The organism is Pseudomonas sp. Z4-20, from assembly GCF_051131955.1.
Lineage (GTDB): Bacteria > Pseudomonadota > Gammaproteobacteria > Pseudomonadales > Pseudomonadaceae > Aquipseudomonas > Aquipseudomonas marvdashtae.
Genome location: NZ_CP071641.1, coordinates 4236216 through 4464378 on the forward strand (window position 1 = coordinate 4236216; position 228163 = coordinate 4464378).

224 protein-coding genes, 3 tRNA genes and 2 pseudogenes (1 of these 229 running past the window's edge) are annotated in these 228163 nt (G+C 60.7%); 100 read left to right on the top strand and 129 right to left on the bottom strand.

Going from position 1 to position 228163, the window contains the following annotated elements:
* The 3 genes from J3P82_RS19325 to J3P82_RS19335 all read right to left on the bottom strand — a co-directional run.
* On the bottom strand, window positions 1–1022 hold the 5' portion of the coding sequence (locus J3P82_RS19325; protein WP_434558242.1) for an ATP-binding protein. Its footprint begins 325 nt before the window's first position; the window shows 1022 of its 1347 coding nt (coding positions 1–1022); the start codon lies at window positions 1020–1022; its stop codon lies beyond the left edge, outside the window.
* Window positions 1019–1696, bottom strand: coding sequence for a response regulator (locus tag J3P82_RS19330; protein WP_434558243.1), 678 nt, complete (start codon window positions 1694–1696; stop codon window positions 1019–1021). Before J3P82_RS19330 ends, J3P82_RS19325 begins: the two co-directional genes overlap by 4 nt.
* 95 nt (window positions 1697–1791) lie before the next feature.
* Window positions 1792–2391 carry a hypothetical protein gene (locus tag J3P82_RS19335; protein WP_434558244.1) on the bottom strand — a complete coding sequence of 200 codons (600 nt, stop codon included), beginning with the start codon at window positions 2389–2391 and terminating at the stop codon, window positions 1792–1794.
* A gap of 143 nt (window positions 2392–2534) precedes the next feature.
* On the opposite strand from J3P82_RS19335, the gene J3P82_RS19340 reads away from it, so the two are divergent.
* Both J3P82_RS19340 and J3P82_RS19345 read left to right on the top strand, forming a co-directional pair.
* Entirely contained in the window at window positions 2535–3326 is a 792-nt protein-coding gene (locus tag J3P82_RS19340) for a dienelactone hydrolase family protein (protein WP_434558245.1), read from the top strand.
* 191 nt (window positions 3327–3517) lie between these two features.
* Entirely contained in the window at window positions 3518–4243 is a 726-nt protein-coding gene (locus J3P82_RS19345) for a 4'-phosphopantetheinyl transferase family protein (RefSeq protein ID WP_434558246.1), read from the top strand.
* Between the two features lie 17 nt (window positions 4244–4260).
* On the opposite strand, the gene J3P82_RS19350 is transcribed toward J3P82_RS19345, so the two are convergent.
* Window positions 4261–5871, bottom strand: coding sequence for an ATP-binding protein (locus J3P82_RS19350; RefSeq protein ID WP_434558247.1), 1611 nt, complete (start codon window positions 5869–5871; stop codon window positions 4261–4263).
* Window positions 5868–6590: a response regulator gene (locus J3P82_RS19355; protein ID WP_434558248.1), complete on the bottom strand. Its 723-nt coding sequence runs from the start codon at window positions 6588–6590 to the stop codon at window positions 5868–5870. The genes J3P82_RS19350 and J3P82_RS19355 overlap by 4 nt, the downstream gene beginning before the upstream one ends.
* A gap of 762 nt (window positions 6591–7352) precedes the next feature.
* Between J3P82_RS19355 and J3P82_RS19360 the strand changes: the two genes are divergently transcribed.
* Window positions 7353–10244, top strand: a complete 2892-nt coding sequence (locus J3P82_RS19360) for a ribonucleoside-diphosphate reductase subunit alpha (protein ID WP_434558249.1) — start codon at window positions 7353–7355, stop codon at window positions 10242–10244.
* Between the two features lie 192 nt (window positions 10245–10436).
* Here the strand turns inward: J3P82_RS19360 and flgE are convergent, their stop codons facing one another.
* The 6 genes from flgE to J3P82_RS19390 are packed head-to-tail and all read right to left on the bottom strand — an operon-like array spanning window position 10437 to window position 14044.
* Window positions 10437–11735, bottom strand: coding sequence for a flagellar hook protein FlgE (gene flgE / locus J3P82_RS19365; protein ID WP_186640552.1), 1299 nt, complete (start codon window positions 11733–11735; stop codon window positions 10437–10439).
* 28 nt (window positions 11736–11763) lie between these two features.
* The gene (gene flgD, locus J3P82_RS19370) at window positions 11764–12486 is read right to left on the bottom strand and encodes a flagellar hook assembly protein FlgD (protein WP_434558250.1); all 723 of its coding nucleotides are present in this window, start codon (window positions 12484–12486) and stop codon (window positions 11764–11766) included.
* A gap of 15 nt (window positions 12487–12501) precedes the next feature.
* On the bottom strand, window positions 12502–12945 hold the full coding sequence (gene flgC, locus J3P82_RS19375; RefSeq protein WP_186644688.1) for a flagellar basal body rod protein FlgC: 444 nt from the start codon (window positions 12943–12945) through the stop codon (window positions 12502–12504).
* A gap of 3 nt (window positions 12946–12948) precedes the next feature.
* Complete coding sequence (flgB, locus tag J3P82_RS19380; protein WP_186615027.1) at window positions 12949–13356, bottom strand: flagellar basal body rod protein FlgB; 408 nt, start codon at window positions 13354–13356, stop codon at window positions 12949–12951.
* Window positions 13357–13398: 42 nt separating this feature from the next.
* Window positions 13399–13755 (bottom strand): hypothetical protein, encoded by a 357-nt coding sequence (locus J3P82_RS19385; protein ID WP_434563979.1) that lies wholly within the window; start codon window positions 13753–13755, stop codon window positions 13399–13401.
* Window positions 13643–14044, bottom strand: a complete 402-nt coding sequence (locus tag J3P82_RS19390; protein WP_434558251.1) for a hypothetical protein — start codon at window positions 14042–14044, stop codon at window positions 13643–13645. Before J3P82_RS19390 ends, J3P82_RS19385 begins: the two co-directional genes overlap by 113 nt.
* A gap of 386 nt (window positions 14045–14430) precedes the next feature.
* Between J3P82_RS19390 and J3P82_RS19395 the strand changes: the two are divergent.
* From J3P82_RS19395 to J3P82_RS19415, 5 genes and pseudogenes are all read left to right on the top strand, one after another.
* A pseudogene (locus tag J3P82_RS19395) lies at window positions 14431–15048 on the top strand (GGDEF domain-containing protein); the annotation flags it as partial.
* Window positions 15041–15259: a cysteine-rich CWC family protein gene (locus tag J3P82_RS19400; protein ID WP_434558252.1), complete on the top strand. Its 219-nt coding sequence runs from the start codon at window positions 15041–15043 to the stop codon at window positions 15257–15259. The pseudogene J3P82_RS19395 and the gene J3P82_RS19400, both read left to right, overlap by 8 nt.
* Before the next feature lie 35 nt (window positions 15260–15294).
* Window positions 15295–15987 carry a pseudouridine synthase gene (locus tag J3P82_RS19405; RefSeq protein ID WP_434558253.1) on the top strand — a complete coding sequence of 231 codons (693 nt, stop codon included), beginning with the start codon at window positions 15295–15297 and terminating at the stop codon, window positions 15985–15987.
* A gap of 309 nt (window positions 15988–16296) precedes the next feature.
* On the top strand, window positions 16297–17181 hold the full coding sequence (locus J3P82_RS19410) for an alpha/beta fold hydrolase (protein ID WP_434558254.1): 885 nt from the start codon (window positions 16297–16299) through the stop codon (window positions 17179–17181).
* A 149-nt stretch (window positions 17182–17330) separates the two neighbouring features.
* A tRNA-Gly gene (locus tag J3P82_RS19415) sits at window positions 17331–17404 on the top strand.
* 123 nt (window positions 17405–17527) lie between these two features.
* Here the strand turns inward: J3P82_RS19415 and J3P82_RS19420 are convergent.
* Together J3P82_RS19420 and J3P82_RS19425 are read right to left on the bottom strand one after the other, a co-directional pair.
* Window positions 17528–17713, bottom strand: a complete 186-nt coding sequence (locus J3P82_RS19420) for a hypothetical protein (RefSeq protein ID WP_434558255.1) — start codon at window positions 17711–17713, stop codon at window positions 17528–17530.
* Window positions 17714–18026: 313 nt separating this feature from the next.
* A complete protein-coding gene (locus J3P82_RS19425; RefSeq protein ID WP_434558256.1) occupies window positions 18027–18503 on the bottom strand; it encodes an Lrp/AsnC family transcriptional regulator in 477 nt (158 codons plus the stop codon).
* A 144-nt stretch (window positions 18504–18647) separates the two neighbouring features.
* Between J3P82_RS19425 and J3P82_RS19430 the strand changes: the two genes are divergently transcribed.
* The 3 genes from J3P82_RS19430 (at window position 18648) to J3P82_RS19440 (ending at window position 20177) form a co-directional block, all read left to right on the top strand.
* Window positions 18648–19274, top strand: coding sequence for a LysE family translocator (locus J3P82_RS19430; RefSeq protein WP_434558257.1), 627 nt, complete (start codon window positions 18648–18650; stop codon window positions 19272–19274).
* 276 nt (window positions 19275–19550) lie between these two features.
* The gene (locus J3P82_RS19435; protein ID WP_434558258.1) at window positions 19551–19766 is read left to right on the top strand and encodes a type II toxin-antitoxin system HicA family toxin; all 216 of its coding nucleotides are present in this window, start codon (window positions 19551–19553) and stop codon (window positions 19764–19766) included.
* Window positions 19767–20177: a type II toxin-antitoxin system HicB family antitoxin gene (locus J3P82_RS19440; protein ID WP_434558259.1), complete on the top strand. Its 411-nt coding sequence runs from the start codon at window positions 19767–19769 to the stop codon at window positions 20175–20177.
* A gap of 69 nt (window positions 20178–20246) precedes the next feature.
* On the opposite strand, the gene J3P82_RS19445 is transcribed toward J3P82_RS19440, so the two are convergent.
* Window positions 20247–20393, bottom strand: coding sequence for a hypothetical protein (locus J3P82_RS19445; protein WP_434558260.1), 147 nt, complete (start codon window positions 20391–20393; stop codon window positions 20247–20249).
* Window positions 20394–20568: 175 nt separating this feature from the next.
* Here J3P82_RS19445 and J3P82_RS19450 point away from each other — a divergent pair, with 175 nt between their 5' ends.
* Window positions 20569–20973: a low affinity iron permease family protein gene (locus J3P82_RS19450; RefSeq protein ID WP_434558261.1), complete on the top strand. Its 405-nt coding sequence runs from the start codon at window positions 20569–20571 to the stop codon at window positions 20971–20973.
* 48 nt (window positions 20974–21021) lie between these two features.
* Here the strand turns inward: J3P82_RS19450 and J3P82_RS19455 are convergent, their stop codons facing one another.
* Together J3P82_RS19455 and J3P82_RS19460 are read right to left on the bottom strand one after the other, a co-directional pair.
* Window positions 21022–21930 carry an SDR family oxidoreductase gene (locus tag J3P82_RS19455; RefSeq protein WP_434558262.1) on the bottom strand — a complete coding sequence of 303 codons (909 nt, stop codon included), beginning with the start codon at window positions 21928–21930 and terminating at the stop codon, window positions 21022–21024.
* Between the two features lie 78 nt (window positions 21931–22008).
* Entirely contained in the window at window positions 22009–22512 is a 504-nt protein-coding gene (locus J3P82_RS19460) for a DUF4142 domain-containing protein (RefSeq protein WP_186615065.1), read from the bottom strand.
* Window positions 22513–23173: 661 nt separating this feature from the next.
* On the opposite strand from J3P82_RS19460, the gene J3P82_RS19465 reads away from it, so the two are divergent.
* Window positions 23174–24409 carry an aminotransferase class I/II-fold pyridoxal phosphate-dependent enzyme gene (locus J3P82_RS19465; RefSeq protein ID WP_434558263.1) on the top strand — a complete coding sequence of 412 codons (1236 nt, stop codon included), beginning with the start codon at window positions 23174–23176 and terminating at the stop codon, window positions 24407–24409.
* A gap of 12 nt (window positions 24410–24421) precedes the next feature.
* The gene (locus tag J3P82_RS19470; RefSeq protein ID WP_434558264.1) at window positions 24422–25585 is read left to right on the top strand and encodes an MFS transporter; all 1164 of its coding nucleotides are present in this window, start codon (window positions 24422–24424) and stop codon (window positions 25583–25585) included.
* Here the strand turns inward: J3P82_RS19470 and yiaY are convergent.
* Window positions 25582–26730 (bottom strand): L-threonine dehydrogenase, encoded by a 1149-nt coding sequence (gene yiaY, locus J3P82_RS19475; RefSeq protein WP_434558265.1) that lies wholly within the window; start codon window positions 26728–26730, stop codon window positions 25582–25584. The genes J3P82_RS19470 and yiaY overlap by 4 nt on opposite strands.
* A 142-nt stretch (window positions 26731–26872) precedes the next feature.
* Here yiaY and J3P82_RS19480 point away from each other — a divergent pair, with 142 nt between their 5' ends.
* Window positions 26873–27892, top strand: a complete 1020-nt coding sequence (locus J3P82_RS19480) for a DUF4917 family protein (protein ID WP_434558266.1) — start codon at window positions 26873–26875, stop codon at window positions 27890–27892.
* 114 nt (window positions 27893–28006) lie between these two features.
* Here J3P82_RS19480 and J3P82_RS19485 read toward each other — a convergent pair whose 3' ends face one another.
* From J3P82_RS19485 to J3P82_RS19500, 4 genes are all read right to left on the bottom strand, one after another.
* Window positions 28007–29224 (bottom strand): class I SAM-dependent methyltransferase, encoded by a 1218-nt coding sequence (locus J3P82_RS19485; protein WP_434558267.1) that lies wholly within the window; start codon window positions 29222–29224, stop codon window positions 28007–28009.
* Between the two features lie 128 nt (window positions 29225–29352).
* The gene (locus J3P82_RS19490) at window positions 29353–29970 is read right to left on the bottom strand and encodes a TPM domain-containing protein (RefSeq protein WP_434558268.1); all 618 of its coding nucleotides are present in this window, start codon (window positions 29968–29970) and stop codon (window positions 29353–29355) included.
* Between the two features lie 28 nt (window positions 29971–29998).
* Window positions 29999–30718 (bottom strand): TPM domain-containing protein, encoded by a 720-nt coding sequence (locus J3P82_RS19495; RefSeq protein ID WP_434558269.1) that lies wholly within the window; start codon window positions 30716–30718, stop codon window positions 29999–30001.
* An 83-nt stretch (window positions 30719–30801) separates the two neighbouring features.
* Entirely contained in the window at window positions 30802–31410 is a 609-nt protein-coding gene (locus tag J3P82_RS19500; protein ID WP_434558270.1) for a LemA family protein, read from the bottom strand.
* A gap of 261 nt (window positions 31411–31671) precedes the next feature.
* On the opposite strand from J3P82_RS19500, the gene bglX reads away from it, so the two are divergent.
* Window positions 31672–33963 (top strand): beta-glucosidase BglX, encoded by a 2292-nt coding sequence (bglX, locus tag J3P82_RS19505; protein WP_434558271.1) that lies wholly within the window; start codon window positions 31672–31674, stop codon window positions 33961–33963.
* 63 nt (window positions 33964–34026) lie between these two features.
* Here bglX and J3P82_RS19510 read toward each other — a convergent pair whose 3' ends face one another.
* From J3P82_RS19510 to J3P82_RS19530, 5 genes are all read right to left on the bottom strand, one after another.
* Window positions 34027–35184: a phospholipase D-like domain-containing protein gene (locus J3P82_RS19510; RefSeq protein WP_434558272.1), complete on the bottom strand. Its 1158-nt coding sequence runs from the start codon at window positions 35182–35184 to the stop codon at window positions 34027–34029.
* A 1-nt stretch (window position 35185) separates the two neighbouring features.
* Window positions 35186–35776, bottom strand: a complete 591-nt coding sequence (locus tag J3P82_RS19515) for a YceI family protein (RefSeq protein WP_434558273.1) — start codon at window positions 35774–35776, stop codon at window positions 35186–35188.
* A 97-nt stretch (window positions 35777–35873) separates the two neighbouring features.
* Entirely contained in the window at window positions 35874–36182 is a 309-nt protein-coding gene (locus tag J3P82_RS19520; protein WP_434558274.1) for an amidase, read from the bottom strand.
* Window positions 36179–37273 (bottom strand): serine hydrolase domain-containing protein, encoded by a 1095-nt coding sequence (locus tag J3P82_RS19525; RefSeq protein ID WP_434558275.1) that lies wholly within the window; start codon window positions 37271–37273, stop codon window positions 36179–36181. The genes J3P82_RS19520 and J3P82_RS19525 overlap by 4 nt, the downstream gene beginning before the upstream one ends.
* Before the next feature lie 92 nt (window positions 37274–37365).
* Window positions 37366–38238 carry an acyl-CoA dehydrogenase gene (locus J3P82_RS19530; RefSeq protein ID WP_434558276.1) on the bottom strand — a complete coding sequence of 291 codons (873 nt, stop codon included), beginning with the start codon at window positions 38236–38238 and terminating at the stop codon, window positions 37366–37368.
* Between the two features lie 155 nt (window positions 38239–38393).
* Between J3P82_RS19530 and olsB the strand changes: the two genes are divergently transcribed.
* Window positions 38394–39149, top strand: coding sequence for an L-ornithine N(alpha)-acyltransferase (gene olsB / locus J3P82_RS19535; protein ID WP_434558277.1), 756 nt, complete (start codon window positions 38394–38396; stop codon window positions 39147–39149).
* Entirely contained in the window at window positions 39149–39940 is a 792-nt protein-coding gene (locus J3P82_RS19540) for a lysophospholipid acyltransferase family protein (RefSeq protein ID WP_434558278.1), read from the top strand. Before olsB ends, J3P82_RS19540 begins: the two co-directional genes overlap by 1 nt.
* Before the next feature lie 5 nt (window positions 39941–39945).
* Here the strand turns inward: J3P82_RS19540 and J3P82_RS19545 are convergent, their stop codons facing one another.
* Complete coding sequence (locus J3P82_RS19545; RefSeq protein WP_434558279.1) at window positions 39946–40530, bottom strand: ACP phosphodiesterase; 585 nt, start codon at window positions 40528–40530, stop codon at window positions 39946–39948.
* 150 nt (window positions 40531–40680) lie between these two features.
* Here J3P82_RS19545 and J3P82_RS19550 point away from each other — a divergent pair, with 150 nt between their 5' ends.
* From J3P82_RS19550 to J3P82_RS19565, 4 genes are all read left to right on the top strand, one after another.
* The gene (locus J3P82_RS19550) at window positions 40681–40983 is read left to right on the top strand and encodes an ArsR/SmtB family transcription factor (protein WP_003198672.1); all 303 of its coding nucleotides are present in this window, start codon (window positions 40681–40683) and stop codon (window positions 40981–40983) included.
* Window positions 40984–41000: 17 nt separating this feature from the next.
* Window positions 41001–42167, top strand: a complete 1167-nt coding sequence (locus J3P82_RS19555) for an MFS transporter (RefSeq protein ID WP_434558280.1) — start codon at window positions 41001–41003, stop codon at window positions 42165–42167.
* A 34-nt stretch (window positions 42168–42201) separates the two neighbouring features.
* Window positions 42202–43251 carry an alkene reductase gene (locus tag J3P82_RS19560; protein ID WP_434558281.1) on the top strand — a complete coding sequence of 350 codons (1050 nt, stop codon included), beginning with the start codon at window positions 42202–42204 and terminating at the stop codon, window positions 43249–43251.
* A gap of 290 nt (window positions 43252–43541) precedes the next feature.
* Window positions 43542–44048, top strand: a complete 507-nt coding sequence (locus J3P82_RS19565; RefSeq protein ID WP_434558282.1) for a hypothetical protein — start codon at window positions 43542–43544, stop codon at window positions 44046–44048.
* Window positions 44049–44253: 205 nt separating this feature from the next.
* Here the strand turns inward: J3P82_RS19565 and J3P82_RS19570 are convergent, their stop codons facing one another.
* Window positions 44254–44886, bottom strand: coding sequence for a TetR family transcriptional regulator (locus tag J3P82_RS19570; protein ID WP_434558283.1), 633 nt, complete (start codon window positions 44884–44886; stop codon window positions 44254–44256).
* Between the two features lie 266 nt (window positions 44887–45152).
* Here J3P82_RS19570 and J3P82_RS19575 point away from each other — a divergent pair, with 266 nt between their 5' ends.
* Genes J3P82_RS19575 through adeC form a run of 3 tightly spaced genes read left to right on the top strand, consistent with a single transcriptional unit; the run spans window position 45153 to window position 50932 of the window.
* Window positions 45153–46310: an efflux RND transporter periplasmic adaptor subunit gene (locus J3P82_RS19575; protein WP_434558284.1), complete on the top strand. Its 1158-nt coding sequence runs from the start codon at window positions 45153–45155 to the stop codon at window positions 46308–46310.
* Between the two features lie 3 nt (window positions 46311–46313).
* The gene (gene emhB, locus J3P82_RS19580) at window positions 46314–49478 is read left to right on the top strand and encodes an efflux RND transporter permease subunit EmhB (protein ID WP_434558285.1); all 3165 of its coding nucleotides are present in this window, start codon (window positions 46314–46316) and stop codon (window positions 49476–49478) included.
* Window positions 49475–50932, top strand: a complete 1458-nt coding sequence (gene adeC / locus J3P82_RS19585; RefSeq protein ID WP_434558286.1) for an AdeC/AdeK/OprM family multidrug efflux complex outer membrane factor — start codon at window positions 49475–49477, stop codon at window positions 50930–50932. Before emhB ends, adeC begins: the two co-directional genes overlap by 4 nt.
* Before the next feature lie 239 nt (window positions 50933–51171).
* On the opposite strand, the gene J3P82_RS19590 is transcribed toward adeC, so the two are convergent.
* Together J3P82_RS19590 and J3P82_RS19595 are read right to left on the bottom strand one after the other, a co-directional pair.
* Complete coding sequence (locus J3P82_RS19590; RefSeq protein ID WP_434558287.1) at window positions 51172–51525, bottom strand: DUF6124 family protein; 354 nt, start codon at window positions 51523–51525, stop codon at window positions 51172–51174.
* A gap of 777 nt (window positions 51526–52302) precedes the next feature.
* On the bottom strand, window positions 52303–52479 hold the full coding sequence (locus tag J3P82_RS19595) for a nucleoid-structuring protein H-NS (RefSeq protein ID WP_434563981.1): 177 nt from the start codon (window positions 52477–52479) through the stop codon (window positions 52303–52305).
* A 378-nt stretch (window positions 52480–52857) separates the two neighbouring features.
* On the opposite strand from J3P82_RS19595, the gene J3P82_RS19600 reads away from it, so the two are divergent.
* A complete protein-coding gene (locus J3P82_RS19600; RefSeq protein ID WP_434558288.1) occupies window positions 52858–54111 on the top strand; it encodes an OprD family porin in 1254 nt (417 codons plus the stop codon).
* Between the two features lie 89 nt (window positions 54112–54200).
* Here J3P82_RS19600 and pcaC read toward each other — a convergent pair whose 3' ends face one another.
* From pcaC to pcaR, 11 genes are all read right to left on the bottom strand, one after another.
* Complete coding sequence (pcaC, locus tag J3P82_RS19605) at window positions 54201–54593, bottom strand: 4-carboxymuconolactone decarboxylase (protein WP_434558289.1); 393 nt, start codon at window positions 54591–54593, stop codon at window positions 54201–54203.
* Window positions 54594–54603: 10 nt separating this feature from the next.
* Complete coding sequence (gene pcaD / locus J3P82_RS19610; RefSeq protein ID WP_434558290.1) at window positions 54604–55419, bottom strand: 3-oxoadipate enol-lactonase; 816 nt, start codon at window positions 55417–55419, stop codon at window positions 54604–54606.
* A 12-nt stretch (window positions 55420–55431) separates the two neighbouring features.
* A complete protein-coding gene (locus J3P82_RS19615) occupies window positions 55432–56796 on the bottom strand; it encodes a 3-carboxy-cis,cis-muconate cycloisomerase (protein ID WP_434558291.1) in 1365 nt (454 codons plus the stop codon).
* A 26-nt stretch (window positions 56797–56822) separates the two neighbouring features.
* A complete protein-coding gene (locus J3P82_RS19620) occupies window positions 56823–58118 on the bottom strand; it encodes an MFS family transporter (RefSeq protein WP_434558292.1) in 1296 nt (431 codons plus the stop codon).
* A 216-nt stretch (window positions 58119–58334) separates the two neighbouring features.
* On the bottom strand, window positions 58335–58901 hold the full coding sequence (gene pcaG / locus J3P82_RS19625; RefSeq protein WP_434558293.1) for a protocatechuate 3,4-dioxygenase subunit alpha: 567 nt from the start codon (window positions 58899–58901) through the stop codon (window positions 58335–58337).
* Window position 58902: 1 nt separating this feature from the next.
* A complete protein-coding gene (pcaH, locus tag J3P82_RS19630; protein WP_434558294.1) occupies window positions 58903–59607 on the bottom strand; it encodes a protocatechuate 3,4-dioxygenase subunit beta in 705 nt (234 codons plus the stop codon).
* Window positions 59608–59643: 36 nt separating this feature from the next.
* On the bottom strand, window positions 59644–60849 hold the full coding sequence (pcaF, locus tag J3P82_RS19635; protein WP_434558295.1) for a 3-oxoadipyl-CoA thiolase: 1206 nt from the start codon (window positions 60847–60849) through the stop codon (window positions 59644–59646).
* Window positions 60846–61625: a CoA-transferase subunit beta gene (locus tag J3P82_RS19640; protein ID WP_434558296.1), complete on the bottom strand. Its 780-nt coding sequence runs from the start codon at window positions 61623–61625 to the stop codon at window positions 60846–60848. Before J3P82_RS19640 ends, pcaF begins: the two co-directional genes overlap by 4 nt.
* The gene (locus J3P82_RS19645) at window positions 61622–62482 is read right to left on the bottom strand and encodes a CoA transferase subunit A (protein WP_072409760.1); all 861 of its coding nucleotides are present in this window, start codon (window positions 62480–62482) and stop codon (window positions 61622–61624) included. Before J3P82_RS19645 ends, J3P82_RS19640 begins: the two co-directional genes overlap by 4 nt.
* A 253-nt stretch (window positions 62483–62735) precedes the next feature.
* Window positions 62736–64082, bottom strand: a complete 1347-nt coding sequence (locus J3P82_RS19650; protein WP_434558297.1) for an MFS transporter — start codon at window positions 64080–64082, stop codon at window positions 62736–62738.
* Between the two features lie 108 nt (window positions 64083–64190).
* Window positions 64191–65033, bottom strand: a complete 843-nt coding sequence (gene pcaR, locus J3P82_RS19655) for a pca regulon transcriptional regulator PcaR (protein ID WP_053119186.1) — start codon at window positions 65031–65033, stop codon at window positions 64191–64193.
* A gap of 552 nt (window positions 65034–65585) precedes the next feature.
* On the opposite strand from pcaR, the gene J3P82_RS19660 reads away from it, so the two are divergent.
* On the top strand, window positions 65586–65786 hold the full coding sequence (locus J3P82_RS19660) for a hypothetical protein (RefSeq protein WP_434558298.1): 201 nt from the start codon (window positions 65586–65588) through the stop codon (window positions 65784–65786).
* Between the two features lie 365 nt (window positions 65787–66151).
* Entirely contained in the window at window positions 66152–67627 is a 1476-nt protein-coding gene (locus J3P82_RS19665; protein ID WP_434558299.1) for an inorganic phosphate transporter, read from the top strand.
* 150 nt (window positions 67628–67777) lie between these two features.
* On the opposite strand, the gene ccoM is transcribed toward J3P82_RS19665, so the two are convergent.
* The 3 genes from ccoM to J3P82_RS19680 all read right to left on the bottom strand — a co-directional run bounded on the left by ccoM (window position 67778) and on the right by J3P82_RS19680 (window position 68632).
* Window positions 67778–67894, bottom strand: coding sequence for a cytochrome c oxidase subunit CcoM (gene ccoM, locus J3P82_RS19670; RefSeq protein ID WP_276568887.1), 117 nt, complete (start codon window positions 67892–67894; stop codon window positions 67778–67780).
* A 143-nt stretch (window positions 67895–68037) separates the two neighbouring features.
* The gene (locus tag J3P82_RS19675; protein ID WP_186613497.1) at window positions 68038–68199 is read right to left on the bottom strand and encodes a hypothetical protein; all 162 of its coding nucleotides are present in this window, start codon (window positions 68197–68199) and stop codon (window positions 68038–68040) included.
* A 91-nt stretch (window positions 68200–68290) separates the two neighbouring features.
* Window positions 68291–68632 carry an aspartate-semialdehyde dehydrogenase gene (locus J3P82_RS19680; protein WP_434558300.1) on the bottom strand — a complete coding sequence of 114 codons (342 nt, stop codon included), beginning with the start codon at window positions 68630–68632 and terminating at the stop codon, window positions 68291–68293.
* 247 nt (window positions 68633–68879) lie between these two features.
* Between J3P82_RS19680 and rapA the strand changes: the two genes are divergently transcribed.
* Entirely contained in the window at window positions 68880–71726 is a 2847-nt protein-coding gene (rapA, locus tag J3P82_RS19685) for an RNA polymerase-associated protein RapA (protein ID WP_434558301.1), read from the top strand.
* 74 nt (window positions 71727–71800) lie between these two features.
* On the opposite strand, the gene J3P82_RS19690 is transcribed toward rapA, so the two are convergent.
* The 4 genes from J3P82_RS19690 to J3P82_RS19705 form a co-directional block, all read right to left on the bottom strand.
* Window positions 71801–72640 carry a cache domain-containing protein gene (locus J3P82_RS19690; RefSeq protein ID WP_434558302.1) on the bottom strand — a complete coding sequence of 280 codons (840 nt, stop codon included), beginning with the start codon at window positions 72638–72640 and terminating at the stop codon, window positions 71801–71803.
* Between the two features lie 131 nt (window positions 72641–72771).
* On the bottom strand, window positions 72772–73653 hold the full coding sequence (locus tag J3P82_RS19695) for an ATPase (protein ID WP_434558303.1): 882 nt from the start codon (window positions 73651–73653) through the stop codon (window positions 72772–72774).
* 107 nt (window positions 73654–73760) lie between these two features.
* Window positions 73761–74753, bottom strand: a complete 993-nt coding sequence (locus J3P82_RS19700; protein WP_434558304.1) for an NAD-dependent epimerase/dehydratase family protein — start codon at window positions 74751–74753, stop codon at window positions 73761–73763.
* A gap of 58 nt (window positions 74754–74811) precedes the next feature.
* Window positions 74812–75711, bottom strand: a complete 900-nt coding sequence (locus tag J3P82_RS19705) for a LysR family transcriptional regulator ArgP (RefSeq protein WP_434563905.1) — start codon at window positions 75709–75711, stop codon at window positions 74812–74814.
* A gap of 90 nt (window positions 75712–75801) precedes the next feature.
* Here J3P82_RS19705 and J3P82_RS19710 point away from each other — a divergent pair, with 90 nt between their 5' ends.
* From J3P82_RS19710 to J3P82_RS19725, 4 genes are all read left to right on the top strand, one after another.
* Window positions 75802–76404: a LysE/ArgO family amino acid transporter gene (locus tag J3P82_RS19710; RefSeq protein ID WP_434558305.1), complete on the top strand. Its 603-nt coding sequence runs from the start codon at window positions 75802–75804 to the stop codon at window positions 76402–76404.
* 174 nt (window positions 76405–76578) lie between these two features.
* A complete protein-coding gene (locus J3P82_RS19715) occupies window positions 76579–77175 on the top strand; it encodes a superoxide dismutase (RefSeq protein WP_186635411.1) in 597 nt (198 codons plus the stop codon).
* A 310-nt stretch (window positions 77176–77485) separates the two neighbouring features.
* On the top strand, window positions 77486–79537 hold the full coding sequence (locus J3P82_RS19720) for a putative bifunctional diguanylate cyclase/phosphodiesterase (protein WP_434558306.1): 2052 nt from the start codon (window positions 77486–77488) through the stop codon (window positions 79535–79537).
* Between the two features lie 206 nt (window positions 79538–79743).
* A complete protein-coding gene (locus J3P82_RS19725; RefSeq protein ID WP_434558307.1) occupies window positions 79744–81087 on the top strand; it encodes an imelysin family protein in 1344 nt (447 codons plus the stop codon).
* Between the two features lie 219 nt (window positions 81088–81306).
* On the opposite strand, the gene J3P82_RS19730 is transcribed toward J3P82_RS19725, so the two are convergent.
* The 3 genes from J3P82_RS19730 to J3P82_RS19740 all read right to left on the bottom strand — a co-directional run bounded on the left by J3P82_RS19730 (window position 81307) and on the right by J3P82_RS19740 (window position 83469).
* Window positions 81307–82542 carry an RNA polymerase sigma factor gene (locus tag J3P82_RS19730; RefSeq protein ID WP_434558308.1) on the bottom strand — a complete coding sequence of 412 codons (1236 nt, stop codon included), beginning with the start codon at window positions 82540–82542 and terminating at the stop codon, window positions 81307–81309.
* Between the two features lie 91 nt (window positions 82543–82633).
* Window positions 82634–82978 (bottom strand): YciI family protein, encoded by a 345-nt coding sequence (locus J3P82_RS19735; RefSeq protein ID WP_434558309.1) that lies wholly within the window; start codon window positions 82976–82978, stop codon window positions 82634–82636.
* A 56-nt stretch (window positions 82979–83034) separates the two neighbouring features.
* On the bottom strand, window positions 83035–83469 hold the full coding sequence (locus J3P82_RS19740) for a YybH family protein (RefSeq protein WP_434558310.1): 435 nt from the start codon (window positions 83467–83469) through the stop codon (window positions 83035–83037).
* Between the two features lie 141 nt (window positions 83470–83610).
* Here J3P82_RS19740 and J3P82_RS19745 point away from each other — a divergent pair, with 141 nt between their 5' ends.
* Window positions 83611–84126 (top strand): GNAT family N-acetyltransferase, encoded by a 516-nt coding sequence (locus J3P82_RS19745; RefSeq protein ID WP_434558311.1) that lies wholly within the window; start codon window positions 83611–83613, stop codon window positions 84124–84126.
* On the opposite strand, the gene J3P82_RS19750 is transcribed toward J3P82_RS19745, so the two are convergent.
* Both J3P82_RS19750 and J3P82_RS19755 read right to left on the bottom strand, forming a co-directional pair.
* Complete coding sequence (locus J3P82_RS19750) at window positions 84113–84601, bottom strand: GyrI-like domain-containing protein (protein WP_434558312.1); 489 nt, start codon at window positions 84599–84601, stop codon at window positions 84113–84115. The genes J3P82_RS19745 and J3P82_RS19750 overlap by 14 nt on opposite strands.
* 79 nt (window positions 84602–84680) lie before the next feature.
* Window positions 84681–85343 carry a LysE family translocator gene (locus J3P82_RS19755; RefSeq protein ID WP_434558313.1) on the bottom strand — a complete coding sequence of 221 codons (663 nt, stop codon included), beginning with the start codon at window positions 85341–85343 and terminating at the stop codon, window positions 84681–84683.
* 208 nt (window positions 85344–85551) lie between these two features.
* Between J3P82_RS19755 and alaC the strand changes: the two genes are divergently transcribed.
* The gene (gene alaC, locus J3P82_RS19760; protein WP_434558314.1) at window positions 85552–86766 is read left to right on the top strand and encodes an alanine transaminase; all 1215 of its coding nucleotides are present in this window, start codon (window positions 85552–85554) and stop codon (window positions 86764–86766) included.
* A 57-nt stretch (window positions 86767–86823) separates the two neighbouring features.
* Here alaC and J3P82_RS19765 read toward each other — a convergent pair whose 3' ends face one another.
* Both J3P82_RS19765 and J3P82_RS19770 read right to left on the bottom strand, forming a co-directional pair.
* The gene (locus J3P82_RS19765) at window positions 86824–88176 is read right to left on the bottom strand and encodes a GntP family permease (RefSeq protein WP_434558315.1); all 1353 of its coding nucleotides are present in this window, start codon (window positions 88174–88176) and stop codon (window positions 86824–86826) included.
* A 92-nt stretch (window positions 88177–88268) separates the two neighbouring features.
* Window positions 88269–88802: a gluconokinase gene (locus J3P82_RS19770; protein WP_434558316.1), complete on the bottom strand. Its 534-nt coding sequence runs from the start codon at window positions 88800–88802 to the stop codon at window positions 88269–88271.
* A 215-nt stretch (window positions 88803–89017) separates the two neighbouring features.
* On the opposite strand from J3P82_RS19770, the gene J3P82_RS19775 reads away from it, so the two are divergent.
* Window positions 89018–90049: a LacI family DNA-binding transcriptional regulator gene (locus tag J3P82_RS19775; protein WP_434558317.1), complete on the top strand. Its 1032-nt coding sequence runs from the start codon at window positions 89018–89020 to the stop codon at window positions 90047–90049.
* 316 nt (window positions 90050–90365) lie between these two features.
* A complete protein-coding gene (locus J3P82_RS19780) occupies window positions 90366–90785 on the top strand; it encodes a GNAT family N-acetyltransferase (RefSeq protein ID WP_434558318.1) in 420 nt (139 codons plus the stop codon).
* A 3-nt stretch (window positions 90786–90788) separates the two neighbouring features.
* Here J3P82_RS19780 and def read toward each other — a convergent pair whose 3' ends face one another.
* From def to J3P82_RS19795, 3 genes are all read right to left on the bottom strand, one after another.
* A complete protein-coding gene (gene def, locus J3P82_RS19785) occupies window positions 90789–91328 on the bottom strand; it encodes a peptide deformylase (protein WP_434558319.1) in 540 nt (179 codons plus the stop codon).
* On the bottom strand, window positions 91325–92275 hold the full coding sequence (locus J3P82_RS19790; protein WP_434558320.1) for a YihY/virulence factor BrkB family protein: 951 nt from the start codon (window positions 92273–92275) through the stop codon (window positions 91325–91327). The genes def and J3P82_RS19790 overlap by 4 nt, the downstream gene beginning before the upstream one ends.
* A 173-nt stretch (window positions 92276–92448) precedes the next feature.
* Window positions 92449–92640 (bottom strand): CsbD family protein, encoded by a 192-nt coding sequence (locus tag J3P82_RS19795; RefSeq protein WP_434558321.1) that lies wholly within the window; start codon window positions 92638–92640, stop codon window positions 92449–92451.
* A 194-nt stretch (window positions 92641–92834) separates the two neighbouring features.
* Between J3P82_RS19795 and J3P82_RS19800 the strand changes: the two genes are divergently transcribed.
* Complete coding sequence (locus J3P82_RS19800) at window positions 92835–93212, top strand: hypothetical protein (protein ID WP_186613553.1); 378 nt, start codon at window positions 92835–92837, stop codon at window positions 93210–93212.
* A 210-nt stretch (window positions 93213–93422) separates the two neighbouring features.
* Here the strand turns inward: J3P82_RS19800 and fadD1 are convergent, their stop codons facing one another.
* Both fadD1 and fadD2 read right to left on the bottom strand, forming a co-directional pair.
* A complete protein-coding gene (gene fadD1, locus J3P82_RS19805; protein ID WP_434558322.1) occupies window positions 93423–95114 on the bottom strand; it encodes a long-chain-fatty-acid--CoA ligase FadD1 in 1692 nt (563 codons plus the stop codon).
* A gap of 301 nt (window positions 95115–95415) precedes the next feature.
* Window positions 95416–97104 carry a long-chain-fatty-acid--CoA ligase FadD2 gene (fadD2, locus tag J3P82_RS19810; protein WP_434558323.1) on the bottom strand — a complete coding sequence of 563 codons (1689 nt, stop codon included), beginning with the start codon at window positions 97102–97104 and terminating at the stop codon, window positions 95416–95418.
* Between the two features lie 225 nt (window positions 97105–97329).
* Here fadD2 and J3P82_RS19815 point away from each other — a divergent pair, with 225 nt between their 5' ends.
* On the top strand, window positions 97330–98274 hold the full coding sequence (locus tag J3P82_RS19815; protein ID WP_434558324.1) for a lysophospholipase: 945 nt from the start codon (window positions 97330–97332) through the stop codon (window positions 98272–98274).
* A gap of 38 nt (window positions 98275–98312) precedes the next feature.
* On the top strand, window positions 98313–98783 hold the full coding sequence (locus tag J3P82_RS19820; protein WP_434558325.1) for a MaoC family dehydratase: 471 nt from the start codon (window positions 98313–98315) through the stop codon (window positions 98781–98783).
* Window positions 98784–98949: 166 nt separating this feature from the next.
* Here J3P82_RS19820 and J3P82_RS19825 read toward each other — a convergent pair whose 3' ends face one another.
* From J3P82_RS19825 to J3P82_RS19840, 4 genes are all read right to left on the bottom strand, one after another.
* Entirely contained in the window at window positions 98950–99813 is an 864-nt protein-coding gene (locus J3P82_RS19825; protein WP_434558326.1) for an efflux RND transporter periplasmic adaptor subunit, read from the bottom strand.
* Window positions 99814–99823: 10 nt separating this feature from the next.
* On the bottom strand, window positions 99824–100030 hold the full coding sequence (locus tag J3P82_RS19830) for a DUF1656 domain-containing protein (protein ID WP_434558327.1): 207 nt from the start codon (window positions 100028–100030) through the stop codon (window positions 99824–99826).
* Window positions 100017–102017 carry an FUSC family protein gene (locus tag J3P82_RS19835; RefSeq protein WP_434558328.1) on the bottom strand — a complete coding sequence of 667 codons (2001 nt, stop codon included), beginning with the start codon at window positions 102015–102017 and terminating at the stop codon, window positions 100017–100019. The genes J3P82_RS19830 and J3P82_RS19835 overlap by 14 nt, the downstream gene beginning before the upstream one ends.
* Window positions 102018–102210: 193 nt before the next feature.
* Complete coding sequence (locus J3P82_RS19840) at window positions 102211–102675, bottom strand: PA2169 family four-helix-bundle protein (RefSeq protein ID WP_434558329.1); 465 nt, start codon at window positions 102673–102675, stop codon at window positions 102211–102213.
* Between the two features lie 204 nt (window positions 102676–102879).
* On the opposite strand from J3P82_RS19840, the gene J3P82_RS19845 reads away from it, so the two are divergent.
* Both J3P82_RS19845 and J3P82_RS19850 read left to right on the top strand, forming a co-directional pair.
* Window positions 102880–103116 (top strand): DUF3820 family protein, encoded by a 237-nt coding sequence (locus J3P82_RS19845; protein WP_053119117.1) that lies wholly within the window; start codon window positions 102880–102882, stop codon window positions 103114–103116.
* Between the two features lie 28 nt (window positions 103117–103144).
* The gene (locus J3P82_RS19850; protein ID WP_434558330.1) at window positions 103145–104332 is read left to right on the top strand and encodes an aminotransferase class V-fold PLP-dependent enzyme; all 1188 of its coding nucleotides are present in this window, start codon (window positions 103145–103147) and stop codon (window positions 104330–104332) included.
* Between the two features lie 90 nt (window positions 104333–104422).
* On the opposite strand, the gene J3P82_RS19855 is transcribed toward J3P82_RS19850, so the two are convergent.
* Genes J3P82_RS19855 through zwf form a run of 3 tightly spaced genes read right to left on the bottom strand, consistent with a single transcriptional unit; the run spans window position 104423 to window position 107278 of the window.
* On the bottom strand, window positions 104423–105088 hold the full coding sequence (locus J3P82_RS19855; protein ID WP_434558331.1) for a bifunctional 4-hydroxy-2-oxoglutarate aldolase/2-dehydro-3-deoxy-phosphogluconate aldolase: 666 nt from the start codon (window positions 105086–105088) through the stop codon (window positions 104423–104425).
* 17 nt (window positions 105089–105105) lie between these two features.
* On the bottom strand, window positions 105106–105819 hold the full coding sequence (gene pgl / locus J3P82_RS19860; RefSeq protein WP_434558332.1) for a 6-phosphogluconolactonase: 714 nt from the start codon (window positions 105817–105819) through the stop codon (window positions 105106–105108).
* The gene (gene zwf / locus J3P82_RS19865) at window positions 105806–107278 is read right to left on the bottom strand and encodes a glucose-6-phosphate dehydrogenase (RefSeq protein ID WP_434558333.1); all 1473 of its coding nucleotides are present in this window, start codon (window positions 107276–107278) and stop codon (window positions 105806–105808) included. Before zwf ends, pgl begins: the two co-directional genes overlap by 14 nt.
* 196 nt (window positions 107279–107474) lie before the next feature.
* Here zwf and J3P82_RS19870 point away from each other — a divergent pair, with 196 nt between their 5' ends.
* Complete coding sequence (locus tag J3P82_RS19870; RefSeq protein WP_171061416.1) at window positions 107475–108335, top strand: MurR/RpiR family transcriptional regulator; 861 nt, start codon at window positions 107475–107477, stop codon at window positions 108333–108335.
* A gap of 86 nt (window positions 108336–108421) precedes the next feature.
* Here J3P82_RS19870 and J3P82_RS19875 read toward each other — a convergent pair whose 3' ends face one another.
* From J3P82_RS19875 to edd, 11 genes are all read right to left on the bottom strand, one after another.
* A complete protein-coding gene (locus J3P82_RS19875) occupies window positions 108422–109276 on the bottom strand; it encodes a D-hexose-6-phosphate mutarotase (RefSeq protein WP_434558334.1) in 855 nt (284 codons plus the stop codon).
* Between the two features lie 282 nt (window positions 109277–109558).
* A complete protein-coding gene (locus J3P82_RS19880; RefSeq protein WP_434558335.1) occupies window positions 109559–110905 on the bottom strand; it encodes a carbohydrate porin in 1347 nt (448 codons plus the stop codon).
* A gap of 130 nt (window positions 110906–111035) precedes the next feature.
* On the bottom strand, window positions 111036–112196 hold the full coding sequence (locus J3P82_RS19885) for an ABC transporter ATP-binding protein (protein WP_434558336.1): 1161 nt from the start codon (window positions 112194–112196) through the stop codon (window positions 111036–111038).
* Between the two features lie 2 nt (window positions 112197–112198).
* A complete protein-coding gene (locus J3P82_RS19890) occupies window positions 112199–113044 on the bottom strand; it encodes a carbohydrate ABC transporter permease (RefSeq protein ID WP_434558337.1) in 846 nt (281 codons plus the stop codon).
* Window positions 113037–113945 (bottom strand): carbohydrate ABC transporter permease, encoded by a 909-nt coding sequence (locus J3P82_RS19895; protein ID WP_030139360.1) that lies wholly within the window; start codon window positions 113943–113945, stop codon window positions 113037–113039. The genes J3P82_RS19890 and J3P82_RS19895 overlap by 8 nt, the downstream gene beginning before the upstream one ends.
* Window positions 113946–114094: 149 nt before the next feature.
* A complete protein-coding gene (locus J3P82_RS19900; protein ID WP_434558338.1) occupies window positions 114095–115396 on the bottom strand; it encodes an ABC transporter substrate-binding protein in 1302 nt (433 codons plus the stop codon).
* A gap of 116 nt (window positions 115397–115512) precedes the next feature.
* Window positions 115513–116772, bottom strand: a complete 1260-nt coding sequence (locus tag J3P82_RS19905) for an AGE family epimerase/isomerase (RefSeq protein WP_434558339.1) — start codon at window positions 116770–116772, stop codon at window positions 115513–115515.
* Window positions 116773–116925: 153 nt separating this feature from the next.
* Window positions 116926–118395, bottom strand: coding sequence for an ATP-binding protein (locus J3P82_RS19910; RefSeq protein ID WP_434558340.1), 1470 nt, complete (start codon window positions 118393–118395; stop codon window positions 116926–116928).
* Window positions 118385–119116 carry a response regulator gene (locus J3P82_RS19915; protein WP_186613587.1) on the bottom strand — a complete coding sequence of 244 codons (732 nt, stop codon included), beginning with the start codon at window positions 119114–119116 and terminating at the stop codon, window positions 118385–118387. The genes J3P82_RS19910 and J3P82_RS19915 overlap by 11 nt, the downstream gene beginning before the upstream one ends.
* A gap of 109 nt (window positions 119117–119225) precedes the next feature.
* The gene (locus J3P82_RS19920) at window positions 119226–120191 is read right to left on the bottom strand and encodes a glucokinase (protein ID WP_434558341.1); all 966 of its coding nucleotides are present in this window, start codon (window positions 120189–120191) and stop codon (window positions 119226–119228) included.
* On the bottom strand, window positions 120188–122014 hold the full coding sequence (edd, locus tag J3P82_RS19925; protein WP_434558342.1) for a phosphogluconate dehydratase: 1827 nt from the start codon (window positions 122012–122014) through the stop codon (window positions 120188–120190). The genes J3P82_RS19920 and edd overlap by 4 nt, the downstream gene beginning before the upstream one ends.
* Before the next feature lie 230 nt (window positions 122015–122244).
* Here edd and gap point away from each other — a divergent pair, with 230 nt between their 5' ends.
* From gap to J3P82_RS19965, 8 genes are all read left to right on the top strand, one after another.
* Complete coding sequence (gap, locus tag J3P82_RS19930; RefSeq protein WP_434558343.1) at window positions 122245–123246, top strand: type I glyceraldehyde-3-phosphate dehydrogenase; 1002 nt, start codon at window positions 122245–122247, stop codon at window positions 123244–123246.
* 132 nt (window positions 123247–123378) lie between these two features.
* Window positions 123379–123885: an RNA polymerase sigma factor gene (locus tag J3P82_RS19935; protein ID WP_434558344.1), complete on the top strand. Its 507-nt coding sequence runs from the start codon at window positions 123379–123381 to the stop codon at window positions 123883–123885.
* Window positions 123886–123975: 90 nt separating this feature from the next.
* On the top strand, window positions 123976–124938 hold the full coding sequence (locus tag J3P82_RS19940) for a FecR family protein (protein ID WP_434558345.1): 963 nt from the start codon (window positions 123976–123978) through the stop codon (window positions 124936–124938).
* Between the two features lie 119 nt (window positions 124939–125057).
* The gene (locus J3P82_RS19945; protein ID WP_434558346.1) at window positions 125058–127649 is read left to right on the top strand and encodes a TonB-dependent receptor; all 2592 of its coding nucleotides are present in this window, start codon (window positions 125058–125060) and stop codon (window positions 127647–127649) included.
* 144 nt (window positions 127650–127793) lie between these two features.
* Entirely contained in the window at window positions 127794–128384 is a 591-nt protein-coding gene (locus tag J3P82_RS19950) for a biliverdin-producing heme oxygenase (protein WP_434558347.1), read from the top strand.
* An 86-nt stretch (window positions 128385–128470) separates the two neighbouring features.
* Window positions 128471–129817: a CoA transferase gene (locus tag J3P82_RS19955; protein WP_434558348.1), complete on the top strand. Its 1347-nt coding sequence runs from the start codon at window positions 128471–128473 to the stop codon at window positions 129815–129817.
* A gap of 128 nt (window positions 129818–129945) precedes the next feature.
* Entirely contained in the window at window positions 129946–130305 is a 360-nt protein-coding gene (locus J3P82_RS19960) for a DUF5064 family protein (RefSeq protein WP_434558349.1), read from the top strand.
* Between the two features lie 198 nt (window positions 130306–130503).
* Window positions 130504–130680, top strand: coding sequence for a hypothetical protein (locus J3P82_RS19965; protein ID WP_186613605.1), 177 nt, complete (start codon window positions 130504–130506; stop codon window positions 130678–130680).
* 7 nt (window positions 130681–130687) lie between these two features.
* Here the strand turns inward: J3P82_RS19965 and J3P82_RS19970 are convergent, their stop codons facing one another.
* The gene (locus J3P82_RS19970; RefSeq protein ID WP_434558350.1) at window positions 130688–131581 is read right to left on the bottom strand and encodes a helix-turn-helix domain-containing protein; all 894 of its coding nucleotides are present in this window, start codon (window positions 131579–131581) and stop codon (window positions 130688–130690) included.
* A gap of 172 nt (window positions 131582–131753) precedes the next feature.
* On the opposite strand from J3P82_RS19970, the gene pobA reads away from it, so the two are divergent.
* Window positions 131754–132944, top strand: coding sequence for a 4-hydroxybenzoate 3-monooxygenase (gene pobA / locus J3P82_RS19975; RefSeq protein WP_434558351.1), 1191 nt, complete (start codon window positions 131754–131756; stop codon window positions 132942–132944).
* A 132-nt stretch (window positions 132945–133076) separates the two neighbouring features.
* Entirely contained in the window at window positions 133077–134531 is a 1455-nt protein-coding gene (locus J3P82_RS19980) for an MDR family MFS transporter (protein ID WP_434563907.1), read from the top strand.
* A gap of 152 nt (window positions 134532–134683) precedes the next feature.
* On the opposite strand, the gene J3P82_RS19985 is transcribed toward J3P82_RS19980, so the two are convergent.
* Window positions 134684–136033, bottom strand: coding sequence for a spinster family MFS transporter (locus tag J3P82_RS19985; protein ID WP_434558352.1), 1350 nt, complete (start codon window positions 136031–136033; stop codon window positions 134684–134686).
* A 358-nt stretch (window positions 136034–136391) separates the two neighbouring features.
* Here J3P82_RS19985 and J3P82_RS19990 point away from each other — a divergent pair, with 358 nt between their 5' ends.
* Window positions 136392–138566 carry a hypothetical protein gene (locus J3P82_RS19990; protein WP_434558353.1) on the top strand — a complete coding sequence of 725 codons (2175 nt, stop codon included), beginning with the start codon at window positions 136392–136394 and terminating at the stop codon, window positions 138564–138566.
* Window positions 138567–138729: 163 nt separating this feature from the next.
* Here J3P82_RS19990 and J3P82_RS19995 read toward each other — a convergent pair whose 3' ends face one another.
* Window positions 138730–139035, bottom strand: a complete 306-nt coding sequence (locus J3P82_RS19995; protein WP_434563909.1) for a DUF2288 domain-containing protein — start codon at window positions 139033–139035, stop codon at window positions 138730–138732.
* A gap of 340 nt (window positions 139036–139375) precedes the next feature.
* On the opposite strand from J3P82_RS19995, the gene J3P82_RS20000 reads away from it, so the two are divergent.
* From J3P82_RS20000 to J3P82_RS20020, 5 genes are all read left to right on the top strand, one after another.
* On the top strand, window positions 139376–140503 hold the full coding sequence (locus tag J3P82_RS20000) for a branched-chain amino acid ABC transporter substrate-binding protein (protein ID WP_434558354.1): 1128 nt from the start codon (window positions 139376–139378) through the stop codon (window positions 140501–140503).
* 230 nt (window positions 140504–140733) lie between these two features.
* A complete protein-coding gene (gene livH, locus J3P82_RS20005; RefSeq protein ID WP_014336891.1) occupies window positions 140734–141657 on the top strand; it encodes a high-affinity branched-chain amino acid ABC transporter permease LivH in 924 nt (307 codons plus the stop codon).
* The gene (locus tag J3P82_RS20010; RefSeq protein WP_434558355.1) at window positions 141654–142910 is read left to right on the top strand and encodes a high-affinity branched-chain amino acid ABC transporter permease LivM; all 1257 of its coding nucleotides are present in this window, start codon (window positions 141654–141656) and stop codon (window positions 142908–142910) included. Before livH ends, J3P82_RS20010 begins: the two co-directional genes overlap by 4 nt.
* Window positions 142907–143674: a high-affinity branched-chain amino acid ABC transporter ATP-binding protein LivG gene (gene livG / locus J3P82_RS20015; RefSeq protein WP_434558356.1), complete on the top strand. Its 768-nt coding sequence runs from the start codon at window positions 142907–142909 to the stop codon at window positions 143672–143674. Before J3P82_RS20010 ends, livG begins: the two co-directional genes overlap by 4 nt.
* A complete protein-coding gene (locus J3P82_RS20020) occupies window positions 143675–144376 on the top strand; it encodes an ABC transporter ATP-binding protein (protein WP_434558357.1) in 702 nt (233 codons plus the stop codon). It begins immediately after the preceding gene.
* Window positions 144377–144457: 81 nt separating this feature from the next.
* Here J3P82_RS20020 and J3P82_RS20025 read toward each other — a convergent pair whose 3' ends face one another.
* Window positions 144458–145366, bottom strand: a complete 909-nt coding sequence (locus tag J3P82_RS20025; protein ID WP_434558358.1) for a LysR family transcriptional regulator — start codon at window positions 145364–145366, stop codon at window positions 144458–144460.
* Window positions 145367–145471: 105 nt separating this feature from the next.
* On the opposite strand from J3P82_RS20025, the gene J3P82_RS20030 reads away from it, so the two are divergent.
* Complete coding sequence (locus J3P82_RS20030; RefSeq protein WP_434558359.1) at window positions 145472–146071, top strand: short chain dehydrogenase; 600 nt, start codon at window positions 145472–145474, stop codon at window positions 146069–146071.
* A gap of 33 nt (window positions 146072–146104) precedes the next feature.
* On the opposite strand, the gene J3P82_RS20035 is transcribed toward J3P82_RS20030, so the two are convergent.
* Complete coding sequence (locus tag J3P82_RS20035; RefSeq protein WP_434558360.1) at window positions 146105–146473, bottom strand: hypothetical protein; 369 nt, start codon at window positions 146471–146473, stop codon at window positions 146105–146107.
* Between the two features lie 174 nt (window positions 146474–146647).
* On the opposite strand from J3P82_RS20035, the gene J3P82_RS20040 reads away from it, so the two are divergent.
* Window positions 146648–147322, top strand: a complete 675-nt coding sequence (locus J3P82_RS20040; RefSeq protein ID WP_434563911.1) for a COG3650 family protein — start codon at window positions 146648–146650, stop codon at window positions 147320–147322.
* 73 nt (window positions 147323–147395) lie between these two features.
* Window positions 147396–149009, top strand: coding sequence for an NAD(P)/FAD-dependent oxidoreductase (locus J3P82_RS20045; RefSeq protein WP_434558361.1), 1614 nt, complete (start codon window positions 147396–147398; stop codon window positions 149007–149009).
* 58 nt (window positions 149010–149067) lie between these two features.
* On the opposite strand, the gene J3P82_RS20050 is transcribed toward J3P82_RS20045, so the two are convergent.
* Complete coding sequence (locus tag J3P82_RS20050; protein WP_434558362.1) at window positions 149068–150162, bottom strand: PLP-dependent cysteine synthase family protein; 1095 nt, start codon at window positions 150160–150162, stop codon at window positions 149068–149070.
* A 267-nt stretch (window positions 150163–150429) separates the two neighbouring features.
* Between J3P82_RS20050 and nhaA the strand changes: the two genes are divergently transcribed.
* Entirely contained in the window at window positions 150430–151617 is a 1188-nt protein-coding gene (nhaA, locus tag J3P82_RS20055) for a Na+/H+ antiporter NhaA (protein ID WP_434558363.1), read from the top strand.
* Window positions 151618–152054: 437 nt separating this feature from the next.
* Here nhaA and J3P82_RS20060 read toward each other — a convergent pair whose 3' ends face one another.
* Entirely contained in the window at window positions 152055–152519 is a 465-nt protein-coding gene (locus J3P82_RS20060; protein ID WP_186615330.1) for a glycine zipper 2TM domain-containing protein, read from the bottom strand.
* 170 nt (window positions 152520–152689) lie between these two features.
* Between J3P82_RS20060 and J3P82_RS20065 the strand changes: the two genes are divergently transcribed.
* Entirely contained in the window at window positions 152690–152974 is a 285-nt protein-coding gene (locus tag J3P82_RS20065; protein WP_434558364.1) for a hypothetical protein, read from the top strand.
* On the opposite strand, the gene pdxH is transcribed toward J3P82_RS20065, so the two are convergent.
* The 4 genes from pdxH to dinG form a co-directional block, all read right to left on the bottom strand.
* The gene (pdxH, locus tag J3P82_RS20070; RefSeq protein WP_434558365.1) at window positions 152922–153569 is read right to left on the bottom strand and encodes a pyridoxamine 5'-phosphate oxidase; all 648 of its coding nucleotides are present in this window, start codon (window positions 153567–153569) and stop codon (window positions 152922–152924) included. The genes J3P82_RS20065 and pdxH overlap by 53 nt on opposite strands.
* A gap of 24 nt (window positions 153570–153593) precedes the next feature.
* Entirely contained in the window at window positions 153594–154715 is a 1122-nt protein-coding gene (locus J3P82_RS20075) for an OmpA family protein (RefSeq protein WP_434558366.1), read from the bottom strand.
* 118 nt (window positions 154716–154833) lie between these two features.
* Window positions 154834–155979 carry a serine hydrolase domain-containing protein gene (locus tag J3P82_RS20080; protein ID WP_434558367.1) on the bottom strand — a complete coding sequence of 382 codons (1146 nt, stop codon included), beginning with the start codon at window positions 155977–155979 and terminating at the stop codon, window positions 154834–154836.
* Window positions 155980–156073: 94 nt separating this feature from the next.
* Complete coding sequence (gene dinG, locus J3P82_RS20085; RefSeq protein ID WP_434558368.1) at window positions 156074–158218, bottom strand: ATP-dependent DNA helicase DinG; 2145 nt, start codon at window positions 158216–158218, stop codon at window positions 156074–156076.
* A 99-nt stretch (window positions 158219–158317) separates the two neighbouring features.
* Between dinG and J3P82_RS20090 the strand changes: the two genes are divergently transcribed.
* Window positions 158318–158782, top strand: a complete 465-nt coding sequence (locus J3P82_RS20090) for a CopD family protein (RefSeq protein ID WP_434558369.1) — start codon at window positions 158318–158320, stop codon at window positions 158780–158782.
* 53 nt (window positions 158783–158835) lie between these two features.
* Here the strand turns inward: J3P82_RS20090 and J3P82_RS20095 are convergent, their stop codons facing one another.
* The 4 genes from J3P82_RS20095 to J3P82_RS20110 all read right to left on the bottom strand — a co-directional run bounded on the left by J3P82_RS20095 (window position 158836) and on the right by J3P82_RS20110 (window position 161515).
* Entirely contained in the window at window positions 158836–159594 is a 759-nt protein-coding gene (locus tag J3P82_RS20095) for a collagen-like protein (protein ID WP_434558370.1), read from the bottom strand.
* On the bottom strand, window positions 159587–159859 hold the full coding sequence (locus J3P82_RS20100; RefSeq protein ID WP_186615315.1) for a DUF1145 domain-containing protein: 273 nt from the start codon (window positions 159857–159859) through the stop codon (window positions 159587–159589). The genes J3P82_RS20095 and J3P82_RS20100 overlap by 8 nt, the downstream gene beginning before the upstream one ends.
* 144 nt (window positions 159860–160003) lie before the next feature.
* Window positions 160004–160729, bottom strand: a complete 726-nt coding sequence (locus J3P82_RS20105; protein ID WP_434558371.1) for an OmpA family protein — start codon at window positions 160727–160729, stop codon at window positions 160004–160006.
* 90 nt (window positions 160730–160819) lie between these two features.
* Window positions 160820–161515, bottom strand: coding sequence for an OmpA family protein (locus tag J3P82_RS20110; protein WP_434558372.1), 696 nt, complete (start codon window positions 161513–161515; stop codon window positions 160820–160822).
* 191 nt (window positions 161516–161706) lie between these two features.
* On the opposite strand from J3P82_RS20110, the gene J3P82_RS20115 reads away from it, so the two are divergent.
* From J3P82_RS20115 to J3P82_RS20130, 4 genes are all read left to right on the top strand, one after another.
* A complete protein-coding gene (locus J3P82_RS20115; RefSeq protein WP_434558373.1) occupies window positions 161707–162204 on the top strand; it encodes a DUF6231 family protein in 498 nt (165 codons plus the stop codon).
* 14 nt (window positions 162205–162218) lie between these two features.
* Complete coding sequence (locus tag J3P82_RS20120; protein WP_434558374.1) at window positions 162219–162695, top strand: YchJ family protein; 477 nt, start codon at window positions 162219–162221, stop codon at window positions 162693–162695.
* A 68-nt stretch (window positions 162696–162763) separates the two neighbouring features.
* Entirely contained in the window at window positions 162764–163249 is a 486-nt protein-coding gene (locus J3P82_RS20125; protein ID WP_434558375.1) for an LEA type 2 family protein, read from the top strand.
* 6 nt (window positions 163250–163255) lie between these two features.
* Window positions 163256–163459: an SEC-C metal-binding domain-containing protein gene (locus J3P82_RS20130; protein ID WP_186615305.1), complete on the top strand. Its 204-nt coding sequence runs from the start codon at window positions 163256–163258 to the stop codon at window positions 163457–163459.
* Between the two features lie 86 nt (window positions 163460–163545).
* Here the strand turns inward: J3P82_RS20130 and J3P82_RS20135 are convergent, their stop codons facing one another.
* Window positions 163546–164103, bottom strand: coding sequence for a cysteine hydrolase family protein (locus J3P82_RS20135; protein WP_434563913.1), 558 nt, complete (start codon window positions 164101–164103; stop codon window positions 163546–163548).
* Window positions 164104–164314: 211 nt separating this feature from the next.
* Between J3P82_RS20135 and J3P82_RS20140 the strand changes: the two genes are divergently transcribed.
* The 10 genes from J3P82_RS20140 to pdeM all read left to right on the top strand — a co-directional run bounded on the left by J3P82_RS20140 (window position 164315) and on the right by pdeM (window position 177336).
* Complete coding sequence (locus J3P82_RS20140; protein WP_434558376.1) at window positions 164315–166765, top strand: penicillin acylase family protein; 2451 nt, start codon at window positions 164315–164317, stop codon at window positions 166763–166765.
* A 138-nt stretch (window positions 166766–166903) separates the two neighbouring features.
* Entirely contained in the window at window positions 166904–167935 is a 1032-nt protein-coding gene (locus tag J3P82_RS20145; protein ID WP_434558377.1) for a ligase-associated DNA damage response exonuclease, read from the top strand.
* Window positions 167932–169620 (top strand): ATP-dependent DNA ligase, encoded by a 1689-nt coding sequence (locus J3P82_RS20150; protein ID WP_434558378.1) that lies wholly within the window; start codon window positions 167932–167934, stop codon window positions 169618–169620. The genes J3P82_RS20145 and J3P82_RS20150 overlap by 4 nt, the downstream gene beginning before the upstream one ends.
* Window positions 169621–169854: 234 nt before the next feature.
* Window positions 169855–170637, top strand: coding sequence for a transporter substrate-binding domain-containing protein (locus J3P82_RS20155; RefSeq protein WP_434558379.1), 783 nt, complete (start codon window positions 169855–169857; stop codon window positions 170635–170637).
* Window positions 170638–170694: 57 nt separating this feature from the next.
* Window positions 170695–171423 carry an ABC transporter permease gene (locus J3P82_RS20160; RefSeq protein WP_434558380.1) on the top strand — a complete coding sequence of 243 codons (729 nt, stop codon included), beginning with the start codon at window positions 170695–170697 and terminating at the stop codon, window positions 171421–171423.
* The gene (locus J3P82_RS20165) at window positions 171420–172130 is read left to right on the top strand and encodes an ABC transporter permease (protein ID WP_434558381.1); all 711 of its coding nucleotides are present in this window, start codon (window positions 171420–171422) and stop codon (window positions 172128–172130) included. The genes J3P82_RS20160 and J3P82_RS20165 overlap by 4 nt, the downstream gene beginning before the upstream one ends.
* A 28-nt stretch (window positions 172131–172158) precedes the next feature.
* Complete coding sequence (locus J3P82_RS20170; RefSeq protein ID WP_434558382.1) at window positions 172159–173277, top strand: succinylglutamate desuccinylase/aspartoacylase family protein; 1119 nt, start codon at window positions 172159–172161, stop codon at window positions 173275–173277.
* A gap of 13 nt (window positions 173278–173290) precedes the next feature.
* The gene (locus J3P82_RS20175) at window positions 173291–174055 is read left to right on the top strand and encodes an ABC transporter ATP-binding protein (protein ID WP_434558383.1); all 765 of its coding nucleotides are present in this window, start codon (window positions 173291–173293) and stop codon (window positions 174053–174055) included.
* Window positions 174056–174193: 138 nt separating this feature from the next.
* Complete coding sequence (locus J3P82_RS20180) at window positions 174194–176680, top strand: ligase-associated DNA damage response DEXH box helicase (RefSeq protein WP_434558384.1); 2487 nt, start codon at window positions 174194–174196, stop codon at window positions 176678–176680.
* Window positions 176680–177336, top strand: a complete 657-nt coding sequence (pdeM, locus tag J3P82_RS20185) for a ligase-associated DNA damage response endonuclease PdeM (protein WP_434558385.1) — start codon at window positions 176680–176682, stop codon at window positions 177334–177336. The genes J3P82_RS20180 and pdeM overlap by 1 nt, the downstream gene beginning before the upstream one ends.
* Window positions 177337–177455: 119 nt before the next feature.
* Here pdeM and J3P82_RS20190 read toward each other — a convergent pair whose 3' ends face one another.
* Window positions 177456–177662 carry a hypothetical protein gene (locus J3P82_RS20190; RefSeq protein WP_186615279.1) on the bottom strand — a complete coding sequence of 69 codons (207 nt, stop codon included), beginning with the start codon at window positions 177660–177662 and terminating at the stop codon, window positions 177456–177458.
* A 105-nt stretch (window positions 177663–177767) separates the two neighbouring features.
* The gene (dcd, locus tag J3P82_RS20195) at window positions 177768–178334 is read right to left on the bottom strand and encodes a dCTP deaminase (protein ID WP_186615277.1); all 567 of its coding nucleotides are present in this window, start codon (window positions 178332–178334) and stop codon (window positions 177768–177770) included.
* Window positions 178335–178685: 351 nt separating this feature from the next.
* Between dcd and J3P82_RS20200 the strand changes: the two genes are divergently transcribed.
* The gene (locus tag J3P82_RS20200) at window positions 178686–178895 is read left to right on the top strand and encodes a cold-shock protein (RefSeq protein ID WP_002554837.1); all 210 of its coding nucleotides are present in this window, start codon (window positions 178686–178688) and stop codon (window positions 178893–178895) included.
* A gap of 125 nt (window positions 178896–179020) precedes the next feature.
* On the opposite strand, the gene J3P82_RS20205 is transcribed toward J3P82_RS20200, so the two are convergent.
* Window positions 179021–180028, bottom strand: coding sequence for a DUF481 domain-containing protein (locus J3P82_RS20205; RefSeq protein ID WP_434558386.1), 1008 nt, complete (start codon window positions 180026–180028; stop codon window positions 179021–179023).
* Between the two features lie 155 nt (window positions 180029–180183).
* Between J3P82_RS20205 and J3P82_RS20210 the strand changes: the two genes are divergently transcribed.
* The 4 genes from J3P82_RS20210 to J3P82_RS20225 all read left to right on the top strand — a co-directional run bounded on the left by J3P82_RS20210 (window position 180184) and on the right by J3P82_RS20225 (window position 184957).
* On the top strand, window positions 180184–180537 hold the full coding sequence (locus J3P82_RS20210; protein WP_186615273.1) for an MGMT family protein: 354 nt from the start codon (window positions 180184–180186) through the stop codon (window positions 180535–180537).
* A gap of 44 nt (window positions 180538–180581) precedes the next feature.
* The gene (locus J3P82_RS20215; RefSeq protein WP_434558387.1) at window positions 180582–182141 is read left to right on the top strand and encodes an AmpG family muropeptide MFS transporter; all 1560 of its coding nucleotides are present in this window, start codon (window positions 180582–180584) and stop codon (window positions 182139–182141) included.
* 129 nt (window positions 182142–182270) lie between these two features.
* Window positions 182271–183986, top strand: a complete 1716-nt coding sequence (locus J3P82_RS20220) for a proline--tRNA ligase (RefSeq protein ID WP_434558388.1) — start codon at window positions 182271–182273, stop codon at window positions 183984–183986.
* Between the two features lie 17 nt (window positions 183987–184003).
* Window positions 184004–184957 carry a hypothetical protein gene (locus J3P82_RS20225; protein ID WP_434558389.1) on the top strand — a complete coding sequence of 318 codons (954 nt, stop codon included), beginning with the start codon at window positions 184004–184006 and terminating at the stop codon, window positions 184955–184957.
* A gap of 49 nt (window positions 184958–185006) precedes the next feature.
* Here the strand turns inward: J3P82_RS20225 and dinB are convergent, their stop codons facing one another.
* Window positions 185007–186068 carry a DNA polymerase IV gene (gene dinB, locus J3P82_RS20230; protein ID WP_186635158.1) on the bottom strand — a complete coding sequence of 354 codons (1062 nt, stop codon included), beginning with the start codon at window positions 186066–186068 and terminating at the stop codon, window positions 185007–185009.
* Between the two features lie 284 nt (window positions 186069–186352).
* On the opposite strand from dinB, the gene J3P82_RS20235 reads away from it, so the two are divergent.
* The 4 genes from J3P82_RS20235 (at window position 186353) to J3P82_RS20250 (ending at window position 190806) form a co-directional block, all read left to right on the top strand.
* Window positions 186353–186429, top strand: a tRNA-Met gene (locus J3P82_RS20235).
* A 217-nt stretch (window positions 186430–186646) separates the two neighbouring features.
* Window positions 186647–186723: transfer RNA gene (locus tag J3P82_RS20240), tRNA-Met, on the top strand.
* A 151-nt stretch (window positions 186724–186874) separates the two neighbouring features.
* Window positions 186875–189517: a bifunctional lysylphosphatidylglycerol flippase/synthetase MprF gene (mprF, locus tag J3P82_RS20245; protein WP_434558390.1), complete on the top strand. Its 2643-nt coding sequence runs from the start codon at window positions 186875–186877 to the stop codon at window positions 189515–189517.
* Entirely contained in the window at window positions 189517–190806 is a 1290-nt protein-coding gene (locus J3P82_RS20250; RefSeq protein WP_434558391.1) for a virulence factor family protein, read from the top strand. The genes mprF and J3P82_RS20250 overlap by 1 nt, the downstream gene beginning before the upstream one ends.
* Window positions 190807–190867: 61 nt before the next feature.
* On the opposite strand, the gene J3P82_RS20255 is transcribed toward J3P82_RS20250, so the two are convergent.
* The 3 genes from J3P82_RS20255 to J3P82_RS20265 form a co-directional block, all read right to left on the bottom strand.
* The gene (locus J3P82_RS20255) at window positions 190868–191155 is read right to left on the bottom strand and encodes a type II toxin-antitoxin system RelE family toxin (RefSeq protein WP_434558392.1); all 288 of its coding nucleotides are present in this window, start codon (window positions 191153–191155) and stop codon (window positions 190868–190870) included.
* A gap of 11 nt (window positions 191156–191166) precedes the next feature.
* Window positions 191167–191457, bottom strand: a complete 291-nt coding sequence (locus J3P82_RS20260) for a type II toxin-antitoxin system Phd/YefM family antitoxin (RefSeq protein WP_434558393.1) — start codon at window positions 191455–191457, stop codon at window positions 191167–191169.
* Between the two features lie 184 nt (window positions 191458–191641).
* On the bottom strand, window positions 191642–193483 hold the full coding sequence (locus J3P82_RS20265) for a potassium transporter Kup (RefSeq protein ID WP_434563915.1): 1842 nt from the start codon (window positions 193481–193483) through the stop codon (window positions 191642–191644).
* A gap of 344 nt (window positions 193484–193827) precedes the next feature.
* On the opposite strand from J3P82_RS20265, the gene rimO reads away from it, so the two are divergent.
* The 5 genes from rimO (at window position 193828) to tsaA (ending at window position 197844) form a co-directional block, all read left to right on the top strand.
* On the top strand, window positions 193828–195168 hold the full coding sequence (gene rimO / locus J3P82_RS20270) for a 30S ribosomal protein S12 methylthiotransferase RimO (RefSeq protein ID WP_434558394.1): 1341 nt from the start codon (window positions 193828–193830) through the stop codon (window positions 195166–195168).
* Between the two features lie 141 nt (window positions 195169–195309).
* Entirely contained in the window at window positions 195310–195783 is a 474-nt protein-coding gene (locus J3P82_RS20275) for a GNAT family N-acetyltransferase (RefSeq protein WP_434558395.1), read from the top strand.
* Window positions 195784–195866: 83 nt separating this feature from the next.
* Window positions 195867–196577 (top strand): rRNA pseudouridine synthase, encoded by a 711-nt coding sequence (locus tag J3P82_RS20280; RefSeq protein WP_186635142.1) that lies wholly within the window; start codon window positions 195867–195869, stop codon window positions 196575–196577.
* 56 nt (window positions 196578–196633) lie between these two features.
* A complete protein-coding gene (locus tag J3P82_RS20285; protein WP_186611248.1) occupies window positions 196634–197095 on the top strand; it encodes a DUF1456 family protein in 462 nt (153 codons plus the stop codon).
* Between the two features lie 50 nt (window positions 197096–197145).
* A complete protein-coding gene (gene tsaA, locus J3P82_RS20290; protein ID WP_434558396.1) occupies window positions 197146–197844 on the top strand; it encodes a tRNA (N6-threonylcarbamoyladenosine(37)-N6)-methyltransferase TrmO in 699 nt (232 codons plus the stop codon).
* Between the two features lie 64 nt (window positions 197845–197908).
* On the opposite strand, the gene fpr is transcribed toward tsaA, so the two are convergent.
* Window positions 197909–198688, bottom strand: a complete 780-nt coding sequence (gene fpr / locus J3P82_RS20295; RefSeq protein WP_003184787.1) for a ferredoxin-NADP reductase — start codon at window positions 198686–198688, stop codon at window positions 197909–197911.
* A gap of 122 nt (window positions 198689–198810) precedes the next feature.
* On the opposite strand from fpr, the gene J3P82_RS20300 reads away from it, so the two are divergent.
* Window positions 198811–199737: a LysR family transcriptional regulator gene (locus J3P82_RS20300; RefSeq protein WP_053214485.1), complete on the top strand. Its 927-nt coding sequence runs from the start codon at window positions 198811–198813 to the stop codon at window positions 199735–199737.
* A gap of 3 nt (window positions 199738–199740) precedes the next feature.
* On the opposite strand, the gene J3P82_RS20305 is transcribed toward J3P82_RS20300, so the two are convergent.
* The 3 genes from J3P82_RS20305 to J3P82_RS20315 form a co-directional block, all read right to left on the bottom strand.
* Entirely contained in the window at window positions 199741–200103 is a 363-nt protein-coding gene (locus J3P82_RS20305) for a diacylglycerol kinase (RefSeq protein ID WP_186611246.1), read from the bottom strand.
* Between the two features lie 70 nt (window positions 200104–200173).
* Window positions 200174–200827: a response regulator transcription factor ErdR gene (erdR, locus tag J3P82_RS20310; RefSeq protein WP_434558397.1), complete on the bottom strand. Its 654-nt coding sequence runs from the start codon at window positions 200825–200827 to the stop codon at window positions 200174–200176.
* A gap of 216 nt (window positions 200828–201043) precedes the next feature.
* Window positions 201044–201787, bottom strand: a complete 744-nt coding sequence (locus J3P82_RS20315; protein ID WP_434558398.1) for a tRNA-uridine aminocarboxypropyltransferase — start codon at window positions 201785–201787, stop codon at window positions 201044–201046.
* 183 nt (window positions 201788–201970) lie between these two features.
* On the opposite strand from J3P82_RS20315, the gene J3P82_RS20320 reads away from it, so the two are divergent.
* Both J3P82_RS20320 and J3P82_RS20325 read left to right on the top strand, forming a co-directional pair.
* Window positions 201971–202393, top strand: coding sequence for a quorum-sensing-regulated virulence factor family protein (locus J3P82_RS20320; protein ID WP_186611243.1), 423 nt, complete (start codon window positions 201971–201973; stop codon window positions 202391–202393).
* Window positions 202394–202723: 330 nt separating this feature from the next.
* The gene (locus J3P82_RS20325; RefSeq protein WP_434558399.1) at window positions 202724–203842 is read left to right on the top strand and encodes a TIGR00730 family Rossman fold protein; all 1119 of its coding nucleotides are present in this window, start codon (window positions 202724–202726) and stop codon (window positions 203840–203842) included.
* 45 nt (window positions 203843–203887) lie between these two features.
* Here J3P82_RS20325 and recX read toward each other — a convergent pair whose 3' ends face one another.
* From recX to J3P82_RS20350, 5 genes are all read right to left on the bottom strand, one after another.
* A complete protein-coding gene (recX, locus tag J3P82_RS20330; protein ID WP_186611241.1) occupies window positions 203888–204355 on the bottom strand; it encodes a recombination regulator RecX in 468 nt (155 codons plus the stop codon).
* Between the two features lie 8 nt (window positions 204356–204363).
* A complete protein-coding gene (gene recA, locus J3P82_RS20335) occupies window positions 204364–205416 on the bottom strand; it encodes a recombinase RecA (protein WP_186635122.1) in 1053 nt (350 codons plus the stop codon).
* A gap of 83 nt (window positions 205417–205499) precedes the next feature.
* Window positions 205500–206000 carry a CinA family protein gene (locus tag J3P82_RS20340; RefSeq protein ID WP_434558400.1) on the bottom strand — a complete coding sequence of 167 codons (501 nt, stop codon included), beginning with the start codon at window positions 205998–206000 and terminating at the stop codon, window positions 205500–205502.
* Window positions 206001–206071: 71 nt separating this feature from the next.
* Window positions 206072–206539 (bottom strand): lysis protein, encoded by a 468-nt coding sequence (locus J3P82_RS20345; RefSeq protein WP_434558401.1) that lies wholly within the window; start codon window positions 206537–206539, stop codon window positions 206072–206074.
* A gap of 45 nt (window positions 206540–206584) precedes the next feature.
* On the bottom strand, window positions 206585–207130 hold the full coding sequence (locus J3P82_RS20350) for a glycoside hydrolase family 19 protein (RefSeq protein WP_434558402.1): 546 nt from the start codon (window positions 207128–207130) through the stop codon (window positions 206585–206587).
* A gap of 63 nt (window positions 207131–207193) precedes the next feature.
* Here J3P82_RS20350 and J3P82_RS20355 point away from each other — a divergent pair, with 63 nt between their 5' ends.
* Entirely contained in the window at window positions 207194–208003 is an 810-nt protein-coding gene (locus J3P82_RS20355; protein ID WP_434558403.1) for a lipopolysaccharide biosynthesis protein, read from the top strand.
* 82 nt (window positions 208004–208085) lie between these two features.
* Here the strand turns inward: J3P82_RS20355 and J3P82_RS20360 are convergent, their stop codons facing one another.
* From J3P82_RS20360 to J3P82_RS20440, 17 genes are all read right to left on the bottom strand, one after another.
* Complete coding sequence (locus tag J3P82_RS20360; protein ID WP_434558404.1) at window positions 208086–209102, bottom strand: phage late control D family protein; 1017 nt, start codon at window positions 209100–209102, stop codon at window positions 208086–208088.
* Window positions 209103–209111: 9 nt separating this feature from the next.
* Entirely contained in the window at window positions 209112–209324 is a 213-nt protein-coding gene (locus J3P82_RS20365; protein ID WP_434558405.1) for a tail protein X, read from the bottom strand.
* On the bottom strand, window positions 209317–209700 hold the full coding sequence (locus tag J3P82_RS20370; protein WP_434558406.1) for a phage tail protein: 384 nt from the start codon (window positions 209698–209700) through the stop codon (window positions 209317–209319). The genes J3P82_RS20365 and J3P82_RS20370 overlap by 8 nt, the downstream gene beginning before the upstream one ends.
* Window positions 209700–211664, bottom strand: a complete 1965-nt coding sequence (locus J3P82_RS20375; RefSeq protein ID WP_434558407.1) for a phage tail tape measure protein — start codon at window positions 211662–211664, stop codon at window positions 209700–209702. The genes J3P82_RS20370 and J3P82_RS20375 overlap by 1 nt, the downstream gene beginning before the upstream one ends.
* Before the next feature lie 212 nt (window positions 211665–211876).
* Window positions 211877–212452 (bottom strand): phage tail assembly protein, encoded by a 576-nt coding sequence (locus J3P82_RS20380; protein ID WP_434558408.1) that lies wholly within the window; start codon window positions 212450–212452, stop codon window positions 211877–211879.
* A gap of 80 nt (window positions 212453–212532) precedes the next feature.
* Complete coding sequence (locus J3P82_RS20385) at window positions 212533–213039, bottom strand: phage major tail tube protein (RefSeq protein WP_434558409.1); 507 nt, start codon at window positions 213037–213039, stop codon at window positions 212533–212535.
* Complete coding sequence (locus J3P82_RS20390) at window positions 213039–214205, bottom strand: phage tail protein (protein WP_434558410.1); 1167 nt, start codon at window positions 214203–214205, stop codon at window positions 213039–213041. Before J3P82_RS20390 ends, J3P82_RS20385 begins: the two co-directional genes overlap by 1 nt.
* A 2-nt stretch (window positions 214206–214207) precedes the next feature.
* On the bottom strand, window positions 214208–214417 hold the full coding sequence (locus tag J3P82_RS20395; protein ID WP_434558411.1) for a hypothetical protein: 210 nt from the start codon (window positions 214415–214417) through the stop codon (window positions 214208–214210).
* Between the two features lie 89 nt (window positions 214418–214506).
* Window positions 214507–214944 (bottom strand): phage tail protein, encoded by a 438-nt coding sequence (locus J3P82_RS20400; RefSeq protein ID WP_434558412.1) that lies wholly within the window; start codon window positions 214942–214944, stop codon window positions 214507–214509.
* An 81-nt stretch (window positions 214945–215025) separates the two neighbouring features.
* The gene (locus J3P82_RS20405) at window positions 215026–216564 is read right to left on the bottom strand and encodes a phage tail protein (protein WP_434558413.1); all 1539 of its coding nucleotides are present in this window, start codon (window positions 216562–216564) and stop codon (window positions 215026–215028) included.
* The gene (locus J3P82_RS20410) at window positions 216565–217200 is read right to left on the bottom strand and encodes a phage tail protein I (protein WP_434558414.1); all 636 of its coding nucleotides are present in this window, start codon (window positions 217198–217200) and stop codon (window positions 216565–216567) included. It abuts the gene before it with no gap.
* Window positions 217197–218192: a baseplate J/gp47 family protein gene (locus J3P82_RS20415; RefSeq protein ID WP_434558415.1), complete on the bottom strand. Its 996-nt coding sequence runs from the start codon at window positions 218190–218192 to the stop codon at window positions 217197–217199. The genes J3P82_RS20410 and J3P82_RS20415 overlap by 4 nt, the downstream gene beginning before the upstream one ends.
* Window positions 218189–218521: a phage baseplate protein gene (locus J3P82_RS20420; protein WP_434558416.1), complete on the bottom strand. Its 333-nt coding sequence runs from the start codon at window positions 218519–218521 to the stop codon at window positions 218189–218191. The genes J3P82_RS20415 and J3P82_RS20420 overlap by 4 nt, the downstream gene beginning before the upstream one ends.
* 10 nt (window positions 218522–218531) lie before the next feature.
* Window positions 218532–219143: a phage baseplate assembly protein V gene (locus tag J3P82_RS20425; protein ID WP_434558417.1), complete on the bottom strand. Its 612-nt coding sequence runs from the start codon at window positions 219141–219143 to the stop codon at window positions 218532–218534.
* 3 nt (window positions 219144–219146) lie between these two features.
* Entirely contained in the window at window positions 219147–219659 is a 513-nt protein-coding gene (locus J3P82_RS20430) for a hypothetical protein (RefSeq protein WP_434558418.1), read from the bottom strand.
* A gap of 46 nt (window positions 219660–219705) precedes the next feature.
* The gene (locus J3P82_RS20435) at window positions 219706–220056 is read right to left on the bottom strand and encodes a phage holin family protein (protein ID WP_434558419.1); all 351 of its coding nucleotides are present in this window, start codon (window positions 220054–220056) and stop codon (window positions 219706–219708) included.
* A gap of 553 nt (window positions 220057–220609) precedes the next feature.
* Window positions 220610–221344 (bottom strand): LexA family transcriptional regulator, encoded by a 735-nt coding sequence (locus J3P82_RS20440; RefSeq protein WP_434563917.1) that lies wholly within the window; start codon window positions 221342–221344, stop codon window positions 220610–220612.
* Between the two features lie 555 nt (window positions 221345–221899).
* On the opposite strand from J3P82_RS20440, the pseudogene J3P82_RS20445 reads away from it, so the two are divergent.
* From J3P82_RS20445 to fdxA, 3 genes and pseudogenes are all read left to right on the top strand, one after another.
* Window positions 221900–222252: pseudogene (locus tag J3P82_RS20445) on the top strand (DUF6124 family protein).
* 405 nt (window positions 222253–222657) lie between these two features.
* Complete coding sequence (gene mutS, locus J3P82_RS20450) at window positions 222658–225225, top strand: DNA mismatch repair protein MutS (RefSeq protein ID WP_434563919.1); 2568 nt, start codon at window positions 222658–222660, stop codon at window positions 225223–225225.
* A gap of 142 nt (window positions 225226–225367) precedes the next feature.
* Complete coding sequence (gene fdxA, locus J3P82_RS20455) at window positions 225368–225691, top strand: ferredoxin FdxA (RefSeq protein ID WP_030139464.1); 324 nt, start codon at window positions 225368–225370, stop codon at window positions 225689–225691.
* Between the two features lie 488 nt (window positions 225692–226179).
* Here the strand turns inward: fdxA and rpoS are convergent, their stop codons facing one another.
* The gene (gene rpoS / locus J3P82_RS20460) at window positions 226180–227187 is read right to left on the bottom strand and encodes an RNA polymerase sigma factor RpoS (RefSeq protein WP_186611216.1); all 1008 of its coding nucleotides are present in this window, start codon (window positions 227185–227187) and stop codon (window positions 226180–226182) included.
* Between the two features lie 107 nt (window positions 227188–227294).
* The gene (locus tag J3P82_RS20465; protein ID WP_434558420.1) at window positions 227295–228140 is read right to left on the bottom strand and encodes a peptidoglycan DD-metalloendopeptidase family protein; all 846 of its coding nucleotides are present in this window, start codon (window positions 228138–228140) and stop codon (window positions 227295–227297) included.
* Window positions 228141–228163: the final 23 nt, after the last annotated feature.

The window sequence follows — 228163 nt, forward strand, 5'->3', positions numbered from 1 at the left end:
ACCTGGCAGTGCTCCGGCAGGTCGAATACGACCTGCACGCGCTTGTCGCGGTACACCTTGTCGAGTGTGTCGCACAGGCTTTGCAGGACGGGGCGCAAGCGCACCTGATGGCGCACCAGGCCGCTTTTGCGCAGGCTGGCACGCTGCAACTGATAGCCGATCTGTTGGCTCATGCGTTCGATCTGGGTTTGCAGCACCCAGGCCTGGCCACGGTCCTCGGGGCGCCGGGCCATGTCCTCACTGACGCCTTGCAATACCGCCAGCGGAGTTTTCAGGCTGTGGGCCAGATCATCGAGGGAATCGCGATAACGGCTGCGCTGCTCGCGCTCGCTGTACAGCAGGCGATTGAGGGAGCCGGTCAACCGCAACAGCTCCCGAGGGTGCGCGGTGCTGAGGCTTTCGCGGGTGCCGGCTTCGATTTCATCCAATTCCTGGCTCAGGCGCCGCAGGGCTCGCAACCCCCAGGTCAGGCCGATCCACAAAAGCGCCAGCAACACCGCCAGCGCGGCGCCGAACCCCAGGTAGAGGTTTTCCCGCAGGCCTTGCAAGGTCAGCTCATAATCATGCACCGGCTGCAGGGTGACGATACTGAACGCGGCGCTCTGGCCGCCCAGCAACTTGACCTCGACGTCGTAAACAAAGAACGCCTGGCCGTTGTCCTCGCGGATACGCGCGAACTGGTTGCCCTGCCCGTCATAGCGCGGGGTGTAATTGATGTGTTCTTCCCGGGTGGCCTTCGAACGCCAGACCAACCGCCCTTCGCGATCATAGATGTAGCCCAGCAGGCGAGCATCGGCGAGGTTGAATCGCTCGTCGGGCAACTGCGCGGGCATCTTCAAACGATTGTTTTCCACCCGGGCGGCGGAAATCAGCGTGGTCACATCCGAGGCCAGGCGTTGTTCGATCGACTCCTGCAAGGCCAGGCTGAACGCGCCTTGCATCGCCGGCAGCAGCGCCAGCATGAACAGCACCGCCAGGGTCATGGCGGCCAGCATCAGCCGCAGCCGCAGCGAACGAATCACTGGCAGCGCTCGTTGAACAAATAACCCAGGCCACGCACGGTATCGATCGGTTTAAAGCCGGCCGGCGCTTCGAGTTTGCGACGCAGGCGTCCTACCAATACTTCGATGACATTCGGGTCGCGCTCATCGTCGTCCGGGTAGAGTTGCTCCATCAGGCGGTCCTTGGCGACGACTTGCTGGTGATGGCGCATCAGGTATTCAAGGATGCGGTACTCATAGGCCGTCAAGGCCAACGGCTCGTCGCCCAGGGACGCCTGCTTGCGGTTGAGGTCCAGCAACAGCGGACCGGCGATGATGGTCGACTGGGTGAAGCCGCTGGAGCGACGCAGCAGGGCATTGAGCCGCGCTTCCAACTCTTCGAATTGAAACGGCTTGACCACGTAATCATCGGCCCCGGCGGCCAGGCCTTCGACTTTGTCCTGCCAATTGCCGCGGGCGGTCAGGATCAGGATCGGGAAAGTCTTGTCCTGTGAGCGTAATCGGCGGATCAGTTCCAGGCCACTGATGCCCGGCAGGCCCAGGTCGATCACCGCCAGGTCATGATTGAACTCGCGCACCTGGTACAAGGCTTCTTCGGCATTGGCCACGGCCTGCACCACATGGCCGCTGTCGGTGAGACGGGTTTGCAAGTGATGACGCAACAACGCTTCGTCTTCGACAACCAATAGTTTCATGAACCGCTCCCAGGCCAATCAAAAAGCCGATTTCAAACAAAAGGCGCCGGATCGCCTCGGGCCGATCCGGCTGGACATGCTCATCCCCAGGTTGCCTAGAACGTGTAGTTGGCGGACAGGTAGGTCTGGGCGCTGCTGGTCAAGTCCAGCGAACCGACTTTGTCACCGCCGTGCGGGCTCATCTCGGTGCTCGCATTGCTGCGCAAGTAACGGTACCCGAGTTCCACCGAGGTGTTTTGCGAAATCTGTTGCAACAAGCCCCCTTGCAGGCCAACGGCGTAGCCGATGTCGGTGTCGCGGCTAAAGCCTGGGGAATCCTGGGTCAGCTTGGTCAGGCCCGCCGTGCCACCACCGAACAGTTTAGTGCTGCTGGTGACCGGATAGAACAGGTCGTAACTGCCCAGCAGGTTTTCCTGGCGCAACTTGATGCCGTTGTGGCTGCCCGAGACGTTATCGTAGGTGGCGTAGTAGCGACCCTGGTCGTTTTGCCGGCCCAGGCGCAGGCCATAGGTGCTGTCCTTGGCGATGATGCCGTCGGCGTTCGGGTTGTTCAGCGCGCTGTTCAAGGCGTTGGACTTCTTGACCTTGTCGCTGGTCTGGCCGAGCGTCAGGCTGGCAAAGTTATCGTCGGCGTGAGCCAGGGCGCTGGCGCCCAGCACGGTGAAGGCCAACAGCAGTTTTTTCATATGAGTCATGATCAGGTTCCTTTTGAAGCCGTGGTTGTGTGAACTCGCAGCCACGTTATCCAACGGTCCCTGAACCCCTCTTGAACGTTCTCTGAACCTGGGCTGAATGAATCGGCTAGTCTGTCCGAACAACTTTTCAAGGAGATCCAATCATGCGCAGGTTGTTTGCTGTTGTACTTCTGGCCTTGAGCGGCGCAAGCCACGCCGCCATCCAGACCCAGGAGATCCCCTACACCAGTGCCGACGGCACGAAGCTGATCGGTTATTACGCCTATGACGACGCGGTCAAAGGCCCGCGCCCCGGCGTGGTGGTGGTGCATGAATGGTGGGGGCTGAACGATTACGCCAAGCGCCGCGCCCGCGACCTCGCCGGGCTTGGCTACAGCGCCCTGGCCATCGACATGTACGGCGACGGCAAGAACACCGAGCATCCCAAGGACGCCATGGCTTTCATGCAGGCGGCGCTCAAGGACGGCAAGGCGGCCAGTGCGCGCTTCCAGGCCGGGCTCGATCTGTTGAAGAAGCAACCCCAGACCGACCCGGACAAAATCGCCGCCATCGGTTACTGCTTCGGCGGCAAGGTCGTGCTGGACGCAGCGCGCCAGGGCCTGCCGCTGGCTGGCGTCGTGAGTTTCCACGGTGCCCTGGTCACCAATACCCCGGCGACTCCAGGCAGCGTCAAGGCAAAGATCCTGGTGGAACACGGCGCGCTGGACAGCATGGTCACCGGCGACAACGTGACCGCGTTCAAGAGCGAAATGGACAAGGCTGGCGCCGACTATAAATTCGTCAGCCTCGACGGCGCCAAGCACGGCTTCAGCAACCCGGACGCCGACCGCCTGAGCCATGGCGAACATGGCGGGCCGGACATCGGCTACAACAAGGCGGCCGATGAGAAATCGTGGGCGGATATGCAGAAGTTCTTCAAGAAGATCTTTGGCTGATACCGATTCCTTCAAGCTGAAACAAATACCTGTGGCGAGGGAGCTTGCTCCCGCTGGGCCGCAAAGCGGTCCCAAGATTACCGGCGACTGCTGCGCAGTCGAGCGGGAGCAAGCTCCCTCGCCACAGAAGCATCTTCGCGTACTGCTCTTTCCACTACCCAGCCTCAAGCCAACCCGGCAAAATGCCCGGCATGAACCGACTCCCCGCCCTGCCCGCCTGCTGTTCGCCTCTGGATGAACACTGGCTGCTGCCCGACGCCTTGCCCGATACGGTGCTGGTCAGCACTCGCTTCGATCCACTGTTGCTCGTCGCTGACGATTTCCCCAACAGCGCCATCAAGCCGCCGGCGAGCATCCAGCGCTCGGTGGCCAAGCGGCAGGCGGAGTTCCTCGCCGGGAGAATCTGCGCCCGGGCGGCCTTGCTGCGCCTTGACGGCCAAGCCTGCGTGCCGCCCATCGGCGAAGATCGCGCGCCCGTGTGGCCGGCACATGTCAGCGGCTCGATCACCCACAGCACAGGCCGGGCGGCGGCGATTGTCGCGCAAAAACAGCACTGGCAAGGGCTGGGCATGGATCTGGAAAACCTGCTCGACCCTGAGCGCGCCGAGCGCCTGGCCGGTGAAATCCTCACGCCACCCGAGCTGCTGCGCCTGGCCACTGTCTCGCGAGATGATCGGGCGCTGCTGGTGACCCTGACCTTTTCCATGAAGGAAAGCCTGTTCAAAGCGCTGTACCCGATCGTCGGGCAGCGTTTTTACTTCGAACACGCTGAGGTGCTGGAGTGGGCGCACGATGGGCACGTGCGATTGCGCTTGTTGATTGACCTGTCGCCCGAGTGGCGTCATGGCAGTGAACTGCACGGACAATTTGCTGTGAAGAACGGGCAATTGCTGAGTCTGATGGGGATCAAGGCCTGAGATTTGGGCCCCATCCCTCAAGACCGGTCCTGGTGCCTCGGCCAACTCAAGCTGAAACAGGCTCCTCCGAGGCTTTTGCTCCTGCTGATCAACGCCCGGCCGTCATGCCAGTGGATGATCCGCCGCACGATCGACAGCCCCAACCCGTGGCCGCCCGACGCCCGCGCGCGACTGTCATCCAGGCGCAGGAACGGTTTGAACACCCGCTCCCATGCGGCCTCGGGCACACCGGGTCCGTCATCCTCGACATCGACCCGGCAACGCAACTGCCCAACTTGGTAACTCACCGTGACCCGGGATCTGGCGTGGCGCATGGCATTGCCCACCAGGTTCTGCAGGGCACGGTGCAAAAACCGCGGCTCGGCCTCGACCCAGGCGTCGTCACAATCGGCGGCGGACAGGCAGAGGCCACGCTCTACGGTAACCCCGGCGCGCAAAGGCCCGAGTTCCTCGATGACCTGATTGACCAGCGCATCCAGGTCCACCCGCTGAAAATTCAACGCCGGCGACCCTTGTTCCAGTCGGGCGTAGGTCAGCATTTCATCCACCAGCCGGTCCAGGTCTTCAATATCGTGGTCCATGCCCGCCAGGTATTTGTCCCGGGCATCGGGCGTGCTGGCGCTGCCGAGCATTTCCAGGCCGAAACGCAAACGCGCCACCGGCGTGCGCAACTCGTGGGAGACCGCGCGCACCAATTCTCGTTGGATCGCCAGCAACTGCTGCAAATGCTCCGCCATGCCGTTGAACGCAGCGGCCAGGCGCCCCACCGAGTCGGCGCCTCGGGCGGGGACGCGGGTCTCCAGGCTGCCTTGGGCGATTTGAGTGGCGGCCGACTCGAGGCCGCGCAGGCGTCGCTCCAACTGGCGCACCAATAGATAGACGATCAAACCGATCAGGCTCAACCCCAACGCGGCGATCAGCACCAGCCATTCGGGTGGGTACGGATTCATTTGGTACAACGGACCGATCTCCAGGACCCACGGCGTGCCGACCATCCCGGCAAAGACCCGGATCGAGTCACCGCCCTTGCCCAGCGCCATCACCGTATCGCCCTCCGATACTCGCCGACGCTGATCGTCGTCCATGTCCGCCTGCTCGACCTTCATCAGCCGCAGGTCGAAGCCGAAACCTTTTTCCTGTTTCAGTTGCGCGAGCCGTCCGGGCTGCTCGGCCACCGGGTAACGCACCAGCTCATCGGCCAGCAGATAGATAGTCGCCCGGGCCAGTTGCTCGCTGATCTGGCGAACCTCGCCCACCAGCGTCAACTGTTCACCATCGCTGACCAGCCGATAGACCTTCGCCGCATGGGGGCCGGTCTGCTCCACCAGGACTTGACCGCGCAGCACGCGGGTGCGCTGCCCCAGGTCGAGGTCGGTCTGATTGAAAGTCCTCAGCTGCAGCGGAATCCCCAGCAGGCGTTCCCACACCGCCAGCGCCCGTCGACGCTCGGTGTCGTTCATCGGCCGCAGGTTATCGGCCATCAGGGAAAACGTGCCATGGGCCAAGCGCTCGCGGTATTGCTCGCCACGCGTCTGGTTGAGCAGATGCAGGGCCAGCACGCCAAGCACCGCCACCAGCACCAGTGCCGCGCACATGCCGCCGTAGATGCGCAGGAAGATCGAGTTCACGAAGCCGCGTCTACGCAGGCTTCGGGGACGAACAGGTAGCCTTTGCTGCGAATGGTCTTGATCAATCGCGGATGGTCGGGGTCGTCGCCGATCTTGGGGCGGATGCGCGAGATACGCACATCGATCGAGCGGTCCTGGCCGTCGTAGCCGATGCCGCGCAGGGCGGTGAAGATTTCCTCACGGGACAGGATGCGCCCGGCGTTGGACACCAGCAGCCACAGCAAGTCGAATTCGGCGCTGGTCAGCTCGATACCGTTGCCCTGCAGCCAGGCTTCGCGCAAGGCGTTGTCCACCACCAGCGGACCGAACTCCAGGCGCCGCTGTTTCTGCGGCACGGACGGCTCCGGTTCGCTGCGGCGCAACAGCGCCTGGATGCGCGCCAATAGCAGACGCGGGCGCACCGGCTTGCAGACGTAGTCGTCGGCGCCCAGGTCCAGGCCCTGGATCTGATCGGTGTCATCGGAACGGGCGGTGAGCATCAGGATCGGTCCGTCAAATTGCTCGCGCACTTTGCGGCAGATACTCAAGCCATCTTCGCCGGGCAACATGAGGTCGAGGATCACCAAGTCCGGCTGCTCGCTGATAATCCGCTGCGCCGCCACCGCGCCGTTGCCTTCGATGGCGACGCGCAGGCCGTTGCTTTCCAGGTATTCGCGGGTCAGTTCGGCCAGCCGCTGGTCATCCTCGACGATCAATATCTGCCAGGCTTCTTGTTCCACGTGGGGGCCTCGTCTTGTTGTAGGTATAAAAAGAAAGGATGAACACTCACCCTGTGGCCGCTTGAAACCCGGATCCTCCCGTCTGTTTGTCATATCAAAGGAGGATAAACACGCCCATGCGTCGGCCGATTGTATAAACGCCGGCTGTACAGAAAACAAGCGGACAAATGCGTTCGGTCGGGCTGGATTTGTGTGGTAACGTCCGCGCCCGAAAAAACCCCGGGCTGTTTTCAAGTCGTCAAAATCGATGAAAAAAGCCGCGCTCCAGCAAGGTCGCGGCCTACAGAGCAGTTCCACGTTTCGCACACAAATTACGCACAGGCTTATCCACAGGTAGCACGTTGATTCATGCCCCAAAACGCATTATCTTGTAGCCCGCCGCGTAAAAAACCCTACATGTAGGGTTTCAGGCCAAAAACCAAACACAAGTTGGATAGAGAATTCAAGCGATTTTCTTGCCTCTGCCCTCCTGCAACACGACAGTTTTTCCAAGTCCAGACCGCCCCCTGCGGATGGCGACTGTTTCAGGGTCTGGAACGACCGAAACGGTACGGGTGTTGCAGTCCTTTGCTGCCACCCCTGCAAACCCGGTTTCGAGCCCAGGCTCGCGACCCGAGAACTTCGGATGGAAGCGGCGCCACTGGCTCGCTTCCTACTGTCCCGAAGTTGTTATACCCGGCGCCAGTCGGTTGTAGTGCTTCAGGACGGAACGGTGGGCACCGTGATGGTGCCCAAATAAACATAGAGAACGTGGAGACACCCATGCACACCGACACAACTCGCGAGAACCCGCAGGGCACCGCGCCGCTGGCCGCTGATTCGAACCCGGATCTGTCCGCCACCGCGCCTGGCCAGCTGCGCGTGATCAAGCGTAACGGGACTGTCGTTCCTTACACCGATGACAAGATCACCGTCGCCATCACCAAAGCGTTTCTCGCAGTTGAAGGCGGCACCGCTGCCGCTTCGTCGCGAATCCACGACACCGTGGCCCGCCTGACCGAGCAAGTCACTGCGACCTTCAAGCGTCGCATGCCCTCGGGCGGCACCATCCACATCGAAGAAATCCAGGACCAGGTCGAACTGGCCCTGATGCGTGCTGGCGAGCAGAAAGTCGCTCGCGACTACGTGATCTACCGTGATTCGCGCGCCAAGGAGCGCGCCATCCGCACCCCGGCCGACGCACCGGTCCAGGCTCACCCTTCGATCCGCATCGCCCGCGCCGACGGCAGCCTGGCGCCGCTGGACATGGGTCGCCTGAACACTATCGTCACCGAAGCCTGCGAAGGCCTGGAAGAAGTCGACGGCGACCTGATCCAGCGCGAAACCCTGAAGAACCTCTATGACGGCGTCGCGCTCAAGGACGTCAACACCGCCCTGGTGATGACCGCACGGACCCTGGTGGAACGCGAGCCGAACTACTCGTTCGTCACCGCCCGCCTGCTGATGGACACCTTGCGCGCCGAAGGCCTGAGCTTCCTGGAAGTCGCCGAGAGCGCGACCCACCACGAAATGGTCGACCTCTACGCCAAGGCCCTGCCGGCCTACGTCGCCAAGGGTATCGAGTTCGAATTGCTGAACCCTGTCCTGGCCGAATTCGACCTGGAAAAACTCGGCAAGGCGATCAACCACGAGCGCGACCAGCAGTTCACTTACCTGGGCCTGCAAACCCTCTACGACCGTTACTTCATCCACAAGGATGGCGTGCGTTTCGAACTGCCGCAGATCTTCTTCATGCGCGTGGCCATGGGCCTGGCGATCGAAGAGAAGCAACGCGAAGACCGTGCGATCGAGTTCTACAACCTGTTGTCGTCCTTCGACTACATGGCGTCGACCCCGACCCTGTTCAACGCCGGCACCCTGCGTCCGCAACTGTCCAGCTGCTACCTGACCACCGTGCCAGACGACTTGTCGGGCATCTACGGCGCGATCCACGACAACGCCATGCTGTCGAAATTCGCTGGCGGCCTGGGCAACGATTGGACTCCGGTTCGCGCATTGGGCTCGTACATCAAGGGCACCAACGGCAAATCCCAAGGCGTCGTGCCGTTCCTCAAAGTGGTCAACGACACCGCGGTCGCGGTCAACCAGGGCGGCAAGCGCAAGGGCGCGGTCTGTGCCTACCTGGAAACCTGGCACATGGACATCGAAGAGTTCATCGAGCTGCGCAAGAACACCGGTGATGATCGTCGTCGTACCCACGACATGAACACCGCCAACTGGATCCCGGACCTGTTCATGAAGCGCGTCTTCGACGACGGCAAGTGGACCCTGTTCTCGCCATCCGAAGTACCGGACCTGCACGACCTGACCGGCAAGGCCTTCGAAGAGCGCTACGAGTACTACGAAGCCCTGACCGAGTACAACAAGATCAAGCTGTTCAAAGTCGTCCAGGCCAAAGACCTGTGGCGCAAGATGCTCTCGATGCTGTTCGAAACCGGCCACCCATGGCTGACCTTCAAGGACCCGTGCAACCTGCGCAGCCCGCAGCAGCACGTGGGCGTGGTCCACAGCTCGAACCTGTGCACCGAGATCACCCTGAACACCAACAAGGACGAGATCGCAGTCTGCAACCTGGGCTCGATCAACCTGCCGAATCACATCAATGACGGCAAGCTGGACACCGCCAAGCTGCAACGCACCGTGAACACGGCCGTGCGCATGCTCGACAACGTGATCGACATCAACTACTACTCGGTGCCGCAAGCGAAGAACTCCAACTTCAAGCACCGTCCGGTCGGCCTGGGCATCATGGGCTTCCAGGACGCGCTGTACCTGCAGCACATCCCGTACGGTTCGGACGCCGCGGTCGAGTTCGCCGACAAGTCCATGGAAGCGGTCAGCTACTACGCGATCCAGGCTTCCTGCGACCTGGCCGACGAGCGTGGCGCCTACGAGACGTTCCAGGGCTCGCTGTGGTCCAAGGGTATCCTGCCGCTGGACTCGCAACAGATCCTGATCGAACAGCGCGGCCAGAAGTACATCGATGTCGACCTGAACGAATCCCTGGACTGGGCACCGGTTCGCGCCCGTGTACAGAAAGGCATCCGTAACTCCAACATCATGGCCATCGCGCCGACCGCGACCATCGCCAACATCACCGGCGTCTCGCAGTCGATCGAACCGACCTATCAGAACCTGTATGTGAAATCGAACCTGTCGGGCGAATTCACCGTGATCAACCCGTACCTGGTTCGCGACCTCAAGGCTCGCGGCCTGTGGGACTCGGTCATGATCAACGACCTGAAGTACTACGACGGTTCCGTGCAGCAGATCGAACGCATCCCGCAAGAGCTCAAAGAGCTTTACGCAACCGCGTTCGAAGTGGACACCAAGTGGATCGTCGACGCTGCCAGCCGTCGCCAGAAGTGGATCGACCAGGCTCAGTCGCTGAACCTGTACATTGCCGGCGCCTCGGGCAAGAAGCTCGACGTGACCTACCGCATGGCTTGGTACCGTGGTCTGAAAACCACTTACTACCTCCGTGCCCTGGCCGCCACCAGCACCGAGAAGTCGACCATCAACACCGGCAAGCTGAACGCGGTTTCCAGCGGCGGCAACCACGGTGACGACTCGGTCCTGGCTGCTCCAGCAGGACCTGCGCCAGTGCCAAAGGCCTGCGCGATCGACGAGCCGGATTGCGAAGCTTGCCAATAAGCTGAGCGGGTAGGCGCTGCAAGGCGCCTGCTGAAGAAACCCCCAATAGACCGCTGGTTTATCGGGGGTTTTCTTTTGCCTGGAGAAAGCCGGGGCCTGGAGTGGTCCGGGACAAGCGCCACAAAAAGAGCCGCCACAAAAAAGCCCCTCTTGCGAGGGGCTCTTCGTGCAGCCTTCAAGCAACCAACGTTATCAAGCCATCTGAATGATGGTCTGCATGATGGTGCTCTGGGTGGAGATGGTCTTGGCGTTCGCCTGGTAGTTGCTCTGCGCCTTGATCAGCTCGACCAGTTCGTTGGTCAGGTTGACGTTGGACTCTTCCAGCGAGTTGGAGACGATCGAACCCAGGGTGCCGGTTTGCGGAGCATCGTAGCCCGGGATACCCGAAGCGAAGGTTTCTTTCCAGCTGGTGCCGCCTACCGGCTGCAGGCCTTGCTCATTGGTGAAGCTGGCGAGCGCGAGCTGGCCGATCGGCTTGGTCTGGTTGTTGCTGAAGTTGGCCAGCAATACACCGCTGCCGTCGATGGTCAGGTTGGTGATCTGGCCAGTGGCGTAGCCGTTCTGGGCCGGGATCGAACGAGCGGTGTCGGCGTTGAACTGGGTGGTGGTGCCCATGGAGATCGTGATTGTCGGTGCACTCGCGGCGCCGTTGGCGGTCCATGTTCCGTTGGTCACGGTGCCAGGAACCCAGCCAGTCAATACCAGATCGCTATTGACCGTCGCGGGCGGAGTGGTGACCGTCGTCAATTTGCCGTTCGCATCGAAGTTCATGGTCGACGGAACAGGCGCGGTCGCACCGGTCGTGGTTGGCAAGCTACCGTTGAGGTTGCGACCGTCGATCAAGGTATAGACGTTCCAGGTGTTGGAGCCCGTCTTGACCATGTACTGGTCCATGGAGTGCTGGTTACCCTGGCTATCATAGACCGGGGTGGTGAACTGCTTGGTGAACGTGGCCGTGTCGGTCGGATTGAACGCGGCGGTGATCGGCGTCGCCGTGGAGTTCAGGTTGATCGTCGACGAAACCAGGCTGGTGGCGCTCGGCGGCAGGTTCGAGGTGTCGATGCGCAGGTCGGTCAGGATACCGTTCTGGATCTTGCCGTTGGCATCCACGCCATAACCCTGCAGGCGTGCAGTGCCATCGCTGTTGGTGACGTAGCCTTCCTTGTCGGTCTTGAAAGTACCGGCACGGGTGTAGCTCAGGGAACCGTCGTTGCTCAGGACAAAGAAGCCCTGGCCCTGGATACCCATGTCCAATACGTTACCGGTGTTGTTCACGTCACCCTGGCCAAACTGCTGGGAAACGTTGGCCAGGCGCACGCCGTTGCCGACGGTCTTTGAACCCGAACCCAGCTTGGTGGCCGAGTAGACGTCTTCGAATTCCGCGCGGGACGATTTGAAACCGGTGGTCGCCACGTTGGCGATGTTGTTGCCGGTCACGTCCAGCTGTTTGTTGGCAGCATAGAGACCGCTAAGGCCGATGTTGAAAGACATGTTGACTCCTTTTGCCGGTTAGTCGGCTCTACATACCAATAGTTTGTACTTTGGACAGGGCAATGCTGCCCAGCCCGGCCAGGTTGAGCATCAGCTCACCGCCCGTCTGGCTGATCGTCACGCTGCTGACCGTGGCCGGCAGGTGGGTGATCAGCGACGTGGCCTTGCCATCGATGGTGGTCGAGGCCGCGAAGGTGTACGTGCCCGACTCGACCGTCGCGCCCGCATCGTTCTTGCCGTCCCAGATGAATGCCGATTTGCCGGCGTTCTGGCTGCCCAGGTCGATGGTGCGAACGGTCTTGCCGTCCTTGTCCACGATCTTGACGGCGACAGAGGACACCGATGCCGGCACCACCACCGTGCCGTTGAGGCTCTTGGAGGTATCGACCACCGCCTTGTCACCAGGCGCGATGACCGAGCGACCCACCAGCGACGAAGCCTGCAAGGCCTGGGACGAGTTGTAGTTGCCAGCGATGCCGCTCACGGTCTGGTTGAGCGTGGTGATGCCTTCCAGGCTGCTGAATTGCGCCAGCTGGGCAACGAACTCACCGTTGTCCTGAGGCTCCAGCGGGTTCTGGTTTTTCAGCTGGGTCACGAGCAGTTGCAGGAACGCATCCTTGCCCAATTCCTTCTTGCCGGTCGCCGTGCCGGTCACCGTACCCAGGGTATCGGTGGCGGTGTTGGTCTTGACCGAGGAGTTGGCCAGAATCTCGTTGAGGCTCAAACCGCTGGTGGTGTTGGTGACGCTCATGTGACTCGCCCCTTATCACTGACCGAGGGTCAGGACCTTCTGCATCATGGTTTTGGCGGTGTTCATCATTTCGACGTTGGTCTGGAACGAACGGCTGGCGGAAATCATGTCGGCCATTTCTTCGACGACGTTGACGTTCGGGTAATAGACATAACCCTTGGCGTCCGCGGCCGGATGGTTTGGTTCATAACGGGCGTCGAGGTTGCTCTGGTCTTCGACCACGCCAAGCACCTGAACGCCCTGCCCGGCGGCGTCCTGGTCCTGGAACAGCGAGTCGCTGCCGCCGGACTGGCCGCCCTGGAACATGGTGGCGAAGACCGGATGACGGGCGCGGTAGGTCTGGTCGATGCTCGACGAAACAGTCTCGGCGTTGGCGATGTTACTGGCGACGGTGTTCAGGCGAGTGGTCTGGGCACTCATGGCGCTGCCGGCGATGTGGAATACGCTCGCGATCGACATGGCTTACTCTCCACGCAGGGCTGATACCAGCCCTTTGAATTTACTGTTGAGCAGGGTGAAGCTGGCCTGGAAGTTCACGGAGTTTTCCGCGTAGTTGGACTGTTCCAGTTGGGCGTCCACGGTGTTCTGGTCGATCGACGGCTGCATCGGCGTGCGGTACATCAGCGATTCGTCGCCGCTGCCCAGGCCTTCTGCTTCGATATGACGGTTGTTGGTCATGTTCAAGGCGAAGTGGCCGTTCTTGGTCTTTTCGTTCTGCTCGGCGAGCACCTTGGAGAAGTCCAGGTCGCGCGCCTTGTAGTTCGGGGTGTCGGCGTTGGCAATGTTGTTGGCCAGGACTTCGGCACGCTGGGCGCGGAAGCTCAGGGCCTGTTCGTGGATACCGAGCGCTTTATCGAAGCTGATGCTCATGTCGGAAACCTTTGGGTGACCAGAAATGTACTTACGATGGCTTTAGCAAGCGGCGTGCCACTTGCAGAAAGCCCCGTAAACCGGCGCTTTGCGGGATATTGGCACGGCGGCAATGCCAGAAAAGCGGCAATCGGCTTCCGCTGGATGCCGCTTTTCTGCCGCTTTTGGCCAGTAGTCATCGAACAATGGGCGAGCGGCAATAGAGGAAGCGATACCTGGGATCCGTATAAAAAGTGCACGCATAAAAAAAGCGGCGCTCAATGCGCCGCTTTTTGCTGCCACTCTGTCAGCGATGGCCGCCTCGTCCATCATGACCGCCGCGTCCCCGGTGATCGTGTCCGCGATCACGACCGCCTCGACGACCGCGATCGTCGTTCCAGCCGCCCCGATCACGGCCATCCCAGCCGCCCCGGTGTGGATAAGGCCGGTACGCTGCTCGCGGGGGCGAGTAATAACGAGGCCCATGCTGGTAATAACGCGGTGCCGAGTAATAACGTGGGGCCGGCTGATAGTACCGTGGCGCGTAGTAGCCACGTGGGGCCGAATAATAACTCCCGCCACCGTAATAGACCGGCGCTGGTGAGGTGTAGACCTCGGAACGGTAATAGTTCGAACCTCCTCCCTCGTAAGGCACGCAGGCTGAAAGAGTCAAACCGAGAAACGCAATGAACAGCAGTCGTCGATACATGGCGGCCTCCTGGACCGCGGGTGGGCCACATCAGCGACGCTGACGGGCGGCAGTCATCTATTGAGGTGACTGACGATTAATCTGACAGTGAAATCGGAATCTGGTGCGACGTGGCAATAACTCGAAACATGTAGCCTTTTGCTTTATTCCGGCGAGGGGGCTGCTCCCTCTCCACCGCTTCACGAACTACAAATCCAGGCACCTTTTCCCACAAGGCCACTAAACTGATTCCATCGGATCACTCCAAGGGAATCGCCATGTCGCTTCGTTCGCCGTTGTATTCCCCGCGCTCGCCAATGCTGGTACTGACCATTTTGTTGAGTGCCGGCTTCCTGGTGACCTCGCTGCTGGGGTACTACGCTGCCGGCACCTTGCTGCGGGACACGATTCTCAAGGCGTTGTACCTCAATCTGCTGATCGGCCTGCTGGTGACGGTGGCCGTACTTGCGATGCTTTATCGGCTGGTGGTCAGCTATCAACGTCGGATCGATGCCCAAGCCATTCTTGACGGCCTCACCGAACTGCCCAACCGACGGGGCTTCGACCTGCTGGCGGTGCAGGCCCTGCACGAAGCCCAACGTGAACCCAAGCCGTTGAGTGCGCTGCTGCTGGAAGTGGACAATTTCAAGCAACTGGATTCCACCCATGGCCACATCGCCAGCGATCAATTGTTGAGCGGATTCGCGCGCGACTTGACCAATAACGTGCGCCATTCGGACATTGTCTGCCGCTGGAGTGCTGACGCTTTCGCCTTGCTTCTCAAGGACACCGATGGACAGAACGGTCTGAAGATCGCCGAGAAAATTCGCCAGCGCATTGAGCAACAGCGCTACTTTTGCAGCGGGAAACAATTGCGCGTCACCATCAACATCGGCCTGACCACCTTGCAGGACGAGGACACCTTGCACAGCCTGCTGTCCCGGGCCGATCATGCCCTGCAACGCGCCCGACAAACCGGAACCAACAGAACCTGCGTGGAGATGCCTCATTCGAGTTATGAATAAACCTGACCTCTGCCCCGCCTGCGGCGCCGCCAACGACTGCACCCTGGCCAACCCGAAAACCGCCGACCGCGCCTGCTGGTGCTATGGCGTGAGTATCGACCCGGCCGTGCTCGAGGCCCTGCCAGCGCAATTGCGCGATAAATCCTGCCTGTGCCCGCAATGCGCGCGAGTGGACGACCAGTTGCGCGCCAAGCCCCAACCGTTGGCGTAAGATGCCCGCCCTCCGCCTCCTTGCCCGAATTGCCCATGCGCGTTGACCGTTTCCTCAGTAATCTGCCGCGTTTCAATCGCCAACAGGTCCGACTGCTATTGGCGGAGCGCCGAGTGCGGATCGATGGCCAGACCGTCAACGATCCGCACGCGCAAGTGCGCGAATTCAGCCACGTCGAAGTAGATGGCGAGGTGTTGCAGGCAGGCCGAATGGCGCGGTACTTCATGCTGCACAAACCGCAAGGCTGCGTCAGTGCCACGCACGACCCGCAGCACCGCACCGTGCTCGACTTGCTCGACGAACCGGACAAGGACGACCTGCACATCGCCGGCCGCCTGGATTTCAACACCACCGGACTGATGCTGATCACCAATGATGGCAGCTGGTCGCGGCGCCTGACCCAGCCGCAGACCAAGCTGCCCAAGGTCTACTACGTCGAGACCGAACAGACCATCACCGCCGAATACGCCGCCACGTTCGCCCAAGGCCTGTACTTCGCTTTCGAAGACCTCACCACTCAACCGGCGGAGCTGACGTTGCTTGGGCCGTCTTCGGCGCGATTGAGCATCGTTGAAGGACGCTATCACCAGGTCAAGCGCATGTTCGGGCACTTCAATAACAAGGTGTTGCGCCTGCACCGCGAGCGCATGGGGCCGCTGGTGCTGGACGTCGATCTGGAACCGGGCCGATACCGCGCCCTGAGCCCCGATGAAATCCGCCTGATCTGAGCCAGATGACCGCTGGGCAGAAGTGTCGAGCAATTTTCAAAGAGCACTTGCGCAACGGTCGACCCCCTGCTTGAATCAAACCGTCGGCCGAAATGTGACCGACTGGTCACTTCATACCTCTAAGAAACTTTTTGCCGGCTGGAACCCTCAGGTTCCGCCATATCCGCCGGCAAGCTGCCCGCCATAACAATACCCGTCGACCGGCTTTCCTGGATCGACATGGGCCTTATCTTCCAGGCGTATGCCTACCTGTCACATTGCCCGTGCAATCTCATTGCGCGCATACCCGCTTGCCAGGAGTCTTATGACATGAGGCCAGAAATCGCTGTGCTGGATATACAGGGTCAGTATCGGGTTTACACGGAGTTCTATCGCGCAGACGCCGCACAAAAGACCATCATCTTGGTCAACGGCTCGATGGCCACCACCGCGTCGTTTGCACAGACCGCCAAAAACCTCTATCCGCAATTCAACGTCGTGTTGTACGACCAGCCCTACGCGGGCAAATCCAAGCCCCACAACCTCCACGAGCAAATGCTGACGAAGGAAATCGAAGGACAGATCCTGCTGGAGCTGATCGACCACTTCGCTGCCGAGCACGTATTGTCATTCTCGTGGGGCGGCGCCGCGGCACTGACGGCACTGGCCCAGCGCCCGCGTCGTATCGAAAAGGCCGTGATCAGCTCGTTCTCACCGGTGCTCAACGCGCCGATGCGCGACTATCTCGAACGCGGCGTGGACTACCTGGGCAGCCTGGACGGTCACCGTGTGGGGCACTTGGTCAACAGCACCATTGGCAAACACCTGCCGCCGCTGTTCAAGCGCTTCAATTATCGCCACGTCAGCAACCTGGCCGAGCATGAATATGGGCAGATGCACTTTCACATCCATGACATCCTCCACAGCGACCAGCAGTGCTACGTCAACGCGGCGAGAAAAATCAACGTGCCGGTACTGTTCCTGAACGGCGAATGGGACGAGTACACCTCGGCCACCGACGCCAGGCTCTTCGGCAACCATGTCCAGCACAGCACCTTCACCACGCTGCAAGCCACCGGGCATTTCCTGGACATGGAACACAAGGCCGCCTGCCGCGACAGCCGCGACGCGTTGCTGAGCTTCTTGAAACCGACCCACCACGAAAGCCGACCGCGGTACAGCTACGTGCAGGATTACCATGCGCTGGCCATTTGAAAAAAGTCGTCGCGAGCAAGCCTCCGGCAACGGGGCTCGCCCGCGAACGACCGCTCTGGTTTGAGGCTTGCGTGGACGGATGACCTCACCGTCCGGAAAGAAAAACTTCAAATCCCAAGCGACATCTGGTACAAAGTCAGCCGCTCTGAGCGGGTGTCGTATAATGGCATTACTCCAGCTTCCCAAGCTGATAACGAGGGTTCGATTCCCTTCACCCGCTCCAATCAAATTCTGGTCCTGCGTCGTGTGGTTTTGACGGGGGATAAAAAAAAACCGGCTCTTGGTGGCCGGTTTTTTTTGGTCTGGGGTTTTTGGGGTTGGCGTCCCTGACGGTCGCGCAGGAGGATCAAACATGCTTTGCGACAAAAGCCACGATGGTGAACAAGGTCAGGGCGAACGCAGCGCCGATGCTGAACGGCAGCAGCGTAACGCGAACCGTAGTTGGAGTCGGGCGTCTCATTTCTTCAGCTAACGCCTCTACCTCTTGATGCAATTGCTCGATGCTTGCTTGATAACTACGAGGTGTAGGCATGTCTCCTTTCTCCTCCGCGGCCGGAGGCCGTGCTGAGTCTGTGAACCATCTGGAACAATGTGAGCCGTGTGCTTGAAAGCTCAATTACCGTATTAGGATACATTGACCATCCCTCCAAGGTTTGCCCCACTGCCCCAAGCATCGCGCTCTGCGAAGCCGGCAGAATCTGTCGGACGTCAATTGTTCGTTGCCAGTCGCATAGTCCGTTTGCGGAACACTATTTCCTATTTGTGCAATTGTGGGTAGCGGGCGACTCCCGCTTAGTTTGTAGGCAAAATCAGAGAATGGTGTGCGACAGAGAATTGCCAGTGCTTCACCCTCCAGCCAAATGCCCCAACGGCAACGGCACCGGCGCTTTCACAGTGTTAATCGCGAAATTGCTGCGGATATCCCTGATCCCCGGCAGTTTCAGCAGATGCCCTGAGACAAAACGGTCATAGGCCCGCAGGTCCGGCACCACCACTTGCAGCAAAAAATCCGACTCGCCTGACACCAGGAACGCCGAGATCACCTCAGGCAAAGCCATTACCGCCTGACGAAACGCCTCGGCTCGTTCGTCGGTGTGCCGCTCGACCTTGACGCCGACGAAGATCGTCATCCCGAGGCCCACTTCATCACGGTCGAGGATGGCCTGGTAGCCGCGAATCACTCCGGCGTCCTCAAGCATCCGCACGCGACGCAGGCACGGCGAGGGAGACAAGCCTATTTCTTCGGCCAGTTGCACGTTGCTCAGGCGGCCGTCCCGTTGCAGTGCGGCGAGGATTTTGCGGTCGAAGGCGTCCAGCTTCATGAATTGGCATCTTCCGATTGAGTAGTTCGAGTGCTTGGCAGGTTATGCCAATTTACGAATCATTAGAAGCCGACTACGCAACCACCTGCCCTGCTGTTCGGCCATAGACTGACAGCACTGATTCGTCGAATAAGGGGTGTAGGGATGACAGGGCTCTGGTTGTTTTTCACGGCGTTGACGGTGGCGTATCTGCTGCCCGGGCCGGATATGATCCTGGTGTTGCAAACCGGCGCCCGCGAGGGTAAGGGCGCGGCGTTAGCCACGGCGGTGGGCTTGGGGATCGCCCGGGCATGTCATGTCGCGCTGGCAGCGATGGGACTCTCGGTGCTATTCAAGTCGGCGCCTTGGACCTTTGATGTGGTGCGCCTGGCCGGGGCTGCTTATTTGGCCTGGATCGGGCTTCAGTGTTTGCGGACCACGTTGTTGCCGAACCTTCAAGACCACAGCCTTGCAACCGAAGGGCAACGCTGGCAAGCGGTGCAGCGCGGCCTGCTGACCAATCTGCTTAATCCCAAGGCACTATTGTTTTGCTCGGTGTTGATGCCGCAATTCATCGCCCCCCAGAACGGACCGGTGCTGGCGCAGTTTGCAACGTTGGGGGTGATATTGGTCTGCGTCGGTTTGTTGTACGACGTGCTCTATGCCTTCGCTGGAGTAGCCCTGGGGCGCTGGCTTCAACGATCGCCCACAGCGCAGCGGGTGCAGCAGTGGTTGTTTGGTGGCCTTCTGATTGGGTTTGCGGTGCGGCTGACTTTCTTGCAGCAATCATAGGCGCTTAGGGCGAACAGCTGTTGTTCGCGGTTGAGCTCAAACGGGGGCTACTGCGCAGCACAGCGGGAGCAAGCTCCCTCGCCACCAGGGGCATCTGTACGCGGCCTCACATCCAGAAATAAACCCAACCCGCCCCCTGCCCGCCTTCCCTGGCGCGGCTTCTAGACTTGGTTACGACATACCGCTAAACCCGCTTATCCCCCTGCGGTGGTTATAGTGTTGATCATTATTTTTTAGTGGGTATAGTTCCCACCAAGCGCACCACACGGAGGTGTTGTGAATAGCCGATTCTTGATAGGTCAGATTGTTGCGGATGGTTGGTACCTGGTGCGGATTCGAGGCAGTCACCATCATTTCAAGCACCCGACCAAACCGGGACTGGTCACGGTTCCCCATCCAAAAAAAGATCTGCTCAAGAAAACGGCCATCAGTATTTTGCAACAGGCCCTGCTTCAGGAAGCCAGTTGCCAAGCTTTTCCGGAGGACCATTGAATGCTTTACCCAATTGCGATTTCCTTGGGCGATGAGAACCACGCCTGGGGTGTGGAAGTGCCGGATATTCCCGGTTGTTTTTCCGCTGGCGACGATCTCGATGAAGCCATGGCCATGGCGCGCGAGGCCATCGAAGGGCACTTCGAAATTCTCGCCGAGGATGGCTCGCCCATTCCGCCAGCCAATACGGTCACGCTGCACGCGGCCGACCCGAAATATGCCGGATGTACATGGGCGCTGGTGGATATCGACGTGACCAAATACCTGGGCAAGGCACAGAAGCTCAACATTACGTTGCCCGGCTACCTGCTCAATCGTATTGATGAATACGTGTTGCACCATCCTGAAGAGAAGAGCCGCTCCGGCTTCCTTGCCTCGGCAGCGCTGAAGGTGTTGCAGCAGGGCCGGTGAGAAACAGCCCCAACCTGGGGGCAAGCTTGTTCCCCCAGGTTTTCCATAGCCAAGCTTGGGCTATGCCATCTACTTGCTTTGCGACTTGGACTCCTGCATCTGCACCGACGACTTGGTGCCGTCGGTGTTGTCCTTGGTCTCGTTGTTGGAGTTGTCGAAACAGCCTTGCAGGGCGAACAGGCAGCAGGCGAGGCAAAAAGTGCGAGTGAGATTCATGACGTACTCCCTAGATTAAGGCTTTAAAGAGTGACCCTTGGATGGAGCAGATGGTTGCGACAGTCTTGGGCCTGGATGACGAATACCGACAGACGTCAGATTGAAATGTAAGTAGAATTTTCGCCGCCTCGTTGCTGTCACACCAGACAGGTGCATCCCATAAGGAAACACGGCAATGACGTTCGCAAAAATCGCTCAAAAACTGGCCCTGTGGGCGGGGAGTCCCAAGACCTTTCTGGGAGCCATCGTGTTGTTGGCGCTCTGGGCTGCCAGCGGACCGTTCTTCGGTTTCAACGACACTTGGCAATTGATCATCAATACCTCGACCACGATCATCACCTTCCTGATGGTGTTCCTGATCCAGAACACGCAAAACCGCGACACCGATATCCTGCATTTGAAAGTCGACGAATTGCTGCGCGCCAGCAAAAGTGCACAGAACGCCATGCTTGGGCTCGAATCGCTGGATCTCAAGCAGCTAGAGGCACTCAGAAAGCACTACCAGGCCATGGGAGAAGGTGAGGCCAAGCACCTTGAAGGGCTGGAAGAAAAAAACAAGGTTGATCTGAACCAGTGCTGACCGGCATTGCATGGGCGTCGATCGCCCATGCAACGGTTGGTCAAACGATCAGGGCAGCGGGTTGCCACCCGTAACGCCGAACACTTCCCCGGTGATATAGCTCGATTCCTGCGAGGCGAGCAGTACATAGAGCGGCGCGCACTCCGCAGGCTGTCCCGGACGTTTCATCGGTACTTGGGAGCCAAACGTAGGAATCTTCTCGCGAGGTTGTCCGCCGCTGGGTTGCAACACGGTCCAGATCGGGCCCGGTGCGACGGCGTTGACCCGAATCCCCTTGCTGATGACTTGTCCGGCCAGCGCCTTGGTGAAGGCGACGATAGCCGCTTTGGTGGTGGCGTAATCCAGCAGCGTCGCGGACGGATCGTAGGATTGGATCGACGCGGTATTGATGATGGTCGCCCCGGCCGGCATCAGCGGCACCGCAGCCTTGCAGATCCAGAACATCGCATAGATGTTGGTTTTCATGGTGTCGTCGAATTGCGCGGTGGTGATGTCGGCGATGTCTTTTTGCGCCTCCTGCTTGCCGGCGACATTCACCAGGATATCCAGCCCACCAAGTTCCTGTTGCGCCATTTTTACCAGCTGCACGCAGAACGCTTCATCCTTGAGATCGCCAGGAATCGCGATGGCCTTGCGGCCTTCAGCCTTGATAAGTTCGATGACTTGCTGCGCGTCGCGCTCTTCGCTAGGCAGATAATTGATCGCTACGTCAGCCCCTTCTCGCGCATAGGCGATAGCCGCTGCGCGACCGATACCCGAATCGCCTCCTGTGATCAGCGCCTTGCGACCTTCCAGGCGACCGAAGCCTTGATAACTTTTTTCGCCATGATCGGGTTGCGGCTCCATGTCCTGGTCAATGCCCGGCGGCGACTGTGGCTGGTCGGGAAACTCCGGACGAGGGTATTGGGTCAGTGGATTCTGCATCGCGTATTGGTTGGGTTCTCGGCGTGTAGACATTGAGGTTCTCCTTTTCTGCGGGCAAAACAAGCCGGGACGCGGGCGCCCCGGTCCTCTATGTAAAGCAGGTGCAGCGGATCAGCGGCTGGCCTGCAGCGCCCTGGCCATTTCGAGATGAGTCTGCAACTTGGGTAGGGTTTCGTCAGCGAATGCCTTGATTTCCGGCACTTCGGTGGTCTGGGCCTGCTGCTGGATCTGCTCGATGGCTTCCTCAGTGGCCTTGACCTGACTGGCGGCATAAGCCGCTTCGAACGACTCGCCCTCGGCTACCTTCGGCATGAGGGCCTTGGCTTTGTCAGCCACCTCTTCTCTTGGGGCAACAGGCAAATCGAGTTTCTTGGCGATTTTCGCCAGGTGTTGATTCGCGGTGGTGCGGTCGTTGATCACCATGATGGTGTAATCCTTGACCTCCCGGGATTCGGCTTTGGAATGCGCCTCGCGGCTGGCTTCGATGTCAGCCATGCCTTTGGCTGATGCATCGTTGATGAATTCGGCTGGCGATTGGGCCCAGGCGCTGCTGGCACCCAGGCCCATCAGCACGACAACGCTGGTGGTGCGTAAAAAGGTGGCCATCCGGCTCATGGTCGCGCCCTCCTCTGATAAGAAAATTTCGACGGGATTTGCCCGCCGCTGAATCAGAACCACCGATGGATATTCAGCGAGGCATCCGTCCCGGCTGGCGGCCAACTTCACCTTTCCCCGGGTATCTATCGACGCTCATGATGGTGGTCCTCCCACTTTTGCGACCCGATTCAGACACCTTCGTTCGATCGTGAGTGATGTTTCCCGGATAAATGTTGCTCGGCCCTCGCATGATCCGGCCCTCCGTTTTTATGAATGATGGGCATGCGCACCCCGTATCTCATTCGAAGTGATCCAAGACTCAAGGTTTGAGAAAAACACTGGCGCCACGACAAACGGTAGGGTGAAACCAAATGCCAGGCCGGTCCCCAGCCGTGCCGCATCGACAAGCAGCTCTGAGATTCGTCAAGCAGTGGGTTGCCCGAGCAGCGGAGCAAGGCAGGCCCAACAGATACAGGGTCAAGACGCAGCTCCGACGCTGCAAATGGATTCCCCGCCCAAGCCCTTAGGCAAGGTCCTACATAGAAGTCTCCGGTAACACTCAAACACACCGGAAACGGCCGATTCAAAGCCCTATCCGCCCATCTGTAAAGTCTGGAAACACACAGATATTGAAACGCCCCTACGGACAGCCTGCTTAACCAAGGAATCTAATTTACCCATGAACCAGACTTCGCAACCGACTCATCACTTCAGCAACTATCGCAAAATCGTTTCCCTGGCAGACCAGGACTGGCAAAGCGCCGAAACCGAAAAAGTCGCAAGGCTGAATGTCGAGGTCAAGACGCCCAATGTTCTCGTCGACCAATACGGCCGCACCCTGCAACACTTTTGCACGACGTCCTACCTGGGCCTGGATTACCACCCTGCGCTGCTGGATGGCGCCATGACCATGCTGTGGGAAACCGGGACCCTGCGCATCGCCAATTCGAGAAACCGTTGCCGGTTGGCGATCCTGGACCAATACGAAACCCAACTGTCGGAATTGTTTGGCGCCAGTTGCCTCAGTGCGCTGTCCTGCAGCGCGGCGAGCGCGGGGATCCTGCCGCTGCTGGCCAGCGGCGCGCTGACGGGCAACCGTCCGCCGGTAATGGTGTTCGACAAGCAGGCCCATTACTCGATGAACCACATCAAGGCCGCGTGCGCCGACGAAACCCAAGTCCTCACCTGCCCGCACAACGACATGGATTTTCTCGAAGACGTGTGCAAACGCCAGGGCAACGTAGCCTACGTGGCCGACGGCGCCTACAGCATGGGCGGCATGGCGGACCTGGACAGCTTGCTGTACCTCAAGCAACGCTATGACCTGTTTCTTTATGTGGACGATTCCCACGCGCTGTCCACTGTAGGGAAATCCGGCATCGGCCTGATGCGCTCGCGGGTGCACACGGTGGATGAGCGCACCTTGATCGTCGCCTCGCTGGCCAAGTCATTCGGCGCCGGCGGTGGGCTGGCCATGTTCGGCGATGAACGGCACAAGACGCTGGCGCAGCGTTACGGCGGTCCCAGCAACTGGTCTCAATGCCTGAATTCGGCAGCGATCGGCGCCGGCATGGCCTCGATCCGTTTGCATCGCAGCCGCGAATTCCAGACCTTGCAGGAGCGTTTGCAGGCTAATATCCGCTTCTTCGACAGCCTCATCCGAACCGAACAGTACGCCAGCCCCATGGCAATCCGCCTGGTGCACTGCGGCGAGGCGACGGCGGCCACCCGCCTGGCGGTCGAACTGGCCGACCTGGGGTATTTCACTTCAGCGGTTTTTTTCCCCGTGGTACCGCAAGACAAGGCCGCAATCCGCATCACCCTGCGTGCCGATATGGAAACGGAGGTGATTCGCACGTTCTGCGAACGGATAATTGATCTGCTACTGGCCCACGGGCGTGACATCCGCCCTTGAAACGAGCCCCTGATGAAGAACCGCACAACCCTGATCGTCACCTGCGCCAGCGTCTTCCTGGCCCAACTGGGCATGAGCATCTACTTGCCGGCCCTGCCTGATATCGCCCAAGACCTGGGAGCCGACGCGGCGCGGGTGTCGTGGGGTTTGCCGGTGTACCTGATTGGCATGGCGTTACCAATGCTGTTATGGGGCAGCCTGAGCCAGCGGCTCGGGCGCAAGCCTGTCCTGCTGGCGGCCTTGGCGCTTTACGGCCTGGGCAACCTGGCCTTGCCGTTGGGCACGTCCATAGAGGCGTTCCTGACGCTCAGGTTGATCCAGGGGATCGGCGCCAGCGGCATTTCCGTCATGGCGCGAGTGCTGATACGCGACAGTTTCAATGGCGATCTGCTGGCCAAGGCCCTGTCCTGGATATCGATCGCCTTCGTGGTGGCCCTCGGCATCGGCCAGTACCTGGGCTCGCTGATCCAGGCGGCGTTCGGATGGGAGGCGATCTTCCTGGGATTGGGCGCGGCCAGCCTCGCCATGGCAGCGGCAGTGTCCAGGGCCCGCTTCCCGGTCCTGACCGAGGCGAGCAACGGGCAATCGGCGTGGTGGGTGTACGGGCAGATACTGCGCCATCGCGGATTCCTGTTGCCAGCGCTGGCAGGAGGATTGGGCTATGGCGTGATCATCGCTTTCAACACGGCTGCGCCGCTGATCCTGCAGGGCAGCTTTCACTGGTCAGCGATCGAATACGGTCTGTTGGGTTGGCCGATCAGTGCGGCGTATTTGTTGGGCGCGCTTGCGGTGAATGCGTTTGTATTGCGCACGGGCCAGCGGCGGCTGATGGGCTGGGGCATCGCCCTGGTTTTGGGTGGCAGCGTCACCATGCTGGCGGGCAGTGTTTCACTGAGCAGCGTCGCCCTGCTGTTCTGGCTGCCTTACTGCTTCGCGGTGTTCGGCCAGTCGTTGAACTACCCCATCAGCCTGTCTTTGGCGAACGAGGGATCGCCAATCGCCGGCGCTTATGCGATGGCGTTGAGCGGTTTCCTGCACCAACTGATGGCCTCCTTGATCGGCGCCATGGCCAGCCTGTTATTGAGTCAACAGGCCTGGCCACTGGCGGTGCTATGCACGTTATTGGCGGCGGCGGCAATGCTCTGTACCAGGTTCACGCCACCGCGGACCGCCTAGAATGCGCTGCGGAAAATTTCTTCGATCTGCCGCTGGTCCGCCGCCCGTGGATTGGTAAGCCCGCATGCGTCTTTCATGGCGTTGGCCGCCAGGACTGGCACGTCGTTGAGACGCACGCCCAACTCGCGCAGGCCTGCGGGGATCTCCACGTCCAAGGCCAGGCTGCGGATCGCGGCGATGGCGACCTGCGCGCCTTCTTCCGGGCTGGAACCGTGCGCATCGGCCCCCATGGCAACAGCCACGTCGGTCAGCCCGGTGGCGCATACCATGGCGTTGAAACTCTGCACATGAGGCAACAGCACCGCGTTGCATACACCGTGAGGCAAGTCGTAGAAACCGCCCAGTTGATGCGCCATGGCATGCACGAAACCCAGTGAGGCGTTGTTGAACGCCATGCCCGCCAGGAACTGCGCGTAGGCCATGTTCTCCCGCGCCGCCAGATCGTTACCGTCGCGCACGGCCAGGCGCAGGTTGTTGCTGATGAGGGTAATGGCTTTCAGGGCGCAGGCATCGGTAATCGGCGTGGCGGCGGTCGAGACATAGGCCTCGATCGCGTGGGTCAATGCGTCCATGCCAGTGGCGGCGGTCAGGCCCTTGGGCATCGCCACCATCAGCGCCGGGTCGTTGACCGACATCAGCGGCGTGACGTTGCGGTCGACAATCGCCATTTTCACATGACGTGTTTCGTCGGTGATGATGCAGAAACGGGTCATCTCGCTGGCAGTGCCTGCCGTGGTATTGATGGCGATCAGCGGCAGTTGCGGCTTGCTCGAACGGTCGACCCCTTCATAGTCGCGAATCTGGCCGCCATTGGTTGCGCACAGCGCGATCCCCTTGGCGCAATCATGGGGAGAACCACCGCCCAGCGACACGACAAAGTCGCACTGGCTCTCTTTCAGCAAGCCCAACCCCAATTCGACATTGGCGATGCTCGGATTGGGCTTGGCACCGTCGAAAACCACCGAATCGACGTCCTGTAGGGCCAGCAGCTGGGCCACCTTGCTGGCGACCCCGGCCTTCGCCAGTCCCGCGTCGGTGACGATCAGGGCCTTGCGAAACCCGTAGTTGCGGATGGCGGTCATGGCTTCGTCGAGGCAACCGAGGCCCATGATGTTCACGGCGGGAATGAAAAAAGTGCTGCTCATGGGACACGCTCCTGATAAAGGCCGGATCGGCAGGGGCGTACAGCATTGACCGACCGGTCACAACGTATCTTGATCTGGCTCAAGACTGGGTCGTGATAAAGTCACAGCCCTGCCTTTGCCACGTTTTGAGATGACTTTCGTGATGACCGATTTCCAGGAATACGACACCCGGCTCGAAGATTGGCAGACGTTGCGCGCCAACACCGCCTTCAGCGGCCTTCTGGTGGGCAATGGCGCCAGCCGCGCCGTGTGGGACGATTTCGGCTATGACTCGTTGTACGAAAACGCCCGCACCGTCGAGGAGAAACCCTTGAGCCCGTCGGAACTCAGCGTGTTCGACGCGCTGCAGACGCGCAGTTTCGAACAGGTGCTCGGCGCATTGAAAACCACCAGCCGGGTCAACAAGGCCCTGGCCGTCAGCTCCGCCGCACCGCGTAACCGCTACTACGCGATCAAGGAAGCGCTGATCAACACCGTGCACACCGTGCACATCCCGTGGCGGCTGGTGCAGCCCTCAACCCTGGCGAGCCTCAACCAGGAACTGGGCCGCTACCGCACCGTGTTCACCACCAACTACGATCTGCTGAGCTATTGGGCGATCCAGCATTCGCCCGAAACCATCACCGACCTGTTCCTCGGTGCGGACCATAGCTTCGACCTGAGCCAGGCCGACTCTGACAAACCTCGCCTGCTGTATCTGCACGGCGGCCTGCACCTGGTGCGCAACCAGGACGGCACCGCGCGCAAGCTCACCTCCACCGAGGGCACGCTGCTGGGCAGTTTCGCCATCAACAACACGCTCAAGACGCTCGACGACGTACCGCTGTTCGTCAATGAGGGGCCGAGCCAGGACAAACTCAAGACCATCCGCAGCAGCGACTATCTGTCGTTCTGCTACGAACAGCTGCTCCACCATCGCGACAACCTGTGCCTGTTTGGCCATGCCTTGGGCGAACAGGACAGTCATATCGCCCATGCCTTGCGCCTTGCCGCGCCGAGGACCGTGGCGATCTCGATCTACCCGCGCAGCCAGGCGTTTATCCAACATCAGAAGCGCCATTACGCCAAGGTATTCGAGGGACTGGACACCGAGTTGCGCTTCTTCGACGCCAAGAGCCATCCGCTGGGCGATCCGAAGTTGACGGTGCCGGTGGAGGTCTAGATTCGCCAATCCGCGCTCCCAGTCCGGCACGTGGCGCTGGACGTCCGCCCGGTACCAGCAGCGCGTCGTAGTTGGCCGCCTGGACCTTGGCAAAATCTTGATTGAGACCGCGGATCAGACGAGGTAACCGTCAGCCCGCAGCAGCGTTTCGAGGCAATGCTCGGTGATGTGATAGAACGCCTTCAGTTCCTGGATCTTGGCCAAAAGCTCGGTAGCGTCCACCGGTTCGGCGCGCTTGACCGCCAGGATCATCTTGTTTTTGTTGGTGTGGTCCAGGGAAATGAACTCGAACACCTTGGTCTCGTAGCCACAGGCTTCCAGGAACAGCGCTCGCAGGCTATCGGTGACCATTTCGGCCTGCTGGCCCAGATGCAGGCCGTATTGCAGCATGGGCTTGAGCAGCGCCGGGCTCTGGATTTGCAGGCGGATCTGCTTGTGACAGCACGGCGAGCACATGATGATCGAGGCGCCGGAGCGGATGCCCATGTGGATCGCATAATCGGTGGCAATGTCGCAGGCATGCAGGGCGATCATCACATCCACCGCGCGCGGCGCCACGCTGCGCACGTCACCGTGTTGGAAGTCCAGGCCTGGGTGCTCAAGCCGCGCGGCAGCTTCGTTGCACAACTTGACCATGTCCTCGCGCAGCTCCACGCCGGTGACCAGCCCCTCGGCCTGCAAAGTGTTGCGCAGGTAATCGTGGATGGCGAACGTCAGGTAACCCTTGCCCGAGCCGAAATCCGAGACCCGTACCGGTTTGTCGAGCGCCAGTGGCGAAGACGTCAGCGCATGGCTGAAGACTTCGATGAACTTGTTGATCTGCTTCCACTTGCGCGACATCGCCGGGATCAGCTCGTGCTTGTGGTTGGTCACGCCCAGGTCGGCCAGGAATGGCCGGCTCAGGTCGAGGAAACGGTTCTTCTCACGGTTGTGCCCGGCGGACGGCACTTCCCGCAGTTGCTGGGGCTTGCTCTTGAACAGCGAGCTCTTGCCCTTCTTGCTGTATTCCAGCTGCGCCTCATCGGTGACCGCCAGCAGATGTGCGTTCTTGAACGACGCCGGCAGCAGTGCGGCAACGGTTTGCACACCTTCGGCCAAGGCAAAGTTCTTGGTGATATCGCGGGTCTTGTAGCGATAGACGAAGGACAGGCACGGCTGATCCTTGACCATCAGTTGCTTGATGATCAGCCGCTGCAGATCGGCTTCGTCACCGCAGTACTTGGCCAGCACCAGCTTGATGAACGCGTTCTGTTCGAGGCTGGTTTGCAGCAGCTCGATGAACTGGGCGTGATGATCCGGCGCGGGACGGACTGGCGTGGCGGTGGCAGACATGGAGAAGCGGCCTCGGGGCGGGCGAATCGGGAATGGTATTTTAAGCTGCAAGCTGCAAGCTGCAAGCTGCAAGCTGCAAGTCAAACGCAGTAGATAGGCTTTGGCTTGAAGCTTGAAGCTTCAAGCCGCTACGCCAACACCACCAACCGATTCGGCAATTCATTGCGCTCGTGAGTCACCGGTACGTGCGTCTTGAGCAACTCGCCGCAGGCCTCGATACAGGTCACAAAGCCCTGCAATGTCTGCCCCTGGCGAACCTGCTGGGTGAACGCACTGACAATGGAGTCCCAATTGCTGTTGTCGAGTCGCTTGGAAATGCCTTCGTCCACCAGGATTTCCACATACCGCTCGGCCTCGCAGACGAAGATCAGCATGCCGGTGCCGCCCGCGGTGTGGTGCAGGTTCTGCTCGAGAAATTGCCGGCGCGCCAGGTTGGAGGCTCGCCAATGGCGCACGGAGCGCGGGATCAGGCGCGTGGTGATGAAGGGAATCCGAAACAGCAGGCACAGCACGATGAAGCTGCTCCATTGCACCCACAGCAAACTGTGCATGCTCAGCCACCCCGTCAGGTAATGCAGCACTCCGGGTACCACCAGCGCCAGCAAGCTGGCCCACAGCAGCGGGATGTAGGCGTAATCGTCGGCGCGGGCAGCGAGCACCGTGACCAGTTCGGCATCGGTGTCGCGCTCGACCCGGGCGATGGCCTCGGCCACTTTGCGTTGTTCGTGTTCAGTCAGTAATGCCATGGTTAAAAATGCCTGCTCATTATGATTGTCACCAGCCGCCCGACGAACCGCCGCCTCCGAAACTGCCACCGCCACCGCTGAAGCCGCCACCCCCTGCGCCACCGAAACCGCCACCGCTGCTTCGCGAGCCGCCGCCGCCGCTCGGCAGGATACCGAGCACCTGGCAGACGAATATGGTCAGGATGAACAGCATCGCCAGAAAGATGAACAGCCCCGGATGGCGCTCGATGAAGTCACCCTCATCCTGCCCGTCCGCGCTGTATACCGGGGCCGGCTCGTCCAGTGGGCTGCCGCCCAAGACCACGAGCATCGCCGCGACGCCGTCACTGATGCCCTTATTGAAGTTGCCGGTCTTGAACGCCGGGGTGATCACCTGGTTGATGATGACCGAGCTCTGGGCATCGGTCAGCCGATCCTCCAGGCCGTAGCCCACTTCGATCCGCAGTTTACGGTCATCGCGCGCCACGATCAGCAGCGCGCCGTTGTTCTTGTCTTGCTGCCCGATGCCCCAATGGCGGCCCAATTGATAGCCGAAATCTTCAATGCTCGCGCCTTGCAGATCCGGCAGCGTGACCACCACCAGCTGTTCGCCAGAGGCCTGTTCATGGGCCTTGAGCTGCGCATCGAGTTGCGTACGAACCGACGGTTCGAGCATCTGGGCGCTGTCCACCACCCGCCCGGTCAGCGCCGGGAATTTCAAATCGGCCTGGGCCGTGACTGCAAATACCCAGAGCAACAGCGCAAACAAGCATTGAGCTGCAAGCCTCAAGCTGCAAGCAGTACGCGTTGCCTGAGCTTGAAGCTTGCAGCTTGGAACTTGAAGCTGCTCCATCAAAACTTCACCTCAGGCGCTTTTTCGGCGTTCGGGCTGGTGGCCTCGAAGGTCTCGCGAACCGGCAAGTCGCTGTACATCACGCTGTGCCACAGGCGCCCGGGAAAGGTCCGGATTTCAGTGTTGTACTTCTGCACCGCCAGGATGAAGTCGCGGCGCGCCACGGCGATACGGTTCTCGGTGCCTTCGAGTTGCGATTGCAACGCCAGGAAATTCTGGTTGGCCTTCAGGTCCGGGTAGCGCTCGACCACCACCATCAGTCGGCTCAACGCGCCGCTCAGTTGGTCCTGGGCCTGCTGGAACTGCTTGAGTTTTTCCGGATTGTCCAAGGTGCTGGCATCGACCTGGATCGACGTGGCCTTGGCACGCGCTTCAACCACAGCGGTCAGGGTTTCCTGCTCATGCCGGGCGTAGCCCTTGACGGTCTCCACCAGATTGGGGATCAGGTCCGCGCGGCGCTGGTACTGGTTCTGCACCTGGCCCCAGGCCGCCTTCGCCTGCTCATCCAGCGTCGGAATATTGTTGATGCCGCAACCGGCCAGTAGCGTGGTGAACAGCATCAGGGCCAGCATCTGCAGCGCGCTGCGGTGATTCAGTCGTGGATTCATCAGGTGAAGCTCTCCCTTGCATTGCATTAAAAAAACACCGCCACCTATCTTACCGGCGTCTGGGGCATAATCGCCCCCGCACTGGATCGAATCAGGTCTATGGGCTAAAAGATGCGCGGTGCGAAACTAAGTTCATCGGCACAGGTTCGAAAGTGTGCTGCATTTAGCTGGATAACACCCGAACAACAATAGCCGCTCCTCACATTTAGGCTGACCGGCGTGTACAGATCACCGCCCTTTAGGCTTGCGAGAAAACTATTCATGAAGAAGCTGTGTTTGCTGGGCCTGTTTGTCACCCTGGCCAGTCAATCCGTATTAGCCGACAACGTGCCAGCCCCCATAGAGAACAAGGACGCTTTCGTCAATAACCTGATGAAGCAAATGACCCTTGAGGAAAAGATTGGCCAACTGCGCCTGATCAGCATCGGCCCGGAAATGCCCCGGGAGATGATCCGCAAGGAAATCGCCGCCGGCAACATTGGCGGCACGTTCAATTCCATCACCCGTGATGAAAACCGTCCGATGCAGGACGCGGCCATGCGCAGCCGGCTGAAGATCCCGATGTTTTTCGCCTATGACGTGATCCACGGCCATCGCACCATTTTCCCGATTCCCCTGGCCCTGGCCTCAAGCTGGGACATGGACGCCATCTACCGCTCCGGTCGTGTCGCGGCCAAGGAAGCGGCGGCTGACAGCCTGGACATTACCTTCGCGCCCATGGTCGATATTTCCCGCGACCCGCGCTGGGGCCGGACATCCGAAGGTTTCGGCGAAGACACCTACCTGGTGTCGCGCATTGCCGCGGTGATGGTCAAGGCGTTCCAGGGCAACGGCGCCAACGCGGCGGACAGCATCATGGCCAGCGTCAAGCACTTCGCCCTGTATGGCGCGGTGGAAGGCGGCCGGGACTACAACACCGTGGACATGAGCCCGGTGAAAATGTACCAGGACTACCTTCCGCCTTATCGCGCCGCCATCGATGCCGGCGCGGGCGGGGTAATGGTCGCGCTGAACTCCATCAACGGCGTGCCGGCCACCGCCGATACCTGGCTGATGAATGACTTGTTGCGCAAGGAATGGGGCTTCAAGGGCCTGGCGGTCAGCGACCACGGTGCGATTTTCGAGTTGATCAAGCATGGCGTCGCCCGCGATGGTCGCGAAGCGGCGAAACTGGCGATCAAGGCCGGTATCCACATGAGCATGAACGACTCGCTGTACGGCAAGGAGCTGCCAGGGCTGCTCAAGGCCGGCGAGATCGAGCAGAGCGACGTCGACAACGCGGTGCGCGCGGTGCTTGCCGCCAAATACGACATGGGCCTGTTCAAGGACCCGTACCTGCGCATTGGCAAGGCCGAGGATGACCCGGCCGACGTCTATGCCGACAGCCGCATGCACCGCGCCGATGCCCGTGACGTGGCGCGCCGCAGCCTGGTGCTGCTGGAAAACCGCAACCAGACCCTGCCCCTGAAGAAAACCGCGAAAATCGCCCTGGTCGGGCCGCTGGCCAAGGCGCCGATCGACATGATGGGCAGTTGGGCAGCCGCTGGCCGGCCTGCGCAATCGGTCACCGTGTACGACGGCATGACCCGCGCGTTGGGCGGCGAGTCGAAGCTGATCTATGCCCGTGGCGCCAATATCACCGGCGACAAGAAGGTGCTCGACTACCTCAATTTCCTCAATTTCGACGCACCGGAAGTGGTGGACGACCCGCGCCCGGCCCAGGTGCTGATCGATGAAGCGGTGAAAGCCGCCAAGGAAGCGGACGTGGTCGTGGCCGCCGTGGGCGAGTCCCGTGGCATGTCCCATGAATCGTCGAGCCGCACCGAACTGAACATCCCGGCCAACCAGCGCGAGCTGATCAAGGCGCTGAAAGCCACCGGCAAACCGCTGGTACTGGTGCTGATGAATGGCCGTCCGCTGTCGCTGCTGGAAGAAAAGCAACAGGCCGATGCGATCCTGGAAACCTGGTTCAGCGGCACCGAAGGCGGTAACGCCATCGCCGACGTGCTGTTCGGCGACTACAACCCGTCAGGCAAGCTGCCAATCACCTTCCCACGCTCGGTCGGGCAGATTCCGACCTACTACAATCACCTGAGCATCGGCCGGCCGTTCACGCCAGGCAAGCCGGGCAACTACACCTCGCAGTACTTCGACGACACCACCGGTCCGCTCTACCCGTTCGGCTACGGTCTGAGCTACACCGAGTTCAGTCTGTCGGACATGGTGCTGTCGTCGACCACGCTGAACAAGTCCGGCAAGCTCGACGCCAGCATCACCCTGGAAAACACCGGCCAGCGTGATGGCGAAACCGTGGTCCAGCTGTACATCCAGGATGTCACCGGCTCGATGATCCGTCCGGTGAAAGAGTTGAAGAATTTCCGCAAGGTGATGCTCAAGGCCGGCGAGAAGAAGGTCATCCACTTCACCCTTACGGAAGACGACCTGAAGTTCTTCAACACCCAGCTCAAATACGCGGCTGAACCGGGCAAGTTCAATGTGCAGATCGGCCTGGACTCCCAGGAGGTCAAGCAGCAGAGTTTCGAGTTGCTCTGATTTATCCATACCGTTAAACCTGGGAGCCAGCCTGCTCGCTCCCAGCGTTTTGCCGATGGACGCTTAGCCGCGCCGATCCAGCAGATTCACCACCAGTCGATCCACCCATCCCCATAACCGCTGCTTGACGCGTTTCCACAGAGGTCGGCGCTGCCACGCGTCGAGGCTCACTTGCAGGCTTTGCTCGAAGTCCCGTTCAAAACTGGCTGCCACGGCACGGCTGAGCCCGGAATCAAGGGCTTCCAGATTGGCTTCCAGGTTGAAGCGCAGGTTCCAGTGATCGAAATTGCACGAGCCGATGCTGACCCAATCGTCCACCAGCACCATTTTCAAATGCAGAAAGCACGGCTGGTACTCGTAGATTTTTACGCCGGCCTTGAGCAGGCGCGGGTAATAACGATGTCCGGCATAGCGCACGGAGGGGTGATCGGTGCGCGGCCCGGTCAGCAGCAGGCGCACATCGATGCCTCGCGCGGCAGCCTTGCGCAACGAGCGGCGCACGTTCCAGGTCGGGAGGAAATACGGCGTGGCCATCCAGATGCGTTTCTGGCCGCTGTTCAGCGCCCGGGAAAGTGATTGCAAGATGTCACGGTGCTGGCGGGCGTCGGCATAGGCTACCCGGCCCATGCCCTCACCCATCGGCGGAACGCGGGGCAGACGCGGCAAGCCGAAATTAGAAGCGGGCTTCCAGGCTTGGCGATGACGGTTGGCGAGCCATTGACGATCGAACAGCAGCTGCCAGTCGAGCACCAGCGGACCCACGATCTCCACCATCACCTCGTGCCAGTCGCTGCGATCATCCAGGGGATTCCAGAACTCATCGGTCACCCCGGTGCCGCCGACCACCGCCAGGCGCTGATCGACCAAGAGTAATTTGCGATGATCCCGGTAAAGGTTGCGCACCCAGCGGCGCCAGCTGAGGCGATTGTAGAACCGCAGCTCGACCCCGGCCTCGACCAGGCGATTGCGCAAGCTCAGGGTAAACGCCAAGCTACCGTAGTCATCGAACAGACAACGCACGCGAACGCCACGTCGGGCGGCCTGGACAAGGGCTTGGACCATCGCCTCGGCGCAAGCACCCGCCTCCACCAGGTACAACTCCAGCTCGACTTGCTCTTGGGCACGAGCGATTTCCACCAGCATGCGTGGGAAGAACTGTGGACCGTCGATCAACAGCTCGAAACGGTTGCCTTCGCGCCAGGGAAATACCGGGCCGCTCACGTCAGCGCGCCGTAAAAATCAGCACCGCGTTTACCGGCACCGAAAGGCTGATGGCCGACAACCCGGCCAGTTCACGAAGCTTTTCCAGTCTCGGCGCGAAGTCGAAGTCGGCCGCGTTGAGCACGACCGGCTCCAGGGTCACGACCTGGAAACGGCGTTCGTCCAGGCGCGTCGCCAACAGTTCGACAGTGTATTGATGCTGCTTGCCGTGCAAGTCCACCGTCACTGGCAGGCGCAGTTCCAGTTGCGCACCGTTGGCCAGGTCCTGGATCGGCATCAGGTCCAACTGCGCGGTGATGGTGGCTTCGGCAAATTGCTTGACCTCGAAAAGATCGGCGCGCATGCGCTCGTCCCGCAGCGCAATGCCGCTGTTGATCGATTCCAACTCGATCTCTAACCGCGCCTGGCCCTTGGGCTGGACTTGGCCGTGAAGCACTAGAAACCGCTGGACCTCGGAGACGTTGCCGTTCTTGCTGCTGATAAACGATAGCCGTGACGACTCGCCGTCCAGGTACCAGTCGGCCTGGGCCGGCAGCGCGATACAGGCCAGAAGCAAGCTCGCGACAGCGTGAGGGAGAAACCGCTTGAACATACACACTCGGGGGCAGATAAACCTGTGGCGAACCTTAACCGGGCCGAGAGCACTTGCAAACTGTCTGTTTCGACAACAGCAGGAGTCGTTTCGGGATCTACTCCAACCGGCACCCCTGCCGCTCGCCTATCCACCGTGCGCTGTGGCTACGCCCCAAGCCGCTGACGGTGATGCGTTTCGCTTGCGCCGTTTCGAGGAATTCGCTGATGGGCACCGATTGCTTCACATAGCCCCGGCAATATTCGGCCGGTTGCAGCATCACATAGCGGCACGAGCAATATTCCTTGGCGGTGTAGGCGCTGATGATGTCGGGAAAGGCCCGTAACGCCACCCGCTCCAACCACATCCAGCCGAACAGGGCGATGAGCAGCACCGACAACAAGGTCAGCAATACGCTGCGCCTCATGGTTGCACCGTCCCGGCGAACGCCGCCACGGCGCGCTTGAGCATTTCGTTATGGCGGTAGCTGCCGTCGCGGTCATCGCCGTAGCGCACGATCACCAACCGCGCGCTGGGAATGACGTACAGCGCCTGGCCCCAATGGCCCAGCGCGGCGAAGGTATCCGGCGGCGCATCGGGCCAGGGGTGGATCGTCGGATCGGCGGCGCGGTTGAGCCACCAATGCCCGCCCGGCACGGCTTCGTCCTGGCCGGCCTGAAAGTGCGCGAAAGGCTCGCGGTTGAACGCGATCCAATCCTTGGGAATCAGTTGCCGCCCGCCCCAGCGGCCTTCGCGTTGTATCAACAATCCGACCCGCGCCAGGTCGCGCGCGGTGAGATAGGCATAGGACGAACCAACGAACGTACCGCTGGGGTCGGTTTCCCACGTCGCGTGACGAATGCCCAGCGGCTCGAACAAAGCCGTCCACGGATAATCGGCATATCGCGCCGGACCGACGATGTTTTTCAGCGCCGCCGCCAGCAGGTTGCTGTCGCCGCTGGAGTAACGGAACGCCTGCCCGGGCGGGCTGAAGCTGTCGTGCCCGGCGGTAAATGCCGCCATGTCGTGGCGTCCACGGGTGTAGAGCATCGCCACCACCGAGGAATTGAGCGGCGCGTATTCGTAGTCTTCTTGCCAGTCCAGGCCGGACGCCCAGTGGAACAGATCGGCCAGGGTCATGCGCGGCAGCCGGCTCAATGGCGGATAGTAGTTGGCTGCCGGATCTTCCAAGGCAAATAGCTTTTCGCCATAGGCGACGCCGTACACCGTCGCCAGCAGGCTTTTGCTGATCGACCAGGTCAGGTGCGCAGTGTCCGCCCGAGTGTTTCCCGCGTAGCGCTCGTAGACCAGCCGACCGTCTTGGATGACCAACAGCGCATCGGTGCGGATGCCTTGGCGGGTCGCATCGTCCTGAGGCGCGAAGGCGTAGCGCTCCAAGGCTTCGATGGCCGGCCCGGTGGGCATCGGAGCGGTCGGCCACTGCTCGCCGGGCCAGTCTTCGGCGTGGGCCTGCAGGTTGAGCAGCAGGAACGGAATCAGCAGCCAGCCTTTGGACATGCTCGGGAGCTCGTGGGGTTGGACCTGCAAAGCCTAATCAGGCTCGATGACAGTTTGGATATTCCCCAACAGCAGATTTCTCGTTGAGCAGGCTACCCCAGGGCCTTGGCCAACCGCTTGGCCCGTGCCCCAGCGGCAATCGCCATCACACCTTTGTCCCGCGCCCACATCTCGCGCCACGTCGCAGGCCCGGCGGCCAGGGCATCGTTGAGCTCGCCGTCGAGCCCTTCGAACTGGGCAAACAGCCCGCCCAGCAGCACGTGCCCGGCGGCGCTGGATGGGTTATGGCGGCTCACCTCGGCGCAACCGGCCAATAACGCCAACAGACGCAGTTGCAAGACCTGGGGCCAGGCACATTCCTGGCCCACGCCATACAGCCACGCGGCCATCGCACTGAGTACATAAAGGTCTTCCAGGGTCCGGAAAGGTTTGACGTAGGCGTCCCAGCCGTCTCCCGCCAGCAACTCGCATAACGCGCCATCGAGCAAGACCCGGCCGTGGCTGATGTCCGGCACCAGGGCAATGGCGGGGAGCTTTTCCAGCGTCACGCCGGGCTCGCCGGGATAAACCACCGCCAGGCTCAACCGAGGCGCTTCGCCGGGCGCCTCGCTTCGCGCCGCGATCAACAGCCATTCGGCGGCGTCGCCAGCGGTGACGAAATCCTTGCGCCCATTCAAGCGCAAGTCGACGAGACGGGTCTGCATGTCCGCTGGGCGCAGGCTACGCCGTTCGGTGGCGCACAAGGCGCCGAGGCTGTGCGGAGCGCTCGGCCAGAGCGCCCGCAGCGCCGCTTGATAGCCCATCAGGAAAGCCAGCCCCGGCGTGGCCATCAATCGCGCGCCGGCGACGGCCAACTCGAACGGCGCGACAGGCCCCAAGCGCTGCAGCAAGGTCGAATAACCGTCCGCCAGGTGGGAAAAAGCAGCCAGTCGCTCGCCGCGTTCGATCAGGGTTTGCCAGGGCATAAGGGCCTCCTTGGAGGGCTGTCATATAAGCATCACCAAAGCTTCATGGCGATGACACCGGGGCTACATAGCCTGACTTTGCACAACATGGCTGCATAAAGAAAGTCGATTGGCTGCCACCCAAGACGGGTCCACAGCCCGCACGGAGATTCGCTATGACTCAGATCGCCCGCATCAGCGACACCGGCAATGAACGCCGCCTGCAAGCCGAACGCCTGATTGGCGCCCACGCCTTGCAAGAAGCCCAGGCCCTGCGCTTCAACGTCTTCAGCGGCGAATTCAACGCCAAGCTCAAGGGCGCGGAGATGGGTCTGGACATGGATGACTATGATGTTCACTGCGCCCACATCGGCGTACGCGACCTGAACACCGGCCGCCTCGTGGCGACTACCCGCTTGCTCGATCACCAGGCCGCCAGCAGCCTGGGCCGGTTCTACAGCGAAGAAGAATTCAGCCTCCACGGCTTGGTCCATCTCAAGGGCCCGATCCTGGAAATCGGCCGTACCTGCGTCGACCCGGCCTACCGCAACGGCGGTACGATCGCGGTGCTCTGGGGCGAATTGGCCGAAGTCCTCAACGAAGGCGGCTACAGCTATCTGATGGGCTGCGCAAGCATTCCGATGCAGGACGGCGGCATCCAGGCCCAGGCGATCATGCAGCGCCTGCGCGAACGCTACCTGTGCACCGAACACCTGCAAGCGGTGCCGAAAAAACCGTTGCCGGCCCTGGACGTGCCGTCCAACGTCATCGCCGAGATGCCGCCATTGCTCAAGGCTTATATGCGCCTGGGCGCGAAAATCTGCGGCGAGCCGTGCTGGGACGAGGACTTCCAAGTGGCGGACGTGTTCATCCTGCTCAAGCGCGACGAACTCTGCCCGCGCTATGCCCGTCACTTCAAGGCGGCGGTCTGATGAGCCGGCTGCGGATCTACGCGCGAATCGCGCGAGTGTTACTGGTGGTCGCCCTGGGCCTGGCAATGGCCAGCGTGTTCGGCTTGCTGGAACGCCTGGGGCTCGCTCATTCGATGGTGCGCCGCCAGCGCTGGTCGCGATTTTTCATGGCGCGGCTGAGCAATGCCCTGCCTTTTCGCGTGACCGTTCACGGGCAACTGCCGAAACAGCCGATGCTGTGGGTCAGCAACCATGTGTCATGGACCGACATCCCACTGCTGGGCATGCTCGCTCCGCTATCGTTTTTGTCCAAGGCTGAGGTGCGCACCTGGCCGGTGGCCGGATGGCTGGCCGCCAAGGCTGGCAGCCTGTTCATACGTCGTGGTTCCGGCGACAGCCAGTTGATCCGCAAGCAGATGAGCCGACACCTGGAACAAGCCCATCCGCTGTTGATGTTCCCGGAAGGCACCACCACTGACGGCCGGACCCTGCGCACCTTTCATGGTCGCCTGTTGTCGGCGGCCATCGACGCCGACGTCGCCTTGCAACCGGTAGCGATCCGTTACCTGCGCAATGGCGAAATCGACTTGCTGGCACCGTTCGTGGGCGATGACGATCTGCTATCGCACCTGATGCGTCTGTTTGCCAACGACCGTGGCGACGTAGAAATCCATTTGCTCGAACCTATCGCCTGCCACGGCCAAGAACGCGCAGCGCTGGCATTCCAGGCGCAACAGGCGGTACACAAGGCATTGTTTGGTGCGATACCCGAGAAGCAACACGTGCCGATGCGGCCTGCGATTGCGGCCTGATCCCTTCAGTTTTGCGCTGTCGAGTGGTTCTGCACAAAATCCTGAAGCTGCGGGTAGAACAACCGGAAGTCCTCGCTTAACGGCTCATAAAGCCTGACCAACTCCTCCATCGCCCCGGCCAGTTCTTCGGGCCGGGATAGGCGTCGCGAGATGCCGCGCAACACCTGTCCCAGCACCTGGAATTGCTGATAAGACCCCAACCAGTCATCCGCTGCCATGAAAGGCGCGATCTGCGCCAAGCGTCCTGGCAATCGAGGTTCGTTGGCAAGGACCTGGTAGACCCGGGAAGTGAAGTCGACCAACGGGCCTTCGCCGTACAGCATCCAGTCCCGCGCCAGGCAATGATCGAAAAACACGTCCAGCACGATCCCGGCATAACGCCGCCGCACCGTGGAGAAGCGCGACAAGGCGATGTCCACCAACGGATGGCGATCGGTGTACATGTCGATGCGTCGATGCAGGGCTATCGCCGCTTCGATCTGCGGATCGTATTGCCCTTGCAGAGGACCTTTGACGAAATCGCCATAGAGGCTGCCGAGCAGTTGTTCCCGGCCAGGGCCGCCGAGGTGCAGGTGTGCGAGATAGTTCATGGCGGGCAGCTTAGCACCGCTGCGGCTGTATCGTTATAACCCGATATAGCGATTTGTTCGGCGTTCAGATCAAATACATATTGGTATATCGGGAAGCAACGATTTAAGGTTCGCCTCATCGCGATATAGCGTTACTCAAATGAGCAGCCCATGACCCTCGACCTCGACGAAATAATAAAAGCCCTGGCGCACCCAGTACGGCGAGACATCCTCAACTGGCTCAAGGACCCCAAGGTCCAATTCCCCGAACAGTTGCACAACCACGAGTTCGGCATTTGCGCCGGGCAGATCGACCAGCGTTGCGGCCTGTCGCAATCCACGGTGTCTGCGCACTTGGCGGTATTGCAACGGGCGGGGCTGATTACCAGCCAGAAGGTCGGTCAATGGCACTTCTTCAAACGCAACGAGGAAGTGATCCAGCAGTTCCTCAAGCAAATGAGCCAAGAGCTCTGACCTGACAAGGATTCGACATGCCCCTTTCACTCATCATCCTGGCGCTGAGCGCCTTCGCCATCGGCACGACGGAATTCGTCATCATGGGCCTGTTGCCCGATGTGGCGGCGGATTTGGGCGTCTCGATTCCCGGCGCCGGCTGGCTGGTGACCGGCTACGCCCTCGGCGTGGCCATCGGAGCACCGTTCATGGCCCTGGCCACTGCGCGACTGCCGCGCAAGGCAGCGCTGGTGGTGTTGATGGGGATATTCATCGTCGGCAACCTGCTTTGTGCCATCGCCAGTGACTACAACGTGTTGATGTTCGCCCGGGTCGTTACCGCTCTGTGCCACGGTGCGTTCTTCGGCATCGGTTCGGTGGTGGCGGCCGGGCTGGTAGCGCCTAACAAGCGCGCTTCGGCGGTTGCCCTGATGTTCACCGGCCTGACGCTGGCCAATGTGCTCGGTGTACCGTTGGGCACCGCCCTGGGCCAGGAAGCCGGTTGGCGCTCGACCTTCTGGGCGGTGACGGTCATCGGCGTGATTGCGCTGATCGGCCTGATCCGCTTCCTGCCGGCCAAGCGCGACGAGGAAAAACTCGACATGCGTTCGGAGCTGGTGGCGCTCAAAGGCGCCGGCCTGTGGCTGTCCCTGGGCATCACCGCGCTGTTCTCCGCCTCGGTGTTCACCTTGTTCACCTACGTCGCCCCGTTGCTGGGCGAAGTCACCGGCGTATCGCCCCGTGGCGTGACCTGGACCCTGGTGTTGATCGGCCTGGGTCTGACCTTGGGCAACATCATTGGCGGCAAGCTAGCGGACAAGAGCCTGGTCAACACACTGATGGGCGTTTTCATCGCCATGGCGGTGGTCTCAACGGTACTGAGCTGGACCAGCGTGGCGCTGATCCCGACTGAAATCACCCTGTTCCTCTGGGCCACGGCGTGCTTCGCCGCGGTGCCGGCGCTGCAAGTCAACGTGGTGACCTTCGGCAAAGATGCGCCGAACCTGGTTTCCACCTTGAACATCGGCGCCTTCAACATCGGCAACGCCTTGGGCGCCTGGGTCGGCGGCAGCGTCATCGCCCATGGCCTGGGCCTGACCGCCGTGCCCCTGGCTGCTGGCGCACTCGCCGTGCTGGCGCTGCTGGTGACCCTGATTACTTTCCGCCAGGGCGGCAATGCCGGCCTGGCGCCTGCCACTCACTGACCTTTAATCCTTTTACTTGCGAGGTTGTTATTTCATGGCGACAATTTTCGACCCTATCAAACTCGGCGACATCGAGCTGAAGAACCGCATCATCATGGCTCCGCTGACCCGCTGCCGCGCTGACGCGGGCCGTGTGCCCAACGCGCTGATGGCCGAGTATTACGTGCAACGCGCCTCCGCCGGGTTGATCCTCAGCGAAGCCACTTCGGTGACGCCGATGGGCGTGGGCTATCCGGATACCCCGGGGATCTGGTCCAACGACCAGGTACGCGGTTGGGCCAACGTGACCAAGGCCATCCACGGCGCCGGCGGCAAGATCTTCCTGCAACTGTGGCATGTGGGGCGAATCTCGCATCCTTCCTATCTGAACGGTGAACTTCCGGTCGCGCCGAGCGCCATCCAGCCAAAGGGCCACGTGAGCCTGGTGCGGCCGCTGGCCGACTACCCGACCCCACGCGCATTGGAAACCGCTGAGATCGCCGACATCGTCGACGCCTACCGGGTGGGTGCCGAGAACGCCAAGGCCGCCGGTTTCGACGGCGTGGAAATCCACGGCGCCAACGGCTACCTCCTTGACCAGTTCCTCCAAAGCAGCACCAACCAGCGCACCGACAACTACGGCGGTTCCCTGGAGAACCGTGCGCGCCTGCTGCTGGAAGTGACCGACGCCGCCATCGAAGTCTGGGGCGCCGGCCGTGTTGGCGTGCACTTGGCACCGCGTGCCGACTCCCATGACATGGGCGACGAGAACCGCCTGGAAACCTTCAGCTACGTGGCTCGTGAATTGGGCAAGCGTGGCATCGCCTTCATCTGCTCCCGGGAAAAAGAAGGCGAAGACAGCATCGGCCCACAACTCAAGCAAGCCTTCGGCGGCCCGTACATTGCCAACGAACGCTTCACCAAGGAGAGCGCCAATGCCTGGCTGGCCGAGGGCAAGGCCGACGCCGTGGCGTTCGGTGTGCCGTTCATTGCCAACCCGGACCTGCCGGCACGCTTGAAAACCGATGCACCGCTGAACGAAGCGCATCCGGAAACCTTTTATGCCAAGGGACCGGTGGGTTATATCGATTATCCCGTCATGTAAGTTCACGACCGCTGTATATGCAAAAGCCTCGGCATTGAAAGACGCCGGGGCTTTTTTATGCCTGGCACACTTACCCCATCAACAACCCATGCCCACCCACACAGTGACGACACATCATAAAACAACCCAAACAACCCGCTCGCTGGATTGATCACCTGGAACTCGATAATAATAAATGCGCTGAGACAGTGACAAACACCCCAGTTATATCACCGCCCAACAGCAAATAACTTATACATCAAACAGCTCATGCAAACCCAACTGCATCTGTGCTCATGGAAGAGTCCATCATGAATGACTTAAAGCGTTTCACCCTGGCTGCCGTACTGACGCCAGTATTTATCAGCAGCGCCCTGGCGGACACTGCCGTATTGGTTCAAGTCACGAACAACAGTTCGGACACGTTGAAATTGACACATCTTTCGGTTCTGCCACCCGACTATCCTACTTCGGGCTACGACGTAGCGCCGAACAAGCTGCGCAATATAAACATCCCTTTTCAAAGGACCTTCACTTACCCGACGTCCGGCTGGCAACCCACACTCAGAAAAATCTCGCCCATCCAGTTCAACCTGACTTATGAAATCAACGGCCATATTTGCCAACTTGCCACTCGACTCGAAGTTCCCATTATTCCTGGCTGGTCGGAGCCCAGCTACAACCCTCGCTGGAGTAAAACAGTTAATACTTCTGGCAATGACAACTACAGTTGCAAAGCTGTCATCACCCAAAAAATGACTGAAGCGCCGTTCAGCTACACCATTAGCCTGACAGTCGACGATAACAACCCGAGCTGATCGGCTTTACCCCTGCGCCTACCAAGGGGAGTGCCCGACCGAGACGCGACTTAACCAACACGCAACAATTTCCCTACAAAATAGCCGGCTCGCCGCCTGTCAAAGGCGCCGGAGCAGCTATATAAAGTACCCCGCCGGGATCAGGCCCAGCGGGGTACGTTAGGATCGGCTATTGACACAAAGCGACGCAATTACGCATTTTGTTTCATTTGCGCAGGCTCGGGCTCAGGTGCAGCATATCCAGCCCGATCTCCACCCAGCGCTCGGCCTCGCCCGCCAGTGCGAAGCTGTCGGGGGCCAACAGCCATTGGTAGAGGATGCCGTCGATGTAGGCATGTATCGCCACGGCGGCCCTTTCCGGGTCAAGGTCATGCGGCAATTGGCCGCGTTTCATTGCATTGCGCAACGACAGCGCAATTCGCACATTGCAATCGAGGCTGACCTCTCGTCGCTGCTGTCGCAAGTCACACATTTCATCGGTGAACTCGCACTTATGGAACAGGATCTCATTAATGCGTCGGGTTTTCGGGTCCAGGGCCACCTGTTGGAACAACCGCACCAGCAGCTTGCGCACGCAGCCCAGAGGGTCAAGCTCCTCTTCGTTTTCGCTGGCGCGGGCCAGTTCATCGAGCGGCTCATGCAAGGTGTCAAGCATGGCCTGGAGCAAGTCCGCCTTGTTGCTGAAATGCCAGTAGATCGCGCCACGCGTCACGCCGGCGAGCATGGCGATATCGGCCAGCGTCGTGCGCGCCACGCCTCGTTCGAAAAACGCTTTTTCGGCCGCTTCGAGTATCTGGCTGCGAGTCTCCAGCGCTTCCTCTTTGGTACGACGGACCATGGCAGTAAACACCTCAATCAGGATGCGTAAGCAATGCGTAAGGATCAGCAGGACAAGCTATGAGGCAGCGCCTGTCAGGTCGCGTCCCCGCCCCACATTGGCCTTTGTCAGGCTTTTGTAAATCCGGATGGTACGCAATTTGGCTGTTTACAAACAACCGTGTACGTAAGTATATTTCTTAGCATCCTACTAATTGCGTATCTCGCTCTTTTTTCATCTTTCATTTTTCGAGCGCGCCCATTACGCGCCTGGACCCGAGGATTTCCATGCAATTCAAGCCAGCTGTTACCGCTCTGGTTACTGCCATCGCCCTGGCATCGCTGCTCAGCGGATGCAAAAAGGAAGAGGCGGCACCTGCCGCACCGCCCCCTCAGGTCGGCGTTGTAACCCTCAAGACCCAACCTTTTACCTTGACCTCGGAACTGCCGGGCCGCACCAGCGCGTTTCGCGTCGCGGAAGTACGGCCACAGGTCAACGGGATCATTCTCAAGCGCCTGTTCAAGGAAGGCGCCGACGTCAAGGCCGGCCAGCAGCTGTACCAGATCGACCCGGCCGTGTATGAAGCGACCCTCAAGAGCGCCGAGGCGAACCTGCGGTCCACCAAGTCGATTTCCGACCGCTACAAGCAGTTGGTGGACGAACAGGCCGTCAGCCGCCAGGAATACGACACCGCCGTGGCCAATCGCCTGGAGTCGGAAGCCAACCTGCAGACCGCCCAGATCAACGTGCGCTACACCAAGGTCTATGCACCGATTTCCGGCCGCATCGGCCGCTCGTCGGTGACCGAAGGTGCGCTGGTGAGCAACGGCCAGACCGATGCCCTGGCGACCATCCAGCAGCTGGACCCGATCTATGTCGACGTGACGCAGAGCTCCGTCGAGTTGTTGCAACTGCGCCGTGAACTTGAAAGCGGTCGTTTGCAAAAGGCTGGCGACAACGCCGCCATGGTCAAGTTGACCCTGGAAGACGGCAGCCAGTACCCGCACGAGGGCAAACTGGAATTTTCCGAGGTGTCGGTCGACCAGACCACCGGTTCGGTGACCTTGCGCGCCGTGTTCCCAAACCCTGACCACACGCTGCTGCCAGGCATGTTCGTTCATGCGCAACTGCAGGCCGGCGTGAACAGCGCGGCAATCCTCGCGCCGCAGCAAGGCGTGACTCGCGATCTCAAGGGCATGCCGACCGCATTGGTCGTTGGCGCGGACAACAAGGTCGAACTGCGCCAGCTCAAGGCCAGCCGCACCGTTGGCAGCCAGTGGCTGATCGAAGACGGCCTCAAGGCCGGCGATCGCTTGATTACCGAAGGATTGCAGTACGTACGGCCAGGGGTGGAAGTCAAAGCCACCGAAGCCACCAACGTTGGCGCAAACAACCCGGCCCCCGCCCAGGCAGCTGACAAAGCCGCCGGCGGCAAAGGGGAGTAAACCATGTCGAAATTCTTTATCGACCGTCCGATTTTCGCCTGGGTGATCGCCCTGGTGATCATGCTGGTCGGTGCTCTATCGATCCTCAAATTGCCGATCAACCAATACCCGAGCATCGCGCCGCCAGCCATTGCGATCCAGGTGACTTACCCAGGCGCGTCCGCACAAACCGTGCAGGACACCGTGGTCCAGGTCATTGAGCAACAGCTCAACGGCATCGACAACCTGCGTTATGTATCGTCGGAAAGTAACTCCGATGGCAGCATGACCATCACCGCGACCTTCGAGCAGGGCACCAACTCCGATACCGCGCAGGTCCAGGTGCAGAACAAGCTGAACCTGGCCACCCCGCTGCTGCCGCAAGAAGTGCAGCAACAGGGCATCCGTGTGACCAAGGCGGTGAAGAACTTCCTGATGGTCATCGGCGTGGTGTCGCGCGACGGCAGCATGACCAAGGACGATCTGTCCAACTACATCGTGTCCAACATGCAGGACCCGATCTCGCGCACCGCGGGTGTCGGTGACTTCCAGGTCTTCGGCGCCCAGTACGCGATGCGGATCTGGCTCGACCCGGCCAAGTTGAACAATTTCAACCTGACCCCGGTAGACGTGAGAACCGCCATCGCCGCGCAGAACGTCCAGGTTTCATCCGGCCAACTCGGCGGCTTGCCCGCCCTGCCCGGCCAGCAACTGAACGCCACCATCATCGGCAAGACCCGTCTGCAGACCGCCGAGCAGTTCAAGGCGATCCTGCTCAAGGTCAACCCGGACGGTTCGCAAGTGCGCGTCGGCGACGTGGCCGATGTGGGCCTGGGCGGTGAAAACTACAGCATCAGCGCCCAGTTCAACGGCGCCCCGGCATCCGGCCTGGCGGTGAAACTGGCCAACGGCGCCAACGCCCTCGACACGGCAAAGGCCCTGCGCCAGACCATCGACGATCTCAAGCCGTTCTTCCCGCAAGGCATGGAAGTGGTGTTCCCGTATGACACCACGCCGGTGGTGAGCGAATCGATCAAGGGTGTGGTTGAAACCCTGGTCGAAGCGGTCGTGCTGGTATTCCTGGTGATGTTCCTTTTCCTGCAGAACTTCCGCGCCACCATCATCACTACGATGACGGTGCCGGTGGTATTGCTGGGTACCTTCGGGATCCTCGCGGCGTTTGGCTTCAGCATCAACACCCTGACCATGTTCGGCATGGTGCTGGCCATCGGCTTGCTGGTGGACGATGCCATTGTCGTGGTGGAGAACGTCGAACGGGTGATGAGCGAAGAAGGCCTGTCGCCCAAGGAGGCCACCAAGAAGTCCATGGGCCAGATCCAGGGCGCCTTGGTGGGCATTGCCCTGGTGCTCTCGGCGGTACTGCTGCCGATGGCATTTTTCAGCGGTTCCACCGGCGTGATCTACAAGCAGTTCTCCATCACCATCGTCTCGGCCATGGCCCTGTCGGTGCTGGTTGCCCTGATCTTCACCCCGGCCCTGTGCGCCACCATGCTCAAGGCCATTCCGAAGGGTGAGCACGGCACGCCGAAACGCGGCTTCTTCGGCTGGTTCAACCGTAATTTCGACCGCAGTGTCCGCAGCTACGAGCGGGGCGTGGGCAATATGCTCAAGCACAAGGCGCCGTACCTGCTGGCCTACCTGATTATCGTGGTCGGCATGATCTGGCTGTTCACCCGCATCCCGACGGCGTTCCTGCCGGAAGAAGACCAGGGCGTACTGTTCGCCCAGGTGCAGACACCGGCCGGCTCCAGCGCCGAACGCACCCAGGTGGTAGTGGACAAGATGCGTGAGTTCCTGCTGCGTCCGAGCAAGGATGGCGGTGAAGGCGACGGCGTGGCTTCGGTGTTCACCGTGACCGGCTTCAACTTCGCCGGTCGTGGCCAGAGCTCCGGCATGGCCTTCATCATGCTGCGTCCTTGGGACGAGCGGAACGCCGACAACAGCGTGTCGAAAATCGCCGCGCGCGCCCAGCAGCACTTCTTCTCCTTCCGCGACGCCATGGTGTTCGCCTTCGCCCCGCCAGCGGTATTGGAGCTGGGGAACGCGACCGGTTTCGACGTGTTCCTGCAGGACCGCGCCGGTATCGGCCACGACAAGTTGATGGAAGCCCGCAACCAGTTCCTGGGCATGGCTTCGCAAAGCAAGATCCTGTCCCAGGTGCGTCCGAACGGCCTGAACGACGAACCGCAATATCAACTGGAAATTGACGACGAGAAGGCCAGCGCGCTAGGCATTACCCTTTCGGACATCAACAACACCCTGTCGATTGCCTTGGGCAGTAGCTATGTGAACGACTTCATCGACCGTGGTCGTGTGAAGAAGGTGTACATACAAGGCCAGCCGGGCGCGCGCATGAGCCCGGAAGACCTGCAGAAGTGGTACGTGCGCAACAGCGCCGGGACCATGGTGCCGTTCACTGCGTTTGCCAAGGGAGAATGGATCTACGGCTCGCCAAAACTGGCCCGTTACAACGGCGTAGAAGCGATGGAAATCCTCGGTGCCCCGGCTCCGGGTTACTCCACGGGTGAAGCGATGGCCGAAGTAGAAGCCATCGCCAAGAAGCTGCCGGCCGGTGTCGGTATTTCCTGGACTGGCCTGTCGTACGAGGAACGCCTGTCGGGTTCCCAGGCGCCGGCGTTGTATGCATTGTCACTGCTGATGGTGTTCCTGTGCCTGGCGGCGCTGTATGAAAGCTGGTCGATTCCGATCGCGGTCATGCTCGTGGTGCCACTGGGGATCATCGGTGCCCTGCTGGCCACCAGCCTGCGCGGCCTGTCCAATGACGTGTACTTCCAGGTGGGCCTGTTGACAACCATCGGGCTGGCGGCGAAAAACGCCATCCTGATCGTCGAGTTCGCCAAGGAACTCCATGAACAGGGCAAGACCTTGACGGAAGCCGCCATCGAAGCCTGTAGGATGCGTCTGCGACCGATCATCATGACGTCCCTGGCGTTCGTCCTCGGCGTGGTTCCGCTGGCGATCTCCACCGGCGCCGGTTCGGGCAGCCAGCACGCCATCGGTACCGGCGTGATTGGCGGTATGCTCACCGCGACCATCCTGGCAATCTTCTGGGTGCCCTTGTTCTTCGTGACGGTGTCGTCGATGGGTCGCCGAAAAAATATCGACCAGGACAACACTCCTGAAACTTCTAAAGAGGCTGGCCAATGAGCAAGTCGCTACTTTCCCTGACCATCGCCGCCGTCGTGCTCAGCGGTTGCTCGCTGATTCCCGACTACCAGCGGCCCGAAGCACCGGTCGCGGCCCAGTACCCGCAAGGTCCGGCCTACGAGCCGGCCAAGGCACCCGGCCAGGCCGCTGCCGAGCAAGGCTGGAAACAGTTCTTCCATGACCCGGCGCTGCAACAGCTGATCCAGGTCGCCCTGGAAAACAACCGCGACCTGCGCGTCGCGGCCCTGAACATCGATGCCTACGCCGCGCAATACCGCATCCAGCGGGCGGACCTGTTCCCGGCGGTCTCGGCCACGGGCTCCGGCAACCGTCAGCGGGTGCCGGCACGGGCCTCGCAAACCGGTGAAGCAGCAATCACCAGTTCCTACTCGGCGACTTTGGGCATCAGCGCCTATGAGCTGGATTTGTTCGGCCGCGTCCGCAGCCTGAGCGAGCAAGCGCTGCAGAACTACTTCGCTACCGAAGAAGCCCGCCGCAGCACGCAGATCAGCCTGGTGGCCAACGTCGCCAACGCCTACCTGACCTGGCAGGCCGACAAGGAACTGCTCAAGCTGACCCAGGACACCCTGGGCACTTACGAGCAAAGCCTGAAGCTGACCTCGCGCAGCGCCGAAGTCGGCGTGGCCTCGGCCCTGGAGTTGAGCCAGGCACGTACGGCGGTGGAAAACGCCCGGGTGCAATTGGCCCGTTATACCCGTCAGGTGGCCCAGGATGAAAACAGCCTGACCCTGCTGCTGGGCACCGGCCTGCCGGCCAACCTGCGCACCCAACCGCTGAGCGATGACCTGCTGAGCGAAGTGCCGGCCGGTTTGCCGTCGGACCTGCTGCAACGGCGCCCGGACATCCTCCAGGCCGAACGCAACCTGCTGGCCGCCAACGCCAACATCGGTGCCGCGCGGGCCGCGTTCTTCCCGAGCATCAGCCTGACGGCCAACGCCGGCACCCTGAGCCCGGACCTGTCCGGCCTGTTCAAGGGCGGCTCGGGCACCTGGTCCTTCGCGCCGCAGATCAACCTGCCGATCTTCAACGCCGGCAGCCTGCGGGCAAGCCTGGATTACGCCAAGATCCAAAAAGACATCAACGTGGCCAACTACGAGAAGTCTATTCAGACGGCGTTCCAGGAAGTCTCGGACGGCCTGGCCGCGCGCCAGACCTACAACGAACAGTTGCAGGCGCAGACCGACTTCGTCGCAGCCAACCAGGACTACTACCGCCTGGCCGAGCGGCGCTACCGCATCGGTGTCGACAGCAACCTGACCTTCCTTGATGCCCAGCGCCAGCTTTTCAGCGCGCAACAATCGCTGATCACTGACCGCCTTTCGCAGCTGACCAGCGAGGTCAATTTGTACAAGGCACTGGGCGGTGGTTGGAATGCCGAGACCGGCAAGCACGAGCCGATCGCGGAGAAAGCGCCAGAGACGAAGCTGTTCTGATGGATGCTTGAATGCTGAACACGAAGCCCACCGAAAAGGTGGGCTTTTTGTTTTCAAGGATTAATAAGTCTCCGAGTTCAACACACAACTCTGTGGCGAGGGGATTTATCCCCGCTGGGTTGCGCAGCAACCCCAAAGGCTCGATGCGAAAAAAACTGATGAACCGAGGTGGCGGGCGTATGAGCTGCTACGCAGCCCAACGGGGATAAATCCCCTCGCCACAATACGGTCCGATTAGGCTAACGGGGATCGACGAGATCCAGCGCTCGATTGGCCAACAACTCACTCAAGTCGATCATCTGCACCACGCCTAACGCGACATGTCGCCGAGAGCCTTCCAGATCGAACGCCAGGTCGTTGACCATGGCACTGGCTGAGGCCAGGGTTTCGCTGAGATTTACCAGTAGGCACTCGGTGTCGAGGGTATCGATGACGGTGAAAACTTGAGTGGATGAGGTCTTGGGTTTGGGGTCGGGAGTGGTGCCCAGATGGTAATCGAGTGCTCGGTCTGCGGCCTCTTGGAGCTTTTCTGGATCGGGGTCGTTGTAGGGGAAGGTGCTCTCTGATGGCGAAGAAGGATGATGTTTTTTCATGACGGCGCTCCTGCATCGATTGGAGCCCGAGACATTGGGTCCGGGCGCTGGCGCCTAACGAATTCGACGGGCTTGCAGTCCCGGTCGCTGAGTTGGCAGCGACACTGACAAGCTAGAGATATCGCTTCCGAGCAGCAACCTTAAAACCTCGTCGGAAAAGTCGTCGCGTCTGTCAGACCGGCTACAAATCTTGCTCGGGATGGCGGCCTGACAGCTCGCGGGACGTTGTTGACTGAGTACATATCCATTGCTGCGGCCACGGCTGCTGGCGGTTTCGCTCTTACAGCGACTCACTTTTATGAAGCGTAAAAGTAAGCAAAACGCTTTTGCCCCACCACTCGGCACCTCGCTTAGGCTCGGTGTGCCCGCACTCCGGCATTGCTCCGTGGGCCCGCCGCGAAGGACCATCCATGGTCCAGCGCGGCTATCCCGGCATCCATGCCGGGATGCCCACTGCGCAATACCTGCGTTCGGCCAGCGTGGTTAATGGGGCGCCGAGATCAACGTCCGCCACGAGGCGGCCGTAGAGCCGACCTGGTTCTTGATGAGTCCGCGTTTCCCCTGTGAGTGAGTCTGCTTGCGACGAGTCCGCAGCGTTGCTGCTGCACTTAAGGAATACGATACCCTCGCCACGAGTTTTGGTGTGCTCTAGAAAGCGGCATTTCCCGTGGGAATGAAGTACCAAGGTACTTTCGTCATCCATGCCAGTTGACCCATCGTTATCCTGGGCAAGCTCTCACAGGAGAAACGCGATTCCATCAAGAAACAGGTCGGCTATCAGGCCGCCTCGCGGTGGACGTTGATCTCGGGCGCCCCGTTAACCACGCTGGCCGAACGTAGGTATTGCGCAGTGGGCATCCCGGCATGGATGCCGGGATAGCCGCGCTGGGCCATGGATGGCCCTTCGCGGCGGGCCCACGGAGCAATGCCGGAGTGAGGGCACACCGAGCTCAAGCGAGGTGCCAAGTGGTGGGGCAAAAGCGTTTTGCTTACTTTTACGCTTCATAAAAGTGAGTCGCTGTAAGAGCGAAACCGCCAGCGGCCATCACCGCAGCAATGGATATATACCCAGAACAAGCGCCCCCACCATTCGCTCATTTTTTGCTGTTCGATAATCGCCCAAAACCCGCAAACGGCAATTGAACCGATCCCGACCCGCGCTTCACCATCGCTCGCACAAAACCAATAACAACAGGTTCGACACCATGCCCAGACGCCCCGCCTCACCCGGCTGATCCCGATCGCCCTGACGACCCTGGCTACACCCGTACCGTCTGCACCTCAAAAGTGCGGCAACGACTCGCTTCGTCCACAAAAATAGAGACAACGCCCATGAAGCCCACAAAGCACTTGTTCCCAAGCCTCATTGCCGTCGCCCTGACCAGCACCGCCCTGCCCGTCCTGGCCGCGGAATCGGGCTTCGTCGAGGATGCCAAGGTCAATCTCAACCTTCGCAACTTCTACATCAACCGCAACTTCACCAACCCGGACAATGCCCAGGGCAAAGCCGAGGAATGGACCCAGAGTTTCATCCTCGATGCCAAGTCCGGTTTCACCCAAGGCACGGTCGGTTTCGGCCTGGACATCCTGGGCATGTACGCGGTCAAGCTCGACGGTGGCCGTGGCACGGCGAACACGTCCCTGTTGCCGATTCATGACGATGGCCGCCCCGCCGATGACTACGGTCGCCTGGGTGTAGCCCTCAAGGCCAAAGTGTCGAAGACCGAATTGAAAGTCGGCGAATGGATGCCGGTGCTGCCGATCCTGCGTTCCGACGACGGTCGTTCCCTGCCGCAAACCTTCCGTGGCGGCCAGGTGACTTCGACCGAAATCAACGGCCTGAGCCTTTACGGCGGCCAGTTCCGTGGCAACAGCCCGCGCAACGACGCGAGCATGGAAGACATGTCGATGAACGGCCGCGGCGCGTTCACCTCCGACCGCTTCAACTTCGGTGGCGGCGAATACGCCTTCAACGAAAAACGCACCCAGGTGGGCGTCTGGTACGCGGAACTGTCTGACATCTACCAGCAGCAATATTTCAACCTGACCCACAGCCAACCCATGGGCGACTGGACCCTGGGCGCCAACCTTGGCTACTTCATCGGCAAGGAAAATGGCAGTGCCTTGGCCGGCGACCTGGACAACAAAACCGCATTCGCCATGCTCTCGGCCAAATACGGCGGCAACACCTTCTACGTCGGCCTGCAGAAAGTCGGCGGCGATGATGCCTGGATGCGCGTCAACGGCACCAGCGGCGGCACCCTGGCGAACGACAGCTATAACTCCAGCTACGACAACGCCAAGGAAAAATCCTGGCAAGTGCGCCACGACTACAACTTCGCCGCTGTCGGCGTGCCGGGCCTGACCCTGATGAACCGCTACATCAGCGGCGATAACGTGCACACCGCCACCGTTGACGATGGCAAGGAATGGGGTCGTGAAAGTGAACTGGCCTACACCGTGCAGAGCGGCGCGCTGAAGAGCCTGAATGTAAAGTGGCGCAACTCGACGATGCGCCGGGATTTCAACGTCAATGAGTTCGATGAGAACCGCTTGATCGTCAGCTACCCGATCAGCTTGTTGTAAGCCAAAGTGATGGGTCAGCGGGTGTCGATGCCAACTGACCCATCGCTATCGCGAGCAAGCCCGATCCCATGGACGATTGGGGGCGATTCTTAACCCCGGGATTCAACGCCCAGTTCATCCCAAACCGACTCGGCCAAATGAAACGTCGCATTGGCCGCCGGGATGCCGCAATAAATAGCGCTCTGCATGATCACTTCCTTGATCTCGCTGCGGCTCACGCCGTTGTTGGCGGCGGCGCGCAGGTGCAGCTTGAGTTCCTCGTTACGGTTCATGCCGATCAACATGGCGATGGTGATCAGGCTGCGGGTATGGCGCGGTAGGCCCGGGCGGGTCCAGATGTCGCCCCAGGCGTGGCGGGTGATCATTTCCTGGAATTCGCTGTTGAATTCAGTCAGGGCATCAAGGCTGCGATCGACATGGGCATCGCCCAGCACCGCGCGGCGTACTTGCATGCCTTCGTTGTAACGTTGTTTCTCGTCCACAAAAAACTCCTCAGGCACGGCCAGAATCAATCAGGAAATCCAGGACCCGCGCGCTGAACGCCGCGCCGGCCTGGACATTGGACAGGTGCGCGGCATGGAACTCGGCGTACTCGGCGCCACTGACCCGCTCTTGGATAAAGTGCCCACCCGACGGCGGCGTCACGGCATCTTCAGTGCCGGCGATCACCAACAGCGGCACGCGAATCGCAGACAACTGCGCGCGGAAATCGGCATCGCGCACGGCGGCACAATTGGCCGCGTAGCCCTGAGGCGACGTCGCGGCGAGCATGTCGGTGATTTGCTTGGCCTTGTCCGGATGGGCCTCGGCAAAATCAGGCGTGAACCAACGGGCAATCGAGGCATCACGCAAGGCCACCATCGCGGCCTTGCCGTCACGCAGCACGGTTTCGATGCGCGGGTTCCACACCGACGGGTCGCCGATCTTGGCGGCGGTGTTGCACACCACCAATTTGTGCAGGCGCTCGCCGGCATTGATCCCCAGCCACTGGCCGATCAAGCCGCCCATGGACAAGCCACAGAAATGCGCCTTGTCGATGTTTAACTGATCGAGCATCGCCAGCACATCGCGGCCCAGCTGTTCGATGCTGTAGGGGCCTTCGGTGACCAGCGACTGGCCGTGGCCGCGGGTGTCGAAACGCAGCACGCGAAAGTGTTCGCTGAAGGCCGCGACCTGCTCATCCCACATGTGCAGATCGGTGCCCAGGGAGTTGGAGAGCACCAGCACCGGGGCGTCTTGTGGCCCGTCCAATCGCCGCTCATCCAAACAATAGTTCAGTTCGCCATCGGCGAGTTTGACCAATCCCACAACAATCTCCTTTCAGGCGTTCAAGGCAAGGTGTTCGGCCACGGCCCGGGCAACCCAGGTCTGGGCCTGGCCGAGGTAGTGCGCCGGGTCGAGCAGATGATCAAGCTCGGTTGCGGACAACTGCGCGGTGACCTGGGGTTCGTCTCCCAGCACCGCACGTAGATGCCGCTGTTCAGCCACGGCGCGCTTGCAGCATTGCTCCAGCAAATGATGCGCCGTGTCGCGGCCAACCCGCTGGGCCAGGGCGATGCTCACCGCTTCGGCCAGCACCAGCCCTTGGGTCAGTTCCAGGTTGCGGGCCATGCGCGCCGCATCCACTTCCAGCCCTTCGGCCAGCAGCCGCGCCTGTTGCAGGGCGCCGGAGACCAGGCAGCAGATTTCCGGCAGGGTTTCCCATTCGGCGTGCCACAGGCCCAGGCTACGTTCATGTTCTTGAGGCATGGCGCTGAACAACGTCGACACCAGGCCTGGCACCCGCGTCGCCGCGCCAATCAACACCGCCGCGCCCACCGGGTTGCGCTTGTGCGGCATAGTGGAAGAACCGCCCTTGCCCGGCGCGGAGGGTTCGAACGCTTCGCCGGCCTCGGTTTGCATCAACAGGCTGACGTCGCGCCCCAACTTGCCCAGGCTGCCGGCGAGCAAGCCCAGCACCGCGCCGAACTCCACCAAACGATCGCGCTGGGTGTGCCACGGCTGTTCCGGCAGGGTCAGTTGCAGTTCGGCGGCCAAGGCTTCGGCGACCGGCAGCGCCTGGTCACCCAAGGCGGCGAGCGTCCCGGAGGCGCCGCCAAACTGCAGCACCAGCAGGCGTGGTTTGAGCTCTTTCAAGCGCTGGCGACTGCGGGTGATCGCCCCCAGCCAACCGGCGATTTTCATGCCCAGGGTGACTGGCGTGGCGTGTTGCAACCAGGTGCGCCCGGCCAACGGCGTGGCGGCGTAGCGTTCGGCTTGTCGGGCCAGGGCGCCCGCCAGTTGCGCCAGCTCTGCCTCGATCAGGCCCAACGCCTGACGCAATTGCAGCACCAACCCGCTGTCCATCACATCCTGGCTGGTGGCGCCCAGGTGTACGTAGCGCTCAGCCTCGGTGCTCTGGGCGGCGATGCGCTTGCCCAGCGCCTTGACCAGCGGGATTGCCGAGTTACCGGCGCTGGCGATTGCTTCGCTCAACTGCGAAAAATCGTACAGCTGGGCGCGACAGGCGTTCTCGATCGACGCCACTGCGTCTTGGGGAATCAACCCTACCCGCGCCTCGGCCCGGGCCAGGGCCGCCTCGACATCCAGCATCGCCTGGACCCGCCCCGCATCGCAGAACACCTCGCGCATGTCGCGGGCGGTGAAATAGGCATCGAACAGCTGATTGCCCGGTCGTTCGCTCATAAACAGTCCTTCGCAAGGTGGATGCCTTAAAGATCATGCTGCAAATACTTCGGTTGCTTGGGCAGGCGCAGGCTGAACAGGAACGCCACCACCATCATCACCGTGACATACCAATAAAAGGCGTTCTCCATGCCCTGGGCCTTCAGGCTCAAGGCGACGTATTCGGCCGATCCACCAAAAATCGCATTGGCCACCGCGTAAGCCAACCCTACTCCCAGCGCCCGCACTTGCGGTGGAAACATTTCAGCTTTCACCAGGCCGCTGATGGAGGTGTAGAAACTGACGATCGCCAGCGCCAACGTAATCAGGACAAACGCCAGGAACGGGCTGCTGGTGCTTTTGAGGGTCAGCAGGATCGGCACCGTGCACAACGCCCCCAGGGCACCGAACCAGAGCATGGAGTTACGTCGGCCGATCTTGTCCGCCAGCATGCCGAACAGCGGCTGCATGCACATATAGAGGAACAGCGCGCCGGTCATGATGTAGCTGGCGGTCTTGGCGTGCAGGCCGGCGGTGTTCACCAGGTATTTCTGCATGTAGGTGGTGAAGGTGTAGAAAATCAGCGAACCGCCGGCGGTGTAGCCCAGCACGGTGATGAACGCGGCCTTGTGGTCGCGAAACAGCGCCGCAATGCTGCCGGCGTCCTTGTTTTCGCGCATTTCCTTGCTGCTGGTTTCCTTCAGGGAGCGCCGCAGGAACAGCGAAATCAATGCGGCCGCGGCGCCCACCACGAATGGGATACGCCAGCCATAGGCGCGCAACTCTTCTTCGCTGAGAAATTGTTGCAGGACCACTACCAGCGACACCGCCAACAGTTGCCCGCCGATCAGCGTCACGTACTGGAACGAGGAGAAAAAGCCGCGTTGGCCCTTGAGGGCGACTTCGCTCATGTAGGTGGCGGTGGTGCCGTATTCACCGCCCACCGACAGGCCTTGCAACAAACGCGCGAACAACAGCAGCACCGGTGCCCAGACGCCGATGTCCTTGTAGGTCGGCAGGCAGGCGATGAGCAACGAGCCGAAGCACATCATCATCACCGAGATCATCATCGAATTCTTGCGCCCGTGACGGTCCGCCACCCGGCCGAAAATCCAGCCGCCGATGGGCCGCATCAGGAAGCCGGCGGCGAACACGCCGGCCGTGTTGACCAGTTGCACCGTCGGGTTGTCCGAGGGAAAGAACGCCGGGGCGAAATAAATCGCGCAGAACGCATAGACGTAGAAGTCGAACCATTCGACCAGATTGCCGGATGAGGCACCGACGATGGCGAAGATGCGCTTGCTGCGTTCCTCACCGGTGTAGTGGCTGATTGGGGTGGTCATGGGTTATTCACTCGTTGGGGACTGACCACGTCTAGACACACTTGGTAACAGTCCCGTTCCACAGTCTGGCCATCCGTGGCGAGGGAGCTTGCTCCCGCTCGGCTGCGCAGCAGTCGCAAAACCAGGCTCCGCACTGCTTTGATACACCGCTTCGCCTGCCATGGGCTTGCTGCGCAAGCCAGCGGGAGCAAGCTCCCTCGCCACGGGGGTTTTCAATCAGTAATCGAAGAACACCGTCTCGGCATCCGTGCCCTGCAGGATCACGTTCCACTGGTACACGCCCGACGCATCAGGCTTGGCGACGATTGTGCTCCGGCGCTCTTCGGGCACGCAGGCCAGCAACGGATCGGCCCCGTTGGCCTGTTCGCCGTCGAAGTAGATGCGCGTCAGTAGATGCTTGACCAGTCCGCGCGCGAACACCAGCACCACCAGATGCGGCGCTTGGGTCGTGCCGCCGAGGCCCGGCACCGTGCCCGGCTTGATCGTGGTGAAACGAAAGCGCCCTTCGGCATCCACCGGCACCCGGCCGAAGCCTTCGAAGTGCGGGTCCAGAGGCTTGTCCTGGTCGTCCTCCGGGTGGGCGTACTTGCCGGCGGCGTTGGCCTGCCAGACTTCCAGCATCGCATCGTTGACGAACTGGCCGTCGCCGTCGATCACCTGCCCGGTGATCGCCACGCGTTGGCCCAGGGTCTGAGCGACGGTCAGGTCTTCGCGGTTCAGCCAGGTCAGGCCGATGTGGTAGTACGGGCCGACGGTGTGGGACGTAGTGGCGTTGAGCGTCATCTTATTTCTCCATCGGCGTGGCTTCGCGGCCGCGCAAGACGATGTCCCAGCGATAACCGAGGGCGTAGTGGGGGATGGTTTTTTCCAGGTCGAAACGGGCGATCAGGCGTTCCTTGGCACGGGCGTCCGGCACGCAGTTGTAGATCGGGTCGTATTCCAGCAGCGGGTCGCCAGGAAAATACATCTGCGTCACCAGCCGCGTCAGGATACTCGGCCCGAACAGTGAGAAATGGATATGCGCCGGGCGCCAGGCGTTGTGGTGATTACCCCACGGGTAGGCGCCGGGCTTGATCGTCTGAAACTGATACCAGCCATCGGCATCGGTCACGGTGCGACCGGTGCCGGTGAAGTTCGGGTCCAGCGGCGCATCGTGTTTGTCACGGTCGTGGTTATAGCGACCGGCGGCGTTGGCTTGCCAGATCTCCACCAAGATGCCCGGCACCGGCTGGCCGTGCTCATCCAGCACGCGCCCGTGAATGATGATCCGCTCACCCAATGGTTCGCCGGCATGTTGGGCGGTGAGGTCGTGATCTTTCTCCTGCAAGCGGTCAGCGCCTACAGTCGGCCCGGTAATTTCCGACAGCGAGTGAGGCAAATACACCAACGGCTTGGACGGCGAGCGCAGGTTGGTGGACTGGTACGGCGGGTGCAAATACTCCGGCTGGGTGCCCGCTTGAGGGCGACGATAACCAGGCTTGTCAGTCATGAAGCATTCCTCGATTTCTTATTGGTAGACGACCCGTCAGATGCGTTCGATGGCCAGCGCCAGGCCCTGGCCGACGCCAACGCACATGGTCGCCAGGCCTTTCTTGCCGCCGGTCTTTTCCAACTGGTGCAGCGCCGTCATGACCAAGCGCGCCCCGCTCATGCCCAGTGGATGCCCGAGGGCAATAGCGCCGCCGTTCGGATTGACCTGCGGCGCATCGTCCGCCAGCCCCAAGTCACGCAGCACCGCCAGGCCCTGGCTGGCAAACGCTTCATTGAGTTCGATCACATCGAAATCCGCGACCGCCAGGCCGAGGCGCTCGGTGAGTTTGCGCACCGCCGGTACCGGGCCAATGCCCATCACCCGAGGCGCAACCCCGGCGCTGGCCATGCCGAGCACTTTACCCCGAGGGGTCAAGCCGTGTTTCTTCACCGCTTCGGCCGACGCCAGGATCATCGCCGCCGCGCCATCGTTGACGCCTGAGGCATTGCCGGCGGTGACGGTCTTGTCCGGGCCGTTGACTGGTTTGAGTTTGCTCAAGGTTTGCAGTGTGGTGTCGGCGCGAGGATGTTCATCCTGCTCGACAACGGTTTCGCCTTTCTTATGGGCAATGCGCACCGGAACGATTTCTTCGGCGAAAAAACCCGCTCCCTGGGCGGCTGCCGCGCGTTGCTGGCTGCGCACGGCGAAGGCGTCCTGGTCGGCGCGGGACACCCTGTAGTCATCGGCCACGTTGTCCGCGGTCTGCGGCATTGCGTCCACGCCGTACTGGGCTTTCATCAACGGGTTGATGAAGCGCCAGCCGATGGTGGTGTCTTCCAGCTTCATGTTGCGCGAGAACGCCGCGTCGGCCTTGCCCATCACGAACGGCGCGCGGGACATCGACTCCACGCCGCCGGCAATCGCCAACTCCATCTCGCCGCTGGCAATGGCGCGGAATGCCGTGCCGATGGCGTCCATGCCCGAGGCGCAGAGGCGGTTGAGGGTCACGCCGGGAATGCTCTGCGGCAAACCCGCCAGCAACAGCGCCATGCGCGCCACGTTGCGGTTGTCTTCGCCGGCCTGGTTGGCGCAGCCGAGGAACACCTCGTCCACCGCGCTCCAGTCCACCGACGGATTACGTTCCATCAATGCCTTGATCGGCACGGCCGCCAGATCATCGGCGCGCACGGCGGACAAACCGCCGCCAAACCGCCCGATAGGGGTTCGAATCGCATCACAGATATACACGTCGCGCATCAAGCTTCTCCCGGCGCCTGGCCGTGGGCCGCCGCGGTACGAGCTTCCAGGTCGCGCAGTGCGCGCAGCTCCACTTCGGTCGGTTCGGCGGTGGTTTGCACTTGGTCGGCGAAACGGATCGCCCACCCGGTGGCGGCAATGACCTGCTCGCGGGTCACGCCCGGGTGCAGCGCGGTAACCACGAATTCATGACTGCCAGCTTCCGGCTCCATGATGCACAAGTCGGTGATGATGCCCACGGGGCCGGCACCCGGCAGGCCAAGACGCTTGCGCGAATCGCCGCCTTCGCCATGGCCGACCGAGGTGATGAAATCCAGCTTTTCGACAAACGAACGCGCCGACTGCTTGAGGATGATCAACACGCTCTTGGCCGAACCGGCGATTTCCGGCGCGCCACCGGCACCCGGCAGGCGCACTTTGGGCTGGCGGTAGTCGCCGACCACCGTGGTGTTGATGTTGCCAAAACGATCGACCTGGGCGGCGCCAAGGAAACCGACGTCGATACGGCCGCCCTGCAACCAGTAGCGAAAAATCTCACCGGTCGGTACGACAGTGTCCGCGGTTTCCGCCAGTTCACCGTCGCCGATGGACAGCGGAAGTACGCTGGGCTTGGCGCCGATCGGGCCGGATTCGTAGATCAGGACGACATCGGGTGACGAGGTCAGCCGCGCCAGGTTGGCCGCTTTCGACGGCAGGCCGATGCCAACGAAGCACACAGCATTGTTTTTCAAGCGACGCGCCGCAGCGACGGTCATCATTTCGTTGGTGGTATAGGTCATGGTTTCACCTGCGAAGCGGCTGCCAGCCGGGCCTGGAATTCACTGAAATCCCGGGTACCGTGGATGTATTCGTTGATCCATGCGGTAAAGGTCTCACGGTCCCGAGCGATGGGGTCCCACGCTTGGTAGAAACGGTTGTCACGTTCGGTGTAGCCGTGGGCGTAGGACGGATGGGCGCCGCCGGGTACGTGGCACACCGCGCTTAATGCCCAGGTCGGCAGTACGCAGGCATTCATCGGCGCGTTCAGGTCGTCGACGATCTCTTCGACGGTGACGATGCAACGCTTGGCGGCCAGGGCGGCTTCTTTCTGCACGCCGAGGATGCCCCACAGCAGCACGTTGCCCTTGCGGTCGGCTTTCTGGGCGTGGATCACCGTGATGTCCGGGCGCACCGAAGGCACGGCAGCGAGGACTTCACCGGTGAACGGACAGGTCACGCTCTTGATCAGCGGGTTGACCTTCGGCAGGTCGGAACCGGCGTAGGCTCGCAATACCGCAAATGGCAGGCCGGAGGCGCCGGCGACGTAGGCGTTGGCCAGGTCGGCATGGCTGTGTTCCTCGATTTCCAGCGGGTGCGGCCATTGCTTCTCGACCGCGTCGCGCAACCGATGGAGGGAGCCCACGCCGGGGTTGCCACCCCAGGAAAAAATCAGTTTGCGAGCACAACCGGCGCCGATCAACTGGTCGTAGATCAGGTCCGGGGTCATTCGCACCAAGGTCAGGTCTTTCTTGCCCTGACGAATGATTTCATGACCCGCCGCCGTCGGAATCAGATGGGTAAAGCCCTCGAGCGCGACGGTATCGCCGTCGTTGACGAATTGCTTCACCGCGTCGTGCAGCGAAAGGATTTCAGCCATGGGGCAGGCTCCCGTTTTCCAGTGGACCGGCATGAAGAAAAAGGCGCGAGGTTCAGCGCCGGAATGCCTGAAGATTAAGCTTCGGGATAACGCCAAAACAATCCGATAATCGACTAAGTGTTCGTTTATCGAACAGATTGTTGCTTGGCTATCGATATTTCCTTAATTCGAAAACACACTAAAACCGTGGCGAGGGGGCTTGCTTGCTCCCTCGCCACAGGTGCGGACCCAGCGTTTCGTGCAGGTGAATAACTCAGGTCGCATCCGCATGGCTGACCACGCCCTTGATCACCACAGCCGTGGTCGCCAGGGCTGCGGGAATCACCAGCGCGGTCAAGACCTGTTCGAAATTCCAGCCCAGGCCCAGCAATGTCGCGCCCATCCAAGCACCGAGAATCGCGCCAAACCGGCCGATGCCGAGCATCCAGGAAACCCCGGTGGCCCGGCCCTGGGTCGGGTAGAAACGCGCCGCCAGGGACGGCATCGCCGATTGCGCGCCGTTGACGCACATGCCGGCCACCAGCACCAAGGTGGCGAGCAGGGTAATGTTGCCCAGGCTCTGCCCTACCGCGTAGGCAAACAGCCCGGCCATCAAGTAGAAAATGCCGATGACCTTGTGCGGGTTGAACCGATCCATCGCCCAGCCCACGCCCACCGCGCTCAATACGCCACCGAACTGGAACAACGCGCCGATGAACGCGGCCTGTTCCATGCTCGCGCCGCTGTCGCGCATAAGGGTCGGCAGCCAGCTGGTCAGCAGATAAACAATCACCAGCCCCATGAAATAGGTCAGCCACAGCAACAGGGTGCCGGCGCTGTAGGTACCGGAGAAAATCACCGCCAGCACGTTGCGCGCCTTTACGGTTTTCTGTTCGGGGACGCTGAAGCTCGCCGCGTGGGCAACGGTCTGCGGGTCAATCGGCGCCAGGGCCTTGCGCACCTTATCGGTGCCACGATCGCGCACCACCAGGTAACGCGCCGACTCTGGCAGCCAGAACAGCAGCACAACCGCCAGGATCAATGGCAAGACGCCGCCGATGAATAACAGGCTGTGCCAGCCAAAGGCAGGGATCAACTTGGCCGAGATGAATCCGCCGGCGGCCATGCCGAGGTTGAAGCCGCAGAACATGCTCGTGACCAGCAGCGACTTCTTGCGCTCCGGGGTGTATTCCGAAAGTAACGTGGTTGCGTTCGGCATCCCGGCGCCCAGGCCCAGGCCCGTGAGGAAGCGCAGCACCAGCAGCTGGTCGACATTCGTGCTGTACGCCGACGCCAGGCTGAACCCGCCGAACAACACGACGGCCCCCACCAACACGACTTTTCGCCCGAAGCGATCCGCCAAGGGGCCGGAACCCAATGCGCCGAATACCATGCCGATCAGCGCTGCACTCATCACCGGGCCAAGGCTGGCCCGGTCGATGCCCCAATCCTGGGACAGTGCCGGCGCAATGAAACCCATCGCGGCCGTGTCGAGGCCGTCGAGGAAAACAATCAGGAAACACAGAATCACCACCCGCCATTGATAGCGCGAGATGGGTTGGGCATTGATAAAGGACTGCACATCGAGGCAAGTGCCTACGGAAGTCTGGGGCTGGTTCATTTTATTTTTATTCCACGCAAGAAACGCCAGATGACGCTGCGCGACATTAATGAGCCCAGGCAAACACCGTCAATTCAGCGCGGCCGACTGTGTGCGTTTATCGAACAGCTACGTGAACAACTGCGCGCTCAAGTCCCGGCTGGCCCCTAGCAAGCCTGGCAAGAATCGTTGTTCCAGCTCGTTGCGGCTGACCCGCCCGGCGTGGGTGCTGACGTTCAGCGCAGCCACCACCTGACCCGAAGCGTCATAGACCGGCACGGCGATCGAGCGCAGGCCTTGTTCCAGTTCCTGATCGACGATGCACCAGCCTTGTTGACGAACCTCCTGCAAGCATTCAAGCAGAGCCTCGGGTGTGTGCAATGTCCGGCTGGTCTTGGCCTGCAGGTCGGCATGGTCCAGGTAATCGCGCAGCGAAGCATCGTCCAGGGCCGCCAACAAAATCCGGCCCATCGATGTGCAATAAGCCGGCAGGCGACCACCCACGGACAGGTCCACGGAAATCAGCCGCTGGGTGGTGGCCGACCGCGCAATATAGAGAATATCGTCGCCTTCGAGCGTCGCCATGTTGCAGGCCTCGTGCAGCTGTTCACTCATGCGGTCCAGATACGGCTGGGCGGAAACGGCCAAGGGCGTCGAGGACAGATAGGCATGGCCCAGTGTCAGCACTTTGGGCAGCAAGGAATAAGTGCGCCCATCGGTGGTCGCGTAGCCAAGCTTGATCAGGGTGTGCAGGCAACGCCTGACCGCGGCGCGGGGGATTTCGGTGCGGTGGCTGATCTGAGCGATGGTCAGGTGCCGCTTGCGCTCCTGGAAGGCCTGGACCACGGCCAGCCCACGGGCCAGCGATGTCATGAAATCCGGGTCGCCAGTGAGGGCCTGGATCCGCTTGGCCGGCGAGGCAACGATCGGCGGCGCGACTGACGTGAAGGCATTGCGCAATTGGTCGTTCATGTCGGGTCCTCTGGGAATGACGGCTATTACACGCGGCTACCCGGCAGACAGACAACGGCCGAATCGCCAAGACCGTTCGATTATCGAACCGACGACCGATAATCGCAATGCCCCGCCCCCCGCTTGTTCCATTTGATTCGTCTCGTCTTACTGGCAAATGAAACTTGAGGACAGCGCCGCGATTGACTTGAACAGATCGAGCAATATTTGAACTTGTGGTGCAGCGTGTAACTCTGTCTACATAACTAGCCCATACAAACATCAATTCACACAAGGCAACGTACGGTTTAACGTTTACTGATAGTGTTCTTCAGGCAGACCGCTATAATGCGTTCGGTGACGGCGCGGCCAATAGGCTTGCCCGTCTCCGGCACCACAGTGAGTCCCTATGGTGTCAAAAGCCGGTGCCTGAAGCACCCATGACGCTTCCGCTGTATCGGCAATATCCGAAGCCCTGATGCTACGTCAGCTGTCAGCTCTGGTGCCGTGGCCGTCTGCATGCCTGCATGCAGTGCGTATCACCAGATTAATTTCAATTCATTAGGTAATACTGTGACGAAAGACGAACTGCGCGCGGAACTTGAGCGCCAGGAACAACGTTACAAGGAAGTTTACGGCGGGGAAATCACCACTTACGCCGCGCAACCAGAACCGGAACGCAAACCTTGGCGTAAACGCGCCACCGTTCAGGACCAGGCTTTCAGCCAGGAACTTCAGAAGATCGAAAAAGAACTCAAGGCCGAAGAGGGTTAGCTTCCGGGGCTGGACGTTCTTGCTTACCGTGTCCGGTCGTCACCCAGGCCGGCGCCCCGGCATCGAGCGCCCGCCAAAAGCGGGCCGTTGTGCTCCTGCGCCATCGATCGGAGAGCTTGAGTGGAGGTCCTGCTTTGGATTTTTCCTACGACTATTCCTACTCCCTTCCCATCTCGATACGAACCCTGCCCACAGGGCATTTGGCCTTCTAAACAAAGGGTTGCGATCCACATGGCTAACCAGGACCGGGCAGGTTTCCTCGCGGTTATTTCGTAGAAGAATGTTACCGATGAGCAGGCAATGCATCGATTAACGCGGTTTTCTGGCATAATCGCGCCCCCTTATGACCGGGTCAGAAAACCTTCATGATCGATTTATTCAGCGGACTGGATGCTTGGGTGCTTGTGAGCCTCTTGCTCGCCCTGGCTTTTGTCCTCGCCTTCGAGTTCATCAACGGCTTTCATGACACCGCTAACGCGGTTGCCACTGTTATCTACACCAAAGCCATGCCGCCCCACCTGGCGGTGTTCTTTTCCGGTGTGTTCAATTTTCTCGGCGTACTGCTGGGCGGCGTAGGCGTGGCGTATGCCATCGTTCACTTGCTGCCGGTAGAGTTGCTGATCAATGTGAACACCGGGCACGGACTGGCCATGGTGTTTTCGCTGCTCGCAGCGGCCATCACCTGGAATCTGGGCACCTGGTACTTCGGTATTCCGGCCTCCAGTTCCCATACGCTGATCGGCTCGATTCTCGGCGTGGGCCTGGCCAACGCCCTGATCAACGATATTCCGTTGGGCGACGGCGTGAACTGGCAGAAGGCGATCGACATCGGTGCCTCCCTGGTGTTCTCGCCGATGGCCGGTTTCCTGATCGCTGCCCTGGTGTTGATCGGCCTGAAATGGTGGCGTCCCCTGTCGAAGATGCACAAGACGCCGGAACAGCGCCGCAAGATCGATGACAAGAAGCATCCTCCATTCTGGAACCGCCTGGTGCTGGTGATTTCCGCCATGGCCGTGAGCTTCGTCCATGGTTCCAACGATGGCCAGAAAGGCATCGGCCTGATCATGCTGGTATTGATCGGTATCGTGCCTGCGCAGTTCGTACTCGACCTGAACAGCACCACCTACCAGATCGAGCGCACTCGCGACGCGACCCTGCACCTGAGCCAGTTCTACAAGCGCAACAACGAGTCCCTCGGCGAATTCCTGGCCTGGGGCAAAAGCGTCGAAGGCGACCTGCCGGAGAAATTCCGTTGCAACCCGCAGCAGACCGAGCCGACCATCAATGCGCTGCTAGACACCCTCAAAGGCGTGGCGGACTATCACTCGCTGCCGTCGGAAAGCCGTATCGAAGTGCGTCGCTACCTGCTCTGCCTCGACGACACGGCGAAAAAAGTCGGCAAGTTGCCTGGGCTGGCGGCGCGTGAAAAAGACGACCTGAACAAGCTGCGCAAGGACCTGACCGCCACCACCGAATACGCCCCATTCTGGGTGATCCTGGCGGTCGCCTTGGCACTCGGCCTGGGCACCATGGTCGGCTGGAAACGCGTGGTATTGACCATCGGCGAGAAGATCGGCAAGCAAGGCATGACCTATGCCCAAGGCATGTCCGCCCAGATCACCACTGCCTGCATGATCGGCGCGGCGAATATATTCAGCCTTCCGGTGTCCACCACCCACGTGCTGTCTTCCGGCGTGGCGGGCACCATGGTCGCGAACAAGAGCGGCCTGCAAGGCGGCACGGTCAGGACCATCCTGCTGGCCTGGGTGTTGACCCTGCCGGCCACGGTGGCCTTGTCGGCCGCACTGTTCTGGCTGGCCTCCAAGGCCATCGGCAGCTGATTTCCAGCGGAGCGTAAAAAAGGTGCGTCCCTTGCGGTTCGCACCTTTTTTTATGCCATTGCTTTTGTAGGTCCAACAATCGCGGCGCAAAAAAAAAGGGCGACCGAAGTCGCCCAAAATGCCTTGCGTGCTCGTTGTCGCTGGAAAGATCTACAGCTTCTTGCGCTTGTGTGCGTCTTTCCAGATGAATAATCCAAAACCTGCGAAAAACACGAACATGAGGCCGACCGTCAACACACCGGCAAACACCACATTATCGAAAAACATGACTGGCCTCCTGGTCTTGCCCTTGTTTCGTTGGAGCCAAGGTAACCAATCAGGCCTGGATAAAAATTGACCGGCGTCAATAACGCTCGTGACTGAGCGAAATGGAGGGGGAATAACTGATCTGCATCAATGGATCGAGGGGTTCAGCGCTTTTTAGGTTTGCTTTTGTTTTTCTTCTTCGGCTTGCCCAACGGCATCGCCTGCTCGAACGCCTGGCGGACTTCATTGAGGCGCTTTTCGTTGAGGTCGTGAACGCGCTTGGCGCGTTCAGCGCTAAGGTCAACCAGCTTGTCTTCTTGGCTCATGGCGTGTCGGCATCGTACGGTGAGTTGCGGATGCGCCCATGATGCGGGCTGTCGTCGAGCTTGACCAGCCTGTCGGTTCGGTACGCCTGGATCAGATCTGAATATCGACCCAGAGGCCCTGGCGCGACTCCCCCTCCACCAGCGGCGCGACCGGCACAGTGTTGTCGGCGTTCAGTTCCGTACCCGGTACAGCCAAGTGTTCCTCGGGATCTTCGTCGGCTTCCTGGCGGCGCCTTTGGCGTTCCTGCTGGCGGCGCTGTTCCTCACGCAGCAGCAGCGCGGTTTCTTCCGGGTCACGCTTTTGCAGGTCGATGGTGCTTTCGCTGGAGCTTTCCTGCACCGGGACCACGGGCGGTATGTCCGGTCGCTGGCGGACCGGATCCTGTTGCGCGGTAACGGGTACGGCGCTCAAAGGAAGCATGGGTGGCAACATAAAGGTCTCCTGTCTTCAGGTTGTCGGCTGTGGTGGGTGCAGCTTGAACCGCTGGTCTGAAACTTGTGACCTGGTTGGCATTATGCCCTGCCCACACACAAGCTTCTTTGATCCCTAAGCAAGGTTAAGTTCCCTTCGGAGGAAGAGTACGCACGCTGTATGAGGCCAGGATGCGTGCGTAAATCCTTTGGTCTGACGGCTCATTCCGTTAAGATAGCCGGCTTTTTCACGGCGGGAGTCAGGCAGCATGGCGCAGCAGTATCAACCGGGGCAACGCTGGATCAGTGACAGCGAAGCCGAGCTGGGTTTAGGCACCGTTCTGGCACAGGACGGCCGCTTGTTGACCGTGCTCTATCCGGCCACTGGCGACACCCGCCAGTACGCGCTCCGGAATGCGCCCCTCACCCGTGTACGGTTTTCGCCGGGCGATGTGATCACTCACTTTGAAGGCTGGAAAATGACCGTGCGCGAAGTCGATGACGTCGACGGGCTGTTGGTCTATCACGGCCTCAACGGACAGAACGAAGTCGTAACCCTGCCGGAAACCCAGTTGTCGAACTTCATCCAGTTCCGTCTGGCCAGCGACCGTCTGTTCGCCGGCCAGATCGACCCGCTGGCCTGGTTTTCCCTGCGTTATCACACGCTGGAACACACCAGCCGGCAGTTGCAGTCGTCGCTCTGGGGCCTGGGTGGCGTACGCGCCCAACCGATCGCCCATCAACTGCACATCGCCCGTGAAGTGGCCGACCGCATCGCGCCCCGGGTATTGCTGGCGGACGAAGTGGGCCTGGGCAAGACCATCGAAGCCGGCCTGATCATCCATCGGCAACTGCTGTCCGGCCGCGCCAGCCGCGTGCTGATCCTGGTGCCGGAAAACCTCCAGCACCAATGGCTGGTGGAAATGCGCCGACGTTTCAACCTGCAGGTTGCGCTGTTCGACGAAGAACGCTTCATCGAAAGCGATGCCAGCAACCCGTTCGAAGACACCCAACTGGCGCTGGTGGCGCTGGAGTGGCTGGTGGAAGATGAGAAAGCCCAGGACGCGCTGTTCGCCGCCGGCTGGGACCTGATGGTCGTCGATGAGGCGCATCACCTGGTCTGGCATGAAGACCACGTCAGCCCGCAATACGCGCTGGTCGAACAGCTTGCCGAAACGATCCCGGGTGTATTGCTGCTGACCGCAACCCCAGAGCAATTGGGCCAGGACAGCCACTTTGCCCGTCTGCGCCTGCTCGACCCGAACCGCTTTCATGACCTCAAGGCCTTCCGCGCCGAGAGTGAAAACTATCGCCCGGTGGCCGAGGCTGTCCAGGAACTGCTGGACAAAGGTCGCCTGTCGCCCGGAGCCCACAAGACCATCCACGGTTTCCTGGGGAACGAAGGCGAAGCGTTGCTGACCGCCGTCAATGACGGTGATATCGAAGCCAGCGCCCGCCTGGTCCGCGAACTGCTGGACCGCCACGGCACCGGTCGCGTGCTGTTTCGCAATACCCGCGCCGCCGTACAGGGCTTCCCCGAGCGCAAGCTGCACGCCTATCCGCTGCCGTGCCCGGACGAATACCTTGAACTGCCATTGGGCGATCACGCCGAGCTGTACCCGGAAGTCAGCTTCCAGGCCCAGCCGGACGCCAGTGAAGAAGAGCGCTGGTGGAAATTCGATCCGCGCGTCGAGTGGCTGATCGATCAGTTGAAAATGCTCAAGCGCACCAAAGTCCTGGTGATCTGCGCGCACGCCGAAACCGCCATGGACCTGGAAGACGCCTTGCGCGTGCGCTCCGGCATCCCGGCCACGGTGTTTCATGAAGGCATGAACATCCTTGAGCGAGACCGCGCGGCCGCCTATTTCGCCGACGAAGAGTTTGGTGCCCAGGTGCTGATCTGCTCGGAAATTGGCAGCGAAGGTCGCAACTTCCAGTTTGCCCATCACCTGGTCCTGTTCGACCTGCCGGCGCACCCGGACCTGCTCGAACAACGCATCGGCCGCCTGGACCGGATTGGCCAGAAACACACCATCGAGCTGCACGTGCCCTATTTGGAAACCAGCCCGCAGGCGCGGTTGTTCCAGTGGTATCACGAAGCGCTGAATGCCTTCCTCAACACCTGCCCGACCGGCAACGCCTTGCAACACCAGTTTGGCCCGCGCCTGCTGCCCTTGCTGGAAGAAGCCGATGACGGCGAGTGGCAAGCGCTGATCGACGAGGCGCGCGCCGAGCGTGAACGCCTGGAAGCCGAGCTGCACACCGGCCGCGATCGTCTGCTGGAGCTCAATTCCGGCGGTGCGGGAGAAGGTGACGCATTGGTAGAAGCCATATTCGAACAGGACGACCAGTTCGCCCTGCCGATCTACATGGAAACCCTGTTCGACGCCTTCGGCATCGACAGCGAGGACCATTCCGACAACGCGCTGATCCTCAAGCCGAGCGAAAAAATGCTCGACGCCAGTTTCCCGCTGGGCGACGACGAAGGCGTGACCATCACTTACGACCGCAACCAGGCGCTGTCCCGCGAAGACATGCAATTCATCACCTGGGAGCACCCGATGGTGCAAGGCGGCATGGACCTGGTGCTGTCCGGCTCCATGGGCAACACCGCCGTGGCGCTGATCAAGAACAAGGCACTCAAGCCCGGCACCGTGTTGCTGGAATTGCTCTACGTCAGCGAAGTGGTTGCCCCGCGCTCGCTGCAACTGGGCCGCTACCTGCCACCGGCCGCCCTGCGCTGCCTGCTGGACGCCAACGGCAACGACCTGGCTGCCCGGGTCTCGTTCGAGACCCTGAACGACCAGCTCGAAAGCGTGCCCCGCGCCAGCGCCAACAAGTTCATCCAGGCCCAGCGTGATCAGCTATCACCACGGATCAATGCCGGCGAAGAGAAGATCATCCCGCGCCATGCCGAGCGCGTGGCCGAGGCTCAACGCCGCCTTGCAGCCGATACCGAAGAGGAACTGGCACGTCTGACCGCGCTGCAAGCGGTCAACCCTACCGTGCGCGATAGCGAGCTGGAGGCTTTGCGTCAGCAGCGCGAGCAAGGGCTGGCGATGCTGGAGAAGGCTGCGTTGCGGTTGGAGGCGATTCGGGTGTTGGTGGCGGGCTGATTTCGGCGGTTTTTGGGTGTGTATATCCGTATCTTCGGTAACGGATATACACCCAAAACCCCAGCCACCCAGCCTCAAGGACTGTAATACCCCACCGCCACCAGCAAATGCCCCGCCTTCTTCAAATAGGCATGCTTGTTCTCGACCTTCCCCGTTACCGGATTCTTCCAGCGATACTCATACTCCCCCGCATCCTGCTTACCGATCATGGCCAATATCGGCTCGCCCACCGGCTTGCCCGCCGGATCCTTGACCTTGGCAAAATCAGTATTGATCAAGCGCAGGTTGGTGCCATGACCGACATAGCGTCGGGTATCAAGGTCGACGACAAAGACATACAGGTCATCCTCAAGATAGCCGCCCTTGAGAGCGTTGATCGCCGTCAGCGTCGCTTTCTCGTTTTTCAACAAATCGGCCGACGCCTTGTCCAGCAGCGCCCTGGCCTGTTCGGCAGAGGCCCGAGGCAGGTAATAGCCGACCGCGAGGATTCGCTCGCCGACCCGCTGAAAGTACACATGCTTGCGCTCGACCTTGCCGTCGGCCCAGTTCTGCCAACGGTATTCAGCCTGCTGGATACCGCTGGCTTCAGGGGTTTTCAGTGCGTCCTTGAAGGCCTTGCGCAACTCCGGCCCCAGCACCTCGGAAACGTCTCGCCCGATCAATGCTGACGAGGGACCGCCGCTGGCGAGCATCACGCCTTGGGTGTCGACCACGAACACGTAGCGGTCCTTGTCGACGAACTCGCCTTGGCGGCTGAAGGCGGCGAACGCATAGTCGCCGTAGTCGTCATAGTAGGCCAGGGCCTTTTCCAGCAGTGCCCGGGCTGCCTGACCGTCGTCCGGAGTGGCGGCCTGGACCTGTGTTACCAGAAACAGCAACGCCGTCAGCCTGGCCATCTTTCGAATCAATCCCATGCGCGCGCCCTCGTTCTTGTTGATGTTTCAAGAGCGTAGACGGCGCGGGGTGATGTGGGAGTATTCAGGGGATTGTTGCGAGGCAAGCGCAAACCTGTGGAAGCGAGCTGGCTTCCACAGGTTCCAGAGCGTCACTGGGCCCGGTTGCTCAGTTGCTGTTGCAGGTACTGGATCTGCGATTGCAGGGTATTGATGTTACGCGTGACCTGGCCACGGAAGGCATCGAACTCCGCGGCAGAGCCGCCCGAACGATTCTCCTGTTGGCTCTTGAGCACGATCATGTCCTGTTCCAGGCGCTCGATGGCCGAGTTCGAGGTGGCTCTTTTCAGAGCGGTGATGTCGGCACCGATGCTCTTGAGCTGGGCATCCAGCGCGCCGCCCTCGCCTTGGTTCTTCAAGGCTGCCATCTCCGCCGCCAACGTCTTGACCTGGGCCTGAAGCTGGGTATTGGCTGCTTGCAACTGGGTGTAGGCGTTCTGCTGTTCGGAGTCTTGGGCGATCATCTGGGCCAGCTGCTTGTCCAGGTCGGCAGATGGACCGAACGCGCCTTGCAGGAGTTTGTACTGTTCTTGCAGCTTGCCTTCGAATTGCCGTGCCTGCTCCTGCAGCTTGTTATCCAATTGTTTGATCTGCAATTTCAACGCTTCACTGTCGCTCATCACGTTGGACTGCCCGGCGACGACCTTGCCGGAAATGTCCTGCAAGCGTCCCGCCGCGTCCTCACTGATCCGGGCGAAACTTTCCTGGGTAGCGACCAGTTGCTGCTCCATCAGGGAAATCTGCTGGAAACTCCACCACGCCAGGAAGGCCAATGCGCACAGTAGGGCACCGACCAATGCCCACAGCGGCCCAGTGCTCGGTGCCTTGACCTTGGCCGCCGCAGCGGGTGCCGGACGCGCTTGCACGCGGGGCTCGCGGTTGGTCAGGAAGTCATCGTCATCGGGAATGTCGGCCCGCATCCGCAGGCTCGGTACATCATCGAAGTCGTCGTCGGCATCGTTACGCATGGGCATGGGTTCAACCTTTGGGAAACCGGTAATGGCTCGGTGCAGCGAGTATAACCCCCGCAACCGCCGCACCCATTGACCCCGAACTGGGCACTCGGTTCATGACGGACCGATCAGCGGGCATCTTGGACGCGCCACCAAGCGCAAAATTCATCGAGGGCGGCCCACAAACTGACCTGCGGATCATAATCGAGATAATGCCGCGCCCGACCGATGTCCAAGGTGAAACTCCTGTTCATGACCTGCATGCCCAGGCGCGACAGCGTCGGCTCGGGGCGGCCGGGCCATAACGCGCAGAAACCTTCATTCATGGCCGCGACACTGTAGGCCAGCCCGTAGGAGCGATAACGCCTGACCTGTGGGACCTCCATTTGTCGCATTACGTAATTGACCACGTCCCACAGCGGGACCGGCGCTCCGTTGCTGATGTTGTAGGCCTTGCCCAAGGCTGAATCGGTGGCCAGCAAGCTGCTGAGCAGCGCTTCGTTGAGGTTCTGTACGCTGGTGAAATCGACCTTGTTCAATCCGTTGCCGACTATGGCCAGTCGCCCCTTGCGCTGCATCTTGAGCAGTCGCGGGAAGACGCTCATGTCGCCGGCCCCGGTGACGAAACGCGGCCGCAAGGCCAACACTTCCAGGCCGAACTCCTGGGCGCCGAAGACCTTCTGCTCGGCCAGGTACTTGGTGGCGGCATAGGGATGCTTGAAGCGTTTGGGCACTTGCTCTTCGGTCAACGCGAGGTGATCACGACCGTCGAAATAAATGGACGGCGATGAGAGATGCACCAATCGCCGGACCTTCTGCTTCAGGCAAGCCTCGACGATGTTTTCGGTGAGTTGGACGTTGCCCTGGTGGAAATCCTGATAGCGTCCCCAGACGCCCACCGAACCAGCGCAATGCACCACGGCATCGATATCGCGACACAGATCACGGGCCAGCATCGGGTCGACCAGGTCACCCTCGATGAATTCGGCGCCGCGCCGGACCAGATGCTCGACGCTTTCGGCCCGGCGGCCATTGACCCGAACATCCAGGCCTTGCTCCAAGGCAAAACGCGCAAAGCGTCCGCCAATGAAGCCGCTTGCGCCGGTGACCAGAATTTTCATGTGGTGCTCCTAAAAATCAGTTTCGAGCTACAAGCCAAGAGCTGCAAGCCATACGACTTCAACTCACTGCTTGCAGCGTGCTGCTTGTCGCTGCGATCAATTGTTCGGTCAGCAAACCGAGCAACTGTCCGCCGTTGCGCCAATGATGCCAGTACAGCGGCACGTCGATCGGCTTATCTGCCAGCAATTCCATCAACTCGCCTCGCTCCAACTGCTCGCGCACTTGCAGCTCAGGCACCAGGCCCCATCCCAGCCCGGCTTCGATGAGGCGAATGAAGCCTTCGGACGAAGGACACAAATGGTGCTCGAAACCGCCTTCGACGCCGAGGGACGCCAAGTATCGGTGCTGCAGGAAGTCGTCCGGGCCGAACACCAGGGCTGGCGTGCGCGCCAGCTGATCGGCGCGCACCCCTTCGGGGAAATGTCGAGTGATGAACGCAGGGCAGGCAAGCGCACGATAACGCATCGCCCCCAGCAATACGCTGCGGGCCCCGGCCACCGGGCGTTCGCTTGCGCAGACACACGCCGCTACTTCGCCGGCGCGCATTCGCTTGAGTCCGACAGTCTGGTCTTCCACCACCAGGTCGAGCAACAGATGCTGTTCTGCACAAAAAGCCCCCACGGCGCCGGCCCACCACGTGGCCAGGCTGTCGGCGTTCAATGCAATCCGCAGGCGCTCCGGCAACCCTTCCTCATCCAGCGCCGGCACCAGGCTTTGCAGGTCACGTTCCAGTAGCCGGACCTGTTGCACATGGTTGAGTAACCGGCGGCCGATTTCGGTAGGCGCCGGCGGCGTGACGCGCACCAGGACGGGCTGGCCGACCCGTGCTTCCAAGAGTTTTATCCGCTGGGAGATGGCCGACTGCGACAATCCCAGCACCTGCGCGGCACGCTCGAAACCAGCCTGTTCGACGACGGCCGCCAAGGCAGAAAGCAGTTTGTAATCGAACATCAGTATTCCTAATGGGCAATCAGCAGTATTGGTTTTTCTTATACATCCCCGCACTGGAGAATGACCAGCATTGCAAACACTCAAAGGGAAGAACTCATGTGGCAAAGTTACGTCAACGGGCTGCTGGTGGCGCTTGGATTGATCATGGCGATTGGCGCCCAGAACGCCTTTGTGCTGGCCCAGGGCCTGCGGCGTGAGCACCACCTGCCGGTCGCCGCGCTGTGCATCACCTGCGATGCGCTATTGGTCGCCGCCGGAGTGTTCGGGTTGGCGACGCTGCTGGCTCAAAGCCCGCTGCTGCTTTCGATCGCACGATGGGGCGGCGCGGCGTTCCTGCTCTGGTACGGCAGTCAGGCGCTGCGTCGGGCGTGTTCGAAACAGAGCCTGCAGCGCAATGAAAAACACGTCACGCGTTCACTGCGAACCGTGCTGCTCAGCGCCTTGGCGGTCACGCTGCTCAACCCCCACGTCTATCTCGACACGGTGTTGCTGATCGGCTCCCTCGGCGCCCAGCAAAGCGTTCCCGGTGCCTATGTAGCGGGTGCGGCCAGCGCCTCGCTGCTTTGGTTTTCCACCTTGGCGCTGGGCGCCGCGTGGCTGGCCCCTTGGCTAGCCCGACCCAGCACGTGGCGAATCCTCGACCTGCTGGTGGCACTGATGATGTTCACCGTGGCGGTGCAGCTGATCGTCTCCGGCTGATATTCCAAACCGCTCTGGAACCTCTATTCCACACAGTTGTTGCGTGGTTATGCCGCACCCCCGGTGCTATGATCCGACTCCTGCGCCGCAAAGAGTACAAACTCCCCGGCGCTAGTCTGGCCGCCCGTGATCGGCCTTGCGCTCACCGCAACTGACCTGATTAGGAGAATCACCATGGCTTTCGAATTGCCGCCGCTGCCCTATCCTCACGATGCACTGCAGCCGCACATCTCCAAAGAGACTCTGGAATACCACCACGACAAGCACCACAACACCTATGTCGTGAACCTGAACAACCTGGTGCCTGGCACCGAGTTCGAAGGCAAGACCCTGGAAGAGATCGTCAAGACTTCCTCGGGCGGTATCTTCAATAACGCCGCTCAGGTCTGGAACCACACCTTCTACTGGAACTGCCTGGCGCCAAACGCCGGCGGCCAACCAACCGGCGCACTGGCTGAAGCCATCAATGCTGCCTTCGGTTCGTTCGACAAGTTCAAGGAAGAATTCAGCAAGACGTCCATCGGCACCTTCGGTTCCGGCTGGGGCTGGCTGGTGAAAAAGGCTGACGGGTCCCTGGCCCTGGCCAGCACCATCGGCGCCGGCAACCCGCTGACCAGCGGCGACACCCCGCTGCTGACCTGCGACGTCTGGGAACACGCCTACTACATCGACTACCGCAACGTTCGCCCGAAATACGTCGAAGCGTTCTGGAACCTGGTCAACTGGAAGTTCGTGGCTGAGCAGTTCGAAGGCAAAGCCTTCACTGCCTAAGCTTTGATGCCAGGAAAAAGGCGCTTTTCCCGAGAGGGCAAAGCGCCTTTTTTTTAAGCTTGCATCCACAATCCCCAGCAGCAGGCACATGACCTCGCGTCTGAAACCCAATAAAAAATCCCGCCAGGCCTCAAGTTGCAGGCCCTTCCAACCGAAACAATGGTCGTAGAGTAATAACTCTGTAGACACCGTATAACGGCCAGGCTTCAGGCGAAAACCCTTGTGTTTGATTGTCCCTTTGACTGACATCACAGGATTGCCAATACTCATGGCAACTTGACGCTATCCGCACGAAACAAGGAATCCATCTTTGAAGCTGGAACTTAAAAACAGCTTGTCTGTGAAGTTGCTCCGGGTCGTGCTCCTCTCGGCGTTGATCGTTGGCATGATCTTGAGCTGTGCCCAGATCGTATTCGACGCCTACAAAACCAACCGTGCCGTAGCTGTCGACGCCCAGCGCATCCTTGATATGTTCCGCGATCCTTCTACCCAGGCGGTCTACAGCCTGGATCGGGAGATGGGCATGCAGGTCATCGAAGGGCTGTTCCAGGACGAGGCCGTGCGCATGGCCTCCATCGGCCACCCTCGCGAAACCATGCTTGCCGAAAAAACCCGGCCCTTGCAGCACTCCGAAAGTCGCTGGCTGACCGACCTGATCCTTGGCCAGGAACGAACCTTCACCACACAACTGGTGGGCCGCGGCCCCTACAGCGAATATTACGGCGACCTGAGCATCACGCTCGATACCGCGACCTACGGCCAGGGCTTCATTATCAGCTCCGTTATCATTTTCATTTCTGGAATGCTGCGCGCCCTCGCCATGGGCCTGGTGCTGTACCTGGTCTATCACTGGCTGCTGACCAAGCCGTTGTCGCGGATTATCCAGCACCTGACCGAAATCAACCCTGACCGCCCCAGCGCACACAAGATCCCGCAACTGCGAGGCCATGAGAAGAACGAGCTGGGCCTATGGATCAATACCGCCAACCAGCTCCTGGCCTCCATCGAGCGCAACACCCATCTACGCCACGAAGCCGAGAACAGCCTGTTGCGCATGGCGCAGTACGACTTCCTGACTGGCCTGCCCAACCGCCAGCAACTGCAACAACAACTCGACAAGATCCTGGTGGATGCCGGACGCCTGCAACGTCGCGTGGCGGTGCTCTGCGTGGGGCTGGATGATTTCAAGAGCATCAACGAACAGTTCAGCTACCAGACCGGCGACCAGCTGCTGCTGGCCCTGGCTGATCGGCTGCGGGCCCACAGCGGACGCCTCGGTGCGTTGGCCCGGTTGGGCGGTGACCAGTTCGCCCTGGTCCAGGCCGATATCGAGCAACCTTACGAGGCCGCCGAACTGGCCCAGAGCATTCTGGATGACTTGGAAGCGCCGTTCGCACTGGATGACCAGGAGATCCGCCTGCGGGCAACCATCGGTATCACGCTGTTTCCCGAGGACGGCGACAGCACCGAGAAGCTGCTGCAAAAGGCCGAGCAGACCATGACGCTGGCCAAGACCCGCTCGCGCAATCGCTACCAGTTCTACATCGCCAGCGTCGACAGCGAGATGCGCCGCCGTCGCGAACTGGAAAAGGACCTGCGCGAGGCGCTGGCCCGCGGGCAATTCAGCCTGGTGTACCAGCCACAGATCAGTTATCGCGATTTGCGCGTGGTGGGCACCGAAGCCTTGATCCGCTGGCATCATCCGGAACACGGTCTCGTGCCGCCAGACCTGTTCATTCCCCTGGCCGAGCAGAACGGCACCATCATTGCCATTGGCGAATGGGTACTGGACCAGGCCTGCAAGCAATTGCGCGAATGGCATGACCAGGGCTTCGTCGACCTGCGCATGGCGGTCAACCTGTCCACCGTACAACTGCACCACGCCGAATTGCCGCGGGTGGTGAACAACTTCCTGCAGATGTATCGCTTGCCGCCTCGCAGCCTGGAGCTGGAAGTCACCGAGACCGGCCTGATGGAAGACATCACCACCGCTGCCCAGCACCTGCTGAGCCTGCGCCGTTCCGGTGCGCTGATCGCCATCGATGACTTCGGAACCGGCTATTCCTCGTTGAGTTACCTCAAGAGCTTGCCGCTGGACAAGATCAAGATCGACAAGAGCTTCGTCCAAGACCTGCTCGACGACGAAGACGACGCCACCATCGTCCGGGCCATCATCCAGCTAGGCAAAAGCCTGGGGATGCAGGTCATTGCCGAAGGCGTCGAGACGATCGAGCAAGAGGCCTACATCATTTCCGAGGGCTGCCATGAAGGCCAGGGGTATTACTACAGCAAACCCCTGCCGGCACGGGAGCTGGGCCTTTATCTGAAGCAGGCGGAGCGCACCAAGGCCTCCATCGTCTGAATCTTTTGCGCGGCCATTGCTCCGCTCAAGGAGTTGGCAACCAGACAATCCCTACAGACGCCGCCCAAACGCAGCGATCTGCATTATTAAATAAGAAATATTTACAGCCACAGCCCTTTACACATAATGCAAATCTTTCGCATTATGTCGCAGCTTTTGCGCACCCTTGCGCCTGTCCCATTCATCACCGAAGCAGGATGTTCGCCATGATTCGTATGCCTCTGGCTACCGCCAGTCTGTTGGCCATCGCTATTTCCCTCGCCGGTTGCGGCGAAGGCAAAGACAAGGCCGCCGCGCCGCAAGCGCCAACGCCGGCCGCCAGTACCGCTGCTCCGGCTGCCCCCGCTGCCGCTGGCAAGATCGACGAAGCCGCCGCCAAGGCTGTTGTCGCGCACTATGCCGACATCGTCCATGCCGTCTACAGCGATGCCGAATCCACCGCGAAAACCCTGCAAACCGCCGTCGACGCGTTCCTGGCCAAGCCGAACGCCGACACCCTCAAAGCCGCCAAGGCTGCTTGGGTCGCCGCCCGCGTGCCTTACCTGCAGAGCGAAGTGTTCCGCTTCGGCAACACCATCATCGACGACTGGGAAGGCCAAGTGAACGCATGGCCCCTGGACGAGGGCCTGATCGACTACGTCGACAAGACCTACGAGCATGCCCTGGGTAACCCGGGCGCCACCGCCAACATCATCGCCAATACCGAGGTTCAGGTCGGCGAAGACAAGGTCGATGTCAAAGACATTACCCCGGAAAAACTCGCCAGCCTGAACGAGCTGGGCGGTTCCGAGGCGAACGTTGCCACTGGCTACCACGCCATCGAATTCCTGCTGTGGGGCCAGGACCTCAACGGCACCGGCCCTGGTGCTGGCAATCGCCCAGCTTCGGATTACCTGGAAGGGGCAGGCGCCACCGGAGGCCACAACGATCGTCGTCGTGCCTATCTGAAGTCCGTGACCCAACTGCTGGTCAACGACCTGCAGGAAATGGTCGGTAACTGGAAGCCGAACGTGGCCGACAACTACCGCGCCACCCTGGAAGCCGAGCCGGCCGAAACCGGTCTGCGCAAGATGCTGTTCGGCATGGGCAGCCTGTCCTTGGGCGAACTGGCAGGCGAGCGCATGAAGGTGTCCCTGGAAGCCAACTCCCCGGAAGACGAACAGGACTGCTTCAGCGACAACACCCACAACTCGCATTTCTACGATGCCAAGGGTGTACGTAACGTTTACTTGGGCGAATACACCCGCGCAGACGGCACCAAGATGACCGGCGCCAGCCTGTCGTCGCTGATAGCCAAGGCCGATCCGGCCGCTGACACCGCGCTCAAGGCCGACCTGGCCGACACCGAAGCCAAGATTCAGGTTATGGTCGATCACGCCAACAAGGGTGAGCACTACGACCAGCTGATCGCCGCCGGCAACACCGCGGGCAACCAGATCGTGCGCGACGCCATCGCCGCCCTGGTCAAGCAGACCGGTTCGATCGAACAAGCCGCAGGCAAGCTGGGCATCAGCGACCTGAACCCGGACAGCGCTGATCACGAGTTCTGATCAACGTTGGGCGAATGAGAAAGGCGACCTTCGGGTCGCCTTTTTTGTTTGTTGTCCGCCAGTTCAGGAAACTCAGGAAAACCCCGTGGCGAGGGAGCTTGCTCCCGCTGGGCTGCGCAGCAGCCCTCCTGATTCAACTGACACACCGCGGGGGGCCGCTTCGCGCCCCAGCGGGAGCAAGCTCCCTCGCCACGAATAGGTTCGGATACCTCTGGACTATCAATCCAACCCGGCCAACCTGGCTTCGATAAACCGTCGCTCCGGCAATTGCTGCGTCAGTTCAAGCGCCCGTCCATAAGCCGCCCTCGCCTCCTCCACCCGCCCCAACTGCCGACAGAATTCCGCCCGCGCCGAATGGGCCAGGTGATAGTCGAGCAACTCACCCCTTGCGAGTATCCCCTCGACCAGACTTAACCCTGCCTGCGGCCCATCGCGCTTGGCCAGGGCAGCCGCGCGGTTGAGCTCGATGACTGGCGATGGCATCGCGCGCAACAACACATCGTAGAGGCCAACGATCTGCGGCCAGTCGGTTTCTTGCGCGGTGGCCGCTTCAGCGTGCACGGCGGCAATCGCTGCTTGCAGACAATAGGGTCCGAACCGCCGGGTATTGAGCGCGGCCTCCACCATGGCGCAGCCTTCGGCGATCATCCCTTGATCCCACAGGGATCGGTCCTGCTCGTCCAGCAGAATCAGTTCACCCGTCACCGAGCTTCGTGCCCGGCGTCGCGATTCGTGCAACAGCATCAGCGCCAACAACCCCATGACTTCAGCTTCCGGCAACAACTCCATCAGCAAACGCGCGAGGCGTATGGCTTCGCGGGTGAGATCTTCACGGGTCAATTCTGCGCCCATCGAGGCCGAATACCCCTCGTTGAACACCAAGTAGATCACCCGCAACACACTGTCCAGCCGTTCCGGCAGTTCGGTGCGCGATGGCACTAGATAGGGAATCTTCGCGTCGCGGATTTTCCCCTTGGCCCGCACGATGCGCTGGGCGATGGCCGCCGGCGAGGCGAGAAAGGCACGGGCAATTTCTTCGGTGGTCAAGTCGCACACTTCACGCAGCGTCAACGGCACCTGGGCATCAGCCGCCAGGGCCGGATGGCAACAGGTAAAAATCAGCCGAAGGCGATCGTCTTCCACGTCCTCATCACTCCAATCGGACTGTTCCAGCTCTTCGAGCTGTGCAACCAGCATCGGCTGGGACGCCGCGAAGCGCGCTCGACGGCGCAGGCTGTCAATCGCCTTGAAGCGTCCGGCGGACACGAGCCACGCCCGCGGATTGTCCGGCACACCGTCGCGCTGCCAGCGCTCGACCGCGACGAAGAACGCCTCGTGCAGGGCTTCTTCGGCAAGATCGAAGTCGCCCAGCAAGCGAATCAGCGTTGCCAGGATCCGCCGCGAGTCTTGCCGATAAACCTGCTCGACCCGCGCCTTGACCGCCTCGGCCGGCATCAGTCGGGCATGCCCTGGGCTATCAGCATTTCGAGCCGGCCGACGACCCATTCCAAAGATGCGGGTTTAAGGTTCATGGACACAGTCCTGTTCAGGGATTGAGTTGACGGACCGGCCGGACTTCAACGCAGCCGACCCGGGCCGCCGGAATGTTGCCGGCGACCTGGATCGCCTCGTTCAGGTCCCTGGCTTCGATCAGGTAGAAGCCCGCCAGTTGTTCCTTGGTTTCGGCGAACGGACCATCGGTGATCGACAGCTTGCCGCCGCGCATGCGCACTGTCGTGGCGGTCTGCACCGACTCCAGGGCTTCGGCGGCAACCATCCGGCCGCTGCCCTGGATCGACTCGGCATAAGCCATGCACTCGGCGTCCTCAGGGCTGTCGGGCGAGTTGTGCAGGGCCTGTTCGTTGCTATACACCAGGCATAAATACTTCATGGGTAAGCTCCGTGGTCGAACTGATCGACGAGGATGACAGAAGAAACCGTGGCCAATCAGGGCTGCAAGTCGAATATCGCCGTTCCCGCCATCGGATCGAACGGCGCCGACCAATGTTCATGGGCGATCTTCCATTGCCCGGCCGTACGCTTGTAACAAGCTGTCACGCGCATCCAGCAGGCCTGTTCCTCGCCTTTATCGTTGGTGCCGCCGCAATAGGCCAACCAATGGGCGAACGCAATGTTCTCGGCCGGCGTAATCTCGATCTGGTGGAAATCGAACTTGTGCGGGCCGGGGCACATTTCCATGCACGCCTCCCAATGGGCACGGTAAGCAACCTTACCCTTGAATTGCAGGGCCTGGATGGCGTCGAACGAGACGATGTCGTCGTCATAGAGGGCCATGACCTTTTCCACGTCCTTGGCCATGACCGCCTGGCGATAGGTGTCGATCAGCGTCTGGATTTCGCTTTCGGTAGCTTGGGTATTCATGGTGATTCTCCGCAGGTTTTTGTTAGAGACATCCTTAGTCGTCTGGAGAAACAGTGAATCGACAGCCAAACAAAAATAAACCAAAGAAAAATTTTCGCTAGAATTCGAGGCCCATTCTGTCGGCAAACAACGGACGTTCTCGTGACCGCTCAGCTCGTACCTTATGAAGACCTGACCCCGACCCAACAGCAACAGGTCGAAGCCATCGAAATCCACCCTGACCAGATCAAGTTTTCCGGCGATATCCACGGTGCGCTGCATACGCTGCTGTCCAGGCCCGGACCGGGTGTAAAGGGTTTCGCATTGCTGGCTGGCGATGTGCCCGTCGCGTTCTTGCTGCTCAAGCGCCCGCCCGTGCTGCCCGAGTGGGCCGATGAACACAGCGCCACCCTGCATGCCTTGCAGGTCGACTTCCGAGCCCAGGGCAAGGGATACGGCAAGGCCTGCTTGCAGGCATTGCCGACGGTGGCGCGCTCGGCGTGGCCGGAAATAAATGGACTGGAGCTGTCAGTCGACGCCGACAATGAAGCAGCGATTGGCCTGTACACGCGACTGGGCTGGGTCGACAACGGCGAGGCCTATAAAGGCCGTATCGGTTATGAACGGCGGATGCGGCTGGTGTTTGACCAGACGGATCCATCGCTCAGCTCGGTTTGAGGGGTATCCAGATTTCCAGGGTGCCTTCACCGGTCCGGGGATTGAAATCCTCGCTGTAGCGCTCGAACTCAGGCTCGTCCGCCGCTTGGTGGCCGGACTGCGGCAACCATTCTTTCCAAATGTATTGGAAGGTGTCCGGAAGACTCTTCAGCGGCCCTTTGTGTACGAACACGGCGTAGGGCCCGGGCTGGATTTCGATCCAGCGGTATTGCTCCGGCAGGTCGTCGAGCCGACTGATTTCCACGCCGGCGATGTATTCGAAGCCACCCTGGCCGTCCGGGTTGCAACACACCCCGTAGGTCACTTCGTCTTTCTGACCTGGCACCTTGCCGAGCCAAGGCAGGAATTTTTCCCAGAGCTGCGGGATGTCCTGGGCGGTGTCCTGGGTAAAACGCGCGCCGAAACCGGCGATGAGCTGAAAGCGTCCCTGTTCAAAGCGCGGCTCGATTGCGTTAACGCGTTTTTGCGTTTCCATTGTTTCAACACTCCGGAAAACTTGAAGTCGGGCTTGGCAGTATAGAAGCCAAACCGTGATTGCCAGGCCGTTTCGCTTGTCAAAGTCCAGGCAGGACGACTGCGGTAGTCTCTCCTACAAACTCGTTGTAACCAGAAACGACCACATAGACCGCGAAATAGCAGAAGATCGCTGCGGATGCCCAATAAGAGTAGCGCAGCAACTTGTCGCCCAACAATTTGCCGCCTTGGGTCGCAGCCAGGCACAAGCCCGCGCTCCACAGCAGCCCGGCGCAGAGAAATCCGCCCAGGAACAGCGCCGAACTGAGCATCGTTCCACCGCCAGAGCGGGCGATGAGCGTCCCGCCCACCGCGGCGAACCAGAGGATGGCGCTGGGGGACGACATGGCCAGGAAGATTCCGCGGAAAAACTCCTGGCGTGGCGAGTTGCCCCGGACCTCGCCGGCCTCGGCCAGCACCGCGTTGTGATAGATCGCCGAATGCACCATTTTCGCGGCGAAATACAACAGCAGCACCGAGCCGCCGATCCACAGCACCCAGCGCACCGTTTCGTATTGCAGCAACACGGTCATCCCCGCCAGCGCCAGGACCGCGTAGATCAAATCCCCCACGCAGGTGCCCAGGCCCAGGGCGAACCCCTGGAAATAGCCGCGCTGCATCGCCAAGGTGATCATCGCGATATTGGCCACGCCGATGTCCAGGCACAGTGAAAGACTCAGCAGGAAGCCGCTGGAAAATTCCATTATTCGTTCCATCAGGATTGGGTAAGACGTATTTCAACCGCCGACAGGACGCCTCGATGGCGCCACAGCAGCGCCACAGTGTCGTCGAAAATAGTTCGGCGCCGCTACTGGACAATCTACCACCGGCCCTATTATCTTGCGCCGCAGGCCACCGCAGTGGCCGACGTCGCTCGGACGGTTCCGGGCGCTCACGTATCTCGAGGCAACAATGGCCGAACAAGGTTCGCCGCGCCGCTTTGCGCGCATCGATCGACTCCCCCCGTATGTATTCAATATCACTGCCGAGCTGAAGATGGCTGCGCGTCGGCGCGGCGAAGACATCATCGACTTGAGCATGGGTAACCCCGACGGCGCCACGCCCCCGCACATCGTGGAAAAATTGGTCACCGTCGCCCAGCGTGAAGACACCCATGGCTATTCCACCTCCAAAGGCATCCCGCGCCTGCGCCGCGCCATTTCGCGCTGGTACAAGGACCGCTACGAGGTGGACATCGACCCGGAAACCGAAGCCATCGTCACCATTGGCTCCAAGGAAGGCTTGGCGCACTTGATGCTGGCGACCCTGGACCAGGGCGACACCGTGCTGGTGCCCAACCCCAGTTATCCGATCCACATCTACGGCGCGGTGATAGCTGGCGCCCAAGTGCGTTCGGTGCCGTTGGTGCCAGGCGTGGATTTCTTCGATGAGTTGGAGCGTGCCATCCGTGGCTCGATTCCAAAGCCGAAGATGATGATCCTCGGCTTTCCATCCAACCCCACCGCCCAATGCGTGGAGCTGGATTTCTTCGAGCGGGTCATCGCCCTGGCCAAGCAATACGACGTGTTGGTCATCCATGACCTGGCCTACGCCGACATCGTCTATGACGGCTGGAAAGCCCCTTCGATCATGCAGGTGCCGGGCGCGAAAGACATTGCGGTGGAGTTCTTCACCCTGTCCAAGAGCTACAACATGGCCGGCTGGCGCATCGGCTTCATGGTCGGCAACCCGGAACTGGTCAATGCCCTGGCTCGGATCAAGAGTTACCACGACTACGGCACCTTCACCCCGCTGCAGGTTGCCGCCATCGCCGCCCTTGAAGGTGATCAGCAATGCGTGCGCGACATCGCCGAGCAATACCGCCAACGTCGTAACGTGCTGGTCAAGGGCCTGCATGAGCTGGGCTGGATGGTGGAGAATCCCAAGGCGTCGATGTACGTCTGGGCCAAGATCCCCGAGGCCTATGCCCACCTCGGCTCGCTGGAATTCGCCAAGAAGCTGTTGGCCGAGGCCAAGGTTTGCGTCTCGCCGGGGGTGGGGTTCGGCGAATATGGCGATGATCACGTGCGCTTCGCGCTGATCGAAAACCAGGACCGGATTCGCCAGGCGGTGCGCGGGATCCGTGGGATGTTTAGGGCGGATGGGTTAAGCAAACCCAACAGCTGATTACGCGGCTAATGTGGCGAGGGAGCTTGCCCCTCGCCGCAGACAACCCTGGTGTTCTTAGATCACCAGCGACAGCAACAGAATGAAGCCCAGCGCCACCACGGACAGGATGGTTTCCATCGCGGTCCAGGTCTTGAAGGTCTCGGCCACGGTCATGTTGAAGTACTGCTTGACCAGCCAGAAGCCCGCATCGTTGACGTGAGACAGGATCAGCGAACCGGCACCGGTCGCCAGCACCAGCAACTCGCGGTTCACACCCGGCATCATTCCCACCACCGGCACGACGATCCCGGCACCGGTAATGGTTGCCACCGTCGCCGAACCCGTCGCAATCCGAATCACCGCCGCCACCAGCCAGGCCAGCAGGATCGGCGAGATCTGCGCGCTGACCGCCATATGGCCGATCACATCACCCACGCCGCTGGTCACCAGCATCTGCTTGAAGCCGCCACCGGCACCGATGATCAGGATGATCGCGGCCGTAGGGGCCAGGCTTGCGTCCAGCCATTTGAGCATCTGGCTGGAGCCGATGCCTTGTTTATAACCAAAGGTGTACAACGACAGCAGCAAGGCCAGCAGCAGCGCCGAAATCGGATGACCGATCATGTCCATCCAGACGCGGAACACGTTGCCGTCCGGCAACGCCACATCAGCGAAGGTCTTGAGCAACATCAGGAACACCGGCGACAACACGGTGATCAAGGTGATGCTGAAGCTTGGCAGCTCGGCGGCGTTCGTCTCGCGCGCCAGTTGATCCACCAGTTCCTGGTTCGGATGACCGGGGATGTGCTTGGCAATGAAGGTACCGAAGATCGGCCCGGCAATGATGGCGGTCGGCAGCGCGACGATCAGGCCATAGAGAATGGTCTTGCCGATGTCAGCGCCAAAGATGCCGATCGCCAGCAGAGGCCCCGGGTGCGGCGGCACCAAGCCGTGGACCGCGGAAAGACCGGCCAACAGCGGGATACCGATCTTGATGATCGACACACCGGTGCGGCGCGCGACGATGAACACCAGCGGGATCAGCAGCACGAAGCCGATTTCGAAGAACAGCGGGATGCCCACCAGGAACGCGGCGAACATCATGGCCCACTGCACCTTGTCCTTGCCGAAGGCGCGGATCAGGGTCTGGGCGATCTGATCGGCGCCGCCCGACTCGGCCATCATTTTGCCGAGCATCGTGCCCAGCGCCAGGATGATGCCGACAAAGCCCAGCACGCCACCAAAGCCGTCCTGGAACGCCTTGATGATAGTGCCGGCCGGCATGCCCGACGTCAGGCCGAGAAAAGCGGCGGCGATGGTCAGTGCGATGAAGGGATGGATCTTGAACTTGGTGATGAGGACGATGAGTCCAATCACCGTGACCACTGCATCGAGCAGTAGGTACGTCTCGTGGGACATGCCGAACATGGGAGGTGTCTCCTGATTTGTTGTTGTTATTGAAGCAGTTATTTTCAAGCCGTCGGGACAGCGCTATCTTTCTGACGCAAAATTTTCCATGCTCAGCTGGCGAGCTTCAAGCCATGGGCCAGCCACCAGACGTAAGCCTGGCGCGCCAGTTCATCAACGCTGTGGCTGGACGCATCCAGAGCCAGGGTCAGGGGCTCGCCGACAGGGGATTCAAGAGTGGCGAACTGGCTGTCAATCAGGGTCGACGGCATGAAATGGCCGGGACGATGGGAAACCCGATCAGCGGCCACTTCTGGAGTCAATTCTAGGAATACGAAGCCCAGGCCTGGCAAGGCGCTGCGCAGACGCTCGCGATAACTGTGCTTGAGCGCGGAACAGGTCAACACCGGGCGGTTGCCCTGGGCGTCGACACGACGCAGTTCGTCGCACAGGCTGTCGAGCCAGCCGGCACGGTCGTCGTCGTTCAAGGGAATACCGGCGCTCATCTTCTGGATGTTGGCCGCAGGGTGGAACGTGTCGCCTTCAATGGCGGTGGCGTCGCTCAGTTGGCACAGGGCCTGGCTGACGCAAGTTTTGCCGCAACCGGCAACGCCCATGATGACCAGGGCGGTGATTGGATTATTCATGTAACACCTCAGCGCGCAGACAGCGCTACCTTTGCCAGTTATGACACCGCAGCAAAAGCAGAAGTTGCCGACGCCTTCTTGTCATTTTTGTGGTTGCAGCATGTACGTCCACGACACTTGCACACAGGGATCAGGCAAACCCTGCTCGCGCATTTGCAGCCGCGCCGAGACAGCGCTACCTTAGTGCCTTGATTTTTGTTTGGCAAGCCACCCTGATGACCGCCCCTAAAAACGATAAGAATACTCGCACCACCGGTCGCCCCACGCTCAACGAAGTCGCACGCCTGGCCGGTGTCAGTCCGATCACCGCCTCCCGTGCCCTGCGTGGCGTCAGCACCGTGGCCGCCGAATTGGTGGACAAGGTCCGCCAGGCCGCCCTGGAACTCAACTACGTCGTCAACCCCGCCGCCCGCGCACTGGCCTCGGCCCAGAGCCATTCGGTGGTGGTGCTGGTGCCGTCGTTGTCCAACCTCCTGTTCATTGACACCCTGGAAGCCATTCATCGCGTGCTGCGGCCCAAAGGCTTCGAAGTGGTGATTGGCAACTACCACTATTCCCGGGATGAAGAAGAAGACCTGCTGCGCAATTACATGGCGTACCAGCCTCGAGGCTTGCTGCTGACCGGATTCGACCGTACCGAAAGCGCCCGGCGCATGATCGAGGCCAGCAATATTCCTTGCGTGTACATGATGGAATTGGACCCAGGCGCCGGCTTGAACTGCGTAGGCTTTTCCCAGCTCAAGGCCGGCGAGACCGCCGCCGAGCATTTGATTTCCCGAGGTCGCAAGCGCCTGGCCTATATCGGCGCCCAGCTAGACCAACGCACGCTGCTGCGCGGCGAGGGCTTCCGCCGTGCGCTGCAGAAAGCCGAACTCTACGACCCGGACCTGGAAGTACTGACGCCGCGTCCGTCGTCGGTGGGCTTGGGCGCAGAACTGTTCCTCCAATTGCTCGCCAGCCACCCGGACGTCGATGCGATTTTCTTCGGTAACGACGATCTGGCCCACGGCGCCCTGCTCGAGGCGTTGCGCTGTGGCATCAAGGTCCCCGAACAGGTATCGATCCTGGGCTTCAACGATCTGCCGGCCTCGGCCCATATGGTGCCGCGCCTGAGCAGCATCAGCACCCCACGGGAGGCCATTGGCCGCCGCGCCGCTGAACAGATGCTCACCTTGATGGCTGGCAATCGTATTACCCAGCCGGTGGTTGACCTGGGATTCGAACTCAAGGTTCGCGAAAGTACCTGAGCGGTTCCGACATGAAGCGGTCGATCCATGCCGACGAACCGCGAGTGTGAAGCTGGGGCTACAGCCCCAGCTCCTCCCGAGGCAAAGCCAGGCGTTGCCGGTTCAATGGCCGAACAGGTTGACCTTCTTGGTTTTTTTGTCGGCGCGCTTTTCATCGGCGGTCTTCGCCGGTTTTTTCTTTGCCGCTTTTTTTGAATCCATGCCTTTGGCCATGATACGTACTCCAGTCATACGGGATGTAAGCCAGGTATACACCTATCGCTGCACCGGCGTTCTTTTATAATCGCCCTCCCCTTATCGCCTAAGCCCCCCCGCCATGCTGGAAATCCATTACACACAGCTCGAAGAATCGCTGTGGCCGCTGATGAACAAGTTTTATCGCGCCCACCAATCGTCGATGAAAGCGGTACGTGAAGCGCAATTGTGGGTGGCGCGGCGGGATAAAATCGTCGGCGCCTTGTGCCTGCGCCCATTGTCGGGTGGGCATTGGCTGACCGGATTGTTCGTCGACCCGGCATACCGCACGCAAGGCATCGCCGCGCGGTTGATCGAAGAGGCGCTGAGCGGCGTGGAGGGGCCGGTTTGGCTGTTTTGCCATCCTGACCTGCGCAGCTTTTATGAGCGACGTGGTTTCAGCGTCGACCCTCAGTTGCCCTATGCGCTGGCTGAACGCCTGAGCCGGTACGCGCGCAGCAAGCCGATGATTGCAATGGGGTTGGAACCTGCAAAACCCTGACGATCAATCGTCGGCCGCTGGGTCAAGGTCCGGGAACATCACTTCAGTAAATCCGAACTTGCTGAAAGCGGTGATGCGCGATGGGTACAAGCGACCTATCAGGTGATCGCATTCATGCTGGACCACCCGGGCGTGGAAACCTGAAGCCGTGCGCACGATGGCTTCGCCCTTGGGGTCGAAACCTTCGTAGCGGATGTGCTGGTAGCGATCCACCGCACCGCGCAGGCCCGGTACCGACAGGCAGCCTTCGTAGCCTTCCTCCGTCAGCGGATCCAGCGGCGTGATCAGCGGATTGATCAAGATAGTCTGCGGCACGGCCTCGGCGTCGGGATAACGCTCGCTGTGCTCGAAGCCGAAAATCACCAATTGCAGGTCGACACCAATCTGCGGTGCCGCCAGGCCAACGCCGCCAACGCTCTCCATGGTCTGGAACATGTCATCGATCAGTTGCCACAACTCAGGAGTGTCGAACATCTCCTTTGGCACCGGCGGCGCAACGCGCAGCAGGCGTTCATCGCCCATCTTCAGGATTTCGCGGATCATGTTTGGGCTTCGTCAGTTTTCGTCTTAATGGAGTGGTCGCGACCAAGACCGGACACATGCTGTTTTTCGCTATGCTCGTCCGGATTCTTTTCGCCTTTGTCCTTGCCTTCGGCGGACATGTGCTCGATCACCGCGTTCATCTCCGCACCGAGCAGCAGCACCGCTGAAGAAATATAGAAATACAGCAGCAAGACGATGATCGCGCCGATACTGCCATACATGGCGTTGTAGTCGGCGAAGGTCTTGACGTAGAACGCGAAGCCCAGGGACGCGATGATCCACACCACCACAGCCAACACCGAGCCTGGCGTGATGAACCGAAACTCCTGCTTGACGTCGGGCATCACGTAATAGATCAGCGCCACGGCCACCATCAGCAGAAAGACGATGATCGGCCAGCGCACGAGGGTCCAGAGGGTGACGATAAACTCCTCCAGCCCGACCTGGGCGGCAATCCAGCCCATCACCTGCGGCCCCAGCACCATCAGCGCCGCAGCGGCCAGCAACATGCCGGCGATGCCGATGGTGTAGAAAATCGACAGCGGAAAGCGCTTCCAGGCCGGACGACCCTCGACCACATCGTAGGCTGCGTTCATCGCGCTCATCATCAGCCGCACACCGGCCGAGGCCGTCCACAACGCGATCACGATACCCACCGAGAGCAACCCGCCCTTGGATTGCTGGAGCTGGTCGATCACCGGGTTGACCTGTTCCAGGGCCTGGGGCGGAAGCACCAGCTCCGATTGCAGGCGCAACCAGGAGAAGAAGTCCGGCAGGTGCAGGAAACCGATCAGGGCAATCAGGAAAAGAATGAAGGGGAACAGCGAAAACAGCATCTGGTAAGCCAGAGCGGAGGCGTACGTCGACATCTCGTCGTCGAGAAACTCATTCACCGTGCGAATCATCACGCGGTGCAGGGGCAAGCCTTTCAAGGCCGGGAACATCATGTGCGTCTCCTTTCGCCGCAAAAAAGGAAGGTCGCCTGGCGACTCACCGGGTTCCTATCCAAGACAAAAGTAACCTGTTTGGCGCCTTTGGAACAATTTCCCCGGTGCAAGTTCGAGCCGACATGAAAACGGCCACCCGCGGATGGCCGTTCCAATCGCTTTCAACAGGCCGGTTATGCCTCGTCAACGCCTTTCTCGACTGCATCCTTGGCCTTGCCCACGGTTTGCTGGGCTTCACCTTTTTTCTCCTGGACCACGCCCTCGGCGCGCATGCGGTCATTGTCGGTGGCCTTGCCGACGCCTTGCTTGATGTTGCCGACGGCTTCGTTGGCAACGCCCTTCACTTTATCGCTCGTGCTACCCATGATGTCTCTCCTGTGAATAACTGTACGAAAAGTCATTACATAGGGTTGACCGAGGCCGTTTGCGGGGAGTTTCATTTTTTCAGCGGCGCATTTCATCGTCAGATGCAGGTTACGCTTTATGTTTGCCGATCCACCCCCGAGAATGCTCCACGTATTCAGGCTATGGCCCGAAGCTTCCATCCCGTAGGAACGTTATGAAACTCGATAAAAAGCAGGCCATCGCCCGCAGGAACCAAGAACTGGGCGGCGCCGTCCTAGGCGTCAATAACTGCCATTTCAGCGAACTGAACCGCAACCGCAACATTTTCTGGTTCGACATTCCAGTGGCCCGCCTGGCCATTGGGCAATACGAATGGATTCACCTGCTGCTGCACACGCCGGCCACCGACGAGTTGTTGCACCTGAAGGTACCGACCGTGTTCCTTCGCGAAAAAATGGAAAACCTGGAAGTGCGCAACCAGGGCAAACGCAAGGCAGCCTTGAGCCTGGAACTCAGTGCCGACAAGGATTCGTACCTGCAAGACATGCGCCCGGGTGGCACTAATCTAGATTTTGCGCAGTTTCGGTTGTAGTCCGATCGCCAGACGCCGGTTTCCCCTGTGGCGAGGGAGCTTGCTCCCGCTGGACGCGAAGCGGCCCCTTGCGGTGTATCAGTCGGACCGGATGGGGCTGCTGCGCAGCCCAGCGGGAGCAAGCTCCCTCGCCACAACGGCAGCCCCCCGCGAGGACATCACCTTGTAACAAAAACCCCGCATCAGCGGGGCTTTTTGTGGGTGGAGGGCTTACTTCTTCAACCCCAACTTCCTCAGTTCTTCATCACGCAGCTCACGGCGCAGGATCTTGCCCACGTTGGTGGTCGGCAACGCATCGCGGAATTCCACGGTCTTGGGCACTTTGTAACCCGTGACGTTGGCGCGCATGTGCTCCATCACCTGCTCCTTGGTCAGCGTGACGCCCGGGCGCGCGACGATGAATATCTTGATCGCCTCGCCGGATTTCTCGTCCGGTACGCCGATGGCCGCGCATTGCAGCACACCCGGCAGGGTCGCCAATACATCTTCCAATTCGTTGGGGTACACGTTGAAGCCGGAGATCAGAATCATGTCTTTTTTGCGATCGACAATGCGCATGTAGCCGTCCGGCTGGATCACCGCGATGTCGCCGGTCTTGAGCCAGCCATCGCTGTCGAGCATCTCGTCGGTGGCGTCCTGGCGCTGCCAATAGCCCTTCATGACCTGAGGACCTTTCACACACAACTCGCCGATTTCACCCAAGGGCAGCTCGACGCCAGCGTCATTGATGACCTTGCACAGCGTCGACGGCACCGGAATACCGATCGTGCCAACCTGGATGTGCTGGATCGGGTTGACGGTGGCGACCGGGCTCGTCTCGGTCATGCCGTAGCCTTCGCAGATCGGACAACCCGTGACCGCTTTCCAACGCTCCGCCGCGGCCAATTGCAAGGCCATGCCGCCAGACAAGGTCACCTTCAGCGCTGAGAAGTCCAGCTTGCGGAAAGCTTCGTTGTTGCACAGCGCCACGAACAACGTGTTGAGGCCAACGAAACCGCTGAACTTCCACTTCGACAGTTCCTTGACCATCGCCGACAGGTCGCGCGGGTTGCTGATCAGGATGTTGTGGTTGCCGATCAGCATCATCGCCATGCAATGGAAGGTGAATGCGTAGATGTGATAAAGCGGCAGCGGCGTGATCAGCACTTCGCAGCCTTCATTGAGGTTGGAGCCCATCAGCGCCTTGCACTGCAGCATGTTCGCCACCAGGTTGCGATGGGTGAGCATCGCGCCCTTCGCCACGCCAGTGGTGCCGCCGGTGTACTGCAACACGGCCACTTCATCGCTGGCAGGGTTGGCTTCGGTCACGGGTTGGCCATGGCCCTTGCTCAGCACATCGTTGAACTTGATGGCCTTGGGCAAGTGATAAGCCGGGACCATCTTCTTGACGTACTTGATGACGCTGTTGATCAGCAAACGCTTGAGCGGCGGCAGAAGATCGGCGACTTCGGTCACGATGACGTGCTTGACGCCCGTCTTGGGCACCACGTGCTCGGCCAGGTGCGCCATGTTTGCCAGGCACACCAGCGCCTTGGCACCGGAGTCATTGAATTGATGTTCCATTTCCCGCGCGGTGTAGAGCGGGTTGGTATTGACCACGATCAGCCCGGCACGAATCGCACCGAACACGGCCACTGGGTATTGGAGGACGTTGGGAAGTTGCACGGCAATTCGATCGCCCGGCTGCAAATCGGTATGCTGTTGCAAGTAAGCGGCAAAGGCACCGGACAACTCGTACAGCTCACCGTAGGTGATCGTCTTGCCAAGGTTGCTGAATGCCGGCTTGTCGGCGAAGCGTTGGCAGGATTGCTTCAACACCGCCTGAATATTCGGATACTCATCTGGATTGATGTCGGCAGCAATCCCAGCTGGGTATTTATCCTTCCAAAAGTCTTCGATCATGGAAGCCCCACTCCTCAGCAACGCGAATTCTCACCGCATTTGATGCGATTATTATTGGTGTGTGTCTGTTGGTGAATCTGGCTGGATAAAGGCCGAGAAGTCACAAAAGCGCGCCGAGAGTAGCAGCTTTGCCAAGGGTCGCCTAGAGCCAAAAACGGCCCCTACAGTCACAAAAATGACTCAAGAACATTCAATAGTCATTTTTAGAGTAAAAATTCTAAGCCCTGGATAATTACGTCAAATACATAAAGCACTGTGGGAGCATGCTTGCTCCCACAGGGTTCTACCGGACCTCTCTGGTTCAGGCGATGTCGCGCAGCTCCCGTCGCAAGATCTTGCCCACCGGCGTCATCGGCAGCGACTCTCGCAGCACGATGTGCTTAGGGATCTTGTACCCCGTGAAGTTCTCCTTGCAGTACGCCTTGAGCTCTTCAAGGCTGACGCCCGACTCACGCGCCACCACGAACAGCTTCACCGCCTCCCCCGAACGTTCGTCCGGCACGCCGATGACGGCGCAACTGGCGACTTTCGGGTGAGCCATCACCACGTCCTCGATCTCGTTGGGGTACACGTTGAAACCCGAGACGATGATCATGTCCTTCTTGCGGTCGACGATACGCACAAATCCATCGGGGTCGATCACCGCGATATCGCCGGACTTGAACCAGCCTTCGCTGTCCAGCACTTCAGCGGTAGCTTCAGGCTTGTTCCAGTAGCCCTTCATGATCTGTGGTCCCTTGATGCACAGCTCTCCGCGCTCACCAAGAGGCAGCTCGATACCGTCATCGCTGATGACTTTCATCAGCGTCCCCGGCACCGGCAAGCCCACCGTACCCAGGCGCGACTTGCCGCCGTAAGGGTTGGCACTGGCCACTGGCGAGGTTTCGGTCAGCCCGTACCCTTCGGTAATACCGCAACCGGTGAGCTGTTTCCAGCGCTCGGCGGTGGCCTTGACCAGCGCGGTACCGCCTGAGTTAGTGACTTTGAGGTTGGAGAAATCCAGCGTCTTGAAATCCGGATGATCCATCAGCGCCACGAACAACGTGTTAAGCCCCAACAACAGGGAAAACCGCCAGTTCTTCAGCTCCTTGATGAAGCCGCCGATGTCCCGTGGGTTGGTGATCAACACGTTGTGGTTGCCCGTGACCATCATGCACATGCAGTTCGCCGTGAATGCATAGATGTGGTACAGCGGCAGCGGCGCGATCATGACTTCCTGGCCTTCGCGCAACAACGGCTGGCCGTCGTCGCCGATCTGCCCCAGGCAGGCCCGGGCCTGCTGCATGTTGGCCACCAGGTTGCCGTGGGTCAGCATTGCGCCTTTCGCCAGCCCGGTGGTACCGCCGGTGTATTGCAGCACGGCAATGTCGTCGAGGCTGACGTTCAACGGCTTGATGCCCTGGCCACGGCCCAGGCGCAAGGCAGTCTTGAAAGAAACGGCTTGGGGCAGCGAATAGTCCGGGACCATTTTCTTGACCTTGCTCACCACCGTATTCACCAACCAGCCCTTGGCGGTGGGCATCAGGTCGCCCATCTTTGCCTCGATCAAATATTGCAGGTCGGTGTCAGGCAGCACTTCCTGGACTTTCTGTCCGAACATGTTCAGGTACACCAGCGCCCGGGCTCCGGAGTCCTTGAACTGGTGGCGCATTTCCCGCGGGGTATACAACGGGTTGGTGTTGACCACCACCAGTCCGGCGCGCAGCGCACCGAAGACGGCGATCGGGTATTGCAGGACGTTGGGCATCTGTACCGCGATGCGATCGCCCGGTGCCAGGTCGGTATGGGCCTGCAAGTAACCGGCAAAGGCCGCGCTGTAGCGCTCGAGCTCGGCGTAAGTGAGCGTCACCCCCATGTTGCTGAACGCCGGACGGTCGGCAAATTTCTTGCAGGAACGCTCGAACACCTCGACGACCGACTTGTAGACACCGTGTTCGATGTCCGAAGGCACGCCGGCCGGGCGTTTGTCATTCCAGAAATCAGGCTGCATTGTTTTTGTCCTCTTTACCTGAACGTATCCGGGACCGCTTGCGTATCGCTTTCACAGGCGGAGCTCATGGGACACTAGCAGCTATGGCCAATCAGGCAAATATGGCAACTTGCGTCATAGATTATGTGAATCTTCCTGCCTCGCCGAGAGCTGATCAGGCGAGACGCAGCGGATGCGCTATACAATGCAGCAACGCTGCGTCTGATTTTGTGCAAAGGAACCGCCATGATCCACCAAACGTTCTGGCTGACCGCGACCGACCACAGCCGCCTGTTCGTCAACCAGTGGTTGCCCGAAACCGCCCCATCGGCGGTCATCATGCTGGCCCACGGCATGGCCGAACACAGCGCGCGCTATGGGCGCCTGGCGCAAGCGCTGTGCGCCGAAGGTTATGGCGTCTATGCGCTGGACCTGCGTGGCCACGGCAAGACGGGTGAAGAAGCCATCCTCGGTCATTTCGCGAACGAGGACGGCTGGGCCAAGGTCGTCGGCGACCTGGCGAGCCTTAACCACCACATCGGCCAGCAGCATCCGGATATCCCCATACTGCTGCTGGGCCACAGCATGGGCAGCTACATCGCCCAAGCTTACCTGCTGCACCACAGCGCCAGCCTGCACGGGGCGATTCTCAGCGGTTCGAACTTCCAACCCGTGGCGCTTTACCGTGCGGCGCGCCTGATCGCCCGCTTCGAACGTCGACGTCAGGGAGCAACGGGGCGTAGCGCGCTGATCGAGTGGTTGTCATTCGGCAGCTTCAACAAAAAATTCAAACCCGCGCGTACGCCTTTCGACTGGCTCAGCCGCGATCCGGCCGAGGTGGACAAATACGTCCGAGACCCGCTATGCGGCTTTCGTTGCACCAATCAGCTGTGGGTCGACCTGCTGGGTGGGTTGCAGCAGATCAGCAAAGCGTCCAATCTCGCGCAGATCGATCCAGGCCTGCCGCTGCTGGTAATTGGCGGCGAATGTGATCCGGTGAGCGAGGGCAAGCGTCTGAAGGATCTGGCCGACGCCTTGCGCGACGCCGGCAACCAACATATGCAATTGACGATTTACCCGCAGGCCCGGCACGAACTGTTCAATGAAACCAACCGCGATGAAGTGACGGCCGATGTGCTGGCCTGGATTGCCCAGGCCTTGAGTCACAAGCGGCCGCCACGCAGCGAGTAGCTTTGCCGCGTTTTCCTTTACCCGTCCAGGATCCAGACATGACCCAGGTTACCAACATCCCTTACGAAGCCCTCGAAGTCGGTCAGACTGCCAGCTACAGCAAGACCGTCGAAGAGCGCGACATCCAGTTGTTCGCCGCGATGTCGGGCGATCACAACCCGGTGCATCTGGACGCCGAGTTCGCCGCAGCCAGCATGTTCAAGGAACGCATCGCCCATGGCATGTTCAGCGGTGCGTTGATCAGCGCGGCGGTCGCCTGTGAATTGCCTGGGCCGGGCACCATTTATATTGGCCAGCAGATGAGTTTCCAGAAACCGGTAAAGATCGGTGACACCTTGACCGTGCGCCTGGAGATCCTGGAGAAGCTGCCAAAATTTCGCGTGCGCATCGCCACCCGCGTGTTCAACCAGCGTGATGAAATGGTGGTGGACGGCGAGGCCGAGATTCTCGCCCCGCGTAAACAGCAGACCGTGACATTGCCGACGTTGCCGCCGATCAGCATCGGCTGATGGCACATGGTGCTCTTCGTGGCGAGGGAGCTTGCTCCCGCTGGGGTGCGAAGCGCTCCTGAGAAAAGCCCACCGCGTTTAATCTGATTAACCGTGTGTTCTTTTTGCGGCCGCTTCGCAGCCGAGCGGGAGCAAGCTCCCTCGCCACAGGGTCCGCAGGCAACGGTTATTGCCGCCCCTCCCGCACCTGCACGCTCGCCGTCATCCCCGCGCTCAGGCTCATCCCTTCCGGCACCTTGTCCAGCTTGATCCGCACCGGAATCCGCTGGGCCAGGCGCACCCAGTTGAACGTCGGCTCGACCTCGGCCAGCAGTTGCGCATCGGGGTTGGTATTGCGGTCGGTGATGCCTCGGCTGATGCTTTGCACATGGCCTTCGAGCGCATGGCCAGCGCTCATCAACCAGACTTTGACCGGATCGCCGACGCGGATCCGCGGCAGTTTGGTTTCTTCGAAATAGGCCTGCACGTAGAACGTTGAGTCATCCACCAGCGCCATGACCGGCTGCCCGGCGTTCACGTAGTTGCCTTCGGCCAGGCGCAGGTTGGTGATGTGGCCGCTACGTGGGGCCAGGACCTGGCTGCGCACCAGGTTCAGCTCGGCAACCTTGGCCTCGGCCTGGGCCTCGCGCAGTTCACCACGGGCGATCCCCGCGTTGATCTGGGCGTTTTCGCGCAACTCGGCGCTGATGGCCTGTGGACCTAATGCGGCGCGGCGACTGGCTTCGTGTTCGCGCAGGCTCAGTTGCTGCTGGCGAGTCTGGACCACCGCCCTGGCCTTCTCCACCGCGGCCTCGAAACGCTCGCGATCGATATTGAGCAATACGTCGCCCGCCTTGACCTGCTGGTTATCCACGGCCTTGAGCTCGCGCACCCACCCCGATACGTCGGGCGCGATCACCACCACGTCGGCACGGATCCGCGCATCCCGGGTCCAGGGCGTGAGCATGTAGTACTGCCACAAATGAAACCCGGCGAAGATCGCCACGGCCACCACGCTCAGCGTGACGGCAACACGTACGGAAGTACGCATGTTCAACTCCTTATAACGGTCCGAGGACCAGGGTAATGACAGTCAGGACACAGACATACAGGGCGCAGTCGAACAAGGCCTCATGCCAGATCCAGCGCCCGGCCGGCACGACGCTGAGCAACAGGCGCAGCGCCCCCGTCACCAGCAAGGCCAGCACCACATAAATCAGGAACGGGCTGAGCAAGACCCCGCCGATCGACCACTCACGCAAGCCCATGGCTATGCTCCCCTCGTTGAGGTTCGTGCTGACGGCACCAGGCGCGCCAGCTGTTCTGCAACTGCACGACCGCGCCTTGCGCCAACTTCAGCGCATCGCTGGAGGGCTGCTGCGACAGCACTTGCAGATACTCGTCGCTCGCCTGGGCCAATGCCTCGGCCTCGCCACCGGACGGACCGCGTTCCAGCGCCTGCTCCAGGGTTTCGAAATAGCGGCGCTGGGCCGGGGCCTCGGGCACTTGGGCGACGGCCAGGCTCAAGCGCAGGTGCAGCAACTCATCGCCAATGTCCAGGCCCAACAAACCGTCATCCCAACGACTGCGCGCGGGCACCGGCAGTTCGGGATAATGCCGCGCCAGTTGCAACAAACGGTCGGCCATGCGTCCGCCAAACCAGCTCTCGGCCCCGCGCAGGTTGCGATGGGTCAGGCGCACCAGATCGTCCAGCGTCGCGGCCAGCAGCCGACGGCTGTGCCAGGCCGGGTTGCGCAGGATCAACAGCTTGAACGCCAATACCGCCGCACCTACGCCAATCATTATGGCCTGGGCGTTATTGAAGAAAGTCGAGACGTCATACTTCATGGCGTTGAGCGGCGACACCAACACCACAAGGTGCAGGCAGAACGACGTGGCCGTGGCGTAGAGCGGCGGCTTGGCCATGCCCAGCGCGCCGAAGAACAACGGCACGCCCATGGCGATGCAGAGCATCGCGAAACTGCTCCATTGCGGCAGCAGGATTTCACCGATCACAAACGCTGTCGGCACTGCCAACAGAATGCCGCGCAAAAAACTCATGCCGATCTGCGCACCGTTTTCACGGCTGGCGAACAGGCTGCAGACCACGCAGGTGAGCAGCAGCGCGCCCGACGCGGCGGGCCAGGCGGTCGCCAGCCAAAAACACGACACCGTCAGGAACGCCAAGGCGCTGCGGGCGCCGAACACCATGGCCAGGGACACATCCCGGTGGGGTGCCAGGGTTCGCGGCGGGTCCGCCGCTTCCCTGCCCTCCTGCACTGCCGACAGCGCAGCGCAAGCGGCCAGGGCGGTATCAAGCAGCAAGGCGAAACGCGCCAGGCAATAACTTTGCGCCGAGCTGATCCGCGGGTCGTGAGACGCGTCCAGGACCCGAGGCCGCAGCGCCTGCAGCGTCGCGCTATCCGCGTCGAGAGCCTGCTGCACCTCTGTCATCCACGGCTGGAGCGCTTCGGCCTCCAGCGGCTCAAGCTGTTTCCATTGCCGACGCACCGAACGGGCAATACGCAGCAGCATCAGCAGCTTCTGGCTCAAACCGCTGATGGCCCGGGCGCGCTGGCGACCCAGGCTGCCTTCGAACCAGGCGTGCTCGCGCTGGGCATCCACCGCGACGATCTTGCCGAGAATCTCCAGCAAACCTTTGCGCGCCTGGGCATCGCCGGCCAATGTCGCACGGGCCGCCTGCATGCCGCTCTGCCAGGCAGCGCGAGCCTGATCCGCCAATTGTCGTTCGACCCGCAACGGCCAGAGCAACGCACTGGCCGCCGTGGCGCAGGTGATGCCCAGGCTGATCTCGGTACAACGGGCCACGGCCTGGTCGAACACGCCAAGCGGATGGGAGATGGCCGGCAGGGCGATGATCGCCACCGTGTAGCCGGCCAGCACGAAAGAGTACGACCAGGCGCTGCGCAACAGCGTCGAACAGGCTGTGCACACGCCGAGCCACAACGCCAGCGCCAGCAAAAACAACCACGGCGCCTGGGCAAACAGCCCCATGAACACGACCGACATGATCGTTCCCACCAACGTCCCGACCAATCGCGCCAAGCCCTTTTGCACCACCATGCCGGACAGCGGCTGGGCGACGATGAACGCCGTCATCAAAGCCCAAGACGGCTGCTCCAAACCCCAGCGCAACGCCAGCCACAGCGCCAGGCCACCGCCGAGGACGGTTTTGATGGCGAACTGCACAGCGAGGCGATCGGGAGCGAACAGGGCCTGGAAGGTGATGGGCACGCGGAAAACTCTTTTCTGGGGACGTTGTAACAATAGATTGCGTTAGAGGTGACGCAATTATTAGCTAGCTATCTAATTGAGTCCAGCGTTGTTTGTTGACGGATTCGACAAACACTATTACGCGTCTTTCCACTGATTGCCTCCCATAAAAAAACGCCAGACGAGCTGGCGTTTTTTGCATCACACACGAGTATTAGCTGGCGCGTGCCTGGTTACGCAGGGCCTTGACTTGGTCATGGTTGCGTTGCACGCCGTGGTACTGGCGTTCCACCAGGTCACGAATGCCCACTAGGTTGTGCTTGTTGATTTTCTCGATGGCTTCCTTGTAAGCCTTCAGTGCGTGGTCCTCGCCGCGCTCGGCTTCGTTGAGCACCGCCTCTTCATCCTTGCCGGTGAACATCGCTTTCACGTCTACCCAACGGCGATGCAGGTCACCGGCAACGCTGGTAGAAGTTTCCGGATCGCCACCCAGGGAGCGGACAGCAGCTTGAAGTTCGGCCGCGGCGGTTGCGCAATCGGCGGCGCGTTTAACGAACAAAGCCTTGAGTTCTGGGTGCTTGATGTCTTCAGCGCAGGTCTTGAATCCTTCCTGGCCATCCTTGCTGGTCTCGATCAGGTCGTTCAAGACAGAGATGGATTCTTTATTGATGTCAGTCATTTTTCAGTTCCTTTGCTTGGTGAATAAAAACCTGCAAGGAATATTGCATCGGTCGTGCCAGCCCTTAATTATAAAAAATACGTTTAAATTCAATCATTTATTTACACGGAAAGATTCTGTATCCGCGTTATTTGCATGATCTGTCATTTGGCCTGCATGCAGAATGCCTGTATTTTGCCGATGGTCCCGAACAAGACAATTGCCATGAATCCAGAAAAGCTCGAACTGTTGGTAACGCGCCAAATGCCCTTCGGTAAATACAAGGGGCGAATCCTTGCCGACCTGCCTGGCCAGTACTTGAACTGGTTCGCCCGGGAGGGTTTCCCCAAGGGCGAACTGGGCGGTTTACTGGCACTGATGCAGGAGATCGACCACAACGGTTTGTCAGACCTGCTGGACCCGCTGCGGGCTAAACATGGCTTGCCTAAACCTCGCCACTGACCGCTGCCATTGATTGATTGAGCCCGCCATGCCCGAAAATACGCTACGCGCCCACGATGAACGCTTCTGGGAAACCTTTGTCGATCGGTACGATGTCGATGCCGGCGGGCCGCTCAATCTTGAAAATGGCTACTTCGGGCGGATGTCGCGCACCGTGGTCGAGGAGTACCAACGCAACATCGAGTTCGTCAACCGCGGCAATTCGTTTTACGTGCGCCAGGATTTTGATCGGGAACATGGCGAGGCGATTCGTCTCCAGGTGGCTAAACTGATCCATGTCCCCCCGTCTACCGTGGCGCTGGCCACCAGCGCCGTGGACGCCTTGCAAAGGCTGATTCGTAATTACAACGGTCTCAAGCCGGGCGATCAGGTCTTGATAAGCGATGTCGAATACGAGTCGGTCAAGAGTGCGATGCGCTGGCTGGCCCGCCAACGCGGGGCGGAGGTCATTGAACTGGTCCACCCGCACCCCGCCAGTTTCGACAGCCTGGTTGGCACGTATCGAGAAACCTTCATTCGGTATCCCCGCCTCAAGCTGATGCCACTCACCTATGTCAACCACCTGACTGGCCTGGTGATGCCGGTCCAGGCCATTGCCGAGGCGGCACGGGAATTCGATGTCGACATCATTCTTGATGGCGCCCACGCCTTAGGTCAGATCGAATTCGACTTGAAGAAACTCGGTATTCAATTCGCCGGGTTCAACTTGCAAAAGTGGATTGGTGGCCCCTTGGCCCTGGGCTTTCTCTATATCGCGCCACAGCGGCTGGCCGACATCGACCCGGACATGGACGAAGCCACCTATCCCGCCACCGACATACGCTCACGCACGCCACACAGCACGCCCAACATCCCGGCCCTGCTGACGCTGCCACTGGTGTTTGAAGAACACCGTGCGTTGGGTGGTGCATCGGCCAAAGGTGCACGGCTGCGCTACTTGCGGGATATGTGGGTGAGCGCGGTGCGCGATGTGCCTGGCATCGAAGTCATGACACCGGACGACCGTCGTCTTTATTGCGGCATCACCTCGATGCGGTTTACCGTCCAAAGTGACCAGCAGACCATGGCTGATCGACTGCTCGACGACTATGGGATTTTTACCGTGGTGCGCAAGACCAGCGCTGGGGCGTGCATTCGCATTACGCCCGGGTTGATTACCCTGGGCCGTGATATCGAGCGTTTGACTGAGGCGCTGATTAACCTGAGCAGTACATAACCCGTGGCGAAATAACAGGCAAAAAAAAACGGCGCGCCGACCAAGCGCACCGTAAAGCCGTAGAACACCCAACGAAGTTCGGTAAGACAATCAGTCCAGTAGCGCCAGCGCCTCGGCGGTGCATTCCTGGATACGGGCCCAGTCGCCGTTCTTGATCCACTCCGGATCGAGCATCCAGCTGCCGCCCACGCACATCACGTTTTTCAACGCCATGTAGCTTTTGATGTTGGCCGGGCTCACGCCGCCGGTCGGGCAGAATTTCACTTCGCCAAACGGTCCGCCCAAGGCCTTGATAGCGGCAACGCCGCCGCTGACTTCGGCCGGGAACAACTTGAAGCGGCGATAGCCCAAGCCGTAGCCTTCCATGATGCCCGAGGCGTTACTGATCCCCGGCAACAATGGGATCGGGCTCTGGACGCTCGCTTCCAGCAAATCTCGGGTGATGCCCGGGGTCACGATGAATTGCGAACCGGCCGCCTCAGCGGCAGCAAGCATATGGCGGTCGAGCACCGTGCCAGCGCCAGTCACCAACTCCGGGCGCTGCTCGCTCAGCACTTGGATCGCCTTGAGGCCGTACTGCGAACGCAAGGTCACTTCCAGTGCCGTCAGGCCACCGGCGGCCAAGGCATCGGCCAATGGCAGGATGTCTTGTTCACGGGCGATGGTTATCACCGGCAGGATCCGCGCCTTGGCGCAGAGGCTGTCGATCAGCGTCACTTTGTCCGCCATGGAAACGGTAGGGGATGGGTTTTTCATAGCGGCTGATCCTTGGTTCATGGGCACCAGTAAATCTCTAACGTAGGTTGCAGAAACGCGCGGATCGGCATTGCGGCGACGTCGTCACCGGCCACCGCGGCGTTCAGGGTGGTCAATTTCGATTGACCGGAAATCGCCAGCACCTTGTGTTTCGCCGAAGCCAGCAAGGCGCGGCTCATGGTCAGGCGTTGGTGCGGCACGGTCGGTGCGAGCATTGGCCAGCAACGGCGAGCACCTTGTTCATCCAGGGCCTTGGCCAGGTTCGGGCTGTCGGGAAACAACGAGGCGGTGTGCCCGTCATCGCCCATCCCCAGCACCAGCACGTCGATAGGCGGCAACTCGGCCAGCAGGCGATCGGCCTGTTCGGCCGCCGCTTCCAAGTTCGCGCTGGGGTTGTACAGGCTCAGGAACTGCGCCTTGGCCGCCGCGCCCTGGAGCAGATACCGCTTGAGCAGACCGGCATTGCTGTCGGTATGTTCAACCGGCACCCAGCGCTCGTCCGCCAGGCTCACCATCACTTTCGACCAATCCAGCGCTTGCTTGGACAGGTGCTGGAAAAACGCCACCGGGCTGCGACCGCCCGAGACCACCAAGGTGGCCGCGCCATTGCCGTCGATCGCCGCGCGCAATTGCTCGGCAACGTTCAGCGCCAGGCTTTCAGCCAGCATCACCGGGTTCTTGAACGCCAGGGCAGTAACGCCCTGGGGCAGTTTCACTTCAGATATCGCCATACCATGACCTCCCATCCCGCGTGATCAGTGCAATGGAGCTCATCGGCCCCCACGACCCAGCGGCATACGGCTTGGGCGCATCGCCAGACTTCTTCCATCCGGCGATCAACTGGTCACACCACGTCCACGCGGCTTCAATTTCATCTTTACGGACAAACAGGTTCTGATTGCCGTTCATGACTTCCAGCAACAACCGCTCGTAGGCATCGGGAATCCGTGCGCTGCGATAAGTGTCTGAAAAGTTGAGTTGCAATGGACCGCTGCGCAATTGCATGCCCTTGTCCAGGCCTTGCTCCTTGGTCATCACTCGCAAGGAAATCCCTTCGTCCGGTTGCAGGCGAATGATCAGCTTGTTGCTGATCTGCAGGCGCTGCTCGGGGGCGAAGATGTAGTGCGACGGTTCCTTGAAGTGGATGACGATCTGCGACAGCTTCTGCGGCATGCGCTTGCCGGTGCGCAGGTAAAACGGCACCCCAGCCCAACGCCAGTTGCGGATGTCGGCGCGCAGGGCGACGAACGTCTCGGTGTCGCTCTGGGTATTGGAATTGGGTTCTTCCAGGTAACCCGGGACGGCCTTGCCCTCGGCGTGGCCGGCAATGTACTGGCCGCGCACTACTTGGGTGGTCAAGCCTTCCGGACTGATCGGCGCCAGGGCCTTGAGCACCTTGACCTTCTCGTCGCGGATGCTGTCGGCGGACAGGTCGGCCGGTGGGTCCATGGCAATCAGGCACAGCAACTGCAGCAGGTGATTCTGGATCATGTCGCGCAGCTGGCCGGCCTTGTCAAAATAACCCCAACGGCCTTCGATCCCGACCTTCTCGGCCACAGTGATTTCCACGTGGGAAATGTAATTCTGGTTCCACTGGGTTTCGAACAGGCTGTTGGCGAACCGCAGCGCGATCAGGTTCTGGACCGTCTCTTTGCCCAGGTAATGGTCGATACGATAGGTGCGGTTTTCCGGGAAGAATTGCGCCACGGCGTCGTTGACCTTGCGCGACGATTCCAGGTCCGAGCCGATGGGTTTTTCCAGCACGACGCGGGTGTTTTCGCTCAAGCCGACTTTCGCCAGGTTTTCGCAGATAGCACCGTAGACCGCCGCCGGGGTGGCGAAATAGGCGATGACCTGTTGTGGGGTCTGGCCGACCTGCTCAGCGAGCGCAACGTAGTCGTCGGCCTTGAGGAAATCCACATGCAGGTAAGTCAACCGCCCCAGGAAGCGTTCGATCACGGCTTCGTCGAGGTCTTTATCGCCCACATAACGGCGCAGCTCCGCGGTGATGAAAGCCAAGTGCTGCTGCTCGCTGCCGGGTTCACGGGCCAGCGCGAAGATTCGCGTGTCCTCATGCAGCAGGCCGGCGCCATCGAGCTGATAAAGGGCAGGAAACAGCTTGCGCAACGCCAGGTCGCCCAGCGCGCCGAACAAGGCAAAAGTGCACGGTTCAACCGTAATCGAATGCATGATGTTTGTTCTTTTATCAAGTTAAGCTACAAATACCTTTTTTCAAGGTATCACTCAAGGAAAAATGTAGTAATAAACACAACATTTTCCGAAAATACCGATTCCGAGTGGTGGTCCGTCGGAGCCATCAGTAGGATAGGCCACCGCAAAGGGTCGTATCAAAGACCCGTCTCTCTAGGAATCTTGTATGGACCGCGTGCGAAATCTACTGGAGCAAATCCAGAGTCGCCTGGAAGACCTGAACAAGGCCGAACGCAAGGTGGCCGAAGTGATCCTGCTCAACCCGCAGCAGGCTACCCGTTTCAGCATCGCCGCCCTCGCCCAGGCGGCTTCGGTCAGCGAGCCGACCGTCAACCGCTTCTGCCGCTCCTTCGGCGTCAGCGGCTACCCGGAACTCAAGCTGCAACTGGCCCAGAGCCTGGCCAGCGGCGCGGCCTATGTCAGTCGTGCCGTGGAGGCCGATGACAACCCGGAAGCCTACACCCGGAAAATCTTCGGCAGTGCCATTGCCTCATTGGACAGCGCCTGCCAGGCCCTTGATCCCAATTTGATCAGTCGCGCGGTGGATCTGTTGATCCAGGCTCGCCAGATTCACTTCTTCGGCCTCGGCGCTTCGGCCCCTGTGGCGCTGGATGCCCAGCACAAGTTTTTTCGCTTCAACCTGGCGGTGACCGCCCACGCCGATGTGCTGATGCAACGCATGATCGCGTCGGTGGCCCATACCGGCGAACTGTTCGTGATCATTTCCTACACCGGGCGTACCCGCGAGCTGGTGGAAGTGGCGCGCATTGCCCGGGAAAACGGTGCATCGGTGCTCGGCCTGACCGCCGAGGGCTCGCCGTTGGCCAAGGCGAGCACCTTGAGCCTGAACATCCCGCTGCCGGAAGACACCGACATCTACATGCCGATGACGTCGCGCATCATCCAACTCACCGTGCTGGACGTGCTGGCCACCGGCATGACTTTGCGCCGAGGCGTGGACTTCCAGCCGCACCTGCGCAAGATCAAGGAAAGCCTGAACGCCAGCCGGTATCCAGTGGGGGATGAGTTCAACTGACCATCCTGATCGTTCCCACGCTCTGCGTCGGACGCGGAGCGTCCGTAGAGGCATTCCCACGCAGAGCGTGGGACCGATCATCTGACCTAAACTCCCGCCCGCGCCTGCAAACTCAAATGCGCCTGCTCCCCGGGTGCCAGGCATAGGCTCTCGGTGCCGCCACTGGCCGCTTCGACGCAAACGAACTCACTGACTTCATCCCAGCTCACCCCCAGCAATGGCCTGGCACCCGGGTGCCACACCACCGTGTCGGCGCTATCACCGGTATCGATGCACAATTCGCGCTGCCAGGCGTGATCCTTGAGCTGCAATTCTCCCTCATGCTGGAACACCCGCTGACACCCACCATCGACTCGCAACTCGCCTTCCTGCTGGCAAACCGCACGGTTCAACTGGTCGTAACCGTGCGCGCCTTCGAGCCCAGACAGCGCTACCTCGCCGACGTCACCAATACGCCAATAGGCATGCAAGGCTTGGCTCAACTGGCAAGGCAAGCTGTCGTGATGCTCGGTGCTCAAGCGCAGCTCCATGTGCTCGCCCAGGTCGGCATGCAGGTCTACTTGCCAGTCACACAGTTGCAATTGCCAATGCAGGTGGACGCCCTGCTCGTCGCTGCTGCTGTCCAGCAATTTCCAATCGATCAGCCGCGCCCAACCATGGGAGGGCCAAGCGTTTTCGCTTGGATGCCGGCCATACCATGGCCAACACACCGGCACCCCGCCCCGAATCGCCCCGACCTGTGGCCACCTGGCCGCGCACCACAACCACGGTTTTTGCCCGCGCGGCTGGAAGTGCAACAGTTGCGCGCCCTGGCGACTGAACACCGCCTGGCACAAGGGGTGGTCGATCACCAGCACATCGCGCTGCTGATAACGCTCCCACGCAAACACCGGACGCTCGCGCAAGGATCTGAAAAAGCGTTGTAGCGGATGCTCATGCATGGGTCGCGGTCCTGGAAATCATTCGATATTCAACGGTGTACGACGCGTTTTTTGTGGCGAGGGAGCTTGCTCCCGCTCGGCTGCGAAGCAGTCGTAAACGAGGCAACTGTGATCTGGCTGAAGCATCGCAGTGAATGGCTTTGGGGTCGCTTCGCAACCCAGCGGGAGCAAGCTCCCTCGCCACGGGTTCTGCACACAACCAAACGCACTCCGCAAAAAAAAGCGGACAGCCTTGGCTGTCCGCAAATATGCGCACATAGAGAGGAGCTTATCGCAACAGCGTTAGAACACCGACTGAATTTTCAGACCGGCCACCAGCGCGTCATCGACTTCATTGACACCGCCTGGGTGAGTCACGTATTGCAAGTTAGGACGCACGGTCAGCCAGTTGGTGACATGGAAGCCATAGTTGATTTCATAGTTGTACTCAGTGCTGCGCAACGGCGAGAACAGCGGATTGTCGTAATCGCTTACACCATTGGCAACGTTGGTCAGCTCGGCGTTTTTCTTCACGTCTTCGTTGACATGGATGCGCGAGAAACCGATCCCGACGTCGTCTTTAGGACGCGCATCGAACGGCCCCTTGTACACAAACATCAGCGACTGATAGTTGTCGACGACGTTGGTCTCCTTGTCATGGAAGGTGGCGTTGGCCGCGATGTTCAGGCCGCGCGTAGCGTCACCGTTGTGGTCGGTGAGCTGCTGCTGCAGGACGAACCAGTAGCCGTCCTTGCTGCTGTGGCTGCGGTAGGCGTTACGGGTGGTCGCGGCGTCATTGCCATTGTCGTCTTCGCGGACGTCATCAGCCTTGGCGGTGCTTTTGTAGTAACCGACACGGTACTCGCCCGGCAAGTTGTTGATCTTCGGCGACCAGACCAATTCGACCGGAATCAAGGTGCCCTGGGTGCCGCTGCCGCTGAGCTTGTAGCGGTTGTTGTTTTCCAGCTGCGAAGGGTTCTGGTTGTAGGCGCCGATTTGCGCATACAGCTCAGGCGTAATGTTGTATTTGAACCGGATAGCTGCCTGCATGATTGGCCAGTTGTACCAGATGCCGGTGGCCCAGTTGCCTGCCTGGGAACCGCAGAAGGCCAGGTTCTGGAACTCGCAAGGGAAGGTGTTGAAGTCTTCGCCCACGCCGTAGTAACCGGCTTTGACATCCAGCTTGCTGTCGAAGTATTTCTGCTTGATCCACAGCTGGGTCAGACGGGTAGTCTGTCCGCGACCCCAGACTTCCTGGGAGGAGCTGAGGGTGCCGGCACGCGGATCACCGATACGGTCGTTGGAGATGTTGCGACCATCCCGGCGGGTGAATTGGATCTTGGCTTCCGTTTCATTCCAGCCCAGCAGTTTTTCCAGGTCCAGGGCTACGCCCAAGCCAAACTGTTGGGACCAACGCGCGGTCTTGTCATCGTTGTAGCCGCCGTCGAGGTTGGCACCCATCTCACCGACGAAGTCAGCCTTGATGTCGATACCTTGCTCGATCAGCTTGGTCCGCTCACCGCCCCAGTCGCCCGTCATCCACTTCGAGTCGGCACTGAACGCGTCGGCCGCATGGGCGCTACCGGCCAGCATCATCGCCGCAACGGCTGACAACTGGCAGATAAGCTGGGCATTGTTCTTCTTCTTCATCCCTACATCCTCGTCTTTATTGTTATTAACTGTTTTTATCTAACGCGGTTTACAACGATTGCGACGAGAGGTCCCCCACTCGCCGCAGACTCCTGTCGAGAGCGATCAAGCCCGCTCCGTCTTCTATTACTCATCGGCCTTTGAACTGCGCGACATTGTCGGTTCGGGCTTGCGCTTGTGGCTGGCCGGCCACGCCCAGGCGCTCGCCAGACTTGGCATCGAACAGCAGCACTTTCGATGGGTCGAATTGCAGCGTCAGGGTTTCGCCCGGCGCTGGCGCAACGTCCGGTGCGAGGCGGCAGCAGACCTTGGTGTCGTTGAGGTTGACGAACACCAGGGTGTCCGGACCGGTGGGCTCGGTGACCTGGACTTCTGCCCGAATGGTCGGCAAACCGTTCGGCTCATTTGCGGCCAGCACGATCTGCTCCGGGCGCAGGCCAAGGATGACTTCGCGATCTTCGAGGCCGGCGTCTTGCATGCCCATCGGCAACTCGCAACGGGCCTGACCGCTGTCGAGCAAAGCCAACAGGCGACCGTCCTTGCGTTGCAGGCGCAGGGGAATGAAGTTCATCGGTGGAGAACCAATGAAACTCGCCACGAACAGGTTGGCCGGGTTGTTGTAGATATCTTTTGGCGTGCCGAACTGCTGGATGATGCCGTCCTTCATTACCGCCACCTTATCGCCCAGGGTCATGGCTTCGATCTGGTCGTGAGTCACGTAGACCGTGGTGGTTTTCAGGCGCTGGTGCATCAGTTTCATTTCGGTACGCATCTCGACCCGCAGCTTGGCGTCGAGGTTAGACAGCGGTTCGTCGAACAGGTAAATCTTCGGCCGCCGCGCCAGGGCCCGGCCCATGGCAACGCGCTGTTGCTGGCCGCCGGAGATCTGGCCGGGCTTGCGGTTCAGCAGGTGTTCGATCTGCAACAGCTTGGCAACACGCGCGACTTCTTCGTTGATGTCCGCCTGTTTCATCTTGCGAATCTTCAGGCCGAACTCGATGTTCTCGCGCACGCTCATGGTCGGGTACAGCGCGTAGGACTGGAACACCATGGCGATGTCACGATCCTTGGGGCTCATGCCGCTGACGTCCTGGTCGCCGATCATGATCGCACCGCCGGTGATGGTCTCCAGGCCGGCGATGCAGTTCATCAGTGTGGATTTGCCGCAGCCCGAAGGGCCGACCAGGATCAGGAACTCACCCTCCTTGATCGACAATTGGATGTCTTTCAAGGTGTCGGGCAGGCCCGCGCCATAGGTCTTGTTTACGTTGCGAAGTTCAAGCGTAGCCATGATTACCCCTTGACCGCGCCAGCCGTGAGGCCGCGCACGAAATACTTGCCTGCGATCACATAGACCAGCAGGGTTGGCAACCCGGCGATCATCGCCGCCGCCATATCCACGTTATATTCCTTGGCCCCGGTGCTGGTGTTGACCAGGTTGTTCAGTGCCACCGTAATGGGCTGGGAGTCACCGCTGGAGAACACCACGCCAAACAGGAAGTCGTTCCAGATCTGGGTGAACTGCCAGATCAGGCAGACCATGATGATCGGCGTCGACATCGGCAGGATGATCCGGCGGAAGATCGTGAAGAAGCCCGCACCATCCAGCCGTGCGGCCTTCACCAGCGCGTCCGGTATGCTCACGTAGTAGTTACGGAAAAACAGCGTGGTGAATGCCAGCCCGTAGACCACGTGGACAAACACCAGGCCAGTGGTGGTGCTGGCCAGGCCCATCTTGCCGAGGGTGAACGAGGCCGGCAGCAGCACGGTCTGGAACGGCAGGAAGCAGCCGAACAGCAACAAGCCGAAAAACAGCTGCGAACCGCGGAAGCGCCACATCGACAACACGTAGCCGTTCAACGCGCCGATGGCGGTGGAAATCAGTACGGCCGGAACGGTGATCTTGATCGAGTTCCAGAAGTAGCCATTGACCGTGGCCCAGGCCTTGACCCAGCCGATACCACTGACCACGGTCGGCCAGCTCAACAGGTTGCCGGTGCTGATGTCTTCCGGCGTCTTGAAGCTGGTCAACAGCATGACCACCAGCGGCACCAGGTAAAGTAATACCGCGACGATCAGCACCGCGTAGATCGCGATGCGGCTCAGGCTGATGGAGGGTTTGACAGCGAGACTAGTCATGACGCTTGGCCCTCAGCTCGGAATACAGGTAAGGCACGATGATCGCGAGAATCGCACCGAGCATCAGGATGGCACTGGCCGAGCCCATGCCCATCTGGCCGCGACTGAATGTGAAGGAATACATGAACATGGCGGGCAGGTCCGAGGAGTAGCCCGGTCCACCGGCCGTCATGGCCGCTACCAGGTCGAAACTCTTGATCGCGATGTGCGCCAGGATCATCACGGCGCTGAAGAACACCGGACGCAGGCTCGGCAACACCACTTTCCAGTAGATGCGCGGCATGCTCGCGCCGTCGATCTGCGCGGCGCGGATGATCGACTGATCGACACCCCGCAGGCCGGCCAGGAACATCGCCATGATGAAGCCCGACGCCTGCCATACGGCAGCAATAACCAGGCAATACACCACACGATCAGGGTCGATCAGCCAGTCCAGGCGGAAGCCTTCCCAACCCCAGTCGCGCAACAATTTGTCCAGGCCCATGCCTGGGTTGAGCAGCCATTTCCAAGCGGTACCGGTAACGATCATCGAGAGCGCCATCGGGTACAGGTAAATGGTGCGGATAAAGCCTTCGCGACGGATACGCTGGTCAAGAAACACCGCCAGCAGCACGCCAATCACCAGGGTGATGCCGATGAACATGCCGCCGAAGACCGCGAGGTTCTTGCTCGCCACCCACCAGCGGTCGTTGTCCCACAGCCGCGCGTATTGCGCCAGGCCCGCCCACTTGTAGGTCGGCAGGAAGGTCGAGGTGGTGAACGACAGGACGAACGTCCACAAGATGTAGCCATAGAAGCCCACCAGCACGATGAACATGCTCGGCGCCAGCACCAGTTTTGGTAGCCAGCGCTGCAATGCATCGAACGGCGAGGCCTTGCTGAACACAGCAACAGAACTCATGGGGAAATCCAAGACAGAGAATAGGGACTAAGAGCAGCTATAAGCTGAAAGCTGCAAGCTGCAAGCTGCAAGCTAAAGCCGGTGCACGCTTGTAGCTTGTAGCTTGTAGCTTGTAGCTTGTAGCTTGTAGCTTGTAGCTTGTAGCTGCCTTACTTGGCCGACTGAACCGCTGCGCCAAGCTTCTTGGCGGCATCGGCAGGGTCGGCTTTCGGGTCGTTGATGTAGTTCGTCACCACGTCAAAGAACGCGCCCTGTACCGCCAGCGTGGTCGCCATGTTGTGCGCCATGCTTGGTTGCAGTCCGCCGGACTTGGCGTCCGCCAGGAAGTCCTTGGCAGCGGTCTGGGCGCAGGAGTCGAAACCGTACTTGGCCATGTCGCCCAGCATGTCGTTGCGCACCGGGATCGAGCCCTTGTTGATGCTGAAGACTTTCTGGAAGTTCTCACCCAGCACGACTTTGGCGATATCTTTCTGGCCGGCCGCGGTGCCTTCGTCTTTCTGCTTGAACACCGCCAAGGAGTCGATGTTGTAGGTGAAGGCCTTGTCGGTACCCGGGAAGGCTACGCATTCGTAGTCCTTGCCGGCGACTTTCTTCGCGGCAGTCCATTCGCTCTTGGCCCAATCACCCATGATTTGCATGCCGGCCTTGCCATTGATGACCTTGGCCGCTTCCAGGTTCCAGTCCTGACCCTTGCCATCAGGATCCATGTAGGTCGCGACTTTCTTCAGCTCGGTCAACGCCTTGACCATTTCCGGACCGGTCAGCGCCTTGTTGTCCAGGTCAACCAGTGCCTTCTTGTAGCCATCGGCGCCCATGACCGAAAGCACCACGGCTTCGAACACGGTGCTGTCCTGCCAAGGTTGACCACCGTGGGCCAGGGGAATGAAGCCCGCGGCCTTGAGCTTGTCGCCGGCTGCGTAGAATTCTTCAAGGGTGGTCGGGTTCTTGGTGATGCCGGCTTTCTTGAAGACTTCCGGGTTGATCCACAGCCAGTTGACGCGGTGGATGTTCACCGGCACGGCCACGTAGTCACCCTCGTACTTCACGGTATCGGAGACTTTCTTGTCGAGCAGGCTGTCCCACTTCTCTTCCTTGGCGACGTCTTTCAGGACGTCGGTGTCGAGCAGGCCTGTAGTCGCCCATTCCTGGATGTCCGGGCCCTTGATCTGGGCCACGCCTGGCGGGTTGCCGGCCACGGCGCGGCTCTTGAGCACGGTCATGGCAGTGGAGCCGCCACCGCCGGCGACAGCGCCGTCCTTCCAGGTAAAGCCGTCTTTTTCTACTTGCGCCTTGAGCACATCGACCGCGGCTTTTTCACCACCCGACGTCCACCAATGGACGACTTCCACGGAACCTTTCGATTCGGCGGCGAGTGCGCTGACAGGGAATGCTGCGGCGGGAAGCAAGGAAGCAAGAGAAATGACAGTAGCGAGGCGAGAAATCGCATTCATCTAGAAGTACCTTTCTTGTTGTTATGCATGCAAGTCTGGTGCTTGCGCTGCATGGATTCTAATCAGGGGATATCCCTTCGCAGGTAACGAAGGGACGCGTGTATGTCACGACATGGTTACACAGGCGCAGGATCAGACAACCGCGCCAGGGCTGATGCCATGCTGGGTGCCAACGGAAGACGAGGTATCAGCACCGCCTGCCAGGCGTGATAAAGGTCCGGTTTACCCGGCCAAATGTCAGCGCTGGGGCGGTTTTGCGGATCGAGTTCGTGATGCCAGCTACCGTTGCAACGGTCGATGAAATGTTTGTCACAAAACTCCCAAAAGCGCCGGTACCAGGTCTCGTACTGGACCTCGTCGGTGCGTTTGAGCAAGGCACTGGCCGCCGCTGCCGCTTCGGCATGCACCCAGTGCAGGCGATGGCGAACCACGGCGCGGTTGTCCCAATCCAGCGTGTAGACAATTCCCGGGGCCCCATCGACATCCCAGCCGTGGCGGCAATTCTGGTCGAAGAGTTTCTGCGCATCCTGGGCCAGCCAGCCCGGCGTCAGCATGCCAATCTGGACGCGCGCGGCTTCAAGGTGCAGCAGTAGCCGCGCCCACTCAAAGCCATGGCCCGGCGTGGTGCCGTAAGGGCGAAACCCATCGGCGGGATTGTCGTGGTTGTACTCGCGCAGCGGCTGCCAGTCGCGGTCGAAATGCTCCACGACCCTGTAGTCGTTGGCAGCTGCATGGCCGTGAATGACCCGTTCGACGATGCGCAGCGCACGCGCCAGCCAACGCGGATCGTCGGTGACATCGGCCAAGGCGAGGAATGCTTCGGTGGCGTGCATGTTGCTGTTGGCGCCCCGGTAGGCTTCTTCTCCACTCCAGTCGCGGTTGAAGGACTCGCGCATGGCGCCCTCTTCTTCGCACCAGAAATGCTCGTCGATGACCCGCACCGCTTCTTTGAGCAATGCCTCGGCGCCGGGCCGTTGGGCCACCACCGCAGAGCTGGCAGCCAAGGCAACGAAGGCGTGCAGGTAAGCGGCTTTGCCGGCGTCGTTTTCATCGGGATTGGCCGTGGCGAACCAGCCCCCCTGCTCGGCGTCGCGCAGCGGCCCTGCGAGGGCCTGGACGCCATGATCGACCAACTCGGCAAACCCCGGCAGGCCCTGGATGTGGGCCATGGCGAAGCTGTGGGTCATGCGCGCGGTGTTCATGGTTTCGGCCCGCGCATCGGCCGGTAGGCGACCCAGCTCATCCAGGTTGCCGAAGCCGGCCGGCAGCCGCGAGGCCTTGGCGAACGCCAGCAGGCGCAAGCCTTCGGCGGCGAGCCATTGCTGGTGGGCTGGTGCATTCAGCCAACTGCTGAACGCCGGTTGGAAGGTGTCCATCAAGGTCCCTTTTTTGTTGTTCTGACCCGGGGAGTCTAAACAAGGGAAGGCAAGCGACAGGTAACGAAAGGGACGAGTTATGTCACCAATCCGTGACATTGATAATGAACGCTCCCACGCTATGCGCAGGAACGATCAGTCGACACAACCCGGCTAATCCTGACTGCGCGGCAATTGCAACGTCACCCGCAACCCACCCTCGCGCAGGTTCTGCAGGCTCACTTCGCCGCCGTGGCTGTGGGCGATGTTGCGGGCGATGCCCAGCCCCAGGCCGTAGCCCTGCTGTTGCCCGGCAAGGCGAAAGTGCGGTTCGAAGACTTGTTCCAGACGCTGCTCCGGCACGCCAGGGCCCTCATCGTCCACATGCAGGATGAACGCCGTTTCATCGTCATCGATGTGCAGGTGGGCTCTTTGCCCGTATTTCAAGGCGTTGTCGATCAGGTTGCCAATACAACGCTTGAGGGCCAGCGGCTTGCCGGGATACGGCGCCAGCGCCCGGCCATCCTGTGTAACCCGGCCGTTACCGTTGGGGGCGAGGTAAGGTTCCACCAGGCAATCGAGCACGTGGTTGAGGTCCACCGGCTCGATGTTTTCATGAATATCGGTGTCCTTGACGCATTGCAGCGCGCCTTTGACCAGCAGCTCCAACTCGTCCAGGTCGCGGCCGAACTTGGCTTGCAGGTTTTCGTCCTCCAGCAGCTCGACCCGCAGTCGCAGTCGGGTAATGGGCGTGCGCAGGTCATGGGAGATCGCGCTGAACAACTGGCTGCGCTCGGTCAGGTAGCGGCTGATCCGCTCGCGCATGGCATTGAACGCGCGCCCCACTTCCACCACTTCGCTGCCGCCGCCCTCGGCCACGGGCTCCACTTCGGCGCCCAGGGACATGTCCCGCGCGGCCCGGGCCAGGCGTTTGAGCGGTCGGCTTTGCCAGTGCACCAGCAAGCCGATGAACAGCAGTAACAGGCTGCTGGTGAGCACGATGAAGCCGACCTGTTGCTTGGGCAGGTCCTGTTCTTCAAGGCTGGTGTAGGGTTCGGGCAGCAGCGAGGCGATGTACAGCCATTCGCCTGGGGCCATCTGGATTTGCGTGACCAGCACCGGCGGGTTCACCGGTTCAAGGGTCAAGGCGTAATGAGCCCAAGAGCGGGGCAACTCATCGAGCTTGAGTCCGCCATTGAAGATTCGCAGGTCTTCGGGGCTGACAAACTTGACGGAGATATCGGCGTTATTGCCCAGGGAACGACGCAACACTTCGTCCACGGCCTTTAGCACCGCCAGTTTGCGCGGCGTCACTGGCAACACGTCCATGCCCAGTGGCTTGTCATTGAGCGTCACGACAAACCGCGTGCCGCCCATGCTGCGCAATTGGTCCAACACCAACGGCCGATAGGCCACCGGCAGCGAACGCAGGTAGCTGACAGTGGCGGTCATCGAATGCGCAAGGCTGCGAGCGCTGGTGACCAGGCCTTCGAGCTGGGTGGCGCGCAATTGCGAGACCCAGATCAGGCTGGACAGGGTCTGGGCGAACAGCACCACCAGCAACGTCAGCAGTAGCATTCGTCCTAGCAACGAACGCGGCACGGGCACTCGCCGGACAAGCTTCTTGACCCCTTCAATGACCATTGCTGGCAACCACACTGGCCGCCAATTGATAACCGCTGCCGCGCACGGTGCGGATCAACCGCGGCGGCTTGTCGGTGTCGCGCAAACGCTGGCGCAGGCGACTCACCGCCATGTCGACGATCCGGTCCAGCGGCATCAGTTCACGTCCCCGGGTGGCGTTGCCGATGGTGTCGCGGTCGAGGATTTCCTGGGGATGGTCGAGAAACAGTTTGAGCAAGGCAAAGTCGGCGCCGGACAGGATCACTTCTTCGCCATCGGCGTGGAACAGCCGGTGGCTGACCATGTCCAGGCGCCACTCGTCAAAGGCCAGCACTTCGCCGCCGGTGCGTTCCTGGCCGAACTGCGCCCTGCGCAGCAGCGCCTTGATGCGCGCCTGTAATTCACGAGGACTGAAAGGTTTGCCCAGGTAATCATCGGCCCCCAACTCCAGGCCAATGACCCGGTCGGCCTCGTCGGAACTGGCGGTGAGCATGATGATCGGCACGTGCGCCTGGCGCGGATGCTGGCGAACCCAGCGGCAAAGGCTGAAACCGTCTTCATCCGGCAGCATCACGTCGAGGATCACCAGGTCGCTCGGCGCCTCGTTCAGGGCCTGGCGAAACCCGGCGCCGTCAGGCGTAGTGCGCACCTGGAACCCCGCACGGCTGAGGTAAGTGTCCAGCAGTTCGCGAATCTCTTGGTCGTCGTCGACCAACAAAATCGATTTGTTCACTGAACTCACGGGGCATCGTCCTTGCTGTTTAGGTTGGGGCGGATTATGCCTGATGGACGGAACCTGCAAACACCACAACCTGCGAGGCGAGCGAGCCCGCTCCCACAGGTAGCCTATTTCAGACGAAGGCCGACGCCGATTGCTCCAACGCCACGCCCGCACCCATCAGCCCAGAGTACGGCGCGGTCACCAGCCAGACCGGAATGCCCTTGAAGTAATCGCTCATGCAGCCTTTGTCGGCGAAGCAGGCGGCGAAACCGCTTTCAAGGAAGAAATCGGCGAACCGCGGGACCACCCCACCCACGATGTACACGCCGCCGCGCCCACCTACGGTCAGCACGTTGTTGCCGGCCACGCGCCCCAGCCAACGACAGAATTGCTCGAGTACCTCCAGGGCGATGGGGTCGCCGGCCAGGCCGGCGGCGGTAATCGACTCGGGTGTATCGAGCACCGGCACATGCCCGTCCACCGCGCAGATCGCCCGATAGACGCGAGGCAGACCGCTGCCGCTCAGGGCCGTTTCGGCGCTGACATGGCCGATCTCGTTGTAGATGTGTTGCCAGAGTTGAGTCTCGCGCGGACTGCTCATCGGCAGGTCGACATGACCGCCCTCTCCCGGCAACGCCGCGAAACGGCCCTCACCCAGGTCCAGCAGCGTGCCGACGCCCAGCCCGGTGCCCGGGCCAATCACCACCGCCGGGCGCATCGGCTCGGGCGTACCCTGGCAAACGACCCGATATTCATCGGGACGCAAACAGGTCATGCCCAGGGCCATCGCGGAGAAGTCGTTGACCAGCAGCAGCTTGTCCACCTGCAAGGTCTTGCAGAAGGCCAGGTTGCTCAATCGCCAGTGATTGTTGGTGAAGCGAAACTCATCGCCGCTCACCGGGCCGGCCACCGACAGGCACACCGAGCCAATCGACCCCGGTACCATGCCCATGCCGCTCAGGTACACCTTAATGGCATCTTCCGGGCAGGCGTAATCCGCCGTCGCCAGCACCTGGATGTTTTCCAGGCTGTGGTTCTTCCACAACGCGAAACGTGCGTTGGTCCCACCGATGTCACCGACCAAAGCCAGTTTCAATTAAGCGTCTCCAGGGCAGAAGTGAACGCGCTGGCGCCCTGCTCTGCCGAGCTGAAGGCCATGCGCATGAAGCCAAACAGCTCGCGACCGGTGCCGATGTTGTTGCCCAACAGGCCCTTGGCCGGTTCGCGCGCGGCGAATTCCTCGGCGTCCACCTTCAATTCCAAGGTGCCTTTGACGCCATCGACACGAATGATATCGCCCTCCCGCACCCGGGCCAACGCACCACCGACATATGCCTCGGGACTGACATGAATGGCCGCGGGGATTTTCCCCGACGCGCCGGACATGCGCCCGTCCGTCACCAGCGCAACTTTGAAGCCGCGATCCTGCAGTACGCCGAGGAACGGCGTCATTTTATGCAGTTCCGGCATGCCGTTGGAGCGTGGGCCCTGGAAGCGCATCACCGCGACAAAATCCTTCTCCAGCAAACCGGCCTTGAACGCATCGGCCAAGTCCTGTTGATCCTGGAAGACCATGGCCGGCGCTTCGACAACCTGGTTTTCCAGGGCCACGGCCGAGACCTTCATCACGCCACGGCCCAGGTTGCCTTCCATCACCCGCAATCCGCCCTCCGGCGAGAAGGCACGGGCCACCGGGCGCAGGATGTTTTCATCGAGGCTTTCGACCGGACCGTCGCGCCACACCAGCTCGCCATCCTCGAGGAACGGCTCCTGGGTGTATCGACTCAGGCCGTGACCGAGCACGGTGTTGACGTTCTCATGAAGCAGACCGGCTTCCAGCAATTCGCGGATCAGGAAGGACATGCCGCCCGCCGCCTGGAAGTGGTTGATGTCGGCCTTGCCGTTCGGGTAGACGTGGCTCAGGGTCGGCACCACCTCGGAGAGGTCGGCCATGTCCTGCCAGGTCAGCTGGATACCCGCCGCCATGGCGATGGCAGGCATGTGCAAGGTGTGGTTGGTGGAGCCGCCGGTGGCGTGCAGCGCGACGATGGAGTTGACCAGCGAACGCTCGTCGACGATTTCGCCGATGGGCATGAAATGACCGCTCTGCTTGGTCAGGCGTGTCACCTGGAACGCCGCTTCGCGGGTCAGCGCATCACGCAGCGGCGTGTTCGGGTTGACGAACGAAGCGCCCGGCAGGTGCAGGCCCATGACTTCCATCAGCAGCTGGTTGGTGTTGGCGGTGCCATAGAACGTGCAGGTGCCCGGGCTGTGGTAGGACTTCATCTCCGACTCCAGCAGCTCTTCGCGGGTGGCCTTGCCTTCGGCGTAGCGCTGGCGCACGTCGGCTTTTTCCTTGTTGGAAATGCCCGAGACCATCGGCCCGCCCGGCACGAAGATCGTCGGCAAGTGACCGAAGCGCAGCGCGCCCATCATCAGGCCCGGGACGATCTTGTCGCAGATACCGAGCATCAGCGCGCCATCGAACATGTTATGGGACAACGCCACCGCCGTGGACAGCGCGATCACTTCACGGCTCGGCAGGCTCAGTTCCATCCCTGCTTCGCCCTGGGTCACGCCGTCGCACATGGCAGGGGTGCCGCCGGCGAACTGGCCGACCGAGCCGATCTCGCGCAGGGCTTTCTTGATTTGTTCAGGGAAGGTTTCGTAGGGCTGGTGCGCCGAGAGCATGTCGTTATAGGACGACACAATGGCGATGTTGGCGGCATTCATCATCCGCAGGTGATGCTTGTCTTCGGTGCCGCAACCGGCCACGCCGTGGGCGAAGTTGGCGCACTGCAACTTGCCGCGCATCGGACCGTCGCTGGCTGCACCGCGGATCAGTTCAAGGTAAGCCGCGCGTGTAGCGCGACTGCGGGCGATAAGCCGTTCGGTGACCTCAAGTACGCGGGGATGCATGTGTAGAACTCCAGGCTAACGGGTATGGCGACCTGATTGTCTATGCTGGTTCAAAGCCCCTTGCGCACCGCAGGAAAGACCGGGCGACAAACGGTTTCTGACCAATCGGACCAGTTGATTCAGGTCACTCGTTGTAGATAAAACAAAATATTGCCATTAAAAAGGCTTGTTTTCTATTTTTATGCGAATAATCTTGTAATTCCAACAACAAATCGACGGCGGCGCAGTTAATGACTCTTCGAATTGCAATCAATGGTTTTGGCCGCATCGGCCGCAACGTCCTCCGTGCACTGTATACCCAAGGCTACCGTCGCGACTTGCAGATCGTCGCCATCAACGACCTGGGCGACAGTGCAATCAATGCTCACCTGCTCAAGTTCGACACCGTCCACGGCACCTTCGATGCTGACGTACAGCACGACCATGAGAGCCTGACGGTCAACGGCGACCGCATCTCGGTCAGCGCCATCCGCAACCCGGCCGAACTGCCTTGGGCCGCCGAGAAAATCGACGTGGTGTTCGAGTGCACCGGGCTGTTCACCGACCGTGCCAAGGCGGCCGCGCACATCAGCGCCGGCGCCCGCAAGGTGATCATCTCGGCCCCGGCCAAGGGCGCCGACGCCACCGTGGTGTATGGCGTGAACCACGATATCCTGCGCCAGTCCCACCAGATCATTTCCAACGCTTCGTGCACCACCAACTGCCTCGCACCGGTGGCCCAGGTGCTGCACCGCGAGCTGGGCATCGAAAGCGGCCTGATGACCACCATCCATGCCTACACAAACGACCAGAACCTGACCGACGTCTATCACAGCGATCCGTACCGCGCCCGCTCGGCCACCCAGAACATGATCCCGAGCAAGACCGGCGCCGCCGAAGCGGTGGGCCTGGTGCTGCCGGAACTGGCCGGCAAACTGACCGGCATGGCCGTGCGTGTACCGGTGATCAACGTGTCCCTGGTGGACCTGACCGTGCAGCTCAAGCGCGAAGCGTCGGCCGAAGAAGTCAACGAACTGCTGCGCCAGGCCAGCCAGCATTCGACGATCCTCGGCTACAACACCCTGCCTCTGGTCTCCAGCGATTTCAACCACAACCCGCTGTCGTCGATCTTCGACGCCAACCACACCAAGGCCAGCGGCAAGCTGCTCAAGGTACTGGCCTGGTATGACAACGAATGGGGTTTCTCCAACCGCATGCTGGATAACTGCCTGGCGTTGTGTAACGCCGAGTAACTCAGCGCGACGTTAACGCGAGCCAATCGTGGGAGCTCGCTCCCACAACGGCTCTGCCGTGGCAAATCAGGGCTTGACCATTCGCGCAGATGATAAGCATTATCATCTAGTCGAATCGGATCGGGCCCTACCGTGAGTCAATCGCGCTTTCACCACGTCTTTCTCGCCCAGCGCACCCCGCTGCTGCGCACCCTCGAGCGCATGGTCAACAACCCGAGTACCGCCGAAGACCTGCTGCAGGAAACCTACCTGCGCGTCACCCGCGCATTGGCCGAACGCACGATCGATCATCTTGAACCCTTTGTCTTCCAGACCGCCCGCAACCTGGCGTTGGACCATTTGCGCGCGCGGCGGATCCAGTCGCGAACCGTGCTCGACGACGTTCCGTTGGACGTCGTGAATAATGTGGTCGCGCCCCAAAGCAGCGCCGAAGACGCCGCCCATGCCGAGCAAATGCTTGAGCGACTGAATATACGCTTGCAATCGCTGAGCTCGCGCCAGCAGCAGATTTTTATCCTCAGCCGCTTGCACGGCCACAGTTACCAGGACATCGCCGAACGATTGGGCGTGTCCTCGAGTACCGTGCAAAAGGAACTGAAATTGATCATGGCGATCTGTGTGGGGCAACTGCAGCTATGAGCTTCAAGCTTCAAGCTGCGTACAGGCCACTTGCAGCTTACAGCTTGCAGCTTGTAGCTTATCGCTCACTGCTTACATCGAGAATCCACCGTGACGGATACGCCCCGCCCCCCTGAAGCCGCCGAGGCACGGCTCACCGCCCATGCCATGGACCAGGCGCTGGACTGGCTGATCCTGCTCGATAACCCCAGCGAGGAACAGCGCCGACAGTTCCAGGCCTGGCTGGCGGCCGACGCGCGCCACGGCGAAGCGTTCGCCCGGGCCCAGGCGATCTGGAACGGCCCGCAAATCATCGAAAGCGCCCGGCAGCTGCTGGACCGCCCCAAGGTCAGCGCACTGTCGCGCCTGCGCAGCCATTGGAAACCATTGGCCACGGCTGCCGTGCTGTTATTGGGATTGTTCAACTTCAGCGACCTGCCCCTGCAATTCCAGGCCGATCACCTGACCGTGGTCGGCGAACGTCAGCGCCTGCAATTGGAAGACGGCTCCAAGGTCCTGCTCAACACCGATTCGGCTTTTTCCAGTTCCTTCGACGAACACCGGCACGTCGCCCGGCTGTACAAGGGCGAGGCGTTTTTCGAGGTGCCGGCCAGCCGCAACCTGCCGCTGGAGCTGGACGCCGGCCCGGTCACCGCCAGCGTCAGCGATACCACATTCGCGGTGCGTTACCTGGACGGTGTCGCGCAGGTCCAGGTGCAACGCGGCGATATCGACCTGAGGGCAACCCGTTATGACACCCATGTCCGGCTCTCGGCCGGCGAGAGCATTCGCATCGGCCCCAACGGCTTCGACCGCCCGGCACGGCTCGACGTCGGCACCGACCTGGCCTGGGTCCAGGGTCGGCTGGTGTTCGAAAACCGGCCGCTGAGCCAGGTCCTTGCCGAATTGCGGCGCTACTACCCCGGCTGGATCATCACCCGTAACGACCGGCTGGCCAACGTCGCGGTCACCGGAAACTACCGCCTCGATCAACCCCTCGACGTGGTGCGCTCCCTGGCCCACATCACCTCCGCGCGCCTGAGGGAATTTCCGGCGCTGGTGATCTTGAACTAAATGAGAATTATTTTTACTCGATAGGCTTCGCTGGTTCGTCTCGTTATAGCCAATGCAATTGATTCGCATCTCCCGATGCCGATCTGCACCTATAACAGATGCGACACGGAGCACTATCGATGTCCTCGCGCTTTACTTGCCGACTCCTTGCCCCTAACACGCTGTCACTGCTGACCGCTGCCATCTTGATGGCCGGCACCGCGCCGGCCGTCTTGGCCGCCACCGCCGAGCAACCGCCGGCTCGCAACATGGGCGACTACACGTTTTCGATTGCCCGGCAGCCGCTGGTCTCGGCCCTGAATGCCTTTACCGCCGTCACGGGCTGGCAGGTTGGGCTGCCCGCCGAATTGGCCGAGGGGGTCGCGTCGCCGGGCGTCAATGGCTCGCTGCCACCGGAGAAAGCCCTGGAACGGCTGCTGGCAGGGACGCACCTGAACTACCGCAAACTGGGCGATAACAGCGTCGTCCTGGAAAAGCGCAGCGCCGCCAACGTGTTGGATCTGCAGCAGGTGACCATCAGCGCCACCCGCCAGGAACAGGACATCACCAGCGTGCCGAGCACCGTTTCGATTCACGGTCGCCAGGAGCTGGACCGCAACAACGTCAACACCATCAAGGACCTGGTGCGCTATGAGCCTGGCATGTCAGTGGGCGGCGCGGGCCAGCGTGGCGGCATCAGTGGCTACAACATCCGTGGCATCGACGGCAATCGGATCCTGACCCAGATCGATGGCGTGGAAGTCCCCGGCGGATTTTTCAACGGTCCCTACGCCAAGACCCAGCGCAACTACGTCGACCCGGAAATCATCAAGCGCGTGGAGATCCTGCGCGGGCCGGCCTCGGTGCTGTATGGCAGCAATGCCATCGGCGGCGTCGTCAGTTATTTCACGCTCGATCCGGACGACATCATCAAGCCCGGCAAGGACGTCGGCGCTCGACTCAAGACCGGCTACAGCTCCGTCGATGAAAGCTGGCTTAAATCCGGCACCGTCGCCGGTCGCAGCGGACCGTTTGATGGCCTGCTCCACTACAGCCAGCGCGACGGTCACGAAACCGAATCCTACGGCAGCAACAACGGCACGGGCCTGGACCGCACCGCGGCCAACCCGGAAGACGTGCGCGCCCATAACGTGCTGGCCAAACTCGGTTGGAACTACAGCGATGATGCGCGCCTGTCCCTGGTTTATGAAAAGTACAAGGACGATCGCGATACCGACCTGAAAAGCGCCTACGGCGGCCCCTACGCCAATGGCCAACCGGCCATTCCCGGGTCGATCCTGCCCGGCGGCATGTACCAATGGCGCACCGGCAACGACACCATCACCCGCGAGCGTTTCGGCCTGGAACACAGTTTCGCCTTGGATAGCCTGTTCGCCGACAGCATCAAGTGGAGCCTGAACCACCAGGTCGCCAAGACCGACCAGAGCACCGCCGAATTCTATTTCCCGATCACCCGCCAGGTATTGCGCACCCGGGAGACACTCTATGAAGAAAAGCAGTGGGTTTTCGACGCTCAGTTGGACAAGGCTTTCAGAATTGCCGACACCGATCACACGCTGACCTACGGCACTACCCTCAAGCAACAAAAGGTCACCGGTTCGCGCAGCGGTAACGGCGTGTGCCTGGCGGTCGGCGTGGGTTGTCCCGCCGTCGGCGCCATCAGCACGCGAGACGTATTGGCAAAAGCCAGTGACTTCCCGGACCCGACCATCAACACCTACAGCCTGTTCGCCCAGGACCAGATCAACTGGGACAAATGGACCTTCACGCCAGCGCTGCGCTACGACTACACCCGGCTCAAGCCCCACCTGACCGATGAGTTCCTCAGCACCGTGGACCCTACCGCTGGCGGCACGGTCAGTGACGACAACAAGACCTGGCACCGCGTCTCGCCCAAATTCGGCCTGACCTATGCCCTCACCGACCAATACACCTGGTACGGCCAGTATGCCGAGGGGTTCCGCACCCCGACCGCCAAGGCCTTGTACGGTCGTTTCGATAACGCAGGCGTGGGCTACAGCGTGAAGCCCAACCCCGACCTGGAACCGGAAAAAAGCCAAGGCTATGAGACCGGCCTACGCGGTCGTTTCGATTCGGGCTCGTTCGACGTGGCGGTGTTCTACAACAAGTACCGCGACTTCATCAACGAAGACGCCATCACCCCCGGCGCTGATCAGTTGACTTTCCAGAGCAACAACATCAAGCACGCCACCATCAAGGGCATCGAGGCCAAAGGGCGCCTGGACCTGGAGGTGCTTGGGGCACCAAGCGGGCTCTACACCCAAGGGTCGGTGAGCTATCTCTATGGCCGCAACAACGACAGCGGCGAACCGCTCAACAGCATCAACCCGCTCACCGGCGTGTTCGGCCTGGGTTACGACCAGGAGCAGTTCGGCACCTTGCTCAGCTGGACCCTGGTGAAGAAGAAAAACCGTGTCGACGACAGCAATTTCAATTCGCCCGACGGCGTTACCCGCCAGTTCAAGACGCCCGGCTTCGGCATCCTCGACCTGAGCGGCTACTACAAGGTTACCGACGACGTCACGGTCAGCGGCGGCCTCTACAACCTCACCGACAAAAAGTACTGGTTGTGGGATGACGTGCGCGGCTACGACAGCGTCGGCGAAGCAGCGGTGCTGAGCCCGGCCAACCTCGATCGCCTGACCGCGCCCGGGCGCAACTTCGCGGTCAACCTGATCTGGGATATCTGATCGGTCGCCTGACAAAAGATGACCCCGTGGCGAGGGAGCTTGCTCCCGCTCGGCTGCGCAGCGGCCGCAAGTCCTCGGGGCCTGCTACGCAGTCCAGCGGGAGCAAGCTCCCTCGCCACACTGTATTCACTCGAAGGAATTTACATGACCATCCAACGCCCCGCCTCACGCTCCCAACGCCTCAACCAGATCACCCACGAGTCCCACAGCAAGCTCGACGCGTTGGTCAAGGCCCACGCGCCCTTCGAGACCCGGGCCAGCTTCGCCCGCTTCGTCGTCGCCCAGTACCTGTTCCAGTCGGAATTGGTGGCGCTGTACAACGACGCGCAACTGACCGCGCTGATCTTCGACTTGCCTGCTCGCTGCCGCGCCGAAGCGGCCAAGGCCGACCTGGCGGACCTGCACACCGAAGTACCCGCCCCGGTCGACGGTGCGGTGAAAAATCCGACCCAGGCCGAAGCCCTCGGTTGGCTGTTCGTCTCCGAAGGCTCCAAGCTCGGCGCGGCGTTCCTGACCAAGCGTGCCGTGGCCTTGGGAATGAATGAAACCTTTGGCGCCCGTCACCTGGCGGAACCGGTGGGTGGACGCGCCGAAGGCTGGAAAAGCTTCACGCGCACCCTCGACAACCTGCCCTTCACCGAACAGCAGGAAGCCGAAGCGGACAAAGGCGCGCTGGATGCCTTCAAGCGGTTTACGGTGCTGTTGGAACAAGCGTATGCGACAGAATTGGCCTGACGGTCGGCGCTTGCTCGCACGCGGCTACGAGCGACCTCAAACGCAGTTTTGAACTATGATCGCCCTCTCGTAGTGGAGGGCTTTCGATGTCAGATCTACTCACGTCCATGCAGGCCGCCCTCGGTTTGCCGATGACCCCGATCCCCTTCACGGGCGAAGGCGCCTTGCCTTCGGCCTTCGCCGTCACGGAACTGGCCAGCGCCAGCATCGCCACGGCCGGTCAAGCGATCGCAGAACTCATCCGCCAGCAGACTGGCCGCTTGCCGACGCTCGAAGTCGACCGACGCCTGGCCTCGTTCTGGTTCTCGACCTCCCTGCGCCCGATCGGCTGGAGCGTACCGCCCATGTGGGATCCCGTGGCTGGCGACTATGCCACCGTCGACGGCTGGATTCGCCTGCACACCAATGCACCGCACCATCGCCTTGCCGCGGAAAAAGTCCTTGGCACCTGCACCGACCGCGCCGACATGGCACGCAAAGTTGTCCGTTGGCACAAGACGGATCTGGAACAGGCCGTGGTCGACGCCGGTGGTTGCGCCGCGCAGATGCGATCCTGGCAAGCATGGCAGGCTCATCCACAGGGCATGGCCGTGAACGCCGAGCCCCTCGTCCACCGGTACGACGATGGGCAAGGTCCGCTCAGGCCCTGGCTTGGCTCCGTCGCCCAGCCATTGGCCGGCCTCAAGGTACTGGACCTGACCCGCGTACTGGCCGGCCCGATTGCCAGTCGCTTCCTCGCCGGCCTGGGCGCCGATGTACTGCGCATCGACCCGCCGAACTGGAACGAACCCGGCGTGGTGCCGGAAGTCACCCTCGGCAAACGGTGTGCCCGCCTCGACTTGCATCAATCCGCTGACCGCGCGGTGTTCGAGGCGCTGCTCAAAGACGCCGATGTCCTGCTGCACGGCTATCGCGCCGACGCGCTGGAGCGTCTGGGCTACGGCGTCGAGCAACGCCGGCAAGTGGCGCCTGGGCTGATCGATGTCAGCCTCAACGCCTACGGCTGGAGCGGGCCATGGCAGCATCGCCGTGGCTTCGACAGCCTGGTGCAGATGAGCAGCGGCATCGCCGAGGCCGGCATGGTGTGGAAACAGGCCGACAAACCGACGCCGCTCCCCGTCCAGGCACTGGACCATGGCACGGGCTACCTGATGGCGGCCAGTGCGATCGTGTTGTTCTTCCGCCGCTTGGTCGATGGCCGTGGCGGTTGCGCACGCTTGTCCCTGGCACGCACGGCGAAGCTGTTGATCGAGCGCGGCGCAGGCGACGCGAGTCCCTTGCGAGCCGAGGCCAACGATGATCAGGGATTATTGGTCGAACAGACGCCATGGGGACCCGCCCATCGCTTGCGGGTGCCATTGAAGATCACCGGGACGCCGCTGCAATGGACCTTGCCGGCGGCCGAATTGGGCGCTCATCGCCCGCAGTGGTAACAGCACGAGCGCTATCGCGAGCAAACGCACGTCAGCACGGCAACGCCAGGCATTGTTTATCGGTAACCGCAAAACTTATGCGGCAGGCGCGGTGTCTGCCGTTCTCCACGCCTTCGAAGGAGAGATCCATGGCCACGTTCGAACCCGGTCACCTGCACATGGAACGCCATGCGCTGAACAAGGATGACTACAGCTATAACCTGTGCATCGACTACAAGGTCGATCAGGACGACAAGGAGGGCAAGGGCATGTCGTTCCGGCTGCACGGCACGGTGGAAGACAAGAGCGTGGACAAGACGTTTTTCCTGGCCAAGGACCAGGCCTTCGACTTCGCCCGCCACGCCACGCGGATCGCCCAGCAATACGGCATGCCCAAGACCGCCAGCATCGGCTCGATGCACAAGTACTACGACGAAATGTTCGAAGACGTACGCCAGCAACTGGAGGTCAAGCCGGGGGATCCGATGAAGCCAGAACATTTGGAGTAATGCCTGACATGCCATTTCGTGCATCAAAAGCACCTCTGGCGAGGGCGCAAGCTCCCTCGCCACAATGAGTCCCTGTACATAGCGGCTATCAGTAACCTGAATATCGGGCTACACACAACACCTTCCTCACTGGCAACCCGCCACGGCTGACCTATGCTGAAAACAGTACCCCCGGGTATTCGTTCAGAGGTCATCGCCATGAACATCAAAACAAGAAGACGCCTCGCCATTTTTGTCACTTGCACCGCCACGCTTGCGCTGTATGGCACCGCGGCTTATCGGGTCGAGCAGGCCAGGCAATTGCCCCGTGATTACGCCAGTTGCAACTTCGAGCGCTGCATACCGCACAACGCCACCTTGAACGCGCTGCGCTGACGCGGTTTCAGTCGTCCTGCGGATCGGTCTTGAGCCGGTCGCGGAAGGCCTTGGGCGAGATGCCGACGCGCCGGCGGAACAGCCGGGTGAAGTTGGTTGGATCGGAGAAGCCGAGCGCCTCGGAAATCTCGTAGATGGTCATGCCGGTATAAGTCAGCAGCCGCTTGGCTTCGAGCAACTGACGCTCATGCATGATCTGCAACGCCGGCTGCCCCGCCAGTTCGCGACAGGTCCCGTTGAGGTGTGACACCGAGATGCCCAGGCGATGGGCCAGGTCTTCTACCTTGACGTGCTGGCGATAAGTTTCTTCCACCAACTGAATGAACCCGTTGAGGTATTCCCGGGCCCGTTGCGGACGCTGGCTGGAGGTGCGCCGGTGCATCACTTGCCGACTGACCCAGACCATGATCACGCTGACCAGCGCATGCATCAGCATTTCCCGGGCCGGTTGGTGGCCGACGTACTCTGCCTGCAAGGCGCTGAACAGGCTGTTGAGATAATCGGCATTTTCACCGGCCGGGTAGGCTTCGGCCTGGGCCAGGACATTCACCGAATGGCCGAGCTGCGCCTGCAGGTGCGTCACCAACGGCGCCGCCAGGGTCACCACATAGCCTTGCACATCCTCGGAAAAACGAAAGCCATGCACCGACAGCGGCGGCAGGATCTGCACGGCCGGCTCTTCGAGCCGGGTGCGCTGGCCTTCGATTTCCAGCTCTGCCTGGCCTTTGAAGACAAACAGCAACTGGCACAGGTCGGCATGCCGATGGGGCTTGATTTCCCATTGGTGCTCGCTGCTGCGCGAGGAAATGGTTTCACAGTGCAGCAGGTCCGGCGTCGGCCAATCCTGGCTCTCGCCATAAAGCTTGAACACCGGAATAGAAGGCAGCTCAGTTTTCTTCATAGCGAGGTTCGGCCTCGGGTTACGGGCGATAATCGCACCGATTGGCAGAAAGTACAGGTATCAGCGCAGTTTTCCCCTTCAATTGACAGGTTCGCAAGCGAAAAATGCAGGCCAGGATTACTAATAATAAACACCGACCCTGGTCGCGTGCTCCTTGCGAGTCATAACAACAATGAAAATACTCAAGACCCAAGTCGCCATTATCGGCGCCGGCCCCTCTGGACTGCTGCTCGGCCAGCTACTGCACAACGCCGGCATCGAGACCCTGATCCTTGAACGCCAGACGCCCGACTACGTCCTCGGTCGCATCCGCGCCGGCGTGCTCGAGCAAGGCATGGTCGATCTGCTGCGCCAGGCCGGCGTTGGCCAGCGCATGGACGCCGAGGGCCTGCCCCATGACGGTTTCGAACTGGTGCTCAGCGGCCGGCGCGTGCACATCGATCTCAAGGGCCTGACCGGCGGCCAGAACGTCATGGTCTACGGCCAGACCGAAGTCACCCGCGATCTGATGACCGCCCGCCAGGCATCCGGCGCCCAAACGCTGTATCAAGTCGATAACGCCCAGCCCCACGACTTGCAGACCGAACGCCCGTTCGTGACCTTCGAACACGCCGGGGAAACCTGGCGCCTGGACTGCGACTACGTGGCCGGCTGTGACGGTTTCCACGGTGTCGCGCGGCAGTCGATCCCGACGGAAAAACTCAAGGTTTTCGAGCGTGTCTACCCGTTCGGCTGGCTCGGCATTCTCGCCGACACCCCGCCGGTCCACGAAGAACTGGTGTACGCCCGCCACGAGCGCGGCTTCGCCCTGTGCAGCATGCGCTCGCGGACCCGCACGCGTTACTACCTGCAAGTCCCCGCCGAGGAGCAGGTGGCTGACTGGCCGGACGAGCGTTTCTGGGCCGAGCTGAAAAATCGCCTGCCCGCCGACCTGGCCGAAACGCTGGTGACCGGTCCGTCCATCGAGAAAAGCATCGCGCCGCTGCGCAGTTTCGTCGTCGAACCGATGCAGTACGGGCGGATGTTCCTCGTGGGCGACGCCGCTCACATCGTTCCGCCCACGGGCGCAAAAGGCTTGAACCTGGCCGCCAGCGATGTCAGCACGTTGTACAACATCCTGCTGAAGGTCTACCGCGACGGCCGCGTCGATCTGTTGCAACGCTACTCGGCGATCTGCCTGCGGCGCGTGTGGAAAGCCGAGCGGTTCTCCTGGTGGATGACCTCGATGCTGCACCGCTTCGAGGACGATGCGTTCAACCAGCGCATCAGCGAAGCGGAGCTGGAATATTTCGTCGACTCCGAGGCCGGCCGAAAAACCATCGCGGAAAATTATGTGGGCCTTCCTTACGAGGCTATCGAATAGCCAACTATCGATCTAAACTGCGGGCTCCCGTTCATTCGCCTCCCCGGCACGGTGCCCGCAGGTCTTACCTTGACTCAGCTCGACACGCCCCAAGCCCCGCAACCCGCGATCCGCAGCGTACTGGTGGCGCTGATGATGGCGATTTTCCTCGGGGCGCTGGACCAGACCATCGTCGCGGTCTCGATGCCGGCCATTTCCGCGCAATTCAAGGATGTCAGCCTGCTGGCCTGGGTGATCTCCGGCTACATGGTCGCCATGACCGTTGCGGTGCCGATCTACGGCAAGCTGGGCGACCTGTACGGTCGGCGACCGCTGATGCTGTTCGGCATGGGCCTGTTCACGCTCGCCTCGCTGTTCTGCGGCTTGGCACAGGACATGGAGCAACTGGTGCTGGCGCGGATCGTCCAGGGTATCGGCGCTGGCGGGATGATCTCCGTGAGCCAGGCGATCATCGGCGACATCATCCCACCCCGGGAGCGGGGCCGTTACCAGGGTTACTTCAGCAGCATGTATGCGGTGGCCAGCGTCGCCGGGCCGGTGTTGGGCGGCTACATGACCGAGTACCTGTCGTGGCGCTGGGTGTTCTGGATCAACCTGCCGCTGGGCCTGGGCGCGTGGTGGGTGGCTCATCGCAGCCTGGTCGGGCTGCCCGTGCCGCAACGCACACCGATCATCGACTACCTGGGCACCGTTTTGCTGATCATCGGCCTGACCGCGCTGCTGCTGGGCATTACCCAGATCGGCCAGGGCCATGCCTGGCACAGCCGCGAGGTGCTCGGGCTGCTGGCTTGCGCGGTGATCGTGCTGGGGAGTTTCGTCTGGCACGAACGCCGTGCCCGGGAGCCGTTGTTGCCCATGCACCTGTTCGTCAACCGCAGCGCGGTGTTGTGCTGGTGCACGGTATTCTTCACCAGTTTCCAGGCGATCTCGTTGACGGTGCTGGTGCCGTTGCGCTTCCAGAGCGTGACCGGCGCCGGTGCCGACAGCGCCGCGTTACATCTGCTGCCGCTGGCGATGGGCTTGCCGATGGGCGCCTATTTCGCCGGACGCCGCACCTCGATCACCGGTCGCTACAAACCGATGATCCTCAGTGGCGCCCTGCTCTTCCCGTTCGCCATCCTCGGCATGGCCTTCACCCCGCCCGATGCATTCTGGCTCAGCGGCCTGTTCATGCTGCTCAGCGGCATCGCCTCCGGCATGCAATTTCCCACGTCGCTGGTGGGCTCGCAAAATTCAGTGGAACAACGGGACATCGGCGTGGCCACCAGCACCACCAACCTGTTCCGCTCCCTCGGCGGCGCGGTCGGCGTGGCACTGATGTCGGCCTTGCTGCTGGCCCTGCTGCAGGGGTCGGGCCTGGCCCAGCTCGCCGGTTCGGCGCTGATAGGCGAAGGGCACTCCGGCAACGTCCTGCTCGACGGCCTCAACGCCGCGCCGGGCCAGACCTTGGGCGCCTTGCATGAGCAATTGCAGGCAACGTTCCGGCACTTGTTGATGATCAGCGCGGCGGTGTCGTTGCTGGGCTTGGCGGCGGCGGTGGCGATGCCTGATCGCGTGCTGCGCGGGCGAGAGGAAAAAGCCCGATAGTGTCGATAGCACTTCCCCGTGGCGAGGGAGCTTGCTCCCGCTGGGTCGCGAAGCGGCCCCAATAATCCTCGGCTTAATCAACACCTTGGGCCTGCTGCGCAGTCCAGCGGGAGCAAGCTCCCTCGCCACGAAAGCGCTTTTACCCAACGATCTCAGGCCGTCGCCGCGACACCCTCCTGCATCACATCCGCGCTCATCCCGTCCTTCATCCGCTTGGCATCGCGCACGAAGCAGCGTGACGCCAGGAACAAGAACACCATGGTCAACAGCAGCGCTACCGGGATCAGGTACATCGCGTCATGCAAGCCGATGGCCTTGAACGCTTCGGTCATCTGGTCGACGCCCGCGGCCGCCATGGCGGTGTGGGCGAAGTAGTCCGACAAGCCGCCAACCACCACCGGTCCCAGGCCGCCGCCGAGCAGATACAGCCCGGCAAAATACAAGGCCATCGCGGTGGCGCGCAGGCGCGGCTCGACGACGTCCTGGATCGCGGTATAGACGCAGGTGTAGAAGTTGTAGGCAAACAGCCAACCCACGCTGAACACCGCCACGAACACACCGATCTCGATGCGCCCGGCATGCAACGCCCACGCAGTGGTGATCGTCGAAATAGCCAGGCTGAACGCCGCGAACAGCAAGCGGCCGTTGGGCACGCGCTGGTGAATCTTGTCGGCCACCCAGCCCCCGAGGGTCAACCCGAACAACCCGGTCACGCCGACCATGATCCCGGTCGCCACGGCGGCCTCGTGCAGCGGCATCAAGAAATAACGCTGCAGCATCGGCACCAGGAATGAGTTGCAGGCATAAGTGGCAAAGTTGAAACACAGCCCCGCCATCACCAGCCACAGGAATGTAGGCACCGCCAACACCCGGCGAACCGGCCGATCGACCTTTTCCTGGGACACCTGCACGGTTTCCGCCGCGCCGCGCTTGGGTTCCTTGATGAAGAACATGAACACCGCCAGGATCAACCCCGGCACCGCCGCGATGAAGAACGGCGCACGCCAGCTATCGAACGCCTTGACCATCGCGCCGATGGTGAAGAACGCCAACAGCAGGCCCAGCGGCAGGCCGAGCATGAAGATGCCCATCGCCCGAGCTCGGCGGTGGGCCGGGAACAGATCGCCAATCAACGAGTTGGCCGCCGGTGCATAACTGGCTTCACCGATGCCCACGCCCATGCGCACCACCAGGAACGCCCAGAAACTGCCCACCAGGCCGTTGACCGCCGTCAGCCCGCTCCAGGCCGCGAGGCCCCAGCCCATCAGCTTGCTGCGCGAACCGGTATCGGCCATCCGCCCCAACGGCAAGCCGGCAATGGCGTAGACGATGGTGAAGGCGGTACCGATGATGCCGATCTGGAAGTCGCTGAGGCTCCATTCCATGCGGATCGGCTCGATGATGATCGCCGGGATGGTACGGTCGAAGAAATTGAACAGGTTGGCCAGGAACAGCAGGAACAGAATGCGCCAGGCATTCGCCGCTTGGGTCGAGTTCTGCATGGGTCCGTCTCTTTTTATTGTTGGGCGAGGCATCCGAGCCCGGAGTCTGCAATCTAGACAGCGGCGCGCGCGCTGTCTCCAATCATTCGCAGGGCTGATACCCGACCATGGCGCGCAGCGTTATTCATGGCCTCAGCCAACTTCCCGTAACAATAGCCATCATTTTGCCTGTTAACCGTTAAAGAACGCCGCGCGATGGCCGATCCAGGATGATCAGGAAAAGATTCCCCCGAGCGCTACTCAGGCTGCAGCCCTGAACGCTTGGGCCGACATTCGCGACCGTCAGGACGCGAGTTCCCATCCGCGATGGTTCGATGACAGAGGTCGTTGGACCGACCAGTCAGGCATACGGCGCACAATGACCTCCAAAAAAACAGCCACTGCGGTTTCCGATCTGACCCTGAGCCCGGCCGCCAACGGCCCCGAAGCCACTACGCTTTCGAGCAGCTCGCGATCCCTGGCGACCCAGCAATACCTGTATTTCACCGAGACCAACACCGACCGCATCCTCGATAACCTCGATGGCCTGCGCGATGCCGTGTTCCCCCGTCCGCCCCACCTGGTGGACGACGAGAGCGAGCGTGGCCAGCAGGAATTCCCGTCGGTGTGCCTGATCGGGCTGGGGCGCTGCGGCTCCAACATCGCTTTGGACGTCGCGGAACTGGTCTACAACGCGCGCAAGTTCTACCTCAACGAATTCAACGCCGAAGACAAGAAGTACGGCGACAAAGGCTATCGCCCCGCACAATGGATGCGCAACCTGCGCCTGGGCACCAGCAAGGCCAGCAAACCGGTGTTTTTGGTAGAACCGCTGGTCATGCTCGGCGACCTGGACAAGGACATCGCCGGACGCATCCGCTTTTCGCGCAAGGGCGAGAAAAGCGGTTTCCTGCGCGACTACAGCAAGATGAAAATCATGGACCTGTCGGAAGTCCATGCCGGCGGTGCCGGTAACGCGCCGATCCTCGGCCAGTACCTGGCCAAGATCATCCTGAACAAGGACACCCAGCGTTTCTCCAGCCCCGACTGGAAAATGATCCACTCGTACCTGATCGACAGCTGCGGCATCAAGGCCAACCAGTCGCGCCTGTATTTCTCGATCTTCAGCGCCGGCGGCGGTACCGGTTCAGGTATGGCCTCGGAGTTCGGCCTGGCCCAGCAGTACTCGTACATGAACAAGACGTTCGACACCAAGCCGATGGACGAGCACGACAGCAAGAGCGGCCACTCCTTCGTCTTCGAGCCAATCTTCACCAGCGGCATCTGCGTACTGCCGAACATTTCCGATCACCGCAGTGAAATGTCCGAGGCGCTGCACATCAACGCCGGACGCCTGCTGTGCAAATACCTCTCGGAAGAATGGGATTTCTCCTACAACTTCGCCAATGAAGACAGCAGCGAAGCCAGCGTCATGGGCCGTATCCGTCCATGGAACGCGATGATGCTGATCTCCAACGACATCATGCGCTACGCCGAGGAAAGCGATGACGGCAACATCCAGAACATTGACGTCAATGCGATGGAGAAGCACGCCAACCAGTACATCTCCCAGCAGATCTTCAACATTCTGACGGCTCAGGCCGTGACCACCGACTACGACCAGAACTATTTCCGGCGCGCCGGCATCGACATCGGCGAGACCATCCGCCTCGACGCAAACGACCTCTTCATGAGCCTGGCCGGCCCCGTGGCGATTGCCTACGCCGAATCCGTGGTCCCGGAAACCCCGGCGCCGAGCGGCGACAAGTTCAAGGTATTCGAGAAAGAGCCGCCGCGCCTGAACATCGACGACCTGTTCTTCCGCTCCATCGACCTGCCGCACTTCAACAAAGTCACCCAGGCCATCGAAGGCATCAGCCTGTTGCCCATCGAATCCAAGCGCTACCGGGCCTCGCTGGAGCAATACAAGAATTCCGGCTACGACGCCGCCGCCCTGCACGACCTGCACTTCTTCAAGAACTGCTCGTCGGTGGTGTCGATCGTCTCGCTGCCTAAAGACTACAAGCTGTCCTACATGGACCTGAACCGGCTCAAGACCCACCTCAACAGCCTGTTCCCCAACACCACGCTCAAGCGTTACGCCTTGGTGATCGGCGCCTCGGCCAACCTGTCGCTGACCACCTTGATCGCCAAGAGCCCGTGCCTGTCGGACGACTTCCTGACGCTGATCGTGGCCTTCATCAAGCGCTGCTTCGCCCGCAACCCGTACCGCTTCGACGACACCCTGGACAACTCGATCCTGGATTTCATCATCAATGAAGAGTTCGATGAAGGACGCATCGATGAGTTGCTCAATGAATTCGAGAACCCGGCGAAGATCCTCGACACCAACTGGTACGCGATCAAGCCGATGTACGAGAAGAAGTACCGCGAGCTGATCAGCGACAAGGACAAGTTTGTCTCGATCAACGACATCCGCCTGTCCCGCGACTGCGTGAAGAAGGCGATCAAGTACCTGCGCGAGATCTACCGTCACCGGATCGGCAAGACCAAGGTTATTTCTCTTAATAACCACACTGGCAAGAGTTACTGAGGCATTCAGAAACAATTGAGCAGCTCAAAGGCTGCTCAATAAACTGTTCCCGTTACGTATACGTCACCCTCCCCTGTGGCGTTTCGCCACGGCAGGCTGCCATCACGCTACTCACGTACACACTTTCCCAAGCGCAACAACACGAACCAACTTGGTGCGTCGATCAATTCGATGCCCTTTCCTGGATCAAAATCCACGGCGAAACCACCACGGCCCAAAGCTGCGGATCGCGTTCGACAAAATCCAGCGCCCGCGTCTCAGACAGCTTGGCGAGCTGGTCGGCGGCCAGCCAGGCAGCGACTTTGGTACCTTCGTCCTGGGCAACGGCCTCGGCGGCTGCGATCAGATCCAATGCCGGGTCGACCCACAATAGGGCACCCTTGGCAAAGAACGGCTCCAGCTCCTTCCAAGTGATGGATGCCGTTTCACCGAGCAATTTGGCATAGAGGGTGCTAGGTTCTTGATTCATGGGGAGCTGTCCGGAAAAGAAATCGGCGCGAATGATAACGTCGGTGGTCTGGCAGAAAAACCCGGTTGCAATTGCAGTACCGATTGAAAAGCGCAGCAAAGCCAAGGATTGCCGATTTGACCGGACCAACCCCGCCGCCAATCTGTCTTTTTCTTTCAATAAAGCGACACCCTCAGGTTTTGCCCCCAAGCGCCAGCTTCCCTTGCCAACAATCGGCGCTCTACACTGTACCGGTACAGTTGCCGGGGGCATTTTCCGCGAGGATATCCAAGATATCTGACCCGGTTCTGCTGCTACGGCGCCAGGACTATAAAAACTACAACAGCATGAGTGGAGCACTATGACTAAGGCTACTAAGCAGATTTCCAAACTGTTTGCCGCTATGGTTCTGGCCGGGGTTGCCAGCCATTCGTTCGCCGCCGACACCATCAAGATCGGCATCGCCGGCCCTAAGACCGGTCCTGTAGCCCAATACGGCGACATGCAGTTCAGTGGCTCGAAAATGGCCATCGAGCAGATCAACGCCAAGGGCGGCGTCAACGGCAAGCAACTGGTCGCCGTTGAATACGATGACGCCTGCGATCCGAAACAAGCGGTCGCGGTTGCTAACAAAGTGGTCAACGACGGCGTCAAGTTCGTGATCGGCCACCTGTGCTCCAGCTCCACCCAACCGGCTTCGGACATCTACGAAGACGAAGGGGTGATCATGATCACCCCGGCCGCCACCAGCCCGGACATCACCGCTCGCGGCTACAAGATGATCTTCCGCACCATCGGCCTGGACAGCGCCCAAGGCCCAGCGGCCGGCAACTACATCGCCGACCACGTCAAGCCGAAAGTCGTTGCGGTCCTGCACGACAAGCAGCAGTACGGCGAAGGCATCGCCAGCGCCGTAAAAGCCACCCTCGAGAAGAAAGGCACCAAGGTTGCCGTGTTCGAAGGCGTGAACGCCGGCGACAAGGACTTCTCTTCGATGATCGCCAAGCTCAAGCAAGCCAATGTCGACTTCGTCTACTACGGCGGCTACCACCCGGAGCTGGGCCTGATCCTGCGTCAAGCCCAGGAAAAAGGCCTGAAAGCCAAGTTCATGGGGCCGGAAGGCGTGGGCAACGACTCGATCTCGCAGATCGCCAAGGAAGCTTCCGAAGGCCTGCTGGTGACCCTGCCGAAATCCTTCGACCAGGACCCGGCCAACGTCGCCCTGGCTGACGCGTTCAAGGCCAAGAAAGAAGACCCGAGCGGTCCGTTCGTATTCCCGTCCTACTCGGCCGTGCAAGTGATCGCCCAGGCCATCACTTCCACCAAGAGCGAAGACCCGGAAAAAGTGGCCGAAGCCATCCACGCCGGCACCTTCAAGACCCCAACCGGTGACTTGAGCTTCGACGCGAAGGGCGACCTGAAGGACTTCAAGTTCGTGGTTTACGAGTGGCATTTCGGCAAACCTAAAACCGAAGCTTCGCCTCAGTAAGGCCTGGCCTGACTGACTGCCAATAAAGCCCACGGCGTGCCGTGGGCTTTGTTTTAAATGTATTGGGCCGCGCTGGCGTGATCCGCCAGTCTCCCCACCTGAAAATCTCAAAACCGTCATCAGCGGTTCGCTGGCAAACCTCGTGTTCGAAGTGGATGAAGATCCACGGGGCCCGGGCGGGAAAAGGACTCCACCAGTGAAATGCGTATCAGGTTTTTAGGAGCGCTGTAATGCCTGACATCTATCACTTCTTCCAGCAGCTGGTTAACGGCCTGACCGTTGGCAGCACGTATGCCCTGATCGCCATCGGCTATACGATGGTCTACGGCATCATTGGAATGATCAACTTCGCCCACGGCGAGGTGTACATGATTGGCTCCTACGTGGCGTTCATCGCCATCGCCGGGCTGGCCATGATGGGACTCGACAGTGTCCCGCTGTTGATGACCGCGGCTTTCATCGCGAGCATCGTGGTCACCAGTTCCTATGGCTACAGCATCGAGCGGATTGCCTATCGTCCGTTGCGCGGCAGCAACCGTCTGATTCCGTTGATTTCCGCCATCGGTATGTCGATCTTCCTGCAGAACACGGTACTGCTTTCGCAAGACTCCAAGGACAAATCCATTCCCAACCTGATCCCGGGCAACTTTGCCATCGGGCCAGGCGGGGCACATGAAGTGCTGATTTCCTACATGCAAATCGTGGTGTTCGTGGTGACCCTGGTCGCCATGCTCGGCCTGACGCTGTTCATCTCCCGTTCCCGCCTGGGCCGCGCCTGCCGTGCCTGCGCCGAGGACATCAAGATGGCCAACCTGCTGGGCATCAACACCAACAACATCATCGCCCTGACTTTCGTCATCGGTGCCGCCCTGGCGGCCATCGCCGCGGTGCTGCTGAGCATGCAATACGGCGTGATCAACCCCAACGCCGGTTTCCTCGTGGGCCTGAAAGCCTTCACCGCCGCGGTACTGGGCGGCATCGGCAGCATTCCCGGCGCGATGCTCGGCGGGCTGGTGCTGGGCGTGGCGGAAGCCTTTGGCGCCGACATCTTCGGCGACCAGTACAAGGACGTCGTAGCGTTCGGCTTGTTGGTTCTGGTTCTGTTATTCCGGCCGACCGGCATCCTGGGCCGCCCGGAGGTTGAGAAAGTATGACTAGGCATCTCAAATCGGCGCTCTTCAGCGCCCTGCTGGTCTGGGCCGTGGCCTACCCGGTACTCGGTCTCAAACTGACCATCGTCGGCATTAACCTGGAAGTGCACGGCACCAGCCCGGCCATCCTGGCGACCATCGCCGTGTGTTCCGTCCTGATGTTCCTGCGGGTGTTGTTCAGCACGCAGATCAGCGCCGCCTGGAAAGCTTCGCCCGGCCTGCCGGTGATCCCGCCCAAGGCCAGCAACTTCCTGACCCTGCCGTCGACCCAACGCTGGATCGTCCTGGGCCTGGTCGTCGTGGCATTGGTGTGGCCGTTCTTCGGTTCGCGCGGTGCGGTGGACATCGCCACGCTGATCCTGATCTACGTGATGCTCGGCCTCGGCCTGAACATCGTCGTAGGCCTGGCCGGCCTGCTGGACTTGGGCTACGTCGGTTTCTATGCCGTCGGCGCCTACAGCTACGCGCTGCTGTCCCATTACTTCGGCCTGAGTTTCTGGATCTGCCTGCCGATCGCCGGGATGATGGCCGCCACCTTCGGTTTCCTGCTGGGCTTCCCGGTCCTGCGCTTGCGCGGCGACTACCTGGCAATCGTGACCCTGGGTTTTGGCGAGATCATCCGTCTGTTCCTGCGCAACCTGACCGACATCACCGGTGGTCCGAACGGCATCAGCAACATCGAGAAGCCGACGTTCTTCGGCCTGACCTTCGAGCGTAAAGCCGCCGAAGGCCTGCAGACCTTCCACGAGTACTTTGGCCTGCCATACAACTCGATCAACAAGGTAATCTTCCTCTACCTGGTGGCGTTGCTGCTGGCCCTGGCCGCGTTGTTCGTCATCAATCGCCTGCTGCGCATGCCGATCGGCCGTGCGTGGGAAGCGTTGCGCGAAGACGAAATCGCCTGCCGTGCGCTGGGTCTCAACCCGACCGTGATCAAGCTGTCGGCCTTCACCCTCGGCGCTGCGTTTGCCGGTTTTGCCGGCAGCTTCTTCGCCGCTCGCCAGGGCCTGGTGACGCCCGAATCCTTCACCTTCATCGAGTCGGCAATCATCCTCGCCATCGTCGTGCTGGGCGGGATGGGCTCGCAGCTGGGCGTGATCCTGGCGGCGATCGTGATGATCCTGCTTCCCGAAATGATGCGTGAATTCAGCGAATACCGCATGTTGATGTTCGGCGCCTTGATGGTGCTGATGATGATCTGGCGTCCTCAAGGTCTGCTGCCTATGCAACGTCCGCACATGGAGCTGCGCAAATGAGCCGCGAGATCCTGAAAGTCGAAAATCTGAGCATGCGCTTCGGCGGTTTGCTGGCGGTCAACGGCGTGGCCCTGACCGTGCAAGAGAAACAAGTGGTTGCCTTGATCGGGCCGAACGGCGCGGGCAAGACCACTGTGTTCAACTGCCTGACCGGCTTCTACCAGCCTACCGGCGGCACCATCCTGCTGGACGGCGAGCCGATCCAGGGCCTGCCCGGCCACCACATCGCTCGCAAGGGCGTGGTGCGGACCTTCCAGAACGTGCGGCTGTTCAAGGACATGACGGCGGTCGAGAACCTGCTGATCGCCCAGCATCGTCACCTGAACACCAACTTCTTTGCCGGCCTGTTCAAGACCCCGGCGTTCCGCAAGAGCGAACGCGAGGCCATGGAGTACGCCGAGTACTGGCTGGACAAGGTCAACCTCACCGAGTTCGCCAACCGTACCGCCGGGACCCTGGCCTACGGTCAGCAACGGCGCCTGGAAATCGCCCGCTGCATGATGACCCGCCCGCGGATCCTCATGCTCGACGAACCGGCCGCCGGCCTGAACCCGAAGGAAACCGAAGACCTGAAGGCGCTGATCAGCGTGCTGCGCGAGGAGCACAACGTCACCGTGCTGCTGATCGAGCACGACATGAAGCTGGTCATGAGCATTTCCGACCACATCGTCGTGATCAACCAGGGCACGCCCCTGGCAGACGGTACGCCGGAACAGATCCGCGACAATCCTGAAGTGATCAAAGCCTACCTGGGGGAAGCGTAAATGCTGCAATTCGAAAACGTTTCCACCTTCTACGGCAAGATCCAGGCCCTGCACAGCGTCAACGTCGAAGTTCGCCAGGGCGAAATCGTCACGCTGATCGGCGCCAACGGTGCCGGTAAATCCACCCTGCTGATGACGCTTTGCGGTTCGCCCCAGGCCCACAGCGGCAGTATCCGTTACATGGGGGAGGAACTGGTGGGCCAGGACTCGGCGCAGATCATGCGCAAGAGCATCGCCGTGGTGCCGGAAGGCCGTCGGGTGTTCGCCCGGCTGACCGTGGAAGAGAACCTCGCCATGGGCGGATTCTTCACCGACAAAGGCGACTTCCAGGAACAGATGGACAAGGTGCTGCACCTTTTCCCACGCCTGAAAGAGCGCTTTACCCAGCGCGGCGGCACCATGTCCGGCGGCGAACAGCAAATGCTCGCCATCGGCCGTGCGCTGATGAGCAAGCCCAAGCTGCTGTTGCTCGACGAGCCCTCACTGGGCCTGGCGCCGATCATCATCCAGCAGATCTTCGACATCATCGAACAGCTGCGCAAGGATGGCGTGACGGTGTTCCTGGTGGAGCAGAACGCCAACCAGGCGCTGAAAATCGCCGACCGGGCGTATGTGCTGGAGAACGGCCGCGTCGTGATGCAGGGCAGCGGTGAAGCGCTGCTGACCGATCCCAAAGTGCGCGAGGCGTATTTGGGCGGTTGAGTCTGTCGCTACAAGAAAAACGGCCTTCGGGCCGTTTTTTTGCTCGGATGTTGGACGTAGCTCCCTCGCCACAGGGACCGGCTACAACCGATCCAACGCCTCCCCACTGCGCTTGAACCAATCAATCAGATAATCAGCCAGCACCTGCGTACGCTTGGGCAACCCGCCCTGATACGGATGCACCAGGTACATCGGCATCCGGCGGGTCTGAAAATCGCGCAGCAACCAGCGCAGGCGTCCATCAGCCAGTTCCTCGTTGAGCAAATACGACGGCAATCGCGCGATTCCTGCCCCGGCCAGGGCGGCTTTTTTCAACAGGCTGTAGTGGTTGCTGGCAAACGGCCCGGACACCCGCACCCGCAGCAGTTCGTGCTGCTGGTGATACAGCCATTCCTCCCGGCCGCTGTAATGGCTGTTGAGCAAGCACTTGTGCTCGGCCAGGGCCCGGGGCGCCTCGGGCTCGCCATAACGCTCCAGGTAGGCCGGGCTGGCGCAGGTCATTTCATGCCAGGCCAGCAGCGGGCGGGCCACCAGCCGCTCATCGATAGAGGCATCCGAGCGAATCGCCAGGTCGAAGCCATCGCGAGACAGGTCACGATAGCCGTTGTAGAGCTCCAGCTCGATCTGCACGTCGGGGTACGCATGGGCGAACTCCGTCAGCAGGCCTTCAAAGAAGGTTTCCCCCAGCGAGACCGGAACCGTCATACGCACCGGCCCGGAGATTTCGCCTTTCAAGCGGGCCAATGCCTGACGCGCCCTTTCCACTTGGACCAGCAATGCCTGGGCCTGGGGCAGCAGCGCCGCCCCCGCCGCCGTGAGGCTCAAGCGACGGGTCGTGCGCTGGAGCAAGAGCACCGAAAACCGTTCTTCCAAAAGGCTGATGCGCTTGGACAGTTGGCCTTTGCTGCACCCCAACTGCTGCGCCGCCAAGGTAAAACTCCCGGCCTCGACGAGTACGGCAAATGCCGCAAGATCGTCTATCTCGCTCATTGGATTGTTTCCAATTGAAAACCAAAGGTTTCCTATTAGCACGCTTATCTACGAGAAAATCCATCCTAGACTGCAACCTCGTTCAACCCATTGAGGAAACAGCCCATGAAAATCCTGTTGATCGGCGCCAGCGGCACCATCGGTTCAGCCATCGATAACGAACTGTCGCCCCGCCACGAAATCGTTCGGATCGGCCGCCACAGCGGTGACTTGCAGGTGGATATCAGCGACAGCGCCTCGATTCGCGCCCTGTTTGCTAAGACCGGGCGTTTCGATGCGCTGGTTTGCGCAGCGGGCAACGTCACCTTCGCGTCCTTGGACGACATGACCGAAGAAAGCTTCGCCCTCGGTTTGAAGGACAAGCTGATGGGCCAGGTGAATCTTTTGCTAATCGGCCGCGAATTCGCTAACGACGGAGCGTCCTTCACCTTCACCACCGGCGTGCTCAGCCACGATCCGATCAAGAGCGGTGCTTCAGCGGCCCTGGTCAACGGCGCCCTGGACAGTTTTGTGCGCGCCGCGGCAATCGAGTTGCCTCGGGGCATTCGAGTCAACTCGGTGAGCCCGAAGGTGCTGCTCGAAGCCATGGACAAATATGCCCCGTACTTCCGTGGCTACAAGCCGGTTCCTGCGGCGGATGTGGCGCTGGCCTACGCCAAGAGTGTCGAAGGCCTGCAAACTGGCCAGACGTTTCACGTGGGCTGAAGGATAGGATACCTAGCGGCGCCCAGTGCTTCATCAGGGCGCCAAAGGTTCCAACAACGTCGGGATCAACGAACGGGCAACGTCACTTGGCACGGCTATCTGCATGCCAACACCGTCGATTACCGATCTTACGGTCGGGGTGCTCACCAGAATCCCGTTGATAAACAGGCGCAAGGGCTTGTTCATTTCCTCGCGCGAAACCTGTGCCATGCGGCGTTGCGCGTCCGGGCTAAGCGTGACATCAAGCGTTACGAAGTCTGGCTTGGGGTCGCCCACTTGCTCGATCCTCAGATTCATTGTCGTAAAGTCCGTAGCGGACGAGAAATTGATATCGGCCGCCAGGCACTGCAAAGCCGCCGCCATTCCTAATGCTACGAACAACGCCTGTTGCGCCTTCTTCATGCGATCACCTGCAATTTGAACTTGCCCAAGACTACAGCCCCCACCCAGCGCCTTGGTTTTTGAGATAGCACGGAATGTTGCAGAAGCCACACGACTGATCTGTAACTTCGTTCCATGGGTTGTGGTGAAAGAATAGTCTGAGTAACGTGGCGGCACTTGTCTGGAGACCCAATGATGCGTGCCGTTCGTTCCCTGTTGTGTATTGCCCTGCTCCCGCTGTTCGCCGGTTGCCAATTGCTCGACGCTCCGCGCCAGAGTGCGTCCCATGTCGGACAGGTGCGCATGCAGGGCGAGCTGACGGCGGCCGACGGCAAGCTGGTGTTCCAGCCGTGCCAGGAGCAACGGCGTTATATCGTCAACGACGCCGGCGGGACGAGCGTGCTGCAACAAGCTGCCACCCTGGCGGATGATCGCGGCAAGCTATTTGCCGATGTGCGCGGCCGCATCGTTTCCAGCGCGGCGGCCGGTACCGACAGCCAGTTGGACGTCGAGCAGCTCTATCGCCTGGAACCTTCGGGAACAGCTTGCGATAACGCTGACTTCAAACGGGTGATTCTGCGCGCAGTGGGCCACAGTCCGGAATGGACCCTCACGGCCAGCGGCAAGGGCCTGGTGCTGGATCGCGTCGGTAAGCCTCCACTGGCGGTGCCTTATGTCGAGGAGCAACTGGGCGACGGCCGCTTCAACCTTGGCACCGAGGCCAACGGCGAGAAAGTCGAGCTCTGGGTGACACCGGCACGCTGTGTCGACAGCGCCAGCGGCAGCGTGCAGCACATGAGCGCCGAGTTGCGGGTCAACGGCCAGGTCCAGCGCGGCTGCGCCTACTTCGGTGGTGCGCGCGACGACTGATTCGCAGCTTTTGGCTTATAATCGCCGGTTCACGCCCTGGTGCAGTTGTGCACCCCGCGAACCGGATCACGCCATGTTACGAATCACCGAACTCAAGCTGCCGATCGACCATCCCGAAGAAGACCTGCGCCCTGCCATCGTGCAACGCCTGGGCATCGCCAGCGATGACCTGCTCGACTTCACCTTGTTCAAGCGCAGCTACGACGCACGCAAGAAATCCTCTGAGCTGTGCTTCATCTACACCATCGACCTGGCGGTGCGCGATGAAGCCAGCCTGCTGCGCAAGTTCGCCGATGACCGGAACGTCAACGAAGCGCCGGATGTCAGTTACAAAGTCGTTGGCCAGGCACCGGCCGACCTGAGCGAGCGGCCGATCGTGGTCGGCTTCGGGCCGTGCGGGATCTTCGCCGCCCTGTTGCTCGCACAGATGGGCTTCAAGCCGATCATCCTCGAGCGTGGCCCGGAAGTGCGCCAGCGCACCAAGGACACCTGGGGCCTGTGGCGCAAAAGCGTGCTCAACCCCGAGTCCAACGTGCAGTTCGGCGAAGGCGGCGCGGGGACCTTCTCCGACGGCAAGCTCTACAGCCAGATCAAGGACCCGAAATTCCTTGGGCGCAAGGTCCTGCACGAATTCGTCAAGGCCGGCGCACCGGAAGAAATCCTCTACGTCAGCAAGCCGCACATCGGCACGTTCCGCCTGACCGGCGTGGTTGAAACCATGCGTGAGCAGATTCGCGCCTTGGGCGGCGAAGTGCGCTTTGGCCAGCGGGTCACCGATGTGTTGATCGAGGATGGTCAGCTGGTTGGCGTCGAGCTGGCCAGCGGTGAGCAGATCCATTCGAAACACGTGATCCTCGCCCTCGGCCACAGCGCCCGGGACACGTTCCGTATGCTCCACAACCGTGGCGTGTACATGGAAGCCAAGCCGTTCTCGGTGGGTTTCCGCATCGAACACCCGCAATCGCTGATCGACAGCGCGCGCCTGGGCAAATACGCTGGCCATCCGAAACTCGGCGCCGCCGACTATAAACTGGTGCACCACGCCAAGAACGGTCGCTCGGTGTACAGCTTCTGCATGTGCCCGGGCGGCACCGTGGTGGCGGCGACTTCCGAGCCGAACCGCGTCGTGACCAACGGCATGAGCCAATACTCACGCAACGAGCGCAACGCCAACTCCGGCATCGTCGTCGGCATCACCCCGGAAGTGGACTACCCGGGCGGACCGCTGGCGGGCATCGAGTTGCAAGAACGCCTGGAATCCCATGCCTTCGTGCTCGGCGGCAGCAATTACGAAGCCCCCGCGCAACTGGTGGGTGACTTCATCGCTGGCAAGCCGTCCACCGCACTGGGCAGCGTCGAACCTTCCTACAAGCCGGGGGTGTCCCTGGGTGATCTGGCTTTGGCCCTGCCGGACTTCGCCATCGAAGCCATCCGCGAAGCCCTGCCGGCATTCGAAAAACAGATCCGCGGCTATTCGTTGCACGACGCCGTGCTCACCGGCATCGAGACTCGCACCTCGTCGCCGCTGCGCATCACCCGCGACGAAACGCTGCAGAGCCTGAACGTCAAGGGTCTGTTCCCGGCAGGCGAAGGGGCCGGTTATGCGGGCGGGATCCTGTCAGCGGGCGTGGACGGTATCCGGATTGCCGAAGCGGTGGCGCGGGATGTACTTGGCCTGAAAGCCTGACCAAGTTTGCTGGGGGGCGAGCTTGCTCACTCCCCAGGAAATTCGTCTTATCGAAAATTCAGATATCAGCTCGCAACACACTTTCCGGCAACGCCTCTCCCCGCTCCGCACATGCCGCCACGGCATCGATCAATCCACTCAATTCATACCCCTGAGCCTCGAGCCAGGCCGAGTCGTAATACGTCGTGGCATAGCGCTCCCCGCCATCACATAGAATCGCCACGATCGACCCCGACTCGCCGGCGTCTGCCATTCGCTTCGCGGCAATCAACGCGCCGATCAGGTTGGTGCCGCTGGATCCGCCGACCCGTCGCCCCAACCGCTGGGCCAGGTAATGCATGGCCGCGAGGGACAAGGCGTCCGGCACCTTGACCATCGCATCGATGACCTTGGGCAGGAACGACGCCTCGACCCGTGGCCGGCCGATGCCTTCGATCCGCGAACCGCAATCCAGGCGCAGGTCGGCGTTGCCGCTGCGGTAGTAGTCGAAGAATACCGAACGCTCGGCGTCGGCACACAGCACGCGGGTACAGTGCTGGCGATAACGGACATAGCGCCCGAGGGTCGCCGTCGTACCGCCCGTCCCAGGGCTGGAAACCAGCCAAGCAGGCTCCGGATGCCGCTCGAAGCGCATCTGCTGGAAGATCGACTCGGCGATATTGTTGTTGGCGCGCCAGTCCGTGGCGCGCTCGGCGTAGGTGAACTGGTCGATGAAATGTCCGTCATGCTCGCGGGCCAGGCGTTCGGATTCGGCGTAGATCTGCGTAGGATCGTCCACCAGATGGCTCTTGCCACCATAGAAGGCAATCTGTGCGATTTTTTCCCTGGAGGTAGTTGCCGGCATCACCGCAATGAACGGCAGGCCCAGCAAGCGGGCAAAGTAAGCCTCCGAAATCGCCGTCGAGCCGCTGGAGGCCTCGATCACCGGCGCGCCCGGCTTGAGCCAGCCGTTGCACAACGCGTAGAGAAACAGGGAACGGGCCAGTCGATGCTTGAGGCTGCCGGTAGGGTGGCTGGATTCGTCCTTGAAATACAGCTCGATGCCCGGCAGTCCCGGCAGTTGCAGTGGAATCAAATGCGTGTCGGCACTGCGCTGGAAATCCGCCTCGATGATGCGGATGGCTTCGCGCGCCCACTGGCGAGGGTCATTCATGGTGTGTTCTCACTGGATCGGTTCGACGCGAGCGAACCTGACGGCCCCGCATACACGGCCTGGTTTCGGAAATACGTGACGCAAGCTTAGGAAAAAACCGACATCTCGCACAGGTACAGCTAAGGTCCAATATGCCGCATAACTGCCCGACAGCCTGGCGAGAGCCTGTAACGACATATAACAAAAAAGAATATAACTTTTGTTTTAACAACTAACGGTACGGGTTAGGGTGTGCCATCTTTTTGATTCAAATAATGGAGAGCTACCTTGCCTATCCGTAGCGCTTTGACCCGTTTTCTTCAGTTGGAAGCCGCCGGCGGCTTGCTTTTGATCGCCGCTGCCGTGCTAGCCCTGATACTGAATAACTCGCCACTGTCGTGGCTCTATACAGATTTCCTGGACACGCCCGTGGTGGCTCAGGTCGGGGCGCTGAAAATTGCGAAACCGGCGCTGCTGTGGATCAACGACGGCCTGATGGCGCTGTTCTTCTTGCTCATCGGCCTCGAGGTCAAACGTGAGGTACTGGACGGGCAATTGTCGAAGCCTTCACAAATTGTCTTGCCTGGCGCGGCGGCGATTGGCGGCATGCTAATACCAGCGTTGATCTATTGGTTTCTCAACCGCGACAACCCGGCCGCCCTCGCGGGCTGGGCGATTCCGACGGCGACCGACATCGCCTTCGCCCTCGGCGTGCTGGCCTTGCTCGGCAAGCGGGTGCCGGTGTCGCTCAAGCTGTTCCTGATGACCCTGGCGATCATCGACGACCTGGGCGCCATCGTCATCATCGCTATCTTCTACTCTGGTGATCTGTCGACCTTGTCACTGGGACTGGCAGCCGCCTGCATCGCCGGGCTGGTGGCGATGAACCGGATGGGCGTCGTCAAGCTCGGGCCCTACATGGTGGTCGGGCTGATTCTATGGATCTGTGTGCTCAAGAGCGGTGTCCACGCCACATTGGCGGGCGTGACCTTGGCGTTCTGCATTCCACTGCGCACCAGGAACGCCGAAACGTCACCCCTGCTGACGCTGGAACACGCGCTGCATCCCTGGGTGGCCTACGGTATCTTGCCGCTGTTCGCATTCGCCAACGCCGGCTTGTCCCTGAGCGGCGTCACGGTCGAGAGTTTCACTCATCACGTACCGATGGGCATCGCGGTCGGCCTGTTGCTGGGCAAGACTGTCGGCGTGTTCGGCCTGACGTGGCTGGCGGTGAAAATCGGCATCGCCAGCCTTCCCGCCGGGGCCAATTGGGGGCAGATATTGGGCGTGGCGATTCTCTGCGGCATCGGTTTCACCATGAGCCTGTTTGTCGGCTCCCTGGCGTTCGATCCGAGTGTGAGCGAGTATGCCGGCATGGATCGGATGGGGATTCTGACGGGGTCGATTCTGGCGGCGGTGATTGGCTATGGGGTGACGGCGATGGCCAGTCGTAAGGCTGTTTTGCGGCCTTCTTGATGGTGTGTGTATCTGTTGCTGCGGTAACGGCCGCTTTGTTTCGGGCGGTTGGTGTGTATATCCGTTGCTGCGGTAATGGCCACTTAGGGTTTCGCCCTGACGGCGAGTCACTTTTGGAAGAGCGCCAAAAGTAACCAAAAACGCTCTGCCCACCACTCGGCACCTCGCCTGGGCTCGGTGTGCCCTCACTCCGGCATTGCTCCGTGGGCCGCCGCGAAGGGCCATCCATGGCCCTTCGCGGCCCACGGAGCAATGCCTTCGTTCAGGCATGCCGAGCCTAGGCGAGGCACCAAGTGGTGGGGCAAAAGCGTTTTGGTTACTTTTGCGCTGTTCAAAAGTGACCCGCTGTAAGAGCGGAACCATAAGTGGCCATTACCAAAGAAACGGATATGCCCACCGCTCGAAGGACAGATACAGCCCCACGAATCAAAAACTGCTTAGTGCGATACGCGACTCGTACCACCGACAGTAGAAATACGAACCCGCTCACCCACACGGAACACCTCGTTCTCCTGAACCTGCTGCACATAGGCACGCATGCTGCCATCGTCCTCACGAACAGTGATTTCAACACCCTGGGTGCGGGTCAGGCCTTCTTCAGTAGCAGAACCGAGCAAGCCGCCAGCCACGGCGCCGATCACAGCGGCGACGATGCTGCCACGGCCACCGCCGATGGCGCTGCCACCCACACCACCCACCACCGCACCGGCTGCACCGCCGATCGGGGTCTTGGTGCCTTCGATCTTGACCGGACGCAGGGATTCGATGGTACCCATGCGAATCGTCTGGACGCGACGCGCTTCGTCACGGGAGTAGGAGTCACCGGTCAGGCTCGACTGACAGCCAGTGAGCAACATCGCCATCGTGGAAAAGGAAGCAACCAGCAAAACAGACTTACGCATAGCATCAACTCCAAAAGACAGGGATCCATTAAACTCCCCGGCTTGACGCCTGTCACGGCCTCGCCAGGGAAAATTTGTTTTCATTCAGGTGGGATACAGGCGCACCGGAAAAAATTCACCACACAGTAGCGCTCATTTCAAAAGTCCGCGTCACCGACCCAGGGATTTCCATGGATTATTTCATCATAGTCGCTACCACCGTGGCGGGCCTGTACTTCCATTGGTGGCTGTACGTACGCATCAAACGCTGGATGGACCGTGACTTGGCGTTGTCATTGGCGGGACAGGATGAGCAGAAGAAAACTCACATGCTGAAACAACTGGCCCGTGCCCGCGAACAAGGCATCAAGCGCCGGGACCTGCCGCAATGGCTTCAAGCCGCTGCGGCAGCTTATCCCGAAGTCAAGGCGCCAAACGCTCGAGAACCCAATCCCCGCCCTGCAGACGATAGTTGAGACGATCATGAAGACGGCTCGGCCGTCCCTGCCAGTATTCGATGCGCTCAGGCAACAGGCGATAGCCGCCCCAATGCTCGGGGCAATGAGGTTGGCTGTCGCTGAAACGCTGTTCGGTGGCTTTCAGCAGATCTTCCAGCTCCCTACGTCCGGCGATCACCCGGCTCTGGGGTGAGGCCCAGGCACCGAGACGGCTGCCCAGCGGCCGCACCTGATAGTAGGCGTCCGACTCCTGCGCCGTGACCTTCAGGACTTTGCCCTCGATACGCACCTGGCGCTCCAGGGTAGGCCAGAAAAAAGTCATGGCCGCGTAAGGATTCGCCGCCAAGTGCTGGCCCTTCGCGCTGTCGTAGTTGGTGAAGAAGGTGAAACCCTGGGCATCCAGTCCCTTGAGGAGCAGGATCCGGCAGTGCGGCCGACCGTCCGCATCCACCGTCGCCAAGGTCATGGCGTTGGCCTCCACCGGAGCCTGTTCGGTTTTCACCGCGTCGGCGAACCACTGGTGGAACAGCGCGAACGGCTCGGCCGGAGCTTGTGCCTCGGTCAGGCCATCGCGGGTGTAGTCACGGCGCATATCAGCCAGCGTTTGGGTCATGGCGCGCTCCTTGTGATCAGCCCATCACTGTTTTTTGGACGTATCGGCGGCAGCGACTTTTTTCCCATCGGCAGCGGCCTTGGCCGGTTCCGGTTTCTTCGCTGGCGTGGTTTTCTTGGCCGGGGTCTTCTTCGCAGGGGCCTTGGCGGGAGCCTTCTTGGCCGCGGCTTTCTTGGCTGCCGGGGCTGCGGCTTTTTTCGTCGCAGGAGCCGGGGCCGCAGGCTTGACGTCCTGGGCTGCCACCAGAGTCACCGGTGCAGGGGCCGGCATGTTGTATTTGCTCAACAGCGCAACCATCGTGTTTGCCGGCGTGACCAGCAACTCCACACGACGGTTCAAGGCCCGGCCTTCTACGCTATCGTTGGCTGCACGGGGAGCAACCGAGCCCATGCCGCGCAGCATCAGGCGATCACGCTGCAAGCCACTGAGCCGGAAGATCGCCGCCACGGATTGGGCACGCTCCTGGCTGAGCTTCTGATTGGCCGGTGCCGCGCCCGACGTATCGGCATGGCCGAGGATCAGCACGGCGGTTTTCGGATCGGCTTCGAGAATCTTGGCGACGCGGGTAAACGGGCCAAGTGTCACCGGCAGCAGCATGGCGGGCCGATCCGGGTTGAACGAGCCGTCGACGGGGGCGGTGACGACCAGCACGTTATCGCGGCGCTCCAGTTCAAGCTTGCTGTCCTGGATGGCGGTACGCAGCTTCGGCTCATAGTCGTCGAGCCAGGCCTGGGTGACTTTCGGGTCGGGCATCGGCACCGCCTTGGCGGTCTCCTGGTCCTTGCCACCGAATGGCCACCACCATTTGCCGTTACTTTCGGCATCGGCCTTGGCAACGGTCGCCGGCGCCTTGGCTTCAGGTTTGGCTTCAGGCTTCACCGGATCTTTTTGGGCGACGTTATCAGCGGCGTCGTCGGAGGAGAATGGCCACCACCAATGCGTGCCACCGGCACTTTCGGCCTTGGCTTGCGGTGCTGCTGCGGCAGGCTTCAAGGGTGCCGCTGGAGCCGGTTCTTTAGCTGCAACCTTGTCGGACGAACCGAACGGCCACCAACCGCTGCCGCCTTCGGCATCATTTTGTGGGTTTTGTGCGCAACCGGTGATAGCGAAGCACAGCGCCAGAGCGAGGGTTTTATTCGATGACATTGGATATCCACAAAATGATCAAAATGAAAAAACAAAGGCCATGTTCCGGCCGCATAAACAGACGCTTTGAAACTGAAAAGGACATGAGGTTCCTGTCCCTGCTACCTGCAAGGGCGTTTTATAGACAAGTGGCAAGCACCCTCGCAAGCTTCTGCGCACGCGGGTCCATCAAGACGTAGGGCCCAAGTGTGTTGGTCACGAAACCAAACGCGACGTCATGCTCCGGATCGGCAAAACCGATGGAGCCCCCTGCCCCTGGATGACCAAACGCCCGTGGCCCGAGGCCGTAGGTCGCGTTAGGCACCTCCGGCTGGTCAAGCATGCAACCCAGGCCGAAACGGGTCTGGGTCAGCAGCGTCTTGTCTTCGCCGAAGCTGTGCTGGCGCGTCAGCTCGTCGAGCATCTCGCCCTCCAGCAGGCTGCCATCGAGCAGGCCGGCGTAGAACCCGGCGAGGCTGCGCGCGTTGCCGTGGCCGTTGGCGGCCGGCTGCTGCATGCGTCGCCACTCGGGTTTGTTGGTGCTGGTCATGATCGACGGCGGATTGGTGAACGCCCGAGTGGTCATGGCCGTCGGTTCGCGCATCGTCACCTGCAGCAGGCGCTGGGCCGCGGCATCGCCGACATTGCCTTTGCCCCTGGCGATATGCGCCACGCGATAAAATTCGTCGTCGGCCAAGCCGACATGGAAGTCCAGGCCCAGCGGTTTTGCGACCCGGGCGACGATGGACTCACCCGGACCCCGGCCGTCGGCCCTTCGCAGCAATTCGCCGACCAACCAGCCGTAGGTGATCGCGGCATAACCGTGCCCCTCGCCGGGCGTCCACCAAGGCGCTTCAGCCGCCAAGGCGTCGACCATGGCTTGCCAGTCGTAAAGTGCTTCAGGAGCCATCAACTCTCTAAGCGCCGGTAACCCGGCCTGATGGCAGAGCAACTGTCGCAGGGTGATGGATTCCTTGCCGGCGGCCGCAAATTCAGGCCAATAGCGAGCGACCGGGGCGTCCAGCTGCAGCTTGCCCTCCGCCACCAGTTGCAGGGCCGTCACGGCAGCGAAGGTCTTGGTGCAGGAAAACAGGTTGGCGAGGGTGTCGCTGTGCCAGGCTTCACTGCCATCTTTATCAGCCGTGCCAGCCCAGATATCGATGACCGTGCGGCCGCCCACTTGAATGCACAACGCCGCGCCGCGCTCCTGGGCATCATCGAACAACGACGCGAACGCTTCACGCACCGCCTCGAACTGAAGCTCGTAATGACCTTGAATTTGCACCCGCAACTCCCTTGAAACAAACACTTTTTCAGGTGGCTGGCATTGTTTCAGCCATTGAGGGTTTTGGGAACCGCCGTGAGACGGTTGGTTGTGGCTAGGAAATCTCCCGCCGAAACGGCGGCAGCGCATTGAGGATGGCTTTACCGTAGCGCTGGGTCACCAATCTGCGGTCGAGCAGCGTGATGGTGCCGCGGTCTTCCTCGGTACGCAGCAAGCGACCGCAGGCCTGGACGAGTTTCAGCGACGCGTCCGGCACGGAAATCTCCATGAACGGATTGCCGCCCCTCGCTTCGATCCATTCGGCCAGTGCCGCTTCCACCGGATCGTCCGGGACCGAGAACGGGATCTTGGCGATCACCACGTGCTCGCAGTAGGCACCCGGCAAGTCGACGCCTTCGGCAAAACTGGCCAGGCCGAACAGCACGCTGGAATCCCCGCCATCGACCCGCGCCTTGTGCTTGTTCAAGGTTTCCTGCTTCGACAGGTTGCCCTGGATGAACACTTGCTTGCGCCAGTCACGGTCAAGCCCATCGAACACGTCCTGCATCTGTTTGCGCGAGGAAAACAGCACCAGCGTGCCTCTCGAACCCTCCACCAGCTCCGGCAGGTCGCGGATGATCGCGGCGGTGTGGGCGGGGGCGTCCCGTGGATCGGCCTTGAGGTCCGGCACCCGCAGCACACCAGCGTCGGCATGATGGAAGGGGCTCGGGACCACGGCGGTCACGGCTTTTTTCGGCAGGCCGGCGCGCATGCGGAAACGGTCGAACGTGCCCAGGGCGGTGAGCGTGGCGGAGGTCACCAGCGCACCGTAGGCAACATTCCACAGGTTGCGTCGCAGCATGTCCGCCGCCAGGATCGGGCTGGCATTGACCTCGATGTCGAACAGCGAACCGCTTTCTGCCAGGGTCAGCCAACGCGCCATCGGCGGGTTGTCTTCCGGATCTTCGACGGTAAAGGCCGTCCACAGCTCCCAGTTGCCCTGCGAGCGAGACAGCAGGCTGCCGAACAAGGGATACCATTCCTCGGCCTGGTTGCTGGCAATGCCAATATTGACCTCGCCATCCATGCCTTCCTTGAGCAGATCGGTCAGGCGCGTAAACAGGTCGGTCAGGCGCGCAAAGCCTTTCTTCAGCTCGATGCCCATTTCACGCATGTACTCGGGAATGACCCCGCCGACAAAACGATGCCGCGGTCGCTCGCGGCCCTCGACATCTTCGCCGGGCTTGAAGTCGGCCACCTGCTCGCACGCGGTGAACATGAATTGCTGGTTCGTCTTGATCTCGCGCGCAAGCTCGGGCACCTGCTCGATGAACTTGCCCAAGTCACCCGGCAGCGGATGCTGGGCCAACAGTTTCGTGAGGTTCTTGGCGGTGGTTTCCAGCCAGTCGGCAGTGGAACGCAGGCGCGTGTAATGGGCGAAATGGCCGATGGCCTTGTCCGGCAGATGATGGCCTTCGTCGAACACGTAGATCGTGTCACGCGGGTCTGGCAGCACCGCGCCACCGCCCAGGGCCAGGTCGGCCAGGACCATGTCGTGGTTGGTAACGATCACGTCGACCTTGCCCATGCCTTCGCGGGCCTTGTAGAAGGCGCACTGGCCGAAGTTCGGGCAATGACGGTTGGTGCACTGGCTGTGATCGGTGGTCAGGCGGGACCAGTCGGCGTCTTCCAGGGCCGTGGACCAGCTGTCCCGGTCGCCGTCCCACTTATTGCCGGCCAGTTTCTCGATCATGCTGGTGAACAGCTTCTGGCTGGCTTCATCGACCTCGATCTTGAAGCCTTCCTCTTCGAACAACTGCGCGGTGGCGGTCTGCGCGTGCCCCTCCTGGAGCAGCATGTCGAGCTTGGACAGGCACATGTAGCGCCCACGGCCCTTGGCCAGGGCGAACGTGAAGTTCAGCCCGCTGTTGCGCATCAGGTCGGGCAGGTCCTTGTAGACGATCTGCTCTTGCAGAGCGATGGTGGCCGTGGCGATCACCAGGCGCTTGCCGGCGGCCTTGGCAGTGGGAATGGCCGCCAGGCTATAAGCCACGGTCTTGCCGGTACCGGTGCCGGCCTCCACCGCCACCACCGCAGGCTCGCCACTGCGCCGGCCTTCGTCGTCGGTGTCGATGTCACCGAGGACCTTTGCCACTTCGGCAATCATCAGGCGTTGGCCATATCGCGGCTTGAGGCTCTTGGCTTCGAGAAAACGCGAGTAGGCGCCCTGGATCGTGGTTTTGAGTTCGGTGCTGATCATGAATGGTCGGGCGCAAAAAACGCTGGATAAATTTTCAGTGGTTCGGATCGGCGGCTATCATACCCCGCTAATCAATCCTGCGCAGAACGGAGTGACCCAATGACACCCTTTGCCCTCGTCTACACCCTGCATTTACTGGCGGCCCTGGTCTGGGTCGGCGGCATGTTTTTCGCCTGGATGATCCTTCGTCCCGCCGCAATGACGGCCCTTGAAGGCCCTGCACGGCTCACGTTGTGGGTAGAAGTGTTTCAGCGTTTTTTTGTCTGGGTGTGGGTCGCCGTGGCGATTCTGCCGATCAGTGGCGTCGGCCTGATCCATCTACGCTTCGCCGGCTTCGAAACCGCGCCGCGTTATGTGCAGGTAATGATGGGGCTGTACGTGGTGATGACGGCGCTGTTCATCCGCATCCAGGCCTTGCAACTGCCGTCGTTGCGTAGCGCGGTAGCCGCGCAGGACTGGCCGACGGGCGCGGCGGTGCTGGGCAAGATCCGTCGGTTGGTGGGCATCAACCTGTTGATCGGGCTGCTGGTGGTGGCGCTTGGCGCGGCAAGACCGATGTTCTGAAAGAGCGTCATCGACAAGCGGGGGCGCACGCGCTCCCACCCGTCTGACGTTCCTCAGAACCGCTGCACCGTCACCGCCCCTGGCGCGCCGGCTGGCCCCGGCTGGCCATCGGTGCCAGGGCGACCCCTCTTGCCGCCGTCGGCGGTATAGACCAGGCACCCCTTGGCCTTGCCTCCCGCGCCGGGCTTGCCACCCGCCCCAGGTGCGCCTCCGGCGCCGCCATCCACCGCGACCTTGATGCGTTCGTCGGGGTATTCTCGGGGTAGTTCCAGGCGCACCAGCGCACCGGCCGCACCGGCCTGGCCATCGCCGCCATTGCTGCCGTCGGCGCCGCGACCGGCCGAACCCCAGGTGCAACCCGGCGCCTGCCCGTTGGCACCGTCGAGCCCCACGTAACCGGGCGCACCGGTTCCGCCACGGGCGTCCACCGACAGCAGCGTCGCGTTCAACGCATTGAAGCGCACATTGAGATTGCGCCCCGGGCGTGCCGCCTTCGTATAAGTCCCTGGCGCGCCGCGCGCAGTGATCTGGCTGCCTTCGGCCATTTCAGCCTGGGTGACTTTCATCTCCAGCACCTGTTGCGCTGGCACGATTGCGATCCGCGCTTCGCGCCCCAAGTGCAACTGACCGATGGACAGTTCGGTAACGTTGGATGGCACCAGCAGCGTGCCGTAATCGGCAACGTCCAAGCGCTCCAGGGCCAGCGCGCTGGTCGTGTTGGGCAGACGCATCAGCGAATGACTTTCGACCTGGACCACTTGGGCACAAGCCCATGGGCACACAAATGCTGCGAGCAGACACAATTTACGCATGGGAAGCCTCTGGTGCGGTCGGAAGGGTTTGCACGTGAAAGATGCCGAACAGCAGCACTCGGAGGCGGTCACGGCCAGGCGCGGGACGTCCGCGAAACTGCGCCCTGAACAGCAAGAGTTCGAGCAAATGGACCGCCAGCAACAGCGCCCCGGCGAAATTGACCAACAGATGCAGCGGATGGACGAACGGCATCAACAGATTGACCAGCACCACCAGCCAGAACAGCAGGGTCAGCAAGCGCCCCAGCCCCCAAAACACCTTCATACGCCCCCCATTCGGGAATTATTCTTTGCACGCACAGTAACGGCATGCGCGGCGGATAAGCCAGAGGGCCCGGCAAATTTAATCTGATCCCAGACCGGGGCCAGCGGTTCGCCTTCCGACGACCCGACAGCCCTGGCCCGGCGCTCAACGCTGGATATGCAATTCAACCCGACGGTTCTGCGCACGCCCCTCGTCGGTCTCGTTGTCGGCCACCGGCTCGCTTTCGCCCTTGCCTTCGCTGGTGAGTTTGTCCGGCGCCAGTCCCTGGGTCAGCAGGTACTCCACGACACTGCCGGCCCGGCGCTCGGACAGTCCCTCGTTATAGGTTTCGGTGCCGACACTGTCGGTGTGGCCCACCACACGAATGCTGGCGACGTTGGCATGGCTCAACTTCGCCACCAGCCCATCGAGTTGGCCTCGTGCCGCGGCGGTGAGATCGGATTGATCAAAATCGAACAACACCTTGCCAGCGTCATTAAGGGTGATGACTTCGCTGGTCGGCGTCTCGGGTTCGTCTTGCGGAACGCTGGCGGGGTATTGCGGCAGCGGGCAGCCGTGGTGTTCGACTGGGGTATCGGCGGGCGTATCGGGACAACGGTCGCGACGATCGAACACACCGTCGTCGTCTTCGTCACCATCCTGGGCGTAGCAGATCAAGCCGCCACCGATCAGGCCCAAAGCGGCTCCACCGGCGGCCCAGCCGCTGCTTTTGATGGCACCCAGCCCACCGCCGACGAGTCCGCCGAGCAGGCTGCAGATTGGCCAGGTACGTTGATTGAGTGGTGCGCTGCCGTCGCTGTGGGTGGCGCAGCCGGACAACAGGCTGCTCGCCAGCAGCACCGGTAAGGCGACTTTGATTAGAACGTTCATGGTGAAAGCTCCTGTGTCACCGGCCCATACCGGTCACACAGGAGTAAAGACCCGCATCCGCGACTGTACAAGCCGCGGACGACAAGGGCTTCAGCGGTTTATCTTGATTTCGGTGCGACGGTTCATGGCGCGACCATCGGGCGTGTTGTTGTCGGCCACCGGCTGGCTTTCCCCAGCGCCGGATACCGTGACGAAACTGGCGCGAGGCACGCCGCTTTCGACCAGGTATTGCACGACCGAGTTGGCCCGTTTTTCCGACAGTTTCTGATTGTAGGCATCACTGCCGACGCTGTCGGTATGGCCCGTCACCCGCAGCTGCGCGGTGGACGTTTCCTGCTTGAGGCGGGTTGCGATGGTGCTCAGCACCTCCTTGTCGGTCGGCGTCAACGTGGCTTTGTTGAACTCGAAATGCACATCGCGCACGACGATGGTTTCTTCCGTCACCACGACCGGTTCCTCGACCACGGGGGCCGGGGCGGGTGGTGGGCAGCCGTCGGCATCGACCTGCACGCCCTTCGGTGTGCCTGGGCACTTGTCACGGCTGTCCGGCACACCATCGCCATCCTCGTCGCCGTCGCCCTTGACCCAGCAATAAGCTGCCGCCATGCCGCCAACGTACAGCGCGCCGCCGCCAGCCCAGGATGTACTTTCTATTGCGCCTAATCCGGCGCCGATCGCTCCGCCAACGGCCGCACAAGTCGGCCAGTCGGTTTTCTGCAAACCTGCGCAACCAGTCAACACACTGGTTAGCAGAACCAGGGGTAACGCTGTCCGAACTATGCTCATCGGGTTTCTCCTTGAAGGATCGGCTTGTCGCCGATTCAGGGGAGTAAAGACCCGACTTCGGATCTGCGCCAGCCTGAGCAATCGCGGGTTTTCACCCCGTGTTTGCGACGTTTGCGCACATTCAGGGACAAACCGCTCTAGGCCATGCTGTGCGGGCAGGCTATCGTGGCGGTTCTGACTGAGGAACTTCGATGACCGTTGCCATTTCTTCGCGTACGCCCCAGCAAGCCCTGGCTGCCGTACTCGACCGTTACGCCCCGCAAAGGCTCTTGCTGATCGGCGCCAGCAGTTTTCCTGCGCTCAAGGCGTTCCAACAAGCGCACCCCGATACCGAGGTCGTCCACGCCAGCCCAGGCGTGCTGCCGGCGGAGGTGGCGGCGCGACGTTTTGACCTGGCCCTGGCGCTCGATTGCCTGGAGCATTTGCCCAAGCGCGATGGTCTTAACCTGTTGGGTGGCATCCGCAATCTCAACGCCAGCCGGATCGCCGTGCTGGCGGACCTCGACGCCTGCGGATGGCAAGAGACAGACTTTTTCTCGCTGGCGCTGCAGGCCAGCGAGCGGTTCCAGCGCGAAGATCAGGTGCTGACCCTGTTTACCTACGATCTGCTTGAATACAAACAAGTCCCCGACTGGCTCAACTCACGTTTCTGGGCCAACCCGGAAAACTTTGGAAAATATTGGTGGTAGCGGTGAACACACCCATGCACACACCCATTTGCCCCTGCGGCAGCGGCAATCCGTTGGACGCCTGCTGCGGCCATTATCACGACGGCCACCCGGCGCCCTGCGCCGAAGCCTTGATGCGCTCGCGCTATAGCGCCTACGTGTTGGGCCTGGTGGATTATCTGGTCAGCACAACCCTGCCCGCGCAGCAGGACGGTCTCGACCGTCATTCCATCGCCGAATGGAGCGCCGGCAGCACCTGGCTGGGGCTGGACGTCGAAAGCAGCGAAGTGTTCGGCGGCCAGCCGGAACACGCGTTTGTCACATTCACGGCGCGCTGGCATGACGGCCAAGGCGAACACAGCCACCGGGAACGTTCTTCGTTCGTGCAGAACGGCGGTCGCTGGTATTTCATCGACCCGACCGTGCCGGTCAAGACCGGCCGCAACGACAGTTGCCCGTGTGGCAGCGGACATAAATTCAAGAAGTGCTGCGCCGCTTACTTCACCCGTTAGTTTCGCAAGCGTCCGACGCTCGCCCGCCGGTCAGAAGACTAGACTGGGTATAAACCAGAGGCACGGACATGACACAGCCATCACAGTTTTTACGCATCACTTGCCTGCTGCTGTTCATCGGGCTTGGCGGTTGCGCGTCCTGGAGAGGTGACGAAACGCCCGAGCCGCAGGTGCATCTGGTCAAGGTCGAGGTGGTGCGGGCCCGGTTGCTGGAGCAGAAGTTCACGTTGCACTTTCGGGTCGATAACCCCGGCGACAGTGATCTCACCGTACGCGGCCTGACCTACCGGATCCACCTGGGCGACCTGCTGCTGACCGAAGGCGAACATGAACACTGGTTCACCGTCCGTCCCCGACACAGCGCTTACTTCAAGGTGCCGATCCGCACCAACCTGTGGCCGCAGGTCCGGGAAGTGGTGAAAATGCTCGAGAAACCCCGGCAGCAGATCCCCTATCGTCTGGAAGGTGAGCTGGAAACCGGTTTATTCATCGCTGACTACGTGCACTTGGAACGCAATGGCGTGATAATCGCCGCCGATTTAATTGCGGAGTGACCCCCGATGACCCAACAACCCCATGTCCATGGCCCTGATTGCGACCACGATCATGACCATCACCACGATCATGATCACGGCCATGTCCACGGCCCCAATTGCGGCCACGCTCATCAGGAGCCCGTGCGCAATGCCCTGAAAGACGTCGGTCGCAACGACCCTTGCCCTTGCGGCAACGGCAAGAAGTTCAAGAAGTGCCACGGGGCTTGATGGCCCAGGCGATAAGCTTTTTCGTCGGCTAAACGTCATTGCGAGCTTGCTCGCGATGACGCCGCCGCAACCGATCTGCATTTTTATCAGCCCGCCTGCAGAATCCGCTCCACATTCACCACCGTTGCATACTCCCCGTTCAGGTTCCCCAAGGACATGGCGTGCACCTCGGCCGCTGAACGGGCATTGCCGAAGTAATCGGCCTTGTCGAAGGTGTAACAGGCGTCCTCGGCCACCCAGGTATCGAACCCCATATTGCCGGCCGTACGAGCGGTGGACTCCACCGAATTGTTCGTGGCCACACCGACGATCACCAGTTGCGAGATCCCGACGCCCCGCAGCTGCGCTTCCAGGTCCGTGCCGCAGAAGGCGTCCGGCACCTGCTTTTGAACCAGACTTTCCCCGGCCACCGGCGCGAAGCGCTGCTGGACGTCCACGCCTGACTGACCGGGCCAGAAGACTGACTCGGGAGAGCGGGACAAATGATGGACGTGGAAGACCGGCCGCGCCGAACCTCGCCAGTGAGCAAGCAACGCCAGCATGCGCAGCTCCGCCTGGGGATTGTTGCGACGGCCGAGCCTGGGTTCGAGGATGCCTTTTTGTTGGTCGATGAGGATCAGTGCTGCGTTTTCCTGTAATTCCATGCCGGTCTTCTCATGCTCGGTCATTGATTTTCCACACTTGAGCATCACCGTTTCCTACAAGCAAGCCCTCCATCGGCCTGTGTCGAAAGCGCCTGCCCCGGGCTTTCATCGCCAAATCAACAAATAACCCCAGCCCCCGCTTGCGCGCCCTCCTCCCGCTCACTAACGTAGCGCCTTTATTGGTGCTACCCCCTCCCGCAGGAGCTTTGCCATGGCCTCGCCAGCCTCTATTTCGTTCTTTCCCAAGCTCGGCGTTGCCGCAGCAGTGGCCAGCGTGCTCGGTCTGAGCGGTTGCCAGGCCTGGAATACCCAGGACACGGTCCCACCCGCCACCGGTGTACAACCGCTCAAGGGGCTGGCGCAAAATGTCTCGATCCGGCGCAACGCCATGGGCATGCCGCTGATTGAAAGCAACAGTTTTCATGACGCCCTGTTTGCCCTCGGCTATGTCCATGCCAGCGACCGGATCACGCAAATGACGACCCTGCGCCTGCTTGCCCAGGGCCGATTGGCGGAGATGTCCGGCGCCGAGCGGCTGGATGTCGATCGCTATATGCGCGCGGTGAACCTGAAGAAAAGCGCCGACGAGCTGTACAAGGCATCTTCACCACGCCTCAAGCGTTTCTTCGAAGTGTATGCGCGCGGCGTCAATGCCTACCTGTTCCGCTATCGCGACAAACTGCCTTCGGACCTCGCCGCCACCGGCTACAAACCCGAATACTGGAAACCGGAAGACTCGGCACTGATCTTCTGTCTGTTGAACTTCAGCCAGTCGGCCAACCTGCCGGAAGAGGTCGAGGCACTGGTGCTTGCCCAGACCGTTACCCACGACAAATTGGCTTGGCTGAGCCCGTCCTACCCGGATGAGCCACTGCCCTTGGCGGAAGCCGAAAAGCTTCAGGGCGTGCGGCTCAATGGCCAGGTTCCCGGCCTGGATGAAATCAGCAAGGCGGGCACTCAACTGGCCGACCTGAACCTGCTGGGCGCAGCCTCCGCGAATAACTGGGCCATCGCCCCGCAGCGCAGCCGCAACGGCAAGAGCCTGCTGGCAAGCGACAGCCAGGGACCGCTGGGCGTACCGTCGCTCTGGAGCCCGGTGCAGATCCGCGCGCCCAAATACCAGGCCGCCGGGCTGTCCGTGGCAGGCGTCCCCATGATCCTGGCGGGCTTCAACGGTAACGTGGCCTGGAGCATGACCAGCGTGCTGGGCGACAACCAGGATCTCTTCCTGGAAAAGATCCGACGCCAGGGCAATGGGTTGTCCTACGAAGTCAATGGCAAATGGCAGCCAGTGACCGTGCGCAACGAAACCTACTTCATCAAGGGACAACGGCCTATACGCGAAGCCGTGTACGAAACCCGCCACGGTCCGTTGCTCAATAGCGCCCAAGGCCTGGCCATGGCCAATGGTTTCGGACTGGCCCTTCAACTGCCGAGCTTCACTGATGACAAGACCCTGGACGCGTTCTTCGATCTGTCACGCGCCCAGAGTGTCGAGAAGGCATCCGATGCCAGCCGGGAAATCCGTGCCATGGCGGTGAACATGGTCTTCGCCGATGCCCGCAACATCGGCTGGCAAGTCACTGGCCGCTATCCGAACCGCCGCGAAGGCGAAGGCCTGCTGCCATCGCCAGGCTGGGAAGGTCGCTACGATTGGGATGGTTACGCCGATCCGATGCTGCATCCCTACGACCAGGATCCAGCCCAGGGCTGGCTCGGCACCACCAACCAGCGCGTCATTCCCCATGGCTACGGCATGCAACTGTCCAATTCCTGGGCGGCGCCGGAGCGTGGCGAGCGCATGGCCGAGCTGGCCGGCGCGGGCAAGCACGACGCCCGCAGCCTGAGCGCCATGCAATATGACCAGACCACGACGTTCGCGGCCAAGCTCAAGAAAGTCTTCGAAGCCCCGGGCATGGCCCAGCCGCTCAAACAAGCGATTGAGGCCCTGCCGGTGGCGGACCGGGCCAAGGCTCGCGAGGCTTATACCCGCTTGATGGCGTTCGACGGCCGGCTCAGTCCGGTCTCCACCGACGCAGCGATCTATGAGTTGTTCCTGCAAGAAAGCATGAAGCAGATTTTCCTCGACGAATTGGGCCCGGAAGGCAGCCCGGCCTGGAAAGCGCTGGTCGCCAACGGCCAGTTGTCCTACTCGGCCCAGGCCGATCATTTGCTGAGTCGCGAGGACAGTCCGTTCTGGGACGATGTGCGCACGCCGCAGAAGGAAGACAAGGCCGTCATCCTGGCCCGCAGCCTGGCAGCGGCCATCAGCGCCGGGGAGAACCAATTGGGCGGCGACCGCGCCACCTGGCAATGGGGCAAGCTGCACCGCCATGAGTGGAAGAACGGCAGTGGCCAGGTCGTACGCGGCCCGCTGGCAGCCGGCGGCGATGCCACCACGCTCAATACCGCCGCGTTCGCCTGGGGCCAGGACTTCAACACGACCCTGGCGCCGGCCACGCGTTTTATCGTGGACTTCAGCCAGCCCGAACCGTTGACGATCCAGAGCGCTGCCGGCCAGTCGGGCAACCCGGCCAGCCCGACTTATCTGAACGGCATCGATCCATGGATCAAAGGTCAATATCAAAGCCTACCATTGCAACCGCAGAACTTCGACCGGGCGTACGGCAAGACCCGGTTGACTCTGGTGCCCGGGAAATAGATACACCAATGTGGCGAGGGGATTTATCCCCTCGCCACATTTGTCCATCCTGTCACCTGATCCTGCCCGCCCAAACCCGATCGAACTTCTCCCGCGCCTCCCGCCTCTACCTGACAAGCCCATCGCCCCGGTAAACGCATGGATCTTGTCATTGCCCGCCCCGAAGGCCTGTATTGCCCGCCGGGAGATTTCTACATCGACCCGTGGCGTGCGGTGGAGCGCTCGGTCATCACCCACGCCCACGGCGACCATGCCCGTGGCGGCAACCAGCACTACCTGGCAGCGGCCCCCGGCGAAGGCATCCTGCGTTCGCGGCTGGGCCAAGACATCAATCTGCAAACCCTGCCCTACGACGAACGCCTGCAGCATCATGGCGTCACCCTGAGTTTTCATCCCGCCGGCCATGTACTGGGTTCAGCCCAGGTCCGGCTGGAATACCAAGGCGAGGTATGGGTGGCGTCCGGCGACTACAAAGTCGAGCCCGACGGCACTTGCGCGCCATTCGAGCCGGTGAAATGTCACACGTTCATCACCGAATCCACCTTCGGCCTGCCGATCTATCGCTGGCAGCCCCAGGCGCAAATCTTCGACGAAATCAACCAGTGGTGGCGCGGGAATATTGCCGCAGGCCGGGCCAGCGTGTTGTTCTGCTACTCCTTCGGCAAGGCGCAGCGAATTCTCCACGGCATTGATGCAAGCCTGGGACCGATCCTCGCCCACGGGGCGGTGGAACCGCTGAACCGGGTCTATCGCGAGGCCGGTGTGCACCTGCCGCCGACGATTTACGCTGGGGATGTGAAGAAGAACGATCCGATCATGGGCCAGGCACTGATCATCGCCCCGCCGTCCACCAGCGGCAGCACGTGGGTACGTCGTTTCGGCGATTACAGCGACGCCTTCGCCAGCGGCTGGATGCGCTTGCGGGGTACCCGTCGTCGCCGTGGCGTGGACCGGGGATTCGTGCTGTCCGACCACGCCGATTGGCCAGGCCTGCTCTGGGCCATCGAACAGACCGGCGCCGAACGGGTCATGGTCACCCACGGTTCGGTCGGCGTGCTGGTGCGCCATCTGCGCGAGCAAGGCCTCGATGCCCAGGGCTTTACCACGGAATACGGCGACGACGAAGAAGACAGCGTGTCGGCAGTCGACACTGGCGCGGAGGCCTCATGAAAGCCTTCGCCGAACTGTATGCCGAGTTGGATGCGACCACCTCCAGCAATGCCAAGCTTGCCGCCATGCAGGATTACTTCAGCAAGGCGCCGCCCGAGGACGCCGCTTGGGCCGTGTACTTTCTCTCCGGTGGCCGGCCACGGCAGTTGGTGCCGGTAAAAATCCTCCGGGAACTGGCGGTCCAGGTGTCTGGATTATCACTGTGGCTGTTCGAGGAAAGTTACCAGGCCGTGGGCGATCTTGCGGAAACCATCTCGCTGGTATTGCCCGAATCGCCCCACAGCTCCGATGAAGGCCTGGCGTCGTGGATCGAGGAAAAACTGCTGCCGTTGCGAGGCGCGCCGCCCGAGGTGCTGTCCGAACGGCTCCCGGCCCTCTGGGCACAGCTCGACCGGCCGAGCCTGATGCTCTGCATCAAACTCATCACCGGCAGTTTCCGCGTCGGTGTGTCCAAGCTGCTGGTGACTCGGGCGTTGGCCACCATGGCTGGCTTGGACAGCAAACGGGTGGCTCAGCGCTTGGTGGGCTATACCGACCTGTCCCACCGTCCGACAGCGGTCAGTTACCTCAAGCTGATCGCTGCCGAGTCCGACGATGAACATGCCCAGCGCGGCGGGCAGCCTTATCCATTCTTCCTGGCCCACGCCTTGTCGCAACCGGTGGAACAATTCGACGCCCTGCTGGGACCGGCCAGCGACTGGCAAGTGGAATGGAAATGGGATGGCATCCGCGCCCAGGTGATCAAGCGCGACGGCCACTTGTGGGTCTGGTCACGAGGAGAAGACCTGGTCACTGAGCGATTCCCCGAATTGCATTCATTGGCGCAGGCCCTGCCCGACGGCACGGTGATCGATGGAGAAATCGTCGTCTGGAAAGCGCCGCAGTCCGTCACTGAGGATGCCTTTGATCCAGAAGCACCGCTGCAACCGGCGGTGCAGCCCTTCGCGCTGTTGCAACAACGCATCGGCCGCAAGACGCTGAACAAGAAAGTGCTTGAAGACGCCCCGGTGGTGGTCATGGCCTATGACCTGCTGGAATGGCAAGGCAAGGATTGGCGCAGCCGGCCACAGGCCGAACGCCGCGAGCAGCTGGAAACGTTGATCGGCCGCTGCCACAGCCCGGTGCTGCTGCCGTCGCCCATTGTGACGGGCGAGGATTGGCTCGACCTCGCCCGCCAGCGCGAGGCATCCCGCAGCCTCGGCGTCGAGGGCATGATGCTCAAGGCCCGCAACGCGCTGTATGGCGTCGGCCGGACCAAGGACATGGGCGTGTGGTGGAAGTGGAAAATCGACCCGTTCAGTGTCGACGCGGTGTTGATCTATGCCCAGCGCGGCCATGGCCGCCGCGCCAGCCTGTACAGCGACTACACGTTCGCCGTGTGGGACAACCCGCCCGGCAGCCGCGAGCGCACCCTGGTGCCGTTTGCCAAGGCCTATTCGGGGCTGACCGACGAGCAAATGCGCCAGGTCGACAGCATCGTGCGCAAGACCACCGTGGAAAAATTCGGCCCGGTGAGCAGCGTGACGCCGACCTTGGTGTTCGAGCTGGGTTTCGAAGGCATCGCCTTGTCCAAGCGCCACAAAAGCGGCATCGCGGTACGGTTTCCGCGGATGTTGCGCTGGCGCCAGGATAAAGCCGTCGAAGAAGCGGACACCCTGGCAACGCTGCAGGACCTGCTGAAATAGCCCTCGCTGCCTTGCCATAAGCCAACGCACAGCATGCTCCATCCCGGTGCGCTTTTTGATGTACGCTCACGCTCGCGCACCATCGCGTTCCGTCCACCGCCGCCCGTGCTTTTAAAACACTTGTTCGGCACTATGGTTCGGAAATTGCTACCTTTATGCCGTCATACCGTTCAGACCTTCACCGGTAACAACTTATGCGCCACAAGCGCTCAAATTGGTTTTAGGGACTCAATAATGAAAAAAGCACTGCTGACCCTTTCTGCACTGGCGTTGTGCATGGCTGCTGGCGTTGCCACGGCCAAGGAATACAAGGAACTGCGTTTTGGTGTCGATCCGTCCTACGCCCCGTTCGAATCCAAGTCCGCCGATGGCAGCCTGGTAGGTTTCGACATCGACTTGGGCAATGCCATCTGCGAAGAGCTGAAGGTCAAATGCAAATGGGTCGAAAGCGATTTCGACGGCATGATCCCAGGCCTCAAGGCCAATAAATTCGACGGTGTGATCTCGTCCATGACAGTGACCCCGGCCCGCGAAAAAGTCATCGACTTCTCCAGCGAGCTGTTCTCCGGCCCAACGGCCTATGTCTTCAAGAAGGGTTCGGGCCTGAGCGCAGACGTTGCCTCGCTCAAGGGCAAGACCGTCGGCTATGAGCAAGGCACCATCCAGGAAACCTACGCCAAGGCCGTATTGGATAAGGCCGGCGTCAAGACCCAGGCCTATCAGAACCAGGATCAGGTTTACGCTGACCTGACCTCCGGCCGCCTCGACGCCGCGATCCAGGACATGCTCCAGGCCGAGCTGGGCTTCCTGAAGTCGCCAAAAGGCGAAGGCTATGAAGTCAGCCAGCCGGTCGACAGCGAACTGCTGCCATCCAAGACCGCCATCGGTATCAAGAAAGGTAACAAAGAGCTGAAGGCGCTTTTGGACAAAGGTATCAAAGCGTTACACGACGACGGCAAATACGCCGAGATCCAGAAAAAACACTTTGGCGATCTGAATCTGTACAGCGGCAAATAATGTGCAGTGCCCACCCGGCCTCGGGTGGGCACTTTTTTTCTGCCAAAGGCACCTTCCATGTTCGAACAACTCCTACAAAATCTGGGGCTCTCGGCCTTGAGCCTGCAGGGCTTTGGCCCGCTGCTGATGCAGGGCACCTGGATGACGATCAAACTGGCGGTACTGTCGCTGTTGCTAAGCGTCTTGCTCGGCCTGCTGGGCGCCAGTGCCAAGCTGTCCAGCGTCAAGCTGCTGCGTATCCCGGCCCAGCTCTACACCACGCTCATTCGCGGCGTACCGGACCTGGTGCTGATGCTGCTGATTTTCTACAGCCTGCAAACCTGGCTGACTTCTTTTACCGATTTCATGGAATGGGAATACATCGAGATCAACCCATTCGGCGCCGGGGTGATCACCCTGGGCTTCATTTATGGCGCGTACTTCACCGAGACGTTTCGCGGGGCGATCCTCGCGGTGCCTCGCGGGCAAGTGGAAGCCGCCACGGCTTATGGCCTAAAGCGTGGCCAGCGCTTTCGCTTCGTGGTGTTCCCACAGATGATGCGATTTGCCCTGCCGGGCATTGGCAACAACTGGATGGTCATGCTCAAGGCCACCGCCCTGGTGTCGATCATTGGCCTGGCTGACTTGGTCAAGGCCGCCCAGGATGCGGGCAAGAGCACCTACCAGCTGTTTTACTTCCTGGTGCTGGCGGCGCTGATCTACCTGTTGATCACCAGCGCGTCCAATTTCATCCTGCGCTGGCTTGAACGTCGCTACGCCGCCGGAGCCCGGGAGGCGGTGCGATGATCGAACTCCTGCAAGAATACTGGCGGCCGTTCCTCTACAGCGACGGCACCCACATCACCGGCCTGGCCATGACCCTGTGGCTGCTCAGCGCCTCGCTGTTGATCGGCTTCGTGGTGTCGATTCCATTGTCCATTGCCCGGGTTTCGCCCAAGGTCTACGTGCGTTGGCCGGTGCAGTTCTACACCTATCTGTTTCGTGGGACACCGCTCTACATCCAGCTGCTGATCTGCTACACCGGCATCTACAGCATCGAGGCGGTGCGCGCCCAACCCCTGCTCGACAGTTTCTTTCGCGACGCGATGAACTGCACGATCCTGGCGTTCGCCTTGAACACCTGCGCCTATACCACGGAGATTTTCGCCGGGGCAATTCGCAGCATGAACCATGGTGAAGTCGAAGCGGCCAAGGCTTACGGGTTGACCGGCTGGAAGCTCTACACCTATGTGATCATGCCTTCGGCGCTGCGTCGCTCGCTGCCGTATTACAGCAACGAAGTGATTCTGATGCTGCATTCGACGACGGTGGCTTTCACCGCTACCGTTCCAGACGTGCTGAAAGTCGCCCGGGATGCCAACTCGGCGACTTTCATGACGTTCCAGTCGTTCGGGATTGCCGCGTTGATCTACCTGACCGTCACGTTTGCACTGGTCGGCCTCTTCCGCCTCGCCGAGCGTCGCTGGCTGGCTTTTCTAGGGCCGACTCACTAAAGCTTCCGCTCCCAGGACACCCACGTAAATGCGCCACCAGATTCATGACCTGTTGGCCCCGCTGCCGGGGACCGCACGCAAGATCCACAGTTTTCACTTCGGCCCGGAAAAAGCGGTCGGCAAAATCTACATCCAGGCCTCCCTGCACGCCGACGAATTGCCGGGCATGCTGGTGGCTTGGCACCTCAAGCAGCGCCTGGCCGAACTCGAAGCGTCGGGGCACCTGCAGCACGAGATCGTGCTGGTGCCGGTCGCCAATCCCATCGGCCTTGAACAAGTGCTGATGGACGTGCCCCTGGGCCGCTACGAGTTGGAAAGCGGACAGAACTTCAACCGCCGGTTCGTCGACTTGAGTGAAGAGATCGGCAACGAAATCGAAGGCTTGCTCACCGACGACCCGCAGCACAACCTATTGCTGATCCGCACCAGCCTGCGTGACGCTCTGAACCGGCAAACCGCCAGCACGCAACTGCAATCCCAGCGCCTGGTCCTGCAGCGACTGGCCTGCGACGCCGACATGGTGCTGGACCTGCATTGCGATTTCGAAGCCGTCGCGCACCTTTACACCACGCCGCAAGCCTGGCCCCAGGTCGAGCCGCTGGCCCGCTACATCGGTGCCGAGGCCAGCCTGCTGGCCACCGATTCGGGCGGACAGTCGTTCGATGAATGCTTTACGCTGCTCTGGTGGCAACTCAAGGAACGTTTCGGCGAGCAGTTCGAGATTCCCCTCGGCAGCTTTTCGGTGACCGTCGAATTGCGTGGCCAGGGCGACGTCAACCATGGCCTGGCGAGTCTCGATTGCCAGGCCCTGGTCGAATACCTGATTCACTTCGGCGCCATCGAGGGCGAGCCGATGCCGCTGCCCGAGCTGCCCTACCCGGCCACCCCATTGGCCGGTGTCGAACCGGTGACCACCCCGGTCGGCGGCCTGCTGGTCTACAGCGCCATGCCCGGCGAATATCTGGAAGCGGGACAGCTGATTGCGCAAATCATCGACCCGATCAACGACACCGTCACACCGGTTCATTGCCGTAATGCCGGGCTGCTATACGCCCGTTCGCTGCGTCGCATGGCCACTGCCGGCATGGTCATCGCCCATGTCGCCGGGACCGAAGCCTACCGCAGCGGCTACCTACTTTCGCCTTGAGGATGCCTGTTCCATGTACAAACTGACCATCGAAGGCCTACATAAAAGCTATGGCCAACACGAGGTGCTCAAAGGGGTTTCGCTCAAGGCCAGGACCGGCGACGTCATCAGCCTGATCGGCGCCAGCGGCTCGGGCAAAAGCACCTTCCTGCGCTGCATCAACTTCCTGGAACAGCCCAACGACGGCGCCATGAGCCTGGACGGCCAATCGATCCAGATGATCAAGGATCACCACGGCATGCGCGTGGCTGACCCCGACGAACTGCAACGCATCCGCACGCGCCTGGCCATGGTGTTCCAGCACTTTAACCTGTGGAGCCACATGACCGTGCTGGAAAACATCACCATGGCGCCGCGCCGGGTGCTGGGGGTCAGCAAGCAGGACGCCGAGGATCGCGCCCGCCGTTATCTCGACAAGGTCGGCCTGCCGGCACGCGTTGCCGAGCAATACCCGGCGTTCCTGTCGGGTGGCCAGCAACAGCGCGTGGCGATTGCTCGCGCCTTGGCGATGGAGCCGGAGGTCATGTTGTTCGACGAGCCGACCTCGGCGCTGGACCCGGAACTGGTGGGTGAAGTCTTGAAGGTAATCCAGGGCCTGGCGGAAGAAGGCCGGACCATGATCATGGTGACCCACGAGATGAGCTTCGCCCGCAAGGTATCCAATCAGGTGCTGTTCCTGCACCAAGGCCTGGTGGAAGAAGAAGGCGCGCCGGAAGATGTGCTGGGCAATCCCAGGAGCGAACGGCTCAAGCAGTTTCTCAGCGGCAACTTGAAGTAGACAGATCCCTTCTATCGTTCCCACCCAGAGCGTGGGAACGATCAACGCAAAAGCGCGCCCGCCGTGATGTCGTTCATTAAACCTTTCATCTCTCGCCGTGGTCACTGAAAGAAGACTTTCAGGGCGCACACGGCACGCATGGCGACATCTAACAACCTCGCGAAACAGTGGTTCGATGCCCGCGGCTGGAAGCCGTTCGCTTTTCAAAAGCAGGTATGGACCGCGGTCAAGCGTGGCGAGTCGGGGTTGCTGCATGCCAGCACCGGCGCCGGCAAGACCTACGCCGTATGGTTCGCCGCCCTCAACCGTTTCGCCCGCTCAGTACCGCCGCCTGACACACCGCGTAAACGCAAACCGCCGGCCGAACCGTTGACGGTCTTGTGGATCACCCCGATGCGCGCGCTGGCCGCCGACACCGGCAAGGCCCTCGAAGCGCCTCTCGCACCCTTGCACATCCCTTGGAGCGTTGGCCTGCGCACCGGTGACACCAGCGCCAGCGAACGCGCCCGCCAAGGCCGCCGCTTGCCCACGGCATTGATCACCACGCCAGAAAGCCTGACCCTGATGCTCGCCCGCGCCGACGCGCAAACAGCGGCTTCGACGCTGCGCATGGTCGTGGTGGATGAATGGCATGAATTGCTCGGCAACAAGCGCGGCGTCCAATTGCAACTGGCCTTGGCACGATTGCGGCGCTGGAACCCCGAACTGATCGTCTGGGGTATATCGGCAACCTTGGGCAACCAGGCCCGCGCCGAGCAGGTGTTGATCCCGCAAGGCAATGGAATCAGCGTGCAAGGCGCCAACGCGAAAGCGCTGCAGATCGATACGCTGCTGCCGCCGACCCTCGAACGTTTTCCCTGGGCCGGGCACATCGGCTTGAAAATGCTGCCCCAGGTGGTCGCTGAAATCGACGCCAGCAGCAGTTGCCTGGTGTTTACCAACACCCGTGCGCAATCGGAGATCTGGTACCAGGCGATTCTCGAAGCACGTCCGGATTGGGCCGGGCTTATCGCCCTGCACCACAGCTCGTTGTCCCGTGACACCCGCGATTGGGTGGAACGAGCGTTGAAGGACGGCCAACTCAAGGCGGTCGTGTGTACGTCCAGTCTGGACCTCGGTGTGGATTTCCTCCCGGTGGAGCGGGTGCTGCAGATTGGTTCCGCCAAGGGCGTCGCGCGGTTGATGCAGCGTGCCGGACGCTCCGGACATGCGCCTGGGCGGACTTCGCGGATCACCCTGGTGCCGACCCACAGCCTTGAACTGATCGAGGCGGCCGCCGCCCAGGACGCCGTGGCGCAGCGGCGAATCGAGCCCCGAGAATCGCCCCACAAACCTTTGGACGTGTTGGTCCAGCATCTGGTCAGCATGGCCTTGGGCGGCGGTTTCGTTCCCGACGAACTGCTTGAGGAGGTGCGCGGCGCCTGGGCCTATCGAGACCTGAACCTGGCTGAATGGGCGTGGGCCCTGGCATTCGTGCGCCACGGCGGCCTGTCGTTGACCGCCTACCCTGACTACCGACGGGTCGAGCCGGACGAACACGGCATTTGGCGCGTGCCCGATGCACGTCTGGCCCGGCGTCACCGCATGAGCATCGGCACCATCGTCAGCGATGCCAGCCTGCAACTGAAATTCTGGAGCAAGGGCGGTGGCGGCAAGATCCTGGGCAGCGTGGAAGAGGGTTTCATCGCTCGCCTGCGCCCTGGCGATGGCTTCCTGTTTGCCGGGCGCTTGCTGGAACTGGTCAGGGTCGAAGACATGACCGCCTACGTGCGCCGCAGCCAGGCCAAAAAAGCTGCCGTGCCGCGCTGGAACGGTGGGCGAATGCCGCTCTCAAACGAGTTGGCGGCAGCCGTCGTGGCGCGCCTGAGCGAAGCCGCCGCTGGCCGCTTCGAGGGGCCGGAAATGCAGGCGGTGCAGCCTTTGCTATCGACCCAGCATCGCTGGTCCGGCTTGCCTACGCAAAACACCTTGCTGGCTGAAGCGCTTAAATCACGGGAAGGCTGGCACCTGTTTATCTATCCGTTTGCCGGGCGCCAAGTGCATTTGGGGCTGGCGAGCCTGTTGGCCTGGCGCGTCAGCCAGCAACAGCCGGTGACCTTTTCCATCGCCGTCAACGACTACGGCCTGGAACTGCTCAGTGCTACCGCGGTGGATTGGTCGACACACCTGGACCCGACGCTTCTGAGCGCTAAAAACCTCTTGGACGATGTGCTCGCCAGCCTGAATGCCGGGGAACTGGCCTTGCGCCGCTTTCGCGAAATCGCTCGCATCGCCGGACTGGTCTTCGCCGGCTACCCCGGCGCGCCGAAAAGTACCCGGCAAGTCCAAGCCTCGAGCGGGTTGTTTTTTCAAGTGTTCAAACAATACGACGCCGACAACCTGCTGCTGGCCCAAGCCGGGGAGGAAGTCTTGCGCGAAGAACTGGATATACGTCGACTGGAGCACACCTTGCTACGCCTCGGTACGTTGAAGCTGGACCTGCACATCATCAAGCGCCCCACGCCCCTGGGCTTCCCCTTGCTGGTGGAGCGTTTTCGCGAAAGCATGAGCTCGGAGAAGCTTGCCGATCGCATCCGCCGAATGGTCAGCGAACTGGAAAAAACCGCCGATCGAGGGGACGCCTGATGCCCGCCCCGTATCCGGTCAACCTCGCCGGGGAAGAACTCTGGCTGCTGCCGCAAAAGGCCGTGTATTGGCCGGCCCAGGAAACCCTGATGGTGGCCGACGTCCATTTCGGCAAGGCCGCGGCTTACCGCAGCCTCGGTCAACCGGTGCCCCACGGCACCACCGCGAGCAATATCGCCGCACTCGATGCGCTGCTGGCCGACCTGCCGTGTCGACAGTTGATTTTTCTCGGGGACTTTCTTCATGGACCCGGCTCCCACGCACCCGGCACCTTGAAGGCACTTTCCGATTGGCGTGGGCGACATCCGCACCTGGCCATGACGCTGATTCGCGGCAACCACGACAAACACGCGGGCGACCCGCCGCTGGCGCTGAACATCCGCGTCGTTCCCGAGCCTTTGCTGCTGGGGCCCTTCGCCGTGCAGCACGAGCCCAATCCACACCCCAGCCGTCATGTGCTGGCCGGGCACGTGCACCCGGTCTATCACCTGAGCGGCAAGGGCCGGCAGCGCCTGCGCCTGGCCTGCTTCCGCCTCGGCAGCGAGATCAGCCTGCTGCCAGCCTTCGGTGCATTCACCGGAGGCTACCGGGTCGAACAGGACAAGGGCTGCAAGATCTTCGTGGTCGGCGACAATGAAATATGGCCGATTGGCTGAAAGCTTCCAGCTTCAAGCTTCAAGCTTCAAGCTTCAAGCTTCAAGCTTCAAGCTTCAAGCTTCAAAACAAGGCTAGGCGCACCCACTTGCAGCTTGTCACTTGTAGCTTGAAGCTGACGTCATGCTACAGGCGCGGGAGGCGGTTCGTCCGGAAGAGTCGGCTCGCCGGGTTCAGTGGGTTCCGTAGGATTGGGATCAGGATCGGGATCACCAGGAATACCGCCTGCCGCCTCAGCGGGATGGGCCAGCAGTGACCAGGCCAGGACGCCGATCTGATTGGGCTCAAGCCTTGCCAGTTCGGCACTGATTCGCGGATCGATCTTCATAGAGCAACTCCTGAGCGAAGGCCCGCTGCGTTAACGCAAAAAAAAAACGGGCAGTACACCTCATAGAGTGCCTGCCCGCCCAGGAATTCCAACAGCTCGTCAGAATCAGGTGCGCGGCAATGTCACGCCACGCTGGCCCTGGTATTTGCCGCCACGATCCTTGTAGGACACTTCACATTCTTCGTCGGACTCAAGGAACAGCATTTGCGCCACGCCCTCGTTGGCGTAGATCTTCGCCGGCAGGGTCGTGGTGTTGGAAAACTCCAGGGTCACATGGCCTTCCCACTCCGGTTCCAGCGGCGTAACGTTGACGATAATGCCGCAACGGGCGTAGGTGCTTTTACCCAGGCAGATGGTCAGCACGTTGCGCGGGATGCGGAAGTATTCCACGGTGCGGGCCAGGGCGAAGGAGTTCGGCGGAATGATGCAGACATCGCTCTTGACGTCGACGAAGCTCTTCTCGTCGAAATTCTTCGGGTCGACGGTGGCCGAGTTGATGTTGGTGAACACCTTGAATTCGTCCGCGCAGCGCACGTCGTAGCCGTAGCTCGAGACACCGAAGGAAATCAGCCGGTTGGCGCCTTCGCCACGCATCTGGCGTTCCACGAAGGGCTCGATCATGCCGTGCTCTTGCGCCATGCGGCGAATCCACTTGTCCGATTTGATGCTCATGGCGGTGTCCTGAATAGCGAGGTGGAAAAAACTGTCCGGCATCTTACCGGGGCGCGGGGCGGGTTCAAAGTGCGGGAAGCAAATCTCGGCGATCCACCCTGATTTCCGGGCCCTGACGGCCATCGTGCGCGCCGTCAGTCATTAAAACCGAGAAACCTTCGCAAAGACCATTGGCACGTTCCGGAAAAAGGGGTAAGGTGACGTCACTGTGCTGCTTGTGTCACTGAGAATCTCTACACGATATGTTGAATTTCGATCCAACCATCTACAAGAATTTTTCCTGCTCTTTGCACTCAGTCTCGGCCAGGGTTCTTCCTGTGTCGCAGTTATCTTTGTTCAAGGAGTTACACCATGTCTAATCGCCAAACCGGTACCGTTAAGTGGTTCAACGATGAAAAAGGCTTCGGCTTCATCACCCCACAATCCGGTGACGATCTGTTCGTTCACTTCAAAGCTATCCAATCCGACGGCTTCAAAAGCCTGAAAGAAGGCCAACAGGTTTCTTTCATCGCTACCCGCGGTCAGAAAGGCATGCAAGCTGAAGAAGTTCAAGTTATCTAACTTGTCCTTGCTTTAGTAAAAGGCCCCGCCCTCAAAAGCGGGGCTTTTTTGTGCCTGCCAGTTTTAATCCCGCGCAAAAAAAATGTGGGAGCAAGCCCCCACATTGTTCCGCCTTGACTGGTTACTTACCAGGTGACGCCAAATCCTGCCGTGTAGCGAGTCTTGCTCAGGTCGCTATCCTCGGTGCCCTCGATGACATCCTTCTCGGCCTTGAGATTGAGCGACGCCCAGTCGGTCACCTTGTAGCGCAGTCCCATCTCCGCGTCGTAGGCATACTCGGCAACACCCGAAAGCGGCTTGCCCACCTCGCCGTTGGTGAAGAACTCGACGCGCTTGCCGATCAGGTAGCGGTTGTAGTCCCACTTCATCGCCACGGAATAGAAGTTGTCCTTGCCGCCATCACGGTATTCATAGTCGGTGCGGTTGAACAATGAACCCAGCGAGAACGCGCCCAACTCGTCATCCCAGAACTGATAGCCCGGACCGGTACCCACCACGCGTTGGCGAGCCAGGTCTTCGACCTTGTCGCGCTTGTAGTTGAGGCGACCTTGCCAGAACCACTTGTCCGTGAAGAAGCGGTCGAGGGAATACTCCAGCCGCCAGTTGTCAGTCGACACCACGTCGTCCTGGAATTCACGGTTGTACTCGCCCTCGGCGATATGCCGCCATCTGCCGTGGCGTGCCGAGGTCTTGAAGTCGACGTCGTAATCGTCGGTATCGTTTTCCGCTCGCTGGTAGTCCAGCGCGGCATCGATATTGCCCTTCCATACCAGATCCTCGACCACCGGCTTGGGCTTGAGGATCTGTTGGATACTCGCCAGATCGACGGTCTTGGGCGTATCACCGTTGGCCAGGGTGACCTTGCCATCCTCGGCCGCCTGCAACGCCTTGGCCTTCTCGCCGGTATAGGCGTCCTGCTTGACCAGCAATTGCTGGTCGCTTTCAAGCGTCTTGACCTGGTTCCAGTCAATCGGGATTGCGCCAGCGTAATCGGTCTGGATCAGCAGTTTGCCGCCATCGAAAACGGTGATCTTGCCACTGAGCTTGTCGCCGTTCTTCAACCAGACGGTATCGGCAAGCAAGGGCATGGAGGCGCTCGTAACAGCTAGGCACAGCAGGGTTCTAGACAACATAAGCGATAATGGGCTCAAGTTTGCGTTGAAAAGGCGGCATTATCCCCCAGGATGACACCTCAGCAACGACTGACCCGCGTATGGGGGATGAGTTCATTTATCAACGCACCCTGTAGGAATTAATCTACAGACGGACACCTTTAGGAACCTTGCTCGTGACTGACGCTCCAGCGGCCACCGAGAATGCCGCCCAAATCCGCCGTACCACGCTTTATCTGACCTTGGCCCAAGTACCGGCCGGCAAGGTTGTCACCTATGGTCAGCTCGCCGAGATGGCCGGCCTGGGTCGCGCCGCGCGCTGGGTCGGACGGACGCTCAGCCAGTTGCCGAACGACACGAAGCTGCCGTGGCACCGGGTCCTGGCGGCCGGTGGCCGGATCAGCCTGCCGGCGGGCAGCGCCTCGGGGGATGAACAACGTGCGCGCTTGCGCATGGAAGGGATCAGTGTCCTGAACAATCGTGTTGATATTCAGCGCCATGGCTGGCGTCCGGTAGAGCACAGCGGTTAGAGTGCGCGCTTTGTTTTCGCAATTTTTGAGGCAGACTCCAGCCCATGCCCCGTAAAACCTGGCGCGCCGCCCTCGCCGCCTATGCCAGTCCTTCGACGCTCGTGCTATTGCTGCTTGGCTTCGCCGCCGGCTTGCCCTACATGCTGGTCTTCTCCACGCTGTCGGTCTGGTTGCGTGAAGCCGGCGTGGCCCGCGAAACCATTGGTTACGCGAGCCTGATCGGCCTGGCCTACGCCTTCAAATGGGTCTGGTCGCCACTACTCGATCAATGGCGCCTGCCGTTGCTGGGCAAGCTGGGGCGTCGCCGCTCCTGGCTTGTGCTCTCTCAAGGTTTGGTGATCCTGGGCCTGATCGGCATGGGTTTCTGCGATCCGCAAAAACACTTGTCCTGGCTGATCGCGATTGCCGTGATAGTGGCCTTCGCCTCGGCCACCCAGGACATCGCCGTCGATGCCTATCGACTGGAAATCGTCGACGACACGCGTCAGGCCGCCCTCGCCGCCAGCTACATGTCCGGCTATCGCATCGCCGCTCTGCTGGCCACCGCCGGTGCCCTGTTCTTCGCCGAAGGCTTCGGTTCCACCGGGTTCAGCTACAAGCACTCAGCCTGGGCCGGTACGTACCTGCTGTTTGGCGTATTGATGGTGCCGGCGTTGCTGACTTCGTTGATCATGCGCGAACCGCCCGTGCCACTGCGCACACAGCTGCAGGCGGGGCGCTATACGTTCGTCCATCAACTGGCGTCGGTTTTCGTACTGATCGTGCTGCTGGTGTCAGTGCCGGCGATGTTCACCCAGCTCTATAACACCGACTTCGCCAGCGTGCTGTTCGAGGGGGTCAGCCTGCTCGACCTGCTGCTCGAAGACCGCGCCTTCCTGCGCGCCATCCTCTATATCATCCTGACCGCCATCTGCCTGTCATCCATAGGTCGCCGAGGCCTTGCGCCTGTGCTGACGCCCATCAACGACTTCATCCTCCGTTACCGCTGGCAGGCGCTCTTGCTGTTGGGGCTGATCGCAACCTACCGGATGTCCGATACGGTCATGGGCGTCATGGCCAACGTTTTCTACATCGACCAAGGATTTACCAAGGACCAGATTGCCAGCGTCAGCAAGATCTTCGGGCTGATCATGACCCTGGTCGGCGCAGGCATGGGCGGCCTGTTGATCGTACGTTTCGGCATCCTGCCGATCCTGTTCATCGGGGGCGTGTCCTCGGCCGCGACCAACATCCTGTTCCTGATGCTCGCCGACATGGGCCCCGACTTGCAGATGCTGATTGGCACGATTTCCCTGGACAATTTCAGCTCCGGCCTGGCTACCTCGGCGTTCGTCGCGTACCTGTCGAGCCTGACCAACCTGAAGTTCTCCGCCACTCAATATGCCCTGCTCAGCTCGATCATGCTGTTGCTGCCACGCTTGATCGGCGGCTATTCGGGGGTCATGGTGGAAAAATTCGGTTATCACGATTTTTTCCTGATCACCGCCCTGCTCGGCGTTCCGACCCTGCTGCTGATCGCCTTGCACTGGTACCAGGAAAACCGCCGCGAGGGCGTGAACTCCGATCCGGAATCGCCGCCGACCCGGCCCGCCGAAGAGTCGTAGGAAATTTCAGCAGGCGCCGAAGAAAGCGGTGCCTGGTTCCGGCGGCAGGCCACGCGCCTGTACGCCAGGGCATCTCGCCCGTACAATGCTGCGTCACTTCTCGTCATCAGCAACCGACAACGGCCAACCATGCGCACCAGTCAATTTTTGCTCGCCACACAGAAAGAAACGCCTTCCGACGCCGTCGTGATCAGCCATCAGCTGATGCTGCGTGCCGGCATGATCCGCAAGCTCGCCTCCGGCCTGTACACCTGGCTGCCGATGGGCCTGCGAGTGATGCGTAAGGTCGAAGCCATCGTCCGCGAAGAAATGAACGCCGCCGGCTCCCTGGAAGTGTTGATGCCGAGCACCCAGCCGGCCGAGCTGTGGCAGGAATCTGGCCGCTGGGAAGAATACGGCCCTGAGCTGCTGCGCATCAAAGACCGTCACGGTCGCGACTTCTGTGCTGGCCCGACCCACGAAGAAGTGATCACTGACCTGATGCGCAACGAGTTGAGCAGCTACAAGCAGCTGCCTATCAACCTGTACCAGATCCAGACCAAATTCCGCGATGAGATCCGTCCACGCTTCGGCCTGATGCGCGGCCGTGAGTTCATCATGAAGGATTCGTACTCGTTCCACGCCGACCTGGCCTCGCTGCAAGTCACCTATGACCGCATGCACCAGGCCTACTGCAACGTCTTCACCCGCCTGGGCCTGAAATTCCGCCCGGTTGAAGCCGACAACGGCTCCATCGGCGGTGCCGGCTCCCATGAGTTCCACGTATTGGCCGAATCCGGTGAAGACGACATCGTCTTCAGCAACGGCTCCGACTACGCCGCGAACATCGAGAAGGCCGAAGCCGTGCCACGGGAAACCTCCCGCGCCGCGCCGACCGAAGAACTGCGCCTGGTGGATACGCCGAACACCAAGACCATTGCCCAGTTGGTGGAAGGCTACAACCTGCCGATCGAGCGCACTATCAAGACCCTGATCGTGCGCGCGGAAGAAGAAGGCAAGCTGATTGCCCTGATCATCCGCGGCGACCATGAGCTGAACGAAATCAAGGCCGGCAACCAGCCAGGCGTCGCCAGCCCATTGGTCATGGCCACCGACGCCGAACTGCGTGATGCCATCGGCGCCGGTGCGGGCTCCCTCGGCCCATTGAACATGCCGTTGCCGATCATCATCGACCGCTCGGTGGCATTGATGAGCGACTTCGCCATCGGCGCCAACATCGATGACAAGCATTATTTCGGCGTGAACTGGGAGCGCGACCTGCCGGTTCCAACCATCGCGGACCTGCGCAATGTGGTTGCCGGCGACCCGAGCCCGGACGGCAAGGGCACCCTGGAAATCAAGCGCGGCATCGAAGTCGGGCACATCTTCCAGCTGGGCGACAAATACAGCAAAGCGATGAAGTGCGAAGTGCTGGGCGAGAACGGCAAGCCGGTCACCTTGCAAATGGGCTGCTACGGCATTGGCGTGTCCCGCGTAGTGGCGGCAGCGATCGAACAGAACAACGACGAAAACGGGATCATCTGGAGCGACACCCTGGCGCCATTCCAGGTTGCCCTGGTGCCGTTGCGCTATGAAACCGAACAGGTCCGCGAAGCCACCGACAAGCTCTACGCCGAATTGACGGCCGCCGGCTTCGAGGTGCTGCTGGACGACCGCGACAAGAAAACCAGCCCAGGCATCAAGTTCGCGGACATGGAACTGATCGGCATTCCACACCGGATCGTGGTCAGTGACCGCGGACTGGCCGATGGCAACCTGGAATACAAGAGCCGCACCGAGGCCGAGCCACAAGCGCTGCCGGTCGCCGACGTGCTGTCCTTCCTCCAGGCCCGTATCCGCCGCTGAGACCAGATAGAGACGTCATGTTCAAGCGAAACACCTTAGCGTTGGGGGGCGCCGTACTGTGCGGCGCCCTGCTGGTCAGCGGATGCGCCAACCAGATGTCGCAACGCAACGAGCACGAAGAACGGATCGAGCGCAAACTGCTCGACCATAGCCTGCAGATCGATGTGGGCGAACCCAAGGTGCTCGACTTGCCGCAGCGTCGCGTGCGGATCAACGAACAAAAGACTTTCGAAGTCACCGAGTTCGAGGTCACCCGCCATTACGACCGCTACACGCCCTACCAACCTTGGCGGGAGGTCTATGAGATCCCGTTGGGCGCGGTGGCGGTGGTGGCCGGTGTCGGCGCGAACGTCGTCAATGTGTTCGCCTTCGGCACCCTGCCCGACACGGCGACCCGCGACTGGATCAGCTACGGTTTCGCCGGGCTCAACCCGTTCATGAACGTTCCGTCCAACGGCCGGGCGCAACAGAACCTGGCGGGTATCGACGAAGTCCAACGGGACAAGCGCACCGAATATTCGAGCTTGCCCTGGAGCGAGCGCCCGGTCGAGGTGAAAGCCGCCCGCCAGACGTTCGAGCTGAGCACCGACCGCAACGGCGTGTTGCGCTTGAACCTGCTGGAAAGCCCGTTTGCCGAACATGACCTGAGCCAGTTCGGCAAATTGCAGATCAGCGTCACCGATGCCCAGGACGAGGTGCATACTGACTCGTCCCTGAGCATCAGCAGCACCTTGCGCAGCAAATTGGTGGAAGCCCATGCGTTGATCTATGACGACTTGGAAGATGACGAAGTGAGCCAGTGGGTTCACCGAGTCAAGCGGCTGTCGGAGCTGGGCCTTGAAGAAGAAGCCAGCGAGCTGGAGCAGAGCCTGATCGAACTGACCCGCAATGATCCGGAACTGCAGGCCGAATTCCTGAAAGCCCTGACCAAGGACGGCGGGCGGCTGGTGGCGGACCCGGGCGCTAGCTGAGTGAATGCTCCCCTGTGGCGAGGGAGCTTGCTCCCGCTGGGCTGCGGCTTTACCGCTCAAACAACTCCAACTGCTCAAACCCACCCCGTAAATCCTCCAGCCGCACCCCTATTCCCAGCAACCGTACCGGCTTGCCGCCGCGGTTGAAGGCCTGGGTCAACAGCAACTGGTAACTGCCCAGGTCCCGCCCTGCCCCGGCCTGTTCCAGGGTGGTCTGGGTGAAGTCATGAAATTTGACTTTGACGAACGGCTTGCCCGGACGGTAGCTGCTGTCGATCCGCGCGATGCGGCCGCTCAGGGTTTCCATCAGTTCGGGCAGCTTGTCGAGACAGCTCTGCAGGTCGGGCAAATCGACGTCGTAGGTGTTTTCAACGCTGATGGACTGACGCCGACTGTCGTTATGCACCAGGCGGTCGTCAATCCCACGGGCGAGGCTCCAGAGTCGCTCGCCAAAACTGCCGAATTCGCGCACCAGCGCGAGCTTGTCCCACTCGCGCAGATGCCGGCAATCGACAATACCGAGCCTGTTCAACTTGTCGGCGGTGACCTTGCCGACACCGTGGAGCTTGTTCACTGGCAAGGCCGATACGAAATCTTCTACTTGGTCGGGGGTGATGACGAACAAGCCGTTGGGCTTTTTCCAGTCACTGGCAATCTTGGCGAGGAATTTGTTCGGCGCGACGCCGGCAGACACAGTGATGTGCAACTGATTGGAAACCCGTCGGCGGATGTCCTGGGCGATACGCGTGGCGCTGCCTCCGAAATGCGCGCTGGCGGAGACATCCAGATAGGCCTCGTCCAGGGACAACGGTTCGATAAGGTCGGTGTAATCACTGAAAATCGTATGGATTTCCTTCGACGCTTCCCGATAGGCATCCATCCGCGGCTTGACGATGGTCAGGTCCGGACAGAGTTTCAAGGCGTGGCCGGAGGACATGGCCGAGCGCACGCCATAGGCCCGCGCCTCGTAATTGCAAGTGGCGATCACACCACGCCGGTCCGCCGAGCCGCCGACCGCCAGGGGCTTGCCGGCCAGCTGCGGATCATCGCGCATTTCGATCGCGGCATAGAAGCAGTCGCAGTCGACGTGGATGATTTTGCGTTGCGTCATATAAAGAAGCGGTACGTGGGATGGATCGGAGCGCCAGTATCTCACCCGAATCTGTACATAGCACCAGTAGTTTGAAAGATCCTTCAGCGGACAGGGAAAAAACCTACGTGAATGTGTTTCTTCAATCGCAGCGAACCGCTCGATAGAGCGCCAGCCCTTGCCAGGCTTGCGTCACAGCACTGCAACATTCGCTTTTCCCGAGGCTAACCACTTGAAGCGGAACAGGTTTTTCCAGGTAAGGGGTTGACAGGGCGCCGATCCTCTGTAGAATGCCGCCACACAGACGCGGGATGGAGCAGTCTGGTAGCTCGTCGGGCTCATAACCCGAAGGTCGTCGGTTCAAATCCGGCTCCCGCAACCAAACATCAAGAAAGGCTACTCGAAAGAGTGGCCTTTTTTGTGTGCGCTTGTTTTGCAGCGTCGTGGAGACCCGACTCCATCACCGCTCCGCGCCGTCAAAGTTGTAGGACGATTTTCCGTTTGTTTTCGCGTATTTAGCCAACCGGGCGTTTATTTTGCCCAGCATCTTATTAACGGTTGACACTCCGGCGTTCGCCTGTAGAATGCCGCCACACAGACGCGGGATGGAGCAGTCTGGTAGCTCGTCGGGCTCATAACCCGAAGGTCGTCGGTTCAAATCCGGCTCCCGCAACCAAATATCAAGAAAGGCCACTCGAAAGAGTGGCCTTTTTTGTGTGTGTCGAAAAAGTCTGCATTACAAATATTTTGTAATTATTTTCCGCCGCAGGGATTGGTTACTTGGCTGGATACCCCCATCCTGTCGCGCATAGCTCAAGAGGTGATTGATGCGCGCCCACTCGTCTGACTCACAAGACACTGTTACTGCGACACAACCGATCAAGGCCGAGCGATTACGCTGGCTGAATCGGATCAGCCAGTACCGCCAACCGATCGGCCTCGCTGTCACGTTACTGCTGTTCGCGATTGCCTTGATTGCTTGTCACCACTTATTGAGCGAACTCGACCTTTACGCCCTTCATGACTCTATCCTGGAGGTGCCGAGACCGGCCCTGCTCGGTGCGATCGCCGCCACCGTGGTCGGTTTCATCATTTTGCTGGGCTATGAATGGTCCGCCACTCGCTACGCCGGCGTGAAGCTGCCGCCACAGACCCTGATCCTGGGTGGCTTCAGTGCGTTCGCCATCGGCAATGCCATTGGCCTTTCGTTGCTCTCAGGCGGTTCGGTTCGCTACCGGCTGTACGCCCGACATGGCCTGGGGGCGGCGGACGTTGCCCACATGACCTTGTTCGCCAGCCTGTCCCTGGGCTGCGCGCTGCCGCCGTTGGCGGCGCTGGCAACCCTGAGTAACCTGCCCGCCGCATCGGCGGCCTTGCACCTTCCAGCCGCTTTGCTGGGCTCCATCGCCGTCGCCGTATTGGTGCTGACCAGTGCGCTGGCCATCGGCATCTATCGCCGTCGCCTACCGGAACAACCCTATCGGGATGCCCTGCTGGTCAAGGCCGGTCGCCGCACGCTGCGTCTGCCGGGCCGCCGCCTGACATTCCTGCAATTGGTCATCACCGCGCTGGATGTCGCGGCCGCCGCCACGGTCCTTTACCTGTTGCTACCCGAGGCGCCACCGTTCGCTCCCTTCTTGCTGGTGTACTTGCTGGCGTTGGCCGCCGGCGTACTCAGCCATGTGCCGGGCGGCGTCGGGGTGTTCGAGGCGATCCTGCTGGCCGCGTTTGCCGACAAACTCGGGGCCGCGCCACTTGCCGCCGCGTTGTTGCTGTATCGCTTGATCTATGTGCTGCTGCCGATGCTGGTGGCGTGCGTGTTGCTGCTGATCAATGAGGCGCAACGATTGTTCCAGACCCGTCAGACGCTGCGGGCGGCGTCGGGTTTCGCCGCGCCGATCCTGGCGGTGCTGGTGTTCCTGTCCGGCGTGGTGCTGCTGTTTTCCGGCGTGACGCCCGAGATCGACACGCGTCTTGAGCACATCGGCTTCCTGATCCCCCATCGACTGGTGGACGCTTCGCACTTTGGCGCCAGCCTGGTAGGCGTGCTGTGCCTGTTGCTGGCCCAAGGCTTGCGCCGTCGCCTGTCCGCTGCCTGGATGCTGACCACCATTCTGCTGCTAGTCGGTGCCCTGCTCTCGCTGCTCAAGGGGTTCGACTGGGAAGAAGCCACGCTGCTGACCCTGACGGCTGCCCTGCTGGCGGTGTTCCGGCGGTCTTTCTATCGGCCGAGTCGCCTGACCGAGCTGCCGTTTTCGCCACTGTTCCTGATTGCCAGCCTGTGCGTGCTGGGCGCGTCGATCTGGCTGCTGCTGTTTGCCTACCAGGACGTGCCCTACAGCCATCAACTGTGGTGGCAGTTCACCTTGGACGCCGACGCCCCTCGCGGCCTGCGCTCATTGTTGGGCGCCGCGGTGCTGCTGGTGGTGGTGTCGCTGACCTGGCTGCTGCGGACCGCGCGACCGGTGATCCACCTGCCCATTGCTGACGAATTGGAGCGGGCCAAGACGATTCTCATGGCGTCTTCGCAGCCCGACGGCGGCCTCGCGCTGACCGGCGACAAGGCGTTGCTGTTTCATCCCAACGATGAAGCCTTTCTGATGTATGCCCGCCGTGGCCGCAGCCTGGTGGCGTTGTACGACCCGATCGGGCCACCCCTGCAGCGCGCGGAAATGATCTGGCAGTTTCGTGACCTGTGCGACATCCACCACGCCAGGCCGGTGTTTTATCAAGTGCGCGCCGAGAACCTGCCGTACTACATGGACATCGGCCTGACCGCGATCAAGCTTGGCGAAGAAGCGCGCGTGGATCTCAAGCGTTTCGATCTCGAAGCCAAGGGCAAGGAGATGAAGGACCTGCGCTACACCTGGAACCGGGGCACCCGCGATGGCTTGTCGCTGGAGATCCATGAGCCAGGCCAGGCGCCGATGGATGAGCTCAAGGTCATTTCCGATGCCTGGCTGACCGGCAAGAATGTGCGCGAGAAAGGCTTTTCCCTGGGCCGTTTCAGCAACGACTACCTCAAGCATTTCCGCATCGCCGTGATTCGTTTCGAAGGTCGCCCGGTGGCGTTTGCCAATCTGTTGGAAACCCACAACCACGAACTGGCCAGCCTTGACCTGATGCGCGCGCACCCCGACGCTCCGAAACTGACCATGGAATTCATGATGGTCGGCTTGATCCAGCATTATAAGAACCACGATTACGCCCGCTTCAGCCTCGGCATGGTCCCACTCTCGGGCCTGCAACCACGTCGCGGCGCACCGCTGACCCAGCGCCTGGGTTCGATGGTGTTTCGCCGTGGCGAGCAGCTCTACAATTTCCAGGGGCTGCGCCGCTTCAAAGACAAATTCCAGCCTGACTGGGAACCTCGTTACATGGCCGTGCCCGCCGGACTCGATCCGCTGGTGGCGCTGGCCGATACCGCCGCCCTGATTGCGGGCGGCCTGACTGGATTGGTGAAACGCTGATGATGCAACGCTCCTGGCGATACGTAGTGGCCGCCCTGCTGGTGCTGGCGGTGATTCTCGGTGGCGGCTACTGGTACTGGAACCGTCCGGCCCCGCAACCAACCCTGGAACAACTGGAACCCGCCGACGGCGTGCCGATGACGCGGATCACGCCCGGCACCAAGTCCAGCGCCCACGTGCTGGTGGCAGTCAATGAGGACCAGAAGCTCAGCGACACGCAGTTGACGACCCTCAGCCGCAGCGGCTCGGCCGAGATTGTCCAAGTGATCCTGCCCAAGGACTGCATGCTCCAAGGTCGCGCCCTGCAGGCTGGCCTGAGACAGCTCCGAGGCCCGGCCACGCTGGTCAGCGGCATCGGCCCTGGCGCGGTGCTGGCCTGGCGCTGGCTGGCCGAACAGAAAGACGACAAGGCCCAGGCCATCTCGGTGGACCTGGCCCTGGAAAAACCTGGCTGCACGCACCTGTTGCCGAAAAGCGCGGCCCACGGTCGCTGGCTGGTGGCCTGGAACGATAACCCCGACGACACCAGTGCCGGCTTCGTACGCGATCAACGCAATGCCGAAACCAGCATCAGCGACTACGACATCAATCTGCCGCAGGTGCTGAACAACGAGCTGCGCAAGATCCTGGTGGGCGCCGAGAAGGGCAAGGGTGGCCTGAGCATTCCAGTCGTGGAAATCCCTGCCAGCCAGGCCCGCGATACCGTGACGTTGTTCCTCTCCGGCGACGGCGGCTGGCGTGACCTCGACCGCGACGTGGCCGACGAAATGGCCAAGATCGGCTACCCGGTGGTGGGCATCGACACCCTGCGCTATTACTGGCAGCACAAGAGCCCGGAGCAAAGCGCGGCCGACCTGACCGAGTTGATGCAGCACTACCGCCAGATCTGGGGCACCAAGCGCTTCATCCTGACCGGTTATTCCTTCGGCGCCGATGTGCTGCCAGCGATCTACAACCGCTTGCCAGCGACGGAGCAGCAGCGGGTCGATGCAATCATCCTGCTCGCCTTCGCCCGCACGGGCAGTTTCGAGATCGAAGTGGAAGGCTGGCTCGGCAACGCGGGCACCGAAGCCGCCACCGGCCCGGAAATGGCCAAGCTGCCCGCCGAAAAAGTAGTCTGCATCTATGGTGCTGAAGAAACCGACGAAAGCGGCTGCACCGACAAGACAGCCGTCGGCGAAGCCATCAAGCTACCTGGTGGGCACCACTTCGACGAAAACTACCCGGCCCTGGCCAAGCGGTTGATCGATGAAATCAACAAGCGGCAGAGCAAGCCAGCCGAACAATAAGCGGCTACCCGCCTGACAAAAGCCCCCGCCGCCGCAAGGCAACGAGGGCTTTTTAAAATGGTTAAAGACGACGCTCTGCCGCGTCATATACTTCCTTATCCCGCCGCGCACCAACGGCTACGATCAAGACTTGAATCGCTTTCCCGTCGACCCTGTACACGATACGGGTGTCCCCGGTTCGGATTCTTCGACATCCCGCCAAGCTGGCTCTGAGCGGCTTGCCGGTTTTGTCCGGCTCGCCATTCATGATCCGCTCCTCGATGACATCAAGAATACGGTTCGCCGCGGCCGCACCCAACTGATCCAAATCGTCTTGAACTTCCGGGTGATAAATAATGCCCCAAGCCATTCACCACTCCTTCAGTTGTTTTTGGCGTACCGTGCCCGCATACCCTCATGGCTGATAGCCTTGGCCTGGTCGAAACCGATCAGGCGCTCGCGAGCCGTCGCTTCGACGCGAAGGTTTTCCAGTTCATCGAGCATTTCCTGATAGGCATCGACGTTGATAATCACCGCTGCCGGTTCATTGTCCTTGAAGATGACCAGCCTTTCGGTTGCACGGCTCGATACTTCCTTGAGCTTCGCGCTGAACCCTCTGACCATTGCCGTAACGGATACTGCTTGATCAGCCCGATCGAGTAATGCTGCCATGTCTTGCCTCCTACAGCATAAATTTCGCATATCTTTATACATACTTTGATGCGCGAAGTATTGCGCGACAATGCGTATGAATCAAGCTGGGAAAACACTATTCGACCAATGACGCATTGAAAAACAGCACCCATAAAAAAGCCCCCGCCGCCGCAAGGCAACGAGGGCTTGTGGTTTCCCGGTGCTACATCTCGACCTGCGTCCCCAGCTCGATCACCCGGTTCAACGGTAGATTGAAGAAGCGCAGGTTGCCGTTGGCGTTTTTCAACATGAAGGCGAACAACGACTCACGCCAGCGAGCCATGCCTTCGAGTTTGGAGGCAATGACGGTTTCGCGGCTGAGGAAGTAAGTGGTGCGCATCGGGCTGAAATCCAGCTCATCCAGATGGCAGAGTTTGAGCGCCTCGGGCACGTCCGGCTCGTCAGTGAAACCGAAGTGCAGGATGACCCGGAAGAATCCCTCGCCGTAGGCATCGACTTCGAAGCGCCGTTGCGGTGGCACACGGGGAATGTCCTCGTACACCACTGTCAGCAAGACCACTTGCTCATGCAGCACTTGGTTGTGCAGCAAGTTGTGCAACAACGCGTGAGGCACGGCATCCGAGCGCGCGGTCAGGAACACCGCCGTGCCCTGCACCCGGTGGGGAGGTTGCACGCGAATGCTGCTGATGAAGATCGGCAGCGGCAACGCCCCTTCGTCGAGGCGATCCACCAGCAGTTGCTTGCCGCGCTTCCACGTCGTCATCAACACAAACAAGGCAATGCCGGCGATGACCGGGAACGCACCGCCCTGGATGATCTTCGGCACGTTGGCGGCGAAATACAGCCCGTCCACCAGCAGGAAACCGAACAACAGCGGTACCGCCAGCAACGGCGGCCATTTCCACAACAGCAGTATGACGGCGGACACCAGGATCGTCGTCATCAGCATCGTCCCGGTCACAGCCACGCCGTAGGCCGAAGCCAACGCACCAGAGGACTCGAAACCGAGCACCAGCAGCACCACGCCGACCATCAGCGACCAGTTCACCGCACCGATATAGATCTGGCCCTGCTCGGCGCTGGAAGTGTGCTGGATGTACATGCGCGGGATGTAACCGAGCTGGATCGCCTGGCGCGTCAGGGAGAAAGCACCGGAAATCACCGCCTGCGAAGCAATTACCGTGGCCAGCGTCGACAAACCCACCAGCGGCAGCAACGCCCAGCTCGGCGCCAGCAGATAGAACGGGTTGCGCGCCGCTTCCGGATCGCCGAGCAGCAAGGCGCCCTGGCCGAAATAGTTGAGCATCAGGCCGGGCAACACCAAAATGAACCAGGCACGAGCGATCGGCTTGCGACCGAAGTGGCCCATGTCGGCGTACAGCGCTTCGGCGCCGGTCAGCGCCAGCACCACGGCGCCCAAGATCGCCACGCCCATGCCCGGATGGACAACAAAGAACCGCACGGCCCAGGCCGGGCTCACAGCCTGCAATACTTCCGGATGCTGGCTGATGCCATAGACGCCGAGGGCACCGAGCACCAGGAACCAGGTCACCATGATCGGGCCGAACAGAATGCCGATCCGCGCGGTGCCGTGGCGCTGGATGAGGAACAGTGCGACGAGCACCACCACCGACAGCGGCACCACCCAATGATCGATGCCTTCGAATGCGAGGCCGAGGCCTTCGACCGCCGAAAGCACCGAGATCGCTGGCGTGATCATGCTGTCGCCGTAGAACAGCGCCGCGCCAATCAAGCCGCAGATCACCAGCAACGTGCGCAGCCGCGCCCTTCCCGCCGCCGCCCGCCGCGCCAAGGCGGTCAGGGCCATGATCCCGCCCTCGCCCTGGTTGTCGGCCCGCAGGACGAACATCATGTATTTGATCGACACCACCCAGATTAACGACCAGAAAATCAGCGACAGGATCCCCAACACCCCATCGTGATTGACGGGCACGCCATAGGCACCGGAAAACACTTCCTTGAGGGTGTACAACGGGCTGGTGCCGATGTCGCCATAGACCACTCCAACCGCCGCGACCAGCATGCTCAGCGGTTTCGCTGCCGAATGCCCGGCCCCCGCCGCCTGACTACTTGCATGACCCATCCAATACTCCTGGTTTGCAGACCTGTCTTCTTGAGCGAAGCACCATGCCGAGTGAGTCAGCATGCGCTTTTTACGCATTGTTACAGACGTTTTATTGACTGTCGGAATTCTTCAAGGCGTAAAGGCGCGAAGCATAGCGCAGCACTTGTCGCATTTCCCTGCATAAACCTGCATAAAGCTGGTCAAGTGCGTCGGCCATGGATAGAATTGCGCACTTTTTGATCAGAGGCGCGCCAGGCGCCCTGTCTCGGCAAGAGACGATCCCCCCTACACCGAGGTTAGACATGTCCACCACTCCCGCGCCGGCCAATCCAAAAGTTGGCTTCGTATCCCTGGGTTGCCCGAAGGCACTGGTCGACTCCGAGCGCATCCTCACCCAGCTGCGCATGGAAGGCTATGACGTTGTGTCCACCTATCAGGACGCCGACGTGGTTGTGGTCAACACGTGCGGCTTCATCGACTCGGCCAAGGCCGAGTCCCTGGAAGTGATCGGCGAAGCCATCAAGGAAAACGGCAAGGTCATCGTCACCGGCTGCATGGGCGTGGAAGAAGGCAACATCCGCAACGTGCACCCGAGCGTGTTGTCGGTGAGCGGTCCGCAGCAGTACGAGCAAGTGGTCAACGCCGTGCACGACGTGGTACCGCCGCGCCAGGACCACAACCCGCTGATCGACCTGGTGCCGCCGCAAGGCATCAAGCTGACCCCGCGTCACTACGCCTATCTGAAGATCTCCGAAGGCTGTAACCACAGCTGCAGCTTCTGCATCATCCCGTCGATGCGCGGCAAGCTGGTCAGCCGCCCGGTGGGTGATGTGCTCGACGAGGCCCAGCGCCTGGTCAAGTCTGGCGTCAAGGAACTGCTGGTGATTTCCCAGGACACCAGCGCCTACGGCGTCGACATCAAGTACCGCACCGGTTTCTGGAACGGCGCGCCGGTGAAAACCCGCATGACCGAACTGTGCGAAGCCCTCAGCACCCTCGGCGTCTGGGTGCGTCTGCATTACGTCTATCCGTACCCGCATGTCGACGAGCTGATCCCGCTGATGGCCGCCGGCAAGATCCTGCCGTACCTGGACATCCCGTTCCAGCACGCCAGCCCGAAAGTCCTCAAGGCCATGAAGCGCCCGGCCTTCGAAGACAAGACCCTGGCCCGCATCAAGAACTGGCGCCAGATCTGCCCGGACTTAATCATCCGTTCGACCTTTATAGTCGGCTTCCCCGGCGAAACCGAAGAAGACTTCCAGTACCTGCTGGACTGGCTGACCGAGGCCCAACTCGATCGCGTCGGCTGCTTCCAGTATTCGCCGGTTGACGGTGCACCGGCCAACGACCTGGACCTGGACGTGGTGCCGGACGACGTCAAGCAGGACCGCTGGGATCGTTTCATGGCGCACCAACAGGCCATCAGCTCGGCACGCCTGCAAATGCGCATCGGCCGTGAAATCGAAGTGCTGGTGGACGAAGTCGACGAACAAGGCGCCGTGGGCCGCTGCTTCTTCGACGCCCCGGAAATCGACGGCAACGTGTTCATCGACAATGGCAGCAACCTCAAGCCAGGCGACAAGGTCTGGTGCAAGGTGACCGACGCCGACGAGTACGATTTGTGGGCTGAACAGATCGGTTGATCCAGACCAGGCGGGACTGCTGTTGTTTTCAGCCACTCACCTGCCAGCCCCAAAAAATCCTGAATCCCCGCTCTTGCAACAAGATGCGGGGCTTTTTTACGGCTATCGTATGGAGACACCCACCACAAGGAACAGGCGGACATGCGTCAGCATTCGGTCATTTACACACCGAAACCGAGCGACTACCAGGAATTGACCCGCGTCTGGGAAGCGTCGGTACGCGCTACCCATGACTTCCTGCCGGACAGTTACATCGAGCTGCTGAAGAACCTGGTGCTCACCCGCTACCTGGACGCGGTGATGCTCATCTGCACGCGAGACACACGCCAGCGCATCACCGGTTTCGCTGGGGTGGCGGCCGGCAAGGTCGAGATGCTTTTCATCGGTCCTGAACACCGCGGCCAAGGCTTGGGCAAGCAGTTGCTGCGCTACGCCATGGAACATCTGAACGCCCATCAACTGGACGTCAACGAACAGAATCCGCAGGCGCTGGGCTTTTATCTCAAGCAAGGCTTCGAAGTGGTCGGGCGCTCGCCAAGAGATGGCATGAACCAGCCCTACCCACTGTTGCATATGCGTTACAAACAGCCTGGCCTGAGGGTTGGACGCGGCTAATAGTTGCATGAGGCAAATGGACCCGCGATTAACCGGCGCCAGGCAGGTACAATGCCCACCCTCTTTTTGTTACGGCCCCCGTCATGACTGACCCGATTCGTCTCTCCAAACGCCTCATCGAACTCGTCGGCTGTTCCCGTCGGGAGGCTGAGCTGTTCATCGAGGGCGGCTGGGTCACTGTGGATGGCGAAGTGATCGACGAGCCGCAGTTCAAGGTGACGACCCAGAAGGTCGAACTCGACCCCGAGGCCAAGGCTACCGCGCCGGAGCCAGTGACGCTCCTGCTGAACGCCCCGGTGGGCATGGATGTAGACACCGCGATGGCTTCCCTTGGACCGCAGAGCCTCAGCGATGAACATCGCTTCGGCAAGCGCCCACTCAAAGGGCATTTTCTGCGCCTGACCGCCAGTGCCGACTTGCAGGCTGGTGCCAGCGGCTTGCTGGTGTTCACCCAGGACTGGAAGATCCTGCGCAAGCTCACCGCCGACGCGGCCAAGATCGAGCAGGAATACGTGGTTGAAGTCGAAGGCGAAATGGTCGCCCATGGCCTCAATCGCCTGAACCATGGCCTGACCTACAAGGGCAAGGAGCTACCGGCCGTCAAGGCCAGTTGGCAGAACGAGAACCGCCTGCGCTTCGCCATGAAGAACCCGCAACCGGGCGTGATCGCGCTGTTTTGCCAGGCGGTCGGCCTGAAGGTCGTCGCCATCCGCCGCATCCGCATCGGCGGCGTCTCCATCGGCAAGGTGCCGCTGGGCCAGTGGCGCTATTTGTCCGCCAAAGAGAAATTCTAATTTCCGGCGCCGCAGCGAAGCGCGGCGCCCACTGTCGATTGATCAGGACTGCACACATGATTCACAACGACGTACTGCGCAGCGTGCGCTACATGCTCGACATCAGCGACAAGAAAGTCATCGAGATCATCAAGCTGGGCGGCCTGGAGGTTTCCTTGGAGGACCTCGCCGGCTACCTCAAGAAAGACGAGGAAGAAGGCTTCGTGTTCTGTCCTGACGAGGTCATGGCGCATTTTCTCGATGGCCTGGTGATCTTCAAGCGCGGCAAGGACGAAAGCCGTCCGCCGCAGCCGATCGAAGTGCCGGTGACGAACAACATCATCCTGAAGAAACTGCGCGTCGCCTTCGAGCTGAAGGAAGACGACATGCACGCCATCCTCAAGGCTGCCGAGTTCCCGGTGTCCAAGCCGGAATTGAGCGCGCTGTTCCGCAAGTTCGGCCACACCAACTATCGCCCATGTGGCGACCAGTTGCTGCGCAACTTCCTCAAGGGCCTGACGCTGCGCGTCAGAGCTTAGACAGCAGCCATAAGCTTGCGGCTTGTCGCTTGCCACTTGAAGCACTCGAAATGACCTACACCGTCTCCCCCGTCGGCTTCGTCCGCTCCTGTTTCAAGGAGAAGTTCGCCATCCCGCGCCAACCACAACTGGCCCCGGCCGCGCGCGGCGTGCTGGAGCTGGTGGCGCCGTTCGATCAGGGCGACGCGGTGCAGGGCCTGGAGCAGGTCAGTCATGTCTGGCTGCTGTTTCTGTTCCACCAGGCTTTGGAAGACCAACCCCGCTTGAAAGTGCGCCCGCCGCGCCTGGGCGGCAACAAATCCATGGGCGTGTTCGCCACCCGCGCCACCCATCGTCCCAATGGAATCGGCCAGTCGGTGGTGAAGTTGGATCGGATAGAAGCCGACCGGCTGTGGATCTCGGGCATTGACTTGCTGGACGGTACGCCCGTGCTGGACATCAAGCCCTACGTGCCCTATGCCGACATCATCGGCTCAGCCTCCAACGACATCGCCAGCGCTGCGCCTGGCCTGATCCCAGTGCAATGGGCGGACTCAGCCTTGCTTCAAGCCCGCGATCACGCCTTGCGCCTCGACGAGCCGTTGGTGGAGTTGGTTGAGCAATGCCTGGCGCAGGACCCCCGCCCGGCGTACCAGATTCCTACAGCCGAACGGGAATATGGCGCGCAGTTCTGGGACCTGGACGTACGCTGGCATTACCCGGAGCCCGGCGTGATCCGCGTGCTGGAAGTGATTCCAGCGGTTAAATAAGTCCAGGAACGAAAAAGCCCGCGCGGCCTTATTCAGGCGGCGCGGGCTTTTTATGGGCTGCGACTTACTTTTCCACAAATGCTCGTTCGATCAGGTAATCACCCGGCTCACGCATACGCGGCGAAACGGTCAGGCCGAAGCTGTTGAGCACTTCGCTGGTCTCGTCGAGCATGCTCGGGCTGCCGCACAGCATCGCACGGTCGTCTTGCGGGTTGATCGGTGGCAGGCCGATGTCGCGGAACAGCTTGCCGCTGCGCATCAGGTCGGTCAGGCGGCCTTCGTTCTCGAACGGCTCGCGCGTCACGGTCGGGTAGTAGATCAGCTTGTCACGCAGCGCTTCGCCGAAGAATTCGTTCTGCGGCAGGTGCTCGGTGATGAACTCGCGGTAGGCGACTTCATTGACGTAACGCACGCCGTGGCACAGGATCACTTTTTCGAAACGCTCGTAGGTTTCCGGATCCTGGATGACGCTCATGAATGGCGCCAGGCCGGTGCCGGTGCTGAGCAGATACAAATGCTTGCCAGGCTTGAGGTCGTCCAGCACCAGCGTGCCGGTAGGCTTCTTGCTGATGATGATCTCGTCGCCTTCCTTCAGGTGCTGCAACTGGGAAGTCAGCGGACCGTCGGGGACCTTGATGCTGAAGAATTCAAGATGCTCTTCCCAGTTCGGGCTGGCGATCGAATAAGCGCGCATAAGCGGGCGGCCGTTGGGCTGCTGCAGGCCGATCATCACGAACTGACCGTTCTCGAAGCGCAGGCCCGGATCGCGGGTGCACTTGAAGCTGAACAGAGTGTCGTTCCAGTGATGAACACTGAGGACACGCTCGTGGTTCATGTTGCTCATGTACGGGGGACTCCTGGAAATGATGCCTGCGTCGATAATCTGCGCAATTGCATCGCATTCTAATGGCGGCGACAATATCTGTTAAATGGATTATTAAGATAAGGGTTATCGGTTATATAGATATGCGATTTACTCTACGTCAACTTCAAGTCTTCGTCGCTGTCGCCCAGCAAGAGAGCGTGTCCCGTGCCGCGGGCCTGCTCAATCTTTCGCAGTCGGCTGCCAGCACCTCCATCACTGAATTGGAGCGCCAATCGAGCTGTCAACTCTTCGACCGCGCCGGCAAGCGCCTGAGCCTCAACGCCTTGGGCAAACAGTTGCTGCCACAGGCCGTGGCGTTGCTGGACCAGGCCAAGGAGATCGAAGACCTGCTCAACGGCAAGTCCGGCTTCGGCTCACTGGCGGTCGGCGCCACGCTGACGATTGGCAATTACCTGGCGACCCTGCTGATCGGCGGTTTCATGCAGCGCCATCCGGAAAGCCAGGTGAAGCTGCACGTGCAAAACACTGCCAACATCGTGCACCAGGTTGCCCACTATGAAATTGATCTGGGTCTAATCGAAGGCGACTGCAGCCACCCGGACATAGAGGTGCAGAGCTGGGTCGAGGATGAGTTGGTGGTGTTCTGCGCGCCCCAGCATCCACTGGCCAAGCGCGGGCAGGCGACCATGGAGGAGTTGACCCATGAGGCCTGGATTTTACGTGAACAGGGTTCCGGCACCCGGCTGACTTTCGACCAGGCCATGCGCCACCACCGCAGCGCGTTGAACATTCGCCTGGAGCTGGAACACACCGAAGCGATAAAGCGCGCGGTGGAATCCGGCCTGGGGATCGGCTGTATCTCACGCTTGGCTTTGCGTGATGCCTTTCGCCGCGGCAGCCTGGTGGCGGTGGAAACGCCGGACATGGATTTGGCGCGCCAGTTCTACTTCATCTGGCACAAGCAAAAATACCAGACCTCGGCCATGCGTGAATTTCTAGAGTTGTGCCGGGCATTTACCGCAGGGGTCCAGCGCAGCGACGAAATCGTCCTGCCGGCCATCGCCTGAGACTTAGAGCAGTACCAGGCCCCACACCAACGCAATCATCGTCAGGGCGACAAACTGGGCGGCGCTGCCCATGTCCTTGGCGTTCTTCGACAGCGGGTGCAGCTCGAGGGAAATGCGGTCAATCGCCGCCTCCACTGCTGAGTTGAGCAGCTCGACGATCAGGGCCAGCAAGCAGACCGCGATCAACAACGCTTGTTCGACACGGCTGACATTCAGGAAGAACGACAGCGGAATCAGGATGACGTTGAGCAGGACCAGTTGGCGGAATGCGGCTTCGCCGACGAAAGCGGCACGCAGCCCGTCCAGGGAGTAGCCGGAGGCATTGAGGATGCGTTTCAGGCCGGTTTGGCCTTTAAAAGGTGACATAGAGTAGGCAACTGATCGGAAGGAGTGGAGAAGCTAATGTAAACCCAGTCAAAAAAGCGTGAATCCAACGCTACGACTGCGGCGAAATTGACTCAAGTTGTTGCAGCAACAACGCCGCCTGGGTTCGGGTACGCACGTTGAGTTTACGAAAGATGGCGGTGACGTGGGCCTTGATGGTTGCCTCCGACACGTTCAATTCATAAGCAATCTGCTTGTTCAACAGGCCTTCGCAGACCATGGTCAGCACTCGGAACTGCTGCGGCGTCAAGCTGGCCAACCCTTCGCTGGCAGCCTTGGCTTCCGCCGACACGCTCACCGCTTCGAACGCCTGCGGCGGCCAGGACACATCGCCATCGAGGACGGCCTTTACCGCCCTCTGAATCATTTCCAGGGAACTGGATTTGGGAATGAACCCGCTGGCACCGAACTCGCGGGCCTTGACCATCACCGAAGCCTCTTCCTGAGCCGACACCATTACCACGGGGATCTGCGGATACTGTCCGCGCAACAACACCAGGCCAGAGAAGCCATACGCGCCGGGCATGTTCAGATCCAACAGCACCAGGTCCCAGTCGGCCTTCTCAGCCAATCGAGTTTCCAGTTCCGCGATGCTGGCCACCTCCGTCAACCGGACATCCGAGCCAAGGCCCAGGGTCACTGCCTGATGCAACGCGCTGCGAAAAAGCGGGTGATCATCGGCAATCAGGATTTCGTATGTGGCCATTTTTCAAATGATCCTGTTTTTAGTGGCAGGCCCGATGCATTCGCGCCTCGCCAAACAACTCAAGACACCACCACGCAGCGGCATCCACAGGGGCACGTTCAACGCCAATCACAGCGTTTCAAACTTTTGGCCGCACCCTGGTCGGCGCCAAGCATGCCCAGCGAAGCCGGGGTGGTCAAGCAGCACGGCGACTGCTGTATCGAGTATGGGCCACTATTAGGCCAACACCTCGTGAGCCGCACGGACAAAGAGCTGCAACTCGGCATGGGCCGGGGTCGATACGTTCACCTCTTGCTGGCGCTTGGCACCGAGGTAATGCTGGCTGAACACATCGAAATAGGCGTCCAGGGCCGACGCCGCGTCACTGTCTCCCGCCAGCTCAAGGCACAGCGCCGCTACCTCGGCGGTGCACAGGTGCTCGCTACGGGTGGAACGTCGCAAGCGATAGCGCGACAGCTTGTCAGGCAGCAGGCTCAGGATGGGCAAACGGTCAAAATAAGGACTCTTGCGGAACATTTTCCGCGCTTCCGTCCAGGTCGCGTCCAAGAGAATGAACAGGGGACGCCTGGAGTGATCGAGATCAACCGTATGGGTGACTCGCGACGGTTCGACGTATTCGCCAGGAAACACCAGGTATGGTTGCCATTGCGGATCGCCCAGCAGCGCCAACAATTGCTCATCGACCTCGGTGCGCGACCATATGAACGCATGATTGTCCTGCACCACATCGGCAATCAGCCAACCGGTGTTGCTCGGCTTGAAGACTTCCTTGTTGGTCATGATCAGGCAGACCCCGGAGCGGGTCTCGACGCTCGGGCGCCAGGCGCACAGGCAATGGCTGACAATCACTCGGCATGCGCTGCAACGGGGCGCGCGCCAGCCCCGGGCCTGAATTGGCTTGATGCCTTCATCGATGCGTTGGTCGCGCAGGCGGGCTACGGCGTTAGGGGCATGGTTCATCGCGGGCAACACCCACAGGCAGGAAAACTCGACACGAACAACACTCGGCAGGGCAATGAAGGCCGGCAGTCTACCAGAGCGCGCAAACCTGTACCGTCTCCCCAGGCTCCCCTATAATCGCCGCCACTGAACGCACAGTCACGTGACCGGTCGAACCACCAGTTACTGAACCAGGAGAGTTTCATGCTGCGCCTTATCGTCCCTACCGTTGCCGTTTTGCTGGCGACGTCCATCAGCGCTCAGGCTGCGTCGCTGAAAGAACTCGAACTGAACAAGATGCTGCAAAACGTAGCCACGCAAAGCAGCGTTGGCACGCCGCGAGCCATCAACGAAGACATCCTCGACCAAGGGTATACCGTCGAAGGCACCGAGCTGGTCAATCACCTCAGCGTGCAAAGCAGCCATGCCCAGAAAATGCGCGCAGACCCCAAGGCCGTTTATTTCCAGCTGGGCTCCACGGTGTGTACCAATCCGGGTTTCCGCAAGCTGATGGCCAAGGGCGCAACCATGCGCTACGAGTTCACCGAAGTGAAAACCAACCGCCCGGTTGCAACCGAACGCTTCCAGGAATCGGACTGCCCGAAACCGGCCAAGACCAAGAAATAATCAACCCGAGCGAGAGCGCCGTTGTTCATCGTCGGCGCGCACTTTCGAACATCATGATCGAGAAAGCAAAGATCAGCTCAAGGGACTAGATTCAAAGTATCGCTTTATAACGGGCAGAACGAGGCTGCCACCAACGCCGTGACGTGTGTTTGTTTTTCATCCAAGGGAAGAAAACAGAACCTGCTGGATGGCTTGTCCGCCTTGCTGCACATCGCGCCTAGCCAGTTTGATGCCCGGACACAGGCCCGGACTGACAACGACACAGGACGTGTCGTGGCCCTGACGAATCTCTCGTTCGGGCCGGGGGTTCTGTTCAGAAGGAGAAGCTGAATGCCGTACAAACCGAATGACCTGCTCAGTCGTCATTTTGAGAGCCATGGCCACGACCTCACCCGCAAGGTCGAAGAGCAACTCAACCTGGTATCACCCAACAGCCCTAACCTGCCCATTTATCGAGACATGATCCTGACCGTGCTGCGCATGGCCCAGGAAGATCACAACCGCTGGAACGCCAAGATCACGCTCCAGGCGCTGCGCGAGTTGGAACATGCGTTTCGCACGCTCGAACAATTCAAGGGTCGGCGCAAAGTCACGGTCTTCGGCTCGGCCCGAACCCCCATCGAACATCCGCTGTATGGCTTGGCACGGGAGCTGGGCGCGGCGCTGGCTCGGTCAGACATGATGGTCATCACCGGCGCGGGCGGCGGCATCATGGCTGCGGCCCATGAAGGTGCGGGGCGGGAACACAGCCTGGGATTCAACATTACCCTGCCTTTCGAACAGCACGCGAACCCCACCGTGGAGGGCACGCAGAACCTGCTGCCGTTCCACTTCTTCTTTACTCGCAAGCTGTTTTTCGTCAAGGAAGCCGATGCCCTGGTGCTCTGCCCAGGCGGGTTTGGCACCCTTGACGAGGCGTTGGAAGTGCTGACGCTGGTGCAGACGGGTAAAAGCCCGTTGGTACCGGTAGTGCTGCTGGACGCTCCCGGGGGAAAGTTCTGGCAAGGCGCCTTGGATTTCATCCGCGAACAGCTCGAGGAAAATCGCTACATCCTCCCAACCGACATGAAGCTGATGCGCCTGGTGCACAATGCCGAGGACGCCGTGGAAGAAATCAACCAGTTCTACCGCAACTTCCACTCCAGCCGTTGGCTCAAGCATCAGTTCGTGATCCGTATGCACCACCCGCTCAATGAACAAGCGTTGCAGCGGATGCAGGCTGATTTTGCCGATCTGTGCCTGAACGACTGTTTCCACCAGCACGCCTACAGCGGCGAGGAGCCGGAGGAAGCCCCGTTCAGCCATCTGACCCGACTGGCATTTACCTTCAACGCCCGTGATCACGGCCGGTTAAGAGAGCTGGTGGATTATATCAACCTGTCGGAAAACTGGGCCCAGCCCGCCACCGAGGTCCATCCCCTTACCTGGGATCCGATCAAGGTTTCCTAAACCCATAAAAAAACGGCCCGCTATCGAAATAGCGGGCCGTTTTGTTTAGTCATCCAGGCTGCGACCGCTGAACAGGCGATTGATCATTTCCATGGAGTAACCTCGATACGCCAGGAAACGCCCTTGCTTGGCTCGCTCCCGTGCATCGATGGGCAGATGCCCTGAAAACTTGCGCCGCCAGGTATCCGTTAGCTGTTCTTGCCAGTCGATACCGCTTTCGCGCAAGGCGAGTTCGATATCCGGGCGTTGTAAGCCGCGTTGGCCAAGTTCCTCGCGAATCCGCATCGGACCGTAACCGGACCGGGCGCGGTAAGAGACAAAGCTTTCGAGGTAACGCGATTCCGACAGCAGACCCTCTTCCGTCAAACGGTCGAGGGCCGTGTCGATCAACTCGTCGGGGGCGCCGCGCTGACGCAGTTTACGCGTCAGCTCAACTCGACCGTGCTCACGTCTGGCGAGCAGGTCCATTGCGGTTCGCCGCACCGCGACGAGGGTATCGAGTACGGCGGTCATCGGATCGATCAGATGTCAGCGTCAGCCAGGTTCTCTGCAGTTTCGCGATTGGCCACGGACTTGACGTCTGCAACCGGGCTCAACAGCTTGTCGCGCAGTTGCTTCTCAAGGGCAGCGGCAACTTCCGGGTTATCCGCCAGGAACTTGGCCGAGTTGGCCTTGCCCTGACCGATCTTGGTGCCGTTGTAAGCATACCAGGCGCCGGATTTCTCGACGAAGCCGTGCAGCACACCCAAGTCGATCATCTCGCCGTTGAGGTAGATGCCCTTGCCGTAGAGGATCTGGAATTCAGCTTGACGGAACGGCGATGCCACCTTGTTCTTCACCACTTTGACGCGAGTTTCGCTACCGACAACCTCATCACCTTCTTTCACCGCGCCAGTACGGCGGATGTCCAGGCGAACCGAGGCGTAGAACTTCAGTGCGTTACCACCGGTGGTGGTTTCAGGGCTACCGAACATCACGCCGATCTTCATGCGGATCTGGTTGATGAAGATCACCAGGCAGTTGGCGTTCTTGATGTTACCGGTGATCTTGCGCAGGGCCTGGGACATCAGGCGAGCCTGGAGGCCCACGTGCATGTCGCCCATTTCACCTTCGATTTCAGCTTTCGGTACCAGTGCCGCCACGGAGTCGACGATGATCACGTCAACTGCGTTGGAGCGCACCAGCATGTCGGTGATTTCCAGGGCTTGCTCACCGGTGTCCGGCTGGGACACCAGCAGGTCGTCGACGTTGACGCCCAGCTTGCCGGCGTATTCCGGGTCCAGGGCGTGTTCGGCGTCGACGAAGGCGCAGGTTGCGCCGGCTTTTTGAGCCTGGGCGATCACGGATAGCGTCAGCGTGGTTTTACCGGAGGATTCAGGACCGTAGATTTCAACGATACGACCTTTTGGCAAGCCGCCGATGCCAAGCGCGATGTCCAGGCCCAGGGAGCCGGTGGAGATGGAAGGAATAGCCTGGCGGTCCTGATCGCCCATACGCATTACGGCACCCTTGCCGAATTGACGTTCGATCTGACCCAAGGCCGCAGCCAAGGCTTTCTTCTTGTTGTCGTCCATTAAAGTCCTCACGTAATCAATAAGGCCTGACGGCCAACACCTGTATAAGTAGCCAGTATTATTCCACAGCGATTGAGGATCGCCTACCCCTGATTTGAGATTTCTGCGGCGGCATGTTGTAACAGCCCGTCTAGCGCGGCCTTCACCGTTTGTCGGCGGACCTCGTCGCGGTTGCCTGGAAAGAATCGCTGCTCACTGAACAGCGCCTCGCCGACGCCCCAGGCGAGCCATACGGTGCCCACCGGTTTGCTCGGCGAGCCCCCGTCCGGCCCGGCCACGCCGCTGACCGCCACGGCGAAACGCGCCAGGCTTTCCTGCTGGGCGCCCCGCGCCATCGCCTCCACCACCTCGCGGCTGACCGCGCCGACCTTTTCGAATAACCCGTCGGGCACGCCCAATTGCTGGGTTTTCTGACGATTGGAATAGGTGACAAAACCTGCCTCGAACCAGGCCGAACTCCCTGGGATCCGAGTGATCGCCTCGGCAATCCCACCACCGGTGCAGGACTCGGCGGTGGTGACATGGGCATTGAGCAGCTGCAGGCGCCTGCCCAATTCAGCGGCCAGTTCGGTAATGTCGTCCACGAAGCTCTCCTGATTCGACGCGATTGGGGCCTACCGTACACGACCATCCGAAGCATGCAAGGCTCGACAGATCACCGGCCCAGCGCCCTGACGTAAGCCTGGCAAGCCTGCAGCGCAATCAGTCCACGGTCGCCCGCGTCAGTGATGGCGATAATTCGTTGAGCATGCGACGGGTCAAGTCGGGCGCGTGGGGCACCATGATCCATGCCGCCGGCGCCGGGGGCGGCAGGCACTGCACAGCCGGCGGCAACATCGTCGGCGTCGAGGAGGACTGACAGCCGGACATCGGCAGTAGCAAGGCGATCGCGCAAGCGATCCTGGTCACGTTGGGCATCGCTCAAGGCTCGATAATGAATTTGCTCGCTGGCGGAAAGTTGCTGTTCGAGGGCGAGGCGTCTTTCTGTTTCTCTTTGCTGCGAAGCGGCCGCTGCAACGCTCATCTTTCTCAGGGTTTCAGCGTGGGAATTGGCCAGCTCGGCCAACGTCTTGCCGTAACGCCAATCCTGGATTTTCCAGGTCACGCTGGTCGTCAGCAGCAAAAAAAACCACGGCGGTGAGAGGCACAAACCTCAGCAGGGCCGGGTTCATTCCAGCACCCGCAGCGCTCGCCCATATAAAACCTGGCGGTCCGCGGCGCCGTTCTGGCCGCCGTTGATCCGCTGGGTGATCGTAACGAAATCGCCGGCATCCGCGAGGGGATTAAGCCCCCGTGAGGCCCAGAACCACGCAGCCGAAAGCGCGGCCCACAGGGGTTGCTCCAACAGCGTCGGTTCCGCGACCAGATCCAGGCCCAGCGCCTCACCGCAAGCCTGGTAGTTCGCCCGTCCGGTAATCTGGATCAGCCCACGCCCCCGGTACCGTTGACCGTCGCCGTCCACTTCAGGAGTATTGCCCAGGCGCGAAGCCAGCCGACCGGTGTCATACTTTGACAAATAAACATCGTTGCCCAGTTCGCGTAGATAACGCAGCTGGCCGGATTCATGGCCGACCTGGGCGATAAACGCGGCGACACGCTTGAGGCCGACAATCTGGTAACGGCCCATGGCAGTGTTCAGGACAGGTGCAAAAACGCCGGCACTGGCGCCGGCGTTTGGAAGGATACGCAGCAGTTGGGCTTGCGTGATAGGCATGGCGATTTTCCTTAACGCGGTTGAAGGCATCATCAATCATTTGAATAAAGAAAAGGGACGTACATGAGCAGGGCGAAAAATCTGGACAAAGCGCTCATCACAGAAGCAGCTACGTCATTGAAAAAGGCCAGCTTCAGTGAATGCAAAAACGTAAAAAGTGGGCCGGTTTTTATCATCGCTTCAGGCGCCTCGGCGAGAGACTTTCCGTTACAAGAGTTTCCCACCGTGCCGATGATTACCATGAACGGCGCTATATCAATGTTCAGCCAAGCCGACATCAAGCCCTTTTTCTATATATGCTCGGATCTCAACTTCTCGCTTCAACAGCCGGAACTCTTCGCAACCGCAATGCAAATCAGTGAAAACGTTGCGGTGTGGGAGGAACAGTTTGACATCGTCCAAACCAAGCCCAGCGGGAAAGTCTTCAGCTTAAAAAAGGCCCCCAGGGCGTCGATATTCACAACGTTATTCAACCCGCAGAAGTCACTAGTCAGGGACAGATCTCTTTTTAGCAAGCGAAGCAAAGATATTGGCTTCAGCAAAGACATGACCCTTGGCTACTTCGAGGCTCGAACCGTCATGTACCTAGCCATACAAACTGCCTACCATCTGGGTTTCAACAAGGTCTTCCTGGTTGGCTTCGACTTGAATCAGGCGGCTGGCCGATTCTATGAAACGTCCGACAGCAAACCCTCGCCTTGCGGACTGGACCAGCAGTACGGCACTCGGATATTGCCTTCCTTGAAACTTATGTCGAAACATGTCGTTAACGATAATTTTCAGGTCTATAACTTGTCCGCAGAGTCTCGGGTTCCGGCACGTATTATTGAGAAGATCAGTCTTGATGACGTGCGGCGGATGCTTAATAGGTGAACGCCGCCAAGCCGACACTTGATTACTCCATACACCGCGAGCAGTTCGTTTTAGCTGGATCGACGTGCACTGGTAACAAATGTCAGCCCCTCGCATCCAGACAAGTCGCCTCGATCCTGCAGCGGTAGCTTTTTTCCCGGTCGCCGCTGGCGGTGACCTTGTCGATCGACCAGCGGCCGCGCATGAAATCCGGCCAGGTTGGGTCAAGCAGCACGATGCCTTCTGCGGATAACGCCGGATTGCCGGGGCATTCAATGGTGACCTTGAGGGCTTCGCGCATCATCCGGCGCACCTCCCCTTCAGCGGCGGCGCGGGCATCGTCTGCGCTTTGGAAGCGTTGACGCAGCGTCTTGAATGGCGCGATACCGCTTTCTTCGACACGCACTTTGCCCGCCACCGCATCCCACCAGGTCGTCTTGCAGCCCTGGTATTTCGCCCGGGCCGCTTCATCAAGAACCGCAGAGATAAAGGCTTGGTCTCCTGGACGATTGTTCGTCGTCACCGACAGCTTTGTGTCCGGAAGGATTTTGCCCGATAACGATTTCGCCTGGCCGCGACGTGCCAGCACATACAACTCGTTGATCGGCTTCGCTACCGCGTCATAACGATGGGCCAGCCGAGTCAGGAATCCCATGTCGGTTTCGTTGGACTGGTCGATGTGCTCGATCTTGATCAGCGACAGCTCGGGGGCAACGCGAGGGGAAAACCCGTGCCTCGACGTCAATTGACGAAACAACGTCCCCAGAGTCGTCGGCCCGTGACTGACAGATCGGCGCTGCTTGAAACCGGTCTGATCCGACGCGCTGAACGGCGCCGCCGTCGCCACCAATGTCAGGCGCAGGGGAAACAATGTCGGGGTGCGCCGCGTCACGACGAACTCACCTTTATCCACGAGCCCGGACTCTTGATAACCGACCCGCAGGCCGATTTTTCCCTCAAGGCTGGGCAGCCCCTCGAGCCCTTCCAGGCTGAGCGTGAGCGTCAGTTGATCGGACTCGATACCCGCTGCGTCGATGTGCGTCCAACTGAGCAATCGCTGGTTGAGCAGCGCGGCGTTCGCGCCATAAATTTCTACCGCAGGCGTAAAACCCAATGACATGTCGCCTCCTTAATCCCAGGCCGAAACCGGTGGGGTTGCAACAGGTTTGAGCTCCACTTCCGGCAGGACGACCCACACGCCCGCAGGCAATACCGGGCCCCATTCTGCCAGCCCCGGATTCAGCCGCCAGAGCGCTTCTTCGGCGGCGTCATCACAACGTTCAAGCTCGCGATACAACAACAGATTCACCGAGTCGCCGGCGATGCTTCGAATCCTACGCATTGGCGAACTCCGTCAATTCAATCACCCAGCCAACCACCATCGCGGTGCCGTCGTCGATGATCTCGGTCTGGGTTTCCGAGACCTTGTTGATTTGCCACAAGCCCCAGTTGCGGCCGATGCCGTCCACCAGCGGCAAAGGCCTGCGCAGCGCTTGCAATGCGCGCAGCTCATCGAGTCGATCCATGGCGGTCGCGTACATCGACTTGCCGGTAATGGTCAGCCCTTGCAGGCCTTGGCCGACCTGGCTGGACTTGGGTTTGCTAGTGAGGATGTCGATGCTTTTCCAGCCACCGTCCGAGGTGCGAACCAGGGAGTGGTAGGCGAAATTGCGAGACAGCCCGAAAATGAAACTGCCCAACGCCATTTGCTGACGCATCAGGTCACTCCGTCGGTCAGGGCCGCATCACTGCGCATGGCAAGTGAATTAGGCATGAGTTGGAATTGGCTGGTGATTTGTTGCACCACCAGGTTCGCCAATTGAGCGGCGCTGGCCTGGTCCTGGCCATTGATGTAGATGTTCGCCGTCAAGACGTTTTGCTGGGTGGCGACCTGGGCTTGGGGCAGATCCCTTGTGGCTTGATCCGCAGGAGGGAGTTTGTCGACGGGCGAGGCGAGCTTCTCGCCCAGCCAGGAACCCGACTCACCGCCGATCCAGCTTCCCGCCACACCGCCGACAATCGCGCCGAGGGCTCCACCAATGGCGGTGCCGATACCCGGACCGAAAAAGGTGCCGAGCGTGGCGCCCGCAGTCGCACCGGCCGAAGCCCCGGCCCAGCCGCCGCCCGCAGCTCCCAGGCCTGCGCCAATCATCTGGACGTCGCCGTTCATTGCGCCTTCGACTAGCTGAGGGCCAGCGCCGAGAACAGGCGCTCCGGGCATAAAGCGCAGCGAGCGCGCTGAAGTATTCAAGCCCTGCAGAGAACGACCAACGCTCCCGCCAACCTCGGCTTTCGCAGCGCTCGCCGGCTCCAATATCCGCTTGGCCGTTCGATTACTCAGCTCATCGGTGATGGCTTTAAGCAACGCTCCCACCAGCGGTTTGAGCGCCGCGCCGACCAGTACAATGGCAGCGGTGGCTTTAGGTGAGGTTTCGGCCAACTCGCTCATGCCGTCGTTCAGCGAACCGAGCCATTGCAGCGAGCTGTCCATCACAGGCGCCACGGCATTGCCAGCGGCCAACGACAGACGTTCGTTGCTGGCGTTGTGGACGTTCAACCGGCCTTGCAGGGTATTCGATAGCGCCAGCGCGTCCTGCTTCACCGAGCCGTCATTGCCCAGTTGTGAAGTGGCGTATTGACCTGGAGTTTTCACCTGCCAGAAGGCTGCATTCACGTCGTCCAGTTTCTGCGCCATGCGCAGCACCGCCTCATTGCCCGTACCAAACAGCGAAGAGGCAAGGTTCGCGCGTTTGTCGGCCGGTTGCGCGTTCAACGCTGCAAGCACCGACATCACCGTCCCCGGCGCGGCGTCCTTGTCGCGCATGCCGCTCGCCACCGCTTTGGGATCCAGCCCCAGTTGCTTCCAGGCCGCTTGTTCGGTCGCGGAGACCTGATTGCCCTTGCCCAACGCAGTCGTAAAACTACCAAGCGCCGCGCCAGCTTCAGCCTGTTGCGAACCGGTATTGAGCAACGCCGCCGTCAACGCTGCGGCTTGCGCTGGCTGCAGGCCTACCGAAGTCGCCGCCGCTCCGTCACGTTGCAACACGGTGCCGATATCACTCGCTTTCGCACCACCGCTAATCTTGCCCAAATGGTAGGTCGCATCCGCCAGATCAAACGCTTTCTCTGCGCTGAGCTTCATGGAAGTACGCCAACCGAGCAGCATCTCGGCGGCTTCCATGGCCGGCATTCTGAACGTCGAGGCGGTCACGCCTGCATCACTGGCAAAACGCAACAGTGCCAATTGCCGGTCCGGGGCATTGGGCAGTTCACTGCCAATTCCATTCCTAGCGGCCAGGCTTTGCATCCTCACCAGCTCAACCGCCGTGGTTCCACCGGCCGCCACCAGTGGCGCGCTGGCGATACGCTGGGTTGGCTCAGCCATCTCGGCAATTTGGCGAGGCGTGAATTGGCCGGCCTGTTTGAGGTCGGCCATGGCCGAATCCATTTCAATCGCGGGTTTCAACAGCGCCGGAGGTTCGATACCGCGGCCCGCCTTACCCTTCGGATCATTGGCCGACTCACCTGCGGCGCCAGCGCCCATCGTCTGGAAGAACGCCCGTTGCGCCGAAAGCTTCAAGGTCAGCGACTCGACCGCCGTGGTCAGCAGGCCGAGCTTGAGCCCGAGGTTTTCCAGCGCCAGGTTGAATCCTGGCAGCCGATCGCCGGCGGAAATAATCACACTGCTCGTGGGGCTGGCATTTGGGGCCGCTAACCCACTCTTATCGAAGGCTGCGTATCTGAGGGAATATCTATCGTCCGCCATTGCGCTCTACTCCTGTTTCACACCAAGGCGACTGATCGCGATGTCGTATCGGCGCAAGGCCTTGCCGGCGTCCCACTCGAGGATCTCCGCTTCACTTACTGAGTAAATGAGCGGCACCACATCGAGGATCAGTTCGATGTCGCGCTCCGAAAGAAGTCCGCCGGTTTGTTTAAAAAATCGTCGATGCGTACCTGAAGTTGCGTCCAGTCGGGCACGGTCAGCGAGGCCAGGTCGGGAAGCATCAGGCCAGTGCAATGGGCCGTGATGAACTCGGCGCGTTCCTTGGCCGTCTTCAGTTTTTTCATCGCCTTGGTGGCCCGCAGCACGGGCATTTCCAGGGTCAACGAGGTCAGGCTGCGGCCCGCGACGTCGAGGGGTTGCAGCAGTTGTATCTGGTCGGGATCGGCGGGCCCGCCATCCACCTGTTCCGAAAAGTGGGAAGTCGGGCGCGTGGACATTTCGTGTACGTATTGCGCGATGCTCACGTAGTCCGGGCGCTTGAGTTGATCCAGCTCCTTGAGTGACAGGCCGGTCGCCAGTTTGGCCAGTTCGAAGAACTGATCGTCTTCGTCATCGCCCGCACGGGCGAGGGCGTCTTTTTGCGCGCAGTAGTACAGCGGCTTGAGTTGCAGCTGTTCGATTTGCGTCCCATCGTCACCCGTGATCGGCGACAACAGGACGTGAACAGGAGGTGTCCAGGACATGTGTATTCCTTGCTGAATCGGCGAGCGACCTGTGGAACGAACACGCGTCCACAGATCGGGTCAGCCGTTTGGTTTCTGGCTTAAGGCAGCAATACCGCACGGCGGGCGTCGCCAAGAATGTCGACGCCGTTGAGCACGAACTTCTGGGTGCGCACATCGATGTCGATCACTGGGATGCCGTTTTCCAGACGGTTGTAGGTACGACAGGCCAGCTCGAGCGTGGTGATGGGTTTCTCGTTCATCTTCAACGCAGCTTCGTCCAAGGACTTCAACTTGCCGCCCACCGTGTGATAGGTGAACCACGTGTTGCCGTCCTGATCCTGACCGGCTTCGCGCACGTTCAGCAGGATGTCGTCACCGACACTCACGCCCAGCGCCAGCATGATTTCCGGGCCGACGCCTTGCAGCACCAGCTTGGCCGTCAGCGCCTTGCCGCTCTTGGCCATCTCCTCGCCGATGAAACGCCCGCCGCGCATTTCTTCCATTTCGAATTCGATTTTCGGCGCCGTGAATTCTTCCACAGTCGCCGACAACGGCAGGCCCTGCAGGGTGGCCGCAATGGCCTGTCTTACGCGGTTGGTAAACATTAGAGAACGTCCTCCAGGAACTGCTCGATGATTTCATCGCGGGCATTGAGTTGATAAATCATGTGTTCGTTTGGCGCGTAGCGGCCGTAGTCGATGACCACATACCAGGTGCCGTTCTTGTACTTCTCGACGCTGTTCAATTCCGGGTGCAGGTACACGCTGCCGCCAGGAATGGTTTCGTCGGCGACCAGGGTTTGCAGCCAGTCGTTGATGCGCTTGACCTCCTGGTCCATGAACGACTTGGTCAGGTTCTTCGCCATGGCTTTCTGGCCGGCCTTCACCAGCTTGCGGCTGATGGCATCTTCAAGGCCGACGTAGCTGATGAACTTGCCGGTGATGGAGCGGTTACCCAGCAGCGAGAAGCCGCCGAGGATGGTCCGGGCGTAATAGCTGACGCCGTAGCGGTTGAGCAGATCGCCTTCGGTGGAGGTGTCGAGGATGTTGTATTCCACAGTGCGGGAAACGTCTTCGGCGAAGGTCACCTGGTTGCCCGGGCTCTCCCATTGCTTGACCTTGGCGAGGGCAGCGATGGCCAGGCTCGACGGCGCCAGGAAAACGTTTTTCTTCGCCGCCTTGGAATACACCGCCGGCATGTTGTGCACCACCAGGCAACGGTCAAAACCGAGGTCGGCGCCACCCAGCTCCTGGCTGTAAGTCACTTGATCGGCGACCGAGACGTCCTTGCCGTCGAGCACCACACGGGCCTTGATGCGCTTGCCAAACGAAGCGAACTCGCTCGCCACCGCCTTGGTGCCGGTGAAGCCCGGCGCGCCGATGATGGTCAGGTCTTCGGCGACGCCACTCAACGCCGCCAGACCCAACTTGCGTCCGGTCTGCGCCTCGATGCCGCCAATCACATTGTTCTGCGTGTCGGCCAGGGTCGCGCCCTCTTCGACGATAACCACATACACCGGTACCTTGACCACTTTGAGGATCTGGTAGACCGCGTGGAACAACGTCCCCGCCTCGGCACCAGTCGGGTCCAGCTGAGCCTGGGTGGTGAAGCTGTTGATACGGAACGGGGTATTTTTCGGAATCAGCGCGTTGGCATTCGGCGCGGTGCCGACCAACCCGATGACGTTGTCACCCAGGCCACCCATGGCCTCAGGGGATTCAGTAGCGTTGACGGTGATGCCGTTGTGCTCGAAGTTCAAAACCTCAGCCATGGTTATTCAGCCTTTTGGGTGGTGGCCTTTTTGGCCGGGTTGGATGTAGAAGCCGGTTCGACGGCTTCGGTTTTCTTCAGCGCCAGGCGACCGGCGCTGCGCAGGGCGTTGGCCTCGACGTCGAGCAGGTCCAGTTCCTGGCCGGTGGTCGACCAGTGACCGCCTCCGGTGGGGAATGGGAGGAGCACGGTGTAGGTTTGGCGTAGTGCCATTTTTGGTTTTCTCCGGGTATGAAAAAGCCCCTACGGGGAGGGGCTTTGGTTTTGAGTGGGTAAGAAAACGCCCCGTCGGTGCGGGGCGTTTATTGGGACTGCTCAGGCAACCAGGACGGGACTATCGGACGGTGATCGACCAGTGGGAACTCGCTCGTCTCCGGCCACTTACGCAGCGCCCGACGATAAGCCTGGAGTTCCGAGTACTGCTCGACAGAAAGTGTGGTTTCCGGTGTTTCTTCCAACTCGTCACGGTGCCGGGCAACCATGCCATCGGTCAAAACGAGCTGACCATCACGCCACAGGCGCTCAATTGCTGCCAAAAACTCAGGCGATTGCGCAGGTGGATCGACCAGTATCGGATAACCATCTTCGCCACTGGAGATCCGTTTCCCCAACGACTGCCCCTCATGAAGCTCTGTATATAGCTTCTGGGTTATTTCAACCGCGTCTGGAGGGATTTTCTCGGCGGAGTGGATAGAGTCATCGTAGAAACCACCCGTTGTTTTGCTTGAATAAAGAGTCATTTTCTCACCCCGTACTCAATAGCACCGATGTCCGGGACAGATGAGTCGGTCGTTAATAGATTAGGCATTTTCTTCCGTCCCTCAATAACCAATGGCAAATAGAAAGATGGCATCACCCCCCGTCGCCAATTGACTCGCCAAGGTGGCTGACACATTAGGACTTCCAGAAGTGGGATGGGCACCACATGCATACATGCTTGTGCCAGAGGACGACGCGTCATTGCTTGCGAACACACGAAACACTGAATTAGGGAATGCTATTGGATAAGTCCATGTGCCAAACCCATTTGTAGTCCCGGCAGTGCCCCACTGGATGATTAAACCGCTTGGGAGCTTCTGATACCCATTAGCTGTCAACGCACCTCCAAAAACCGAGGCGTATTTAAGAGCCATAGCCCCACCACGCAAACGCCACGTCCCTGACACTTTCACGAACTCGGCGTTATCCCCCGTACCCAGAACGACCGTAGTCACTGCCATGAGCGGGGAAGCCAAAACGTCAGTGCCGGCCGCCAGGACAGTAACGGCAGGAGCCCCAGCGTTCACTACCTCGACCGTAGCGCCCTCAGCGACCCCGGTGGTCGGAGGCAACGTAATGTTGATCGGCGTAGCGGATGAGACGGATACAACGCCGCCTACGTACGACGCCCCGAGTGCGGTACTGACCGTAAGCGGGACAAAAACCGAATATTCGACACCCATCCGTTTTGCGAAGGCAGTACTCGCCAATCTGAGAGAGCTATCGAACTGGGGTGGTGTCGGCGCCGTTGGATTGCCCCCAAAGGCTGGCGACAACAATCGGGCATACCCTGCCGTAATGTCTTGGAACGTCAGCGACGTCGTTCCCAATACGATCGAGCCATCAGTAATGAGCTGCCAGATCGTATCGGCAAGCGTAGCCCCCGTTTCCACGGAGACAATAAGCGCCGAGGTGACATCGGCATTCGAATCAGCATCCTTAGCCCGAATCCAAGCACCGTTCGCAACCACGTAGATACCGTTGTCTTTCGCCAACGTCTGCGACTTGACAAGCACCCGGTCCCCAGCCACCACGGCAACGCCGTCGACGGTCTGCGCACCGCTCAGCACAATGTTTGCTGTCGTCGCCACCCGCACAGACTGTTTCCTGTCGAGCTTGGCAAGCTCATCCGCGACATAACTTGCGACCCATGCCCGCGTCGCCTTGACCACCGTATCGTCAATCAACAACGTCACCAGTTCCGCATTGCTGGTCTCGAAAATCGAACGGATATAAAACTCTTTCCCTGAGCCCGAGGTGGCCAACACCGGCTTGAACGACTCTGGATATTTGACGATCGCGTACAGAATCCCGGTATCGGTCCATATGCCGGCTTCGCGCACATACCAACCGCCAACATCAGGCGCAATGGTCACCTCAGCCAGCAGCCAACTCGGGTTTTTTTCGTCCTGGAACAGCGCATTGAGTGGTCCGCGCCAGACCTCGCGCTTGAGTGCGGTGGCGGTCGCCGCCGGGTTGTAGACAGCACCCCCGCCGTCACCGACGGAAATCTGCGACAGTTTGATTGGTAGGCCCGCTGCCTTGCAGGCGGTTTCGTAGGCAATCCCCGCGTCAGTGAGCAGGGTGTAGTAGTCGGCCATTTAGGACCCCTGTGGATAAATAGTGGAGGTTTCGACGGTGTAGAGCCCGGCAGCGGTGAAGGCTTGGCCCGAGGCTTCAAGGCCATCGATGACGGCGGGATAAACCGTGGTCAGTTCACCGCACAGCGTCGCGGCGCCGATAACGTGACGGCCGAAGGCACTCAAGCCGACGGAAACTGTCAAGGTGTCGCGCTCGCTTTTGGCGTCGGCCAGGCGACGGTCGAGACGGGCGTCGATTTCTTCGCTGTAGGGTTGCTCGGTAAACGCCCTGACCGAAAAACTGTAGGGCGGCCCGGGTGGCGTTTGCTCGTACCAAGCCCGCACTTCAGGCCTCAATCGCAGCCCCTTGGCCGCGTTTTCCAGCGCCGTTCGTGTACCGGCTTGTCGAGCGGTAGGCCAGGCGAGTTCGACCGTCAGGCGTTTTTCCGTCTCCGCAGCCTCGGAACTCCACTCCTTGACCCCACGATCCGCCGCCAGATAAGGCAGGAACGCCAATGTCGTTCCACGCGGATTCATCAGTTCGGGAAACGGCGGATCGATGCGTTCCAGCAGCCGGGCAAACCCGAGATCCAGCGCCCGCTCCAGCGGTGAGCTGTTGACCGGCAGCAGGCCCGGGCGAGGTGTGTCGTCACTCATAATGTATCCACCTCGACCTCGACGCCCGTGCAGAACGGCGCCTGGAAAGCCGTCGTCACAATCGGCGCAAGCGGTTCGAGAATCTGCAGTTGAACCGCGCCAGCGCTGTGCAGCGTGTAGTCGATCCAGCTCGGGTCCACTCGACCTTCCAGGCGATGACACGCCTCGGCATAGTCCAGCAGTTGCTGTTGTGCGGCAGCCTGGGTCAGGCCCGAGTCAGGCCCGGGATTGATCTTCGCCACGACGCGGATTTTGTAAGGTTTGATTTGCGCGGCCTGCACGATGACCAAGTCCGTCTCGGGCCGTACATCCGGTCGGGCGAAGTGCTCGCGGACGCCGTCGAGCAACGCTGCGGACGGCGTTCCATCGCCGTCGCGGGACAGCACCGTGACCGTGACTTCTCCGGGTGCGGTACGGCGTCCGTTACCGTCCTTGATCTGGGCGGCGTAGCTGTCCGGGTCGAAGGTATAGGTGACCGTCACCACCCCCGCCGAGGCATTCTCGACCTTCACCACGGGACGTTGCCCCAGGGTAAAAATCTCCCGCCGATACTGCATGCGCGAGCCGGCCGCCGGGGCGTGAGGCGCCAGGTAGTAGCGCAACCGCGCATCGTCATCGCTCTCGTAGACCGGGGGCACGGGCGGGAACGCCGCCGGGTCGCCCGGGTCGAGCAATTGGCGTTCAAGCCCCATGTCCGCGAGGCGAGCGTCGAGGTTGGTGCCCGTGGCCCACCATGCCAGCATCTGCTTGATGCGGGCGTTGTATTTGCGTTCGTGGGTTTGCAGCCGGACACAGAACGCCTCGAGGGCCAGGGTCAGCAGTTCGCTTTCGTTTTCGAGGCTGTCCACCAATTTGGCAGCGCTGGCGGGAGAGCGTGCGGCAACGTACTCGACCACGAAGGTCTTGAACTCTGCGAGCAAGTCCTCGAACGCTTCGACGGTGACGATGGCCGGTTCGGCCAGTTGGTTCTGGCCGGGTATCAACATGCTCATGTCACCACCTCGAAAGTCTGTTTGCGGTTTTTCCAGGTGCCGGCGAAGCGCAACAACAAACCAGCGCCCTGTCGATTGGCGACGATGACTTGCGGCTCAAAATCGTCGATGCCGTTGTGCGGGTTGTAGAACGCTTGGGCCGCGTGGCTCTGGGCGAGTATCAGCAGGTCGTCGCCGAGGTTTTGTCCGAGCAACTGGGTGAGTGCGCAGCCATACAAAGGCCGCTTCTGGCGAGTGCCCAACGGCGTGGTCAATGCACGGGTGGCGCGCTGCACGAATTGCAGCCAGTCGTCGACCGTCGCGCCGGTATTGCGATCGATTCCAATCATGGGAAATCCTTTATGCGGTACTGATGACGCGCCCCTGGTGATCTACCACCGGGCCGCTCAAATGCACGCCGGAGGCGTCGAGCCGAATGCCGACGGCGCCCAGTTTTAGTTCGATGGTTTGCGGCGTCATCACCAGACTCGATGGGCCAATGCTCAACTGGAGCGATTCACGGGAACCGCTGAACGTCGCCGGGCCGTTCATCCAATGCAGGACATGGCTGGCATGGTCGTAGCCGTTTTCCGTACCGTCCTGATAGAGGCGACGCGTCAGCGAAGCCTCTGTCGAGACGGGCGGGAACTGGCCGCCGTTAAGGCCGAACAGCGCCACGGCTTGCCCACCGCTCTCGCCGCCGCCATGGTTCAGCAACAGGCACTGCTCGCCCACGGACGGAATCCGCGACTCGCTCTGGGCGCCGGCGCTCGGGTTGAAAAAGCGGATCGCCGGAGTCAGCAGTCCACCATGGCTGACTTTGCAGGTGTTGCTGGCCGCATCGACTTCCTGGCAAACGCCGATGCGGCAGAAACTCTCCGCACGCCGATGCAAGTCCTCGAATTCGGTTTCCATCTGCGCCAGACGCTCGATGATCGGCGCCAGATGCATCCGCAACAGCGCATCAAACATGGTTCAGCCCTCGAGTGCGGTGTATTGGTCCGGGTCGTCGATGTCCGAAATTTCCCAGGTACGGGCGAATTTCGGGATACCCAGCGGGTCCTCCAGCAGCGTCGGGCCCAGGTACAGGGTTTGGCTGAAAGAAAGGGTCCAGGCGGTGTAGGTTCGTACCGGGTTAATGAACGTGGACGGCATGCCGTCGAGCTCCGTGGGCAGGTCGCATTGATCGCCCGGCAGGCCCCAGCGGTTATCCATGAGCAGGTGTTTCAGCTCAGCGGCCAAGTCACAGGCGTCCCATCCGGGCACCGCCATGACCACTTGCAGGGAAACCGTCAGGGCATGAGCAACGCGTCCGTCGTTGGCGCGATGGCCGGGAGCATCACGCTCAATGGCAATCAGCACCCAGGGTTGATCGTCGGTGCCATCGAAATCCTGAGGGCTACCGACTTTCAACGCGGGATAAGTGGCGCGCAGCGTCTGGGCAATGGCGAAGAACAGCTGCGACGGTTTTTCAAGGACGGCAGGCATCTAGGCCTCCTGTTTCTATGGCGGCACGAAAGTCAGCAGCGAGGGATTAATGTCGGTCGGAACGGGAATCGCGCGGCGGTAGCTCACTGACGCCCATCCGCTTGGCGGCCCAGCGTTCGTAAAGCCCGATGGCCACGTCCGCCCCGGCCATCGCGGTCAGGCAGCCGAAGGCACCGGCGGCCCAGATCGACAGGCCCATGGCGTACAACAGCATGATCGCCGAAACGCCACAGACCATGCAGGCGCCGGAGCGCAGGGCCAGGCGCCGCAGCAGCGACCAGCCACGGGCGCCCTCCTTGTCGGCACGCCACATCTCGCCAGTCACCCCGCCCACCAGGGCGAGCACGATGACCAGCCAGATCGGCATGTCCAGCAACGCTTGTTGCTCGTTTGTCATGTCAGGCTTCCTGGGGGTGATTGATGATGGGTAGGACCGGGATCTTTTCCGGGTCAGAAGATGGATGGTTGCGCCAGGGAAATGGGGAATGCCTTCTTTACCTTCCCTTGACGACGGCTTGAAGTACCTCGCGGCACAGGCATTCCAAAAAGCCCGGTCGCCCAGGCTTTTCAGTAATGCGCTTGATCTTTCGGCGCGACTGGCGCGGTACGGATCCATTCAAATTGTTCTTCCGACCGCGGCCCCTGCCCGCCGGATAACTGCTTCTGGTGCTTTACGCTGCACACCCGGGTCAGTTGCCAACCCTCTGAACCGTTAAAGGCCGGTTCATCGCTGCCTGTTGGTGGAACTAAAGAGCTTCGTTGCCAGCCGCTTTGTCGAGCGGCTTGGACACAGGATATGCATGTATGCATATACAGTCAATGCGTAAATGCATTTATTTATGCATGTCGAATGCGCTAATGCATGAAACCCTTGCAGATACGGGGTCGCGGGTTATCAGGAGGTGAAAAAAAACCCGCACGGTGGCGGGTTTTATCTGACAGCGCAGGGGTTAACGGGCGTACATGCCCCACCAGAAGACGTGACCGAGGATGACGATCTGTTCGTCTTGCATCTCCTGGAACGTGTAGTCCTCGTCCGGATGTTCATCACGGTTGAAGCTGCGCAGGCGAATGCCGGTGGGCAGGCGGTAAAGCTGCTTTACCCGCAACTGGCCGTTGTGATTGATGGCGTAGAGGTCACCGTCGACGATGTCGCCGATCCCACACTTGCCCGCATTAACCCCGACCGTCGCACCGTCGCGCAACACCGGCAACATGCTGTTGCCGCGCACGGTCACGCACTTGGCCTGGTCGAACTGCACGCCGTTATGGCGCAGGCTGCGCTTGCCGAAGCGCAGGCTGGAGCGCTCGCTTTCCTCGATGACGAATCTTCCTGATCCAGCAGCCAATTCAACCTCACGCAGAAAAGGAACGGACACCTCGTCTTCCTCGACGGGCGTGTCATCGTCCCACAGGCTTATGTCCTTGAGTTCGGAATGCGGCTCTTCGCGACGGCTGCCGCCGGCCGACGCAATGTCGGCGCGCCCGCGCAACTGGTCGGTGCTCACGGCAAAGTATTCGGCGATCTTCGAGATGTGCTTATCCGAAGGGTCGACAATCTTGCCGCTGAGGATCCGCGAGAGGGTGGACTGAGGCACGCCGGTACGCCGGTGAAGCTCCGTGGGGGAGATCCGGTGCTGATCGAGCAATGCTCTTAATACGGTAGAAACGTTGCGTTTTTGCATAACGCGCATAATGCTTGTTCTTTTTGCGGAAGACAAATGCTGATTTGCATAAGTATGCAATTCCAACCAATTGCATTCATTGTGGCGAGGGAGCTTGCTCCCGCTTGACCGGGCTGGCGCTCCAGTGCGAAGCGCTCACAAAAAAGGGTCTGCTGCGCAGCCCAGCGGGAGCAAGCTCCCTCGCCACGGAATCGGCCTACAAGTCCTTAGGAAAATGCGCCGCCCCCGTCCTTCAAATGTGTGACGCAAGGCTACGTTTTCTTGCGCCTCTGCCTACAACTACGCCAGAATCCGCCGGCTTGTGCGCCTTGGGCCCCACCGGTACCTTGATTCCATCACTGCCCATCAGTGATCGGGTTTAGTAGCTCGGTATTCCAAGGTGCTCACTGCTCCATTCAGCCTGGTGTTTCTTACCTGTGCTCAATGGTAGCTGTGCGCAGGGCGCCCTCGGGCGCGCCGGTTCCTTGGATCCCCGGTCTACTAACCTGCGTACAGCTGCCACCCATCTCGTTTAGTAGCGGATTGGTAGCGGCTCCAACTTAAGGATCCAAGACTATGTCCAAGCCAACTCCGAATCCCCCGAAAGACCACATCTCCCGCGCTCAATCGGCCAACGCTAAGAAACTCGACGAAGCGGCCACCCGCGCCCTTGATTACTACCTCAACCCAAAGCCGACAAAGAAACCGGCGAACCGGTTGATACTCTTTTCATCATTGCCCCCAACATCGACGTCGAAAGCCTGCTCGCCAACCTCAGCGAAACCCTGGCCTCGGCCAACGCCATGGTCAGCGACCTGGCATTCGACCTGAAGGGCTCGCGACGAAATATCGCGCTGGGGGTCCAGCAGATGATTGAGCTGAGCCAGTTGTTGGCGAATCGAGCGTTGGATGTGGTTGAGGTGAGGTAAACAGGTCCGCTTGAACAGAAACAAAAAATGGCCGTATGTATAGCCGTAGTATTCACTTAAGAAAGACGAAGAGCTTGTTGGGTTTGATGGAAGCTACCAAGCAGCAAAACCTGGTCATGATGCAGGCCGAGGCGAAACGAGCCTGTTTTCAAGACTGAAGCGAAGCCCGACCATGCGTCGGGCTTTCTTTTGCCTGGTTCGTGCTTCACAGATATTTTTTCGCCACATGTAGGGCAAATTTGGAGGACAAAAGCCCAGTTTCACTAACCTTATCGAAGCACTCATCCCTGGGTCGCCCCCCACCCCCCATGTTAACCTTGCGCCCATCGCGGAAAAGCCGGGCCAATGCCCCTCCTTTTGCCCTACACCTTTCAACGAGCTTCCCTGATACCCATGAATACCGCCGTGAACGACCTGTCCTCCCACACGCCCATGATGCAGCAGTACTGGCGCCTGAAGAATCAGCACCCCGACCAGCTGATGTTCTACCGCATGGGCGACTTCTACGAGATCTTCTATGAAGACGCGAAGAAGGCCGCCAAGTTGCTGGACATCACCCTGACGGCGCGTGGGCAATCGGCGGGCATGGCGATTCCGATGTGTGGGATTCCTTACCACGCGGCGGAAGGTTACCTGGCGAAGCTGGTCAAGCTCGGCGAATCCGTGGTGATTTGCGAGCAAGTAGGCGACCCGGCCACCAGTAAAGGGCCGGTTGAACGCCAAGTCGTGAGGATCATCACCCCGGGCACGGTCAGTGACGAAGCGCTGCTGGATGAACGCCGGGACAACCTGATCGCCGCCGTCCTGGGCGATGAGCGCCTGTTCGGCCTGGCGGTGCTGGACATCACCAGCGGCAATTTCTCGGTGCTGGAAATCAAGGGCTGGGAAAACCTCCTGGCGGAGCTGGAGCGGGTCAACCCGGTGGAACTGTTGATTCCCGATGATTGGCCCAAAGACTTGCCGGCGGAAAAACGCCGTGGCGTACGTCGTCGGGCGCCGTGGGATTTTGAGCGTGACTCAGCGTTGAAAAGTCTCTGCCAGCAATTCTCCACACAAGACCTCAAGGGCTTTGGTTGCGAGAACCTGACCCTGGCCATCGGCGCCGCCGGCTGCCTGCTGGCCTACGCCAAGGAAACCCAGCGTACCGCCCTGCCCCATTTGCGCAGCCTGCGTCACGAACGCCTGGATGACACGGTCGTGCTGGACGGCGCGAGCCGACGCAACCTGGAGCTGGATACCAACTTGGCCGGCGGGCGCGACAACACCCTGCAATCGGTGGTCGATCGATGCCAGACCGCCATGGGCAGCCGTTTGCTGACCCGCTGGCTGAACCGTCCGCTGCGGGACCTGACCGTTTTGCTGGCGCGCCAAACCTCCATTACCTGCCTGCTCGACCGCTATCGCTTCGAGCAGTTGCAACCGCAGCTCAAGGATATCGGCGACATCGAGCGGATCCTCGCGCGTATCGGCCTGCGCAACGCCCGCCCCCGCGATTTGGCGCGCTTGCGCGATGCCCTCGGCGCCCTGCCCGCTCTCCAGGAGGCAATGACCGACCTCGAAGCCCCGCATTTGCAACAACTGGCGTGCACCACCAGCACCTACCCGGAGCTGGCGGCATTGCTGGAAAAAGCCATTATTGACAACCCACCCGCGGTGATCCGTGACGGTGGCGTGTTGAAGACCGGTTACGACGCCGAACTCGATGAGTTGCAATCGCTGAGCGAAAACGCCGGCCAGTTCCTGATTGACCTCGAGGCCCGGGAAAAAGCCCGTACCGGCCTGGCCAACCTCAAGGTCGGCTACAACCGCATCCACGGTTATTTCATCGAACTGCCAAGCAAGCAGGCCGAACAGGCCCCGGCCGACTACATCCGTCGCCAGACCCTCAAAGGCGCCGAGCGCTTCATTACTCCAGAACTCAAGGCCTTCGAAGACAAGGCGCTGTCGGCCAAGAGCCGTGCCCTCGCCCGCGAGAAGATGCTCTACGAAGCGCTGCTGGAAGACTTGATCAGTCAACTGCCGCCACTGCAAGACACCGCCGGCGCACTGGCGGAGCTGGACGTCTTGAGCAACCTGGCCGAGCGCGCACTGAACCTGGACCTCAATTGCCCGCGCTTCGTCAGCGAGCCATGCATGCGCATCAGCCAGGGCCGTCACCCGGTCGTCGAGCAAGTACTGACCACGCCGTTCGTGGCCAACGACCTGAGCCTGGACGACAACACCCGCATGCTGGTGATCACCGGTCCGAACATGGGCGGTAAATCGACCTACATGCGCCAGACCGCGCTGATCGTGTTGCTGGCACATATCGGCAGTTTCGTGCCGGCGGCGAGCTGCGAGCTGTCCCTGGTGGACCGCATCTTCACCCGGATCGGCTCCAGCGACGACTTGGCCGGCGGGCGTTCGACCTTCATGGTGGAAATGAGCGAAACCGCGAACATCTTGCACAACGCCACCGAGCGCAGTTTGGTGCTGATGGACGAAGTCGGCCGTGGCACCAGCACCTTCGACGGCCTGTCCCTGGCGTGGGCGGCGGCCGAACGCCTGGCCCAGTTAAGGGCCTACACGCTGTTCGCCACGCATTATTTCGAACTGACGGTGTTGCCGGAAAGCCAGCCACTGGTGGCCAACGTCCACCTCAACGCCACCGAGCACAACGAGCGCATCGTGTTCCTGCACCATGTGCTGCCCGGCCCGGCCAGCCAGAGCTACGGTTTGGCAGTGGCGCAACTGGCCGGCGTGCCAAGCGACGTCATCACCCGTGCCCGCGAGCACCTGAGTCGCCTGGAAACCACCAGCCTGCCGCACGAGGCGCCGCGCCCGACCAAAGGCAAGCCAGCCGTGCCGCAGCAAAGCGATCTGTTCGCCAGCCTGCCGCACCCGGTGCTCGACGAACTGGCCAAAGTCGATCTGGACGACCTGACGCCACGCCGGGCACTTGAATTGCTCTATACATTGAAGACACGGATCTAACGCACAGGCTTTCAAGCTGTTAGAATCTCGCGCGGTTTGGGATGCTGCGGGCCATTAGCCTAGCCTGCAGACCATCGCTCCCGAACCTGGCGAGCCCACCGTGAAGGGGTTCCGCTGCCGCCGCCTGAGGAGAGAATTAGAAATGACCTTCGTCGTCACCGACAACTGCATCAAGTGCAAGTACACCGACTGCGTAGAAGTGTGTCCGGTGGACTGCTTTTACGAAGGGCCGAATTTCCTGGTCATCCACCCGGACGAGTGCATCGACTGCGCCCTGTGTGAACCGGAATGCCCGGCAAATGCCATTTTCTCGGAGGACGAAGTGCCGGCTGGCATGGAGAACTTCATCGAGCTGAACGCCGAGCTGGCGGACATCTGGCCGAACATCACCGAGAAGAAAGATGCCCTGCCGGACGCCGAAGAGTGGGATGGCAAGACAGGCAAGATCGCCGACCTGGAACGCTGATCATTCGACGTTCGCTGAAAAGGCCCCTTGCGGGCCTTTTTGCTTTTTCGAGCCTGGCAAATCGCAGACAAAAAAAGGGGCGATTTGACCCGCCCACATTTTTTCCCTAATCCCTTTAATCCTTTTCATCGTCCTGATGAATCGCTCCTGCGATGTCCTTCCTACCCATCGTCCTTGACGGGTGTGTCTGTCCGTCGACACAGGACTGATATTAGTATTTTCCTGCTGTAGTGCAATCAGACTCGTCCGTCCCCTTTTCCGCTGTAACGCCTCAGACACAAAAAATAAATCCTTATAGAACAATGAAATAGAAAAAATCTACGCCTTTCTTAGCCATCTATCCTATCGGCGGGAAACCGAACACTTACGTAACACTAGGCAAAGGCTTACAAACTGAACTACAAATTGGGTAGGACTTAAAACTGCGGCCGCAAAACGCAAAAGCCCCGAACCAGTCGGGGCTTTTCCTGCCGTGCTTGCGTGGGGTGTTATTGAAACAACGATTCGCTCGACAGCCCATTCTTCTCCAGGATCTCCCGGAGGCGCTTGAGGCCTTCAACCTGGATCTGCCTGACCCGCTCCCGAGTCAATCCAATCTCCAGGCCGACGTCTTCAAGCGTGCTGCTCTCATGACCGCGCAAGCCGAAGCGGCGAATCACCACTTCCCGTTGCTTGTCCGTGAGTTCCGAGAGCCACTGGTCGATGCTCTGGGACAGGTCATCGTCCTGCAACAGCTCGCACGGATCGGTGGGTCGATCATCGGTGAGGGTATCGAGCAGGGTCTTATCCGAGTCAGGCCCCAGCGAGACGTCTACCGAAGAGACACGCTCGTTGAGCCCAAGCATGCGCTTGACCTCCCCCACCGGTTTTTCCAGCAGGTTGGCGATCTCCTCGGGCGAGGGTTCGTGGTCGAGTTTCTGGGTCAATTCACGAGCGGCCCGCAGGTAGACATTCAGCTCTTTGACCACATGAATCGGCAACCGGATGGTCCGGGTCTGGTTCATGATTGCCCGTTCAATGGTCTGGCGAATCCACCAAGTGGCATAGGTCGAGAAACGGAAGCCGCGCTCGGGATCGAATTTCTCGACGGCGCGAATCAGCCCCAGGTTGCCCTCTTCGATCAGGTCCAGCAGCGAAAGCCCACGATTGACGTAACGTCGGGCGATTTTCACCACCAGGCGCAGGTTGCTTTCAATCATGCGTTTGCGACCGGCAGGATCACCGCTTTGCGACAGGCGCGCAAAATGAACTTCTTCCTCGGGGGAGAGCAGCGGCGAAAAGCCGATTTCATTGAGGTAAAGCTGAGTGGCGTCCAGCGCCCGGGTGTAGTCGATGTACTTATGTTGTTTAAGTGAAGCGGAGTGTTTGGATTTGGCACGAACGGAAGGTGGAGTCGCCCCTTCATCATTCGACATCGAATCCATAGCGATGCCGGTGTCCATCAGGAGCACCTCATCGTCGATGTCAAACTCCGGCACTTCTTTACTGAGAGCCATTGTTATAGTCCTTTGGTGAGTTCGACCTCAAGCTCAAGCGACGCCTTTATCCTTGGCAACGCTGGAGCCTGTTCCCTCTACGTGACGGAACAGGCTGACAACTGAAATCAACGACGTGGCAGGAATTGCAGCGGATCTACGGGCTTACCTTGTCGGCGAATCTCAAAATGCAGTTTCACCCGGTCCGTACCCGTCGAGCCCATTTCGGCAATTGTCTGTCCGACCTTGACCTGCTGCCCCTCCCGAACCAACAGCCTGCGGTTGTGACCGTAGGCACTGACGTAGGTATCGCTGTGTTTGATGATCACGAGTTCGCCGTAGCCCCTTAAACCACTCCCGGCGTACACAACCGTGCCATCAGACGCGGCTAAAACAGGCTGTCCCAAATCCCCGGCGATATCAATTCCTTTATTCAAACTACCGTTTGAAGAGAATTTTCCAATGAGAACGCCATTAGAAGGCCACCCCCAGCCGGTCGGGGCGGGGCCTGCTGGAGGCATCGGCGCAGGCGCCGGCTTGTTCGCGACGGACGGTACAGTTGCCGCCGCAGCACCGGCCGGACGACGGATGACCGTCGTTTTGCTCGAGGATGAAGAGGTCGAACCCGACTGCGTGACGACCGCGGTCGGCGTTGAACCGCTGCGACCATCAAAGCGAATTGTCTGACCCGGATGGATCGTATAAGGCGCAGGAATGTTGTTGCGGGCCGCGAGGGCTTTGTAGTCCCAGCCGTAGCGAAAAGCGATGGAAAAAAGCGTATCGCCGCGACGGACTACATACTGGCCGGTCGTCACTGTAGGACGTTGTGGCGTCGCATTGTTGCGATCGACCACCCGGACATTACCCGATGGCGTACTGGAACAACCGACCAGCAAGGTACTCAAGAGAAGGCCAGTCACCAGGCGCTTAAAGCTCGTGATACCCATACGCTGCGCAATGACTGTGAGACTCACCCGCCGCTCCCTTTGTGGTGGCT

Bases quoted from the DNA above. Each gene is read 5' to 3' on its own strand.
- flgE (WP_186640552.1), bottom strand. From the start codon at position 11,735: ATGTCTTTCAACATCGGCCTTAGCGGTCTCTATGCTGCCAACAAACAG.
- J3P82_RS20220 (WP_434558388.1), top strand. From the start codon at position 182,271: ATGCGCACCAGTCAATTTTTGCTCGCCACACAGAAAGAAACGCCTTCC.
- J3P82_RS20405 (WP_434558413.1), bottom strand. From the start codon at position 216,564: ATGGCCGACTACTACACCCTGCTCACTGACGCGGGGATTGCCTACGAA.
- flgC (WP_186644688.1), bottom strand. From the start codon at position 12,945: ATGTCGATCGCGAGCGTATTCCACATCGCCGGCAGCGCCATGAGTGCC.
- J3P82_RS19385 (WP_434563979.1), bottom strand. From the start codon at position 13,755: ATGGCCGTGATCGGGGCGGCTGGAACGACGATCGCGGTCGTCGAGGCG.
- J3P82_RS20250 (WP_434558391.1), top strand. From the start codon at position 189,517: ATGATGCAACGCTCCTGGCGATACGTAGTGGCCGCCCTGCTGGTGCTG.
- tsaA (WP_434558396.1), top strand. From the start codon at position 197,146: ATGACCTACACCGTCTCCCCCGTCGGCTTCGTCCGCTCCTGTTTCAAG.
- J3P82_RS19340 (WP_434558245.1), top strand. From the start codon at position 2,535: ATGCGCAGGTTGTTTGCTGTTGTACTTCTGGCCTTGAGCGGCGCAAGC.
- J3P82_RS19840 (WP_434558329.1), bottom strand. From the start codon at position 102,675: ATGACTGACATCAATAAAGAATCCATCTCTGTCTTGAACGACCTGATC.
- J3P82_RS20115 (WP_434558373.1), top strand. From the start codon at position 161,707: ATGACCGTTGCCATTTCTTCGCGTACGCCCCAGCAAGCCCTGGCTGCC.
- J3P82_RS20305 (WP_186611246.1), bottom strand. From the start codon at position 200,103: ATGTCACCTTTTAAAGGCCAAACCGGCCTGAAACGCATCCTCAATGCC.
- J3P82_RS19880 (WP_434558335.1), bottom strand. From the start codon at position 110,905: ATGAAGAAGAAGAACAATGCCCAGCTTATCTGCCAGTTGTCAGCCGTT.
- J3P82_RS20365 (WP_434558405.1), bottom strand. From the start codon at position 209,324: ATGCGTAGGATTCGAAGCATCGCCGGCGACTCGGTGAATCTGTTGTTG.
- J3P82_RS20215 (WP_434558387.1), top strand. From the start codon at position 180,582: ATGCCCCGTAAAACCTGGCGCGCCGCCCTCGCCGCCTATGCCAGTCCT.
- J3P82_RS19985 (WP_434558352.1), bottom strand. From the start codon at position 136,033: ATGCAGAACTCGACCCAAGCGGCGAATGCCTGGCGCATTCTGTTCCTG.
- J3P82_RS19470 (WP_434558264.1), top strand. From the start codon at position 24,422: ATGAAGAACCGCACAACCCTGATCGTCACCTGCGCCAGCGTCTTCCTG.
- J3P82_RS19850 (WP_434558330.1), top strand. From the start codon at position 103,145: ATGCCCGAAAATACGCTACGCGCCCACGATGAACGCTTCTGGGAAACC.
- bglX (WP_434558271.1), top strand. From the start codon at position 31,672: ATGAAGAAGCTGTGTTTGCTGGGCCTGTTTGTCACCCTGGCCAGTCAA.
- J3P82_RS20190 (WP_186615279.1), bottom strand. From the start codon at position 177,662: ATGAAGATCGATCCGCGAATCAGTGCCGAACTGGCAAGGCTTGAGCCC.
- J3P82_RS19640 (WP_434558296.1), bottom strand. From the start codon at position 61,625: ATGACCTATACCACCAACGAAATGATGACCGTCGCTGCGGCGCGTCGC.
- J3P82_RS20260 (WP_434558393.1), bottom strand. From the start codon at position 191,457: ATGGCAGCATTACTCGATCGGGCTGATCAAGCAGTATCCGTTACGGCA.
- J3P82_RS19845 (WP_053119117.1), top strand. From the start codon at position 102,880: ATGAATCCAGAAAAGCTCGAACTGTTGGTAACGCGCCAAATGCCCTTC.
- J3P82_RS20060 (WP_186615330.1), bottom strand. From the start codon at position 152,519: ATGCGTAAGTCTGTTTTGCTGGTTGCTTCCTTTTCCACGATGGCGATG.
- J3P82_RS19900 (WP_434558338.1), bottom strand. From the start codon at position 115,396: ATGAATGCGATTTCTCGCCTCGCTACTGTCATTTCTCTTGCTTCCTTG.
- J3P82_RS20165 (WP_434558381.1), top strand. From the start codon at position 171,420: ATGATCGAACTCCTGCAAGAATACTGGCGGCCGTTCCTCTACAGCGAC.
- livH (WP_014336891.1), top strand. From the start codon at position 140,734: ATGCCTGACATCTATCACTTCTTCCAGCAGCTGGTTAACGGCCTGACC.
- J3P82_RS19400 (WP_434558252.1), top strand. From the start codon at position 15,041: ATGAATAAACCTGACCTCTGCCCCGCCTGCGGCGCCGCCAACGACTGC.
- J3P82_RS20390 (WP_434558410.1), bottom strand. From the start codon at position 214,205: ATGGCTGAGGTTTTGAACTTCGAGCACAACGGCATCACCGTCAACGCT.
- J3P82_RS19700 (WP_434558304.1), bottom strand. From the start codon at position 74,753: ATGAAAATTCTGGTCACCGGCGCAAGCGGCTTCATTGGCGGACGCTTT.
- J3P82_RS19895 (WP_030139360.1), bottom strand. From the start codon at position 113,945: ATGAGTTCTGTTGCTGTGTTCAGCAAGGCCTCGCCGTTCGATGCATTG.
- pdxH (WP_434558365.1), bottom strand. From the start codon at position 153,569: ATGACCCAAACGCTGGCTGATATGCGCCGTGACTACACCCGCGATGGC.
- J3P82_RS20280 (WP_186635142.1), top strand. From the start codon at position 195,867: ATGACTGACCCGATTCGTCTCTCCAAACGCCTCATCGAACTCGTCGGC.
- J3P82_RS20120 (WP_434558374.1), top strand. From the start codon at position 162,219: ATGCACACACCCATTTGCCCCTGCGGCAGCGGCAATCCGTTGGACGCC.
- J3P82_RS19490 (WP_434558268.1), bottom strand. From the start codon at position 29,970: ATGGCATTACTGACTGAACACGAACAACGCAAAGTGGCCGAGGCCATC.
- rimO (WP_434558394.1), top strand. From the start codon at position 193,828: ATGTCCACCACTCCCGCGCCGGCCAATCCAAAAGTTGGCTTCGTATCC.
- pdeM (WP_434558385.1), top strand. From the start codon at position 176,680: ATGCCCGCCCCGTATCCGGTCAACCTCGCCGGGGAAGAACTCTGGCTG.
- J3P82_RS19515 (WP_434558273.1), bottom strand. From the start codon at position 35,776: ATGTTCAAGCGGTTTCTCCCTCACGCTGTCGCGAGCTTGCTTCTGGCC.
- fdxA (WP_030139464.1), top strand. From the start codon at position 225,368: ATGACCTTCGTCGTCACCGACAACTGCATCAAGTGCAAGTACACCGAC.
- J3P82_RS20145 (WP_434558377.1), top strand. From the start codon at position 166,904: ATGGATCTTGTCATTGCCCGCCCCGAAGGCCTGTATTGCCCGCCGGGA.
- J3P82_RS19430 (WP_434558257.1), top strand. From the start codon at position 18,648: ATGACAGGGCTCTGGTTGTTTTTCACGGCGTTGACGGTGGCGTATCTG.
- emhB (WP_434558285.1), top strand. From the start codon at position 46,314: ATGTCGAAATTCTTTATCGACCGTCCGATTTTCGCCTGGGTGATCGCC.
- J3P82_RS20030 (WP_434558359.1), top strand. From the start codon at position 145,472: ATGAAAATCCTGTTGATCGGCGCCAGCGGCACCATCGGTTCAGCCATC.
- J3P82_RS19465 (WP_434558263.1), top strand. From the start codon at position 23,174: ATGAACCAGACTTCGCAACCGACTCATCACTTCAGCAACTATCGCAAA.
- J3P82_RS19775 (WP_434558317.1), top strand. From the start codon at position 89,018: ATGACCGCCCCTAAAAACGATAAGAATACTCGCACCACCGGTCGCCCC.
- J3P82_RS19500 (WP_434558270.1), bottom strand. From the start codon at position 31,410: ATGAATCCACGACTGAATCACCGCAGCGCGCTGCAGATGCTGGCCCTG.
- J3P82_RS20035 (WP_434558360.1), bottom strand. From the start codon at position 146,473: ATGAAGAAGGCGCAACAGGCGTTGTTCGTAGCATTAGGAATGGCGGCG.
- dinB (WP_186635158.1), bottom strand. From the start codon at position 186,068: ATGACGCAACGCAAAATCATCCACGTCGACTGCGACTGCTTCTATGCC.
- J3P82_RS20440 (WP_434563917.1), bottom strand. From the start codon at position 221,344: ATGCAAAAACGCAACGTTTCTACCGTATTAAGAGCATTGCTCGATCAG.
- J3P82_RS20125 (WP_434558375.1), top strand. From the start codon at position 162,764: ATGACACAGCCATCACAGTTTTTACGCATCACTTGCCTGCTGCTGTTC.
- J3P82_RS19620 (WP_434558292.1), bottom strand. From the start codon at position 58,118: ATGACCACCCCAATCAGCCACTACACCGGTGAGGAACGCAGCAAGCGC.
- J3P82_RS19440 (WP_434558259.1), top strand. From the start codon at position 19,767: ATGCTTTACCCAATTGCGATTTCCTTGGGCGATGAGAACCACGCCTGG.
- J3P82_RS20045 (WP_434558361.1), top strand. From the start codon at position 147,396: ATGTTACGAATCACCGAACTCAAGCTGCCGATCGACCATCCCGAAGAA.
- flgB (WP_186615027.1), bottom strand. From the start codon at position 13,356: ATGAGCATCAGCTTCGATAAAGCGCTCGGTATCCACGAACAGGCCCTG.
- alaC (WP_434558314.1), top strand. From the start codon at position 85,552: ATGGCCGAACAAGGTTCGCCGCGCCGCTTTGCGCGCATCGATCGACTC.
- J3P82_RS19540 (WP_434558278.1), top strand. From the start codon at position 39,149: ATGAGCCGGCTGCGGATCTACGCGCGAATCGCGCGAGTGTTACTGGTG.
- J3P82_RS19730 (WP_434558308.1), bottom strand. From the start codon at position 82,542: ATGCCGGCCGAGGCGGTCAAGGCGCGGGTCGAGCAGGTTTATCGGCAA.
- J3P82_RS19695 (WP_434558303.1), bottom strand. From the start codon at position 73,653: ATGCCCATGCGTAACGATGCCGACGACGACTTCGATGATGTACCGAGC.
- fadD1 (WP_434558322.1), bottom strand. From the start codon at position 95,114: ATGATCGAAGACTTTTGGAAGGATAAATACCCAGCTGGGATTGCTGCC.
- J3P82_RS20155 (WP_434558379.1), top strand. From the start codon at position 169,855: ATGAAAAAAGCACTGCTGACCCTTTCTGCACTGGCGTTGTGCATGGCT.
- recX (WP_186611241.1), bottom strand. From the start codon at position 204,355: ATGACCGCCGTACTCGATACCCTCGTCGCGGTGCGGCGAACCGCAATG.
- J3P82_RS19825 (WP_434558326.1), bottom strand. From the start codon at position 99,813: ATGCGTACTTCCGTACGTGTTGCCGTCACGCTGAGCGTGGTGGCCGTG.
- J3P82_RS19815 (WP_434558324.1), top strand. From the start codon at position 97,330: ATGATCCACCAAACGTTCTGGCTGACCGCGACCGACCACAGCCGCCTG.
- J3P82_RS20205 (WP_434558386.1), bottom strand. From the start codon at position 180,028: ATGTTGTCTAGAACCCTGCTGTGCCTAGCTGTTACGAGCGCCTCCATG.
- J3P82_RS20140 (WP_434558376.1), top strand. From the start codon at position 164,315: ATGGCCTCGCCAGCCTCTATTTCGTTCTTTCCCAAGCTCGGCGTTGCC.
- J3P82_RS19875 (WP_434558334.1), bottom strand. From the start codon at position 109,276: ATGCATGAGCATCCGCTACAACGCTTTTTCAGATCCTTGCGCGAGCGT.
- J3P82_RS19965 (WP_186613605.1), top strand. From the start codon at position 130,504: ATGAACATCAAAACAAGAAGACGCCTCGCCATTTTTGTCACTTGCACC.
- J3P82_RS19675 (WP_186613497.1), bottom strand. From the start codon at position 68,199: ATGAGCCAAGAAGACAAGCTGGTTGACCTTAGCGCTGAACGCGCCAAG.
- J3P82_RS19335 (WP_434558244.1), bottom strand. From the start codon at position 2,391: ATGACTCATATGAAAAAACTGCTGTTGGCCTTCACCGTGCTGGGCGCC.
- pcaG (WP_434558293.1), bottom strand. From the start codon at position 58,901: ATGACGCTCAACGCCACTACGTCCCACACCGTCGGCCCGTACTACCAC.
- J3P82_RS19420 (WP_434558255.1), bottom strand. From the start codon at position 17,713: ATGCCTACACCTCGTAGTTATCAAGCAAGCATCGAGCAATTGCATCAA.
- J3P82_RS19790 (WP_434558320.1), bottom strand. From the start codon at position 92,275: ATGATGTTCCCGGCCTTGAAAGGCTTGCCCCTGCACCGCGTGATGATT.
- J3P82_RS20160 (WP_434558380.1), top strand. From the start codon at position 170,695: ATGTTCGAACAACTCCTACAAAATCTGGGGCTCTCGGCCTTGAGCCTG.
- rapA (WP_434558301.1), top strand. From the start codon at position 68,880: ATGGCGCAGCAGTATCAACCGGGGCAACGCTGGATCAGTGACAGCGAA.
- J3P82_RS20065 (WP_434558364.1), top strand. From the start codon at position 152,690: ATGGATTATTTCATCATAGTCGCTACCACCGTGGCGGGCCTGTACTTC.
- J3P82_RS19780 (WP_434558318.1), top strand. From the start codon at position 90,366: ATGCTGGAAATCCATTACACACAGCTCGAAGAATCGCTGTGGCCGCTG.
- J3P82_RS20425 (WP_434558417.1), bottom strand. From the start codon at position 219,143: ATGTTTGATGCGCTGTTGCGGATGCATCTGGCGCCGATCATCGAGCGT.
- J3P82_RS19680 (WP_434558300.1), bottom strand. From the start codon at position 68,632: ATGTTGCCACCCATGCTTCCTTTGAGCGCCGTACCCGTTACCGCGCAA.
- J3P82_RS19405 (WP_434558253.1), top strand. From the start codon at position 15,295: ATGCGCGTTGACCGTTTCCTCAGTAATCTGCCGCGTTTCAATCGCCAA.
- J3P82_RS19890 (WP_434558337.1), bottom strand. From the start codon at position 113,044: ATGACTAGTCTCGCTGTCAAACCCTCCATCAGCCTGAGCCGCATCGCG.
- J3P82_RS20385 (WP_434558409.1), bottom strand. From the start codon at position 213,039: ATGTTTACCAACCGCGTAAGACAGGCCATTGCGGCCACCCTGCAGGGC.
- J3P82_RS19945 (WP_434558346.1), top strand. From the start codon at position 125,058: ATGTCCTCGCGCTTTACTTGCCGACTCCTTGCCCCTAACACGCTGTCA.
- J3P82_RS19575 (WP_434558284.1), top strand. From the start codon at position 45,153: ATGCAATTCAAGCCAGCTGTTACCGCTCTGGTTACTGCCATCGCCCTG.
- J3P82_RS19520 (WP_434558274.1), bottom strand. From the start codon at position 36,182: ATGAGGCGCAGCGTATTGCTGACCTTGTTGTCGGTGCTGCTCATCGCC.
- J3P82_RS20265 (WP_434563915.1), bottom strand. From the start codon at position 193,483: ATGCTGGTCGCGGCGGTTGGAGTGGTCTATGGCGACATCGGCACCAGC.
- J3P82_RS20380 (WP_434558408.1), bottom strand. From the start codon at position 212,452: ATGTCCTGGACACCTCCTGTTCACGTCCTGTTGTCGCCGATCACGGGT.
- J3P82_RS19360 (WP_434558249.1), top strand. From the start codon at position 7,353: ATGCACACCGACACAACTCGCGAGAACCCGCAGGGCACCGCGCCGCTG.
- pcaH (WP_434558294.1), bottom strand. From the start codon at position 59,607: ATGACTGACAAGCCTGGTTATCGTCGCCCTCAAGCGGGCACCCAGCCG.
- J3P82_RS20430 (WP_434558418.1), bottom strand. From the start codon at position 219,659: ATGCCTGCCGTCCTTGAAAAACCGTCGCAGCTGTTCTTCGCCATTGCC.
- ccoM (WP_276568887.1), bottom strand. From the start codon at position 67,894: ATGTTTTTCGATAATGTGGTGTTTGCCGGTGTGTTGACGGTCGGCCTC.
- dcd (WP_186615277.1), bottom strand. From the start codon at position 178,334: ATGAGCATCAAATCGGACAAGTGGATTCGCCGCATGGCGCAAGAGCAC.
- J3P82_RS20130 (WP_186615305.1), top strand. From the start codon at position 163,256: ATGACCCAACAACCCCATGTCCATGGCCCTGATTGCGACCACGATCAT.
- fadD2 (WP_434558323.1), bottom strand. From the start codon at position 97,104: ATGCAGCCTGATTTCTGGAATGACAAACGCCCGGCCGGCGTGCCTTCG.
- flgD (WP_434558250.1), bottom strand. From the start codon at position 12,486: ATGAGCGTCACCAACACCACCAGCGGTTTGAGCCTCAACGAGATTCTG.
- J3P82_RS19445 (WP_434558260.1), bottom strand. From the start codon at position 20,393: ATGAATCTCACTCGCACTTTTTGCCTCGCCTGCTGCCTGTTCGCCCTG.
- J3P82_RS20100 (WP_186615315.1), bottom strand. From the start codon at position 159,859: ATGAAGGTGTTTTGGGGGCTGGGGCGCTTGCTGACCCTGCTGTTCTGG.
- J3P82_RS19995 (WP_434563909.1), bottom strand. From the start codon at position 139,035: ATGAATCAAGAACCTAGCACCCTCTATGCCAAATTGCTCGGTGAAACG.
- J3P82_RS19330 (WP_434558243.1), bottom strand. From the start codon at position 1,696: ATGAAACTATTGGTTGTCGAAGACGAAGCGTTGTTGCGTCATCACTTG.
- J3P82_RS19830 (WP_434558327.1), bottom strand. From the start codon at position 100,030: ATGGGCTTGCGTGAGTGGTCGATCGGCGGGGTCTTGCTCAGCCCGTTC.
- J3P82_RS19800 (WP_186613553.1), top strand. From the start codon at position 92,835: ATGAAACTCGATAAAAAGCAGGCCATCGCCCGCAGGAACCAAGAACTG.
- recA (WP_186635122.1), bottom strand. From the start codon at position 205,416: ATGGACGACAACAAGAAGAAAGCCTTGGCTGCGGCCTTGGGTCAGATC.
- J3P82_RS19600 (WP_434558288.1), top strand. From the start codon at position 52,858: ATGAAGCCCACAAAGCACTTGTTCCCAAGCCTCATTGCCGTCGCCCTG.
- J3P82_RS19650 (WP_434558297.1), bottom strand. From the start codon at position 64,082: ATGAACCAGCCCCAGACTTCCGTAGGCACTTGCCTCGATGTGCAGTCC.
- J3P82_RS19690 (WP_434558302.1), bottom strand. From the start codon at position 72,640: ATGGGATTGATTCGAAAGATGGCCAGGCTGACGGCGTTGCTGTTTCTG.
- J3P82_RS20010 (WP_434558355.1), top strand. From the start codon at position 141,654: ATGACTAGGCATCTCAAATCGGCGCTCTTCAGCGCCCTGCTGGTCTGG.
- J3P82_RS19715 (WP_186635411.1), top strand. From the start codon at position 76,579: ATGGCTTTCGAATTGCCGCCGCTGCCCTATCCTCACGATGCACTGCAG.
- gap (WP_434558343.1), top strand. From the start codon at position 122,245: ATGACTCTTCGAATTGCAATCAATGGTTTTGGCCGCATCGGCCGCAAC.
- J3P82_RS19950 (WP_434558347.1), top strand. From the start codon at position 127,794: ATGACCATCCAACGCCCCGCCTCACGCTCCCAACGCCTCAACCAGATC.
- fpr (WP_003184787.1), bottom strand. From the start codon at position 198,688: ATGAGCAACATGAACCACGAGCGTGTCCTCAGTGTTCATCACTGGAAC.
- J3P82_RS20325 (WP_434558399.1), top strand. From the start codon at position 202,724: ATGCCGTACAAACCGAATGACCTGCTCAGTCGTCATTTTGAGAGCCAT.
- rpoS (WP_186611216.1), bottom strand. From the start codon at position 227,187: ATGGCTCTCAGTAAAGAAGTGCCGGAGTTTGACATCGACGATGAGGTG.
- J3P82_RS19750 (WP_434558312.1), bottom strand. From the start codon at position 84,601: ATGGAAACGCAAAAACGCGTTAACGCAATCGAGCCGCGCTTTGAACAG.
- J3P82_RS20355 (WP_434558403.1), top strand. From the start codon at position 207,194: ATGAGCAGGGCGAAAAATCTGGACAAAGCGCTCATCACAGAAGCAGCT.
- J3P82_RS19525 (WP_434558275.1), bottom strand. From the start codon at position 37,273: ATGTCCAAAGGCTGGCTGCTGATTCCGTTCCTGCTGCTCAACCTGCAG.
- edd (WP_434558342.1), bottom strand. From the start codon at position 122,014: ATGCATCCCCGCGTACTTGAGGTCACCGAACGGCTTATCGCCCGCAGT.
- J3P82_RS19990 (WP_434558353.1), top strand. From the start codon at position 136,392: ATGACCTCCAAAAAAACAGCCACTGCGGTTTCCGATCTGACCCTGAGC.
- J3P82_RS19480 (WP_434558266.1), top strand. From the start codon at position 26,873: ATGACCGATTTCCAGGAATACGACACCCGGCTCGAAGATTGGCAGACG.
- J3P82_RS20110 (WP_434558372.1), bottom strand. From the start codon at position 161,515: ATGAGCATAGTTCGGACAGCGTTACCCCTGGTTCTGCTAACCAGTGTG.
- pcaR (WP_053119186.1), bottom strand. From the start codon at position 65,033: ATGAACGACCAATTGCGCAATGCCTTCACGTCAGTCGCGCCGCCGATC.
- J3P82_RS19550 (WP_003198672.1), top strand. From the start codon at position 40,681: ATGACCCTCGACCTCGACGAAATAATAAAAGCCCTGGCGCACCCAGTA.
- J3P82_RS19410 (WP_434558254.1), top strand. From the start codon at position 16,297: ATGAGGCCAGAAATCGCTGTGCTGGATATACAGGGTCAGTATCGGGTT.
- J3P82_RS20300 (WP_053214485.1), top strand. From the start codon at position 198,811: ATGCGATTTACTCTACGTCAACTTCAAGTCTTCGTCGCTGTCGCCCAG.
- J3P82_RS20050 (WP_434558362.1), bottom strand. From the start codon at position 150,162: ATGAATGACCCTCGCCAGTGGGCGCGCGAAGCCATCCGCATCATCGAG.
- J3P82_RS19555 (WP_434558280.1), top strand. From the start codon at position 41,001: ATGCCCCTTTCACTCATCATCCTGGCGCTGAGCGCCTTCGCCATCGGC.
- J3P82_RS20150 (WP_434558378.1), top strand. From the start codon at position 167,932: ATGAAAGCCTTCGCCGAACTGTATGCCGAGTTGGATGCGACCACCTCC.
- J3P82_RS19740 (WP_434558310.1), bottom strand. From the start codon at position 83,469: ATGAATACCCAAGCTACCGAAAGCGAAATCCAGACGCTGATCGACACC.
- adeC (WP_434558286.1), top strand. From the start codon at position 49,475: ATGAGCAAGTCGCTACTTTCCCTGACCATCGCCGCCGTCGTGCTCAGC.
- J3P82_RS19645 (WP_072409760.1), bottom strand. From the start codon at position 62,482: ATGGCTGAAATCCTTTCGCTGCACGACGCGGTGAAGCAATTCGTCAAC.
- J3P82_RS20095 (WP_434558370.1), bottom strand. From the start codon at position 159,594: ATGCGTAAATTGTGTCTGCTCGCAGCATTTGTGTGCCCATGGGCTTGT.
- J3P82_RS20410 (WP_434558414.1), bottom strand. From the start codon at position 217,200: ATGAGTGACGACACACCTCGCCCGGGCCTGCTGCCGGTCAACAGCTCA.
- olsB (WP_434558277.1), top strand. From the start codon at position 38,394: ATGACTCAGATCGCCCGCATCAGCGACACCGGCAATGAACGCCGCCTG.
- J3P82_RS19795 (WP_434558321.1), bottom strand. From the start codon at position 92,640: ATGGGTAGCACGAGCGATAAAGTGAAGGGCGTTGCCAACGAAGCCGTC.
- J3P82_RS19530 (WP_434558276.1), bottom strand. From the start codon at position 38,238: ATGCCCTGGCAAACCCTGATCGAACGCGGCGAGCGACTGGCTGCTTTT.
- J3P82_RS19765 (WP_434558315.1), bottom strand. From the start codon at position 88,176: ATGTTCGGCATGTCCCACGAGACGTACCTACTGCTCGATGCAGTGGTC.
- pobA (WP_434558351.1), top strand. From the start codon at position 131,754: ATGAAAATACTCAAGACCCAAGTCGCCATTATCGGCGCCGGCCCCTCT.
- J3P82_RS20175 (WP_434558383.1), top strand. From the start codon at position 173,291: ATGTACAAACTGACCATCGAAGGCCTACATAAAAGCTATGGCCAACAC.
- J3P82_RS20275 (WP_434558395.1), top strand. From the start codon at position 195,310: ATGCGTCAGCATTCGGTCATTTACACACCGAAACCGAGCGACTACCAG.
- J3P82_RS19960 (WP_434558349.1), top strand. From the start codon at position 129,946: ATGGCCACGTTCGAACCCGGTCACCTGCACATGGAACGCCATGCGCTG.
- dinG (WP_434558368.1), bottom strand. From the start codon at position 158,218: ATGATCAGCACCGAACTCAAAACCACGATCCAGGGCGCCTACTCGCGT.
- J3P82_RS19665 (WP_434558299.1), top strand. From the start codon at position 66,152: ATGATCGATTTATTCAGCGGACTGGATGCTTGGGTGCTTGTGAGCCTC.
- J3P82_RS19545 (WP_434558279.1), bottom strand. From the start codon at position 40,530: ATGAACTATCTCGCACACCTGCACCTCGGCGGCCCTGGCCGGGAACAA.
- J3P82_RS20395 (WP_434558411.1), bottom strand. From the start codon at position 214,417: ATGGCACTACGCCAAACCTACACCGTGCTCCTCCCATTCCCCACCGGA.
- J3P82_RS19905 (WP_434558339.1), bottom strand. From the start codon at position 116,772: ATGGACACCTTCCAACCGGCGTTCAGCAGTTGGCTGAATGCACCAGCC.
- J3P82_RS19885 (WP_434558336.1), bottom strand. From the start codon at position 112,196: ATGGCTACGCTTGAACTTCGCAACGTAAACAAGACCTATGGCGCGGGC.
- J3P82_RS20075 (WP_434558366.1), bottom strand. From the start codon at position 154,715: ATGTCATCGAATAAAACCCTCGCTCTGGCGCTGTGCTTCGCTATCACC.
- J3P82_RS20420 (WP_434558416.1), bottom strand. From the start codon at position 218,521: ATGATTGGAATCGATCGCAATACCGGCGCGACGGTCGACGACTGGCTG.
- J3P82_RS19565 (WP_434558282.1), top strand. From the start codon at position 43,542: ATGAATGACTTAAAGCGTTTCACCCTGGCTGCCGTACTGACGCCAGTA.
- J3P82_RS20105 (WP_434558371.1), bottom strand. From the start codon at position 160,729: ATGAACGTTCTAATCAAAGTCGCCTTACCGGTGCTGCTGGCGAGCAGC.
- J3P82_RS20000 (WP_434558354.1), top strand. From the start codon at position 139,376: ATGACTAAGGCTACTAAGCAGATTTCCAAACTGTTTGCCGCTATGGTT.
- J3P82_RS20435 (WP_434558419.1), bottom strand. From the start codon at position 220,056: ATGACAAACGAGCAACAAGCGTTGCTGGACATGCCGATCTGGCTGGTC.
- erdR (WP_434558397.1), bottom strand. From the start codon at position 200,827: ATGGCCACATACGAAATCCTGATTGCCGATGATCACCCGCTTTTTCGC.
- J3P82_RS20135 (WP_434563913.1), bottom strand. From the start codon at position 164,103: ATGGAATTACAGGAAAACGCAGCACTGATCCTCATCGACCAACAAAAA.
- J3P82_RS20370 (WP_434558406.1), bottom strand. From the start codon at position 209,700: ATGCGTCAGCAAATGGCGTTGGGCAGTTTCATTTTCGGGCTGTCTCGC.
- J3P82_RS19560 (WP_434558281.1), top strand. From the start codon at position 42,202: ATGGCGACAATTTTCGACCCTATCAAACTCGGCGACATCGAGCTGAAG.
- J3P82_RS19820 (WP_434558325.1), top strand. From the start codon at position 98,313: ATGACCCAGGTTACCAACATCCCTTACGAAGCCCTCGAAGTCGGTCAG.
- J3P82_RS19455 (WP_434558262.1), bottom strand. From the start codon at position 21,930: ATGTCTACACGCCGAGAACCCAACCAATACGCGATGCAGAATCCACTG.
- J3P82_RS19980 (WP_434563907.1), top strand. From the start codon at position 133,077: ATGATGGCGATTTTCCTCGGGGCGCTGGACCAGACCATCGTCGCGGTC.
- J3P82_RS19755 (WP_434558313.1), bottom strand. From the start codon at position 85,343: ATGGAATTTTCCAGCGGCTTCCTGCTGAGTCTTTCACTGTGCCTGGAC.
- J3P82_RS19615 (WP_434558291.1), bottom strand. From the start codon at position 56,796: ATGAGCGAACGACCGGGCAATCAGCTGTTCGATGCCTATTTCACCGCC.
- J3P82_RS19735 (WP_434558309.1), bottom strand. From the start codon at position 82,978: ATGAAGTATTTATGCCTGGTGTATAGCAACGAACAGGCCCTGCACAAC.
- pgl (WP_434558332.1), bottom strand. From the start codon at position 105,819: ATGGCGATATCTGAAGTGAAACTGCCCCAGGGCGTTACTGCCCTGGCG.
- J3P82_RS20415 (WP_434558415.1), bottom strand. From the start codon at position 218,192: ATGAGCATGTTGATACCCGGCCAGAACCAACTGGCCGAACCGGCCATC.
- J3P82_RS19855 (WP_434558331.1), bottom strand. From the start codon at position 105,088: ATGAAAAACCCATCCCCTACCGTTTCCATGGCGGACAAAGTGACGCTG.
- J3P82_RS20320 (WP_186611243.1), top strand. From the start codon at position 201,971: ATGCTGCGCCTTATCGTCCCTACCGTTGCCGTTTTGCTGGCGACGTCC.
- J3P82_RS19590 (WP_434558287.1), bottom strand. From the start codon at position 51,525: ATGAAAAAACATCATCCTTCTTCGCCATCAGAGAGCACCTTCCCCTAC.
- J3P82_RS19725 (WP_434558307.1), top strand. From the start codon at position 79,744: ATGATTCGTATGCCTCTGGCTACCGCCAGTCTGTTGGCCATCGCTATT.
- J3P82_RS19485 (WP_434558267.1), bottom strand. From the start codon at position 29,224: ATGTCTGCCACCGCCACGCCAGTCCGTCCCGCGCCGGATCATCACGCC.
- J3P82_RS20225 (WP_434558389.1), top strand. From the start codon at position 184,004: ATGTTCAAGCGAAACACCTTAGCGTTGGGGGGCGCCGTACTGTGCGGC.
- J3P82_RS19955 (WP_434558348.1), top strand. From the start codon at position 128,471: ATGTCAGATCTACTCACGTCCATGCAGGCCGCCCTCGGTTTGCCGATG.
- J3P82_RS19970 (WP_434558350.1), bottom strand. From the start codon at position 131,581: ATGAAGAAAACTGAGCTGCCTTCTATTCCGGTGTTCAAGCTTTATGGC.
- J3P82_RS20025 (WP_434558358.1), bottom strand. From the start codon at position 145,366: ATGAGCGAGATAGACGATCTTGCGGCATTTGCCGTACTCGTCGAGGCC.
- J3P82_RS20360 (WP_434558404.1), bottom strand. From the start codon at position 209,102: ATGTCATTGGGTTTTACGCCTGCGGTAGAAATTTATGGCGCGAACGCC.
- J3P82_RS20020 (WP_434558357.1), top strand. From the start codon at position 143,675: ATGCTGCAATTCGAAAACGTTTCCACCTTCTACGGCAAGATCCAGGCC.
- def (WP_434558319.1), bottom strand. From the start codon at position 91,328: ATGATCCGCGAAATCCTGAAGATGGGCGATGAACGCCTGCTGCGCGTT.
- J3P82_RS20255 (WP_434558392.1), bottom strand. From the start codon at position 191,155: ATGGCTTGGGGCATTATTTATCACCCGGAAGTTCAAGACGATTTGGAT.
- J3P82_RS19570 (WP_434558283.1), bottom strand. From the start codon at position 44,886: ATGGTCCGTCGTACCAAAGAGGAAGCGCTGGAGACTCGCAGCCAGATA.
- J3P82_RS19710 (WP_434558305.1), top strand. From the start codon at position 75,802: ATGTGGCAAAGTTACGTCAACGGGCTGCTGGTGGCGCTTGGATTGATC.
- zwf (WP_434558333.1), bottom strand. From the start codon at position 107,278: ATGCATTCGATTACGGTTGAACCGTGCACTTTTGCCTTGTTCGGCGCG.
- J3P82_RS20180 (WP_434558384.1), top strand. From the start codon at position 174,194: ATGGCGACATCTAACAACCTCGCGAAACAGTGGTTCGATGCCCGCGGC.
- J3P82_RS19450 (WP_434558261.1), top strand. From the start codon at position 20,569: ATGACGTTCGCAAAAATCGCTCAAAAACTGGCCCTGTGGGCGGGGAGT.
- J3P82_RS20200 (WP_002554837.1), top strand. From the start codon at position 178,686: ATGTCTAATCGCCAAACCGGTACCGTTAAGTGGTTCAACGATGAAAAA.
- J3P82_RS20350 (WP_434558402.1), bottom strand. From the start codon at position 207,130: ATGCCTATCACGCAAGCCCAACTGCTGCGTATCCTTCCAAACGCCGGC.
- yiaY (WP_434558265.1), bottom strand. From the start codon at position 26,730: ATGAGCAGCACTTTTTTCATTCCCGCCGTGAACATCATGGGCCTCGGT.
- J3P82_RS19460 (WP_186615065.1), bottom strand. From the start codon at position 22,512: ATGAGCCGGATGGCCACCTTTTTACGCACCACCAGCGTTGTCGTGCTG.
- J3P82_RS19345 (WP_434558246.1), top strand. From the start codon at position 3,518: ATGAACCGACTCCCCGCCCTGCCCGCCTGCTGTTCGCCTCTGGATGAA.
- J3P82_RS19425 (WP_434558256.1), bottom strand. From the start codon at position 18,503: ATGAAGCTGGACGCCTTCGACCGCAAAATCCTCGCCGCACTGCAACGG.
- J3P82_RS19910 (WP_434558340.1), bottom strand. From the start codon at position 118,395: ATGGTCATTGAAGGGGTCAAGAAGCTTGTCCGGCGAGTGCCCGTGCCG.
- J3P82_RS20285 (WP_186611248.1), top strand. From the start codon at position 196,634: ATGATTCACAACGACGTACTGCGCAGCGTGCGCTACATGCTCGACATC.
- J3P82_RS19770 (WP_434558316.1), bottom strand. From the start codon at position 88,802: ATGAATAATCCAATCACCGCCCTGGTCATCATGGGCGTTGCCGGTTGC.
- J3P82_RS20315 (WP_434558398.1), bottom strand. From the start codon at position 201,787: ATGAACCATGCCCCTAACGCCGTAGCCCGCCTGCGCGACCAACGCATC.
- J3P82_RS20040 (WP_434563911.1), top strand. From the start codon at position 146,648: ATGCGTGCCGTTCGTTCCCTGTTGTGTATTGCCCTGCTCCCGCTGTTC.
- J3P82_RS20400 (WP_434558412.1), bottom strand. From the start codon at position 214,944: ATGACTCTTTATTCAAGCAAAACAACGGGTGGTTTCTACGATGACTCT.
- mprF (WP_434558390.1), top strand. From the start codon at position 186,875: ATGCGCGCCCACTCGTCTGACTCACAAGACACTGTTACTGCGACACAA.
- J3P82_RS20170 (WP_434558382.1), top strand. From the start codon at position 172,159: ATGCGCCACCAGATTCATGACCTGTTGGCCCCGCTGCCGGGGACCGCA.
- J3P82_RS20090 (WP_434558369.1), top strand. From the start codon at position 158,318: ATGACACCCTTTGCCCTCGTCTACACCCTGCATTTACTGGCGGCCCTG.
- J3P82_RS19390 (WP_434558251.1), bottom strand. From the start codon at position 14,044: ATGTATCGACGACTGCTGTTCATTGCGTTTCTCGGTTTGACTCTTTCA.
- livG (WP_434558356.1), top strand. From the start codon at position 142,907: ATGAGCCGCGAGATCCTGAAAGTCGAAAATCTGAGCATGCGCTTCGGC.